Below are 225,998 nucleotides of genomic sequence, written 5' to 3' on the forward strand. Positions count from 1 at the left end.
TCAGCGTGGGAAAGCAGCAACTGGTGGAGATCGCCAAAGCACTCTCCAAAGAGGTCAAGCTCCTGATTCTGGACGAACCCACCGCCGCGCTCAATGACGAGGACTCCGGCCACTTGCTGGACCTGATCCTCCATCTGAAGGGCCAGGGCGTCACCAGCATCATCATCAGCCACAAACTCAACGAAATCCGCAAGGTGGCGGACGCCGTCACCATCATCCGTGACGGCAAGACCATCGAGACCCTTCGACTGGACGAGGGACAGATCACCCAGGAACGGATCATCCGCGGCATGGTGGGCCGGGACCTGGAGAGCCTGTATCCGGACCGGGACCCGAAGATCGGCGAGGAAGTCCTGCGGATCGAGGACTGGTCGGTGCAGCACCCGCAGGACCACACCCGGATCGTGGTCCACAACGCGAGCCTGAACGTGCGCAAGGGCGAAGTCGTCGGGCTGGCCGGCCTCATGGGAGCCGGGCGGACGGAACTGGCCATGAGCGTCTTCGGACGCACGTACGGCCACGCTATCTCCGGGAAAGTCTTCAAGTACGGGCAGGAAATCAACACCTCCACCGTATCCGCCGCCATCAAGCACGGCATCGCCTACGCAACGGAGGACCGCAAGCTCTACGGGCTGAACCTCATCGAGGACATCAAGCGCAATGTCTCCATGGCGGCGCTCCGCAAGCTCGTCAAGCGCGGCTGGGTGGACAAGAACGAAGAAACCATGGTGGCCAACGGCTACCGGAAGAGCATGAACATCAAGGCTCCCTCGGTGGCTGCCATCACGGGCAAACTTTCGGGCGGAAACCAGCAGAAAGTGGTGCTGAGCAAGTGGATGTTCTCCGATCCGGACGTGCTGATTCTTGATGAACCAACGCGGGGCATCGACGTCGGCGCCAAGTACGAGATCTACACGATCATCGGCAGGCTCGCGGCTGAGGGAAAAGCGGTCATCGTGATCTCCTCCGAGCTGCCCGAGCTCCTGGGCATCTGCGACCGGATCTACACCTTGTCCGCCGGCCACGTCACCGGCGAAGTGCCCATCGCCGAAGCATCCCAGGAAACCCTCATGCACTACATGACCAAAGAGAAGGAATAGCGAACATGTCCGCCCTACGAGAATCCCTCGGATTCCTGACAAGCCGCCTCCGCCAGGTTGGCATCTTCGTCGCCCTGATCCTGATCGTCCTGCTCTTCCAGGGACTCACCGGGGGAATCCTCCTGGAACCGCAGAACGTCACCAACCTGGTTGTCCAGAACAGCTACATCCTGATCCTGGCGATCGGCATGGTGATGGTGATCATCGCCGGCCACATCGATCTTTCCGTGGGATCCGTCGCCGGATTCATCGGTGCCGTTGCCGGCGTCATGATCGTCCATTGGGGCTGGCCCTGGTGGCTCGCCATCCCTGCCTGCCTCCTGGTCGGCGCACTGGTAGGTGCTTGGCAGGGCTACTGGATCGCCTACGTCGGCATCCCTGCCTTCATCGTGACCCTCGCCGGCATGCTGATCTTCCGTGGCCTGACCCTGATCACGCTCAAGAACCAGCAGATCACTCCGTTCCCCGCCGAACTGCGGGCCCTGGGCGGCGGCTTCCTCCCGGACATCTCGGGCGGCACTTCGGTGCTGGAATGGCTCACCGTCATCCTGGGTGTGGGAGCAACCGTTGCCCTGCTGATCCAGGCGGTCAAGGAGCGCCGGATCCGCAAGAAGTTCGACCTTGAAAGCGAGCCCATGGTCTGGTTCGCCGTCAAAACCGCCTTCATCGCTCTACTCATGCTGATCATCACCTTCCTGCTCGCCTCTTATCGCGGCACGCCGATCGTCCTGATCGTGCTAGCGGTCCTGGTGATCGTGTACACAGCCTTGATGAACAACAGCGTCTTCGGGCGGCACACCTACGCCATCGGCGGCAACCTTCACGCGGCTGAGCTTTCCGGGGTCAAAACGAAGGCTGTGACCTTCCGGCTCTTCATCAACATGGGCGTGCTCGCCGCACTCGCCGGCCTCGTGTTCACGGCCCGGCTCAACTCGGCCCAGCCTGCGGGCGGTACGGGCTTCGAACTGGATTCCATCGCAGCGGCGTTCATTGGCGGCGCCGCGGTCACGGGCGGCATCGGAACCGTGGCGGGGGCCATGATCGGCGGACTCATCATGGGCGTCCTCAACAACGGCATGTCCATCCTCGGGCTGGGCACCGACTACCAGCAGCTCATCAAGGGCCTGGTGCTCCTCCTTGCCGTCGGTTTCGACATCTTCAACAAGAACCGCAGCGGCGGGGGAAGCAACCTCGGAAAGCGGTTCAAGCTCAAGACCACGCCTCCCGCCACCGAGCCGGCAAAACCGGCCGAGGAGCGCCCGGTCACCGTCGCCGCCAGCTTCCGCCAGACCCGCACCGTCCAGAACCCCTGATCGCGCAGACAAGGAAAAGCACTATATGTCTACCATCGAACGCATCGATATCCAGGTCACCAGCAGGCACTTGCTTGACGAGCGACTCGATGCCGCTGTGCGGAACCTTCAGGAGATCGCCGTTCTTACGGGAACACACGGAATCCTGATCACCCGCAACGGGCCCGGACATTTCACCGCGGAGCTGTCCGACCAGGTTCCCTACGGAATCAGCGAACTCTTGCACTGACACCACCCGTACCGCGGCCACGGCACCGCGGCGGGTCCGGAAGGAGCCGCATGCCAGATGCTGGTGAAGACTGGAACCTGCTGGTGGGGCGCACCGTCGAGCTCCGTCGAGACGGCCGCCTCGTACGTGCAGGTGAAGTTGAGGACGCGGCCAAAGACTCATCTGTCATGTGGCTCAGATTCGACGGAAATCACGGCCGCCAACTGATCGCTAAATCCGACAACTACGAGATCATCCTGCGCGAGCGACCGGCCCAGAACGGGTGACGCGCGTGACACATTCAGGCATTAGTGAAATTGAATTCTTAGAGGACATGCTTGGCCACCAGCCGTCGGAGTCTCTCTGGAGCCGTGAGGCACGTCGGCTGGGGACTGCCTCAGAGCAACACCTTAGGCGCCAGCCGCCCGGACCATCATGGACGCCGCCCTTGTCGACGCGCTGCGGAACACCGCCGGAAACTTCGCGGTCAGCCTTGCACCGCGTCGTAGGCCTGTTTTCGGTTTTGATGGACCCGGCGCCCAGGTGAAGCCCACTGGCATTGCCGGCTTTCCCGTTGTCATCAGCGTCCGCTCCACTATCTCCGCATCTTCCCGGCTGTCTCCCCTCTGAGAGGCCGCACCGTGATTTCTCCTCCCTACTATCGCCCTATCGCCCTATCGCCGCAATTGAGGCAGTGGTACGTTCAGCGTGATCAGGAGCTTCCCACGCGGTTCTTCTCCGATCCGGCTCCTGGCGCAACTTCAGAAAGCGAAGGCGAAGATGGAAACAATAATGATCTTCCACGAGGTCGACGACGTTGACCACTGGCTCAGCTCACCACGACGGGAGGAACTCTTCGGGCCCCTGGGCATCACGGCTCGAACCTTCGTCGACCCGGCGAAAACCAACCGTGTCGGCTTGATCGTCGAAGTCCCGGACATGGACACGTTCCAGCGAATGCTCGAGTCCGAGGCCGGGGCCGACGCGATGAAATTCGACGGCGTCCGCCCGGAAACTATCCTGATGCTCGTCGAGCCCTAGGCACCCCCGGGGCTATTTCATCAAAGGTGCTTCCGGCGGTTTTCTCTTAGCACGATTCGGTGCCAGTCAGCGGGCCGTGAAGGAGATGGCGAACGCGCCCAGTGCCCGACACGGTCCCCGCTTCTCTATATTGGAGCCAGCCGCTTAAAAGTGGGCGCGACCGTTATGAGCCGGTGCCGCCTGGTTTTCCCTCTTCGCAGGGAAACCTGTTGGCGCAGCGTCGTCGCTGCCGGTGTTACGGCTCGTCGAGCCGATGATCCTCAATCGGAAAATCTGGCCCTTCGCATTTAGGCATGGTTAGGGTGGCCTAAGAATCCGGGTTGCAGGGTTTCCGTGCTCGATGCGGCGTGGCTGGTCGAGGAAAGAAGTCAGGGTCTCTTTGAATTGGTAGCGACTAAGCATCCAAATCCAGAAGAAACCCTGACGTGTCTAATGCTACTTCCTGCCCTGAGGGGCACCGGAGTGACCTCGCCGATGCACTGTTCAATATCGACGGCATGCACATCACTTCCGCCGTGTCCGGCTCCGGGGATACCCTCACGTTGCGCGTCGAATCCGATGCGACACTTACCGGTTGTCCCGACTGCGGGGTCGTTGCGATCGGGCACGGCCGCCGGCAGGTTCGGCTCCATGACGTTTCCCTGTTTCGGCCGGCCGGTCCGCCTCATCCGGGCCAAACGGGTATGGCGGTGTCCCGACGCCGGCTGCCCGAGATCCACGTTCACCGAGGACCACCCCCTGGCCGGGCCGAAAGCGAAACTGACGGCGCGGGCGGTGAACTGGGCTACCGATGCGCTGGAGCGCTTCGACACCTCGGTATCGGCACTGGCACACCAGCTGGGCGTGTCCTGGCATACCGTGTGGGACGCCATCAAGGCTGAAGCAACACGGCGCATCGCGGAGCCGAGGCGGCTTTCCGGGGTGGACGCGCTCGGGGTGGATGAGCATGTCTGGGCACATACCGGCTGGCCCGCAACCGGGATGGTCACCGGGATCGTGGACCACACCCGCGATGCCAAGGGCGTCGTGCATGCCAGACTGCTGGACCTTGTTCCGGGACGCTCGGGGAAGGCCTACGCCGACTGGCTCAAGGAACGAGGAAAGGGCTTCGCTACCGGCATCAAGACTGCGGCGCTGGACCCGTTCCGCGGCTACGCGAACGCGATCCGGGATGAACTCCCGGAGGCCATCACGGTCCTGGATGCGTTCCATGTCGTCAAGCTCGCCGGGACGATGCTCGATGAGGTCCGCCGCCGCGGCCAGCAAGACACCCTGGGTCACCGCGGACGAGCCGGGGACCCGCTCTTCGGCATCCGCAGGACCCTGCAGATCGGCGCCGAACACTTGAGCGAGAAACAGGTAGCGCGGCTGGATGCGAAGCTGGAGGCCGGGGACCCGAACCATGAAGTCACCCTTGACCGCGGCGGACTGAAGCACCTCTGAGACGCGGGCGATGTATCCCTTGAGCTATTCCCGCAGCTCTGCTGCGTTTACAGGGGCAGTTTGCGGTGCGGGGCGGGGCTTGACGGGACCTTGTGGAGACCTTGACGGAATGGTGGTCGGCCGCTTTTACATGCCGAAACTCCCAAGGTTGCCGAACCAGGCCATCCGAACAGAATCCTTAGCGCCAACCACTGTTCCCCTGCAGGTCAGACCCGCATTATGGCCTCCGATGGCCTCGCCGCTCCGGCCATGGCGGGTTAGAGGGATTATCGGCCGTCGCGTGGAAGAATCACTGCGTGGATGCCCCGGACCCCCGACAGTGAACTGGCCCTCATTCCTCTTCGCGCTTCTTGTCGACTCACTCCTCGTATGGGTCCCGGCCGTCTCTGTTTTCTTTCTCGCTCCCGGACACCAGCTTCCGCTCGCTTCGGGGACCGTGCTGGCCGCAGTGGCAGCCAACTGGACGCTCCATGCCCGCGGAACCACGCTCGGAACCTATCTGGGCGGCTTTCGGATCCGACCCGGAACGGACAGGCACCACGGCGCACTTACGGGCTGATCCTCTCCTTGTTCACGTTCGCATCAGTACCCGCAATAGTGCTTCTGATAGCAATCACCTTCGCTCCAGGCAATGAGGCTTCCGGCCCCCTGGGAAGTCCAGCCAGCTACCCCCTGTTCGGGGAACGGACCAGCAGACGGAGATTTCTTCAACCCGCAGACAACTGCTGGGAGCGGTGGACCTGATCCCTGCGGTCCATTACCGCCCGGCGGAACCTGACACCTCACAAGGCCCAGTGCTCCTATTCGTGTCCTCAGGTGACAAGTAAGGGCGGACTCGGAGTCGCTACCGATCGTTTTCGATACAGAGTCCGGACAGATATGCGGTCAGAGTCGGAACAGCATTGTGAGTAATCCGCCTATCGGGCACCGGTACGCTTCGATGGAGATCCATTGGGCGCGAAGAAGGGGAAGCTCCGTTAACCCTTTTGCGGCCAGCGGGCAATACATAGTGTGAGCACAGACAGCGACATCATCAGGCGGTTCCGGGACAGCCCCGCAGTTTTCGGGGAGTTGTACGACAGACACGCCTCAGTCATCTACAGATACGCCGCCAGACGGGCCGGCGACTTCGCCGCCGATGACGTCACGTCGGAAACCTTCCTGGTCGCCTGGGAACAGTTGGAGGCCTACGACCTTGACCGGGATGATGCCCGGCCCTGGCTGTTCGGCATCGCCACCAATCTGCTCCGACGGCACCACCGTGCCGAAGCCAAGGTGCTGAAAGCCGCGGCCAAAGCGTCGTCACGAGAAGCCGTCGCTGACGATTCTGACCGGATTGCCGCCCAAGTGGACGCCACCGTGGCAACCGGGTGCATCGCCCGCACTCTGAAGTCCATGGCCGCCATCGACCGGGAAACTTTGCTGCTCTACGCCTGGGCGGACCTGACCTATGAGGGCATCGCCTCGGCAATGGAAGTTCCCGTGGGAACCGTGCGGTCCCGACTTAACCGCGCTCGCCGGGCACTATGAACCGAGCTCAACCTCGGAATACTTGATGAAACGGAGAACGACCATGGACGACTTGCAACTGCTCCGCGAAATGCGTAGCGACATCGGCTCCGCACCTTCGGCCACGTTGGCCCGCGGCCGCAACAAACTCATGGCCAAAATCGGCTCCGCTTCCCATCCCGAGGCCACGACCAAGACGCCCGCCTCACTCAAGGCCAGCCCGATCCGTATCCGACGCCGCATCGCGCTGGCCTCGGCAGCCGCAGCTTTCCTCGTGGGCGTCATCGTGACCGTTGACGTTGTCCTGCCCAACCGTTCGGTCGGGAAATGACCCCTGGCCTTCACCGCGCGCCGATACCTGGCATTCAACGATTCGATGGCGTTCGTCGAGCAGATCACGCGCCAGATCTCCACGTCGTAGTCCAGGAACGGGATGAACTCCTCCCATGCGTTGTCCCACAGGCGTACGATCGCCCCGTACTTCCTGCCCCAGCGCTCCGTGAGCTCCTCAAACGCGGCCCTGGCCGCCGTGGCGTTCACGGCCGTGTAGATGGGCTTCACGTCGCGTTTGAGCGCGTCCCAGTCCTTCTTCGAGGCCAGGCGGAAGGTGTTGCGGATCAGGTGAATGATGCAGGTCTGCACGGTCGTCAGCGGCCAGACGTTGGACACGACCTCGGGCAGGCCTTTGAGCCCGTCGCAGACCAGGAAGAAGGTTTCCTTGACCCCGCGGTTCTTGATGTCCTTGAGCACGCTCATCCAGAACTTCGCACCCTCCCCTCCGGTCCCGGCCCACAGGCCGAGAACGTCCTTCTCCCCCTCCAGGGTCACGCCGATAGCGGCGTAGACGGGCCGGTTGGCGAGACTGGCCGTCGCGGACCTTGACGACGATGGCGTCGATGAAGATCGCCGCGTAAACCTCATCCGGGGCCGGTTCTGCCAGGCGGCCATTTCCTCGAGCACCCGGTCAGTGATGCGGGAAACGGTCTCCTTAGCCTGAATCCACCGGTCGGCTGTCGCTGATGGCCGGATTCTGATTCAGTCTTGTTTTCGGGCCGGGGGCAGGGTGGATGGCAGGACCTCGCTGTCCGGTGGTGTTCCACTGTTTCTTTCGGTTGCGTCGTATCGGCTGGATTGACAGGGTTCAGGCCGGTTTGGGCGGCGGGAAGATCGTGTCGAAGAGCTTTTCCCAACCGTCCTGCCACGGCCAGTTTTCGGGCAGATGCAGTCTGATACGCCGGGCCGAAGATGCGGTCCGGGCGGCGACGTTGATGATTTTGGTCCGGATCGTCACGGTGGTGGCTTTGGCGAAATGCCCTCCGGCGAGGGTGCCCGCGGCGCGGGTGAGGTTGAACGCCATGGCCGCGGCGGCGAGCCAGGCGGCGTTGGCGTTGAACTTTCCTGAGGGTAGGTGGGCCAGCGGACCGGCGCGCAGATCGGAATGGACCTGCTCGATCACCGCGTGGGCGCGGTGGGTCTTATCCGCCTTGACGGTGTCCAGGACGTCTGCGGCGACGGTGGTGAAGAACGCGTGAAACCGGTGGGTGTCGAACAGGGTTTCCTGACCCGTGACGGCCTTGGGGTTCAGTTCCGGAACCCTGCGGACCACCAGCCTGCCGGTAACGCGGTCTTCCTTTTTCTTGGAAATGAACGCGGTGAACCCGATTTCGGCGACCTCGGCATCGGAGATCCAGGTGTTGGATTCCTCGTCGAAGATCGCATTGGTGTATTTGATCTTCTCCCACGCGGAGTCCGGGATCTTCGCGATGGCTTTCTTCACGTGCGGGTCCATCCGGGCCGTGATCGAGACTTTCGCGCCGGCCCGTGCCGCGGCGGTGACGACCGCGTGGTTGTAGAACGCGCTGTCCGCGCGCAGCAGCACCATGCCGTCCGCGTCCGCCGGGCGCAGCCGATTCACGTTGGCGAGGGTGTCGGCCACGAATTTGCCGGCCCCGCGCGCCGAACTGGTGGCGCCTTTGCGCAGCCGCGCCCCGGTGATGACCGGTGCGGCCTCGTTGGTGGTGACGGTCCCGATCAGCGCGTTCAGGCCCTTGACGCCGTTGTACCCGTAACCGGTGCCCTGTTTCTGATAGCCGTAGGTCGCCTTGACCGTGTCGTCGATATCGACCAGTGCCAGAGCGTCGATCCCGGCCGTGACCGGGGCGGCCCTGGCCAATGCGGGCAGCCAGCGGGAGGCGACCGCGTCGAGCTGGCGGACATGGCCGAAAGTGAACGTCCGCAGAAACGATCCCAGCGTCGAAGGCGCGTAGGTGCCCTTGAACAGTTCCCCCATCCCACCGTGGCGCAGCAGTCCCATGTCATCGATGGAATCGGCGCCGGCAACCATCCCGGCGCCCAGGGCCGTGATCTTCAACCCCGCGTTGGCACCGAAATAGTCCGGCAGTTTCAGATGCTCATCGACCAGTTCCCCGAGCCCGGTTTTCCCGGCCAGACCCATGACCGGGACCAGCCCCGCGGCCGACACGAGATTCGGATCATCAAAAGCGCTGGAAATAGCCGACTGGGTATGGAAAAGTTGCATCTACGGAATGCTCCTCTGCAAGGCGAAAACGGAACTCTAGACAAGTCCTATTTTCCCTGATCAGAAGGGCATTTCCGGTTTAAAACGCCGGACCGGCCCAAACCCAACCGGTGGATTCAGGCTTAGACACGGAGGCCCCGTAGATCTCGGCGAAATGGGCGCTGATCCCTCCCGTCGTCAGGCCCTTGGCATAGAGCGAAAGAACCATCTCATCGACCCCCGTCAGGCGGCGCTGGCGCTTCTTGACGATGACGGGCTGAAACGTACCGTCCCGGTCCCGCGGCACGTCGATGTCGACTGGTCCGGTTGTCTCCGTGAGTACCGTTTTGGCACGGGTGCCGTTGCGCGAGTTGGCGGTGTCCTTGGCATCGGTCTCGTGCTTTCCGTAGCCGAGGTGCTCGGTCATCTCCTCATCGAGCGCGGTCTCGATGACTGTCTTCGTCAGCATCTTCAGCACCCCGTCCGGACCTGTCAGGGACAGCCCCTGTTCCTTGGCCATCCGGACCAGCTCACGGGCCGCGTCGGCCTCGGAGGTCACGTTCTTTTTCGCAGCGTTCGCCGTGTTTTTCACAGCATCCAGTGTCGCCGTCATATCGGCTCCTTCCCGCCAGACTCACCGCCTGGCGTGTTGGGCCGGATACACCGTTATTTCCACAGTCCCGAAAGATCTAGTTGGGCATTTGTGCTCATCAGCTTCCTAAATTTCAGTTGCTGGGGCTAGCGAGTGGCGACTGCGAACGCTCCCGCTTCCCGCAGGTCCCTGGAGGTGGTGAATTCCTCGGCGGGTGCTGCTTCTTGGTACTCGACGAGTTCGACGTGGTGCTCCACGAGGGCGTCCCGGACTTGGGCGGGTGTTGCGTAGAACTATTCGCGGCGGAGATTCACCAGGTTCACGCGCTCGGGCGCGAAGTGCTGGTGCAACATGGTTTCGATGCCGACGGCGTCCTTTGAGAAGAACAGTGCGTGGAAGTCAAAGAGGAATGGTACGGAGGCATCGCCCAGTTCGCGGACCCGTTCCATGGGGTTGAGACGGCGGGTCATGCCGATCTTCACGACTCCCTGGCCGAAGGTGCCAAGGTTGGAGATCACGTAGACGTATCCGGCGCGTGTGTTCAGGGCGTTGTCCTCGGCGTCGGCGAGCTTGGCCTCTGCTTCCGCCAGCTGCTTCTGGATGCGCTGTACACCTTCGAGGTCGCCGGCCGACTGCAGCTGTTCCAGCACGTTAGCGTAGTGGTCGACTTCCTTCTGCTGTTTGGCTTTAAGTGCTTCCCATTCGCGCTGTGCTTTGGCGGTTTCGCAGGCCTCGGCGCGGGCTTCTGCCTCGAGTTGTTTCTGGATGGCGAGGGCCTGGAGGTGTCGTGCCGCCAGTTCCATCTCACGCTCGCGCAGCTGGTGGAAGGAGTCGGTGACGCGCAGCCCGATCATGGTGCCGCGCTTGGCGATCTGATCGCGTGCCTTTTCCAGCCGTGCCTGGGCGGTGAGCAGGCTACCTGCTTTCACGGGCTTCACGCAGTTTCCGGCTTCGGCGTTGTAGGCACGCAGCAGCAGCGCGGACAGGTCGCGGACAAACTTGTTGCCCTCCTTGGTGGATCCGTTGAAGGAGCAGCCGCTGACGGTGGTAACCGCTCGCTTGTCCCTCAGGGTCGCCTCAGGAATCCGTGATCATCCGTGTGATCATCTGGGAGACTCCGGCTTGGAAATATATCCGCTACGCCCGGCGCTTGGCATAGTCGGTCAGACCCTGCCAGTCGATGACGACGCATGCCTCGTCCCCCAGCGTCCACGCGTCATGGCCCGGAGGGACAACCATATAATCCCCGGCCCCGAACTCATCTGCTTCGCCGTCGTCCATGACGACCTTCATGCGCCCGGACAGGACATAACCCATGTGTGCGGCCTGACAGCTGTCCGTCTTGGCGATCGGCTTGACGTGCTTGGACCACTGCCAACCTGATTCGAAAACGGCCCTCCCCACGGCGCCGGTCTCAACATTGACGAGGTCGACTTTCCCCTTCCCCTCCTCAAACGGCCGGGTTTCTTCGGGTTCATTCAGACTCTTGCGGATCATGGCGGCCATGACGGACTCCTTTGCACCGTTGCTCGGACACCCTCACTATGGCAGCGGCCCGTACGCCCGTCAACGAATCAGGGTCTGACCTGCCGGGGAACCGTGGTTGGCGCTAAGGATTCTGTTCGGGTTGCACGGTTCGGGGGTTGCTGGTCGGTACGTGGCGGTAGATGGACGCGCCGAGTGCTTTGGCGATCTGGGTGTGGCTTTCGTCTTGGCGTGTCTGGCCCGGGCGGCTGCGAGGGTATCGGTATCCATGACTGTTGGGCGTCCGCCGGTGCGGCCTTGGGCCCGGGCGGCGGCCAGGCCAGCCATGGTCCGTTCGTGGATCATGTCGCGCTCGAGTTCGGCGAACGCGGCCATCATGACGAAGAAGAATTTCCCTTCTCCGGTCGGCTTGTAGGTTCCGGTGAGGGTGCCGGTGCGAATTCGCAGACTGACTCCTTGGTCGTGGAGGCCGTCGGCGACGGTGAGTACTTCTTTCACTGACCGGCCGAGGCGGTCCAGTTTCCACACGCACGGCGTGTCAGTCGGCCGGAGGTAGTCGAGGGCTTCGGCGAGTCCGGGGCAGGCGGTGACGCGGCTGGAGATCTTGTCTTCGAAGACCCGACCGCAGCCGGCCGTTTCGAGGGCGTCCCTTTGGAGTTGGGCGTCTTGTCCGTTGGTGGAGACGCGGGTGTAGCCGATGAGATCAAAATGCTGGGTCGCCATACGTCTACTGTCGCACCACCGTCTCACAACATCGGTGTTCGCCGACCTGTTGTGAGACGGGTTGTGGACGGTTTGGTGTCGGCGGGCCGCCTGGGTACGGGGTCGTCGCAGAACCGGCCGTTAGTTGACGGTAGCGGCTGCGAATGGACCGGACGGCGGGGAGGGCTGCTTATCGGCGCCGTGCAGCGGGTGGGTGCCCCGTGACTATTGATTCAGGTTTTCGGGATTGAGTACTGCCGCCTGGCCGTCGGTAAAGAATCCGTCGCCGGTTGCGTTGTGTCCCAACTGGGCGTCGGCGACGTGAACCAGGCGTGGTTGGGCCGCGTGCAGTGATTGCAGGATGTATGCCCTTTCCGCGTCGATATTCGGGTCGATGTGGTGGGTTGGCAATCCGGACTTGGTGCCTATCCCGATGCCGCGGTCGAAGCTGGCCGTGGCGACCCACACGGGTTGGCCGCCGATGGTGAAGTTGGTTTTCCAGATCCTTGTGTGGTGTCGCTGGACCAGCGTGTTGGCGTCGGTGGGTTGTTCGAACGCGACCGTCTCGGGCCGGGCATCCAGATAGGACGGCGTGACCGGGGCGGTGAGGTACTGCTCGTTGCGTACTGCGACGAGGATGGATCGCAGGGTATTGCCCAGGGTCGAGGGGTCGGCTTTGTACCATCCGGCCCTTTTGAACAGGCCCTCGATCTGCTGCTGGCTGCCGAGGTAGATGAAGTTGATCGGTTCCATCCTGGCCCCGGTCAACGTTTCGCTGTAGATGGGCAACCGCCTGATGGCAGCCTCATTCAGAGCGGGCAGTACCTCAGAAGCTTCCTGATGTTCGACGACTGTGAGGGTCGTGAGCTGGTCGGCGAATATCCCGGCGAACAGCAAGGCAGCGGCAGCGGCGATCAGCAGCGGCCGTTTGACCGCCGTACTGAGCTTCACCGATTTGACCAGGTGGAACCGGTCGTTGATCTCCAACGGTGTGATGATGCCGGCGAGCAGAAAGAACCCCAGGGCGAGACTGCCCAGGATGTCGCTGGGGTAGTGGACGCCCAGATATATCCGGCTGACTCCGACCAGCAAGACGGCGGTTAGCGCGGCCAGGACGATCATCAGCCTGCCGATGGAGGACTTGAGGCTGCGGCACAGCAGGTAGGCTGCGAGGCCGCCTATGACGGTCGCCGTCAGCGTGTGCCCGCTGGGAAAACTGAAGCTGTTTTCAGTCAGCAGGCCCAGGGAGCGGTCCGGCCGGGGCCGTGCCACGACCTGCTTGATCACCGTGGAACTGGCGCGTTCCAGGCCAAAGGCGGCCGCCAGCAGGACCGGTACCCACCATTGCCGCCGCCGCCAGGACGCCAGGCCCAGGATGATGAGAAAGAAGATGACCGAACCCGAACTGGCGGCAAAGGCGACAACGCTGAAAAACGTGTTCTGCCCGTCCGTGCGGATATCCGGCACAAGATTGAGGATCCGCTGGTCGATGCCCGCGAACGAGGTCTTCAGGATGACGGCCCGGGTGATGCTGATGAAAAGCAGCAGGGCGGTGGCCGCGGCCGCGGCCCCGACCGTCAGGACCAGCCCGGTCGGCTGTTTCATCGAGAACCGGCGGCCGGACCAGCGAACGAGGCGCGGGTAGCGTCGGCGGAACCGTACGACGTAGGTGTTTCCCCGGACGCCCTCCCAGGCCGAGACCAGTATCGACCACGCGATTTTCAGCGGCGTGCGCAGGACCATGATCAGGCTGAAGACGAACAGGATGATCAACAGCAGCTGCACGAGCAAGGCGGCCGCAAAGATCAGCGGGATCCCGACGACATCCAGCGTATTCAGCAGATAGGCATTCAGGGCGGTCAAAACAACCACGGCCAGCAGGGCTGCCCCGTACCTGCGCGTCGGTACGCTGATCATCCCGGCCGCCTTTTCCGTCCGCGGTCCGGCGGCATAGCGGTCTGATTCATCCCGGCTCCGTTCGCGTCGGGCTGGTTTCCGCCGCTACCGGGGACATGCCTCCGGTGCGGGTGCGGGGAGGACGGAGGAATACTCCGACTGCGGCGGTCAGGAGGGCCAGGGCACCGTAGCCGGCGGTGAGGCCCGCCGCCGCGGCGACCGCCCCTACCAGCAGCGGCCCGCCTGCGTCGCCGAGCTCGCGGCCGACTTCGGCGGCGCCCATGGTCTGGCCCAGCCGCTCCGGCGGTGTGGCGGCGGCCAGGGCCGCGAAGGCGACCGGGGTGATGATGCCCGTTCCGGCGCCGATGCCCACGGCGGCCGCCAGCAGTCCGGCGATCCCTGGTAGCATGGCGGCGGCCAGGCCGGCGGCCGTCAGCGCCAAGCCCAGGACAGCGAGGCGGCCCGGACCGGTTGGTGTGTCGGATGCACGGCCGGCCAGGGGCTGGGCGAGGGCGGCGCAGACGGCCAGGACCGAGACGGCAGCTCCGGTGGCGACGGGCCCGAGGCCCGCGGCTGCCCCCGAGAGGGGGAGGAAGCCGACTCCGGCGGACAGGCCAGCGGCCGCGGCTGCCAGGGCAGCGGTCGGGGCCAGGAAGGCCCGATCGGCCAGCCGCCGGGCCAGGCCAGCGACGGTCTGCCGGGCGCGGGGCATCGGAGCCACGACGGGCACGGCCAGGAAGGCCCAGACGGCGACGGCCAGTGCCAGGAGTGCGGTGAGTGTGAACAGCAGTTCCAGCCCGCCGGAGGCCACCAGTGTTCCTCCGATCAACGGTCCGACGGTGTATCCGATGCTCTTGTAGAACCCGTAGGAGCCGAACGCTCTGCCTTGCCGGCCCGCGGGGTTCAGCCGGGCAATCAGTGTAGAGGCTGCCGGGGAGAACGCCGAGGCGGCTGCGCCCTGGCCCAGTCGGGCCAGCCACAGCCATGCCGGGTCCCGGGCCAGGACGAAGGCTGCGGAAAAGAGGGCGAAGGCGGCCAGGCCGCCGAGCAGGACGGGTCTGGCCCCGATCCGGTCTGAGAGTGTCCCGAAAACGGGTTTGAGCAGCACCTCGGCCCCGTCGTACAGGGCCAGCATCGCCCCGAGCAGCAGCAGGGACTGGCCATGGCCCACACTGTAGGCGCCGAGAGTCGCCGCCACGGCGTGGGCACCGAACGCCGTGGTGAAGCCAGCCGCATACAAGGGAAACAGATACCGCCGGGGGCTTGACACCCCGGAGCCCTGTGCGCCGGTGGTCATTGCCCGGTTTCCGGCGCGGGTCCGGGCGCGGGCGCGCCGGTGCGGCGTTCCCGGCGTGCCTTGCGCACGCGCCAGACGATGAACGCGATCACGGCCACCACCAGCACGACGGCGGTGATGTCGCGTCCTGCTGCCTTGGCGACGGCTTCGTAGGAGTTGCCGGCCAGGAAACCCAGCAGCACGAACCCTGCACCCCAGACCAGACCGCCCGCGGCGTTGAAGGCCAGAAACCGGGGATAGTGCATCCGGGACGTCCCCGCCAGGGCCGGCATGACCGCCCGGAAGAAGGCCACAAACCGGCCGAGGAAGACCGCTGATCCTCCCCGGCGGCGCAGGAAGTCCTGTGCTTTGTCCAGTTTGGCGCGGCGCTTGTTCATGACCTTCAGGTTCAGGACCCGGGGGCCGAAGTGTTTGCCGATCTCGTAGCCGACCGTGTCCCCCACGATGGCTGCCAGCACCACCAGGATCATCATCGTCCACAGGTCCACGTGGCCCCGGCTGGCGACGACGCCTCCGAGGACCGCCGCTGTCTCTCCCGGGATCACGAACCCGATGAACAAAGCGTCCTCGGCGAACACCAGCAGCCCCACCAGGGTCAGTGCCAGGACCGGATTGACGTTCAGGATGCTGTCCAGGAAGGCGCTCACCCGGCACCGCTTCCCCGGGCGTGAAGACCGCGGGCCCCGCTCAGGAAGTGCTCGATTACCGGTCCTTGGTTCACGGTCTGCTCCTCGCGTGTCGCGCCAACCGGCAGAAATCCGGCCTCCAAGTAACAAATGATACATTTATGCGTGTGACGATGGAAGATTTCGGGTGGTTGCTGGTTCTCGTGCAGGTCCCCGCCCAGCCGTCCCGGCACCGCGTTGCGGTCTGGCGGGAGCTGCGCCGGGCCGGGGCCGTTCCCGTCTCCCACGGCACCTGGGTGCTGCCCGCGTTACCGGCCTTCGAATCCGCACTGGGACGGGCCGGGGAACTCGCCGAGCGGGGATCCGGCACGCTCACCGTGGTGGATGCCGCCCCCCGCAACGAGGCCGGTATGGCACTTTTCCGTGAAGCATTCGCGGCCGCGAGAGCCGAGGAATGGACCGAGTTCACCGCCGACTGCGGAAAGTTCGAAGCCGAAATAGCCCGCGAGTTCGCCAAGTCCAAGTTCACCTTCGGAGAGCTCGAAGAGGAAGAACAAAGCCTGGAACGGCTGCGCCGCTGGTACCGGGACCTCAAATCCCGCGACGTACTACGTCTCCCCCAGGCCGACACGGCGCAGGAACACCTGACCCGCTGCACCGGCGCCCTGGAAAACTACGCCCAACGGGTCTACGAGACCGTACTCCCGTAAAAAAACGTTGAAGCACCCCACCTCCGGCATCCATCCCCTGCGCCTGTTCTGGCGCTCCTGGTGGCTGCCGCCCGTATCCGTGATCCTGTTCGTTCTCACCCTGTCCATGGGGGTTCTGGCGAAACGCTACGGCTCACCGGGAGCGGACCTCAACGTGGACGTCAGCCTCATCCACGACCGCAGCCCGGCCCTGACGACCCTCGCCACAATCATCAACGACGCCCTCTCCCCAGCGGGCAACGTCGTCATCCTCGCACTTTCGTGCCTGATCCTGATGTTCGGGCTGCGCAGGCCACTCACCGCCCTGGCGTTCGGGTCCACGGTTACTGTGGGGTGGCTGCCCTCGGAAATCGGAAAGATGACTTGGATCTCTTGGTCCTGCGGCGATCACCAGTGCATGCTCAATGCGCCGGCACGAAGCGGCGGTCCGGCCGGGCGGTCCGAAAATGGTGTCTCCGGTATCCTCAGGACAAGAGAGACATCCTTGGTGACCGGCTTGCTGAGGCAGCCGAGCGCCCCTCAATGGTGGGTTCGCCAAGGGCAGGAGCGCGCGCAACTGAACCCGGACAATTTCTCAATTCCCTTGGCCAGCAGCGCTACCTTGCACAAGGACCGGAGGCGGCATGACGCCTGGTCGGATTCAATCGACGACGGCCGCTAGTGCACAGTGCAGGAGTCCTGAGACGAGGCAGCGCTTCGATTCCCCTTTGATCAGTCGAGCAGGCAGCGCCGGATCTCAGCGAGCTTTATGCCCCCATTCCTGAATTCCTGAGGGGGACACCGCCGCCCAACGCGGCGATCTTACGTCCGCAGCGACAACCCGCATCGGCTCATTCCCGTATTCCCAACGAGCGGCGGGCTTCATGCTGTACGGTACTTCTCGAACGTTCAGGGAAAGCAAGGGACTGCATGGCAACCGATTACGACGAGCTCCGATGCGCGCAGCGTCGTCCGTGAACTGGACGAAACCGATGGTCTGGAAGGGGCCGAATCCCCGGGCGGTGAGTTCATTGCCGAGGAACTCACCCTCACTGTCATCCCCCAGAAGGAGGACGAATTCACCTGTTACTCGTGCTTCCTGGTCCGGCACCGTTCGCAGCTCGCCCGGGAACGGAACGGCCACCCCTATTGCCGCGAATGCGAAGGGTGACACTGACGGAACTTCCTCAGTAGCTCAGGGCTGAGGCTTAGGCCAGGAACTGGCGGGCGCATACAAATTCCGCAGTTCCGGTCGTTTCCCGGGCCGACGCAGGCGTCCCCCGGATGAGCGGACTCAGCCGTCAGCGGGGTCCGCCCAATCCAGCGCGGCTGTCAGGTGGCCTTCACTGGGGAGGACTTCCTGTTCGGAGGCCGGGAGAGTGTCGTAGGTGTAGGCGGCGACGGCCATGGGAGAAGTTGATCGGCCGGATCAGGCCAGCGCATTGCTGAAACCATTTTCCGTCGAATTGGATGACGGCGTAGCGTCGCTCTATGACCTCTCCGGCCTCGAGGTCGCTCACCCAGTCATGCGGCAGCCCGGATCCGATCAGGGCCACATGGCCGGCCTCGAACGTGCCGATGTGGTCCCCGACGATGAACTTGCCGGTGCCTTGCCTGATCAGGTGAATCTCGTACTCAGGGTGGTAGTTCCAGTGCGCGATCGGGCTCGGATAGTCATGTGCTCGGATCCTGGATGAGCCGTCCACCGGTCTGGATCTGAAAAACCAGGCCCGCGTGCTGCAGCTCCTCAGGGATCTCATGCGTGCGGGAATGTCCTGCTGGTCAGCACCCATCACCCGGAGCATGCCCTGTTCCTGGCGGACTCCGCGGTCCTCACGGGCCGCGAGCGCGTGCTGACCGGCCCGGCCGCGGCGCTCCTGATGGACGCGCGGCTTTCGGAGCTGTACGGCGTCGGGGTCAGCACGCTGAACTACGACGACGGCGGGACGCCCCGCCGGAGGGTGGTTACCCGCTTCGGAGCTGGCGCGGGATGACTCCCACGGCAGAGACGCCCGGGAGCTGAGCTGCCGGGCGTCGCTGCGGATTCGGAGGTAGTGCTGTAATGCCGGGCCAGGTGAGGGTCAGGCGTTCGCGGGGACCGGACGGGCAGGCTCTGCGGCGGCGTCCTGACCAGCGCTGTAGCCGGCGCTGTGCCCGGCGTCCTGACCGGCGCTGTGGCCCGCGATCATGGTCTGCTCGTCGAACGGCGCGGCGCCGGAGAGGACACGCTCAACCTGTCCGCCGTCGATCTCCTTGACCCAGGTGCCGATCAGGACAGTCGCGACTGCATTGCCGGTGAAGTTGGTCAGGGCACGGGCCTCGGACATAAAGCGGTCAATGCCCACGATCATGCCCACGCCACCGAGCAGCTGGGGCGCATGCGCCTGGAGGCCGGCGGCCAGTGTGGCCAGGCCGGCACCGGTGACGCCGGCGGCGCCCTTGGAGGCAATGATCATAAAGATCAGCAGGGAGATCTGTGCGCCGAGGTCAAGCGGGGTACCCATGGCGTTCGCCACGAACAGCGACGCCATGGTCAGGTAGATGGCCGTACCGTCCAGGTTGAAGGAGTAACCGGTAGGAACGGTGACGCCGACGACCGGCTTGGAGACACCGAGGTGTTCCATCTTGGCAATCAGACGCGGCAGGGCGGCCTCGGAGGACGAGGTGGAGAAGATCAGCAGGTATTCCCGTGCCAGGTACTTCATCAGCTTGAAGATATTGACACCGGCCACCACTTGGAGAATGCCGCCGAGGACCACGACGATGAACAGTGCGCAGGTGATGTAGAAGGCGATCATCAGCGTGAACATGCTCACAATCGCCTGGACGCCGGTGGCACCGACGACGGCAGCAATCGCGCCGAAGGCACCGACGGGGGCCAGCCACATGATCATGATGAGGATGCGGAACACGAGCCCCTGGCCGTGGCCGATTGCCTTCAGAATCGGGGCTCCCTGCGGGCCCATCTTCTGGAGGGCGAAGCCGACCAGGATTGCTGTCAGCAGCGTCGGCAGCACGGGGATGTCTCCGGGGATGATGCCGAGCAGGAAGTCGACAGTGCTGTCGGTGGCCGCCTTCTTGTTGGGGTCATACGGCGCCAGGTTCAGCCCTTCGCCCGGGTGGATGAGGTTGCCGACCACAAGGCCGATAGCCAGGGCAAACGTTGACATGATGATGAAGTATCCCAGAGCCAGCCCGCCGACTTTTCCCACGGTGGCGGCTTTGGCGATGGAACCGATGCCCAGGACGATCGTGCAGAAGATGATCGGTGCGATCATCATCTTGATCAGTTTGATGAAGCCGTCGCCCAGCGGCTTCAGCGACTTGCCGACCTCCGGGAACAGCAGGCCGATGACCGCACCGAGGACGACGGCAACGATAACGGCGATGTAGAGGTAGTGCGTTTTGTCGAGCCCCTTGCGGGCGGCCCTGGCGGGCGCGGCTGACTCTCCTCGTTGAGAAGCCATGATGTGTCTCCTTATGGGTAATCTGGAAGACGCTGCGCCCAGGCTCTGAGCTCATCACGTCGGTCCGGTGTGATATCCATCATTAGGGCTCGAGTGACTTAGCTCACCGTTGCGTTCATATTGGTCGTAGGAGGGGTTGATGATCCACCGCTGGAGCATTGCCCGCAGGTTGTTCGTGGCACATCTGCTCTTCATGCTGGTCCTCACGGCCGTCGTGGGCACGGCCGCCTTCGTCGACGCGCGCGACCAGGCCTACAGCGAGGCGGGCCGGCGCATGGCCGGGGTCGCCACGGCGGTGGCCGACAACCCGCTCGTGCTCCAGGCGGCGGCCGCACCCGATCCCTCCGCCCTCCTGCAGCCCTACGCACTGAAGGTCACCGCGGACGCGGGCGCTGATTTCATCACCATCATGGCGCCGGACCGGACCCGGTGGACCCACCCCCGGGACGAGGAACTAGGGAAGCCATACATCGGGTCCATCGATGCGGCCCTGAACGGCCAGGTCTTCACCGAGATCACCGCCGGGACCCTCGGCCCGTCCGTCCGCACGATCGCGCCGGTGAAGGATGCGGACGGCACCGTGCGGGCCCTCGTCGCGGCCGGTGTGACGGTCGGGACCGTGGACGTGGCCGTCTCCGGCAGGCTGCCGGCGCTGCTGGCCATCGGCCTGGCCCTGCTGTTGGGTGGTTCGGCGGCGTCCTGGCTGCTCGGGCGGTATCTGCGCAAGGTGACCCGCGGCTGGGGTCCGGAGCAGCTCGCCCAGCTCTTCGCCTACTACGAATCGGTGCTGCATTCGGTGCGCGAGGGAGTGATACTGGTCGATCCCAGAGGCAACGTGGTGATGTACAACGACCAGGCGGCCGACCTCCTGGGACTCACCAAGCGCTCTTCCGACGGCGGCACGGCCGACGCCGGCTCCCCGGACGGCGGGAACCAGCCCGCGCCGTCGCTGGCGGAGCTGCCCCTCGCGGCCAGCCTCAAGGAACTCTTCGAATCGGGGCGGACCGCCCATGACGAAATCCACCTGACGGGCCCGCGCATCCTGGTGGTGAACCAGGGCCCGGCGGTGGGTCCGGGCTCCCCGGCCGGGCGTCAGCGCGCGGCGGTGTTCGGCACGGTGGCCACCATCCGGGACCGCACGGAAATCGAGTCGCTGGGCAGCGAACTGGAAACCATGCGCACCCTCTCCGATGCCCTCCGCGCCCAGACCCACGAGCACGCCAACCGGCTCCACACCATCGTGTCGCTGATGGAACTGGGACGCGGTGCCGAGGCCCTGGACTTCGCCACCAAGGACCTCGAGCTCAGCCAGCGTCTGACGGACGATCTCGTGAGCTCCATCGAGGAGCCTGTCCTCGGCGCACTGATCATGGGCAAGGCGGCCGAAGCCCACGAACGCGGCGTCGAGCTGGCCCTTAACACCGGTAACACAGGCGGCTCCACTGCCGTCACCGGACTGGCTGTCCAGGACCTCGTCGCGATCCTGGGCAACTTGCTGGACAACGCCATCGACGCCGCCGCCGAGGCTCCCGCGCCCAGGCTCGTGGAACTGACCGTCGAGACGGTCGGCGGAGCTCTGGAGATCACTGTGGAGGACAGCGGCCCCGGCATAGACCCCGAGGCCGTGGAGGACGTTTTCCGGCACGGCTTCAGCACCAAGGAGCCGGGACCCTTCGGCCGCGGACTCGGACTCGCCCTGGTCCGCCAGGCAGTGCAGCGCCTGGGCGGTAGCATGACAATCACCAGCCCGGCCGGGGCGCTGTTCCACGTCACGCTGCCGACGGCGCCGCAGCCTACAGAGAGACAGCAATGAGCGACATCCGTGTGCTCGTCGTCGAGGACGAGCCCATCGCCGCCGCGGCCCACGCCGCCTACATCGGCAGGCTGGACGGGTTCACCCTCGCCGGATCCGCCCCGGACGGGCAGTCCGCCCTGCGCCTGATGACGGAGTTCGCGGCGGCCGGCGAGCCCGTTGAGCTGGTGTTGCTGGACATGAACCTCCCGGACCTGCACGGGCTGGACATCGCACGGCGGATGCGTGCGGCCGGCTTCTTCGCGGACATCATCGCCATCACCGCCGTGCGCGAACTCAACATCGTCCGCAGCGCCGTGGCCACCGGCGTCGTCCAGTACCTGATCAAGCCGTTCACCTTTGCGACCTTCGCGGACAAACTCGCCAGCTACCGCCAGTTCAGGGAACAGCTGGCCACCCCCGGGCCGGGCGCTGCCGGGCCCGGTGCTTCCCAAAGCGACGTGGACCAGGCCTTCGCGAGCCTGCGGGCGCCCTCCGAGCTGCCGCTGCCGAAGGGACTGTCCGCTTCCACCCTGGGATCCGTGCAGGACTTCATGAAGGTACAGTCCGGGGCGGTGTCGGCCAGCGAGGTCATGGAAGCACTGGGCATGTCCCGCGTCACCGCCCGGCGCTACCTCGAATACCTCGCCGACGCCGGCACGGCATCACGGACAGCGCGCTACGGAGCCCCCGGCCGGCCGGAGAACGAATACCGCTGGCTCCGGCCGGCGCCGTAGGGCCGGTGCCGTAGGGCCCGGCGCCTGGTCCCCGGCGGCTACCCTGCTACTCCCCCGCGGCGGACCGCAGGGTCTCGATGAGCTGGTCGATCACCCCGGCGTCCTCGATGGTGGACGGCACCACGTAGGCGTCGCCGTCGGCGATCTGGCGCATGGTCTTGCGCAGGATCTTCCCCGAGCGGGTCTTGGGCAGGGCCTCCACCACGGTGACGTGCTTGAAGTCCGCCACGGCGCCGATGTCCCGCCGGACGAGGGCGATGAGTTCCTTGACCAGCACGGCCTCGGCCACGTCGATGCCCGACTTGAGCACCACGTAGCCGCTGGGTCGCTGGCCCTTGAGGGGGTCCGCGATCCCGATCACGGCGCATTCGGCGACGGCCGGATGCTGGCCGATCACCTGTTCCATGGCGCCGGTGGACAGCCGGTGGCCGGCGACGTTGATGATGTCGTCGGTCCGGCCCATCACGAAGACGTAGCCGTCCTCGTCCCGGTAGCCGGAATCGCCGGTGGCGTAATAGCCCTCGAAGGCCTGGAGGTATGAGGAGATGTAGCGTTCGTCGTTCCGCCACAGGGTGGTGAGGGTTCCCGGGGGCAGCGGCAGGCCCAGGACGATGTTGCCCTCCGTCCCGGCCTCGACGTCTTCGCCGCTGCCGTCGACGATGTTGAGCTTGAAGCCGGGCATCGGCAGGCTGGGCGAGCCCGCCTTGATCGGCAGCTCGTCATACCCCCTCGGGTTGGCGCAGATGGCCCAGCCTGTCTCGGTCTGCCACCAGTGGTCCACCACCGGGATGCCCAGGATGCGGGAGGCCCAGTGGAAAGTGTCGGTGTCGAGCCGCTCGCCGGCGGCGAACAGGGTGCGCAGGCTGGAAACGTCGTAGTTTTCCAGCAGCTTCGCCTCGGGGTCGGTTTTCCGGATGGCGCGCAACGCGGTGGGCGCGGTGAACAGCACGTTGACCTTGTGGTCCTGGATGACCCGCCAGAAGGCTCCGGCGTCCGGGGTTCCCACCGGCTTTCCTTCGTAGAGGACGGTCGTGGCGCCGGCCAGCAGCGGCCCGTACACGATGTAGGAGTGCCCCACCACCCAGCCGACGTCGGAGGCCGTCCACATGACATCCCCGGGGCCGACGTCGTATATGTTTTCCATCGTCCAGCTGAGGGCCACGGCGTGGCCGCCGTTGTCCCGCACGACCCCCTTGGGGGCGCCCGTGGTTCCGGAGGTGTACAGGATGTAAAGCGGATCCGTCGCGCTGACGTCGACCGGCGCGGCCGGCCCAGCGACGGCCATCTGGGTGTCCCAGTCGAGCCAGCCGTGGTCTGCGGCCCCGGCGGCGAAACCCTCCCGTCCCTTGACCAGGACGGGGGTGTCCGTGGCCCCGGCGAGTTCGAGGGCTTCCGCAACCGCGGGCAGGTACTCGATCCGGCGGGACGGTTCGATCCCGCCCGACGCGGTGACCACCACGGCAGGGGCGGCGTCGCGGATGCGGGCGGCGAGTTCCTTGGGCGCAAAGCCGCCGAAGACCACCGAGTGCACGGCCCCCAGCCTGGCGGTCGCGAGCATGGCGATGGCGGCCTCGGGGATCATCGGCATGTAGATCACCACGCGGTCGCCCTTGCCAACGCCCTGACTGCGCAGGACGCCCGCGAACCGGGCCACGTGGTCGGTGAGTTCCGCGTAGCTGAAGCGCTGCTGCGTGCCCAGCATGGCGGAGTCGTAGATCAGGGCGTCCTGCCCGCCCCGGCCTTCCGCCACGTGCCGGTCCAGGGCATTGTAGGCAGTGTTCAGCACGCCATCGGGGAACCAACCGTACAGCGGCGCCTGGCTGGAATCGAGCGCCTGCCGCGGCGGCGTTGACCACGAGACCTTGTTAGCGGCTTCCAGCCAGAAGTCTGCGGGCTGTTCCAGGCTGCGATCGTAACTGTCCCGGTAGCTCTTGGTAACCATGAAATGAATCCCGTCCACGACGTTGTGATGTGGCTCATGGTAGCCCGCTGCCGGACGCCGACACAAGAGTCTGTGTATACAAGGCTGCCGCTCAGGGTCGGTAATTTGCGGAAAAGCTGTGAAAATAGCCCTTGCGTGTATACACTGAATCTGGTCAGCCAATGAAGGAGGCAGGATGCGCGCCAGCGACAAGGCCTATGCGGCCCTCCGCGAAGACATCATCGAGTGGCGCCTGCTCCCGGGCACCGTGCTGGCCGAAGTCGAGCAGTCCGCGCGGCTGGGGATCTCGCGCACGCCGTTGCGGGAGGCGCTGAGCCGGCTCACCGCGGAGGGGCTGACGACGACGGCGGGCGGCCGCGGCGTCGTCGTCACCGACATCTCGCTGGAGGACATCGACGAACTCTTCGAGCTCCGCGAAACCCTTGAAGGCAAGGCGGCCGCCCTGGCCGCCGAGCGCGGCGACCCCGCTGTTTTTGAACAGCTGCGGCTCGAACTCCTGAAAGCCCCCGAGCTGATCAGCGACGCCGACCCGGCCCGGCACGACTACTACGGCCTGGTCGGCCGGCTGGACGCGGCAATCGACGCCGCGGTCTCCAACTCCTACCTGGCGCAGACGATGCGCAGCCTGCGCGTCCATCTGGTCCGGGTCCGCCGGCTGGCGGCCGACGACGCCGGGCGCCTCACCGCCGCCGCGGCCGAGCACGCCGCCATTGCCGAGGCGATCGCCGCCGGCAACCCGCGGCTGGCCGAGGCCGCCACCACGCTCCACCTGCACAGAAGTCTTTCCCACGTCAAAGCCACGCACATACCTCACTAGAAGGAGCACCATGGTTAAGGAACACCACGTCCGCGTTTACAAGAGCGAGGAAAACCTGGCCCGCGAGGATCAGCTCGCCTACAAGATTGCCAAGGTGGCCGCCGATCCTGTGGCCGTCACCGACGAGGTCACCGACATGGTGATCAACCGGGTCATCGACAACGCCTCCGTGGCCATCGCCTCACTGAACCGCGCACCCATCGTTGCGGCCCGCGCACAGGCGCTGACCCACGGACCCACCACCGGCGGCAAGGGCTCCAAGGTCTTCGGCATCGACGAGCGCGTGGCCCCGGAATGGGCGGCCTGGGCCAACGGCGTCGCGGTCCGCGAACTCGACTACCACGACACCTTCCTGGCCGCGGACTACTCGCACCCGGGCGACAACATCCCGCCGGTCCTCGCCGTGGCCCAGCACGTGGGCTCCAGCGGCCAGGACCTGGTCCGCGGCATCGCCACCGGCTACGAGATCCAGGTCAACCTGGTCAAGGCCATCTGCCTGCACGAGCACAAGATCGACCATGTGGCGCACCTCGGCCCGTCCGCCGCCGCCGGGATCGGCACCCTGCTGGGGCTCGACGTCGAGACGATCTTCCAGTCCGTCGGCCAGGCGCTGCACACCACCACCGCCACGCGGCAGTCCCGCAAGGGCGAGATCTCCACGTGGAAGGCCCACGCTCCGGCGTTCGCCGGCAAGATGGCCGTGGAATCCGCGGACCGTGCCATGCGCGGGCAGACCTCCCCGGTTCCGATCTATGAAGGCGAAGACGGCGTGATAGCGTGGATGCTCGACGGCCCGGACGCCTCCTACCTGGTGCCGCTGCCGGAAGCCGGCGAAGCCAAGCGCGCCATCCTGGACACCTACACCAAGGAGCACTCCGCCGAGTACCAGGCCCAGGCGTGGATCGACCTCGCCCGCAAGCTCCACAAGGAACACCCCGAGGTGACGGATCCCGCCAACGTGGAGTCGGTGCTGATCAAGACGAGCCACCACACGCACTACGTGATCGGCTCCGGCGCCAATGATCCGCAGAAGTACAGCCCCACGGCCAGCCGCGAAACGCTGGACCACTCGATCCCGTACATCTTCACGGTCGCCCTGCAGGACGGCGCCTGGCACCATGTCGATTCCTACTCCCCCGAGCGTGCCGGCCGCCCCGACACCGTGGAACTGTGGCACAAGGTCACCACCGTCGAGGACCCGGAGTGGACACGCCGCTACCACTCCCTGGACATCGCCGAGAAGGCGTTCGGCGGGACCGTGGAGATCACGCTCAAGGACGGCACGGTCATCTCCGAGTCGATCGCCGTCGCCGACGCGCACCCGCTCGGCGCCCGGCCGTTCGCCCGCGAGCAGTACGTGAACAAGTTCCGCACCCTCGCCGCCGGCCTCGTGGCCGACGAGGAAATTGAACGCTTCCTCGCCGCCGCCGCGCGGCTCCCCGAACTGGCAGCCGGCGAGCTGGACCAGCTCAACATCCATGCGGCCGACGGCGTGATCGACCTCGCCGCCGCACCGAAGGGACTCTTCTGATGCTGTACTCGAAGACCACGCCGGAGCAGAAGCGGATCCGTTTCCGGGAGCTCCTGGCCTCCGGCACCATCGCGCAGTTCCCGGGCGCGTTCAACCCGCTCTCGGCACGGCTGATCGAGGAGAAGGGCTTCTCCGGGGTCTACATTTCCGGCGCCGTGCTGGCCAATGACCTCGGCCTGCCGGACATCGGGCTGACCACCCTGACGGAGGTGGCCACACGCGCCGGACAGATCGCCCGCATGACGGACCTGCCCTGCATCGTGGACGCCGACACGGGCTTCGGTGAGCCCATGAACGTGGCACGCACCATCCAGGAACTCGAGAACGCCGGCCTGGCCGGTTGCCACATCGAGGACCAGTTCAACCCGAAGCGCTGCGGCCACCTGGACGGCAAGAACGTCGTGGACCTCGACACCGCCACCAAGCGCATCCGCGCGGCGGCCGACGCCCGGCGCGACCCCAATTTCCTGATAATGGCCCGCACGGACATCCGCGCCACCGACGGCCTCCAGGCCACCCAGGACCGCGCCAGGGCGCTCGTGGAGGCCGGGGCGGACGCCATTTTCCCCGAGGCCATGAAGGACCTCAGCGAGTTCCAGGCCATCCGCGACGCCGTCGACGTGCCGATCCTGGCGAACATGACCGAATTCGGCCAGAGCGCCCTGTTCACGGTGGACGAGCTGGCCGGCGTCGGGGTCAACATGGTCATCTATCCGGTGACGCTGCTCCGTAGTGCCATGGGCGCTGCGGAGCGTACTCTGGAATCGATTAAGGCCGACGGAACCCAGGAGGCACAGGTTGGAAGCATGCTGACCCGTGCGCGTTTGTACGACCTCGTTGACTACGAGGCCTACAACCGTTTTGACACCGGGGTTTTCAATTTCCAGATTCCCGGTAAGTAAGCCCACATAGAACCTCCGGCTCGTGCCGGTATACAGGCGAGAAGAACAAAAGGAGTGTCAGCATGGCTGAACAGGACATCAAAAAGGGCCTCGCCGGCGTCGTGGTGGATTACACCGCCGTCTCCAAGGTCAACTCGGATACAAACTCACTGCTGTACCGCGGCTACCCCGTCCAGGAGCTGGCCGCCAAGTGCAGCTTCGAGGAGGTCGCCTACCTGCTGTGGAACGGCGAGCTGCCCACACCCGAGCAGCTGGCGGAGTTCACCGCGAGGGAACGCGCCGGGCGCGCCCTGGATCCGGTCGTCAAACAGGTGATCGACGCCCTGCCAACCACCTCGCACGCCATGGATGTCTGCCGGACCGCAGCCTCCGTGATCGGGGCACGGCACCCGCTCGCCGAGGATTCCTCGCGTGAGGCCAACATGGCCAAGGCCATTGACCTCTTTGCAGCGATGCCGGCCGTGGTGGCCTACGACCAGCGGCGCCGTCATGGCCAGGATGTGGTGGAGCCCCGGGAGGATTTGGGCTACGACGCCAACTTCCTCTGGATGACATTCGGGGAGGAGGCCGTCCCCGAAGTGGTTGACGCATTCAACGTGTCCATGATTTTGTACGCCGAGCACTCGTTCAATGCCTCGACGTTTACGGCCCGAGTGATCACCTCCACGCTCTCGGATCTTCATTCGGCCGTGACGGGGGCCATCGGCGCCCTCAAGGGGTCGCTCCACGGCGGCGCCAACGAGGCCGTCATGTACACCTTCGACGAGATCGGCATCCGGCCGGAGGAATCGCTGGACGAGGCGGCCGCCCGGGCAAAAACCTGGATGGAGAATGCCCTGGCCCAGAAGAAGAAGGTCATGGGATTCGGCCACCGCGTCTACAAGCACGGCGACTCCCGCGTGCCGACCATGAAGGCCGCCCTTGACAAGATGATCGCGTACTATGGCCGCCCGGAGCTGCTGGGACTCTACAACGGGCTCGAAACCGCGATGGATGAGGCGAAGGGGATCAAGCCGAACCTCGACTATCCGACCGGTCCCACGTACCACCTCATGGGCTTCGACACCGCCACCTTCACTCCCCTGTTCGTCGCGAGCCGGATCACCGGCTGGACTGCGCACATCATGGAGCAGCTGGATTCGAACTCCCTGATCCGCCCGCTGAGCGAATACAACGGCGTCGAGGAACGGCACCTGCCGTAGCCAACAGGCTCTTCACTCACTACGACGCCGGGCCGGTCACCTCGAGGTGGCCGGCCCGGCGTGGTTCTTGCACGGTCTTAGTTGATCTTGGTGACGGTGAGCGAGGTGATGACCGCCTTCAGGTCCTTATAGCCCTGCGTCCGGGTGAAGGCGGCGGCCTCTTCCATCGTGTTGAACTTGTAGAGGCCCCACATCGGCCCGCCGAGTGGACGACGATCCGTGAAGCTGTATAACTTCAAGGCGCCGGGTCCTGCTACCGCGAAATCAAGGACGCAGCCTATCCCGTCCTGTCCGGCGATCCGGTTCGTGATTCCTATCCCTGCTTGAACCGGACCTCCGTCATTTGCTGCGGACGTCATGGCGACGAAGGCGAACCTCGGCGTTCCTTGTGCTGGCACCGCAGGATCGAACGGCAGCCCGGGCATGGGCTGGCTGTCGAGGACCTTGTAGGGCGCATTGTCCAGGCAGGCGCTCGTGCTCCAGTCATTGGTGTCGCCGAAGGCCAGCCGTGCCATTTGCTGGCCGCTGGAATCCGTGAGAGCAGTCCCCAGACCGTCTGAGAGGGCAAGACTTTCGGACGGGTCGGCCAGTTGCCACGCCGCCGGGTAGTTGAAGCTCACCTTGTAACCCGTGGATCGGTCCTCGTACGTCTTGATCCCCCGCGCGGCGAGGCTACCCGGTGCCGGCGCGCCGAGAAGCTGGACCCGGAGATCCCCCGGGATTCCCTGGGACGCGAAGGCCTGATCCATGTATTGCTCCGCGGTCAGGCGCTCGTTATTGGCGGCTGCCGTCTCCCAACCGGAAACCTGCGCCCATGGTTTGTCGGCATCGATGACATACCTGCGATCGGTCAACTTGGCCATCCAGAACCAGCTGCCAGCGTCCGTTTGCGCCGCCGCCGAGGCGCTCAGTGCCATCCAGTCACCGGCACACCCGGACAGCCGCATCGCGGGCAACTGCTCGGCCAGCCAGCTCTGGACGCCGTCGACATTTTCTTTAGTGCAGGCTACCGGGCCGGCGGCCACCGGTGCACTTGCGCTTGGCGTGAGCGTCGGTATTTGTGTCGGTGACGGTGTTGTTGACGGCGTCGCGGTCGGTGTGGCTGCGTTTGCCGTGCTGGCGGGCACGGGCGCCGTGGTTAGGGACCCGAGGTTCGTGGCCACGAGCACGCCGGCCGTGACCGCTGCCGCGGCGAGCGTCAGCACGCCGGCCAGCCTCGCCCGCCGGCGTTTCCGGTCCTCGAACGGCACGACGTTGGCCGGCAGGCTGTCGCTGAACGCCGCCGGCTCGGAGAGCATCCGGCGCAGGGCTTCTTCGCCGTCCGGGGCCGCCGACGAATCCACGGTGAGGGGGTCGGTGCCGGAAATCAGCTTCTTGATCGGATCCATGTCATGCACCCATTTTCTGTGTCAACGATCCGGCCGTGACCGGCATCTGCTTTCGGAAGGCGCCGCGGGCGCGGTGCAGGCGGACCTTCGCCGCCGATTCGCTGCACCGCAGCACCCCGGCGATCTCCGCGATGCTCAGCTCGTCCCAATAGGCTAGCTGGAGGATGTCACGTTCGTTCTCGCGGAGAGCGGCCAGGGCGTCCTGAACCACCAGGTCCTCGGACTCCTCGCCGAACCGCGTCACAGCGGCGGTCCGGAGCTTGTCCTGCAGCGCCAGCTGCCGGTCCCGGCTCCGGTACGCATTCCCGATCAGATTGCGGGCCACCGTCAGCAGCCACGCGGTGTCCGTCCGCGGCTCATCGCCCCACTTCTGCCACACCACCCGGAAGACGTCGGCGGCGAGTTCCTCGGCCAGCTCCGCCGACTCCACCCGCCGGCGCACATACCGGAAAACGCGCGGATAGCTGTCCTTGTGAATGGCGATGAACGCCAGTTCGCGCTCCGAAAGCACGTATCCCCCCCAAAGATAAGAAGTGTCCTGAACCGCAGGCTAACTACATTGTTTCCGGCCCGGACCCCAGGGCTAATGCAAAGTCGCTGGTGATGGCCTGATTCGTGCGAGTCTGAGGGCCCGGTGGGCGTTTCTGGCGGTGTGTCTGGTGGCCTTGGCGATGTTGGTCGTTTTGGCCATCCGGTAGAGGCTGATGGCGAGGTTCCGCAGCGAGGCCATGAGCCGCGGCGCGTTGCCCGTGCGCACCTGGGAACCATCCTCGGCGAACGTGACGTCCCGGGTCCAATGCAGCCGGTTCTCGATCGTCCAGTGCCCGCGGACCCAGGCGTTGAGCTGCGCGGGGCTGGCTTTCCGGGCCGGCAGGGACGTGATCATGTAGACCGTTTCAACACTCCATTTCCGGCTGGTGAGCGGACGGGACCGGCGGGTGATTTGGGCGGCCTGGGCCGCGTGGGGGAAGAGGATGCCGGCCTCGATGGTGACGACCTTGATGACCCGGGAACCGGTGCGGCCGTGGCTGCGGTACCGCTGGCGGTCCCCGACGGGTACGTCCTTCCAGGGCAGCGCTTTCAGCTGCCGCTGCAGGCTCCTTTGGTTTCCCTTGACGCAAAGGACATAGTGCGCGCCGCGGCCGTGCAGGTAGGTGGCGTGGGAGCGTTGGGTGTGCATCGCATCGGCGGTGACCACCATGCCGTCAAGGTCCGTGAACTTGTCCAAAAGAGTCGTGAACAAGGTGATCTCGTTGGTCTTCACGCCCACGTCGACCTGCCCCAGGACGGTGCCGGTGGCGTGGTCCACGGCGGCCATCAGATGCACCCGGGAGCCGCCGCCGTTCTTCGCGCCGCGGACTTCCTTGCCGTCCACGGCGATGACGGCCGGCTTCACCTGCGCGGTGACCCATGCCCCGATGGCGGTATCGAACGCATCTCCATCGATCCTGGCCAAGACACGCTGGATCGTGGTCACGTGCGGGACGCCAATTCCCGCTTTGGCCAGGGGGTTGCGGCCCGTGTCGGCCGCCCATTCGGCGATCTCGGCGAAGGACTTCGCCCCGGAGAGGACGGCGCAGATTGCCAGCGCCAGGATTCCCGTCAGCCCGTACCGGATGCCCCGGCGTTTCCTGGGATCCGGGACGGAATCCAGGACGTCCCGCATCGTGCCGGGCGTCACGGCCGGCTTCGCCTGTGCCGGCATGTCCTCCAAGTGGCGTGCGAGGGCCTGGATGGGGGAAGATGGCATGAAGGAACTCCTGCTAAGCGGCGATCTAGACAATCACCTGTTTAACAGGAGTTCCCCTTCTTTAAAAGCACCCATCCAGCGCGTGTCAGCGCCTACTCGCCGGGCATGCTCAACGACTTTGCATCAGCCCTGGCCCGGACCCCGAGGTTACACGCCCCGCGAAGAGTATTCCGCCGAGGCCACCGTCTCGTTGTCGTCGTTCAGGGTGATCACCGCGTCTACGACGCGCTCACCCAATGCCACCGGCAGCCAGTGTTCGGCATCCTGCCACATGCGTTCCAGCGGCAGGGACGACGTCAGGAACCATTCCGGGATAATCTCCGGGCTTTCGACAGGGTCGCCGGTCCAGCGGCGGGCGGTGAACAGGCGGGTGGACATGTTCCATTCGGGCCGGGCGGGAAAGACAAATTCGATAAGTCCGGCGTCACGTAGGTCACTTTCCCGGACGATGATGCCGGCTTCCTCGTGGACTTCGCGGCAGGCGGCCTCGGCGTCGGTCTCCCCCGGCTCCACATGGCCGCCCAGCCCCACGATCTTGCCGATGCCGAATCCTGTCTTCTTCATTCCCAGCAGGACCTGCGGTCCGGCGGCGCCGTCGCGCAACAGGAAGCACAGAGTCACAGGTGTCGACTTCATGGCTCCACAGTAGCGCCCCCGCCCGACGGGCCGGCGGTCCCCCGCCTGACGCTGTCTCGGGGATCTTTGTCAGCCCAGGGCCCGCGGATGCGCGGCGGCGTAGATCTCCCGGAGAGTATCGGCCGTGACCAGCGTGTAGACCTGCGTGGTGGTGACGGAGGCGTGGCCCAACAGTTCCTGGACAACCCGGACGTCGGCCCCGCCCTCAAGCAGATGCGTGGCGAACGAGTGCCGCAGCGTGTGCGGCGAGACGTCCTTGGTGATGTTGGCCTTCTCCGCGGCGGTCTTGAGGATGGTCCAGGCGCTTTGCCGGCTGATCCTGCCGCCCCGGGCATTCAGGAAAAGGGCCGGCGTGCCCGTGCCCTTGCCAGCCAGCAGCGGACGGCCCCGGACCAGGTAGGCGTCGAGTGCCCGCGCCCCGAAGGATCCCAGCGGCACGAGGCGCTCCTTGGAGCCTTTACCGAACAGCCGGACAATTGCCGGCCCCGCGTCCCCGGACTCCGCTCCAGTCTGCCCGCCTGTCTGGCCGCCGGGCGGCAGCGACACGTCGTCCACATCGAGGCCCACGGCCTCGCTGATGCGGGCACCGGTGGAGTACAGGAACTCCAGCAGGGCGCGGTCCCGGAGGCCCGTGGCCGTGTCACTGCCAGCGGCCTCGAGGATCCTGGCGACCTCGTCGACGCTGATGGCCTTGGGAAGCCGCTTGCCGGGCATGGGCGGGTGGACGTCGCTGGCGGGGTCGCTGGCCGTGACGCCTTCGAGCGCCCAGAACTTATGGAGTCCGCGCACGGCCACCACCGTGCGGGCCGCGGAGCGGACGCCGAGGGCCGATCCGCCGTCGGAACCGTCGGAAAGCGCCTGGACGAAGCCCGTCACATCGTGCCGCGTGATGTCGGCCGGACGCTCGCGCCCCGACTGCGCAAGGTGCTTCGCGTACCGGGCGAGGTCGCGCCGGTACGCGGAGAGCGTGTTCGCAGCCAGCCCGCGCTCAACGCCCATGTGCTGCAGGTAATCGGTCATGGCGCGGTCGATCGCCGTCAGCGGCCGTGCCGGTGAGGCAGTGGTTGCCTTCGCGGCGGGTGGTGAGGCCGGGGCGGGCGGTTCCCCCGCCGACGGTTCGGCAATCAGCGCTTCCGTCATCAGCGCTGGCTGGGATGGGCGGGCCACGGCGCGTCGGCCGGACGGAGTCCCTCGAAGTTGTCCGCACGTGCAGCCGCGGCTGCGAGGATGCCGACGACGGCGGACGGGTTGTGCAGGCGGCCGTCCAGCACTGCCGCGACAGCTGCGTCCAGCGGCGTCCAGTGCAGCTCGATTTCGGATTCCTCGTCGGTGCGGACGTGCCGTTCGTGCCCGGGCACGTCGCTCAGGCCGCGGGCCAGGTAGATCCGGATGGCCTCGCTGGAGGACCCGGGCGAATTGAAGAAGTCCACCAGCACGTTCCAGCGGCCCGCGACCAGGTCCGCTTCCTCCGCAAGCTCGCGTGCCGCCCCGACGACGAAGTCCTCGCCCTCGACGTCGAGCAGCCCGGCCGGAATCTCCCACAGGTCCATCCCGACGGGGTGCCGGTACTGCCTGATCAGCAGCACCTCGCCGGCGTCGTTCATGGGAAGAACGGCCACCGCGCCGGGGTGGTCAATGTAGTCCCGGACGAGCGGTTCGCCGTCGTCGCTGAGCTGGAAACTGTCACTGACAACGTCCCAGATCCGGCCCTCGTAGACCTTCCGGGAAGACAAAAGACGGCGCGGGCTCGGTTCATCCGAAACCTGCCGTGCAGCATTGGGGGTCTCAGACATACCGGGCATCGCGCCGTCCTTTGATTCAGTTGGGAATTACTTTGACACTGCTGCCGACGAGGGCTTGGCGGGTGCGGGCGCTGCGGCCTTGGCACTGCCAGCCGGGGCGCCGTTGGCGTCCTGCTGGTGCTGCAGGGCGGCTTTGACCAGGCCCGCGAACAGCGGGTGCGGGCGCGTGGGCCGCGAGCTCAGCTCGGGGTGAGCCTGCGTGGCGACGTAGTACGGGTGGACGTCGCGGGGAAGTTCCACGTACTCCACGAGCTTGCCGTCCGGCGATGTTCCGGAGAACTGCAGGCCCTTGGCGGCAATCTGCTCGCGGTACTTGTTGTTGACCTCGTAGCGGTGCCGGTGGCGTTCGCTGACCTTCGTGGCGCCGTAGGTCTCAGCAACGACGGAGCCCTCGTCAAGCGTGGCTTCATACAGGCCCAGGCGCATGGTGCCGCCGAGGTCGCCCTTGCCTTCAACGATGTCCAGCTGCTCTTCCATGGTGGCAATCACCGGGTACTTGGAGTCCGGCTCGAACTCGGACGAGGACGCGCCTTCGAGGCCGACCACGTTGCGGGCGTACTCGATCACCATGCACTGCAAGCCCAGGCACAGGCCCAGGACCGGGAGCTTGGTTTCGCGGGCGTACTTCAGTGCCCCCAGCTTGCCTTCGAGGCCGCGGATTCCGAAGCCGCCCGGAACGCAGATGGCGTCGACGCCGTCGAGGGACTGCACCGCGCCTTCTCGGGTTTCGCATTCGTCGGAGGGGACCCAGCGGATCTTGACCTTGGTGTCGTTGGCGAAGCCGCCGGCACGCAGGGCCTCCGTGACGGACAGGTAGGCGTCCGGCAGGTCGATGTACTTGCCCACGAGCGCGATCTCAACCTCGTGCTTGGGGTTGTGGACGGCGTCGAGCAGCTTGTCCCAGCTGGTCCAGTCCACGTCCTTGAAGGGAAGGTCCAGGGCGCGGACGATGTACGAGTCCAGGCCCTGGGAGTGCAGGGTCTTGGGGATGTCGTAGATGCTGGGGGCGTCAGGGCAGCCGATGACGGCGTCGATGTCGACGTCGCACATACGGCCGATCTTGTCGCGCATGGCCTGCGGCACTTCGCGGTCCGAGCGGATCACGATTGCTTCGGGCTGGATGCCGATGGAGCGCAGCGCGGCAACGGAGTGCTGCGTCGGCTTGGTCTTCAGCTCCTGCGACGGGCCGATGTACGGCACGAGGGAGACGTGGAGGAAGAACACATTTCCGCGGCCGATGTCCTGGCGGACCTGGCGGGCGGATTCGAGGAACGGCTGCGACTCGATGTCGCCCACGGTGCCGCCGATTTCGGTGATGATGACATCCGGGGCGTTCTTGCCTTCTGCGGGAAGCCGCATGCGGCGCTTGATTTCGTCGGTGATATGCGGGATGACCTGGACGGTGTCGCCGAGGTACTCGCCACGACGCTCCTTCGCGATGACCGTCGAGTAGATCTGGCCGGTCGTGACGTTGGCCGATCCTTCGAGGTTTTCGTCAAGGAAGCGCTCATAGTGGCCGATATCGAGGTCCGTTTCGGCACCGTCGTCAGTGACGAAGACTTCGCCGTGCTGGAAGGGATTCATCGTGCCCGGATCCACATTCAGATAGGGATCGAGCTTTTGCATTGTTACAGACAAACCGCGTGCCCGCAGCAGGTGGCCGAGGCTTGAAGCCGTCAGTCCCTTGCCGAGCGAGGACGCCACACCGCCGGTGACGAAGATATGTTTGGTCGTCTTGGACGAGCCCGAGAACCGGGAATTTACACGAGAGTTTGATCGCTGCACCACGGAGTTTGAGCCTATCATCATTTCAGCCTTCCACGGGTCCATCGGCGGTATGCCGCTGTGATTGTTGTCCCAGTAACGCTCAGGCCTGCGGCAGGAGTTTGGCGTCGTCCAGCAGTTCCTGGGCATGGGCGCGGGCGGACTCCGAATCCTCCTGGCCGGCCAGCATGCGGGCCAGCTCCCGGACGCGTTCTGCCTCGTCCAGCAACTGCACGTCGCTGGACGTGAAGCCCGTTGCCGTGGCCCCGTCGGCGCCCCGCACGGAGGTCTTGGTGACCCGGATGTGCTGGTCCGCGAAGGCGGCCACCTGCGGCAGGTGCGTGACCACGAGCACCTGGACGTGCCGGGCCAGCATTGCCAGCCGGCGCCCGATCTCGACGGCGGCGCGCCCGCCGACGCCGGCGTCGACCTCGTCGAAGACGAACGTGGGGACCGGATCCACCGCGGCCAGCACGACTTCGATGGCGAGCATCACGCGGGAGAGTTCGCCGCCCGAGGCACCCTTGCCCAGCGGGCGGGCCGGGGCGCCGGAGTGCGGCTGGAGCAGGAAGGAGATGTCGTCGGCGCCGAAGGGTCCCAGCTGCCCGCCGGGCTCCACGTTGATGACCAGGGTGGCATCGGCCATGGCCAGCGCCTTCAGCTCGGCGCTGACCCGGGCGGAGAGGTCCTTGGCGGCCTTCTTGCGGGCCTTGCTGATGGTCCCGCCCTGCTTCCGGAGCTCGGCCTCGGCGCGGGCGACTTCGGCGTCCAGTGCCTCGATCCGGGTGGAGTCGTCCTGCAGCTCCTCGTACCGTGCCCGGGCCTCCTCGGCCCAGACCAGCACTTCGTCGATGCTGGGCGCGTATTTGCGGACCAGCCTGGCCAGGGCGGCGCGCCTGTCCTCGATCTCGGCGAGCCGCTCGGGACCCTCGGTATCGAGCGCGGCCTGGTAGCTGGCCAGCTCGGCGGCGATGTCGTTGAGCAGGAAGCCGACCTCTGCCAGGCGGGCCGCCGCGGCTCCCAGTTCCTCATCGTGTTCGGCAACGTGCTCCAGGGTGCGCTTGGCGGCGTCCACCAGGGCGGTGGCGTCGCTGCCCTCCCCGAAGTCCTCGGCGATGAGCGCCTGATGCGCGGTGGTGGCCGCGATCCGCAGCTCCTCGACGTTCGCGAGCTTGACGGCCTCGGCCTTGAGGGACTCGTCCTCCCCCGGCTGCGGGTCCACGGCGTCGATCTCCGCGAGGGCAACCTCCAGCGATTCCGCCTCACGGAGGCGTTCGCGGGCGGCGCTGCGGAGTGCATCGAGTTCGGCCTGGCTCGCGTGCCAGTGGGCGTACAGTTCCTGGTACGCGGCCAGGGTTCCCGCCAGGGGCTCCCCCGCGAACTTGTCCAGGGCGCCGCGCTGCGCCACCGGGCTCTTGAGCCTGATCTGGTCGGACTGTCCGTGGACCACCACGAGGGTTTCGCCGATTTCTGCGAGCACCCCGACGGGGGCGGCGCGTCCGCCGAGGTACGCCCGGCTGCGGCCGTCCGCGCCGACGCTGCGGGCGAGCAGCAGTTCCACGCCGCCGTCGACCTCCTCGACGTCGGCCCCGGCCTCACGCGCCCGCACGACGGCGGCGTGCCCGGCGTCGAGTTTCAGCACGGCCTCGGCGGAGGCGCTTTTCGCGCCGCTGCGCACGGCCCCGGCGTCGGATCTGGCACCGAGCAGCAGCCCGACGGCGGTGACCACCATGGTCTTGCCCGCACCGGTTTCACCGGTCACCACGCTCAGGCCCGGGCCCAGCGGCAGGGTGGCGTCGGTGATGACGCCGAGGTCGCGGATTCTCAGTTCTTCAAGCATGGTTCACTCCGCAGTCGATGGATCGGGTGCCTGATCAGTTGCCCCCGCGGGGCCCGCGTGGCGCGGCGCGGGCAGCGGCGGCATGGGGCGGGGCGTGCGGATAACCGGCACGGGCCCGGTGTGGACGGCTTCGGTCTGTGGCATGGGGCCACGCCAGCCCTGGATCGGAAGTTCGAACTTGCGGACCAGCCGCCCGGAGAAGGGAGTCTGGTGCGTCCGCGCCAGCCGCACGGGCGTGGCGGACCGGGTCACTTCCACGCGGGCGCCGGGCGGCAGGTCCACGGACCGGCGGCCGTCGCACCACAGCACGCCCTGGGCGTCGGTCCGGTTCAGGATCTCGACGGCGAGGCGGGACCGCGGCGAGACCACGAGCGGTTTGGCGAAGAGCGCGTGGGCGCTGATCGGCACGATCAGCAGCGCCTCGACCTCCGGCCACACCACCGGGCCGCCGGCGGAGAAAGCGTACGCGGTTGAACCGGTGGGGGTGGCGAGGACCACGCCGTCGCAGCCGAACGAGGTCAGCGGGCGTTCATCGACTTCGGTGACCACCTCGAGCATGCGTTCCCGGTTGCCTTTTTCGATCGCGGCCTCGTTGAGCGCCCAGGTGTGCCAGATCTTCTGCCCGCGGACCCAGACCTGGACGTCGATGGTCATCCGCTCTTCCACCGTGTACTCTCGGCTGGCGATCCACTCGACGGTCTGGGCAAGGTCGGCCCGCTCGCTCTCGGCCAGGAAGCCCACGTGGCCGAGGTTGACGCCCAGCAGTGGCACATCGACTTCCCGCACGAGTTCCGCGGCCCGCAGGATGGTGCCGTCCCCGCCGAGCACCATGACGAGTTCGACGTCGGGCAGCTTCACGTGGTCATGGAGGACCTCAACGGGCTGGTCGAGGCGCCCGAAGAAGCGGACCATGTCCCCGAGCTCGGTTTTCTGCATCACCGGGACAAGGCCGGAGGCATGCAGCTGGGCGCACGCTTCCCAGGCAGCCTTGAGGGATTCCTCGCGGCCTGTGTGGGCAAGGATGAGGACACGCCTGCTCATCGGGTTCCGCCTTCTGGTGGTACTAGTGGTTCGGCCAGATTGTTCCGAGCATCGCAGCAACGGCTGCGTCCCGCTCCTCGATCTTAGGCAGGTCTGTCCGGATCCCGCGCTTTATCCACAGGAAGTACTCGACGTTTCCGTCCTGGCCGGGCAACGGGCTGCCGGCAAGGCCCTTCAGTTCAAGGCCCGCATCCATCGCGGCGGCGGCAACTTTGCCCACCGCGAGGCGGCGCTCCCGCTCGGAGGTGACCACGCCGGTGCGACCCAGCCGGTCCTTGCCGATCTCGAACTGCGGTTTCACCATGAGGACGAGGTCCCCGCCGGGCTCCGTGCAGGCGGCCAGGGGCGCAACCACCAGGGTCAGGGAGATGAAGGACAGGTCCGCCACTGTCAGGGAGACGGGCCCGCCGATCTCCTCCGGCGTCATGTACCGGACGTTGAGGCCCTCGTGGACCCAGACCCGGGCATCGTTCCGGATTTCCGGGACCAGCTGGCCGTGCCCCACATCCACCGCCACAACGTGGTCTGCACCGCGCCGGAGCAGCACATCGGTGAAACCGCCGGTGGAGGCACCGGCGTCGAGGCACCGCTTGCCGGCGACCTCGACGGCGGGGAAGGCATCCAGCGCACCGGCCAGCTTATGTCCCGCGCGGCTGACGTAGCTGTCCTCGCCGGTGGCGGCGACTTCCAGCACGGTGCCGTCCTGGATCTGGAGCGAGGCCTTCGCCAGCACCTCGCCGCCGGAGCTGACCTTGCCTTCGGCGATCAGTCGTGCGGCATGGGTGCGGGACCTTGCCAGCCCTTGGCTGACAAGGATCTGGTCAAGCCTGCTCATCTGAGGCATCCCCCATTGCACTGATATGTCCTGCGACGTCCTCGTTGAGGGCTTCCATCAGCTCGTCGTACAGTCCGCCGTAGATGTCGCTGTGCCCGGACACAGGCGTCTCCGGCAGCGCGCCGAGGCGATCCAGCACGGCGCTGACGGCCGGGTCCCGGGCTGCTTCCGGCTGCTCCGACGGGAGCGAAGGCCAAGTGACTCCCGCCAGCGCGTCCTCCACCTCAGGTTCTTCCGTCTCAGTTGCGCGGTTCAGCTCGGTCATGTGTCCAGTTTAGTGATCGAGCCATTCGACCACCGGCGCCAGGGCGCTGGTGGTCTCGGGGTTCGCGGCCCACCAGGCCGAACAGGCCGCCCGCCAGGAATCAAGGTCGGCGGGATCGCCGCTGATGTGGACAGACTGTCCGCGCACGATCGCGGAGGCCGAGCCGCTGCGGAACCGTCCGGCGTCGTACTCCACCGCCGGGTAGGGCAGGTAGAGCTCCGTCAGGTTCCTGATGACAAAATCAGGGCGCTCCACCGTCCGGGCGGCGAGGATCGATTCCCGGGTGTCGACGCCCGTGAGGACGGCCACCGTGGCAAACCCGGCGTTGTTGCCGCCGAGGATGTCGGTATCCAGGCGGTCGCCGACGACGAGCGGCCGGTCCGCGGCCAGCCGCTTGGCGGCGGTGTGGAACAGCGGCGCTTGTGGCTTGCCTGCGACGAGAGGCGTCCGGCCTGTGGCCGCCGCCACGGCGGCCACAAGCGTTCCGTTGCCCGGGGCAATGCCCCGGGCCTGGGGAATGGACATGTCCGTGTTGGTCGCCACCCACAGGGCGCCGCCGGCGACGACGTACGACGCTTCCGCGAGGTCCTTCCAGCCGATATCGGGGCTGAATCCCTGCACGACGGCGACGGGGTTTCCCGCCGCGCTGCGGACCGGGACCAGACCGACCAGATCAATCTCCCGCGCCAGCGCCGCACTGCCGGTGATGAGCACGGGTGCCCCGGCAGGCAGCAGCGACGCCAGCAGCGCAGCGGCGGCCTGCGAGGAACTGACCACCTGGTGGTCCTCCGCCGGCGCACCGAGCTCGCGCAGGTGCCGGGCTACCTGCGCGGGCGTCCGTGACGCGTTGTTCGTGACATAGCCCAGGCCGACGCCGATTCCAGCGAGTCTGCGCAGCGACTCCACAGCCCCCGGGATGGCGTTGGGTCCTGCGTAGACCACGCCGTCGAGATCGGCGAGCAGGGCATCGAAGGTGGAGATCAAGTCCGTCCCGGCCATCCGACTAGTCCTCGACGCGTTCCGGCTGATCCGACTGTTCCGGCTGCCCGCCGAAGGCTGCGTCGTGGGAATCGGCGTGGCCGGCGTCTTCTCCGGTCAGTACCTCAGAACGGTCCAGGGCATCCTTCTCCACGGAATCCTCATCGGACTCCGAGTCGTCCGACTCGAAGTAGTCCGCTTCTACGTCGTCGGAGCCCTCATCAAGGGAGTCAAATCCGGACTCGGCTGCGGACGCTTCCGGCAGGCCAGCCACGGCTGCGGCCCCGGCGGCGCGCGGTGCCCGCTCTTCGGCCCCGGCGTCGGCCTCGGCCGCCTGCTGGGCGCGCAGCCGGCGCTGCTGCTCTTCCTCGCGGGCTTCCTCTTCCTCATCCCAGCCGAGGTCGATGATGTCCGGTTCCTCGTCAGTACCGAGGCCGAGCGCGTTCTCCGCGGCCCCGGCCTGGTGCCGCCACTTGCCGGCATCACCGGCGCGGCCGGCTGCAGTCAGGGCATCGGCGTAGGCACGGAAGAGGCGAGGGCTGTAGGAGAAGGCCCGGTTGATGTCCAGCTGGGGGATCTCCAACTCGGAGACTGCGGCGTCGAGCTGTCCCAAGTCAGTGCGGGCACCGGAGGCCACAATGGCCAGTTCCACCTTGCCGGGGGCGTCGAGGTCCTTGGCTTCTTCGGATCGCGCCATGTCCAGGGCGCGATCGGGGCGGCCCAGGCCACGCTCGCAGTCAGCCATGACCGGCAAGTGCATGTTTGAACCGCTGATCCTGCGGTAGGTGCGGAATTCCCGCAGCGCCTCACCGTAGTGGCCGGCCGCGTAGGCGGTCAGGCCGACGGCCTCGCGGACAGCCGCCAGGCGGCCGCCGCGGCGGCTTGCCGCAAGGGCGTGCTGGAAGGCGAGCTCGGGCTCGTCGTCAATGAGGCGTCCTGCCATGACCAGATGGCGGGCCACCCATTCAGCGCTGTTGGCTTCGAGGGTCTTGATCTGGTGTTGCGTGGCGCGGTCAAGTTCCTTGCCCGTGACGTCCTCATCAATCTGGGGTGAACGCTCGCGGTCGGGGCGGTTGGCGCTGCGGAGATCGCGGGCGTTCGGTACACGGACCGGGCGGTCTTCAGCGCGGTCGCGTCCGAACTGGCGCGGACCCGAGTCGCCGCGGTCGAAGCTCCTGGCCGGACGGTCCTCGCGGTTGCCGAATGGCTTCCGGTTGTCGCCGCCGCTGAACGGTTTCCGGTCACGGTCGCCGGCACCGCCGAACGGCTTACGGTCACGGTCGCCGGCACCGCCGAACGGCTTACGGTCACGGTCGCCGGCACCGCCGAACGGCTTACGGTCACGGTCGCCGGCACCGCCGAACGGCTTACGGTCACGGTCGCCGGCACCGAAGCTACGGCGTTCCCCGCCTTCACGCGGAGCACGATCACTGAACGGCTTACGGTCACGGTCGCCGGCACCGCTGAACGGCTTACGGTCACGGTCGCCGGCACCGCTGAACGGCTTACGGTCACGGTCCCCGGCACCGCTGAACGGCTTACGGTCACGGTCCCCGGCACCGAAGCTACGGCGTTCCCCGCCTTCACGCGGAGCACGATCACCAAATGGCTTGCGGTCGCGATCGCCGGCACCGCTGAACGGCTTACGGTCGCCGGCACCGAAGCTACGGCGTTCCCCGCCTTCACGCGGGGCACGATCGCCAAACGGCTTGCGATCGCGATCGCCGGCACCGCTGAACGGCTTACGGTCGCCGCCGCCGGTGAACGGCTTACGGTCGCGATCCCCGGCGCCGAAGCTGCGGCGCTCCCCGCCTTCACGCGCGGGACTGTCTCCAGACGGCTTGCGGTCACTATCGTCCCTGGCCCGGAATCCGCGAGGGTCACCGCCTGAGTTGTTCGTGCCGCGGAAGGGGCCTCCGCCCGAACTGCGTCCGCCAAAGTTGCCGCGGTCTTTGCCGCCTCGGTTGCCTTCGTTGTGCTCAGCCATGCTGGATTCCTCCTGTTATGAGCTGACCACTGGCGCAATGGCAGCCGCTCTGTTCCGTGTTTCGTTTCCTACGCAACCCGAAATCAAGCGCTTCGAAGTCCGTACATCTCATCCAATTCTAGGCGAGCCGCCCGCCACCGGCTAACGGCACCAACCCAATCGGGCCCTCCGGTGGCAAGTCTCACAAGTGCGGATCAGGCCATGCCGTTGCGACGGCGGCGCGCCGGCGGAGAGGGTGCGTGTTTCCCGGCGGCGGAGGTGCCTGGCTCAGGTGCGGCCGCCGGCCGCCGGCTGACGACCCTGGCATTTCAAGCCGTTTTGGCGCAGGCGTGTTAAATGCGGGAGAGCCCCCGACCTGTGGTTGGGGGCTCTCGACCGTTTAATGGTTGTCCGGCGGTGACCTACTCTCCCACACCCTCCCGGGTGCAGTACCATCGGCGCTGTGGGTCTTAGCTTCCGGGTTCGGGATGGGACCGGGCGTTTCCCCCACGCTATGACCGCCGTAACCCTTTGTCCCGTCCCGCCGGGTGTGCCCGGGGGTGGGAAATCTGTGGTTACAACAACTGTGGTTCCACCGTTGCCTGACCTGGGCCGGGCGTGGTGGTGTTGTTATTGTGTTGTGGTTTTTGTTCCCTGGAACAACTATACCGGTAAGGGTTTGTTGTCTGGGAACCACATAGTGGACGCAAGCAGTCTTGTTTTCTTTTTTACCGCCGTTGGTGTGAACGTCTTTTGACGCCGTTCACCGGTGGTGTGTGGTGTAAGTTATCGGCCTATTAGTACCGGTCAGCTTCACGAGTCGTTGGTCCTCGCTTCCACATCCGGCCTATCAACCCAGTGGTCTGGCTGGGGGCCTCTCACACACAAGGTGTATGGAAATCTCATCTCGAAGCGAGCTTCCCGCTTAGATGCTTTCAGCGGTTATCCCATCCGAACGTAGCTAATCAGCGGTGCACTTGGCAGTACAACTGACACACCAGAGGTTCGTCCGTCCCGGTCCTCTCGTACTAAGGACAGCCCTTCTCAAATTTCCTGCGCGCGCAGCGGATAGGGACCGAACTGTCTCACGACGTTCTAAACCCAGCTCGCGTACCGCTTTAATGGGCGAACAGCCCAACCCTTGGGACCTACTCCAGCCCCAGGATGCGACGAGCCGACATCGAGGTGCCAAACCATGCCGTCGATATGGACTCTTGGGCAAGATCAGCCTGTTATCCCCGAGGTACCTTTTATCCGTTGAGCGACGGCCATTCCACAATGTACCGCCGGATCACTAGTCCCGACTTTCGTCCCTGCTCGAGATGTCTCTCTCACAGTCAAGCTCCCTTGTGCACTTACACTCGACACCTGATTGCCAACCAGGCTGAGGGAACCTTTGGGCGCCTCCGTTACTTTTTAGGAGGCAACCGCCCCAGTTAAACTACCCATCAGGCACTGTCCCTGACCCGGATTACGGGCCGAAGTTAGATGTCCAAAGTGACCAGAGTGGTATTTCAACGATGACTCCACCCGGACTGGCGTCCGGGCTTCCACGTCTCCCACCTATCCTACACAAGCCACTCCGAACACCAATACCAAACTATAGTAAAGGTCTCGGGGTCTTTCCGTCCTGCTGCGCGTAACGAGCATCTTTACTCGTACTGCAATTTCGCCGAGTTTATGGTTGAGACAGCGGGGAAGTCGTTACTCCATTCGTGCAGGTCGGAACTTACCCGACAAGGAATTTCGCTACCTTAGGATGGTTATAGTTACCACCGCCGTTTACTGGGGCTTGAATTCTCAGCTTCGCCTTGCGGCTAACCGGTCCTCTTAACCTTCCAGCACCGGGCAGGAGTCAGTCCGTATACATCGTCTTGCGACTTCGCACGGACCTGTGTTTTTAGTAAACAGTCGCTTCCCCCTGGTCTCTGCGGCCCCTGCACGCTCCGGACAGCAAAGTGTCCATCACGCTGGGGGCCCCCTTCTCCCGAAGTTACGGGGGCATTTTGCCGAGTTCCTTAACCATAATTCTCTCGATCGCCTTAGTATTCTCTACCTGATCACCTGTGTCGGTTTGGGGTACGGGCGGCTGAAACCTCGCGTCGATGCTTTTCTCGGCAGCATAGGATCACCGAATCCCCCCTCACGGGGGTCCCGTCAGATCTCAGGCATCATGAACGGCGGATTTGCCTACCGTTCGCCCTACATCCTTAGACCGGGACAACCATCGCCCGGCTCGGCTACCTTCCTGCGTCACACCTGTTAATACGCTTGCCTCCCGGGATCAGGTCCCGCGCTCCACCAAAACCCGCACATCCCGAAGGACGATCGGGCAGGTTTCGGGCGGTTAGTGTCCCCCGTTCGGCATGGACGGTTTTTCACCGGTACGGGAATATCAACCCGTTGTCCATCGACTACGCCTGTCGGCCTCGCCTTAGGTCCCGACTTACCCAGGGCAGATTAGCTTGACCCTGGAACCCTTGATCATTCGGCGGACGGGTTTCTCACCCGTCTTTCGCTACTCATGCCTGCATTCTCACTCGTGTGGGCTCCACCGCTGGTTTACACCGCGACTTCACTGCCCACACGACGCTCCCCTACCACTCCGGACGCCTGAACCAACCCACAAGGGGCGGCTTGGCTGTTGTCCGAAATCCACAACTTCGGCGGTGTACTTGAGCCCCGCTACATTGTCGGCGCGGAATCACTTGACCAGTGAGCTATTACGCACTCTTTTAAGGATGGCTGCTTCTAAGCCAACCTCCTGGTTGTCTTCGCAACTCCACATCCTTTCCCACTTAGCACACGCTTAGGGGCCTTAGTTGGTGGTCTGGGCTGTTTCCCTCTCGACTATGAAGCTTATCCCCCACAGTCTCACTGCTGCGCTCTCACTTACCGGCATTCGGAGTTTGGCTGACGTCAGTAACCTTGTAGGGCCCATTAGCCATCCAGTAGCTCTACCTCCGGCAAGAAACACGCAACGCTGCACCTAAATGCATTTCGGGGAGAACCAGCTATCACGAAGTTTGATTGGCCTTTCACCCCTACCCACAGCTCATCCCCTCCATTTTCAACTGAAGTGGGTTCGGTCCTCCACGACGTCTTACCGTCGCTTCAACCTGGCCATGGGTAGATCACTTCGCTTCGGGTCTAGATCACGCCACTGCAACGCCCTGTTCAGACTCGCTTTCGCTACGGCTTCCCCACACGGGTTAACCTCGCGACGTAACACTAACTCGCAGGCTCATTCTTCAAAAGGCACGCCGTCACAGCTACTTGTGATTACTCACGGCTGCTCCGACGGATTGTAAGCACACGGTTTCAGGTACTGTTTCACTCCCCTCCCGGGGTACTTTTCACCTTTCCCTCACGGTACTGGTCCGCTATCGGTCATTAGGGAGTATTTAGGCTTATCAGGTGGTCCTGACAGATTCACACGGGATTTCTCGGGCCCCGTGCTACTTGGGATACCTCCCAGGCGGTGCACAACATTTCGGTTACGGGGCTCACACCCTCTACGGCCGGCCTTTCAAGACCGTTCACCTATGTCCACACTCTCACCTTCCCAGCCCGGCAGAGCTGGTATGGAAAGTCCCACAACCCCGACCATGCAACGCCCGCCGGCTATCACACATGGAACGGTTTAGCCTGATCCGCGTTCGCTCGCCACTACTGACGGAATCACTATTGTTTTCTCTTCCTGCGGGTACTGAGATGTTTCACTTCCCCGCGTTCCCTCCACGCACCCTATGTGTTCAGATGCGGGTCACCACGTCGCCTTGCGACGCGTGGCGGGGTTTCCCCATTCGGACACCCTGGGATCACAGTCCGGTTATCGACTCCCCCAGGCTTATCGCAGATTCCTACGTCCTTCTTCGGCTCCTAATGCCAAGGCATCCACCGTGTGCTCTTAAAAACTTGACCACAAAAGATCAAAAACTACTTCACGAGAGAACCACGGAAACCACACCGCAACCAGCCACACCCGAAGGCACAACCAAGTCCACGGCACAGATCCAGGTTCATATTCTTGGAAATTGCTTCTTATAAAAGATGCTCGCGTCCACTATGTAGTTCTCAAACAACAACCCCGTACCCCACACCCCACACACACCCCCAAGGGGCTCCGTGCATGATCGGCGCGGCCAGGAAACCAGAAACAAACGTCCCGCACCGCACACCCGCCACCGACAAAACGGGAACAGGCATGCGCCGCGGTCCTGTTGCCTCAGGACCCAACAGTGTGCCAAACACTACCCGGCAGCATCAATCCGGTGACGTTCCAGGACCCTCCCCGAAAGGAGTGTCCGTACTTGTTACCGGCCCGTGCCGCCAGGCACCTATTCGTTGATATTCCACCCGTGAGCACCCGCCGCAGAACAATCGTCTGCGCAGCGGGCATATACTCCTGACAGACTCTCGCACCCCGCATACACGGGACAGACAGCCTGTAGGTGCTCCTTAGAAAGGAGGTGATCCAGCCGCACCTTCCGGTACGGCTACCTTGTTACGACTTAGTCCCAATCGCCAGTCCCACCTTCGACAGCTCCCTCCCACAAGGGGTTAGGCCACCGGCTTCGGGTGTTACCAACTTTCGTGACTTGACGGGCGGTGTGTACAAGGCCCGGGAACGTATTCACCGCAGCGTTGCTGATCTGCGATTACTAGCGACTCCGACTTCATGGGGTCGAGTTGCAGACCCCAATCCGAACTGAGACCGGCTTTTTGGGATTAGCTCCACCTCACAGTATCGCAACCCTTTGTACCGGCCATTGTAGCATGCGTGAAGCCCAAGACATAAGGGGCATGATGATTTGACGTCGTCCCCACCTTCCTCCGAGTTGACCCCGGCAGTCTCCCATGAGTCCCCGCCACTACGCGCTGGCAACATGGAACGAGGGTTGCGCTCGTTGCGGGACTTAACCCAACATCTCACGACACGAGCTGACGACAACCATGCACCACCTGTGAACCGGCCGCAAGCGGGGCACCTGTTTCCAGGTGTTTCCGGTCCATGTCAAGCCTTGGTAAGGTTCTTCGCGTTGCATCGAATTAATCCGCATGCTCCGCCGCTTGTGCGGGCCCCCGTCAATTCCTTTGAGTTTTAGCCTTGCGGCCGTACTCCCCAGGCGGGGCACTTAATGCGTTAGCTACGGCGCGGAAAACGTGGAATGTCCCCCACACCTAGTGCCCAACGTTTACGGCATGGACTACCAGGGTATCTAATCCTGTTCGCTCCCCATGCTTTCGCTCCTCAGCGTCAGTTAATGCCCAGAGACCTGCCTTCGCCATCGGTGTTCCTCCTGATATCTGCGCATTTCACCGCTACACCAGGAATTCCAGTCTCCCCTACATCACTCTAGTCTGCCCGTACCCACCGCAGATCCGGAGTTGAGCCCCGGACTTTCACGGCAGACGCGACAAACCGCCTACGAGCTCTTTACGCCCAATAATTCCGGATAACGCTTGCGCCCTACGTATTACCGCGGCTGCTGGCACGTAGTTAGCCGGCGCTTCTTCTGCAGGTACCGTCACTTTCGCTTCTTCCCTACTGAAAGAGGTTTACAACCCGAAGGCCGTCATCCCTCACGCGGCGTCGCTGCATCAGGCTTGCGCCCATTGTGCAATATTCCCCACTGCTGCCTCCCGTAGGAGTCTGGGCCGTGTCTCAGTCCCAGTGTGGCCGGTCACCCTCTCAGGCCGGCTACCCGTCGTCGCCTTGGTGAGCCATTACCTCACCAACAAGCTGATAGGCCGCGAGTCCATCCAAAACCGCCGTAAAGCTTTCCACCCCCCGCCATGCGGCAGGAAGTCATATCCGGTATTAGACCCGGTTTCCCAGGCTTATCCCAGAGTCAAGGGCAGGTTACTCACGTGTTACTCACCCGTTCGCCACTAATCCCCGGTGCAAGCACCGGATCATCGTTCGACTTGCATGTGTTAAGCACGCCGCCAGCGTTCATCCTGAGCCAGGATCAAACTCTCCGTTGAAGTAAAACAAAAACAGACACAACCAACACCCCCGGGAAAACGGGAGAAGAAGGCTGCACAAAATTTGAAACCAGCCAAAAACACCAGACCACACCACGGGGTGGCGGGATCCGGCAAATTCAACCAATCCATATAAATAAATTGGTATCAACAAACTTGGCACACTATTGAGTTCTCAAACAACAGACACATTCGAATACTTGTCGAAACAATTCATTTTTCGTATTTCAATGAATTCTTTGTTTCGCTTTTCTTCGCTGCGATGTTCATAGCTTATTTCATTCATTTCCACTTTGCAAATTCGGGATTTTCATCCGAATTTCACTCGGTGGAGCGAATCCGCCCAGCATAATTGGAGCAATTTTTCATTATCAGCGCCTAGCGCATGAAGAATTGCTTCTCATTTGTTGGGGGTCTGTCACCACTCAGCGGCGGCAACTCAGAAAACATTACACGCTCCTCCCCTGCCGTGCAAATCGGCCGGGGAGGAGCGTGCAGATGACTTTTGGGACCGGTTCAGGACGCGGAGACTTCCACCGTTGCCAGGTTCTTCTTGCCCCGGCGCAGCAGTAGGTACCGCCCATGCAGCAACTGGCTGAGAGCGACAACCGTCTCAGGATCCGATACCTTCGCGTTGTTCACGTAGGCCCCGCCTTCACCCACGGTGCGGCGGGCGGCCGACTTGCTTTCCGACAGGCCGGAGGCCACCAGCAGTTCGATGATTCCCAAGCCGCCGGCGTCGACAGTGACGGAAGGCAGTTCCGAGGTCGCGGCCTTCAGGGTTGCCTCATCCAGCAACGTAAGGTCACCGTTGCCGAACACCGCTGCCGATGCTGCGATGACCTTCTCCGTGGCGTCCACTCCGTGGACGAGCGAGGTCACCTCGTAGGCCAGCTTCCGCTGGCCTTCCCGGGCGAACGGCCGCTCTGCGACGGCGACCTCCAGGGCCTCAATCTCCGCCCGGCTCAGGAAGGTGAACACTTTAAGGCGCGCCGCGACGTCGTCGTCCGCCGTGTTGAGCCAGAACTGGTAGAAGGCGTACGGGCTGCACATCTCCGGATCCAGCCAGATTGCGTTGCCTTCGCTCTTGCCGAACTTGGTGCCGTCGGAGTTGGTGATGAGCGGCGTGCCGAGGGCGTGGACATGCTTGCCCTCAACCTTGCGGATGAGTTCGGTGCCGCTGGTCAGGTTGCCCCACTGGTCCGAGCCGCCGGTCTGCAGCACGCAGTCGTAGTCGCGGAAGAGCTGGAGGTAGTCCATGCCCTGCAGGATCTGGTAGCTGAACTCGGTGTAGCTGATGCCCTCGTCGGAGCCAAGGCGTGACGCCACGGCATCCTTGCGCAGCATAGTGCCGACACGGAAGTGCTTTCCGATCTCGCGCAGGAAGTCGATGGCGCTCAACGGCGCCGTCCAGTCCAGGTTGTTGACCATCCGGGCTGCGTTGTCGCCCTCGAAGCTGAGGAAGCGACGGACCTGGGCTTGCAGGTACCCTACCCACTCCGAAACCGTGTCCTTGGTGTTGAGGGTGCGCTCCGCCGTCGGGCGCGGATCGCCGATCAAACCGGTGGAACCGCCGACCAGCCCGAGGGGCTTGTGGCCGGCCAGCTGGATCCGGCGCATGAGCAGCAGCTGTACAAGGTTGCCCAGGTGCAGGCTCGGTGCGGTCGGGTCGAAGCCGCAGTAGTACGTCACGGGATCCCCGGCGAGCAGCTTTTCCAGCTCCGCCTCATCCGTGGAGACGTGGACCAAGCCGCGCCATTTCAGCTCCTGCCAGATATTGGCGAAGCTTGGGTCGTTCTGCTGGGCATCGAGATTATTTAGCTGGGACACGGAATCTAAGTTAGCAGGATCGGCTCACCCGCAGTGCAGGTGACGCCGTGCAGGTGACGCAGCCCAGGTAACGGGCTCAGTCCTCGATGCCGGCCGGCACCCCGGCGGCGGCGATAAGCCTCAGGCGCTGCGTGGGCCTGGTCATGGCGACGTAGAGGTCGCCGACCCGGCCATGCTCATGGTTGAGCATCGCCGTCGGCTCCAGCACCACGACGCCGTCGAACTCCAGGCCCTTTGCCTCGCGGGGGCTGATCACCACGATATCCTGCACATAGCTCCCGGCACCGGTCCCGACGCGACGGCCATACACGGCGCGCAGCGCCTTGGTGGCCTCCGGCAGCAGCGCGCCGTCGGCTATCACGGCAAGAAGGCCGCCCTCGATGGCGCCAAGCTCGTCCGGAAGCACCTCGACGAGCTTGTCGACGATCTGGCCCGTCCCGACGCGGTCGATGACAGGGGCCCAGCGCCCTTCCCGGACTGCCTTGGGGGCCGAGACAACCAGTCCGGCCGCGTTAGCCATCCGCGCGGCCGCTTCGGCGATCTGGGAGGGGGTGCGGTAGTTGACGGTGAGTTCCTCGAGCTGCCAGCGGTCCCCGAACATGGGGGCCAGGGCGCTGTGCCAGGAATTGGCTCCGGCAACGGAACTTGTCTGGGCGATGTCCCCCACGATCGTGAAGGACTTCAGCGGGCAGCGGCGGACCAGCAGCCGCCACTGCATAGGCGAGAGTTCCTGCGCCTCATCCACCACGATGTGCCCGAAGGCCCAGGTGCGATCGGTGGTGGCACGCTCCGCGGCAGTCAACCGGGCTTCGCGTTCCTGGTTCTGGTCCACCAGGTCCTCGGCGGAGATGAGGACATCCACGCCGGCTGTTTCCATGTTGACCAGGGTCTGCTTGGCATTGGCCAAGTCGCGGGCGCGGTCGTGTTCCTGCTGGGCCAGTCCCCGTCCGGCTGCGGTGTCGAGCTCGCCGAGAAGTTCCGCGGCTTCGTCCAGCAGCGGGACATCGGCCTCGGTCCAGGGCGATTCGGCCGGCCGCAGCAGCAGGGCCCGCTCCGCCTGGCTGAGGTTCGGGGTGCACGCTGCCAGGATGGCCGGTTTGCTCAGCAGCTCCCCCACGAGCTTCTCCGGGGTCATCGGCATCCAGCACAGGTTCAGGGCAATCCGGACGTCCCGGGCCGAGCGGACGTCCTCGGCCAGGTAGGAGCGGTCGGCGTTGTTGCCGATGCTGCCCGCCTCCACCAGTTCCGTCATCTGTTCAGTCAGTTCGCGCAGCAGGATCTTGACGAAGGAGACGCGGGCCTCGTTGTGCGGCTTACGGGTGGCGCGTGCCTTTTCCCGGGCCCGGCGGACCTGCCGTGGCGTCAGGACAAGCTTGCGCCCGTCAACCTCGAGGACCCGGTTCCCGGCGGGGATCCGCTGCCGGTTGGCCACGGCGTTGGCCACGACGTCGGCCATGTCGAGCCGGCCCTTGATGGCGGCGACGGTGGACTCCGGCTCCGCAACGGCGGTGATGCCGGGCATCAGCCGGCCCAGGCTCGCCATCACGACGCCGGTCTCGCCGAGCGAGGGCAGCACGCGTTCGATGTACTTCATGAAGGACGACGTCGGACCCACCAGTAGTACGCCGGCGGTCTTGAGCCGGTCCCGGTGGGTATAGAGCAGGTAGGCGGCGCGGTGCAGTGCGACGGCCGTCTTGCCGGTGCCCGGTCCGCCCTGGACAACGAGTGCCCCGGAAATGGAGGAACGGATGATCCGGTCCTGTTCGGACTGGATGGTGCCGACGATGTCGGACATCCGGCCCGTCCGCTTGGAATTCAGCGCGGCCAGCAGCGCGCCTTCGCCTTGGAGCGAATCGTTGTCGGCGAGCATGTCGGCGTCGAGCACGTCATCCTCGATCGCCTTGACTTCGCGGCCCTGCAGGATCAGGTGGCGGCGGCGGCGGACTCCCTGGCGGTCGAACGCCGTCGCCTGGTAGAAGTGGCCCGCTTCGGGCGCCCGCCAGTCCACCATGAGGCGCTGGAGGTCCTCGGTGGTCAGGCCGATGCGGCCGATGTACTGGGCCTCCCCGGAATCAAGGTCCAGGCGGCCGAATACCAGGCGGTCGTCGACGGCGTCGAGCTGGGCGAGACGGTCCTCGTAGAGTGCCGCGAAGGCGTCGCGTTCGGAGACATTCTGCATGGTGCCCACGGCACCGGCGCGGCGGACCTGGGCCAGCTGGGCGCGCTTTTCTGCCCGCAACTCATCGAGCCGGGCGTAGAGTCCGGCCACATAGTCGCGTTCATGGGCCAAATCAGCGTCGTGCATCGAACGTTCCCCTATCGAAAAAGACAGACCGTCCATTCTACAACCATTTCGGTAAACCCGTTTGAACATGTCAGGCAGTGAACTTGTCAAGGCAACTCATCAAGGCAACTCATCAAGGCAACAAGCAAGGCAGTGTTTGTCAGCGAATTCTACCGATACAGCCGGAATGGTCTAGCTAGAGGCGCAGCAGGGAGCGGATTCGGTGCTCAGGCAGCTGAACAGCTGGTCCACCGGTTCCGCCGTTCTGATCTGGTCCGACTCCCTTTGATTCATCCATCCACCTTATTGGCTGGTACCAAATCGTCCGCCCGCTCCATGGCCGCCGCGATGCCCCGGACGCAGGACGAGCTGGCCGCTCTGTTTCAGTCCAGGCTGGACGCTCCCGCCACGATTCCCTGCACCGTGACCGACGGGCGCACGGGAGCTCTCCTGGGGCACGACCGCCCTTCGCGACTACGTCCCCGCCCAGCAGCGCCTGGAAATCGGCGGAACGTTTTATGGCCGGCAGCAAGAACATGCTGCTCTCCTTTGCGTTTGAGGTACTGGAAGTCCATCGGGTGGAGTTCCGTTGCGACTCCCGCAACACTCGGAGCGCGACGGGGATCGAATGGCTTGGGGCCCGCTTCAAGGGGATCCTCCGCGGCCACCGCGCTGCGCCCGGCGGGGGCCGTTCGGACACGGCGGTCTTCTCGCTCCTCTCGGAGGAGTGGCCGCGGGTGCGGGAAGACTTCCTGCGGCGACTTGCCCCATTCGCGGTCGCGGAAGAGTACCCGCTCCGGGCCTTCGCCGCCTTGTAGCGGGACACGGTGGGGTCGCCGGTGAGCCAGAATCGCGTGAGTCCGAGCGCCGTGGTGCCTCACGCGCGAGTTCTAGAAATACCTAGAAATTTGCCATTGGAGGCTCGGCATCGTCGGTCGGTTCATCTGGAGACCGCAGGAGTTCATTCGCGAGCCCGTACCTGACGACTTCGAGCGCTTTTCTGAGCGCACGCTCCGCGTCGAACCGTCCGGCCGCTGCGGTACTCATCCGGGCGTAGTCGTCCGCCCATTCGGAACGGTGGAACCTGTCAGCGTCGCCATGCAAGAGCCGTCCGTAAAGAACGTCATCGAAGAGGTCATGCCCATCATCTTGAGCTGGTCCTGACGTCAAAGCTTGGCGGTCCTGAACCATCTCGGCGGTGAACAGATGAGTCACTTCGTCTGTCCCCTCCGCCACCTTGCAGTCCACAGAGTAGTTGCACAGGCGGAGGGCCCTGACCACTAGCTTGAGCGAAACGTGTTCATCACGAACGATGAATTTACGCAACAGGGCCGCACGCAAGAGCTCCACCCAGTGCCTGCGCTCCCCCTCAGTGGAGTTGAGAGGTACCGGCTCTCCACCAGGAATGAAAAGTTCGACCATTCGGAAGTATTCGGTGGCCAGCTTCTCGAAAATCTGGAGCCTTTCGAACTCGCTAGTTGGTTTCCCACGTTTACCCTCGCCCATAATGATTCATCATCCCCCACCCAGGATGTTAAAGAATCAGATTGCATGCCCAGCTACGCGCCCCGCACCTTCGCCGCTTTATAGCGGGACACGGTTGGATCGCCGGTCAGCCAGAAGCGCCAGGGATAGTCGTCCGTACCGCCGTCCCCGGAGACGCCGACCCGAGGTCCTGAACTGACAGCGGACGGCGGAACCGCCGGCAGTTCCAGCCGGAACGGCGGGCCGAGTGCGTCCCGTCCGCTGTCCGCCGTCGTGAGGCCGAGCGCCGTGGCGAGCCGCGCGGGTCCGCTGGCCAGGTCCCTGGCGGATTTCGACGTCGGGCGCCTGGCCAGTGCCAGCTCCTGGCCTGCCACGACCTCCCCGGCCCGGAGCAACAGGGCCGAGGCCACGCCCTCGGGCCCGCAGACGATGTTGGCGCAATGGTGCATACCGTAGGTGAAATACACGTACAGGTGCCCGGCCGGGCCGAACATCGGCGCATTGCGGGCCGTCGCACCGCGGAAGGTGTGCGAGCCGGGATCCGGGCGCAGCGAGTCGTGCGGCCCCAGGTACGCCTCGACTTCCGTGATCCGCACCGACACCGGCCCATCGCGTCCCTCATGCGTCAGCACGGCGCCGAGCAGCAGGGGCGCCACGTGCCTGGCGTCCGCCGAGAGCAGCCGCCGGAGCGCCTGGCTCGCGTCGGACCCGTCGTCCCGGCCTGCCGGCGGCCCGGCAGGAAGCGGACTGGAAATCATGCTCAGACTTTAGCAATTCCGCGGCTGCCCGCTCCACGGCCGTGTCCGAATTCCGCTAGCAGGCTAACCGGGAAGCTGGCAGGATGGAGCCATGGACTTCTGGCAGCGCTACCGGGCAATCGATGCCCGCGACACCCGTTTCGACGGGCAGTTCTATACCGCTGTCCGGACCACCGGCATCTACTGCCGGCCGTCCTGCCCGGCCCGGACCCCCAAAGCGGGCAACGTCACGTTCTATGAGACGTCCGCCGCCGCCCACGACGCCGGCTACCGGGCCTGCAAACGCTGCCTGCCGGAAGCCGTGCCCGGCACACCCGCCTGGAACCTCCGTTCGGACATCGCGGGCCGGGCCATGCGGCTGATCAATGACGGCGTGATCAACCGCGACGGCGTGGAGGGGCTGGCGTCCCGCCTAGGCTATTCCTCGCGCCAGCTCAACCGGATCCTCAGCCACGAGCTCGGCGCCGGCCCGCTCTCGCTGGCCCGGGCAAGCCGCGCCCAGACCGCCCGCACCCTGCTGGTCTCCACGGCCATGAAGGTGTCCGACATCGCCTTTGCGGCCGGTTTCAGCAGCGTGCGCCAGTTCAACGAGACCATCGGCGAGGTCTTTGCCATGACGCCCTCCGCGCTCCGGGCCACGGCCCGGCACCACCGGGCGCCCGCCTCCTCTACGGCGCTGACGCTGAACCTTCCGTACCGGGAGCCGTTCGATCCCGGCATCTTCGACTTCCTCGCCGTCCGTGCCGTCGCCGGCATCGAGGAAGGGACGTCCCGTTCCTACGCGCGGACCCTGCGGCTGGCCCACGGCGATGCCCGCTTCCGGGTGGACTACGACGCCGGCGCGGCCGGGCGTCCCCTCGTCCTGACGATCGGCGCCGTCGACCTGCGGGACCTCGCCTCCCTGCTCAGCCGGGTCCGCCGCCTCCTGGATCTCGACGCCGATCCGGTCGCCATCGACGGCGCTCTCGCCGCCGATCCCCGGCTGGCCGCCAGTGTGGCGGGCACACCGGGCATGCGGATGCCGGGGGCCGTTGATCCGCAGGAGCTGCTGATCCGGGCGATGATCGGCCAGCAGATCACCGTGGCTGCGGCCCGAACGGCCCTGGTCCAGCTCTCCGAAGCCGGGGGCGAGAGCCTGGTGCCGGCCGACGGCCTGCACCGGCTGTTCCCTTCGGCAGCACAAATTGCGGAGACCGGCTTCGAGCTGCTCCGCGGTCCGCAGCGCCGGATCGACTCCGTCCGTGCTGCCGCGGCGGCGATGGCCTCAGGGGAACTCGATTTCGGCTACGGCGATGACCTGCCCGGGCTGGAGTCCAAGCTCCTGCCGCTTGCCGGCGTCGGGCCGTGGACGGTGGGCTATGTCGCGATGCGTGTCATCGGCGCCCCGGACATATTCCTCGCCAACGACGCCGCGGTCCGCAACGGCATCCGCTCCCTGTACCCGATAACTGCTGACCCGATAACTGCTGACCCGACGACCGGTGGCACGGCGCTTGCTGGCGCCGCGCTGACACCCGATTTCAGCGAGGTCAGCCCGTGGCGCTCCTACGCCACCATGCACCTCTGGCGCGCGGCCGCCGCAGCGCAGGCCGCGGCACGCAAGCAGCCCCCGACTCCGAAGAAGGCGAAACAATGAAAGCCCAGCTGTTGACCATGTCCACCCCGGACGGCCCCTTCACCATCATTGCCCGCGACGGCGCCGTGCTGTCCTCGGGCTGGACCGCCGTTCCCGACGAGCTGACCGGCCAGATCCACGCGGACCTCCTGCCGGGCGAATATGAGACCGTCACGGAGCTCGGATCCATCTCCGAGGCCGTGGATGAGTTCTACGCCGGAAATCCCGGCCGGGCCATGGAGGTGCCCGTGCTGCAGAAGTCGGGCCCCTTCCGCAGCCACGCCTGGGATGTGCTTCGGACCGTGGCACCGGGAAGCCCCGTGACGTACACGGAATACGCGGAGCTGTCCGGCAATCCCAAGGCCGTCCGCGCGGCGGCAAGTGCGTGCGCCTTCAACGCGGCGGCCCTGTTCGTGCCCTGCCACCGCGTCATCCGCACCGACGGGAGCCTGGGCGGATTCCGCTGGGGACTGGTCATCAAGGAAAGCCTCCTGGACCGCGAACGCGAACTGGCCCTCGCCTTGAAGTGACCACCCCGAGGTGAGACTTGGCGCCCATGTCGGGAAGGACCATGGGCGCCAAGTCTCACCTCGGCGGAAATCCGGCTGCGGCGGTACTCTCAGTTGTTGACAGGCACCCCGGCCGGCCACGGCAGGAGCGCGGGAAGATCGACGCCGTCGGCCGCCGCGGTGGCGCGCAGGCTGCCCAGGGACGGCGTGCGGCCGGCCAGCCACGCGGCGATGTCCGTCAGCATGCCGCTGACCACCGTCGACTGGCCGCCGCTGCCGATGACCACCGGCGGCAGTCCGAGCGGCTGCAGCACGAACTTCTGCCCCTCGGGCACTCGCGCGGACAGGAAGTCGAAGAGGTGTTCGCAGAAGGGCCGGCTCCAGGTTTCCGGGCCGCGGCCCGTGCCCAGATCGGTGGCGTGGATGACGAGTTCGCGCCAAAGGGCCAGGCCGCCGTCGAACACGACTCCCCGGCGGTAGGTGATGGGCTCGTGCCAGCCTGACGCGTCGAGGGCTCCGAAGACGCGCAGGGCCCGTTCCAGGGCCGCGTCGACGTCGGCCCGGTGTTCCTCCAGGCTGTGCCCGGCGGCCATGTCGATGGCCCGGGTGCGGCCTTCGGAGCCGCTGTCATACAGCTCGATGCTTTTGCCCCGGGCCGCGTATTCCAGCTGGCGGGCCATCGCGTTGGCGATGCCGGTGATGTGGGCCAGCACGTGGCCGCGGGTCCAGCCGGGCAGTTCCGACGGCGCCTTGATGTCCTGCTCCGTGAACTTGGCGGCGATTCCGGCCACGACGTCGGCAGCCCGGTGAAGTTCTTCCAGAAGCTTTTCTGGTGTGATTACGGTCATGGCGCCCATCCTAGCGGAGCATGCTCCCACCTTAACGGGCGCGAGATGGCACTTCACGGCAATGATCCGCGGAAACATTGCCGTGAAATGCCATCTCGCGTGGCTTGCAGCGCCTCGAGCTACCCGGCGTACTCGCGGACGCCGGACAGCTCGGCTTCCAGGGCCAGCAGCTGGCGCTCGACGGCTGCCGGTGCGGTGCCGCCCTGGGAGTTCCTGCTGTTGAGCGAGCCCTGCGTGCTGAGGACGGTACGGACCTCCGGCGTCAGGTGCCCGGAGATGGCGGCATATTCCTCATCTGTCAGGTCCCAGAGTTCGACGCCGCGGCTTTCGGCCTGCTTCACCGCAGCACCGGAGAGCTCATGCGCCTCACGGAACGGAACACCCTGCCGGACCAACCATTCTGCAATGTCTGTGGCCAGCGCGAAGCCCTGCGGGGCCAGGGCTTCCATCCGCTCGGTGTTGAACTTCAGCGTCGCGATCATGCCGGACACGGCCGGAAGCAGGACCTCCAGTGTGTCGGCGGCGTCGAACACCGGTTCCTTGTCTTCCTGCAGGTCGCGGTTGTACGCGAGCGGCAGGCCCTTGAGCGTCGCCAGGAGCCCGGTCAGGTTGCCGATCAGCCGGCCGGCCTTGCCACGCGCCAGCTCGGCCACGTCCGGGTTCTTCTTCTGCGGCATGATCGAGGAGCCGGTGGAGTAGGAGTCGTGCAGGGTCACGAAGGAGAACTCCTTGGTGGCCCACAGGATGACTTCCTCCGAGACCCGGGAGAGGTCGACCCCGATCATGGCCGTGATCCAGGCGAACTCGGCGAAGACGTCGCGGGAGGCGGTGCCGTCGATCGAGTTGTGCGTGGCCGAGAAGAAACCCAGCTCCGCTGCGACGGCCTCCGGGTCCAGGCCCAGCGAGGAGCCCGCAAGGGCGCCCGAGCCGTAGGGCGAGACACCGGCGCGCTTGTCCCAGTCCTGGAGCCGCTGAACATCGCGCTGCAGCGCCCAGGCGTGGGCCAGCAGGTGGTGGCTGAGCAGCACCGGCTGGGCATGCTGCAGATGGGTGCGGCCTGGCATGGCCACGCCGCGGTGCTCCTTGGCCTGGTCCACCAGCGCGTCGATCGTGGCGAGCACGCCGCGCGCGATGATCCGGGCGTGGTCGCGCAGGAACATCCGCCCCAGCGTGGCCACCTGGTCGTTGCGTGACCGTCCGGCCCGGAGCTTGCCGCCTAGCTGGGTGCCGGCGCGCTCGATGAGCCCGCGCTCCAGCGAACCGTGCACGTCCTCGTCGGACTCCGCCGGCAGGTAGGCGCCGGAGGCGACGTCGTCGTCCAGCCGGCCCAGGGCGTCGAGCATGCCTTCGAGCTCGGCGTCGTCCAGCAGCCCGGCCTTGTGCAGCACGCGGGCGTGCGCCTTGGACCCGGCAATGTCATAACGGGCCAGCCGCCAGTCGAAGTGCGTGGACTTGCTCAGGGCGGCGAGGGCGTCCGCTGGGCGGCCGGCGAACCGGCCGCCCCACAGCGCGCCTTCATTCGTGGCGGACGCCATTACTGACCTGCGACCCGGAGGTCACGGCTGGAGGCAACCTTGGCGGACATACCCCACAGCTCGATGAAGCCGCGAGCCATCGACTGGTCGAAGGTGTCGCCGGTGTCGTAAGTGGCGAGGTCGAAGTCGTAGAGCGAGGTCCCGGAGCGGCGTCCGTTGACGATGGCCTGGCCGCCGTGCAGCACCATGCGGATGTCGCCGGTGACGTAGCGCTGGGTGTCTTCGATGAAGGCGTCGAGCGAGCGCTTGAGCGGGGAGAACCACTGTCCGTCGTAGACCAGCTCGGCCCAGCGCTGGCCGACGGTCGCCTTGAAGCGGGCCTGCTCGCGTTCGATCGTGATGTCTTCGAGGTGCTTGTGCGCGGTGATGAGCGCCATGGCGCCCGGTGCCTCGTAGATCTCACGGGACTTGATGCCCACGAGGCGGTCCTCGACGACGTCGATGCGGCCGACGCCCTGGGCGCCGGCGCGGCGGTTGAGTTCCTTGATGGCCTGCAGCGGGGTGACCTTGACGCCGTCGATCGCGACCGGCACGCCGGCTTCGAAGGAAATGATGACCTCATCCGGGGCCGGCGGGAATTCCGGGGCGGCGGTGTAGTCGTAGATGTCCTTGGTGGGGGCGTTCCAGATGTCCTCGAGGTAGCCGGTTTCGACGGCGCGGCCCCAGACGTTCTGGTCGATCGAGTACGGGTTCTTCTTGGTGGTCTCGATCGGCAGTCCCTTTTCCTCGGCGAAGGCGATGGCCTTGTCGCGGGTCAGGGCGAGGTCGCGGACCGGTGCGATGCACTTCAGGTCCGGGCCGAGGGTCTGGATGCCGACTTCGAAGCGGACCTGGTCGTTGCCCTTGCCGGTGCAGCCGTGGGCAACGGTCGTGGCGCCGAACTCGCGGGCCGCCTTCACCAGGTGCTTGACGATCACCGGGCGGGAGATGGCGGACACGAGGGGGTAGTGGCCCTGGTAGAGGGCGTTGGCCTTCAGCGTCGGGACGCAGTACTCGTTGGCGAACTCGTCGCTCGCGTCGGCAACGTACGCTTCGACGGCACCACAGCCCAGGGCGCGCTGGCGGATAGTCTCAAGCGATTCGCCGCCCTGTCCGACGTCGACCGCCACGGCGATGACCTCGGCACCGGTGGCTTCACCGATCCAGCCGATGGCTACGGAAGTATCCAGGCCACCGGAGTAGGCCAGCACAATACGCTCAGTCACGGAAATGCTCCTTAGTTGTTTGTTGGTTCTTGGTTGTTTTCAGATGCCGCACAGTCGTGGCGGCGGGGTCGTGCAGCGTGTCAGCTCTGCACTCAGCTTATTGGCCGGCTTCCTCGGCAAACTGCAGGAAGCGTGCGGCGATGTCCGCGCCGCCGAGCGGTTCCCGGGTGACCAGCAGGACGGTGTCGTCCCCCGCAATGGTGCCCAGGATCGAAGGCATCACCGAGTGGTCGATCGCGAGGGCCAGGAAGTTTGCGGCCCCCGGCGGCGTGCGCAGCACCACGAGGTTGGCCGAGGCCTCCGCGGTGACCAGCAGTTCCCCGCACAGCCGGGTGAGCCGGGCATCGAGGATTTCCTGCGTGACGCCGCTCCTGGCCGCGCGCTCCCCGCCCTCCCCCGGCACGGCGTACACAAGCACGCCCTCCTTGCCGCGGACCCGCACCGCACCCAGTTCCACGAGGTCCCGGGACAGCGTGGCCTGGGTGACCTGGACGCCGTCGTCCGCCAGCAGCGCAGCCAGCTCCGCCTGCGAGCGGACGGACTCGCCCGTCAGGATCGCGGTGATCCGCGCCTGCCGGGCCGTCTTGGTCGCCGGGCTGGCCCCCGGGGAGGCGGGCTGGACGGACATTATCCGAGCCCATCCACAACGGCCAGGCCTGAGCGGTGCATGAGCCAGGCCATGAGCGCCTTCTGGGCGTGGAGCCGGTTTTCCGCCTCGTCCCAGACCACCGACTGCGGGCCGTCGATGACCCCCGCGGCGATCTCGTAGCCCCGGTACGCCGGGAGGCAGTGGAGCACGACGGCGTCCGGCGCCGCGAGCTTCATCGCCGCCTCATCCACGGAGTAGTCGCGGAACAGCCGGAGCCGGGCCTCCTTCTCGTCCTCCTGGCCCATCGACACCCAGGTGTCGGTGGCGACGACGTCGGCGCCCAGGAGCGCCTCGGCTGGGTCCACCGTGACCAGCACCGAGCCGCCGGTTTCAACGGCGCGGTCCTCCGCCGCGGCGATGATCTCCGGGGAGGGCAGGTAGCCTTCCGGGCCTGCGATGCGGACATTCATGCCCGCGGTGACGCCGGCCAGCAGGTAGGAGTTGGCCATGTTGTTGGCTGAGTCGCCGAGGTAGCTCATGGTGAGGCCCTGGAGCGCGCCCTTGTGTTCCTTGATGGTCAGCAGATCGGCGAGGAGCTGGCAGGGATGGTAGTCGTCGCACAGGGCGTTGATTACCGGGACGCGCGAGTTTTCGGCCATGGCGACGAGCCCCGAGTGCGCGCCGGTCCGCCACACGATCGTGGAGACCATGCGCTCGAGCACCTTGGCGGTGTCCTCCACGGATTCCTTGTGGCCGATCTGCGCCTCGCCCGGATTGATGATGAGCGCATTGCCGCCCATGTCGGCGACGCCGGTGGCGAAGGAGACGCGGGTCCGGGTGGAGGTCTTGTCGAAGATGACGGCCACGGTCTTGCGCCCGTTTCCGTCGGCGGCGAAGGGCTGCACGCTGTACGGGGCGGCCTTCATCCGGGCGGCAAGGTCGAGGACTTCAGCCTGTTCGGCCGGGCTGAGGTCGGTGTCCTTGAGGAAGTGGCGGGTACGGCTTTTCGAAGTCGCAGGTGAAGGTCCGGTCGTGGAGCTTGCTGCCGTCGAGGTCACTGGGCGTCCTTTGCGGTCTGGAGCAGCGCGGGCAGCGCTGCGAGGAAGCGGTCGGCCTGTTCGGCCGTCAGGATGAGCGGCGGCGCGAGGCGGATGGTGCGCGGGCCGGGACTGTTGACGATGAAGCCCGCCTCGAGGCCGGCCGTCACGACTGCGGGGGCGACGTCGGCGTCGAGGTCGAAGCCGATCAGCAGCCCTTCGCCGCGGACCTCGGTGATGCCGCCGATCCCGGCGAGGCCGGAACGCAGGTGCTCCCCCACCGCCCGGACGTGGTCCAGGACGTTCTGGTTTTCGAGCACGTGCAGGGTGGCCAGAGCGGCCGCGGTGGCCACCGGATTGCCGCCGAAGGTGGTCCCGTGCTGGCCGGCAGCCAGCAGCGCTGACGTCTCCGGTCCGAAGGTCACGAGGGCGCCGATCGGGAAACCGCCGCCCAGGCCCTTGGCGAGCGTCACGGCGTCGGGCACGATCCCGGCGTCCTCGCTGGCGAGCCATTTGCCCGTGCGGCCGATGCCGGTCTGGACCTCGTCGAGGATCAGCAGCGCTCCGGCCTGGCGCGTGGCCTCCCGTGCGGCCTGCAGGTAGCCGGCCGGAAGCGGACGGACGCCGGCCTCGCCCTGGATCGGCTCCAGGAAGACGGCGGCAACGGTGTCGTCCACCGCGGCGCGGAGCGCGTCGATGTCACCGAAGGGAATGTGGACGACGCCGCCGGGCAGCGGCGCGAACGGCGCTCGGTAGGCCTCCTTCGCGGTGAGCGCGAGGGCGCCCATGGTGCGGCCGTGGAAGGCGCCTTCGAGCGCGATGATTTTGGTGCGCGGCTTGCCGGTGCCATCGATGCCGGTGCCGGTTCCGGTGTTGCGGCGCGCCAGCTTGAAGGCTGCCTCGACGGCCTCGGTGCCGGAGTTGGCGAAGAAGACCTTGGACCCGGCCGGGGCGTGGCTGAGCTCGAGCAGTTTCTCGGCCAGGGCGATCTGGGTGGGGCTCGTGAAGAAGTTGGAGACGTGGCCCAGGGTGGCCAGCTGGCTGGAAATCACCGAGGTGACGAACGGGTGGGCATGGCCGAGGGCGTTGACGGCGATCCCGCCGAGCAGGTCCAGGTATTCCTTGCCGTCGGCGTCCCATACGAGGCAGCCGGAGCCGCGGACGAGGACGCGCTGCGGGGTGCCGAAGACGCCCAGGAGCGACGACGAATAGCGCGAAAGCCATTCGGCGCCCGTGCCGTGCCCCTGCGTCTCGACCAGGGCGGTCACCGGGGATTTTTCCAGCTGGTTCACGTGTTCACTTCCTCATCCGGGACGACCTGCGTGCCGATGCCCGCCGTCGTAAAGGTTTCCAGCAGCATCGAGTGCGGCAGCCGGCCGTCCACGATGTGCGCGCGCTCCACCCCACCGTCCACGGCCTTGAGGCAGGCTTCCATCTTCGGAATCATGCCGGACTCGAGGCCCGGCAGCAGCTCCCGCAGCTCCGACGCCGTCAGCGAGGAAATCAGCGAGGAACGGTCCGGCCAGTTGGCGTACAGCCCCTCGACGTCGGTCAGGATCACGAGCTTCGAGGCGCCCAGGGCCTCGGCGAGGGCGGCGGCGGCCGTATCGGCGTTGACGTTCAGGACCTGTCCGGTGGTCTGGCCACTGACACTGCCGTCGTCGAAGATCTCAGGGGCCACGGTGGAGATTACCGGGATCCGGCCGGCAGCGACGATATCCAGGATCCCCTCGGGGTTGACCCCGACGACTTCGCCCACGAGGCCCAGGTCCACTTCTTCGCCGTCGACGACGGTCCCTGTGCGGACGGCGCGCAGCAGGCCGCCGTCCTCGCCGGACATGCCGACGGCGTAGGGGCCGTGCGAGTTGATCAGGCCGACGAGTTCGCGGCCGACCTGGCCGGTCAGGACCATGCGCACCACGTCCATGGCCTCGGGCGTGGTGACGCGCAGCCCGCCCTTGAACTCGGATTCGATGCCGAGCCGGCTGAGCATGGCGTTGATCTGCGGGCCGCCGCCGTGCACCACCACGGGGTGGATGCCGACGTGGTGGAGGAAGACGACGTCCTCGGCGAAGGCGCGGCGGAGCTCGTCGTTGACCATGGCGTTGCCGCCGTACTTAATCACCATGGTGGTGCCGGCGAAGCGCTGGATCCAGGGCAGGGCCTCGATCAGGGTGCCGGCCTTGCTCTGGGCGTCGCTCATGGAGGTCGTCTCGCGTGTCTCGGTGTTCATGCTGCCGTCCCTAGCTTGAGTATGCGCTGTTTTCGTGGACGTAGTCGTGCGTGAGGTCATTGGTCCAGATCGTGGCCTCGGCCGCGCCGGCCTGCAGGTCGATCTCCACGAGGACCTCGCGCTGCTCGAGGTCCACGAGGCTGCGGTCCTCGCCGATGCTGCCGTTGCGGCAGATCTGCACGCCGTTCATCGCCACGTTCAGCTGGTCCGGCTCGAAGGCCGCGTCCGTGGTGCCGACGGCGGACAGGACACGGCCCCAGTTCGGGTCCTTGCCGAACATAGCGGTCTTGAAGAGGTTGGAGCGTGCGACGGCGCGGCTGACGATCTCCGCGTCTTTCTCGCTGGCGGCGTTGAAGGTACGGATGGCGATGTCGTGGCTGGCGCCCTCGGCGTCGCCGATCAGCTTGCGGGCCAGCTCCGCGCAGACCTGCGTGAGGCCGGCGCCGAATTCCAGGGCGGAAGGCACGACGCCGGACGCGCCGGAGGCGAGGAGAACCACGGTGTCGTTGGTGGACATGCAGCCGTCGGAGTCAGCGCGGTCAAAGGTGACGCGCGTGGCATCGCGGAGCACGACGTCGAGCATCTCCGGCTGGACGTCCGCATCCGTGGTGAGGACCACCAGCATGGTCGCGAGACCGGGGGCCAGCATGCCGGCCCCCTTGGCCATGCCGCCGATGGTGAATTCGTTTCCTTCGGCGTCCTTGCCGGTGAAGACGGCCTGCTTGGACACCGAGTCGGTGGTCATGATCGCGGTCGCCGCCTCGGTACCTCCGTCCACGGTCAGCGCGGCCGCGGCGGCGCCGATCCCGGGAACGATCTTGTCCATGGGGAGCTGCTCGCCGATCAGCCCGGTGGAGCACACGAGGACGTCGGTGGCGGAGACGCCCAGTGCTTCGGCGGTCTTCTCGGCGGTGGTGTGTGTGTTCTGGAAGCCCTCCGGCCCCGTGCAGGCGTTGGCGCCGCCGGAGTTGAGGATGACGGCGTCCACGCGGCCGTCTTTGATGACTTCGCGGGACCAGTGCACGGGTGCCGCGGCCACGCGGTTGGAAGTGAAGACAGCGGCGGCCGCCCTGGACGGCCCGTCGTTGACCACGAGGGCGAGGTCCGGGTTGCCGGAGGCTTTGAGGCCCGCCGTGACCCCGGCGGCGCGGAATCCCTTGGGTGCGGTGATGCTCACGGTGCAACTCCCTGCAGATTGAGGCCGGCGGTTTCCGCCAGGCCGAGGGCAATGTTCATGGACTGCACGGCCCCGCCGGCGGTCCCCTTGGTCAGGTTGTCGATGGCGCAGCAGACGATCACGCGGCCGGTGTGCGCATCGAACGCGAGCTGCATGACGGCATGGTTGGATCCCTGCACGGACTTCGTGGAGGGCCACTGACCCTCAGGAAGCAGGTGGACGAATGGCTCGTCGTCGTAGGCCTCGGCCCAGGCGCGGCGCAGTTCCCCGGGAGTGACGGAAGGCCGCACCTTCGCGGTGGCCGTGGTGAGGATGCCCCGGCTCATGGGAGCCAGCGTGGGCGTGAAGGAGACCGTGACCTGTCCGCGCAGTGCCCTGGACAGTCCCTGTTCGATCTCCGGCGTGTGCCGGTGTCCGCCGCCGACACCGTAGGGACTCATGGAGCCCATGACCTCGGCACCGATCAGGTTGACCTTCGCGGCTTTCCCGGCCCCGGAGGTGCCGGAGGCGGAGACGATGACGACGTCGTCCCCTTCCAGCAGGTGGTTGCTGAAGCCCGGGGCGAGGGCCAGCAGGGCCGACGTCGGGTAGCAGCCCGGGACGGCGATCCGGGTGGCGCCGCGGAGGGCTTCGCGCTGCCCCGGCAGCTCCGGAAGGCCGTACGGCCAGGTCCCGGCGTGCGCCGATCCGTAGAACTTCTCCCAGGCGGCCGGATCTTCGAGGCGGTGGTCGGCGCCGGCGTCGATCACGACAGTCCCGGCCGGCAGCTGCGCCGCGATCTCGGCAGACGCACCGTGCGGGAGCGCCAGGAACACGACGTCGTGTCCCGCGAGGTTCTCCACGGTGGTGTCTTCGAGGATGCGGTCGGCCAGGCCATGGAGATGCGGCTGCAATTCCCCTAGTCTGGAGCCGGCGTTGCTGTGGGCCGTGATGGCGCCGATCGTGACGTCGGGATGACCGGCGAGGAGCCGCAGCACCTCGCCGCCGGCATAACCGCTTGAGCCGGAGACGGCAACAGAAATAGTCATAGGCACCACTATACAGCAAGAGTATGCATAGATGCCGATATTTATGCATACGTTTGGCTGTGTCCGGTTTGTCCGTGTCCGGGAGGTCCCGCCCGCAGCCGATTCCGCCGCGGAGCAAGGTCCCATGACGTCCGGGGGCGTATGCTGGATTGAGGGTGATCCTGACCGTGCAGCCGCGAATGTCGGCTGCAGCGTTTGCCCGTAACAGTTACGAGGCCCGCGTTCTATGACCCCCACCACCACTTCGGAGCGCCCGCAAACGCGTGTCCGGCAACCCAATGCCGTGGTCCTGAGCTATTCCGAACTGCTGAAAAGCGTCAAGAGTGCCGGCCTCCTCGAACGCCGCGTCGGTTTTTACATCACCGTGTTCGCCAGCCTGGTGCTCCTGATGACCGCCACCTGGTTCGGTTTTGCGCTGATCGGTGACAGCTGGTTCCAGCTCCTGATCGCCGCCGCCCTGGGCATCCTCTGCACCCAGTTGAGCTTCCTGGCCCACGAGGCCGGGCACCGCCAGATCTTCGCCTCCCGCCGTGCAAATGACTGGTCCGCACGGCTGCTCGCCACGTCCGTGGCAGGCATCAGCTACTCCTGGTGGGAACAGAAGCACGGCGCGCACCACAACCATCCGAACGTCATTTCCAAGGATCCGGACATCGCCACCGGCGCGATCGCCTTCCACCCGGAAGCGGCAGCCACCCGGCAGGGGCCGTTCTCCTTCCTGACCCGCAAGCAGGGCTGGTTTTTCTTCCCGCTGCTGTTCCTGGTAGGCCTGGGACTTCAGATCGATTCGATCAAGTTCATCTTCCGCCGCGCCAAGGTCACGCACCGCTGGGTTGAAATCCCCATCCTCGCCGTCCGGCTGAGCCTGCTGCCGGTCCTCGCCTTCACCTTCCTGCCGCTGGGCATGGCGTTCGCCTTCATCGGCGTCCAGCTCGCCGTCTTCGGCTTCTACATGGGCGCCTCGTTCGCGCCGAACCACAAGGGCATGCCGGTCCTGCCGGCAGACAGCCGGGTGGACTTCTTCAGCCGCCAGGTGCTGACGTCGCGGAACATTTCCGGCGGCCGCTTCATGGACATCCTGCTCGGCGGCCTCAACCGCCAGGCCGAGCACCACCTCTTCCCGGACATGGCCCGCCCGCAGCTCGACAAGGCAGCCACGATCGTCCGTGAGTACTGCAAGAAGCACCAGGTTCCGTACACGGAAACCACGCTGCTTCAGTCCTACGGCATCATTGTCCGCTACCTCAACGACGTCGGCCTCGCCGCGGGCCGCCACTTCGAATGCCCGATGGCTACCGTTACCCGGCGTTACTGAACCTGCGTTACTGAACCGACGGTACTAAAACCGGCGCCGCACCACAGCAGCCGCCGCCGCCGCCGACCAGCATGATGACGAAGTGACCGCCGGATTCCGGCGGTCACTTCGCCGTTGGCGCGGGTGTCCCTAGGATGGAGCCAGGATCCGGGCCAGGAAATCCCCGCCCGGAAAAGGAGACACATGATGCACGCAATCCTCGCCCGGCAAGCGGGCGGCCCCGAGGTTCTGGAACTGGCTGAGACGGCGCGTCCGGTTCCCGGCCCCGGACAGCTGCTGATCAAGGTCGCCGCCGTTGGCGTGAACTTCATCGACACGTACAAGCGCAGCGGCGTCTACAAGGTCCACTACCCCTTCATCCCCGGTTCCGAGGCCGCGGGGACCGTGGAAGAACTGGGCGACGGCGTGACCGGCTTCTCCCCCGGCGACCGCGTGGCCACCGCCGAGGGTATCAACTGCTACGCGGGCTATGCCCTCGTCGATGAGGACAAAGCGCTCCCGGTGCCGGACGGCCTGGACGATTTCACCGCCGCCGCACTGCCACTGCAGGGCGTCACGGCACACTACCTCATCAATTCCACGTTCAAGGTCGAGCCGGGCCACACCGTCCTGGTCCATGCCGGCGCCGGCGGCGTCGGGCTCCTGATGATCCAGCTGCTCAAGGCCAAAGGCGCGCACGTCATCACCACGGTCTCCACCGACGAAAAGGAACAGCTGGCCCGCGCAGCCGGCGCCGACCATGTACTGCGCTACGACGGCTTTGCGGACAAGGTCCGCGATCTGACCAACGGGACCGGCGCGGACGTGGTCTATGACGGCGTCGGCAAGGACACGTTCGACGGTTCCCTCGCCGCCTTGCGCATCCGGGGCATGCTCGTGCTCTTCGGCGGCGCCTCCGGCCCGGTTCCGCCCTTCGACCCGCAGCGGCTCAATGCCGGCGGCTCGCTGTACCTGACCCGGCCGACGATGGGCCACTACCTGCGCAACGCGCAGGAACGCCGCTGGCGCTCCGATGAGGTCTTTGCCGCGGCCGCGAACGGCGGCCTCAAGGTACGGATCGGCGCCCGGTACTCCCTCGCCGAAGCAGCCCAAGCCCACGATGACCTTGAGCAGCGGCGCACCACCGGCAAAGTCATCCTGGTCCCCTGAGCCGGTGAACATCCGGCAAACCCGGACACCTTCCGTTCATCTGCTGCAGGGAGAATGCCCCTGTGACTGAGCAGCAACCGCCGACGACTGTCCCCGATGCCGGGCCGGTGTCCGTCAACCAGGTCTATGGGGCGCAGCTCCCGGGCGCCCTCGCGGCGCCGCCGGAGCGAACCCTGATCGAGGTCATCCAGGACACCGCCGCCCGCTTTCCGGACGCTTCCGCCCTCGACGACGGTCGCCGCTCACTCAGTTACGCCCAGCTCATGGCGGACCTCCGGGCCACCGCCAGGGAGCTGCATCTGGCCGGACTCGGTGCAGGCGACAAGATCGGTGTCAGGATCCCGTCCGGCACCAACGAGCTCTACGTCTCGATCCTGGCGGTGCTGCTAGTGGGGGCGGCCTACGTTCCCGTGGACGCGGACGACCCCGATGAGCGGGCCAAGCTGGTCTTCGGCGAGGCCAGGGTGTCCGGCATCCTGCGCTCCGGCGGCAGGATTGTCACGGACAGGAAACGGCCCCGGCCCTTCCCTGCCGCCAGGCTGCCCGCCCCCGGCGACGACGCGTGGGTGATCTTCACCTCCGGCTCCACCGGGACGCCCAAGGGAGTCGCGGTGCAGCACCGCTCCGCGGCCGCCTTTGTCGACGCTGAGGCCCGGATCTTCCTCCAGGACGAGCCGGTCGGGCCGCAGGACCGCGTCCTGGCGGGCCTCTCAGTGGCCTTCGACGCCTCCTGCGAGGAAATGTGGCTCGCGTGGCGCCACGGCGCCTGCCTTGTCCCCGCTCCCCGCGCACTCGTGCGGACCGGCATGGACCTCGGCCCGTGGCTCATCAGCCACGGCATCACGGTCGTGTCCACGGTGCCGACGCTCGCCGCGCTCTGGCCGGTCGAATCCCTGGAGAGCGTCCGGCTGCTGATCTTCGGCGGCGAATCCTGTCCGCCGGAGCTCGTGGAGCGGCTCGCCGTCGAAGGCCGCGAGGTGTGGAACACCTACGGCCCCACCGAGGCCACGGTCGTCGCCTGCGCGGCGCCGCTGGGCCTGCCCGGCCCCATCAGGATCGGCCTGCCGCTGGACGGCTGGGACCTCGCCGTCGTCGACACCAATTCGCGGCCCGTCGCCGAAGGCGAGGTGGGCGAGCTGATCATCGGCGGCGTCGGACTGGCCCGGTATCTGGACCCGGCCAAGGATGCGGAAAAATACGCCCCCATGCCCTCCCTGGGCTGGGCGCGCGCCTACCGTTCCGGTGACCTGGTCCGGTACGAGGCCGCGGGCCTGATCTTCCAGGGCCGCGCGGATGAGCAGGTCAAGCTCGGCGGCCGCCGGATCGAACTGGGCGAAATTGACGCCGCCCTGCAGTCCCTTCCGGATGTCGCCGGCGCGGCCGCGGCGGTGCAGACGACGGCGGCCGGCAACCAGATCCTTGTCGGTTACCTGGCTCCCGCCGCCGGCCTGGACCTCGACCTGGCCGCAGCGCGGGAGCTGCTGGGCGCGAGCCTGCCGGCCCCGCTCATCCCCCTCCTCACGCTCGTGGATTCGCTTCCCACCAAGACCAGCGGCAAGGTGGACCGCCATGCCCTGCCCTGGCCGCTCAGCGGCGCCGGAGCAGCCGATGCCGAGGGCGCACCGCTGAACCTCCCGGACGACGCGCGCTGGATCGTGGAGCAGTGGAGCTCCGTGCTGGGCGGCGCCGTCGGCAGCCTCGACGCCGACTTCTTCGCCTACGGAGGCGGGTCCCTCGCCGCCGCGCAGCTCGTGTCCGCCCTCCGCGTCCGCTACCCCACCATCACGGTGGCTGACATCTATGCCACTCCCCGGATCGGGGCCCTGGTTGACGCCGCCCGCCAGTCGCTGCCCGAAGGCGGCGCCGGCCCCGCCCCGGAACGCACGGTGCGGCCCACAGCCCGCAAGTCACGGGTGTTCCAGTCACTCATGGGCGTTCCGCTGCACATCCTCGTGGGCATGCGGTGGCTGAGCTACCTGATGGCCGCGAACAACCTGCTCTCCGCCCTGGCCGGCTTCAGCGCCGCACCCACCGTTTCCTGGTGGTGGGTCGGCGCGTCCTGGCTCGTGTTCGTGAGTCCCGCGGGGCGGATGCTGATCTCGATCGCCGCCGCCCGCATCCTGCTCCGGAACGTGGTGCCGGGAACGTACCCGCGCTCCGGCCAGGTGCACCTGCGCCTCTGGCTCACGGAGCAGATCCAGGACCTCGCCGGCGCCATCAGCCTGGCCAGCGCACCCTGGGTGCCGTACTACGCCAGGGCCCTCGGCGCGACGATCGGCGAGAACGTCCAGCTGCATTCACTCCCGCCCGTCACGGGCCTGCTCTCCCTCGGCAGCGGCTCCAACATCGAGCCTGAAGTCGATCTGTCCGGCTGGTGGATCGACGGCGACTGCGTCCACATCGGTGCCATCCGCATCGGTGCCGGCGCGACCGTCGGCGCGCGCAGCACGCTCATGCCCGGGGCGACGATCGGCGCCGGGGCCCAGGTGGAGCCGGGCTCCGCGGTGCTGGGGAAGGTGAAGGCCGGGCTGCTCGTCGCCGGGTCACCGGCCGAGCGCCGGGGCAAGGCGCGGCATTCCTGGCCGGACATCCCGGCGGAGCATCACCTGATCGGCCGGCTTTGGTTCGCCGGCTTCGCCATGGCCTCCGCCGCGTTAGCGCTGATCCCCTATGCGTCCGCCGCCGCGGCCGCGCTGGTCGTGTTCCTGTTCATCCAGGGCAGCGCTTCGCTGTCCGCGGCGCTGCCTAGGCTCCTGCTGTCCCTCCCGCCGGCGGCACTGGCCTGGTTCCTGGCCAACCTGCTGCTGATCCTCCTCACCACGCGGCTGCTCGGTGTGGGGCTCACGGAAGGCTACTACCGGGTGCGCAGCCGGGTCGGGTGGCAGGTCTGGGCCACGGAAAGGGTGCTCGATCTGGCCCGCGACCTGCTGTTCCCGATCTACGCCAGCCTGTTCACCCCGGTCTGGCTGCGGCTGCTTGGTGCGAAGATCGGCAAGAATGTGGAGGCCTCCACGGTCCTGCTGATCCCCAAGATGACCACCGTGGGCGAAGGAGCCTTCCTGGCGGACGACACCATGGTGGCGTCCTACGAACTCGACGGCGGCTGGCTGAGGATCGCTCCGGCCAAGATCGGCAAGCGATCCTTCCTGGGCAACTCGGGCATGACGGCGGCCGGACGCAACGTTCCCAAGAACTCCCTCGTGGCGGTGCTCTCGGCGACGCCCGCCAAGGCAAAGGCCGGGACGTCGTGGCTGGGCAGCCCGCCCGTGCGGCTGCGGCGCACCGCCATTGCCTCCGATGACTCCCGGACGTACCAGCCGCCGCAGAAGCTCAAAGTTGCCCGCGCCCTCTGGGAGCTGTGCCGCTTCGTCCCGGTGGTGCTGACGGTCGCCATCGCGGCCGGAGTCCTGCTCACCTTCGACTGGCTGGCCAGTGCCTTCAACTATGGCGTTGCCGCGGTCCTGGGCGGCGTCGTGATCCTGCTTGCCGGCGCCGTGGCCGCGGGCAGCGCCGTCGTGGCCAAGTGGATCCTGGTGGGGCGCATCCGCCCCGGCCAGCACCCGCTCTGGAGCTCCTTCATCTGGCGGAACGAGGTGGTGGATACCTTCATCGAGATGGTCAGCGCCCCGTGGTTCGCGCGCGCGGCCACCGGAACACCGGCCCTGGTCTGGTGGCTTCGTGCCCTCGGAGCCAGGATCGGCGCGGGCACCTGGTGTGAAAGCTACTGGCTCCCCGAAGCGGACCTCGTGACCCTGGGCAGCAACTCGACGGTCAACCGCGGCTGCGTCGTCCAGACCCATCTGTTCCACGACCGCGTCATGAGCATCGACACTGTTACGCTCGAAGACGGAGCAACCATGGGACCGCACGGGGTCATCCTCCCGCAGGCCAGGATCGGCCGCGGCGGCACCGTGGGTCCGGCATCCCTGGTCATGAGGGGTGAAACGGTGCCCGCGGCGACGTACTGGATGGGCAATCCGGTGAGCCCGTGGGGTGGGCCGGGACTGCCTGCCCCCAAGCCCCGGTAGCTCCGGAAGCGCCAGCAATTGCCAGCCAGTCCAGTGACAGCACTACTGAAGGTCCGTCCCATGAGTCCCAGCGCACCAACCAGCAGCGGAAGCTTCCCGCCAACTGACGAAGCAGCCGGCGCACCGGATCCCTACATGCCCGGCCACGGCACCAACGCGTACCGTGTCACGCGCTACGAACTCGAGCTCGACTACAGGCTCAGCACCAACCGCTTGAACGGACGCGCCGTCGTGCACGCGGTTGCCCGGCGTCCGACGGCGGCCATCGTCCTGGACCTGACGGGGCTCCGGGCCACCAAGATCCAGCTGAGCGGCCGGAAGGTGCGCAAGTTCAGCCAGCGTGCCGAGCAGCTCGTCGTGGTTCCCGATGCCCTGCTGCTGCCCGACGAGGCCTTCACCCTGGACATCCGCTACGAAGGCTACCCGGCCCCGCGCCGCGGGCTGTGGGGCGAAGTCGGCTGGGAGGAACTTTCCGACGGGGTCCTCGTGGCCGGCCAGCCCAACGGCGCTGCCTCGTGGTTCCCCTGCAACGACCACCCCTTAGACAAGGCCACCTACCGGATTACGGTGACCACGGACGCCAACTACCGGCCCGTATGCAACGGCGTGCTGCTGTCCCGCAGCAGCCGGTCCAGCCGCGAGACCTGGGTGTACGAGCAGGCCGAACCGATGTCCACCTACCTCGCCACGGTCCAGATCGGACGGTACGAGCTCCTGACCCTCAACCCCGACCGGCCGTCAGGCCAGGTGCCGCAGTACGCCGCAGTTCCTGCGTCGTTGGCGGCGGCCGCCCGCCAGGGGCTGGCACGCCAGCCGGAGATGATGCGCACGTTCACCAACTGCTTTGGCCCCTACCCGTTCCCGGAGTACACCGTGGTGGTGACCGAGGATGAGCTGGAGATCCCGCTCGAGGCTCAGACCATAGCCATCCTGGGCCGCAATCATCTGCGGCCGGACTGGGAATCGCAGCGGATGATTGCCCACGAACTGTCCCACCAGTGGTTCGGGAACTCACTGACTGCGGCCTCGTGGAAGGACATCTGGCTGCACGAGGGATTCGCCTGCTACGCCGAGTGGATCTGGTCCGAGGAGGCCGGAGCCATGTCGGTCGCCGGCCGTGCCAGCGCGGCGTGGCGGAAGCTCGACGCCGGCAGCCAGGATCTGCTCGTCGGTGATCCCGGGCCGGCACTGATGTTTGATGACCGTGTGTACAAGCGCGGAGCCCTCGCGCTGCACGCGCTGCGCCTGCGCTGCGGCGACCTGGCGTTCTTCGCGCTGCTGCATGACTGGGCGGGCCGCTTCCGGCACGGCTCCGTGTCAACGCCCGAGTTCTTCCTCACCGCGGACCGCGCTACGGGCATCGATTCCGAGGCCCTTCTGCACCCCTGGCTGTTCGAAGAGGCGCTCCCGCCGCTGCCGCCCTCGTAGGCTGCGGGCGGCAAGGACGGACGCCCGCTGGCTGTTGGACCTGGGGCGACGCGCTGCGGGATCCGGCCGTATCTTCTTGCACTGGTCGGTGTCAGAATGTCCTGAACCATGGGCCACGTCGGTGAACCGGGTCCGGGCAGGAAGGACGCACGGTCGTGATCTACATCAAACGCTTTGACGAGGTCGGGCGCGGCAATGTCGGCGTGGCGGGCGGCAAGGGCGCCAACTTAGGCGAGCTGGTCCGGGCCGGGTTGCCGGTGCCCCCGGGATTCGTGCTGAGTACCGCCGCCTATGAAGATTTCGTTCATGCCAACGACCTCGAGGCAGCCATCCTCGAACTTGCCACAGTGCCGTCCACGGCGGCACCGCAGGTTTACGACGCCGCCGCCCAGCGAATCCATGCACTGTTCGCGGGAGGTGTGATGCCTGCGGCGATAGCTGCCGAACTCCGCACCGCCTATGGCCAGCTGGGCAACAACGGGGGCGCGTCGGTGGCGGTGCGGTCCTCGGCCACCGCCGAGGACCTGGACTCGGCCAGCTTCGCGGGCCAGCAGGACACCTACCTCAACGTTCGCGGCGTCGAGGGCCTGGGGGCGGCCGTCACCGCCTGTTGGGCCTCGTTGTGGACTTCCCGGGCAATGGCCTACCGTGCCCGCGAAGGCCTCGCCCCGGCCACGGTGCGCCTGGCGGTCGTGGTTCAGCGGATGGTCCAGTCTGACGCATCCGGGGTCATGTTCACCGCTAACCCGGCCAATGGGCGCCGCGACCAGATCCTGATCGGCGCCGCGTGGGGGCTGGGCGAGTCGGTGGTCGGCGGTTCGGTCACTACGGACGACATCGTCGTCGATGCCGAGACGGGCCGCGTGCACTCACGCCGGACGGCAGACAAGCAGGTCATGACCGTCTACGCCGACAACGGCACCCGGGAGCAGCCGGTGCCCGCACCTCAACGCACGCAGCCCGTGCTCGACGAAGGGGAGGCGGCCACGTTGGCTGGCTACGGCATGCGGATCGTGGCGCATTTCGGGGCCCCGCAGGACATTGAGTGGGCGTTGGCGGGCGGGGAGTTCTTCATCGTGCAGGCCCGGCCGATCACCGCGCTGCCCGAACCGGCTGCTGACACCCCCACCCGCTGGCCGGTGCCGTACCCGAAAGGGCTGTATTTCCGCGCAAGCATTGTCGAGCAGCTGCCCGACCCGCTCTCACCGCTTTTCGCTGACCTCATCGACGGGTCCGTGAGCCGGTCACTGAAGGCCTTGCTGGCCGAGGCCGTGGGCCGGAATGTCATTCGCGAGGGCGACGTCGGACTACCCACCATCAACGGCTACGCCTATTACTATTACCGCACCTCGGGAATGTGGCGCATGATGGGCAAGTCCCTGACCGCAGTGCGGGCCCTGGTTCGCGGCGAGGCGCATATGGGTGTCACCGGCTGGCGGGAATTCTCCCACCCCCGCTACGAGCGGATCGTTGAGGCCTGGTCGGCGAAGCCGGTCGCGGACCTCTCGGGACAGGATCTGCTCGAGGGTGTATCGGCGCTGCTGGACGCCGCGACCGTGTACTACACCGCCGTGCAGTCAATCATCCCGGTCGCCGCGACCAGCGAAATCTCCTTCCGGGCCTATTACGACAAACTGGTGCGGCGCGCCGGCGATCCACCCGCCCTGACGTTCCTCCTCGGGTACGACAGCGAGCCAATCCGGGCGGAGAAGTCACTGTACGACCTGGCAGTCTGGGCTCGCGGAGTGCCGGGGCTGGCGCCGGTGATCCTGAGTACACCGACGGCGGCACTGGCCCGGTCGCAGCGCACCGGGTCTCCGCCGGCAGGGATGGACCCGGAGCTGTGGCAGCAGTGGCGTCCCCGGTTCCAGCGTCACCTGGACCGCTTCGGACATGCCGTCTACAACCTGGACTTCCTCAGCCCGGTGCCTGCCGACGACCCCGGGCCAGTGCTGGAGACGGTGAAGTTCTATCTGCGCGGACAGGGAAATGACCCACACGAGCGCCAGCGGCTGTCCGCCGCCCGCCGGGAGGACCAAACCGCCAGGATGATGGCACGGCTCCACCAGGCCCGCAGGGCCGGGTTCAGCCGGCTGCTGCGCTGGGCCCAAAACGCCGCCCCGATCAGAGAGGACGCCCTGGCCGACATCGGCCTGGCCTGGCCCCTCATGCGGCGGATGCTGCTCGAGCTGGGACGACGCCTTGTCGGGTCGGGCATCATCGCCGATCCCTCCGACGTGTTCTGGCTGCGTCTCCAGGAACTGCGCAGCGCCACCGAATTCGGCCTCGCCGATCCGGGCCCGCAGGCCGGCGCCACTGCCGCCGTTCCCGGAGTCGTGAGGATCGCCGGGGCCGGACGGCCGGTCCGCGCCGACGTCGTCGAGCAGCGCAAGATGCTCTGGCGGGGCCAGCGCAAGGCCACCGCCCCGCAGCTCCTGCCCGAGAGCCGGTGGATGCGGCGGCTGTTTGCGGGGGTGATGCCCGCGGGCTCCCAGGAGCAGCGCGGAGACACCATCACGGGGGTCGGCGCCAGCTCGGGTCAGGTCAGTGCCCCTGCCCGCGTCCTGAGCGGCCCCGAGGACTTCGCCCTGATGCAGCCGGGGGATGTCCTGGTCGCCCGGATGACGACGCCGGCGTGGACCTCGCTGTTCGCAATGGCCTCGGCCGTGGTCACCGACGTCGGTGGCCCGCTGAGCCACAGCTCGATCGTTGCCCGCGAGTACGGCATCCCTGCCGTTCTGGGTACGGGCGTGGCGACCCAGCGGCTCAGAAGCGGCCAGCACATCCGCGTCGACGGCGACGCCGGCACGGTGGTCATCGAGCATGACGCCCTCAACCCGACAACTTCCCCAGCCAGGGAATGAAGGAAAGGGCGGCGGCGGCACCGAAGTCCGCTGGCAGGCCCGTCTCGGCCGGGGCCAGGTCCCGGATCAGCTGCCGGATGCCCGGGTCGTGGAGGACGTCGAGGGTTTCCGGGGCTGTCCGCAGCCCGTCGCCGGTCATTTTGAGCCAGGCTTCCTTCCGGGTCCAGAGCCGAGCCCGTTCGCGCAGCAGGACCCGGCCGGACAGTCCCCGCAAGCCCTGCTGTTCCGCCGGGGCCAGCGCCACGGCATCGAAGCCGTCGAAATCCGTCCGGGCGGGGTCCTCGACGTCGATCCCGAGGCGCAGGCCCGGTCCGGGATCGATTACGGCCGCCAGCAGCGTCCACCCCGCGGCCCGGGACAGGCTGAGCAGCAGCGGGACGGCGGCGCCGGCCCCCGCAGACCCCTTCAGGGTATAGCCGGGCCGGCCGTGGGAGATGCCGGGTCCGGTCCCGCAGCGGGGACAGCTGTAGCAGGCGGTGAGGTCCGACGCCGGCACGTCCAGCAGCCCGGCGGCAAAACGCCGCTGGGCCAGCCGGCCGGTCAGGAAGACTGCCCGCGTGCCGGGCAGCATGGCGTCCGCGCGCGCCAGTTCGGCGGCATCCAGCAGCTCCGGCGCGTCACGTTCCTGCCCTCCCGGCCACTCGGAAGAGCAGACGGGAGGGCAGGAACGCAGGAGGAGCAATGGCGGCATCTGCTTAGCTCCCGGGCTCGATCAGACGGGCGATCGGCGGTCTATCGCGCGGTCAGCGCTGGACCGCTCCGAAGCGTTCGGCGGCCACCGCGACGGCGCTTTCGCGCGCCGCGGATGCCTCGTCGGCCGTCAGGGTGCGGTCTGCGGCGCGGAAGCGCAGGCTGAACGCCAGGGACTTCCTGCCGTCTTCAATGCCCTTGCCCGCGTACACGTCGAACAGCGCAACGTCCTCGAGCAGTTCGCCGGCACCTTCGCGCAGGGCCGAGAGGACATCGTCCGCCGGGATCTCCTGCGGGACCACGAGGGCCACGTCCTGGCTGGCCACGGGGTACGTCGAGATGTGCCGGGCCACGATCACGTCGGCCGCGGCTTCGAAGAGCGCATCGGCGTTGAGCTCCAGCGCCACCGAGCGTGCCGGCATGTCGTGTGCCGCCAGCAGTTTCGGGTGCAGTTCGCCGGCGTAGCCGACCACCTCGCCGGAGCGGAGCGCCAGCTGCGCGGCCCGTCCCGGGTGGAAGGCCTGGTGCTGCCCCTGGCTGACCAGGATGTCGACGCCGAGGACGTCGCCGGCAATCCGGGCGATGTCCAGCGCGTCGGCCCAGTCCCACGGACGGGGCGTGTGCACGGCCGCGGCCGGTGAATCATGGCCGGTCAGCACCGCGGCGAGGTGCAGCGGCTGGTCCGGGACGCCATCGTACAGGGCATCCAGCACCTCGTCGGCAGGCTTGACGCCGAGCGGCGGAATCGTGGCGGTACCGAGCGTTTCGCCCGGCAGGAACACGAGCCCGGTCTCGAACAAGGCCAAGTCGCGGAACCCGCGCGAGTGGTTCCGCTTCGCCACCTCGATGAGCCCGGGCAGGATGGACGTCCGCAGGTAGCCGTGTTCCTCGCTGATCGGGTTGGCGAGTTTGAGGGCCGTGCGGGCCGTCCCTTCGGAAGGCACGCCGAAGGTGTCGTTGGCGGCCTTGGAGACGAACGGATAGGCCAGGACCTCGGTGAGGCCGGCGTCGGCCAGCGCCTGGATCAGGCGGCGCCGCTGCTGCTGAACGCGGGTCAGGCCGCGGCCCGGGGGAGCCACCGGAAGGGTAGCGGGGATCTTGTCGTAGCCGACCAGCCGGGCGATTTCCTCGGAGAGGTCTTCCTTGGTTTCCAGGTCATTGCGCCAACTCGGAGCCGTCACAAGGTAGCCTTCGTGGTTCTTCTCGACGGCGGCGCCCAGGTCCTCCAGCGAGGTGACAATCTGCTGCTCGCTCAAGTCGATCCCGATCCGGTTCGCGGCGAAGGCGGCCGGCAGCTGGATGGTGACGGCCTCCGGTGCGGTCCCGACGTCGGTCCCGGCTTCGTCAGCCGTGCCGCCGGCGAGCTCGACCAGGAGATCCACCACGCGCTGGGCAGCAACGTTGGCGACCTGCCAGTCAACTCCGCGTTCGAAACGCTTGGACGCCTCGGACGGCAGCTTGTGGCGGCGGCGTGAGCGGGCGATCGAGACCTCGTCGAAGTGCGCCGCCTCGACGAGGACATTGGCGGTGGAGTCCGACACCTCGGTGTGGGCGCCGCCCATGACGCCGGCGATGCCGATCGCTCCGGAGTCGTCCGTGATCAGGAGGTCCTCGACGTCGAGCGCGCGCTCCTTGCCGTCCAGGGTGGTGATTTTCTCCCCTGCCCTGGCCCGCCGGACCACAATGTCACCGGAGAGCCTGTCCCGGTCATAGCAGTGGTTCGGCTGGCCGAGTTCAAGCATGACGTAGTTGGAGATGTCCACCGGGAGGGAGATGGCCCGGATGCCGGCCAGCCGGAGGCGGGAGGACATCCACGGCGGGGTGGGCCGGGTGGCGTCCACGCCGCGCACGGTGCGGGCCACGAAGCGGTCGCAGCCCTGCTTGCCGTAGATGGGGGCGTCGTCGTTGATCTTGACGCCGAATCCGCCGGACAGTGTGACCGGAGCCTGGACCTTTGACGCCGGGTCCGTGAACGCGGTGCCGGTGGCGTGCGCGTATTCACGGGCGGCGCCGCGGATCGAGAACGCGTAGCCGCGGTCCGGGGTCACATTGATCTCGGCGGCCTGGTCGTGGAGGCCGAGGAGCTCCATGGCGTCGGTGCCCAGCTCGGGGTCGAGGCCGATCCGGGACAGTACGAGGATGCCGTCGTGGTCCTCACCGATGCCCAGCTCGCGGACGGAGGCAATCATCCCGGCGGACAGGTGCCCGTAGGTCTTCCGGGCCGAAATGCGGAAGTCGCCCGGCAGCACGGCACCCGGAAGGGTGACCACCACCTTGTCGCCTTCCACGAAGTTGTGGGCCCCGCAGATGATCCCCTGCACGCCGGAGGGGTCGATGCCCTCTCCGGTGAGGGTCTGTTCCTGTCCTTCCGGGACAACCCGGACCTGGCACCAGTTGATGGTCTTGCCGTTGGACTGCGGTTCCTTGACCCGGCTCAGGACCTGGCCCACCACGATCGGACCCTGGAGGGCGTCCGTGGGGCGGTGGACCGCTTCTTCTTCAAAACCGACCTTGACGAGCTCCGCCATGACGTCTTCGGCCGATGCTCCGGCCGGTACCTGCGCGAATTCACGCAGCCAGGAAAGTGGGATACGCACTGTTAGATCTCCATCCCGAAGTGCTCGCTGAAACGTACATCGCCTTCGATCATGTCGCGCATGTCGCCGACCTCGTTGCGGAACATGAGGGTGCGCTCAATGCCCATGCCGAAGGCAAAACCTGAATAGATGTCCGGATCGATGCCGGCGGCGCGGAGGACGTTGGGGTTGACCATGCCGCAGCCGCCCCACTCGATCCAGCGTGGTCCGCCCTTGGCGCCCGGGTGCCAGATGTCCAACTCTGCGGAAGGCTCGGTGAACGGGAAGTAGTTGGGGCGCAGCCGGATCTGGGCCTCGTCGCCGAACATCTGGCGTGCGAAGTGCTCCAGGGTTCCGCGGAGGTCGGCCATGCTGAGCTTCTTGTCGATGGCGAGGCCCTCGAACTGGTGGAACACAGGTGTGTGGGTTGCGTCGAGCTCGTCGGTGCGGAACACCTTGCCCGGGCAGAGCACGTAGATGGGCAGTTCGCGTTCCAGCATTGAGCGGACCTGCACCGGGGAGGTGTGCGTGCGCATCAGCAGGTGGGCCTCGGGCGGTTCCACGAAGAAGGTGTCCTGCATGTCGCGGGCGGGGTGGTCCGGCTTGAAGTTCAGCGCATCGAAGTTAAACCATTCGGACTCAACCTCGGGCCCCTCGGCGATTTCCCAGCCCATGCCGACGAAGATGTCCGCCACGCGATCCTGCAGGGTGGAAAGCGGGTGGCGTGCGCCGGCCCGGCGGCGGCGGGGAGCCGCGGTGACGTCCACGGTCTCCTCGACGAGGATCCGCGCGTCGTTCTCGGCTTCGAGCTCGGCGGTGCGGTCCGCGAGCGCCTTGTTGACGCGTCCGCGGGAGGCGCCCATGAGTTTTCCGGCGGCGGCCTTCTGATCCTTCGGCAGTCCGCCGATTTCACGGTTGGCGAGGCTCAGCGCGGACTTTTCGCCGGTGTGCGCGAGGCGCACAGCCTTGAGTTCATCGAGCGTGGCGGCGGCGGCTATGGCGGCAACGGCCTGGTCTACGGCGGCGGTAATGGCGTCTTCATCCAGAGGATTCGGGACGGCGCCCGGCAAAGTTTCAGTCATCTACTGTTCTTAGCTACGAGTCGGGTCATGCCAACGGCACCGGCACTCGCACAGGGCACTGGCACAGGTCATTGACAATGTTTATTGTCACTGGGCAGGGCTCGCCGAAATCCCTCCGGCGGGCACTCCCCTCCAGTCTAGTAGAAGGCTGTCTGCCCGAAGTGACAGTACTCCCGGCCTCTCCCGGCCGCCCCCGCTACCATGGCCTTATGACGCCCGGACAACGGCTGCGGCAGATCGCCAATGTGCTCAACGGTTCGACCCTCCTGGGCCTGCTGCTGGCGGCCTGTGCCCGCACTTCCGTCAGCCCCGGTCCGCACGGCCTGCTGATCGCGAGCCGCTACCGGTGGCGGCTCCCCTTGGCCGGGGCCTTCACCGTGGGCAACGTGGTGCTGTTCCGGACCGGCCCGGAAGTCGCCCGCTCCAATCCTGTTCTCTTGTGCCATGAGGAGCGGCACAGCACCCAGTACGCCTGGTGCCTGGGCCTGCCCTTCCTGCCGTTGTATTTCATCGCCGCGGCCTGGTCCCTCTGGCGGACGGGCAACCCGGCGTCGGCCAATATCTTTGAGCGGCACGCCGGGCTGCAGGCCGGCGGCTACCCGGACCCGCAAGTGACCACCGGCGGAACGGGCCCGACGGCCCCTGAGCGGAACGAGGCTTGACATGACGGACAGCCCGAGGACTATTTCGGTGACCGGAACCGGCAGCGCGGAAGCCGCACCGGACCTGCTGACCCTCTCGATCGGCGTCGAGTGCCGCCGGGAGGATGTCGGCGCGGCGTACGGCGAGGCCGGAAGGGTCTCAGCCGCGATCACCGCCGTGCTCCGGGATCACGGCGTCGGCAGCCGCGACATCACGATGTCCGGGCTGAACGTCCGCGCCGAGGTCAACTGGCAGGAAGGCCGGGGGCAGACGGTTTCCGGCTATCTGGCGTCCAGCGTGCTCAGCGTCCGGATCCGGGAGCTCGCCGGTTCCTCGGACATCATCGCGGCGGCTGTCGCTGCCGGCGGCAACGACGTCCGGCTCACCGGGCTGGAACTGGGCTTCGTGGATCCCTCCGCCGTCGAGACCCGCGCCCGTGAGTCCGCCTGGAGCGACGCCCGCACGACGGCGCAGCACTACGCGGCCCTCGCCGGTGCCGGGCTCGGCAAGGTGGTCTCCGTCGCCCAGCAGTCCGGGTTCCAGCCGCCCGTCCCGGTGGCGAAGATCCAGCGCGCCGTGGCAGCGGAGTCGCTCACCGTCGAGGCCGGCGAGTCAAGCATGACCGCCACGGTCGGCGTCGTCTGGGAACTCGCTTGAACCCTGCGGGCCGGCGTCCTAGTGCGTTGCGCCGATCCCGACCTTCTTTTCGGGAATCAGCGCCCTCGGCTCAGAGTTGCGCGGGTTTGCCTCCGGCTGCCCAAGGCGATGACGTTGTTCGGCGGAGCGGCCCCAGGCCGTTCCGACCAGAATGAGGGCAATGCCGCAGTATCCGGCGACCCCGAAGCTGTCCTGCGCGATGGTGATTCCGATGACGGCCGCCCAGACCGGCTCGGTACCGAGGAGGAGACTGACCCGTGATGGTGAAGTCCGCCGGACTGCCCAGGTCTGCACGAAGAAGGCGAAGACCGTACAAATGACAACCAGATAGAGGAAGATCAGCGCCCGTCCGGGATTCAACTGAGACAGGTAGTGAGGGATGGAATCCCCATAGAACAACGATCCCGCCGCAAAGAGCACCGCGCACGTGGCGAGCTGCACCGTGGTGAGGTGAATCGAGTCCATGGCTTTTCCGCGAGTAAGCCTGTGCATCGAGGTGACGTGCACGGCCCGCACCACTGCGGCGATCAGCATCAGCAGGTCTCCGGGACCAGGCTGCTGGAAGGCGCCGTTGCCGGCGAGGAGGACCACCCCGGCCACGGCGAGCGCGGCCGCCAGGAAGAACCTGCCCGGAAGCCGACGGCGGGAGAGGACTGACTCAAGAATTGGAGTGAATACGATCGTCAGGCTGATGATGAGTCCGGCGTTCGTCGCCGAGGTATGCGCGATCCCGAAGGTTTCGAACGCGAAGACGGCAGAAAGCAGCACCCCGATGAGGACGCCGGCAAGCAGCTCCGAATGCGCCACGCACTTCCGCCGGACGGTCACGATTGCTGCCATGATGGCGGCGGCCAGCAGCATACGCAGGGCAAGAAGGGCGACCACTGAGCCTGGCGCGACCAGTTCTTTAGCCACGAGGTAGGTCGATCCCCACGCCGCGGCAACGAACAGCAACAGCAGGTCAACGCGATATCGTCCAAAGGAAGTCAGCACCAGGCCATCGTCCCGACCCAAGTTCCTTAATACAAGGGAGCAGTTTCGCTCCTGATGCATTAGTTTGAACTTATGGAACTGGGCCAGCTTCGTGCTTTGCGGGAACTGGGTGACCGGGGCAGCATTTCCGCAGCCGCCGCGGCTCTGCACGTCACCCCGTCATCGGTGTCGCAGCAAATCAGCGCCCTGCAGCGCAGGTCCCCCGCTCCGCTGACGTTCAAAAACGGACGAAGAACGGCCCTGACAGATGCCGGAAGGGCCTTGGCCCTGGCCGCCGTAGAGGTCGAAGTCGCCCTGGAGCGGGCCGAGCAGGCAGTGGCACAATTTCAGAGCGAGCCGGAGGGGACCGTGTCGGTGGCGGCCTTCCACAGCGCGGCACTGGCACTCTTCGGCCCCCTACTTACCGCGCTGAACGCTCCTGACCAACCCGGGATCGCACTCAGCGATTTCGATGTTGCCCAGGAAGATTTCCCCGCCCTCACCCAGAACCACGACCTGGTCATTGCCCACCGGTTGACCGGCAGCCCGCCCTGGCCAGGCTCGGTGCGCGTCGAACCGCTCCTGTTCGAGCCGTTGGACCTCGTCGTCCGCCGGGAGCACCGCCTTGCGGCGCAGGAGTCAATCCTGCCGGAAGATCTTCGCGGGGAAGCATGGGTTGCAGTGCACCATGGATTTCCTCTTGAGGCCGCCGTTGCCCAGATCACCGGCCTCGGCGGTGTCGAGGCGCGCATCCTTCATCGCATCAACGAGTTTTTTGTTGCCGCAGCCGTTGTCGCCGCCAGCGACTGTGTTGCGCTGATGCCCCGGTACACGGCGGACATGCAAAATCATCCGGAACTGGTTCTCAGGCCGCTTTCCTACCCTAGGCCCGGGCGGCACATCGACTGCCTCGCGCGACCTGAAACCCTCGAACGCGCGAACGTGAAAACGGTCCTGGCGCGGCTCAGGGCCGTCGTGACAAACCTGGCCCCGCCTACGCCTTGACATAAACTCGAACATACATTCGAATGTAGGCATGAGATGGGACGCACAAGCACTCACGCCATCGCCTAAAGGCAGCACATCTAAAGGCAGCACGCCTATAGACAACACGCCTAAAGACAGCACGCCTAAAGACAGCACGCCTAAAGACAGCACGCCCGGCGGCAACAGCGGGTCCCCGGGCGCCCCGGCCCCGGATGCCTTGCTGCCGCTGGCCGGGCTTGTGCGCTCCGTGTCCACCCCTGAGTTTGCCGGGGTCACCTTCCATGAGGTCACCGCAAAATCGGTGCTCAACAAGGTGGTCGCCGGTTCGCACATGCCGTTCGAGTGGACCATCAACCCCTACCGCGGCTGCAGCCACGCCTGCGTTTACTGCTTCGCCCGTAAGAGCCACACGTACCTGGACTTCGACGCCGGACTGGACTTCGACAGCCAGGTGGTGGTCAAGATCAACGCCGCCGAGGTCCTCCGCAGGGAACTGGCCAAGCCGTCCTGGCGCCACGAGCACGTCGCCTTGGGCACCAACACGGACCCTTATCAGCGGGCCGAGGGCCGGTACAAGCTCATGCCGGGCATCATCGGTGCCCTCGCAGACTTCGGCACTCCGCTGTCCATCCTGACCAAGGGCACGCTCCTTGCCCGGGACATTCCGCTCCTGAAGCATGCCGCGGCCCAGGTCCCCGTCGGGGTGGGCATCTCGCTGGCCATGACCAACGAGCAGCTCTCGGAATCCGTGGAGCCGGGCACCCCGGGCCCGCGGGCGCGGCTGAAGTTGATCACCCGGCTGCGGGAGGCGGGGCTGCCATGCGGGGTCATGGCCATGCCCATCCTGCCGTGGCTTTCGGACAGCGACGAGGCCCTCGACTCCTTGTTCGGGTCCCTGGCGGCGGCCGGTGCCACCGGTGTCACGGCAGGCGCCCTGTATCTGAAGCCCGGCACCCGGGAATGGTTCATGCAGTGGATCGCCAGGCAGCATCCGGCGCTCGCCGGCAAGTACCGGCGCCTCTACGGCAGCGGTTCCTACGCCTCGAAGGAATACCGGGCGTGGCTCGCCGGACGCATCCGCCATTTCAAGGCCCTGCATGGTTTCTCCGGCTCCCAGGGGTTCAGCCACAAGGACCTCAATGAGGAGCCGCGGGAGGAGGTAGCCCGGTATCCGGCCGGCAGCATCCCGGAGACGGCAGCCGCCTCAAAAGGTCAACACGGAAGCCTCGCAAGCGAAGCCGCACAGCCCACCCTGTTTTGACGACGACTGTTCTGACGAAGGCTAGAGTGCCTTGACGGCGCCCAGCACCTTGGCCAGCGAGTCTTTCGCGTCCCCGAACAGGAGCGAGGTCTTCGGGTCGTGCAGGAGCTCGTTTTCGATCCCGGCGAACCCCGGGCGCATCGAACGCTTCAGGAACACCACCTGCTGGGCCTGCACCACCTCCAGGATCGGCATCCCGTAGATCGGCGACCCGGGCGAGGACTTCGCGGCCGGGTTGACCACATCGTTGGCGCCGACCACCAGCACGATATCGGTGTTCGGGAACTCCGGGTTGACCTCACCCAGCTCCCGCAGCGACTCATACGGCACATTGGCCTCGGCCAGAAGCACATTCATGTGGCCCGGCATCCGCCCGGCCACCGGATGGATGGCGAAGACCACCTCCACCCCGCGCGCCGTCAACGCGTTGGCGAGCTCAGCCACCGTGTGCTGACCCTGCGCCACGGCCAGCCCGTAACCCGGAACGATCACCACGCGCTGGGCGTAGCCGAGCTGGACGGCTACATCCTCCGGCGAGGAGGACCGCACCGGCCTGTCGCTCTGGGTGGTCGAACCCGCCGTCGAGCCGCCGCGGAAGGCCCCGAACATGATGCCCGCGACTCCGCGTCCCATCGCCGAGGCCATCACCTTGGTCAGGATGGTTCCGCTCGCGCCTACGAGCGTTCCGGCGACAAGCAGGAGCACGTTGCCGAGCACCACTCCGGATGCGGCCACCGCGAGCCCGGTGAACGCGTTGAGCAGGGAGATCACGATCGGCACATCGGCCCCGCCGACGGGCAGCACCAGGAGGAGCCCGGCCGCGAGCCCCAGGCCCAGCAGGGCGAGAGCCCAGCCGGCGGAGCCGGTCAGGATGATGACGACGCCGGAGGTGACCGCTCCCAGGACGACCACCGCCATCACCCAGGGCATGCCGGGAAAGAGCAGCGGGCGCGTGCTGATCAGTTCCTGCAGCTTTCCCACGGTCACGGCTGAGCCGGCGAAGGACACGGCCCCGACCAGCATCGTGAAGACCACGGCGAGGCGGACCCACGGGTCCTCGCTGTGGCCGAGTTCCAGCACGGCGACCAGGGCGGCGGCCCCGCCCCCGACGCCGTTGAACAGCGCGACAAGCTGCGGCATCTGGGTCATCTGCACGCGCCGGGCGACCGGGACGGCGACGGCGGAGCCGACGGCGATCGCGGCCAGGATCAGCGGGATGTTGTCCAGCCGTGCGGACAGGAAGACGGTCACCACGGCCACGAGGGCGCCGGCGGCTCCGATGGAGTTGCCGCGGCGGGCGCTCCGGGGCGAGCTGAGGCCCTTCAGCGCCAGGATGAAGCAGACGGCGGCCACCAGGTAGAGCAGCGCGGTCCAGCCGGGGGCGAGGATGCTCATGAGCCCTCCCCCGTGACCCTGTCACGGGCGCTGTCACGGGCGCCGTCTCCGGCGCGGGGCCGGGCCGGCTTGCGTCCGCCGAACATCTCCAGCATCCGGTCGGTGACGACGAAGCCGCCGACCAGGTTGGCGGTCGCGAGGACCACGGCGAGGAGGGCGATGGTGAGCACCCACGGGTCTCCGGCCTGCCCCGCAACGATGATGGCGCCGACGAGGATGATCCCGTGGATGGCGTTGGCGCCGGACATCAGCGGCGTATGCAGCTTGCTGGTCACCTTGGAAACCACTTCGAAGCCCACGAAGACGGCGAGCACCACAACCGTCAGCAGCGTGACCGGATCCATCAGGGCTGTTCCTCCAATGCTGCTGCGGTGGCGGCGTGCCGCACGGAGCCGCCACAAGTCAGGCACGCGCCGGCAACCACCTCGTCGTCGAAGTCCGGGGCGACCCGGCCGTCGGCGGTCATCAAGGCGAGCAGGTTGCTGACGTTCTTGGCGAACAGGCGGGACGCATCCGAGGGCATCGCGGACGCCGCATCGCGCAGACCGACCAGAGTCACGAATCCTCCGACCACAGGAACTTGGACGTCCTGGCCGGCAATGACACCTTCGACGTTCCCGCCGGATTCGGCGGCGAGGTCGACGACGACGGAACCGGCCCGCATGCCTGCCACCATGTCCGTCGTGACCAGCAAGGGAGCGGCGCGGCCCGGAATGGCCGCCGTGGTGATGAGGACGTCCGCAGCCGCGACATGCGGGGCGAGGAGGCCGCGCTGGCGCCGGGCCCGGTCCTCGCCGAGTTCGCGTGCGTAGCCTCCGGTTGCTTCCACGGCGGCGTCGAGGTCCAGATTGATGAACGTGCCGCCCATCGAGGCGACCTCGTCCGCGGAAGCCGCCCGGATGTCATTGGCTGAAACCCGGGCCCCCAGCCGTTTCGCGGTGCCGATGGCCTGCAGCCCGGCGACGCCGGCCCCGAGGACCAGCACCCTCGCGGGCGGGATGGTTCCGGCGGCCGTCATGTAAAGCGGGAAGAACCGTGGATAGCGCAGGGCCGCCTCCAGCACGGCTCGGTAGCCGGCGACGAGCGATTGGGAACTGAGCGCATCCATGGACTGTGCCCGGGAGATCCGCGGGACAAGTTCAAGCGCGAAGGAGGTGACGCCGGCTGCGGCCAGGGCACGGACTGTCGGCAGCTCCGAGGCCGGGGACGCAAACCCGATGGTGATGGTGCCGGGCCGAAGCCGGCCCGCGGTCTCCGGCGTGAGCGGCCGGACGTGCAACAGGACGTCCAGTGATTCGAGCGGGAGCTCGGCGATCATCGTGGCTCCGGCCTCTTTGAACGCGGCGTCCGGGAAGCCGGCCTCCGTTCCGGCGCCGCCCTCCACGACGACGTTCAGGCCGAGGGCGGTCAGCTGCCGCACCGTTTCCGGCGTGGCCGCGACCCGGCGTTCCCCCGCTCGCTGTTCCCGTCCGACACCGACCTGCACGGGCCACTCCTCTCGATTCGCTTCAGCGTAGCCACATGCCCAAGGGTTTGGCGAGAGGTGCCCACTGCGAATGCGGCGGGGCGTGCCGAGTCGGCCCGTCGGATCAGCGGATCAGTTCGCCGCCAAGGCCGCGTGGGCCTGGCGCCTGGACGGCAGCCAGCAGCGCCTCGACGATGGGAAAGTCTGCCGGGATCCAGGGCAGGCCCAGCACTTCCTCCCGGTTCCTGAGATCCATCCAGCGCAGCTCGTCATGATCTTCCAGCGGCCGCGGCTCGCCGTCCGCTAGCTCCGCAAACCAGACCCGCATCGCGGCCCGCTCGTTCAGCGGCCAGCCGGCGGCTGACCCTGCCGGCAGCTCGGACCCCAGCCGGACACGCACGCCGAGTTCCTCCAGGAGCTCGCGGTGCAGGGCCTGCTCGGCCGACTCGCCGGACTCCACCTTGCCGCCGGGTAACTCCCACATGCCGGCAAACTGCGGGGGCGCGGTCCGCCGCGCCACGAGGAGCCTGCCCGGTTCGGCCAGCGAGTCCACTACTGCGCCGCCAACGACGCTAATGAGTCCAGTCACGTCCCCAAGTCTATGGCCGCATCTCTGTGCCCCGGCCGGGACAGCGGCCTTCTGGGGGACAATGGTGGTGGCCGCCTTCCTCATCACCCACGGAATATCCGGCGCGCGCACGAAGGTTTAGAAATCATATTTATCATGTCGAATCTCCTGGCGCCCGCCGGGAACATCCGAAGAAAAGCAGACGAATGACAACCACCAAACAAGCCCCGGCGACGCCGAAGACCGGCACCCGCCATCTGGCTCTTGCCATCGTTGCCCTTGCCATGGGCGGATTCGGCATCGGCACCACGGAATTCACCATGATGGGACTGCTCAAAGAGATCGAACAGGGCCTCAATATCAGCACCCCCGAGGCCGGTCACCTGATTTCGGCCTATGCCCTCGGCGTCGTCATCGGTGCGCCCGTGCTGGCTGCCGTCGGCGCCAAGATGCCCAGGAAGTACCTGGCCCTGGGGCTCATGCTCTTCTTCAGCATCGCCAACCTCACCTCCTTCATCGCCCCGGACTACGGCACCATGCTGGTCTCCCGGTTCGCGGCCGGGCTGCCGCACGGCGCCTTCTTCGGTGTCGCCGCCGTGATCGCCGCCTCCCTGGTGGCGCCGACAAAGCGCGGCTGGGCGATCTCGATGGTCATGGCCGGCCTGACGGTGTCCAACGTCATCGGTGTCCCCTTCGCCACATGGCTGGGCCAGAGCTACGGCTGGCGGCTCCTGTTCCTGCTGGTCGGCCTGATCGGCATCATCACGCTCCTTATGCTCTGGAAGTTCGTCCCGTTCCAGAAACCCCACGCTGACGCCAGCTTCCGCCGGGAACTTGGGGCGCTCAAACGGCTGCAGGTCTGGCTGGCCATCCTGATCGGGATCGTCGGCTTCGGCGGCTTCTTCGCCACCTACACGTACATCGCCCACACCATGACCGATGTGGCAGGGATCCCCTCGGCCTGGCTGCCGCTCGTAGTGGCGCTCTACGGGCTCGGCATGGTGGCCGGCAATATCGTCGGCGGACGGATCGCGGACAAGTCCGTCATGGGAACCATCTACTGGGTGCTGCCCGGTATTGCCGTGGCACTGGTGGTCTATGCCGTGGCGGTGCACTGGCCCTGGTCCGCGTTTGTCATGGTCTTCGTGGTCGGCGGCGCCGGATCCATGCTGGTCCCGGCGCTGCAGACCCGGCTGCTGGATGCTTCCCCCGACGCGCCGTCGCTGGCATCCTCGCTCAACCATGCTGCCCTCAACGTGGCCAACGCCCTGGGTGCCTTCCTTGGCGGCCTCGTGATCGCCTGGGGCTGGGGCTATGTGGCGCCGGCACTCGTGGGCGCAATCCTGGCCGTCCTGGGGCTCGGCGTCGCGGTCATCAGCGGTGTCGTGGAACGCAAGAGGCCGCTGGCACCGTAGTCAACTGGCACCGTAGTCAGGATGTGCTGACGCGCTCCACATCGGGTTCGAGGTAAATGACCCGGGCTATCGGGACGGCCTCGCGGATCCGGATCTCGGCGTCGTCAATCGCCTTGGCGATGTCCTGGCCCGAGTCGGTCCGGCCGATGCTGATCTTGGCCGCCACCAGCAGTTCCTCGGGGCCCAAGTGCAGGGTCTTCAGGTGGATGATGCCGGTGCCGCCGGCTTCGATGGCGGTCCGGATCTTCGCCACGTCGCTGCGGGTGGCCGACTCGCCCAGCAGCAGGGACTTCGTTTCGAGGGCCAGCACGACGGCGATGGCCACGAGCAGCAGGCCGATCATCCCCGTACCCAGGGCGTCCCAGATGCCGTTCCCGGTGATGAGCGTCAGGCCCACGCCGAAGAGCGCGAACACCAGGCCCACGAGGGCGCCGAAGTCTTCCAGCAAAATGACGGGAAGCTCCGGCTGCTTGGCGTTGCGGATGAACTTGATCCAGGTCTGCTTCCCGCGGATGTGATTGGATTCGGCGATCGCGGTCCTGAAGGAGAAGGACTCGGCGATGATCGCCCCGACCAGCACGGCCAGCGGCACCCACCAGAAGTCGCCTTCGATGGCATGCGGGTGCTGGATTTTCCCCCACGCTTCGTACAGCGCAAAGAGGCCGCCGACGCTGAAAAGCACAATCGAGACGATGAAGGCGTAGATATAGCGTTCGCGTCCGTAGCCAAAGGGATGCTCCGGGCTCGCTTCCTTCTGCGCGCGCTTGCCGCCGATCAGCAGGAGCAGCTGATTGCCCGAGTCAGCGAGCGAGTGGATGGCTTCCGCCAACATGGACGAGGACTGCGTCAGGACAAAAGCGACGAACTTCAAAACGGCGATGCTCAGGTTTGCAGCCAGCGCCGCGACAATCGCCTTGGTACCGCCATTTGCAGCCACGTGAGCTTCTCCTTTGGGGTTCTTCTGAGATGATCACGGACACCGGCAGTTGCCAACACCCGCAAGGAATACCGTACCCGTTTCCGCACCGGCACCGCACCGCGGCCGGGCCCGCCCGTGCCACGTAACGATTGGGTGTGATCCTGCTGACAAGTAATCCCGCCTATGTTAGCTTGAAGCCATAATCGGGATTCACAATTTGGATGCCGACGAATATGTAGGAGGAGAAATGGGCTTTCTAGGGTGGATCATTCTCGGACTCATAGTAGGTGCAATCGTTAAGGCAGTCATGCCTGGCAGGGTCGGCGGGGGCTGGGTCACCAGTCTCGTGCTCGGCGTCGTCGGAGCCATTGTCGGCGGCTGGATCGGCGATCTTCTCTTCGGCGGCGGCAAGATGGAATTCTGGAATCTCGGTTCCTGGCTCCTGGCCATTGTCGGCGGCCTGGTTGTTGCCGGTGTCTACGGCGCCATCACGGGACGCAACAAGACTACGTAGTTGCACTAGCCACTGACCGCGCACACACGGTGCCGCGGAGGTGGCGGACGACGGCGGGGGCCCACCTTTCGGTGGGCCCCCGCCGCCGTTCTACCCGGGTCGTTGTCCCGGGTAGTTGCACCGGGAGCTTGTCCGCTAGCCCTGCGCGGCTCCGGCGTTCCGCTGTGAGCGGGCGCTGGCATAGAGGCAGACCGTTGCAGCGGTTCCCAGGTTGAGGCTTTCCGCTTCCCCGTAGACCGGCACGGCCACCCGGTGGTCGGCCAGTGCGAGTTCGTCCTCGGAGAGGCCCTGGGCCTCGTTGCCAAAGAGCCACGCCGTGGGACTTTCCAGCGCATAGACGGATGCTGCGGCGGACGCACCCAGGCGCCGGGCCGCGTTCTCGTCCTGGAGCCGGTCAAGGTTCAGCTGGCCGTAGCCGTCCGCTGCGAGCACGCCGATCCCGCGTTCCTTGCAGCGGGCCACCATCTCCCCCACGTCGGCGCCGAGGACGATTGGCAAGTGGAAGAGGGAACCCGCCGTCGAGCGGACGGCCTTGGGATTGTAGATGTCCACGCTGGAGCCGGTCAGGACCACGGCGTCGGCGCCGGCGGCGTCAGCGGCCCGCAGCACGGTCCCTGCGTTGCCGGGGTCGCGGACCTGGCACAGTACGGCGATCAGCCGCGGACCGGCGTCGAGCACCTGATCCAGGCTGACGTCCAGGAAACCGCAGACGGCGATGATTCCCTGCGGGTTCACGGTGTCCGCCATGGCAGCGAGTACTTCGTCGGTGGCCAGGCGGGCGTTGGTGCCCTCCGCGAGCTTCTCCAGCTCGGGGTGGCGGTCCAGGCAGGCCTCGCTTGCGAACACTTCGTGAACGATCCCGGGCTCCCCCGCCGCGATCCTCTTCTGGTGCAGGGCCAGGGCCTCGCGGACGGCCTGTGGACCTTCGGCCAGGAACAGCCCGCGCTTTAAACGGGCCGGGCGCCCGGCAAGCTTTGCCACATCCCTCACCCGATCAGCTCGGGGATTGGAGAGTGGAAAGTCTTGCGGGCGCCCGGTTTCGTTCATATAAGAACCTTAGTTGCTGTTGCAGCCGGTTCTTGAACGACCCCGTAAGGGGAATTACTCAGCAGCCTCGTCGGCGGCAGGCTTCGCAGCAGCCTTCTTGGCGGCGGGCTTCTTAGCAGCCTTGGCCTTCGGAGCCGGTGCAGCTTCGGCCTGGACGGCCGGAGCGGAAGTGTCAGCAGGCAGCGAGTCCTTGGCGACCTTGACCAGCGCGGCGAAGGCGTTGGCGTCGGAAACGGCGAGCTCGGCCAGCATACGGCGGTCAACCTCGACCTCAGCGGCCTTCAGGCCCTGGATCAGACGGTTGTAAGTCAGGCCGTTGGCGCGGGATGCAGCGTTGATGCGTTGGATCCAAAGACGGCGGAAGTCGCCCTTCTTCTTCTTGCGGTCGCCATAGCTGTACACAAACGAGTGCAGCAGCTGCTCTTTGGCCTTGCGGTACAGGCGTGAACGCTGTCCACGGTAGCCCTTTGCGCGTTCAAGGATAACCCTGCGCTTCTTGTGGGCGTTTACCGCCCTCTTCACACGTGCCACGTGCGTACTCCTTCAGAATTCTGATCCCAAGCGTCTACTGCCGGAAAACCGGCTGGCCTGAGAAGCCTTTTTGGTAGTTGACTGCTGCCAGGTGGCAATCAGTCAGAGAACTTGGAACTTAGATGCCGAGCATCTTCCGGATGACCTTGGCGTCGCCCTTGAAGACGATCTTGTCGCCGGCAAGGCGGCGGGTCAGCCTGGAGGACTTGTGCTCGAGGTAGTGGCGGCGGTTGGCCTGCTGGCGGCGCAGCTTGCCGCTGCCGGTCAGCTTGAAGCGCTTCTTAGCACCGCTGTGGGTCTTCATCTTCGGCATGGGAACCGATCTCCTTACGTATCCGCAGACAAAGTCTGCAGTTCTTTCGTGCAGCCGCCCCTGCGGGCGGCGTGCTGGTTGCTTGCTGCCGGACATTGCTGTCCGGCAGCCGTGAACTAGTTGGTCTTCTTGCTACTCGGCTTGGCGGCTGCCCTCGGGGCGGCCGGCCGTGCCGCAGGCTTCGGCGCTGCGGGCCTCGGGACCGGCTTCGGAGCAGCAACCGGCTTCGGTGCTGGCGCCGGAGCGGCCGGGGTGGTCTTCTCCGCCTCGGGAGCCTTGGCCAGTGCGCCCGTGGGAGCTGCGGGCGCCTTGGCAACTGCTGGCTTCACGGCGGCCTTCGGAGCCTGCTTCGGGGCCTTGGGGGCCTCCTGCTTGGGGGCCTCCTGGATCGGGGCCTCCTGCTTGGGGGCCTCCTGCTTGGGAGCTTCCTGTACCGGCGTCTCTTCGGCCGCAACTTCGTCGGCCTTGGCCTCTTCGGCCGGGGCCTCCTGGGCTTCAGTCTCTTCGGCCTTGGCCTCTTCGACGGCGGGAGCGGCCTCCGTTACGGGGGCCTCCGTTACGGGAGCCTCCGTTTCGGCCGCCTCGGCTTCGGGAGCCTCCGCCGGTGCGCCGAATCCTTCCGGAAGAAGATCCGAGAGCGTCTGCGTCAGCGGAGCATTGCCACCCGAAACGTTGACGCGGCCTGATGCCTTGGCTTCGTTCTCAGCCTTGGCTTCTGCGCGCTGCGTTGCGCGGCGGGCCTCTGCCTTGGCCTCAGCCTTGTTCTTCAGGGGACCCACCACCATGACCATGTTGCGGCCATCGATACGCGGGCTGGACTCCACGACGCCGACTTCGGCGACGTCGTCGGCAAAGCGCTGGAGCAGGCGGATGCCCATCTCGGGGCGCTGCTGCTCACGGCCGCGGAACTGGATCATGGCCTTGACCTTGTCACCGGCACCGAGGAAACGGAGCGCGTGGCCGCGCTTGGTCTCGTAGTCGTGGGTGTCGATCTTCAGGCGGAAACGGATTTCCTTCAGGACCGTGTTGGTCTGGTTCTTCCGTGCCTCGCGTGCCTTGACGGCGGCTTCGTACTTGTACTTGCCGAAGTCCATCAGCTTGCACACCGGAGGCTTGGCCTGCGGTGCAACTTCAACGAGATCAAGATCGGACTCGGCAGCCAAACGCAGGGCATCCTCAATACGGACAATTCCTACTTGTTCGCCTGCAGGGCCGACCAGCCGCACCTCGGGGACGCGGATACGCTCATTGATTCTTGGCTCGCTAATGTTAAGGCTCCTGTGTTCGTGAGGGGTATTCCACCGGCAATAAGAGAAGGCCCCCAATTGCCGGAGCAATCGAAGGCCTCGAAGATCGGAGCTGCCTGCCTCAGTGAGGCGGCATGCATTCCCGCGGGACTGAAGCCCGAGGAGAATACCCGACCAGGTACCCGGCAACCTTGCTTCCCGAAAGAAGATTCGCGGCTGACGCGGGTGGGAGAGAACTCCGCTTGCAAACTGAAATGCAATCCTACAGACAGAACCCTGCCCGGTGCACCTACGCGGCAGAGCATCTCTGCGCACAGCGGGGCAGGAAGGGATTCCGCCATAAAATAACGACATTCAGTCGGTCTGTGACAAGCTTACCAGCATGAGCACTTCAGACAGTAATTCACACGTTTTCGAGCCCGCCGCCGCCCAGGCTGACGTCTCACAGGAGATCCGCGACATCTCCGAGGTCCCCGCAATCGAGGTCATCACCACGGCCGCCGTGCACCTGATGAGCGCCGCCGCCGTGAAGCTCGGCCTCGCGGCCGAGGAGAACGCCGAGGAGCTCAAGGACCTGGACGAGGCCCGCAAACTGATCACCGCCCTTGCCGGCCTGGTCACGTCTGCGGCCCCGGAGATCGGGTCGCAGCACGCCGGACCGTTGCGCGACGGACTGCGGTCCCTGCAGCTGGCCTTCCGCGAGGAATCCACCATCCCGGATGCTCCCGGCAAGGGTCCGGGCGAGAAGTACACCGGCCCCGTCAACTAGGAGCACGCAGCCAGGAGCAGGCAGCCAGGCAGCAGACAGCTTTCCGCATGAACGACGACGACGGGCGGACCACACAGGTCCGCCCGTCGTCGTCGTTCATCCGTCGCTGACTCCCTCGCCGCAAGATCCGGTCCCGTCAGTCCGGCGTCTATAAGGCGGAGGCGAGCCGGCGCCGGCGCAGCTGCTGCAGCACCAGGCCGACGAGGCACAGGGCCACGCCCGCCACCCCGACGGAGACGAAGCCCGCCGAAGGGCCGACGCCGTCGATGAAGAGTCCGGAGAGCGGTGCGCCCAGCGCGACGCCGCCGGTGAGCGCTGATCCGTACCAGCCCATCGCCTCGCCGCGGCGGCTCTCGTCTACGAGTTCCGCCACCTTTTCCGAGGCCGCGGACAGCACGGGCGCGCAGAGCAGGCCGGGCAGGAGCGAGAGCAGGCTCAGTGTCCAGGTGTCCGCCGCGAAGGCCATCGGGACGGTGAGGGCGGACATGCCGAGCAGCAGGAGGATCGGTGAGACGGGCCGGTGCATGGCGCCGTAGAGGATGCCGCCCACAACCGATGCCGCGCACCAGAAGAGGAAGACGACGCCGATTTCCCCCTGGTGCCCGCCCGTCTGGAGAGCGGCAACAATCCCCACGTCGGTGCCGCTGAGGACCATGCCGGCCCCGGCCGCGACCGCGAAAACGGCGGCGACAGTGGTGGTGAACCAGCTGAAGTTGTGGATGACCCGGTGCCGCAGGCCGGACCGCCGCTGCCGCCTCTGTTCAGCGGCGGCGGCCAGCGGAGCCAGCTCGGCGGCGGCCTCCTGCACGTGGGCCGGCGCGGCCGCAACGACGGCGGCTTCCGCGCATTCCAGCTGGTCCGCCTCGAACCCGGCGTCGGACACGGCGCTGCGGGTGGGCGGGTTGAACCACATGAGGAAAAGTCCGGAGACCGAGGTGGCTACGCCCACCACGGTGAGGCCCAGGACGGAGAACCCGCCGGTGGCAACGAGGGCCCCGGCGGCTGGTCCGATCATGAAGACCAGTTCGGTGGAGATGGCGTCGAGAGCGAAGGCGGTACGGCGCTGTTCGCCGGAGGCCAGCACCCCCAGCGACTGCCGCACGACGCTGAAGATGGGGAGCGTCAGCAGGCCGCCGATGAAGACCAGCGGCAGCAGCAGTTCGTAGGACACATGCGGAACAACAGACCATATGACGGTCTCGGAGATGACCGACGGAATGAGCGCCTTGCGCAGTCCCACTGTGTCCACGCGGCGTCCGCGCCAAGGTGCCCCGACGGCGATCCCGATGGTCATGACGGCGGCCGCGGCGCCGGCGGCGGCATAGCCCTGCCCCAAGGTCAGCACGATGTGCAGGGTCAGCAGCACTCCGGCCGCCGAATGCGGTATGCGGGCGATCATTCCGACCAGCAGGAGCCGCCTGATGGGCCGCACGGCTAACAGCTCCCGGTAAAGCGCGAAGTTCACGGACTACATCCTTCTGGTACTGCCCACGGCAGCACCGGGAAGTTCCCCCGCTGGCCGTCAGCTATGGTGCTGCGCGCTGCAACTTGACCTCGATGGAGTCAACCCGCTCGGCAAACATTTCATTCCGGGACCAAGCCTTGTTGAGGCCGGCCACGATGGACTGCACGCCGGCGGCGTCGAGCCCGTCCTCAAGGTACAGGACCACCCGGAGCTCGGGGCCGGCGCCTCCGCCGGACAGCTGCCTTCCATCGGCCGCAGCCGAGGCAACTCCACCGCCTGGATGGATTTCAACACGCCGGACCGCCGGAAAGCCAACCGCGGCCGCTCCGAGGGAGCTGGCCAGCTCCGGATCGTCGTACGACGGCGTCCACGGCTGCTGCTGGGCCAGTGCCCAGACGGCGGGCCGGCGCAGCACGAACGTCAGTTCGGAGCCGGGATCCAGCACCAGCAGCTCGGCTCCTTCCGCGACGGCGGACAGGGCCGCGCGCGCCGCGTATACGGCGACGGGTCGGGCCTGGGGATGCCAGGCTTCCAGCGACGCCGCCGAGGTGAAGACGGGCATCGCCGTCCGGCCGTCCGGCGCCTTGAGGGTCACGAGCGCCATGTCGGCCTGTTTGTCAGCGTGCAGCCCGGCCGCGCCTTCGCCTTCCTCGGCGAGCTGGGCCAGGATCGGCACGAAGACGCGCGCGGTGGCCAGCGAGGCGACCACCCCTGCTTCATCGCCGTCGCCGGCCACAAGGGCGGCAACGGCCGCAAGGTAGCCGGCGTCGGCCGCGCCGTCGTCGTCCCCGAAGTTGTGGATCTTCGCGTCATCTCCGGACAGGCTGCGGCCTGCCCAGGGCCGGCCGGCGGAGTCGGTCGCCCCGCCGGCGCCGGCCAGGGCCGCCGCGATGTGCCCGGGAAGCTGCCGCACCGGGGTGGCGGTGCGCCCTCCTGTGTCGTCGCCTGCTGTGTCGTTGCCTGCCGACGGGTGCTTCATGGCTGCGGAGACCCTAGCGGCGGCCGGCGACGTCGAGGGCCTCGGGCAGCGTGAAGTTGCCGTGGTAGAGGGCCTTGCCGACTATCGCGCCCTCGACGCCCAGCGGCACGAGGGAGCGCAGCACCTTGAGGTCTTCAAGGCTGGAGATGCCGCCGGAGGCGACGACGGGCTTGCCGGTCTTCTCGACCATCTGGCGCAGGAGCTCGACGTTGGGGCCTTGGAGCGTGCCGTCCTTGGTCACATCGGTGACGACGTAGCGGGCGCAGCCGGCCTCCTCGAGGCGGGCCAGGACGTCCCAGAGGTCCCCGCCTTCCTTGGTCCAGCCACGGCCGGCGAGGGTGGTGCCGCGGACGTCCAGTCCGACGGCGATCTTGTCGCCGAAGCGCTCGATGACACGGCCGGTCCACTCCGGGTTCTCCAGCGCCGCCGTGCCCAGGTTCACCCGGGCGACGCCGAGGTCCAGGGCCTTTTCGAGGGATTCGTCGTCGCGGAGGCCACCGGAGAGCTCCACCTTGATGTCCAGCCGTCCCACCACTTCCCGCAGCAGCTCGGCGTTGGAGCCGCGGCCGAACGCGGCGTCGAGGTCCACCAGGTGGACCCATTCCGCCCCCTGCTCCTGCCAGTTGAGTGCGGCTTCCAGCGGCGTGCCGTAGCTGGTCTCGCTGCCGGCTTCGCCCTGGACGAGGCGGACGGCCTGGCCGTTCACGACGTCGACGGCGGGCAGCAGCTCGAGCACGGGCAGCGGGGTTTCGGTGGTCATCGTGGGATCCTCAGCTTCGGTGTGGCGGCGGGTGGTCAGGAACGCTGCGGGGCCGTCAGGCGGACGGCAGCGTCAGGAGGTAGGCGGCCAGCAGCGACATTCCGGCCAGGATGTAGAACACGATCTGGACCCAGCGCGGGCTCTTCTGCTGCCGGAAGGACAGCGCCCCGCCGATCAGCAGGCCGGCTAGGCCCATGAGGACTATGGACCACATCTAGGCGGTCTGTTCCGGCGTGGTTCCGGCGGAATCGGCTCCGCCGGTCTTGGCAATGGGGCGCAGGCTGTCCACCCAGTTGCGCAGCAGGCGCGCTCCGGCGTCGCCGGACTTTTCCGGGTGGAACTGGGTGGCGCACAGCGGGCCGTTTTCCACGGCCGCGATGAAGGGTGCGCCGTGCTCGGACCACGTGACAAGCGGCGCCGCCATGCGCGGCTGGATGACGTCGAAGTCCCAGCGCTGGACGCCGTAGGAGTGCACGAAGTAGAAGCGCTCGTTCTCGACGCCGGCGAACAGCCTGGACCCGGCCGGGACGGTCACCGTGTTCCAGCCCATGTGCGGGACGACGTCGGCAGGCAGCAGCTCCACCTTGCCGGGCCACTCCCCCATGCCTTCGGCTTCGGTGCCGTGTTCGACGCCGGCCTCGAACAGGACCTGCAGACCGACGCAGATTCCGAGCACGGGCCGGCCGCCGGCGACGCGGCGCCCGATCATGCGCACGGCGTCGACGGCTTTGAGCTCACGCATTACCGTTTCGAAGGCGCCGACACCCGGGACTACGAGGCCGTCAGCGTTGAGCACGTCCTCCGGCTTGGCGCTGAGGATGACCTCTGCTCCGGCACGCTCCAGGGCGCGGACGGCGGAGCGGATATTCCCGGAGCCGTAGTCCAGCACCGTGACGGTGGGTTTGCCCTCGGGCGACGCCGGTTTGGTCCCGGCCGCGGGGTCGATGATGGCCCCGTCCTGGAGCACTTTGCCGGTCACAGCGCGCCCTTGGTAGACGGAATGCCCTCGACGCGGGGATCCGGCTCCACGGCCGCACGCAGGGCGCGGGCGAAGGCCTTGAACTGCGCCTCCACAATGTGGTGGGGGTCCCGTCCGGCGGTAACGTTCATGTGCAGGCAGATGCCGGCGTGCAGGGTGATGGCCTCGAAGACGTGGCGGGTCAGGGAGCCAGTGAAGTGGCCGCCGATCAGGTGGTATTCCTGGCCCGCGGGTTCTCCCCCGTGGACCAGGTACGGGCGGCCCGAGACGTCGACGACGGCGTGCGCGAGGGCTTCATCCAGCGGAACCGTCGCTTCGCCGAACCGGCGGATGCCGGCCTTGTTGCCGAGGGCGGTGCGCAGCACCTCGCCGAACGTGATAGCGACGTCTTCCACCGTGTGGTGGGCATCGATGTGGGTGTCGCCGGTTGCCTTGACCGTCATGTCGATCAGGGAGTGCTTGCTCAGCGCCGTCAGCATGTGGTCGTAGAAGGGAACCGAGGTGCTGATGTCCGAAACACCGGTACCGTCCAGGTTGATCTCGACCAGAACGGAGGACTCGCTGGTGGTCCGTTCCATGCGTGCGGTCCGGCCCTCGGCAGCGGTTGGTCCGGTGTGGCTCATGTGGGTGTGTCCTTTGGATGAAGGCAAGTTGAAGAAGGCAGGGTGCTGGGCAGTCTGGCGGGGCGCTCTGGCTCCGCCTTAAGTCTAGGCCTGCAGCGTGGCGTGGCTGGTCAGGATGCGTTCGAGGGCCTCGAGGAAGGCTGTGGTTTCCGTCTCAGTGCCGGCCGTGACCCGCAGGTGGCCCGGAATGCCGACGTCGCGGATGAGCACTCCGGCGTCCAGCAGATCCTGCCACACCCGGTGCGGGTTCTCGAGGCCGCCGAAGAAGACATAGTTCGAATCCGAGGCGGCCGGATTGAGGCCCATCCGCTGCAGTTCGGAAACGATCCGGTCCCGCTGGCGCTTGATGTCCTCGACGTCGGCCATGAGCGCCTCCCGGTGGTGCAGGGCGGCCAGGGCTGTTGCCTGGGTGATGGCTGAGAGGTGGTACGGGAGGCGGACCAGGCGCAGGGCGTCGGTGACCTCCGGCGCAGCGGCCATGTATCCCAGCCGCGCGCCGGCGAGGGCGAACGCCTTGCTCATGGTGCGCGAGACGATGAGCCGCTCCCGGCCTGGCAGCAGTGTGAGCGCGCTGGGCGTGCCGTCGTGGGCGAACTCGTGGTAGGCCTCGTCGACGATCACGATGGTCTGGCTGGCTTCGCCGGCCGCGTAGACGGCCTCCACGACTTCGAGCCCCAGGCCGGTGCCGGTGGGGTTGTTCGGGGAGCACAGGAAGACGATGTTGGGCTGCAGTACGCAGACCTGGCGTGCCGCCGATTCCGCGCTGAGCCCGTAGTCCTCCGTGCGCACCCCGACGATGTACTCCGTAACCGTACCGGCAGCCAGCAGCGGGTACATCGAATACGTGGGAGGGAACCCCAGAGCCGTGCGGCCCGGACCGCCGAAGGCCTGGAGGATCTGCTGGAGCACCTCGTTGGAGCCATTGGCAGCCCAGATGTTATCTGGACCCAGTCCGTGGCCGAGGTACTCGGCCAGCGCTTCCCGCAGTTCCGTGAACTCGCGGTCCGGATACCGGTTCAGTCCGGCGGCCGCGGCCGTGACTGCTTCGGAGATGGCTGCCCGGACGTCGGCCGGGACACCATGGGTGTTCTCGTTGACGTTCAGCAGGATGGGGACGTCCAGTTGGGGCGCCCCATACGGGCGCAGGCCGCGCAGATTGGTCCGGAGGGGCAGTCGGTTGAGGCGCTCTAACTGGTCAGTCACTTCAACAGTTTAAGTGAGAGGGCTGCAGGCCCTGAAACTGTGACGCCTCGGGCCCGTGGTGGCAGGCCGCGGCGTGCCGCTTCCCGCACGGAACATCGAATCTACTTGGACGGGACGAAGAGCTGCTGGCCCGGCATGACGCGCGCGGCATCCAGGTTGTTCAGCTGGACGATGTCGGCGACGACGTCCCGGGGATCGCGCTCCGGTGCCACGTCCCCGGCAATGGCCCACAGGGACTCCCCGGACTGCACGGTCACGGACACGGTGGGGGTCGGCGAGAGCTCGGAGGCGGACTCCGCTGCCTTGGCGGGGGCATTGAGGAAACCGCTGAACGAGAGGATGAGCGCCGCCAGCAGGATCAGCGGAATCCCGAAGAAAACGAACCTGCCGCGCCGGGTGAGCCGGAGCGGCGCCTGCTTGGCACGCGACGATGCAGCCGCGGCCCTGCCGTCGGAAGAACTGCCATTGGAAGAACCGTGGTAGCCGAAAGTGTCGTGAAACGCGCTTGATGCTGACATGAACTGAGCCCTCCTGGACCATGATGTGCCGCCCGGCGTACTCCACGTGCCTGCCGCCAACCGACCGAACCTTCGAACATAGAACCGAAACTAGTGCCCCGATCGAAAAAACTCGACTAGAACACATATTCGAACTTTGCTTGTTCTGTTTTAGCACTTAGTGACGAACGTTGTCGAGACTCGCTAGAACAAATGTTTGAAAAAGTTGTGCGGCTGGCCTACGTTTGAGTCACGGAACAACCACTTCTGCACTTCGTCAGTAGTAGTTGATCAGCAGGGTCTGACATTTCAGGCCGGAAGTTCCCGGCAACAGCAACCACGGCGGCCGGGCGGAACGGAAAGGCGTTGGCGAACATGGCAGCACAAGCCACCGGCGGCAGGGCCGCCTCGCGGAGCCCGCAGACAGCCCGGGCCCCCAAGAGCCTCACCGTCCGGCAGAAGAAGATCCTGGAAACCATCCAGCGGTCCGTGACTGACAACGGCTACCCGCCGTCCATGCGCGAGATCGGCGACACCGTTGGACTCGCCAGCCTCTCCAGCGTCACCCACCAGCTCTCGCAGCTCGAGAAGCTCGGCTACCTCCGGCGCGATCCCAAGCGTCCGCGTGCCATGGAAGTGCTCATGCCGCTGACCCTGGATGAGGGGGCCACCATGATTTCCGGCGTGGAGAAATCCAGCGGCCTGCGGGCTGTCGGCGGGCTGTCCGTCTCGGAGCTCGCCAGCGCCATGGACACCGCGATGGTTCCGTTCGTCGGACGCATCGCCGCCGGCGGGCCCATCCTGGCCGACCAGGTGGTGGAGGATGTCATGCCGCTGCCGCGCCAGCTGGTGGGCCACGGCGAACTCTTCATGCTGAAGGTGGCCGGCGATTCGATGATCGACGCCGCGATCTGCGACGGCGACTGGGTGGTGGTCCGCCGGCAAAGTGACGCCGTCAACGGGGAGATTGTTGCCGCGCTGCTGGACGACGAAGCCACGGTGAAGACATTCCGGCAGCGGGACGGCCACACCTGGCTGCTGCCGCAGAACACCCAGTACGAGCCCATCCTCGGCGACCACGCCGTCATCATGGGCAAGGTCGTCTCGGTCCTGCGCTCCCTTTAACCCTTAGCCGACTCGCCGGCGAGTCGCTCCAGCGCCGCGAGGGCGATCGCCCGATCGGTGGTCGGCCAGAACGGCGGCAGCGCGGCGCGGAGGAAGCCTCCGTAGCGTTCCGTGGACAGCCGCGAATCCAGCACCGCCACCACGCCCTTGTCGGTGGTCGTGCGGATCAGACGCCCTGCGCCCTGGGCCAGCCGGACAGCGGCGTGGGTCGCAGACACTGACATGAAGCCGTTGCCGCCGGCCTGGGCCACGGCCCGTGAACGGGCCGTCATCAGCGGATCGTCCGGGCGGGGGAAGGGAATCCTGTCGATGACGACGAGCCGGCAGGAGCCCCCGGGGACGTCGACGCCCTGCCAGAGGGACATGGTGCCGAACAGGCAGGTATCGGGCTCATCGGCAAACTGCCGCACAAGCGCCGTCATGGTGGAATCACCCTGGCACAGGATGCTCAGGTCCAGCCGCGGCCGCATCGCTTCGGCGGCGTCCTCTGCGGCGCGCCGGGAGGAGAAGAGGCACAGTGCCCCGCCATTGGAGGCGCGGATCAGCCTCTCGAGCTCATCGAGGGCTTCCGGCGAGGTACCCCGGCCGGGCTTGGGCAGGTGCTGGGCGACATAGAGGATGCCCTGTTTGGGATAGTCAAAGGGGGATCCGACGTCGACACCGGTCCAGCTCGGGGCGCCGGGCCCGACCAGGCCGAGGCCTCCGGCGGCCGGTTCGAAGGCCGAGCCGATCGCCAGGGTGGCAGAGGTCAGGATGACGGTGTGGTCCGCGAACAGTCCCTCGCGAAGCCGCCCGGCCACGCTGAGCGGCGCCACGTTGATCAGTGCCGGTGCCGTCTCGTCCGGCTGGGAGTAGCCCTGCTGCGGGTCGAAGGTGCTGTTGCGGGAGAACCACACCACTTCGCGGTTTTCACGGGCCGCCAGGAGTCGTTCGCAGAGTTCCAGGATGACCATCAGGCGCGACCGCGCGAGCTGGCGTCCGCCGTCGGCCGTGTTGGCGCTGTCGCCCTTGGAATCTGAGAGGGCCGCACGGCAGGCATCGCGCAACTGGTCGACGCAGTCCAGCTGTTCGCTGTTGAGCCCGTTGGGCATGAGCCCGCTGGGGACGCCTGCAATGGCAAGTTCCAGATTGGACGCCGCGTTGTTGAGCGCGTCCACGGTGATGCCGGTGTGCTTGCGGGCGCCGGAGGCTGCGACATGCACCATTGCCACGGAGAGCTGGCCGGATACGGCGCCCGTGACGCGGTCCTGGAGCTCGTGTGCCTCATCCACCACGACGACGTCGTATTCGGGCAGCACGGCGAGGCCTTCGAACGCGCTGACGGCCAGCATGGCGTGGTTGGTGACGACGACGTCGGCGTCGGCGGCGTTCTGCCGGGCCAGTTCACTAAAGCATTCGGCCGCGAGGGGGCATTTCTGCGCGCCGAGGCACTCCATGGACGTGACCGAGACCTGGCGCCAGGCCCGGTCCGTCACGCCGGGCATGAGCTCGTCGCGGTCCCCCGTTACCGTGTCCTGCGCCCATTCGCGCAGTCGGACGACTTCCTTGCCCAGCTGGGACGACGGGCCGCCCATGGCCGCCGCGAAGTGCGGAACGCTCGTGTCCTCGCCGAGGGAGAAGAGCTGACCCTCGGAAGGCTCTTCGGACGGGAAGCCGCCCTCAAGCTTGTGGCGGCAGACGTAGTTGGAGCGGCCCTTCACGAGGGCCACCTTGACGGGCCGATCCAGGGCAGGGGTGATGGTCTTGAGCAGCCGGGGAAGGTCCCGGCCCACGATCTGGGTCTGCAGGGCCAGGGTGGCGGTGGAGACCAGGGTGGGCTTGTTGCTGACAAGCGAGTGGGCGATCAGCGGGATCAGGTACGCCAGGGACTTGCCCGTGCCGGTGCCGGCCTGGACCAGCAGGTGGTCGCCGCTGTCAATCGCGCGCGCCACCTGCCGGGCCATTTCGTGCTGACCACTGCGACTCTGCCCACCCATGCCGGACACGGCACGGTCGAGCAGTTCGATCACGAACTCCCCGCCGGCCGGGCCGTTTTCCGGCGGGCCCTCTTCCGGCGGATCGGTCATGTCTGCCTCGGTCACCGCCGATGGCGTCACCGCAGCCTCAGTCATTGCTGATGAACGGATCCAGTTCAGCGGCGAGGCCTTCGCGCACCTTCACCACGGCACGGGTGCCGGTTTCCTCGTGGTCGAGGCTGAGGATCTCGGCGTCGGTCTCGTGGAGCTTGCTGAGCAGGTCCCCGCGGTTGTACGGGATCATCAGTTCAAGCTTCACGCTGGGCCGCGGGATGCCTTCGCTGATGGCCTTGAGCAGTTCCGGAATGCCCTCGCCCGTGCGTGCCGAAACCACCACGTGACGCGGTTCGCGCTGCTTGAGCCGTTCGACCACGAAGGGATCGGCGGCGTCGGCCTTGTTCAGGACGATGATTTCCGGGACCTTGCGCGCGTCCACTTCGCTGAACACCGCACGGACAGCGGCTATCTGGCCCTCCGGGTCAGGATGCGAGACATCCACGACGTGCAGGATCAGGTCCGCGTCGGCCACCTCTTCCAGGGTGGAGCGGAAGGCTTCCACGAGCTGGGTGGGGAGCGAGCGGACAAAACCCACGGTGTCGGCAAGGGTGTACCCGAGCCCGTCAGCGGTCTCGGCCTTGCGGACGGTCGGGTCCAGGGTGGCGAACAGGGCGTTTTCGACCAGAACGCCGGCGTCGGTCAGCCGGTTCAGCAGCGAGGACTTGCCGGCGTTGGTGTACCCGGCGATCGCCACCGACGGCACTTCATTGCGACGGCGGTTGGCGCGTTTGGTCTCCCGGGCCGGCTTCATGGCGGCGATCTCACGCCGCAGCTTGGCCATCCGGGTGCGGATCCGTCGGCGGTCCAGTTCGATCTTGGTTTCACCGGGACCGCGCGAACCCATGCCGGCCCCGGCGCCGCCCACCTGGCCACCGGCCTGGCGGGACATCGACTCGCCCCAGCCGCGCAGGCGCGGGAGCAGGTATTCGAGCTGGGCCAGCTCAACCTGGGCCTTGCCCTCGCGGCTCTTGGCATGCTGGGCGAAGATGTCCAGGATGAGGGCCGTGCGGTCGATGACCTTGACCTTGACGATGTCTTCCAGGCCGCGCCGCTGGGACGGTGCCAGTTCGGCGTCGACGACGACGGTGTCGGCGCCGGTGGACATCACGATGGCTTTGAGCTCCTGTGCCTTGCCGGAACCGAGGAAGGTGCCGGGATCGGGCTTGGCCCGGCGCTGGACGAGTCCGTCGAGGACTTCCGAGCCGGCGGTCTCGGCCAGGGCGGCGAGTTCGCGAAGCGAGTTCTCGGCGTCGGCGAGGGTGCCCTCGGTCCAGAGTCCGGCCAGGACGACGCGTTCGAGGCGCAGCTGCCGGTATTCGACTTCGGTGACGTCTTCGAGTTCGGTGGACAGTCCGGCGGTGCGGCGCAGGGCGTGCCGTTCCTCGAGATCCTGCTGGTCGCCGTCGTAGTTGGTGTAAACCTCATCCAGCCGGGAGATGGCCTGCGCCTTGCCGAGCACCGTCCTGGGCTCGTCGTCGCTGGCACTAGAGCTGGTACTTTGGCCTGCGTTCCGGGCTGGGGTGTCCTTGGAGAGGATCCGGTCGATAACAGCCTGGATTTCCTCAGGACTCATGTCCTGGCCTGCTGAATCGGGTCCGGTATTGGGCTGACTGGTCATGGTCTCCTTTAAAGGTTCGGCAGTTTCAGAATAGTGCCCATTGCTGCTCTGTGGTGCGGTATTCGCGCTGGGCTGACGACTATGGGTCATGCGGGCCTCCTGGAATGCCCGCGGCAGCCGTGCCGGGGGCAGGGTGGGCTCCGGAACGGAGCGGTGATTGAGGGAGGAATGAGGCGGGAAAATGCGCCTGGTAGTGGGAGAAGCCGTGAGGTAATCACTGTCCGCTGAGCCGGGATTCAATGTCGGTTCCAATGAATGCGGCTGCACTCCAAGTGGATCGTGCGCCAGCGGGAGAGAAGAATCACTTCTGGAGGCGCACTGAGCGGAAGGTAACTACCTGCGTCGCTGCGGGAACGGGATTCAACCCGTGCCGGCTACTTGAAGTTCAAGAACATAGTTTTAAGACTATCAGATGGTTAGCCTGCTCCCGGCCGGCAGATCCCCCAAGGCGGATTCCTCCGGATTCGCCCGGCTGCCGCCGGTTTCCCATTGGGGCCGACGGCCAACTAATCTGGCCAATTATGGAGTCTGCACACTATTTCAGCGCCCAGCCCGCCGGGCCCTTCACCCGCAAGCCACTGACCGTGGAGCTTGCCGGTGAGAACCGCCGGCTGCAGACATCCTCGGGGATCTTCAGCCCGGACGGGATCGACAAAGGCACGGCCGTCCTGCTCGCCGATGTGCCCGCGCCGGCGCCGCAGGGAAACCTGCTCGATATCGGCTGCGGTTGGGGCCCGATTGCGCTGACGATGGCGCTCAGGGCACCCCATTCACAGGTCTATGCGGTGGATGTCAATGAACGGTGCGTCACGCTGACGAACGAAAACGCGGCGCTGCTGGGGCTGGAGAACGTGACCGCCAGCACGCCGGAGGCCGTGGATCCGGAGCTGCGCTTCGACACCATCTGGTCCAACCCGCCCATCCGGATCGGCAAAGACGAGCTTCATGCCCTGCTCCGCCTGTGGCTGCCGCGGCTGGCCCCGGGCGGATCGGCGTGGCTCGTAGTGCAGAAGAACCTGGGCTCGGACTCGCTGCAGCGCTGGCTGGCGGCCGAGCTGGACAGCAGCTTCACCGTGACCCGGGAGAGCACGTCGAAGTCGTTCCGGATCCTGCGCGTCAAGAAAGCGTCCCGCTAGCGACGATCACCGCCGGGCCGCTGAGCTCGACGTGCTCGTGTCCCTCCGTGCCGAGGAAGAACTTCACGCCCACGACGCCGCCGGGCACGTGGACGTTCCAAACGTCCGGGGCACCCTGGCCGGCCCAGTGGCGGATGGCGACGGCGGCGGCGCAGGCACCGGTGCCGCAGGACTGGGTCTCCCCCACACCCCTTTCGTGCACGCGCATGGTGATGGTGCCCACGCCGTCGTGGACCAGGGGCTCGGCCGGAACGACAAACTCGACGTTGGTGCCGTGCGGCGGCGTCGGGTCGACGTGGGGTCCGGTGAACAACTGCGTGGCCTCGAGCTCGGCCAGTTCGGCCAGCGCCACGACAGTGTGCGGGTTGCCCATGCTCACCGAAAGCGCGGGCCTGGCGACCTCCAGCCCCTCGGCGCTGACCAGCGAGTCCATGGCCCGCGCGGTCGCCTCACCCGGGAAAATGAATTCCCACGGGCCCATGTCGACGGCGTAGCCGCCAGGCGTGCGGACGATCGTCTTCACGCCGCCGCGGGTACCGATCGTAAGCGATTCGCCGGCCGGCAGATCGACAAGGCCCTCGGCGATCAGGAAATGCACAAACACCCGGACGCCGTTGCCGCACATCTCGGACAGCGAGCCGTCGCCGTTGCGGTAGTCCATGAACCACTCGGCCGCCGGGTGCTCCGCCAGCAGTTCCTGCCCCTCGGGCAGCAGCCGGGACGGCACCGCCCGGATCAGTCCGTCGCCGCCTATGCCCCGGTGGCGGTCACAGAGCGCCGCGATTTGCTCCGGGGTTACGGACAGCGTGCCCTTGGGGTCGGCGATCAGCACGAAGTCGTTGCCCGTTCCATGGCCTTTGGAAAACTTCAGTCCGCTCAAGCCGGCGGAGTTACGGTCAGCGGCCACGGCAAGGGATTCGTCCATGCTCCAAGGTTACCGTTCCGGCTGCAGGGCCCGGAAAGGCGCCACGGAAAGCTACGGCAGGCCGGTGGCTGCATGCGTTCACGGCAGGCGGTTACGGCAAGCGGTTACTGCAAGGCGGCTATGGCAGGCCCGGGCCGCAGAGCGCCGCGGTCTTGGCCACGAGCTCCGGGTCCTGCCAGTCCAGCCAGGTGATGCGGGGGTCCGCACGGAACCAGGTGAGCTGGCGGCGGGCGAACTGCCGGGTCGCGACGATGGTCTCCTCGGCGGCCTGTTCAACATCCGCGTCGCCGTCGAGGACCTTGAGGAACTGGGCGTAGCCGAGAGCACGAGGGGCGGTCCGGCCGCGCCGGAGTCCCGCGACGTCGAGCCGCCGGACTTCTTCCAGCAGGCCCCGGTCCACCATGGTGTGGACGCGCCGGGCAAGGCGCTCCCGGAGCAGTTCGCGGTCCACCCCCAGACCAATCTGGACGGCAGGCTGGAAGTATTCGCGGCTGGGCATGAAGGAGCTGAAGGGGCGTCCGGTCAGTTCGAAGACCTCCAGGGCGCGGATGATCCGGCGGGCGTCGCCGAGCCTGCCCGCGGATACCGGGTCCACGTCTTCCAGCTGTTTCCGCAGCGGCGCAGGTCCTGCCGCTTCGAGCTCGGCTTCGAGGCGGCGGCGGATGTCCGGGTCCGTGCCCGGGAATTCCAGGACATCCAGAGCGGCGCGGACGTAGAGTCCGGAGCCACCGGCGAGGATGGCCCGTTTGCCCCGGTTATGGATATCGGCGATCAGGGCCCGGGCCTGCTGTTGGAAGTCCGAAACGCTGGCTTCCTCGGTCACGTCCAGGATGTCGAGGAGATGGTGCGGCACTCCCCTGCGTTCGGCCAGGGAGATCTTGGCGGTGCCGATGTCCATGCCGCGGTAGAACTGCATGGAGTCGGCGTTGATGACTTCGCCGTCGAACTCCAGGGCCAGCGAGACGGCGAGATCGGACTTTCCCGAGCCCGTCGGCCCCACGACGGCGATCACCGGCGGGGTGGCTGGCCAGGTGTCCGGCGGACCTGTCACGGCCTAGCGGCCGCGGACCGGAAGCGCGGGCATGCCCAGGGACACGCCTGTTTTGCCGGTGGCTGTGCCGCTGGCGGTGCCCGGGGCCGGGGCACCGCAGGAATCGGCCTGGGACCGGTCCCAGGCGTCCCCTGCGCGGGAGCGCCGGAGACTGTAATCGTCCGCCGCCGCCGGATCCGCGACGAGGTGGAAGGCGGCCGCCTCCGTGATGGTCACGGTCACGAGGTCGCCGGGGCGGGGTACTTCAGCGCCCGCCGGCACGGAGAAGTGGACCAACCGCTGGTCCTGGGCCCGGCCGGAGAGGCGGTGCGTTTCCTCGGCTTTGCGGCCGGACTGGGCAGTGACCATGACCTCGACCCGGAGGCCCAGCTGGCTGGCGTTTTCCTCGGCCGCGATCCGGTCCTGCAGGGCCGTGAGGCGTTCGAAGCGCTCCTGGACCACAGCCTTGGGAAGCTGGTCCGGCAGGTCCGCGGCAGGCGTGCCCGGACGCTTGGAGTACTGGAAGGTGAAGGCGGTGGCGAAGCGGGACTTCTCCACGACGTCCAGGGTGGCCTGGAAATCCTCCTCCGTCTCGCCGGGGAAGCCGACGATGATGTCGGTGGAGATGGCCGCGTGCGGGATCTTCTCCCGGACCTTGTCGAGGATGCCGAGGAACTTGGTGGAGCGGTACGACCGGCGCATGTCCTTGAGGACCTTGTCCGAGCCCGACTGCAGGGGCATGTGCAGCTGGGGCATGACGTTTGGGGTCTCGGCCATCGCGTCGATCACGTCGTCGGTGAAGGCGGCGGGGTGGGGGCTCGTGAAGCGGACGCGTTCCAGGCCCGGGATGTCGCCGCAGGCGCGCAGCAGCTTGGAAAACGCCTGCCGGTCACCGAATTCGACGCCATAGGAGTTCACGTTCTGGCCCAGGAGCGTCACTTCGATGGCGCCGTCGTCGACGAGGGCCTGGATCTCGGCCAGGATGTCACCGGGGCGGCGGTCCTTCTCCTTGCCGCGCAGGGCGGGGACGATGCAGAACGTGCAGGTGTTGTTGCAGCCCACCGAAATGGACACCCAGCCGGAATAGACCGAGTCGCGTTTGGTCGGGAGCGTGGAGGGGAAGACGTCCAGCGACTCGAGGATTTCCAGCTGGGCCTCGTTATTGTGGCGCGCCCGGTCAAGCAGGGCGGGCAGGGCGCCGACGTTGTGGGTGCCGAAGACGGCATCGACCCACGGCGCCTTATTGAGGATGGTTTCGCGGTCTTTCTGCGCGAGGCAACCGCCCACGGCGATCTGCATTCCGGGGTTGGCCGCCTTGACCGGTGCCAGCATGCCGAGGTTGCCGTAGAGCTTGTTGTCGGCATTTTCCCGCACGGCGCACGTGTTGAAGACCACGACGTCGGCCAGCTCGCCCGCTGCGGGGACGTAGCCGGCGGCCTCGAGCATCCCGGCCATGCGTTCGGAATCGTGCACGTTCATTTGGCAGCCGAAGGTACGCACCTGGTAGGTGCGGGGCTGCGGGGATTCAGCGGCCTGCGCTTCGTCAGGTGCTGACGCGGGGTTGGCTGCTGAAGGAATGGTGCCGGCTGCTGGGGAGGGAATGGTCAAACTCACCTGTTAAGGGTAACGGGTCGGCACCGTCCGTGCGCGGGCTGCGCCCGGTGGCCGATTCAGGGGTCCGGTTCGGGTTCCGCTTCGGCACGTGCCACGGCGGCATCGAGGACCTCGCCGACGATCCGGAACGACTGCGAGGGCTGGTACCCCTTGCGCGCGAGCATGGATGCGAGCCGGCGAGTGGTTTTGTCCCTCTCGTCGCGGTCCTCGCCACCGGTGAATCCCCTGAGCTTGCGCTCGACGAGTTCACGGGCTGCGGCTACTTCGTCGTCGTCGCTGAGTTGCTCCAGGGCGCCGGCTGCGGTCTCGGGGTCGATGCCCTTCTCCGCCAGTTCACGCCGGAGGGCGCCCTTGGCGAGCTTTCGGGTCTGGGACCTACTGCGTACCCACATGTCGGCAAACTCGGCGTCGTTGATGAGGCGCACCTCTTGGAAGCGGTCCAGCACGGCCTCGGCGACGTCCTCGGGGACGTTGCGTTCGGCCAGCTTGCGCGCGAGCTGCAGCCGGCTTTTCGGGGAGTTCGTCAGCTGCCGCAGCACGATGGCCCTGGCGGCAGCCGCCGGGTCGGCGTCCTGGTCCGGTTCCGGGGACCGTTCCCGGGAACCTGTCCGGGGAAACGCCCCACTCTCTTGGCCGGCGTCACCGGCGAAGCCGGGGGCAGGTTTCCGGGGTGGGAATCCTGCCCCCTTGCGCGCTCCGCGCCTGGATGCCGTGCCTCCGGACACCCGGCCGTTAGAAGCCGTCAACGGCCTTCAGCTTCGGTGCTGCCTCGGTCTCGGCCGGCGCCTTCACGCCGACCCCGAGCTTCTCCTTGATGAGACGCTCGAGTTCGGCGGCCAGCTCCGGGTTGTCGCGCAGGAAGCGGCGGGAGTTCTCCATGCCCTGTCCGAGCTGGTCGCCGTCGTAGGTGAACCAGGAACCGGACTTCTTGATCAGCCCGTGCTCGACACCCATGTCGATGATGCCGCCCTCGCGGGAAATGCCCTGGCCGTAGATGATGTCGAATTCGGCAATCTTGAAGGGCGGGGCCATTTTGTTCTTGACGATCTTGGCCTTGGTACGGTTACCGACGGAGTCGGCACCCTCCTTGAGGGTCTGGATCCGGCGGACGTCGATACGGATGGACGCGTAGAACTTCAGGGCCTTACCACCGGTGGTGGTTTCCGGGGAACCGAAGAAGACGCCGATCTTTTCACGCAGCTGGTTGATGAAGATGGCGGTGGTCTTGGTCTGGCTCAGCCGGCCGGTGATCTTACGCAGGGCCTGGCTCATCAGGCGGGCCTGCAGGCCGACGTGGCTGTCGCCCATGTCGCCTTCGATTTCCGCGCGGGGAACCAGAGCGGCGACGGAGTCGATGACGATGACGTCCAAGGATCCGGAGCCGATCAGCATGTCCATGATCTCCAGGGCCTGCTCGCCGGTGTCCGGCTGCGAGACCAGGAGGGCGTCGGTATCGACGCCCAGCTTGGCCGCGTATTCCGGATCCAGGGCGTGCTCGGCGTCGATGAAGGCGGCGATGCCGCCCAAGCGCTGCGCGTTGGCCACAGCGTGCAGCGCCACGGTGGTCTTACCGGAGGACTCCGGACCGTAGATTTCAACGATGCGGCCGCGCGGCAGGCCGCCGATTCCCAGGGCTACGTCCAGCGCAATGGAGCCTGTCGGAATGACCTCGACGGGCGCGCGGACTTCGTCACCCAGGCGCATGACCGAGCCTTTGCCGAACTGCTTGTCAATCTGGGCAAGCGCTGCGTCGAGCGCCTTCTGACGATCCGGGGCTGCGGCCATGGTTCACACCTCTAATTTTTTCTCGCTCTGGAGCGGCCGTTGCGGCCGTTTATCTGTCATCACTGACGCTAATGGCACCCACCGACAAAGTTGCCGGCTGACATCGCGCATGTGGAAAACGCTCTGAAAAAAGCATAGCCCTATCCGAACAGATATTCGAACAATCGGACGGCGTGTCAAGTGCGGCAACTGCCCGCCATTGCCGCCTGTCAGCTGCCGCCTGGCAGCGCCGGGCTGTCAGCGGGGTTTGACGTCGCGGCCCAGGCGGCGTTCGGGCGGGACGTCCTGGACCTCGCACAGGGCAAGCCACACCTGGCGGGGCGGCACACCGGCGCCGAGGGCCTGGTCCGCCGTGCGGCCGCCCACTCCGGCCAGGACGAGCGAACTGCTGAGGACCCGGGAATAGCCCGCGCCGAATTCGTTGTCCATGAGGCGCCAAAAGTCACTGATTCGCACCAATAAAGTCTCTCACGGGGCGTGACTCTAGAATGGTTGCCATGAGCAACCCAACCGAGGACGCCGGAAGCTCCGGGCGTGCCGAGGATCCCGCAGAAGCTGCATTGACCGCCGTCGAGCACCAGATGAGCTTGCTCTGGCGCCGCGGCCGTTCCATCTCCCATCAGCTGTCCCGGCAGGTCCATCCCGACATGGAACCTGCGGCGTACGGTCTGCTCAGTGTGATCCGCCGGCAAGGTCCCATCCGCCTGACGGAGCTCGCCTCATGCATCGGCGTCGGCAAGCCCTCGGTGAGCCGGCAGATCGCCTTCCTGGAGGGCCTCGGCCTGGTGTCCAAGGAGGCGGACCCCCTCGACGGCCGCGCGCAATCGATCCGGCTCACACCCGAGGGCGAGGAAAAAATGCACCAGGTGCAGGACGCCCGGCGTGAAGTTTTCCGCGAACGGCTCGGAGAGTGGCCGGCGGAGGAACTGGAGACACTCGCCAAGTACATCGCGAAGCTCAACGCCGTCTACGAGCGGGATGGATTCCCCAAGGACGAGTCGCGCTAGCGCCATCGAATCCTCCGCGAGATGGCAGTTCACGGCAATGCTGCGGGAACATGGCCGCGAAGTGCCATCTCGCGGGCGCGGCCAGGACTAGTGGCGCAGCCCGCGCGCACGAAAGGACCCCCGGCCGAAGCCGGGGGTCCTTCCCTCTTGTTAAGAGTGAGTTGTTGAGTTTGAGTTCCGGCTAGCGTGCTCCGGAGAGGAGTCCCTTGGCCAACTCGTCGTTCAGGTCAGAGTTGAGCTCACGGTCGAGGTCGCGGCCGTAGCGCTGCGCGAACTCCTGCGGTACGGTGTCCGGAACCGCTACACCCTCGGCCACAGCGACGCGGTCGCTGACTTCGCGGAGCATGCTGGAGAGCGGGACATCGAGGGCCGAGCAGATCGAGGACAGCAGCTCCGAGGAGGCTTCCTTCTGGCCGCGTTCCACTTCGCTCAAGTAGCCCAGGGAAACGCGGGCACTGTGCGAGACTTCGCGGAGGGTACGGCCTTGGCGTTGGCGGACATCGCGCAGCACATCACCGATTTCGTGACGAAGTACAACCATCTTGCGCTCCTTCTGTTCGCTCTTAGCCTGATCGGCGAGGCCCACATCCTTCCAGCGGACAACGCCGTTTACGGATACGGGCTGCTTTACCATCTGTATCGCCTTGCTCCCTCGTACGTCGAGTTCGCCGGTCATGGCGAACAATTGATGCTTTCATCCTAGGCGCCTCCCATATTCGGAGGCGACACAATCTAACAACTATTAGGAGTCAACTTTTGTTCCCGGCAACTTTACGCCGGGTAGCCTTCGGAAGATAGGACTTCGAGCAAGCGCTCCAGGGCTGCGGCGCATGCCTGGGCCCGGATTTCGAGCCGGTTCCCCTCGAAGGTGTACGCGTACGACGTCGGACCCTCCGCCGTGGCGATGCCGATGAAGACCGTCCCGACGGGTTTGTCGTCGTGGGGCTCGGGGCCTGCCACCCCGGTGGTGGACACCCCGATGTCAGCGCCGCAGACCCTGCGGGCGCCGTCGGCCATGGCCGCGGCGACCTGCCCGTCCACGGAGCCGACGGCGTCAAGGAGTTCGCGGGGAACGCCCAGGACGTCCGCCTTGACCGCGTTCTGGTAGGACACCACGCCGCCTTGGAGCATGCCGGAAGCGCCGGGTGTGTCAGCCAGCATGGCTGCAAGCATGCCGGCGGTGAGGGATTCGGCGGTGGCCACGGTCAGCCCGCGGTCGATGGCGCCGGTTACGGCCTGCTCGGCTATGTGATGGAGATTGGTCATGGCTTGCCCTCCTGAACCTGCTGTTTCTTTGCCCGGATGCCGCTAGCACGCAGCTTGAGGGCCTCGATGACATATTCGCCGCCGGTCCAAAGCGTGATTGCCAGCGCAACCATCATGACCGCGAAGGCCACGACGCCGAGCCACGGGGCGAGGGAGGCCAGCGGAATGACGTACAGGAAGATCGCCGCTGTCTGCACGACCGTCTTGAGCTTGCCGCCCCGCGAGGCCGGGATCACGCCGTAGCGGATGACGAAGAAGCGCAGCGCCGTGATGCCCCATTCGCGGACCAGGATCAGGATGGTGACCCACCACGGGAGTTCCTGCAGCAGCGAGAGCATGACGAGGGCGGAGCCGATCAGGAGCTTGTCCGCGATCGGGTCGGCGATCTTGCCGAAGTCGGTGATGAGTCCGCGGCTGCGTGCGATGTCGCCGTCGAGCTTGTCCGTGTAAATGGCCACCGCGAACGTCGCGGCAGCGATCCAGCGCCAGACGCCGTTCTGGCTGACCAGCCCGGGGGCATCGGCAACGAGGAACCAGACGAAGAACGGCACCAGCACAATCCGCAGCATCGTCAGGATGTTCGGCAGGTTCCAGATCCGCGAGGCGGAGTCGGCGCTGTTGGCTTCGGCGCTATTCACCCTCTTAGGCTACCGTCCGGTGAGCGACCAGGCGTCCTCGGATCCGTCCTCGTCATCGGAGCTGCCGTCCGCGCCGTCAAAGTACTCCACCTTCTGGCTGCGGTTGTCCAGATCCGCCGCCACCAGGTCCTCCGCGTAGCCGCCCTGGGCGATGTTCGCATTGGCGTTCTCGCTCAGGGCTGCCGTCTGGGAATCGGCGACGGCGGGCGCGTCGAGTCCCTTCATCGCGGCCAGGACGGCGGCGAGGTCGTCAGGCTTGACGAGCACGTCGCGGGCCTTGGAGCCCTCGGACGGGCCCACCACTCCCCTGGACTCAAGCAGGTCCATGAGACGGCCGGCCTTCGCGAAGCCGACGCGCAGTTTGCGCTGCAGCATCGAGGTGGAGCCGAACTGGGTGGTGACCACGAGCTCGGTGGCCTGCAGCAGGACTTCGAGGTCGTCCCCGATGTCGTCGTCGATCTGCTTCTTCTGCGCCTCGGGGGCGACGTCGTCGCGGTAGACGGCCTTGAGCTGGCCCTTGACGTGTTCGACCACTTTGTGGATTTCGGACTCGGTGACCCAGGCACCCTGGACCCGCATGGCCTTGTTGGCGCCCATCGGCAGGAAGAGCGCATCGCCCTGGCCGATGAGTTTTTCGGCGCCGGGCTGGTCCAGGACAACACGGGAGTCGGTGACCGAGGACGTCGCGAACGCCATGCGGGACGGAACGTTGGCCTTGATCAGGCCGGTGACGACGTCGACGGAGGGTCGCTGGGTGGCGAGGACCAGGTGGATGCCGGCCGCCCGGGCCAGCTGGGTGATGCGGACGATGGAATCCTCGACGTCGCGGGGCGCCACCATCATGAGGTCGGCGAGTTCGTCCACGATCACCAGCAGGTAGGGGTACGGCCGGATGACGCGCTTGGAGTCGACGGGAGGGTGGACCTTGCCGGCCCGGACGGCCTTGTTGAAGTCGTCGATGTGCTTGAAGCCGTAGTTGGCGAGGTCGTCGTAGCGGGCGTCCATTTCCCGGACCACCCACTGCAGCGCCTCTGCGGCCTTCTTGGGGTTGGTGATGATGGGCGTGATGAGGTGCGGGACGCCTTCATAGGCTGTCAGCTCCACACGCTTGGGGTCCACCATGACCATGCGGACCTCGTCCGGGGTGGCGCGCATCAGGATGGAGGTGATCATGGCATTCACGAATGCCGACTTGCCGGCACCGGTGGCGCCTGCCACCAGCAGGTGCGGCATCTTGGCGAGGTTCGCCACGACGTAGCCGCCCTCGACGTCCTTGCCGACACCGATCACCATGGGGTGCTCCGTCCGCCGGGCGTTCTGGCTCCGGAGCACATCCCCCAGCGACACGGTCTCGCGGTCCGTGTTGGGGATCTCGATGCCGATCGCGGACCGCCCGGGGATGGGGCTCAGGATCCTTACATCCGAGCTGGCGACGGCATAGGAGATGTTCTTGGACAGGGCGGTGACGCGTTCCACCTTCGTGCCCGGGGAGAGCTCGATCTCATAGCGGGTCACGGTGGGACCCCGGCTGAACCCGGTGACCTGGGCGTCGACGTTGAACTGGTTAAGGGTCTCGGTCAGCGAGGCGACAATCGCGTCGTTGGCCTCGGTGCGTTCCTTGGGGATGGAACCGGGCGTCAGCACATCGGAGGAGGGCAGGGTGTACGTGACGTCGCCGGCCAGGGACAGCTGCTCGGTGCGCTGCGGAATCGGGGTGGGCAGCGGCGCCGGGGTGACCGGCCGCGAGGGGACCTGGGCAGCGGCGGCGGCTGGGTTCAGCGAGCCCGCGGCCACCATGCCGGGCGTGACCAGCGGGATGGCCTCGGTGGCGTTCTCCCCGGCGGATCCGGCGGCGCTGCCAACAGCACTGCCGGCTGCGGTGCCGAGGCCCTGGGCCGCCTTGATCTTTTCGACGGCGATCTCGGCCTGCGTGGGCCGGCGCACGCCGGGGGCGACGGATTTGGAGCCCTTCCCGCCCTTTGCAGCCTCCGCTGCCCCCTCGTCGTCGTCGATTACGGCACGCTCGAAGGCTTCGTCGCCGACGTAGCCCTCCAGGCCGGTGTCGGCGCTATGGTCCTTGCCGAAGAGGCGCCTGCGCTTCTTCTTCGGGTGCACGGCCGGGGCATCGTTTTCGTACAGGTAGCTGCGGTCGTGGCGGTCGTCGGCGTCGTGGTCCTGCATGTCGATGCCCGTGAGGTGCTCGTACGCGTCCCGCAGCCGGCCGGGGATGGCGCCGAAGGGGGTCGCCGTGACGATCAGCAGGGACGTGAACGCGAGCAGGCTGTACACCGCCACGGGAACGGCGGGGTGGAGGGCCGCCAGCGGTGCGGCAGCAAGGTAACCGAGCATGCCGCCGGCGCGGCGCAGGCCGTCGAAGCCGTCGGCAACGGTCGGCTGGCCGCCGATGATGTGGGCCAGGCCGGACCCGGCGAAGGTCATGATGAGAAAGCCGATCCCGATCCGGTTGTTGCCGCGGCTGTCAACGGGCTGGCGGAACAGCCGGAAGGCGCAGACGAACAGCATGAGCGGCAGCAGCAGAGCCGTCCAGCCGAAGGTGCCGTTGACGATTCCGAACACCAGGTCAGGGAGCCAGCCCTGGAACCCCCACCAGGCGAACGTGGCAACGAAGACGCCGAGGGCCAGGTTGAACAGGGCGGCGCCGTCGCGGCGGTCCTCGGGGGCGAGGTCGCTGACGTCCTGGCCGATCCGCCGGATACCGGCGCCGACGACGTGGGCGATGCCCAGCCAGGCACCTCCCAGCACGCGCACCGGCCAGGGCTGCCGTGGCTCGACGGCGGCCAGCTGCCGGGTGCGGGCGGTGCCCGTAGTTGCCCGCGGCCGGCTGGATTTGGATGCAGCCGGGCCGGAACTCCGGCCCGGAGAACTGCCTGATTTGCCGCTTGAGTTTCCTCTAGGCGCGGAAGAGGTACGTGTCGCCATACTCGCCACGGTACCGGAAGCGCGACCGAAAACCCCGAATTTCCGGGGATCCGTGAACCATGTTGCATCCGACGGGGCTGCGGGCTTTCCCGGGATGCGGGCGGGATACGGGCCCCGGGAACGACGAAAACGGCCCTCCCGGCCTGCCGCCGCCGGAAGGCTGCGGGCGGGCCGGGAAGGCCGTTCCTGTACAGGATGTCAAGGCACGATGTCGGCACACGTCAGTGCACGCTCAGCACTTGCCAGGGTGCTTAGGCCTCCAGGACCACCGGAATGATCATCGGCTTGCGGCGCAGCCTGCGGTTGACCCAGGTGCCCACCACGCGGCGGACAACCTGCTGCAGCTGGTGCGTGGTGTGGTCCGTGCGGTTGAGCACAGCTTCTTCAAGCGCCGCGTTGATCTTGGGGATGATTTCATCGAAGACGGAATCGTCCTCGGCAACGCCCCGGGCGTGGATCTCGGGCCCGGAGACGACCTTGCCGGTGGCGCGGTGGATGACCGTGATGATGGAAATGAAGCCTTCGTCGCCGAGGACCTGGCGGTCCTTGAGGTCGGCGTCGGTGATTTCGCCGACGCTTGACCCGTCGACGTACACGAATCCCACCTCAACCTGGCCCACGACGTCGGCCTGGTGGTCCCGAAGGTCGATCACGGTGCCGTTGTCCGCCAGGAGGATGCTCTCCTCGGGCACGCCGGACTCCAGGGCAATCTTGCCGTTGGCGATCAGGTGGCGGGTTTCGCCGTGCACCGGCATAGCGTTGAGCGGCTCGAGGATGTTGTAGCAGTACAGCAACTCCCCCGCCGCGGCGTGGCCGGAGACGTGGACCTTGGCGTTGCCCTTGTGGATGACGTCCGCGCCCAGCTTCAGCAGGCCGTTGATGATCCGGAAGACGGCGTTCTCGTTGCCCGGGATCAGGCTCGAGGCGAGAATGACGGTGTCGCCCTGGCCGACGACGACGCGGTGGTCGCCGTTGGCCATGCGGGACAGGGCCGCCATCGGCTCGCCCTGGGAACCGGTGGACATCAGCACCACGCGGTTATCCGGCAGGTTGTCGATGTTCTTGATGTCGACCAGGATGCCGGCGGGCACGTCCAGGTAGCCAAGTTTCGCGGCGATGGCCATGTTGCGGACCATGGAGCGGCCGACGAAGGCAACCTTGCGGTTGTGGTTGGCGGCGGCGTCGAGGACCTGCTGGACGCGGTGCACGTGGGAGGAGAAGGAGGCCACGATGAGGCGCTTGGAGGCCTGCCCGAACAACCGGTCCAGGGTGGGGCCGATTTCCTTCTCGGCGGTGGTGAAGCCGGGGACATCGGCGTTCGTGGAGTCCGACATGAACAGGTCCACGCCTTCTTCGCCCAGCTTGGCGAAGTGGCGGAGGTCGGTGATCCGGCCGTCCAGCGGCAGCTGGTCCATCTTGAAGTCGCCGGTGTGCAGGACGGTGCCGCCGGAGGTGCGGATGAACACGGCCAGGGCGTCGGGGATGGAGTGGTTGACGGCCACGAACTCGCATTCGAAGGGGCCGAACTTCTCGACCTGGCCCTCGGTGACGGTGAGCGTCAGCGGTTTGATCCGGTGTTCCTGCAGCTTGGCCTCGATGAGGGCCAGCGTCAGCTGCGAACCGACCAGGGGAATGTCGGCGCGCAGGCGCAGCAGGTAGGGGACGGCGCCGATGTGGTCCTCGTGGCCGTGGGTGAGGACGACGGCGACGATGTCCTGAAGCCGGTTCTCAATGTAGGAGAAATCGGGCAGGATCAGGTCGACGCCGGGCTGGGTTTCCTCCGGGAAGAGGACGCCGCAGTCGACGATGAGCAGCTTGCCGTCGATTTCGAAGACCGTCATGTTGCGGCCGATCTCCCCCAGGCCGCCGAGCGGCACAATCCGCAGGGTGTCTTTCGGGAGTTTGGGCGGCGTAACAAGGCCGGGAAGGGCGGTTTGGGTCATAGTGCACTACTTTCCAGGCGGGAGCTGGACTGGCCTTTGCCGATCGGGAAAAACACCCGATCAGGAGAAGATCAGTCCCGCTTCCGCCAAATCCTCGCGGATGGTTGCGATCTCGGCCTCGCCCGGCTCCACGAGGGGCAAACGGACAACCGAGTTGGGCAGGACTCCCTGCCACTTAAGAACCTGCTTGGCAGCTACAGCACCCTGAATATGGGTCATCACTGCGCGGACCACGGGGTCCAGTTCGAAATGTATGGTGCGGGCGGTGGCAAAATCGCCTGCAAGTGCGGCATCGATCATGGCGCGGAACTGTCGCGTGGCCACGTGCGCGGAGACGCTGACCAGGCCGACGGCGCCGGCGGCCATCCACGGAAGCGTCAGGCCGTCGTCGCCGGAGTAGACATCGAGGTCCGTGTTCGCCAGCACCCGCGTGACCGCGGCGAAGTCCGCCTTGGCGTCCTTGAGCGCAACGATCCGAGGGTGGTCCGCCAGCCGGATCATTGTTTCGGGCAGGATGGGGACGCAGGCGCGGCCGGGGATGTCGTAGACCATGACGGGAAGGTCCGCGGCGTCGGCCACGGCCTCGATGTGGGCCTGGATGCCGGCCTGGCTCGGCTTGTTGTAGTACGGGGTCACGATCAGCTGGCCGTGGGCCCCTGCCTTGGCAGCGCGCTTGGCCATCTCGATCGAGTGCGAGGTGTGGTTGGTGCCGGTGCCGGCGATGACCTTGGCGCGGTCCCCGATGGCCTCGACGATCACGCGGAAAAGCTTCTCTTTTTCGTCGTCTTCCAGCGTGGAGGTCTCCCCCGTGGTGCCGGAGATAACGAGGGCGTCATTGCCGTCGTCGACGAGCTTGCTGGCCAGCTCCGCGGACTGCTTGTAGTCCACCTCACCGTCGGTGGTGAAGGGCGTGACCATGGCGGTCGCGAGGGTCCCGAACGTGTAAGAGCGAATGTCAGAGTCAGCCATATGAAAAACGTTACCCTGTCTCCGGCATGTTAGGACAATGGCGGCGACGTGATGAATGTCAAACTCGACCGTCCGGGCGTCACGTTGCGGCGGACCGGTAGCGTTCAAGGGCGCTATGCTGCAGGGTTGCGGTCAGCACTTCCGTCCCGGTCCCGGCCGCCCGGCGGATGGTGAGCCCGTCCGGACCCCAGAAGCCGCTCAGACCGCAGGACGGCCCGAGCGGGGTGGTGCCGCCAAGGTTCGCCAGCACACCGAACATCCGGTTGTCCATGGCGCGGGCGCCGAGGTGCAGGGCCAGCCGGTGGTCTTCCCCGGCCGTATAGAGGGCCGAGACGGCGTAGATGTCCGCGCCCGCTTCCGCCGCCCCGCCGGCGTGGTCCGGGTGGGCCGCGTCGAAGCAGACGGCCAGGGCGATCTTCCAGCCGTCAAGTTCCAGGACGGCGGCGCGGCTGCCGGCGGTGAAGAGTTGCTTCTCCGGACCGTGGAGCCTCGTCTTGAAGCCGGGCTCGATGTCGCCTGCCGGGTGGACCGCGAGCGAGGCCAGCCGCGGTGTGCCGTCGTCCTCCTTGAAGGCGGCGCCGATGACCGCGGTGATTCCGGTGCGCCGGCAGATCTCCCGGATGCCGTCCAGCCGCCCGTCAGCTGCGCTCACCCACTGTTCCGGGTCCCCCAGCAGCTCCAGCCGATAGCCGGTGAGCGAGAGTTCCGGGAAGACCACGAGCCTGGCGCCGTGGGACTCGGCGTCCTCAATCAGGCGGATGTGTTCGGGCACATTGGCGGCAAGTCCGCCGTCGAGGGCCTCGTACTGGATGGCGGAGAGCGTCAGCGCGGTGGTCACCCTGCCATCCTAGGCAGTTCAGGGTCATGCCGGGGCGGCGCCGCCCGAGGGTGCCGAGCAATAGCGGCCGACGGCGGCCTCGCGCAGGGCTTCGGACCAGGCGGCGAGCCGCTGAGCGGCGCGCACGTAGTGGAACAGCTCGGTGGGCGTGAGCGCGTCGAGATCGGTCTCGGCGAGCCGGCGGGCAAGTTCGGCGCCGGGCGGCTGCACGGAGAGCGCCGTGCCTTCCCGGTGCCACTGGACATCCTCCGCCGGCTCCCCGGCAACCAACTGCCGGAAGAGGAAGTCCACGACGCCCGGGCTCATGGCCTTGAGCACGCCGGACCCGCCGCGGGAAAGGCCGACGCCGGGAAGCTGGAAAGCAGGCTCTGGGTTGTTGTTCATTGACCCATATTATTCGAACATATATTCGAATACAAGGCCTGTGCGCACCCCGGGATTGACGATGCCGCCCGGCCGGATATGAGACGATCGGTCGATGACCCCGCGCGGAATCGCTACTGCTTCCCGGAACGTCAAGGGCAGGCCCAAGGGCAGAAAAGAGGGCAAAACGGCCGGCGTACGGCTGGCCGGTATCGATGCCGCCCGCGGGCTGGCGCTGCTGGCCATGATGGCGACGCATGTGCTCCCCACCTTCGGATCCGATCCGCAGCTCGCGCCCACCTGGGTCGGGCTGGCGTTCTCCGGCCGGGCCTCGGCGCTTTTCGCCGTGCTGGCCGGCGTCGGACTGGCGTTATCCACGGGGAAACAGCAGCCGCTCGAGGGGTCCGGGCTCTGGGCGGCCCGCCGTGGCATCGCCTTCCGGGCGCTAGTGGTGGGCGCCGTCGGGCTCTCCCTCGGCGGGCTGGAGGTCAACATCGCCATCATCCTGGTCCACTACGCCGTGCTGTTCCTCTGTGTCCTGCCGTTCGTCGGACTCGGCGCGAAACACCTGCTGGGGCTTGCAGCCGCCTGGATACTGGTCGCCCCCGTCCTCGCCTACCTGCTGCGGCCCTGGCTCCTGTCCGCCACGCCGCCCCTGCAGCTGGGACACAACCCCGGCTGGGATGACCTGTCCGCCCCGGCACGGCTGCTCGGCGACCTCTTCTTGACCGGCTACTACCCCGTTTTCCAGTGGATCGCGTACCTGCTGGTCGGGCTCGCAATCGGACGGCTCGCAGTCGGACGGCTGGCAATCGGTCGGCTGGCGCCCTCGACAGCGGCGGTGCCGGCCCTGCTGCTGGCGGGCGGCACGGTGGTTGCGGTCCTCGCCAAGTGGCTGGGCGTGATCATGATGGAGGACTGGGGCGGCAGGGAAGCGCTGCAGGCACAGCTGGCCGATCCGGCCTACCCCCTGGACAGCCTGCTGCAGGTCAACCTTACCGGCATCGAGCAGTCGGGCTCCTTGTGGTGGCTGGCCACAAGCTCCCCGCACGCGGGCACCACGCTGGATCTCCTGCACACCTCGGGGGTCGCGGCCGCCGTCGTCGGCGCCTGCCTCCTGCTGGGCCGGCTCGGCGAGTGGGTGGAGCTCGATCTGCTGCTCCCGCTGCGGGGCATCGGGGCCATGACCCTGAGCCTCTACACGGCGCACCTGTGCGTCATGGCAGCCCTGCACGGGCGGCCGCTGCCGGCCGGCTGGACGGTGGAGGGCGTGTACTGGGTGCAGGCCGCCGCCATGGTGGTGATCGGCGGGATCTTCGCGGCGCTGGCCTGGCGCGGGCCGCTGGAATGGGTGGCCCACGCCGCCAACCGGCTGGGCCGGTACCAGCCCGCCCGCATCCGCTAAGCGGCCGGGGTTCCCTTCGCTCCGGCGCGGAACAGCCGCACGGCGTCGCGCATCGAGGCGCGGGCCCGCTTGCGGTCGCCGGCGGCGTCGTAGGCACAGCTCAGCCGGAACCACGAACGCCAGTCCTCCGGGGCTGCTTCCGCCTCGGCACGGTACTTTTCGAATTCGAGGTCCGCAGCCTCGCGGATGATCCGCCCTGCGGGCGTGCGCGGCAGGGTGTCCTCGGGCAGGCCGCCCTCGGCTTCCAGGATCTTCGCCAGCCGCTCGGTGCGGGCGCCGAACAGCAGTTCCCGGATGAGGGCCCAGGCCCCGATGAGCGGCAGCAGCAGGTAGGCCACGCCGATCGCCTTCGCCACCAGGTTGGCGTCGGACATCAAGAGCACCGAACGCTGGAAGGACACCACCAGGTAGAAGACCAGCAGCAGGGTGACCGCGCCGACCCAGATCTTGGTGCGGTTGGATTTCAGGGTGGTCAGCACATTGGCCATGGCGGTCAGAGTCCCAGGTCCATGTAGCCGTCCAGGCCTACGGTGAGGCCCGGCTTCGCGGCGACGTTGCGGACGCCCAGCAGCACGCCGGGCATGAAGGAGGCGCGGTCAAAGGAGTCGTGGCGGAAGGTCAGCTGCTCCCCCGGCCCGCCCAGCAGGACCTCCTGGTGCGCCACGAGGCCGCGGAGGCGGACGCTGTGGACCCGGACGCCGTCGACGTCGCAGCCGCGCGCGCCTGGGCGTCCGGTGGTGGTGGCGTCCGGGCTGGCAGCCACTCCGGCGGCGGCACGCTCGGCCGAGATCAGCTGGGCCGTGCGCACGGCCGTTCCCGAGGGGGCGTCCACCTTGTCCGGGTGGTGCAGTTCGATGATTTCGACCGATTCGAAGTATCTGGAGGCCTTGGCCGCGAAGGCGGAGGCGAGGACCGAGCCGAGGGCGAAGTTCGGGGCAATGAGGACGCCGACGCCGGGTTGCGCGGCGAGGAGCTCCTCGAGCCGTGCCAGCCGGTCCGCGTCCCAGCCGGTGGTGCCGACGACGGCGTGCATGCCGTGCTCGACGGCGAAGCGGACGTTGGCTTCGGTGCTTTCGGGGACCGTCAGGTCCACCACGATCCGGGCGCCGGCGTCGACGAGGGTGTCCAGGGAATCGGTTCGGCCGAGGGCCGCGACGAGCTTAAGGTCCGCGGCGGCTTCTACAGCCTTCACCGCCTCGGCGCCCATGCGCCCGTTCGCGCCCAGCACGGCGACTGCGAGTTGTTCGGTCATGCCATCAACCCTACCGCCGGGGCTGGTGCCTTCCGGAACCGGGGGCTTGGGCTACCCGCCCGCGCCGGGGGATCGGCCCGCAGCTACCCGCCCGCGCCCACCCACTCCACCGTGCCGTCGGCAAAGAACTGTTCCTTCCAGATCGGAACCCGGGCCTTGATGCGGTCCACGAGTTCCGAGCAGACCTCGAAGGCCTGGCCGCGGTGCGCCGCCGAGACCGCACAGACCAGGGCAGGGTCGCCGATCTCCAGCATGCCGATCCGGTGGGCCGCCCAGATCCGCACCGGCAGGCCTGGCTCGCCGGCCGCAGTCTGCTCGGCCACCAGGGCCGCGACGACGTCGGCCATCACCTGGTGCGCCGTCGGGTGCGCGCTGTAGCTGAGCCGCTCCACCGGCTTGCCGCCGTCGTGGTTCCGGACGACGCCGCTGAAGCTGACGACGGCCCCGGCGGTGTCCGACTCGACCGCGGCGATGGCCTGGTCCACGGAGATGGGCTCCGCGCTCAGCACCGCGTGCACTACTTGGAATCCTGATTCAATGCCCATGGCTGCCTTCCAGCTGGTCGCAGAGGTGTCCGAGGATGGGATCCAGGACGCCCAGGCCGTCCATGACGCCCTTGGGGGATCCGGGAAGATTGATGATGAACGTCTGGCCGGCCGCCCCGGCGTGGCCCCGGCTGAGCATGGCCATCGGCGTCTTGGCGGTTCCGGCCCGCCGGATGCCCTCCATGATGCCCGGGATTTCCCGGTCCAGCAGGGGCAGGGTCTGTTCCGGCGTCGCGTCAGTGGGACTCAGGCCCGTGCCGCCGCTGGTGATGATGACGGCCGGCTGCTGGGTCAGGAGCGCGCGGAGCGCGGCGCCGACGGGCTCGCCGTCCGGGACCACCAGGGCGGGAAACGGTTCGAAGCCGTGTTCGGTGAGCCAGTCGATGATGACCGGGCCGGTGAGGTCGTCGTAAATGCCGGCCGCAGCGCGGGTGGAGGCAATCACGACGCCGGCTTTCCGGCCGGTGGCTTCGCCGTGGCGGTGGGGTTCGGGCAAGCTCACAGTGTCCAGTCCCCACTCTTGCCGCCGCTTTTGGCCAGCACCTTGATGTCGGTCAGGACCGCGTGCTTGTCCACGGCCTTGATCATGTCGTAGACGCTGAGCGCCGCGACGGACGCTGCGGTCAGCGCTTCCATCTCGACTCCGGTGACGCCTCGGGTCTTGACGGTGGCGAAGACAGTGACCCTCTCGGTGTCGAGCTCAAAGTCGATGGTGACCTTGGTGATCGGCAGCGGGTGGCACAACGGAATCAGCTCCGGTGTTTTCTTGGCGGCCATGATGCCGGCGACGCGGGCGACAGCCAGCGCGTCCCCCTTGGGCAGGTCTCCCGCCCCCAGGAGGGCCAGGACCTCGGCCGTGCTGTTGACGGTGGCGGTGGCTGTGGCCTCCCGCGTCGTCTCTGCCTTGTTGGATACATCCACCATTTGGGCCGTGCCGTCCTGGCGGAGGTGGGTCAGGCCTGTTTTCGCTTCGGCGATTGTTGTTTCGGCGTTTTCTGCTTCGTTCACAGTATCCATACTTCCACCTCGGCGCCCGCGGCGAGCGCCTCTGTCCCTTCGGGCACGTGGATCAGGGCGTTGGAGTGGGCCAGGGCGCTGACCAGGTGCGAGCCGGCGCCGCCTTCCAGCCGGACGGTACCGTCCGGAGTCAGCGTCCCGCGCCGGACCTGGTGTTTGCCCTGCGGGGACGCGAGCGGCTCGGCGAGCCGGGCCCGCACCACAGGCCGTGGCGCGGGCGAGCCGAAGAGCTCCGAGAGGACGGGGCGCAGGAACATCTCGAAGGACACCAGGCAGCTCACCGGGTTCCCCGGAAAGCCCAGCACGGGGACGCCGTCGAAGCTGCCGATCCCCTGCGGGCCGCCCGGCTGCATCGCGACGCCGGTGAACTCGACGTCGTGTCCGTCCATCGCCTGCCGGACCACCTCGTAGGCGCCCTTGCTGACGCCGCCGGTGGTGACGACCAGGTCCACGGCCGGGGCATGCCGGCGCAGCAGGCCGGCGAGCTCTTCCGGCCGGTCCGTGGAGATGCCGGTCCTCGTGACCTGAAGGCCCGCCTGGCGCATCGAGGACTCGAGCAGCGTGCCGTTGGAATCGTAGATCTTGCCGGCCCCCAGCTGGCCGCCCGGTTCCACGACTTCGTCGCCGGTGGTGACCAGCAGGATCCGCAGGACAGGATGGACGGGAACCTCGGTGAATCCCAGGGCGGCCAGCAACCCCAGCTGCCCGGGGCCCAGGAACGTTCCGGCGGCGAGCGCCAACTCGCCGGCACGGATGTCGCTCCCGGCGTTCCGGACAAAGTCTCCTGCGGCGGCAGCGGGGAGGCGGACGGTCGCCGGCGCCCCGGGCACGGGAAAGGAATCAGGGACTGCCTGTTCAATCGGCACGACGGCGTCTGCTCCGGCCGGCATCATGGCGCCGGTCATGATCGGCGCAGCCGTGCCGGGGGCCAGGTCCAACGGTGCGGCACCGGCCGGGACGGGCGCGACGACGCTCAGTTCCGTGCCGCCGTCGGGCACGTCAGCGCTACGGATCGCGAACCCGTCCATCTGGGAGTTCGCAAACGGGGGCAGATCCAGTGGTGCCAGGATGTCGGCCGCGAGCCCCCGGCCCAGGGCCGCGAGCAGCGGGAGCCGTTCAATCCTGTCCGCAGTGCGCAGCGGGGCCAAGAGCCCGCGCACCTTGTCGCGGTGCGCTTCCACGGTGACATGCCTTGTTTCGGTGCGGTGCATGGTTTTTCTGACCTTTGGCTCGGCTCGCTAGGACTTCACGTCAACTCTAACGGTGTGGTACCCGGTGGCCCCGCTGGGCGCCACCGGGGCGCGGTCCTCCACCTGCGGAACGCCGGCGAGGTCCGTGGCGCGGACCTGGATCTCGTACTGTCCTGGTGTCAGCGGCAGTGCCAGCTTCCACTGGTACCACGTGTCCTTCGATATTCCGGGCGCCAGTTCCGCTTCCTGCCAGGCGCCGCGGTTGACCCGCAGTTCCACTTTGCCGATCCCCGTGTGCTGGGCCCAGGCGACGCCGCCGAACGCCACCGACCCTGCCGTCACGCTGCGCCCGGCGCGGGGCACGTCGATGCGGGAGGAGGTCTTGATGGGCCCGCGCTCGGTCCAGCCCCGGGGGGTCCAGTAGCCGACGTCGTCCGCGAAGCGGGTCACCTTCAGCTCCGTGACCCACTTGGTCGCCGAGACATAGCCGTACAGCCCCGGCACGATCAGCCGGACGGGGAATCCGTGTTCCAGCGGCAGCGGCTCGCCGTTCATTCCCACGGCCAGCAGCGCGTCCCGCGTGTCCATGAGGACGTCCAGCGGGGTGCCCGCCGTCCAGCCGTCCGTGGAGCGGGACAGGACCATGTCCGCCCCGGGTTTCGGACCGGCCATGGCGAGCAGTTCCCGGACCGGCCAGCCTAGCCAGCGGGCGTTGCCGATCAGGTCCCCACCCACCTCGTTGGAGACGCAGGCAATGGTCACGTGCCGTTCCGTCAGGGGTTTGGCGAGGAGCGTGGCGAAGTCCAACTTGACCTCTCGCTCCACCAGGCCGGTAACCTTCAGGGTCCACTGCTCCGGATCCACCACCGGGACGCGCAGCGCGGTGTCGATCCGGTAGAAGTCCTTGTTGGGGGTGAGGAGCGGCCCGAGGCCGTCCAGCCGGATCTCGGCGCCGGCCGGGATGGGTGGCGCGGGCGATGCGGCCGCGGGGAGACGCAGTTTGCTGCGCACCTCGCTGACGGCGGCGGCCGCACCCCTGAGCGTGGAGGCGAGCACCCCGCCGACGGCGGCGACGGCGGCCGTTCCGCCGAGCGTCTGCAGGAACCGGCGCCGGCCGGGTGCGGCTCCGTCGGGCTGTCCCGGGCCTGGCGGCCACTCCCCCAGCCGCCGGTTCAGCCAGCGCAGCAGCACCATGCCCACCAGCGCGGCGAGCAACGGGACGGGAACGGCGTTTGCGGTCAGCTCGGCCCGGCCCAGCACGGCCCCGAGGCCCACCACGCCGAAGACCGCGATGACGGCCACCCCGGCGAAGCGGCGCCGGAATTCAAGGACTCCGGTCATGGCGGCCAGAGCGGCGATGACCAGCGCCATGCCGCCCAGCAGAGCCAGTTTGTCCGCCGTGCCAAACACCGAGATGACCCAATCCTTGACGCCGGGCGGGACGATGTCGATCACGGCGCCGCCGACGGCCGTCACGGGCGAAACCGCAGGGCTCACCAGCCCGGCGGCGAGTTCGCCCAGCACCACCGCGGTCCCGACGGCCACCACCCCGGCGGCCGCAGCCCACCAGGAACGGCGCCGGTTGTCGCTCGCCGCTGTTACCGGGGCAGTCTGGGTGATGTTCACTCTTCCAGCATAGGTTCGGGACCCTGGCGCGGCACGCTTCACGGGCCGGGTTGGGCATCCGTACGTAATCCGTAAGATTCCCTGGCTCCGCAGGCGTGATGCTTGCCCGAGGTGGCGTAGCCTGATTTTATGACAGTTCAACAGGGCATGCCCCAGCCCCGCGAGGAAGGCAGCCCCGGCGCGGGCACTTCCGGGGCACCAGAGCTGTCCGGGCGCCCGGCCGGTATGCCTGCCGGGCTCGTGGACCGCTACGGCCGCCGCGCCACGGACATGCGGCTCTCCCTGACCGACAAGTGCAATCTGCGCTGCACCTACTGCATGCCGGCTGAAGGCCTGGAGTGGCTGGCCAAACAGGCCGTCATGTCGGCAGAGGAAATCGTGCGGATCGTGCGGATCGGCGTCGATATGCTGGGCGTGCGTGAGCTGCGGCTGACCGGCGGCGAACCGCTGGTCCGGGCCGATCTGCTGGACATCATCGCCGCGCTCCGCCAGGCCCACCCTGAGCTGCCCATTTCCATGACCACCAACGCCGTCGGCCTGGACAAGAAGGCCGCCGGGCTGAAGGCCGCGGGGCTTTCGCGCATCAACGTGTCGCTGGATTCCTTGCACGAGGAAACGTTCGCCAAGCTGACCCGGCGCCCCTTCTTGAACAAGGTCCTGGCCGGCGTGGACGCCGCCTGGGCCGCCGGCTTGGGCCCGGTGAAGCTCAACGCCGTGCTGATGCGCGGGATCAACGACGCCGAGTCACCGGCCCTGCTGGCCTGGGCGCTGGACCGCGGTTATGAGCTGCGCTTCATCGAGCAGATGCCGCTCGACGCGGACCACGGCTGGACCCGCCGGAACATGATCACGGCCGCCGAGATCCGTGAGTTGCTTTCCGCCGACTACGTGCTCAGTACCGATCCCCGGGCCCGCGACGGCGCCCCGGCGGAACGCTTCGAGGTCCGGCGCCGGGTGCCGGGCACGGCCGAGGCCGCCGGTCCCGTGCTGGGAACCGTGGGCATCATCGCCTCCGTCACCGAGCCGTTCTGCTCGGACTGCCGCCGCACCCGCATCACGGCCGAGGGCAAGATCATGAGCTGCCTGTTCTCCCGTGAAGAAGTGGACCTGCTGGGGCTGCTGCGCGAGGGCGCCAGCGACGAGCAGCTCGCCGAACGCTGGCAGGACGCCATGTGGATCAAACCCAAGGCCCACGGCATGGACCACGTGGGACTCGACGCCCCGGACTTTGTCCAGCCGGACCGCAGCATGAGCGCCATCGGAGGCTGATTTCCCGTGCACGTACGTTACTTCGCTGCCGCGCGCGCTGCCGCCGGTGTGGAGGAAGAAAGCTTCGAACTGGCCGCCGGCGCCACCGTCGCCTCGCTCCTGGCCGCCATCCTCGCCGTCGAGCGGCCGGAACCCCCGGCCGGGACGCCGCCGCTCGCCCGCATCCTCGCCCGGTCCAGCTTCCTGCTCAACGAAGTCGCGGTGCGGAGCGATTCATCGGCGCTGGTGCCGGGCGACGTCGTCGACGTGCTGCCGCCGTTCGCCGGCGGCTAGCCGGCGGCTAAGCACCGGGCACCTTCATCGGACGGTCCCTGGCACCGGCCGTCACACGGGGACGACGGCGCTCTCGGGGACGCGCCGGCAGACCGAAGTCATGAACGGGGTGAACACGCTCGCCTTGCCGAGGCGGAGCCCTGCGGTGTGCGTCAGCACGCCGTCGTCCACCCGGAAGGTGTGCCGGGCCGTGCCGCGGTCGCTGCTCCGCTCCACGGTCAGCGTGCCGTCGTGCCAGCTGGCACGCGCGGGCGCCTCGGGCGGCAGCCCCATGCTGTTGACGTGGTACCACAGGGTGTCAGGGTGGTCCCGGTCCATGGTGAAGACACCGTGTCCCTCGGAGCGGGTCCCGTCAGCGTCCGTGTGGCGGTAGCTCTGGGTGACGGCCAGGCCGGCGGCGGCCCGGGAGAACATCACCTCCACCGCTGCCGTCCGCGCCGGTCCCCACGGCGTGGCCTCCCACTGCGTGGTGCCGGTCCAACGCCCCAGGAAAGCCTCAAGTGCCTCGTACGCACTGCCTGGCAGCGGCCGGTCCATGTTTTCCTTCCAGGGGGTCCTCCCGAGTGACCCCGCCACCATCATCACGCCGGGCTGCCGGCGCTGTAAAGACCGGCATGGTAAACACCGGCGCTACAGAGTGCCCTGGAGCCCGAAGGTCTCGGTTTCCTCGAAGGGGCCGACGACGGTGACTGTGCGCGGGGCGGCCGCGAGTTCGCGGGCCAGCTCCTGGACCTCGGCCGCGGTCACGGCCTTGATCAGCCGCAGGGTCTCGTCAATGTCCTGGTATTCGCCGGACACCAGCTCGGCGCGGCCCAGCCTGGACATCCGGGATCCGGTGTCCTCGAGGGCCAGCACGATACCACCGCAGAGCTGCCCGACGGCTTTGCGGAGCTCGTCGTCGGAGATGCCGTCGTCTCCGAGCTTGTCTAGTTCGGCGCCGAGCAGATCAATGACCTGCCGGACTTTCGACGGCGTGCAGCCGGCGTACATGCCGAAGTAGCCGGCGTCGGCGTAGGAGGACGCGAAGGAGTAGGTCGAATAGACCAGCCCGCGCTTCTCCCGGACTTCCTGGAACAGCCGCGAGGACATGCCGCCGCCGAGGACCGCGTTCAGCACGCTCATGACAAAGCGGCGGCCGTCGGTGGCGACCAGCGAGGGGCAGCCCATGATGATGTTGGCCTGCTCGACCGGACGCTTGACCACATGGAGGCCCGCGGTGCCGGTGATGTCCGCACGCTCGGTGGAGCGCCGCTGCACCGGGGCGGCGGCGGGTTCAAGGCTCCAGCCGGCGGAGTGGAGGGCGTCCACCACGAGCCCGCAGACGACGTCGTGGTCCAGTCCCCCGGCTGCGGTGATGACAAGCTCGTCCGGCCGGTAGTAGCGCCGGTAGTGGTCCCAGACGGAGTCCCGGGCGACGGCGCGGATGGCGTCCGGCGTGCCGCCGATCGGGCGGCCGAGGGGGTGGGCCCCCAGCACGGCGGCGACAAAGTGCTCATGCGCGACGTCGGTGGGGTCGTCGCTGTCCATCGCGATCTCCTCGAGGATGACGTCGCGTTCCTGCTCCATCTCCTGCGGATCCAGGACGGCGCCGGTGATCATGTCGGCAATGACGTCGATCGCCATGGGAAGGTCGGTGTCCAGCACGCGGGCGAAGTAGCAGGTGCTTTCCTTCGCTGTGGCCGCGTTTGATTCCCCGCCGACCTCGTCGAACGCCGAGGCGATCTCCAGGGCGGTGCGGCGCTTGGTGCCCTTGAACAGCAGGTGCTCCAGGAAGTGCGTAGAGCCGTGCTGTCCGGGTGCCTCGTCGCGCGAGCCCACCGCCACCCAGAAGCCGATGGTTGCCGAGCGCTGTCCCGGCATGGCCTCGGTCAGCACGCGGACACCGCCGGGCAGGACCGAGCGGCGCACCTCGGATCCGCCGTCGGCTCCGTGGATCAGGGTGTCGGCGTGCTGGTTCTGCTCAAGCGGCAGGGGGACGACAGTCATCAAGGCCTTTCAGTAAAACCGTCAAATAAAAACGCGTCAAATCTGCCTGCAATCGTATCAGCGGCCCACTCCCCCGCGGTCCTGACGACGGCGGCTTCACGGCGGCGGCTTAACGGCGGCGGGACCGGTGGAGTGATCCACCGGTCCCGCCGCCGTGTTGCTTGTGCGGACTACTCGGAGAAGTCAGCGCCCTCTGCAGGAGCCGAGGCGTGAACGCGCTCGGTGTCGCCTGCGCCTTCCTCGTCAGCCACAACGGGAGACAGGGAGAGCTTGCCGCGGTCATCGATCTTGGTGATTTCCACCTGGATCTTCTGGCCCACGGAGACGACGTCGTCGACGTTGTCCACGCGCTTGCCGCCGGCGATCTTGCGCAGCTCGGAGATGTGCAGCAGGCCGTCCTTGCCCGGGGTGAGGGAAACGAAGGCGCCGAAGGTGGTGGTCTTGACGACCGTGCCCAGGTAGCGCTCGCCGATTTCCGGAATCTGCGGGTTGGCGATGGCGTTGATCGCGGACCGTGCTGCGTCGGCAGACGGGCCGTTCGTGGCGCCAATGTAGACCGTGCCGTCGTCTTCGATCGAGATGTCGGCGCCGGTGTCTTCCTGGATCTGGTTGATCATCTTGCCCTTCGGCCCGATGACCTCGCCGATCTTGTCAACCGGGATCTTGACCGCGATGACGCGCGGCGCGAACTCGGAGAGCTCATCCGGGGTGTCGATCGCGGAGTTCAGCACGTCCAGGATGTGCAGGCGGGCTTCGCGGGCCTGCTTCAGGGCAGCTGCCAGGACCGAGGCCGGGATGCCGTCGAGCTTGGTGTCCAGCTGGATGGCCGTGACGAACTCGGAGGTACCGGCGACCTTGAAGTCCATGTCGCCGAAGGCATCTTCGGCGCCGAGGATGTCGGTCAGGGCGGCGTAGCGGGTCTGGCCGTCAACCTGGTCGGAGACCAGGCCCATGGCGATACCGGCGACGGCGGCCTTCAGCGGCACGCCTGCGTTGAGCAGGGACAGCGTGGAGGCGCAGACGGAACCCATCGACGTCGAACCGTTGGAGCTGAGAGCCTCAGACACCTGGCGGATCGCGTAGGGGAATTCCTCGCGGGACGGCAGCACCGGCATGATGGCGCGCTCTGCGAGGGCGCCGTGGCCGATTTCGCGGCGCTTCGGGGAACCGACGCGGCCGGTCTCGCCGGTGGAGTACGGCGGGAAGTTGTAGTTGTGCATGTAGCGCTTGCGCGTCACGGGAGACAGCGAATCGATCTGCTGTTCCATCTTGAGCATGTTCAGCGTGGTGACACCCATGATCTGGGTCTCGCCGCGTTCGAAGATGGCCGAGCCGTGGACGCGGGGCAGAACCTCGACCTCGGCGGTGAGCTGGCGGATGTCCGTCAGGCCGCGGCCGTCGATGCGGATCTGGTCCTTCAGGATGCGCTGGCGCACAACCTGCTTGGTGACCGAGCGGAATGCTGCGGACAGCTCCTTCTCGCGGCCTTCGAACTGGCCCGCCAGCGAAGCGGTGACTTCGTCCTTGAGCTCGTCGGAGGCGGTGTCGCGTTCCTGCTTGTCGGCGATCTGGAAGACAGCGGCCAGCTTCTCGGCGGCAGCGGACTCAACAGCGGCGTAGACGTCGTCCTGGTAGTCCAGGAAGACCGGGAACTCGACAGTCGGCTTGGCTGCGCGGGCGGCCAGGTCCGACTGGGCCTCGCACAGGGCCTTGATAAACGGCTTGGCAGCCTCGAGGCCTTCGGAAACAACCTCTTCGGTCGGGGCGGTGGCGCCCTGTTCCTTGATCAGGTTCCAGGAGTTGTCGGTGGCTTCGGCTTCGACCATCATGATGGCGACGTCGTCACCTGCGATGCGACCGGCTACGACCATGTTGAACACGGCGTTCTCGAGCTGGGAGTGCTTCGGGAAGGCAACCCACTGCGAACCCTGCTCGTCGGCGACGAGGGCAACGCGGACGCCGCCGATCGGGCCGGAGAAGGGCAGGCCGGAAAGCTGGGTGGACATGGAGGAAGCGTTGATCGCGACCACGTCGTAAAGCTCGTCCGGGTTGATGGAAAGCACGGTGACGACGATCTGGACCTCGTTGCGCAGGCCCTTGACGAAGGCCGGACGCAGCGGGCGGTCCATGAGGCGGCAGGCCAGGATGGCTTCCGTGGACGGGCGGCCTTCGCGGCGGAAGAATGAGCCCGGGATGCGGCCGGCGGCGTACATGCGCTCTTCGACGTCGACCGTCAGCGGGAAGAAGTCGAAGCCTTCGCGCGGGTGCTTGCCGGCGGTGGTTGCGGACAGCAGTGCGGTCTCTTCATCGATGTAGACCATTGCTGCGCCGGCTGCCTGCTTGGCAAGACGGCCTGTTTCAAAGCGGATTACACGCTTGCCGAAGCGGCCATTGTCAATGACTGCTTCTGAGAACTGGATTTCGGGACCCTCCAAGAGAGTCACCTCCGTTTCATGGTTCACGGAGTCCAGCCGCATCAACCCAGTCCAGCATCTGTCTACTGGCCTGCACTGCACCCGGTCATCGATCGAGACCCACGGGCGGGGCTTCAGTCCTTGAAGCCGTTCCCGGGAATCACTACCGAGGACCGCGAATGCGTGATGCGGTTGATCCTCCTGTTTAGTTTTTTCCTGAAGAAGGCGGCCCTTTCCGTTCCGGAAGGGCCGCCCCTTAAAGCTGACTAGCGGCGCAGGCCGAGACGCTCGATGAGCGCACGGTAGCGGGTGATGTCAGTGTTCTTGAGGTAGGTGAGCATACGCTTGCGACGACCAACCATGGCCAGCAGACCGCGCTGGGTGTGGTAGTCGTGCTTGTGCTCCTTCATGTGCTCAGTGAGATCCTTGATCCGCTGAGTCAGGACTGCAACCTGGACCTCCGGTGAACCGGTGTCGCCCTCGGACGTTGCGAAATCCTTGATGATGGACTGCTTTACAGCGGCTTCAAGTGCCACGATAACTCCTAGAGATGTGCCGTGAGGCCCGAAACAGTAACTCACTGCCGGGGGTGCCGGTACCGGGGCCCCTCCAAAAGACAAGGCGTCCAATACCCAACAAGAACCAGCCGCCACGGACTGCAGCCGGAACCATCGCCAAGTTTACCGGCACGTCCCCAATCTTGTCGAAACAGCGGCGGATCAGCGGCGGAGCAGCCCCGCGGATCAACGCGACGGTACAGCGCGTCGGAACAACCGAGCTAGGCGGCGCGCCCGAGCAGTTCCCGGATTGCGGCCACGCCGCGGTACAGCTCGGCGAAGGAGGTGCTCAGCGGCGACAGGCCGATCCGGATGCCCTGCGGGGCACGGAAGTCCGGGATGACGTCCTTTTCCCACAGGGCGGCGGTCATTTCGCGGAAGGCCGGATGGTCCACGGTGATGTGGCTGCCGCGCAGCTCCGGATCCCGCGGCGTCGCGAGCTCGACGCCCGCCGGTGCGAGCCAGGCGTCGTGGAGCTCGACGGCGAACGCGGTCATCAGCAGCGACTTCTCCCGGACCGCGGCCATCCCCGCTTCCTCGAGCAGGTCCAGCGTGCCGCGCATGGCGAGCATGCCGAAGATTGCCGGGGTGCCGCTGAGGAATCCTCGGATGCCGGCGGCGGCCTCATAGCCGGGCGCCATTTCGAAGGAGTCCTTGCGGCCCATCCAGCCCCAGATCGGCTGCTGCAGGCCGGGCAGGTGCCTGGCGTTCACGTAGGCGAACGCGGGCGATCCCGGTCCCCCGTTCAGGTATTTGTAGGTGCAGCCTGCCGCGAAGTCGACGTCGGCGTCGTCGAGCGCGATTTCCACCGACCCGGCGGAATGGCACAGGTCCCATACCGCCAGCGCGCCGGCGTCGTGCACCGCGGCAGTGATCCCCGGCAGGTCCGCGAGGAAGCCGGAGCGGTAGGCGATCTGGCTGAGGACCACGACGGCGGTGGCCGGCCCGGTGGCGGCCCGCACCTGGTCGATGGTCACCCCGGAGGCGGGATCGGCGTCGATCCAGCGCAGCGTCAGGCCCTCCTCGCGGGCGATGCCCTCGATGAGATAGCGGTCCGTCGGGAAATTATCCGTGTCCAGCACGATTTCGGTCCGTGCGGGGTCCGTCACGGCGGCCAGCGCGGCGCGGATCAGCTTGTAGAGCACCACGGTGGTGGAGTCGGCAATGATGGTCTGGCCGGGCGCGGCACCGATGACGGCGCGGCCGAGCTGGTCGCCGATGGCCTGCGGCAGTTCCAGCCATTCCTCGTCCCAGCCCCGGATCAGCCGGCCGCCCCAGTTGTCCTGGATGAAGCTGCTGATGTCAGCGACGGTGCGCTTGAGCGGGCGGCCCAGGGAGTTTCCGTCGAGGTAGGACAGCTCCGTGTCCGTTCCGATGAAACGCTCCCGGTAGGCGGCCAGTGGATCGGCGGCGTCCAGTTCGAGGGCGCGCTGCCAGAGGGTGTCTGTGTTTCCAGTGCCCGTCGTTACGGTGTCCGTGGTCCCGGCGCCGCTCACTGGCCGATCTCCGTCCGCACGGCGAAGAGCTCCGGGAAGAAGGTCAGCTCCAGGGCCTTCTGGAGGAACGCGGCGCCGCTGGAGCCGCCGGTGCCTGCCTTCATGCCGATGGTGCGCTGCACGGTGCGCAGGTGCCGGAAGCGCCACAGCTGGAAGTTGTCCTCAAGGTCCACGAGTTCCTCGCAGGCCTCGTAGGCGCCCCAGTGGTCGGCGGCGTTTTCGTAGATGTACTTGAACACGGGGACCAGTTCCGGGCAGAACTCGTGCGCCTTGGTGACGTCGCGCTCCAGCAGGGACGCGGGGACGTCGAAGCCCTGGCGCTTGAGGTAGGCGAGGAAGTCGTCGTAGATACTCGGCGCTTCGAGAAGCTGGCGCAGCATCTCGTGGGCCTCGGGGTCGGATTCGAATACCGGGAGCATCTTGGCGTTCTTGTTGCCGAGGAGGAACTCGACCGCGCGGTACTGGCTGGACTGGAACCCGGAGGAGTTGCCCAGGAAGCCGCGGAACTGCGAGTACTCGGTGGGGGTGAGGGTGGCCAGCACGGACCACTGCTCGGTCAGCGTCTTCTGGATGTGCTTGACCCGGGCGATCGCCTTCAGGGCGGAGCCGAGGTCATCGGAGCGCAGCCAGGCGGCGGCACTGCGGAGCTCGTGCAGCACCAGCTTCAGCCACAGCTCCGTGGTCTGGTGCTGGATGATGAACAGCATCTCGTCGTGGTGCTCCGGTGTGCTGACGGGTTGCTGGGCACTGAGCAGGGTGGGCAACTGCAGGTAGGACGCGTAGCTCATCCGGGAACTGAAGTCGCGGACGATATCGCTGTCCAGCTCCCTCGTGTTTTTCTCAATGGTCACAGTCTTGCCTTCCTTGCCAAATGGCTGTGAATCAACCCGCGGATCAGGGTGCGGTTGACCCCGAATCGAAAAACCCGGATCGTCCCGCGAATCAGCGGGCGAACAGGATGTCGTGGGCCTGGACCACGTCCAGGCCCATCTGGACAACCAACGCCTCAGGCCCACGGTACGCCACCATGCCTCGGAGCCTGGAGACAAATTCCACCACTACAGTCTGGCCGTACAGATCGAAGTCGTCAGCGGATTCTTCCGGCCGGTCGATCACATGGGCCTCGACCTGCCGGCTGACGCCGTCGAAAGTGGGGTTGGAGCCCACGGAGATGGCGGCGGGCCAGCGGGTGCCCGCCTGGTCCACGAGCCAGCCGGCGTAGATGCCGTCCGCGGGGATGTACCCGCTCGCCTTGGATGCAAGGTTGGCAGTGGGGAAGCCGAGGTCACGGCCGCGCGCGGCGCCGTGCACGACTTCTCCGCGCATCCGGTGCGGGCGGCCCAGCACCGCAGCGGCGGTGGCGACGTCGCCCTCGCGCAAGGCCTCACGTACCCAGGTGGAGGAGCAGCGGCGGTCAGCGTCGCCGTCGTCGTGCGGGTCACCGTGCAGGTGATCGTGAAGATCACCGTGCAGCGGGAAGCCTTCAGACCCGAACTCGCTGATGACCAGCACCTCGAAGCCGAGCTTCTTCCCCAGTTCCTGCATGGTGGAGAGATCGCCGGAATTGCCGCGACCGAAGCGGGCGTCGTGGCCGATCACCACGTGGCTGGCCTTGAGGCTGCCGACCAGGACGGTGGCCACGAATTCTTCGGGTGTGAGGCTGGCGAGTTCCAGGGAGTACTTCATCACCAGCACGGCGTCGAGGCCGAGCTCGCCGAGGGCCACCAGCTTGTCCTCCAGTCCCATGATCAATTCAGGGGCTGATTCCGGACGGTGCACCTGCGCGGGGTGTGGATCAAAGGTGATCGCGACGGCGCGGGCGTGGTTCAGGCGGGCGGTGCGGATGAGCTGCGAGAGCACCTGCTGGTGGCCGCGGTGCACGCCGTCGAAGTTGCCGAAAGTGACAACGGAAGGACCAAAGTCCGCCGGGACTTCGGACGGATCGTTCCAGATGTGGACCATCAACCTCGCCTTTTGCTACCTGCCATGAACTCCTCCGGAGGGACAGCGCCGGCTCCGGAACTCTCTAAGATTACCCGCAATCACCATGGGCCCCCGACGGCCGGCCCAGCTGCCCCGGGTGGCCTTCCGCAAGCCGTTTCGCCCGGACTACGATTCAAGGGCGGCAGACCGGCGACGTCCGTGCGGGCGCCGTTTCCCGCGATGGCCGCGGCTGGATGCGCGGCCGAAGGAGTAGGACATGACTGAGCTCCACGACATCCTCGGGAGGATTCCCGTCGACCAGATTGCGGGCCTGCTCGGCACGGACCGCGCCACCGCCCGAGCCGCGGTGGAAGCCGCCGTGCCCACGCTCCTGGCCGGCCTGCACAACAATGTGCAGGCTCCCGACGCCGCAGCGCTGGAGTCCGCGCTCAGCCAGCACCAGGACGGACTCATCGACGGAGGCGTGGACGCCGCACCGGTGGACACCGCAGACGGTGAAAAGATCGTGAATCACGTCTTCGGCGGACAGCAGGACCAGATGGTAAGCCACCTCGCCGGGACCGCCCAGCCGGGCGGCGCAGGCGGTGAGCTGGTGCGCAAGCTGCTGCCGATTCTGGCGCCGATCGTGATTACCGTCCTACCTTGCGGGCAGGATCTTCGGCGGGAGTGGCGGCAGCGGCGGCCAGGCGGGCTCGGGCGAGGGGGCTCAGTCCGATGCTCCGGCGGGCGCCGGCCAGGCCGGTGGCATTGACCTCGGCGGCATCCTGGGTGGAATTCTCGGCTCGGCGGGTGGTGGCGCTGGCGGTGGCGCGGGCGGCGGCGGTGGCGGTGACGCGGGCCAGGGCAGGCTTGTCGGGCTCGGGCGATATCCTGGGCGGGCTGTTCGGGAAGTAGGCAGTTTCCGAATGAAACTTGCCACCGCTATTCACCACCTCTACGGGCTGCCGCGGGGACGGTCAACAAGCCGGCGGAGCATGCCGGTGAAGTCCTGCTGCCCTGCCTGCAAAGGGGTGAAGAACGAGCGGTCCGTTTCCTCGACGGCGAGGACGGCGGCGTTGGCGAGTTCGGCCCCCCTGCCGGTCACGAAGAGTGCCCTCGCACGGGAATCGGTGGGATGGCTGCTGCGCTTTATCAGCCCCTTCAGCTCCAGTGCGCGAAGAACCTGGGATGTCATCATCGGATCCGTGCCCGCGTGGTCCGCGATGGCGCGTTGGGTGATGGGCTGTTCGGCCTGAAGCCAGGTGAGTGAAGCCAGGAGCACGAATTGCACGTGGGTGAGGCCGAATGGCTGCAGTGCCGCCCGCTGTGCGGCCTGCCAGGCGTTCGTGACCCGCCACAGCATCAGGCCCGGGCTGTCGTCGGCGTCGGCGTATTCGCTGTGCAGCTGTTCCCTCATGCGTCCAGCTTCCCGAGAATACCGCCACCACGCAGCGCAGCCCCGCACAACCCAGTCCCGTGCAGCTCCGGCATGCACAACCCAGTCCCGCACATTGCGGACCGGATAATCGCCGCATCATCGAGTGTCAGCTCCACAAGTCCGCGGCGGAGCTGATAGCCCCAGTTCGGCGTGCTGGTCAGCCGCAGCCTGTCCTTGACGGCGTCGAGCTGTACGGGCCGGCTGCCCTCATAGCGGACCCGCCGCCGGTAGGGCGTGAAGGACCCCTTGCTGGCCGGCGGGATGACTTGCCAGATGACGTCATCGGCGATGGTACCGACGGCGGTGAACTGCCTCAGCGGGGTGGACTCCCCCAGGCGGCGGCTGGGTGAGTAGTAGATCAACGCGTCACCTTCCTGCATGCGGGCCAGGCCGCCACGTTTTCCATGGCCTATCTGGGCAATGCCCAACTCGACAGCCCGTTGCACGTGCTCCGCGGAGACGACGCCCAGCCACGCTTTCATGACTGACCCTCGGCGATCGCGACGAGTCGGTCCAGATCGGCCTGGGCCGAGTCCCGGAAGCCGGCTCCGAGGATCTTCGCCCAGATGAAGGCCAAGGGCCCCGAGATTGCCACGAGCACGTTGAGGTCCGTCCCGCTGCTGGTCGTTTCGGCGGTGTGCTGGAATACCAGCTTGGCGCCGGGAAGCAGGGTCGTGTCGGTGTATTCCCGGCCGGGGCGGCAGGCACTGATGACGAAGCTAGTCTTTGGTCCTCCAGCTGGCTTCATGGTTCCCCGGGTCCCTGTCCGGACCGGCCCGTCCAGCTTCACCCATTCGGTGTCCGGCGACCAGGACGGCCAGGAGTCGTGGTCTATCCAGCGTGCAAAGTAGGAATCCGCACTAGCAGCTGAGACGGCGTGGCCGCGGCCGAGTTCGATCATGAAAATAGTATGCGCGCATACTATCTACGGAGGCAATAGCCGCCGTTCTCACTTTTGGGCGTGGGAGCTCCGCCAGTTTCGACCGTGTGGGAACGCCGCGAAAAGATCAGCGGCAGGTGGATCCCCGGAAGGTGGCGCGCGAACCGTTTCGGCAGGTAGACGTGGATGACGGATCCCGTGCCGTCGCCAACGCGGTGAGCGGGTTCAGAGGCTTTCGGCCCGTCCCGCGATTGTGATCAGCTCCGCGAGCCAGGTGTCCAGGTCCCGTGACCGGCGGAAGACGATCACGGGCGGCATACCCGGGGCCAGCTGCATGTCCCGCATGACGCGCCGTTTCCGGGTGAAGGACTGGAAGTGCCACAGGATGATCGAATCCTTGGCGAACAGGTTGGTAAAAGTCTCCCGGTTTCCGTTGCAAACAGACTGCCGCGTCAGGATCCGCCGCAAGGACCGTCGCACCAGGGGGGCCAAGGAGAACCAGCGCGGATAGTCCAGAGCGACGACCAGCTCCGCCCGCTGCACGATGACGTCCCGCCACGTGCCATAGGCGCTGTCGAGGACCCAGCTGTCCAGGGCGGCGATGCCCGCGGCGATGTCCCGCTGCTCGGCGGCGCTGCGCTGCTGCCACTCCGGAAGCCAGCCGATATCGTCGTCGGCCGAGAACTCGGGCAGCCCCGATCTCGCCGCATAGGCGTGGGCAGCGGATGACTCGCCACTGCCCGTCACGCCATAGAAGAGGACCCGGGAAGGCGCGGCTGGGAAGTATTGCAAGGATACAAGCACAGCATGCCACAGGTTTGCGCGCAGGGTCTGGACCGTGTGCGCTCCGAGCGCTAGGTTCTGGAGATGCGGAGGCCAATTCGGATGGCGGTGGTGGGGATGCTGGCGTGCACCCTGACGGCTGGCTGCGGCCTTCTGCCCGGCACAACTACCGAAACCTGTGTCGATTGGGTCCGCTTTGAGACGGCCCAGGACCAGTTCCGTGACGCCGCCCTGGTCCTCATCGGCAGGCCCGTCGGTACCGATGGCGAGACCAGCATCTACGGCTACACGGCACGGGTCTATCGCGTGGAAGTAGAGTCCGTCCTCAAAGGCGAACCGGGTCCGGCACCGCTCCGCATCGCTTCGACCCCGACGACCTGCTCGCGCGGGGTCTCCTATCCGGACGGTGATCCGCTCAGCCGAGATCAACGGATGCTGATCTTCGCCAGCAAAGAGGACGGAGGCTGGTTCACGCAGACGCCTGCCCAGGGTGCCGTGCCGTTTCCCGAACGCACGCCACTCCCCTTCAGGACTGGCTGAGCAGAGCCGCCCGGCGCGGCGTCAGTCGAGGCGGAAGTAAAGGTTTCTTCGGGGCACCTGGCGCGGGTCCAGGTGCGGCGGCGGGATGAACCACGGGATCCCGGTCCGGATCTGGATGCTCCATTGTTCCTTGTGGATGAGGTGATGGTGGTGGCTGCACAGGAGTGTGCCGTTATCCGTGCTCGTGGTCCCGCCGCGGGACCAGTAGCTGATGTGGTGGGCTTCGCACCACGGTGCGGGGAGCGTGCAGCCGGGGAAGGCGCAGCCCTGGTCCCGTGCCGTGATGGCCTTGCGGATATGCGGCGGGAAAATCCGGGAGGTCCGGCCGATGTCCAGGATCTGGCCTTCGCCGCCGAGGAGGACCGGGATGATGTCGGCGTCGCAGGCGATCTTCCGGACCGTGGAGGCTGTGACGGGCCCGGTGAACAGCAGCGTGCCGGTGTGCTCCGGTGTCCGGCCCGCGGCGGCAGTGCCGCCTGCCGCCGTTCCGTCTGTGTGTCCCAGCCGGGCGAGCAGGTCCCGGTAGTCGATGGTGACCATGACCTGCGGGCGCAGTCCTCCGGCGGCGGGCAGCGAGCCGGCGGCGAGGGCCGCCTTGCAGGCCCCGACGAGGCCGTCGAGGAGTTTCTGCGGCCGGGAACGGAGGTCCAATCCCGCGGAGCCGGGCCCGCTTTCGGCCCCGCCGCTCACCCCAGCGATCCCACCTGACGTATCGCCGGACGTGACGGCTGACGTGCAAGCTGACGTGCAAGCTGACGTGCCGGCGGCCCGGTCCTGCCCGTCGGCGGGCACATCCGGCGCCGCTGTGCCGGTGCGGGGGTTGGCGGCGGTGTTCATGACGGTGAGGAGGTGTTCGAACTGGTCCGTGGTCGCGAAGATCTCCAGATGGTGGAGGCCGTGGCGGGTCCGGCGGACGAAGGCGCCCAGCTGGCGCAGCAGCTCTTCGGAGGGTTCGGCGCCGTCCTGGTCCAAGGCGTCGGTCCACCGCCGGGCGACTCGCACGAGGAAGTCGGGATCGTTCTCCGCGGCGGTGCGCGTCAGGGCGTGTTCCATCCGGGCCGCGGCGTCGGCGTCGCACGTGTGCCGGACGCGGTCCAGCGCCAGGGCGATGATGGTCGCGGCCCGGGACGCCACCGTGCCGGAGCTGACGGCGGCGCCGAGTTCCGCGCGCGCGGCCGGCAGCAGCTTCCCGGCGATGCCGTGGCGCGGCAGGAGGCTTTCGGCCAGGGACAGCCGGCGCCGGGCCTCCGTGGCGCTGATCCGCAGCCGCGCCCGCAGGAACTCCGTGGAGTTCCTGTAGCCGTCGTCCACAGCGCTGGCGGCGTCCATGCCACTTGGGCTGTCTGAAAGCCCGTCGGTGATGGAAGCTCCCTCGGGGCCGGCCGTTCCGTTGGTCGAATCGTCGCGCCAGCCGGTGGTCCAACCCTTGCTGCCCGACGCAACCGAAGCCGGGGCCTGTTTCCTGCTCCGGTCCACGGCGCCGGCCGCCACGATTTGAAGATGTTCTACGGTCCGGGAGAGTTCCTCGACCTGGCTGGCAAAGTCAGAGGCTGCGAGGAATCCCAAGGCCTCCGCGTCCTCCACCGCTGTCGAACCCACCGTTTGGAGCAAGGCCAGGGCGCCGTCCATGCCAGACTGCGTGTCCCGACAAGCGTCCTGACCCGTGTCAGCGAAGGCGGCGAAATCCCTCATGGCTTCCATAACTAAACTCTGCCAGAGGGGTACGACGGTATTAGCTGGCGGCACCAACCATCGGCCCGGGCCAATAGCCCCTGACGCCAGCCACGGCCGTCGCCGTCGCCGTCGCCACCCGATGACGGTGACTGCCCGTGGCAAACTGTACGGATGGACGGCGCCGCTACCCCGAAGCCCAGAACACTTCTCCCCGTAGAACCCCGACGGCCCTTTGGCCCGCGCGATCCGGGTGATGCCTGGGTCGAAGGCGACCGCGGAAGGTTCTGGGGACGCTTCGGTTCGGCTGGCCTCCTTGTTCACGACCCTGCCAAAGGCGTATTGCTCCAGCACCGCGCCACATGGAGCGACCACGGTGGAACCTGGGGGCTTCCCGGAGGTGCCCTGCACCAGGGCGAAGAGGCCCTGCTCGGGGCACTGCGGGAGGCTCAGGAAGAAGCGGCCGTGCCGCCGGAAAACGTCCGCGTCCTGTTCACGTCGGTGTTCGACGTCGGCTATTGGTCTTACACAACGGTCGTCGCCCAGGTGGTGGAGCCGTTCGAAGCTGAAATCAGCGATCCGGAGAGCCTCGAACTGCAATGGGTCCGGATTGACCGCGTCAGCGACAAAGAGCTGCACCCCGGCTTCGCCGCAGCGTGGCCGGCGCTTCGCAACAGACTGCTGCGCAACAGGCTGCTGGGCAATGACCTCCCGGGCGAGGACACAACGGACGGCTGAACACCGGCCGTTTCGCGGGGCGCACTCCGCAGGGAGCGTCAGGAGTCGGGGCGCTTAGCGCTTCTTCGGCGCCGGCCGCCGGCGGTACAGCCAGATGAGTCCCAAAATGGGCAGCAGGAGCGGAATGAAGCCGTAGCCGCGACCGAACAGGGACCAGACGGTTTCGTGCGGGAAGTTGACAGAGTCGAACACGCTCAACGCACCGACTACCAGCACGCCTATCAGCTCCACAAGGACTGCCGCTACGGAGACTTTGAACCACGTTCGGCCGGGCTTCGCGAGCGACACCGTGGCCACCACGTAGACGACGGCGGCGAAGGCGGACAGCACGTACGCCAGGGGCGCTTCCGAGAATTTGGTGAGAATCTGGTAGCCCGCCCGGGCCGTTGCCGAGATCGCGAACACGGCGTAGACGGCGATCAGCAGCCGGCCGGGGCCGGTGTTACGGGTGTCGGTCGACGCCGGGCCGGCGGCTTCGGGGGCCGCCCCGGCGGTGCTCCCGGTGTCCTGCTGCGAGGGTTTTGCCGTCACGTTCTCTGCCTCTTCCATGTCAGTACCAGATCTGGTTCATGCGGGCGGCCATCACCAGGGCGGTGACGCCGACGGCTGCCAGGACAAAATTGCTCCAGCGGGTGCGCTCCAGGATGGACCAGTACACGGCGCCGACCGGGAGCATCAGGGCCGTCACCAGATAGCCCCAGAATTCCCAGGGCTCCCCCGCAATCCGCTCCCCGCCGACGACCCGGACGATCGAACCGACCAGGTACACCAGCAGGGACAGTTCGACGGCGGCCACCGACAGGATCGTCGCGTCGTTGGGGGCCTTCTTCAGGATGCCGGCGGTGACGCAGACGATAGTAGAGAGCAGCCCGACCACGAGGATGATGTAGAAATAGGCGTCCACTACGGGTTTGCCTGCTGTTCGTCGGAGCGCTTTTCGTTGTCCGGCGCGAAGACCAGCACGGGCTTGGCGTAGCTTCCCGCGTCGGCGAGCAGCGCCACGAGCGTGCCGTCGGGCGCGAACGCGGCGGCCGGCTTGTCCGCGGTCGCGGCTTCCGGGGTCCCGGCGGCGGCCCCGGCCGCGATCCTGCGGCCGAAGGAGATCTCGGTGGTTTCCTCTTCGCTGAGTTCGCGGTTCGGCATGAGGGCGCGGGCTGCCTGGGACATTTCCAGGACGTCCAGCTCCTCGGCCAGCTGCTCGAGCGTGTGCGCCTGGTCGAGGCTGTACGGGCCCACCTGGGTCCTGCGCAGTGCGGTCAGGTGGCCTCCGACGCCGAGGGCGTCGCCGAGGTCGCGGGCCAGGGCGCGGATGTAGGTGCCGGAGGAGCACTCAACCGTGACGTCCACGTCCAGCGCCTCGCCGTCGCGCCCGCGGCGGACCTCGTGGACTTCGAAGCGGTGGATGGTGACCGGGCGGGCGGCCAGTTTGACCTCTTCACCGGAGCGGACCCGGGCGTAGGCGCGTTCGCCGTTGATCTTGATGGCGCTGACGCTGCTGGGAACCTGTTCAATCTCCCCGGTCAGGGCGGCGACGCCGGCCCGAACGGCTTCTTCGGTGATGGAAGCGGCGCTGCGGGTGGCAGTGACCTCGCCCTCGGCGTCGTCAGTCACCGTGGACTCGCCGAGTCGGATGGTGGCGGTGTAGGTCTTGGAAGTGCCCACGATGTAGGTCAGCAGCCGGGTGGCTTTGTTGATGCCGACCACCAGCACTCCCGTGGCCATCGGGTCCAGGGTCCCGGCGTGGCCAACCTTTCGGGTACCGGCGAGCCGCCGCATCCGCCCAACCACATCGTGGCTGGTCCAGCCTTGCGGCTTGTCCACTATCACCAGTCCAGAAAGCACGCTCCCCAGTATATCTGCGCCGGACCCGCCCCCGACGCCGGATCCCCTCCCACCGCCACTCCCCAGACTGCAGCCGGTTAGGATGGCAGACATGCCCGAGCTAGCCGCACATGTCCGCGACGTCCCGATCAACCAGATCCGAGAGATCACCGAAGCCGCCTGGGCTACGCCCGGCGCGATCGTGCTGAGCATCGGGGAGCCCGGCTTCGCCGTCCCCCGCCACGTCCTCGACGCCGGGATGGCCTGCCTGGACCGCGACGAGACCAACTACACGCCCAACGCCGGCATCCCCGTCCTGCGCGAGGCCTTCGCCGCCCGGTTCCGCGAACACAACGCGACGCCGGTCGGGGCGGACCGGGTCTACGTGGTCGACGGCGCCCAGCAGGGCCTGCACTTCGCGATGAGCCTGCTGCTCTCCCCCGGTGACGAGATCCTCATTCCCAACCCGGGCTACCCCACCTTCGCGATGACCAGCAGCCTGCTGCACGCCGTTCCCGTGCGGTACCCGCTCTACCCGGAGCATGACTTCCAGCCGCGGATCGAGGACATCGAGGCGCTCGTCACGCCGCGGACCAAGGTCCTGATCCTCAATTCGCCGTCCAACCCGCTGGGCGCCGTCCTGGGCGAGGACCTCACCCGCAGCCTGGTTGAGCTGGCCCGGCGGCACGATTTGTGGATCATCTCCGACGAATGCTACGAGGCGTTCACCTACGACGTCCCCCATATCAGCCCGGCCCGCTTCGACAGCGATGTCCCGGGCGAGGCGCGCGTTTTCACCTCGCTGACGCTGTCCAAGACCTACGGGCTGACCGGGCTCCGGATCGGCGCGTTGATCTGCCCGCCGGGGCTGGAGCAGAAGATGAACAACGTCATGGAGTCGATCGTCTCCTGTGTTGCCGCGCCGTCGCAGTATGCGGCGCTGGCGGCGCTGACAGGTCCGCAGGACTACGTCAGCCATGCCCACGCCCATTACCGGGCCAACCGGGATGCGGCCTCCGCGGTGCTGCGGTCACGCGGAATCCCCTATCTCACGGCCCAGGGCGCGTTCTATCTGTGGGCGGATGTTTCCCACGCGAGCGGCGGGGATGTCCGGGCCTGGGTCCGGCGCTTCCTGGCCGACTCCGGGGTGTCCTTCGCCCCGGGCACCGCGTTCGGCTCCATAGGCGAAGGCTGGATCCGGATTGCGCTCTGCGGCAGCCAGGCAGACCTCGTGGAGGGCCTCGGCCGGCTCCCCCGAGCGGCGGGAGTGACGGTCCGGGCCTGACGGGTCCATAGCCCCTACCGCCGGAACGCCACGGGCCCGTACCCTGACCACACGGCGCTTTCCGCCGGACGTGCTTGCGTTTTCGGCCAAGGGGGTACATCGTGTGGTGGCAAGACTTGCTGTGGGGTTTCTGGAACGGACTCACGGCCTGGATCGTGCTGATCGCCCACGTCTTCGGGGCCTGGAGCGAATTCACCTTCTACAACTCGGCCCGCTCCGGAAACTGGTACGACTTCGGCTTCCTGCTGGGCATGGGATCGCCCGTACTGGGTGGACTGGGCGCCCGCGCGGGCCGGTCCCGGCGCTGACGGGCTCACATCATTGCCTCGTCAATGCCGGCCGCCGGCCCGACAACGGAGCGGTCACCCGAGGTCGGGGGCCAGCGCGCCGTCGAGCCAGCTGCGGAGGGCCGCCGCCGGCGGCGCTCCGGCCTGACGGGCCACCACCGTCCCGTTCTTGATGACGAGCAGGGTTGGAATGGCCTGCACATCGAAGCGCCGCGACAAGCCCGGCGACTTGTCGACGTCGACCTTGACGAGCTTGACCTTGCCGGCCCGTTCCTGTGCCAGCCTGTCCAGCACAGGGCTGACCATGCGGCACGGTCCGCACCAGGCCGCCCAGAAGTCGATCAGCGCCGGAACCGCGGACTGCTCCGCCACAACAGGGAAGTCTGCATCGCCTGCCTCCACGATCCACGGCAAATCCTTGCGGCAGTTGCCGCAGCGCGGGTGGCCGGCGGCAGCCGCCGGAATCCGGTTCGTCTTCCCGCACTGGGGGCACTTAATCAGGCCGGAGTCCACGGCCCGCCGGTGCCTTCCCGCTTGCCAGCAGTCATGGTTCCATGGGACGCCAACGACCGGGTTCGGGCATAGAGTCAAAAGTCCCGCGGACGCGCGAGGGGTCCGTTGCCGGTTCAGTATTGCGTGCGGTCCGGGTTGTCGCGCCATGCGTGGAAGGGCAGATCCGACGCCTGGACCTCTGTTTGGCCCACCGGCATCAGCTCCGGGCGGGTCCCGTCGAAATACTCGTAGAAGAGGGCGTCGTCGAAGCCGGCGGCGGCCGCTCCGTGCCGGTCCGCTGCGAAGTAGACCCGGTCCACGCGGGCCCAGAGGGCCGCGGCCAGGCAGAGCGGACACGGCTCGCAGCTGGAGTACAGCACAGACCCGCTGAGGTCGAAGTTGGCGGACGCGGCGGCCGCCCTACGGATCGCCACGACTTCGGCGTGGGCTGTGGGGTCGTTGTCCTGGGTCACCCGATTGACGCCGTCGTGGGTCCGTCCGTCCGCGGTGACGATGAGCGCCCCGAAGGGACCGCCGCCGTCGGAGACGTTCCGGACGGCTAGCAGGATGGCCTGGTTCAGGAATTCCCCGATGACGTCAGGGGTTGGCGGTGTGACCATGGTCCGATCATAGCGATGATCCGTGCCGGCGACGCGAGGCATCGACTTCACTGCCGCAAAGGAATATAATCCGCCCGTGGAGGCAGCCTGGATTCCGGCTGCAGTCCCCGCATATTCACCCGGTCTCATCGGTCTCAAGGCTGTGGATTCTTTAGCACCGCCACAGGAGCACGCCATGAGAAAACACATGTCATTGCTGGCCGCGGCCGCCACCGCCGCGGTGTTCTTCTCGACCGGCACCGCGGCTGTCGCCGCCTCGGACCAGCCACCGCCGGGCACCCTCGCGGACGGCCTGGTCGGCCCGCTTCATGTCAGCGCCGGCCGCCACGGCTCCGTGACCGTAAGCGAAGAGTTCGCGGGCCGGCTGACACGGATCGACGCTCACGGCGCGAAGACGGTCATCTACTCGAACCCTGACTGGGACGTCGCCGGTAACGCCCAGCAGGGGTCGACGACGTACTTCCTGGAGAGCCAGGGCGCCGGGCCCGAGGACTCGCGTCCCCTCGCCGGCCACGTCCGGAGCATTGACGAGGACGGCCACCAGCGCGCATTCGGCGACTTCGCGGCACTGGAAAAGGACCACAACTCCGACAGGGACGCCCACTATGGTTTCCGCGATCTGCCGGCACCATGCGCGGCGCAGCTGTCGCCTGAGATCCCGGCCGCCTACACCGGCGAAGTGGACTCCCATCCCTATGGAATCACCGTCTCCGGCCACACGGCCTACGTTGCCGACGCGGGCGCCAACAGTGTGGTGTCGGTGGACATACGGAGCGGGAAGACGAGCACTGTCGCCGTGCTGCCGCCCCGGCCGTTCAAGATCACGGCCGCAGCAGCGGCCGCCAGCCACCTGCCGGATTGAGTCGTGGGCCGGAGCTACGCGTTTGAACCGGTGCCGACGGCTGTGGAAGTCGGACCGGACGGCCGGCTGTACGTCTCCGTGCTCCCGGGCGGCCCGGAGGACCCTGCCCTTGGCGCCCGGGGAGCCGTCTTCAAGGTGGACCCGGACAGCGGCCGGGTAAAGCTGCTCGCTGACGAGGTCATGTCCCCCACCGGCCTGGCCGTGGACGACGACGGCGATGTGTTCGTCGCGTCCCTGTTCGGGAAGGGCGTCCTCAAGATCGACGGGCACTCCGGCAAGCAAAGTGTCGTGCTCAGCGCGTCGTTCGCGGCCGACGTCGACCTCCAAGGCTCCACTCTGTACGCCACCGTCAATGCGCTGCCGCCGGAGGGCGCCCCGGCTGCGCCGCCCAACGGCCAGGTTGTGACCCTGAACCTGAGGCACGGATCGAACAATCGCGACACTGAGTCCTAAGTAGGGTCCTAAGTAAGGACCCAGGACAGGACATAGGAATGGCCGGACCCGTCGCCGGGCCCGGCCATTTCACTGCGGATTCGTCTGCGATCTGCGGTCCTACTTGTTGCTGTCCTCATCGAGGTCGTCGTCGTCGAGAAGGTCCAGGTCCTCTTCGTCGAAATCGTCCTCGTCAAGCTCCACGTCCTGGGGAGTGTCGCTCTTGTAAGGATCGGCGTCGCCGGCGTGGCTGGCGCCCGCGGCGAGTGCGGCCACTTCGGCGTCGCGCTTCTTCGCTGCCCTGAGCAGTTCCTCAAGGTTGGAGGCATTGACCGGGATCTGGTCGGCCACGAACTCAAGGGTGGGCGTGAGCCGCACAGTGATATTGCGGCCGACTTCCTGGCGGAGCACGCCCTTGGCCTTCTCCAGCCCCTTGGCCGCCTCGGCCTGGACCAGTTGGTCGCCGAACACCGTGTAGTAGACCGTGGCATGCTGCAAATCGTTGGTCACGCGGGCATCCGTCACCGTAATGCCCTCAAGCCGGGGATCCTTGACCCTCCGGCCTAAAGCCTCCGCAACAACAACCTTAATCCGCTGCGCCAACTTGGCAGCCCGTGCGGGATCAGCCATTTCCACTCCTAAAGTCTTGCGTACGACGGCGCGGTGGCGGCTGGCGTACACGTGTTGGGTTATTGCCACGCGCCTAAGGCGAGTCTACGACGGACTCCCGTTGGTTTTTTTCCGGCGGCCTGGGAGTGGCATCGGGCCTGTCGGAGCCGGACGGTTTGCGATCGCAGATCGAAAACCGTCCGGCGAAGGGGCGGGGCCGCCGGAAATAATCCAACGGCCCCGCACCTTTACTTCACTGACTTCTTAGACGCGCGGCTTTTCGCGCATCTCGAAGGTCTCGATGATGTCACCCTCGTTGATGTCGTTGAACGAGCCAAGACCGATACCACACTCGAAGTCCGTGCGGACCTCGGTAGCGTCGTCCTTGAAGCGCTTGAGCGTCTCAACGGTGAGGTTCTCGCCGATGATCTTGCCGTCGCGGCTGATGCGGGCCTTGGCGTTGCGTCGGATAACACCCGAGCGCACGATCGAGCCTGCAATGTTGCCGAACTTGGAGGAACGGAACACTTCGCGCACCTCGGCGGTGCCAAGCTGGACCTCTTCGTACTCCGGCTTGAGCATGCCCTTGAGGGCCATCTCAATGTCATCAATTGCTGCGTAGATGACGGAGTAGAAGCGCATGTCCACGCCTTCGCGGTCTGCCAGTTCGGCAACACGCTCGGCGGGCTTGACGTTGAAGCCGATGATGACGGCGCTGTCGACCGTTGCCAGGTTGACGTCGTTCTGCGTGATCGCACCGACACCGCGGTGGATGATGCGGAGCTGGACGCCTTCGCCGACGTCGATCTTGAGCAGCGCGTCCTCGAGGGCTTCCACGGCACCGGACACGTCACCCTTGAGGATGAGGTTGAGGGTGTCGATCTTGCCTTCGGCGACGGCCTGGTCGAAGTCTTCCAGGCTGATGCGCTTGCGGCGCTTGGCCAGGGCGGCGTTGCGGTCTGCGGTTTCACGCTTCTCGGCGATCTGGCGGCCAGTGCGCTCGTCAGCGGTCACGAAGAAGGTGTCACCGGCGCGCGGGACGTTGGACAGACCCAGGACCTGCACGGGGCGGGACGGGCCGGCCTCGGTCAGGACGCTGCCGTCGTCGTCGAACATCGCACGGACACGGCCGTGGGCCGTGCCTGCCACGATGGTGTCGCCGACGTGCAGTGTGCCGGACTGAACCAGGACGGTGGCCACGGAACCGCGGCCCTTGTCCAGGTTGGCTTCAATCGCGATACCGCGGGCATCCTTGTTCGGGTTGGCGCGCATGTCCAGGGCGGCGTCCGCGGTGAGCAGGACGGCCTCGAGCAGCTCGTCGATGTTGAGGTTCTGGCGGGCAGAGACCTCCACGAACATGGTGTCGCCACCGTACTCTTCCGGAACAAGGCCGTACTCGGTCAGCTGGCCGCGGACCTTGTCCGGGTTGGCGCCTTCCTTGTCGATCTTGTTCACGGCCACGACGATCGGCACGTTGGCCGCCTGGGCGTGGTTGAGGGCCTCAACGGTCTGGGGCATGACGCCGTCGTCCGCTGCGACCACCAGGATGGCGATGTCGGTGACCTTCGCACCACGGGCACGCATGGCGGTGAACGCCTCGTGGCCCGGAGTATCGATGAAGGTGATCTTGCGATCGATGCCTTCGTGCTCGTGGCTGACCTGGTAGGCACCGATGTGCTGCGTGATGCCGCCGTGCTCGCCCGCCATGACGTCGGACTTGCGGATGGCATCCAGCAGGCGGGTCTTACCGTGGTCAACGTGACCCATGACCGTGACGACCGGAGGACGTGCCTCGAGGTCTTCATCGCCTTCGGCTTCCAGCTCGGCATCGAAGTCGATGTCGAAGCCGGAGAGCAGCTCGCGCTCCTCGTCCTCCGGCGACACGACCTGCAGCTTGTAGCCGAGCTCCTCGCCGAGCAGTGCGAAGGTCTCTTCATCCAGCGACTGCGTGGCCGTGGCCATTTCGCCGAGGTGGAAGAGGACGGTCACCAGTGCGGCGGGGTTCGCCTCAATCTTGTCGGCAAAGTCCGTGATGGACGAGCCACGGCGAAGCCGGACAACGGTGTTGCCGTCGCCGCGGGGCACGCTTACGCCGCCCAGCGACGGAGCACTCATCTGCTCGAGTTCCTGACGCTTGGCACGCTTCGACTTGCGCTGCTTGCCACGGCCTGCGCCGCCCTTACCGAAGGCACCCTGGGTGCCACCGCGACCACGGCCACCCTTGCCGAAGCCACCGCCGGCCGGAGCGCCGCCACCGGCACCGGGAGCACCGGCACCTGGAGCGCCACCGGGACGGCCGGGACCGCCTGCACCGCGGCCGCCACCACCGGGACGACCTGCGCCAGCCGGTGCGGGACGTTCGGTGCGGTTAGGCATCATGCCGGGAGTCGGACGGTTTCCGCCGGCTCCGGGACGTGCGCCGGGAGCGCCGGCCGGACGCGGAGCGCCCGGACGTGCACCCGCTGCGCCGCCGGTGCGGGGGGCACCCGGACGGGGACCTCCTGCGCCAGCTGCGGGACGCGGGCCGCCGGGGCGTTCGCCCTCGGTACGGCTTCCGCCCGGACGGGGCATGCCCTGGGACGGCGCGAACGGGTTGTTGCCCGGACGCGAGGGACGATCGTTGTCGCCGCCGCGGCCCCGGGGCATGCCCTGGGACGTGGCGAAGGGGTTGTTGCCGGGACGGGGACCGCCCGGACGCGGTGCCGAGCCGCCCTGGCGTGCCTGAGCAGCCGGGGCTTCCGCCTTCGGGGCCGGCCGTGCGCCGGGCTTGATGCCCGTCGAGGGGGCGGCCGGAGCCTGGGCAGCGGGAGCAGCCGGGGCCTGGGCAGCGGGAGCAGCCGGGGCCTGGGCAGCGGGAGCAGCCGGAGCAGCGGGGGCTGCAACGGTCGCGGCCGGAGCCGGGGCTTCAGCCTTGGCTACTCCAGCCGCCGGCGCTGCGGGCGCAGCCGGGCCCGGCGCAGGCGCCGGACGGGTGGCTGAGGGGCTGGCGGACGCCTGAGGGGCGGACGCCGGCGCTTCGGACTTCGGAGCTGCTGCTGCGCCGGGGAAGGCGTTGCGGAGTTTCCTCACAACGGGGGCCTCAATGGTGGAAGAGGCGGAGCGAACGAATTCGCCCAGTTCCTGCAGTTTGGTTACTGCATCTTTGGAAGTAATACCGAGCTCTTTAGCGAGCTCATGTACGCGGACCTTGGCCACATTTCTCCTGTCTCGGTCCGCACCGAGCCAGGCACGAACCGTCTACTTCTTACTGCGGGCCTCCGCCGCGAGTGCAGCTGAAAGGCCCATTGCAGAGCGCAACAAAGTTGTCATCGTTGCGCACTCATCGCTGGGAACTCATCGGGTTTCCATCAGTTTTCTGACCCGCTTTCAGGTTGGACGGTTGTTGCTGCGGCCACCGGGGTGTCCACGGCTTTCGTGCCAGCCGTTATCCGGCGTTCAACATCGACTGTTCCGGCAGCGCCGTTGAGGGCGCGACCGAACGCTCGACGTTTGACCGCCAGTGCCAGGCACTTCTCGCTGGGGTGCAGCCATGCTCCCCGGCCAGCCATCCGGCGTCGTTCATCCACTACGACGGCGGATGAACCGCTGCCGTCGGCGACGAGCCGGAGTAGCTCAGACCGCGAGCCCTTTTGTCGGCATCCGATACAGGTGCGCTGCGGCTGATTCCCGAGGGGTTGCACGTGTGCCACTTACGAGTATCTTCCTGCCAGTACATATCTGTGCCCCGGGCTTCCGGCCGTTGCCGGCGAAGCGTCAACATACAACACCTTCGCCCAACAATTTTCCGGACGCGCCAAGGACACGCGGATACCGGCCGTTAGGCGCGGTCATGTCTATTCTAGCCCCTCGGCCGCCCGGGTCCAGAACTTGAGGGACTCGGACCCGGAGGAGCGGGCCGGAACTGCTGCTATTTGACTGCTATTTGCTGACGCCGGTCGCGGCGTCGGAGACGATGTCGATCCGCCAGCCCGTGAGCTTGGCGGCCAGCCGTGCGTTCTGGCCTTCCTTGCCGATGGCAAGGGAGAGCTGGTAATCGGGAACGACCACCCGGGCGGAGCGGGTCGCTTCGTCGGTAATGGTGACCGAATTCACGCGCGACGGCGAGAGGGCACTGGCGATGAACGTCGCCGGATCCTCGCTGTAGTCGACGATGTCGATCTTCTCGTCGTTCAGCTCGGTCATGACGGCGCGGACGCGCGAACCCATTTCACCGATGCAGGCGCCCTTGGCATTAACGCCGGAGGTGTTCGCCTTGACCGCGATCTTGGTGCGGTGTCCGGCTTCCCGGGCCAGGGCCACGATCTCCACGGAACGGTCGGCGATCTCCGGGACTTCCAGTTCGAAGAGCTTCCGGACGAGCCCGGGGTGCGAGCGGGACAGCGTAATGGAGGGTCCCTTGGTGCCGCGGTGGACGTCGATCACGAAGGCGCGGAGCCGGTTGCCGTGGGTGTACTTCTCCCCCGGAACCTGCTCGGGCGGCGGCAGCAATGCCTCCACCGTGCCCAGGTTGACCTGGATCATGTGCGGGTTGTTGCCCTGCTGGATGGTTCCGGCCACCAGTTCGCCTTCGCGGCCCTTGAACTGTCCGAGCACGTTGTCGTCCTCGGCGTCCCGCAACCGCTGCAGGATGATCTGCCGTGCGGTGCTGGCCGCGATGCGTCCGAACCCCGAAGGGGTGTCCTCGAATTCGCCGATCGGGGCGCCGTCGTCGTCGATCTCGGTGGCCCAGATGGTCACGTGGCCGCTCTTGCGGTCCAGTTCGGCGCGGGCCTTCTCGAAGGCACCCGGCGTCTTGTGGTAGGCCACCAGCAGGGCCTGCTCGATCGTGGGAATCAGGAGATCCAGCGGGATTTCACGCTCACGCTCCAGGAGTCTCAGTGCGCTCATGTCAATATCCATTAGGCCTCCTCAGAAGGTCCATTGTGTTCGTTCTCCAGACCGACCTCTTCGAGGTGGCTGAACTCTATCTCGACTTTTCCGCTGCGGATCCTGTCGAAAGGAAGCTTGATGGATTCGCCCTGCTTGGGTTTCATTCCCTTTTTGACGGCAATTTCCGGGACCAGGGTGACGCCGTCCTCATGCACGGACTGGATCCTGCCGGTGACGTTCTCGCCCTGCAGGACGTTGACGTTGACCATCCGTCCGCGGGCGCGGTGCCAGTGCCGCTCTTCGGTGAGCGGCCGTCCGACGCCGGGGGAGGACACCTCCAGCTCATACGGACGGGAGTCAGTGCTGGGATCGTTGTCCAGGATGTCGGAGAGGGTCTTGGAGATCTCGGCGATGACGTCCAGGCCGACGCCTCCGCTCTCCTCCTGCGGCAGGTCCACCACTACGTGGACGACGCGGTTGGCGCCGGCGATGTGGATCGAAACGTCCTCCAGGTACAGCCGGTTCGCCTGGACTGCGGGCTCCAGGAGGGCGTACAGACGCTCGGCCTCCAAGTTGTGAACGGGTGCGGCTTCAGCCTTACCCGTCCCGGTCCGGTCTGTTGAAGTCGTGGCTTCTGCGTTGGTCATGATGCCGGCCGCCTCCCGCTAGATGATGTTGTGTGTACTAGCCTAGCGATTTTCCGGGCGCCGTGGTGCACGCAGTTCCTGGCCGGCATGACAACATGGTCTGTTGTGAAAGACGACACCAGGGAAAAGCGATTGCAGGACCTCTTTCCCCGGTCCCTTCCGCGCTGGGCTCTCCTGGCCTGCCTCGCCCTGGTGGTGGTCAGCCTGGGAGTGGCTGTGACGGCGGTACGTCCGCCGGACCCCGCGGAACCGCCATTTTCCGAGCAGGCCCGGGCCGCCGCGCTGACGGAAACCCTGCGGCTGAGGGCTGCGGGCGAACAACTCGGCCGGGCAGCGCCGGGCACTGCGCCGGACCCCGGGCAGGCGGCCGCTGGGCAGACTGTGACCTTGCTGACAACCCAGGCACGGGCGCTCCTGGCACCGGGTGACGACACCCCTGAGGCGTCCGCCCGGGCGGCAACGCCGCTGCTCTCCTCGACTGCCCTGCCTACCCCCGCACCCCTGCCCTCCTCGGCCGCCGGGCTCGTTGCCGCCCTGGCGGAAAGCGGCGGGCAGCGCCTGGCGGCGGCGGCAGTGGCCGACGGCGGCATGGCCCGGCTGCTGACAGCCGTCGGAACCGCACAGCTTCTTCAGGCATCAGCCCTGGCCGCGGCCACAGGAACTGCGGCACCCCCAGCGGCCGACGTCGCCTCCCCGCAACTGTCCGGAGCGTGCCCGTCCGGGTCCGCCGCGGCGTCGCCCTCCCCCTCGCCGGGAGGCGACTCTCCGTCCGGTGCAGCCTCCCTGGAAGCGGCGCTGGCGGCCACCGTGCGGACGGAAGCGGAGTCCGTCTACGCCTATCAGGTGGCCCTGCCCCGCCTGGGCGGCGACGCGGCAAAGGCCGCGTCCGAGCAGCTTGCCCGCCACGAAGGACTCCTCAATGGTGCGGAAGCCCTGAGCCGAACGCACTGCTCCCCCGTTCCCCCGCGGGACGCGGGCTACACGCTGGGAAAGTCCTTCCTGGCAGCGCCCGCCTCCGGCCTGGCGGACCTTGAGACCGCCACGCTGCCGGTCTACGGCGACCTCGTGGCCCTGAGCGAGGGCGAGACCCGCCAGTGGGCCATCTACGCCCTGCTGGGCGCCGCCCGGCGGGCCGTGTTCTGGGGCGCGGATCCCGGCGCCATTCCCGGACTGGCGGCGGACCCGGCGTCGTTCCCCGCGCTGCCCGCCACCGGCTCGCCCTCGCCCAGCCCCACGGGCTCCTAGCCGGCTCCCCCGCGGCCGTTGCCTCCCCTGCTGCTGACCAATCCCCGGCGGGCTTGTCCGGCGCGATCCGGGGCTGCTTTGCGGCCCGGAACCAGCGATCATCTGCCGGACGACGGCGTGTCCGTGTCGAAGTGCCCCCGGTCGGAGCGGCGGGAATGGACGAAGCCTTGGCTGACCTTGCTTAGCCTTGCAATACTGGCCAGCCGGCGGCGCTGGTGCTTTGCTGGAACCATGGAAACCACCGGCGCCGCAACTCTCCATGACAACGAGCCCCACCGGAACGACATCGCCCAGCGCCTCAACTGGCTCCGGGCAGGCGTGCTCGGAGCCAATGACGGAATCGTCTCCGTGGCGGCGATAGTGGTCGGCGTCGCGGGCGCCACCTCGGATTCGGGCCCCATTCTGATCGCCGGTGCCGCAGGCGTGGTGGGCGGCGCCATCTCCATGGCGCTGGGCGAATACGTTTCCGTCAGCAGCCAAAGCGACAGCCAGAAGTCCCTGATCGAGAAGGAACGCCGTGAACTCTTGGAGGAGCCCGAAGAGGAGCTGGCCGAGCTGGCCGCGATCTACCAGGGCAAGGGGCTGAGCGCAGAGACGGCACACCAAGTCGCCCTGGAACTCACCGAGCATGACGCCCTCGCGGCCCATCTCTCGGCGGAACTCAACATTGACCAGGCGGACATCGTCAGCCCGTGGCACGCGGCATTCGCCTCCGCCGTCTCCTTCCTTATCGGCGCCGTACTTCCGATGCTGGCCATCCTGCTGCCGCCGGAAAACGTCCGTGTCCCGCTGACCTTCGCGGCCGTGCTGGTGGCTTTGGCAGCCACCGGGGCACTCGGTGCCTGGATCGGCGGCGGTTCGAAGATGAAGGCGGCGGTCCGCGTCGTGGCGGGCGGCGCGCTCGCGCTGGCGGCCACCTTCCTCATCGGCAACCTGCTCGGTGCCACCGGCGTCGTCTGAGGCCACGAGCCCGTCCGCACAGCCCGCTGACTCACTGCGCCGCTGGCTCACCGCCAGGCTGCCCGCACCGCCGGGCTGCATCGCTGCGGCATCAGCAACTACGCTGGATCCGATGAGCCCGACCGCAGACGTCCCCATTCCGCCCGATCTCACCCGCCGCTACGGCCGCAGCGCTGACGGACGTGGCTGGCTGGCGTCGCTTCCCGGCCTGATCGGCCAATTCCTGACCCAGTGGCAGCTTGAGCTGGACCTGGAGCCAGGGTCCCTGCCCTGGAACGGCCACGGCGGCATTGTCGTTCCGGTGCGCCGCCGGCACGACGGCGTCGGGACAAGCCGCCGGACAACCCAGGATGCTGCCGTCTTGAAGCTGGCCTATCCGCACGACGAAGCGGTCCGGGAACGGCACGCACTCACCCTGTGGGGCGGCCACGGCGCCGTCCGGCTCCTGGCCGCCGACGCCGCTTCCTGCGCCCTGCTGCTGGAGCGGCTTGACGCTTTCCGCTCCCTGCAGGACATGCCCGTCGAGGCGGCCGTGCCGGTGTGGGGCGGCCTCGTGCGGCGGCTCAGCCTGGTCCCGGACGGTCGGCCGGAGTGGCGGGAGTTCGACCATGTCGCGGCCCGGGCCGAACACTGGAGCGATGAGCTGCCGGCGGCATGGGAGCAATTGGCGCGCCCCTTCCCGCGCTGGCTCCTGGAAGCGGCGCTCGAAATCTGCCAGACCCGCGGCGCCGTCGGCCGGCGGTCGGGGAAAGACGTACTGGTCCACACGGACCTGCACTACCTGAACATCCTGGCCCGGCCTGGAGCACCGGACCCGGAGCAGTACGCCGCAATCGATCCGCAGCCCATGATCGGCGAGGCAGAGTTTGCGGTGGCCCCGCTGCTGTGGAACCGGATCCGGGAGCTGTCGCGGGCGGATCCCCGACAAGCGCTGCTCGAGCGCTGCCGGGACTTCAGCGCCGCAGCCGGGCTCGACGCCGAAACTGCCCGGCAGTGGAGCCTGGCCCGCGAAGTGGACAACGCCCTCTGGTACGCCGCGCGGCCCGGCCACGAAGGGGACCTGGCCCGTTCGCTGTGGGTGGCGAGCACGCTGGCGGGCCGCACGCTGCCGGACCTTCCCGCACCGCGCGAACTGCCGGCGCCTGGCGACGCGGCCGGCTAACCGCGCACTGCAGCCAGCGCGTCCCGTACGGTGTCGACGGCGACCCTCACATCGGCGTCGTCGGTGCTCCAGTTGCTGACCGAGATCCGCAGGATGTCCCGGTCCTGCCAGCGCGAGCCGGACATCCAGACCCTGCCGTCGCCGATGATCTTTTCGGTCACCGCGCGCGTCACGGCGTCGTCCCCGAAGGCCAGCGACACCTGGGTGTAGTCGACGTCGTTCAGCACCTCGACGCCGTCCAGCGCCGACAGCTGCTCCGCCAGCTGCGAGGCGCGCTGCACCAGTTCGCGGATCTGGCCGGTGACGCCGTCCCTGCCGAGTGATTTCAGTGCCGCCCACACCGGCACGCCGCGCGCCCGGCGGGAAAGCTCCGGAACCTTCTCGAAGGGGTCCCCCGCGCCGTCCGCGGCCTGGATCAGGTAGCTGGTGTGCACGCCCATGGCCGAACGCAGCGCCTGGGCGTCCCTGACCACTGCGATGCCACAGTCATAGGGGACGTTGAGGGTCTTGTGCGCGTCCGTGCCCCACGAGTCAGCCTGCCGGAGGCCGGCTGTCAGGGCGGAGAGTTCCGGCACGGCAGCGGCCCAGAGCCCGAACGCCCCGTCCACGTGCACCCAGGCACCGTGCGCCTTCGCGACGGCGATCGCCTCCGTGAAGGGGTCGAAGGCGCCGGAATGCAGGTTCCCGGCTTGCAGGCAGACCAGCACCGGGGCCGGGCGGAGTCCATTCGCTGAGCTGAGCGCCAGGTCGAGGGCACAGTCCAGCTCCGCCGGGATGATGCGCCCCTGCCTGTCGGCCGGGACCACGGTGGGCCGGCCAAGCCCGAGATACCGCAGGCCGAGGTCGATCGTGTCGTGCCGTTCCTGCCCCACGAAGCAGTGGATCCGGGGCGCGCCGGACAGGCCGTCGCCGTCGAGGTCCCAGCCAGCGTCCGCCATCAGGCGCCACCGCGCGGCGGCCATGCCGGTGAAGTTCGCCATGGTGGCTCCGGTGGCAAAGCCGACGTCGGACTCTTCCGGAAGTCCCAGCAGCTCCAGGAGCCAGGCGCCCGCCGCGTCCTCGATGGCCGCCGTCGCCGGTGTGGCGAAGCGCAGCCCGGCGTTCTGGTCCCAGGCGCTGACCAGCCAGTCTGCCGCCAGGGCGGCCGGCAGGGTGCCCCCGATGACCCAGCCGAAGAACCGTCCGGAGGGCATGGCCATCAGGCCCGGCTCGGCCTTGGCCGCGAGATAGTCCACCACCTCCGCGGCCGGCATTCCTTCCTTGGGCAGCGGACCGCCGAAGTCGGCCACCAGCTTGCCCGCAGTGACCCGCGGCCCTATGTGGCGCGTTGCCTGGCTGTCCAGCCACTGACGCGCGTGCCCGGCCGCAGCCGCCAGGGCATCCCTGTAATCTTCCTCACCTGCTGACATAGCTGCATGCTACGCCCGAGGCTTCCGGACCGGGAGTCCTTCTTGCAGAGGGAGCGGCTAGGCGAAGGTGTCCTGCCAGATGTCGGAACCGAGCTTGAGGATGAGCGCCCCCACGATCACCAGGAACACGATCCGGATGAACCGGCTGCCCTGCTTGACGGCTGTGCGCGCGCCTAGGTAGCCGCCCGCCATGTTCGCCATTCCGAGCAGCAATCCGAGCCCCCAGAGCAGCGAGCCGTGCGGCAGGAAGAACAGCAGGGCGCCCGCGTTGGTGGCCATGTTGACGATCTTGGCCTTGGCGCTGGCCTCGAGGAAGGCATAGCCCATGGCGGACACCAGGGCAATGATGAGGAAGGAACCCGTTCCCGGACCGATCAGGCCGTCATAGAAGCCGATCACCGCCCCGATCACGCAGGCCACCACGTAGTGCCGGCGGCCGTCATGCCGCAGCCTGGTCAGCTCACCTACGTTCGGCCGGAAGGCCGTGAACAGCGCGACGGCGACCAGCGCCGCCACGATGATCGGCTTGAACACGCTCGCCGGCAGGTTGGCGGCCAGCACCGCGCCGCCGAAGCTGCCCGCCAGCGCGATCACCGCCATGGGCAGGGCGGTGCGCAAATCCGGCCGGACGCGGCCGTAGTACGTGACGGCGCTCGTGGTGGTGCCGAAAATGGACCCCATCTTGTTGGTGGCCAGCGCCTGCACCGGGCTGATGCCCGGCACCAGGAGCATCGCGGGAAGCTGGATCAGCCCGCCGCCACCGACGACGGCGTCCACCCAGCCCGCGGCGAAGCCGGCCACCACAATCAGGATGACGGTGCTGAGCTGGATCGACTCGAGGCCGGAGACCACACCTACCAAAGACAGCGCGTCAGCTGTTGCGGACGGCGTTGACCACATAGTCAACGGCCTTGTCAACAGGAACATTTTCGGCGTTGCCGCTGCGGCGGTCCTTGATCTCCACTACGCCGTCCACGAGCCCGCGCCCGACGGCGAGGATGGTCGGCACCCCTACGAGCTCGGCGTCGCCGAACTTCACGCCGGGCGAAACCTTGGGGCGGTCGTCATAGATGACCTCGAGGCCTGCGGCTTCAAGCTCCAGGGCCAGCTTTTCCGCGGCCGCGAAGATTTCCTCGCCGCGGCCCACTGCCACGACGTGGACATCGGCCGGAGCCACGGCCCGCGGCCAGACCAGGCCCTTGTCGTCGTGGTTGGACTCGGCCAGGGCCGCGACGGCGCGGGTGACCCCGACGCCGTAGGAGCCCATGGTCACCACGACCTGCTTGCCGTTCTGGTCCAGAACCTTAAGTTCAAGGGCTTCGGCGTACTTGCGGCCGAGCTGGAAGATGTGGCCCATCTCGATGCCGCGGGCGGTTTCCAGCGGGCCGGACCCGTCGGGGGACTCGTCGCCGGCGCGCACCTCGGTGCACTCGATGATGCCGTCCCAGCCGAAGTCACGGCCTGCGACGAGCCCGAAGACGTGCTTGCCGGCTTCGTTGGCGCCGGTGACCCAGGCGGAACCGCTCACGACGCGCGGATCCACGAGGTAGAGCAGCTTGGCGGCGCCCTCGGTGCCCAGCAGGGGCGCGTCCAAGGACAGCCCCGGGCCGAGGTAGCCCTTGACAATCAGCGGCTGCTTCTTGAGGTCGTCCTCGTTGGCGGCCTCGAGCGTGATCTCGCCGGCGATCGGCAGGAAGGAGCCGATGTTCGCTTCCACCCGCTTGAGGTCCACCCCGCGGTCGCCCGGCAGGCCGATGACGACGATCTGGCGTTCGCCGGTCGGCAGGGTCACGGCGAGGACGACGTTCTTGAGGGTGTCCGCGGCAGTCCAGGCGCCGCCGTCGGGCTCGGCGCGGGGAACCAGGACGTTCGCTGCGTCGACGAGGGTGTCGATCGTGGGGGTGTCCGGGGTGTCGCGGACTTCCGCGGCCGGAGCGTTGCCGAAGTCGATGTCCGCGGGGACGACGGTGGTGACGGCCTCGACGTTGGCCGCGTAGCCGCCAGCCGAGCGCACGAAGGTGTCCTCGCCGATCTCCGTGGGGTGCAGGAATTCCTCGCTCTTGGAGCCGCCCATCGCGCCGGCGGTGGCCGCAACCGGAATGACTTCAAGGCCCAAGCGCTCGAAGATCTTCAGGTAGGCGCCGCGGTGAGCCGCGTAGCTCGCGTCCAGGCCGGCGTCGTCGACGTCGAAGGAGTAGGAATCCTTCATGATGAATTCGCGGCCGCGCAGCAGGCCAGCCCGGGGCCGTGCCTCATCGCGGTACTTGTTCTGGATCTGGTAAATGCTCAGCGGCAGGTCCTTGTACGAGGAGTACAGGTCCTTGACTAGCAGGGTGAACATTTCCTCGTGGGTGGGGGCCAGCAGGTAGTCGTTGCCCCTGCGGTCCTTGAGCCGGAAGATGCCCTCGCCGTACTCGGTCCAGCGGTTCGTGGCCTCGTAGGGTTCCTTGGGCAGCAGGGCCGGGAAGTGGACTTCCTGTGCGCCGATGGCGGACATTTCCTCGCGGATGACCTGCTCCACCTTGCGCAGCACGCTCAGCCCCAGCGGCAGCCAGGTGTAGATGCCAGGAGCGGCCCGCCGGATGTAGCCGGCCCGGACCAGGAGCCGGTGGCTGGCCACTTCGGCGTCGGCGGGATCTTCACGCAGGGTGCGCAGGAACAGCTTGGAGAGTCGAAGGACCACTGGGTATCTATCCGTTTCTGGGGAGGAGCGGGGCAAACCCGGCAAACCGGGAAAGCGGGAAAACCGGGAAACCGGCCAAAAGCGTCTAGCTACTAATCTACCGGCAGCCCGGACGCGGAAGAGCCACGCCATAACTGATGGAAGCCCCTGGCCGTTCCCGGCTGGTCATCCTGTCATGGCGTGGCTCTGTGGCCCCAGCACCCCCAGATCTCAGGCTGTGAGCTAGTTGGTGTTGCCTCCACGCATCTGCAGTCCCCGGCAATTACTCCATGAACTGCGCGCGCCTGTGCGACACGGCTACGTAGAACTTATGTGACGCACGGCCCGAAAACAAGAGTCGGAATCCGCATATTTTTCCGTTGACCATCGCCTCCCCCGGGTCTACATTCAATTCATCACCTGGGGAATTATTCGAGGTGGCGGGAAAGACTGGAGCGCTCCGGCGGAGGAGAAACATGTCACATTCAGCAGCGGCAGCCGGCGCCCTCCCCCTCGGGGCGGCGGCGGTGCAGGTGAACGGCCTGCGCATCGTGCGGGCCGGAAAGGCCATCCTGCAGGACGTCGGCTTCAGCATTCCCCCGGGCCGGATCACGGGACTCTTGGGGCCCTCCGGCAGCGGCAAGACCACCTTGATGCGGGCTGTTGTCGGCGTCCAGCGCATAACGTCCGGAACTGTCACGGTGCTCGGAAGGCCCGCCGGCCATCCGGCCCTCCGGCATGTGCTTGGCTATGTCACGCAGTCAGCCAGCGTCTACCCGGACCTCAGCGTCGAAGCGAATGTCCGGTATTTCGGCGCCATGCATGGCACGCACCGGCGCGACGGGCTGGAGGCGATTGCCGCCGTCGGGCTGGAAGGGCAGGCACGGACCAGGACGGCAGACCTGTCCGGCGGCGAACTCAGCCGCGTGTCGCTGGCCTGCGCCCTGGTTGGCCGCCCGAAGCTGCTCATCCTGGACGAGCCCACCGTCGGCCTGGACCCGGTCCTCCGTGCTGACCTCTGGGACCGCTTCAAGGCCATGGCCGCAGCCGGGACGACGCTGCTGATCTCGAGCCATGTCATGGAAGAGGCCAGCCACTGTGCGTCCCTGCTGCTCCTGCGGCAAGGGCGACTGCTGGCCTCCCTCACCCCCGCCGAGCTCGGCCGGCGGGGCGGCAGCCAGGATCTGGAACTGGCGTTCCTGAACATCATCCGGCAGGCCGAGGCCGCCGAAGGGCCACCCCGAGCCGCGGAACCAAGCCGAGCCCTGGAGCTGAAATGACAACCGAAGTGAAGGTGACCACGTGAATCCGCGCATGATGCTGGCCACGACGACCCGCGTGCTGGACCAGCTCCGGCACGACCACCGCAGCGTGGCGCTGATGCTCCTGGTTCCCGCGCTTCTGCTGACGGCCGTCTATTTCCTCTACGAGAACGAGACCGTGCCGCCCGGCGCCCCGCGGACCTTCGACCGGGTGGGCCTCATGATGTTGGCGATCTTCCCGTTCGTGGTCATGTTCCTCGTCACCTCGATCACGATGCTCCGCGAAAGGACCTCCGGGACGCTGGAGCGGCTGCTGACCACACCGATCCACAAGGCGGACCTGCTGTTCGGCTACGGTCTGGCGTTTTCCATCATGGCCACCCTCCAGTCGGTCGTCGCCACCGGCGTCGCCTACTGGGTTTTCGGCCTGGAGATCAAGGGCAGCCCGGGCCTGGTGGTGATGATCGCCGTCGTCAATGCGGTGCTGGGCGTGGCGCTGGGCCTGCTGTGTTCGGCCTTCGCCCGGACCGAGTTCCAGGCTGTGCAGTTCATGCCGGTGGTGGTGGTGCCGCAGATCCTGCTGTGCGGGCTCTTCGTTGCGCGGGACCGGATGAACGAGGTGCTCGAAGCCGTCTCCAATGTGCTGCCGCTGACGTTTTCGGTGGATGCCCTGAAGGAGATCGCAGGCCACACCGAGGCCACGGAACTCCTGTGGCAGGACACGGCTGTCATGGCCGTGATCGTCGTGGCTGTGCTGGTCCTGGCCTCGCTGACCCTGCGCCGGCGGACTCCGTGAGCGGCGGCCGGCCCGAGGCGCGGCGCGGGCCCCGGGGCGGCGGTACGGATTCCCGGAGCCAGATCCTGGCGGCGGCCCGCCGCTTGTTCGCGGAGCACGGATTCGAGGGCACCAGCCTGCGCCGGATCGCCCGAGAGGCGCACGTGGACCCGGCGATGATCCACCACTTCTTCGGGGGCAAGGATGAACTCTTTGCCCTGAGCGTTGAGCTGCCCGCGGACCCCGCGCTGGTGCTGGCCGGCCTCGGCTCCGGAGACCTTGAAAATCGGGCCGAGGCCGTGGTGCGGGCGGTGCTGCGGCTGTGGGAAAGCCCGGCCCAGCACAGGCTGCTGGCTTTCCTGCGCGGCACCATCGGCTCCAAGGCCAAGACTGCGCTGCTCCGGGAAACCGCCACGCGGACAATCCTGCCGCGGATCATGGCAGGCATCCCCGGCACGGCGGAGGAGCTGGCCCTGCGCGGGAGCCTGGTCGCCTCGCAGATTGTGGGGCTGGTACTGGTGCGCTACGTCGTCAGGCTGGAGCCGCTAGCTTCGGCCTCCCCCGATGAAGTGGTGCGGCTGGTGGCACCCAACGTCCAGCACTACCTCACGGGTGCGCTGTTGCCGGACAGTGCGCCGCCACTCGGGCGTGAAGGTTGAAGAGCCGCTACTAGAACAGCACCGTGGCGAAGGTGCCCACCTGATGGAAGCCCACCCGCTCGTAGGTGGCGCGGGCTTTGGTGTTGAAGTCGTTGACGTACAGGCTCGTGACGGGCGCAAGCCTCTGAGCCAGGACCACGACGGCGGCCATGTAACCGGCGCTGAGCCCCCGTCCGCGGAATTCGGGGTTCATCCAGACGCCCTGGACCTGGGTGACTTCCGGCGTGACGGCGCCGAGCTCGGCCTTGAAGACCACCTCGCCGTCCGGATTCAGGTGCACCAGCGAATGCCCCTGGCGGATCAGGCCCTTCACACGGCGGCTGTAATACTCCCTGCCGCCGAGGTAGGGCGAGTAGCCGACTTCCTCCTCGAACATCGCCGCGCACGCGGGCAGGATCTTGTCGAAGTCCGCGAGCTCACCAAAGCCCAGCGCAGGGTCCGGACGGACGGTGGGCGGGCCTGTGATGGTCATGAGGGGCTGGTCATCGCGGACTTCGTGCGCGGACTGCCCCAACTGCTCCAGCCCGGTGAAAATGGCGAGCACTGTTTCGGCGGGGCCGAAGATCGAGGCGTAGCGGCGCCCGGAGCGGTGGGCGGCCATCGCCACGAGACCGGCCAGCTCCGGGTCCAGCTGCACCGGCACCAGGTTGGCGCCGGCCCAGCAGGCGCCGATGAGGGTGCCGCCGTCGAACACGCCAAAGATGCTGGCGCCACCGGCAGTGGGAGACGCCGTTCCGGCGGTCTCCAGATGGGAAAGAATGAAGACATTGGCGACGGCGTCCTGCCGGGCCAGTGCCAACAACTGTGCAGTGTCCGCGCCGCCAAGGACACGGACAACGACGCCGGGAGCGGCGCCGTCCCTACGAGACGCTAACCACGGGGCTACCCTTGACAGCATCTTCGCCATCGGCCTCCCCCATCTCTTCAGCGATACGCATGGCCTCTTCGATCAGTGTCTCAACAATCTGGTCCTCCGGGACAGTCTTGATGACCTGTCCCTTCACAAAGATCTGGCCCTTGCCGTTGCCCGAGGCAACGCCGAGGTCGGCCTCGCGGGCCTCGCCCGGCCCGTTCACGACGCAGCCCATGACGGCGACGCGCAGCGGGATCTCCATGCCTTCGAGGCCTGCGGTGACCTGCTCGGCGAGCGTGTAGACGTCCACCTGGGCGCGGCCGCAGGAGGGGCAGGAGACGATCTCCAGCTTGCGCGGGCGCAGGTTGAGCGATTGCAGGATCTGGTTGCCCACCTTAATTTCCTCCACCGGCGGGGCGGAGAGGGACACGCGGATGGTGTCGCCGATGCCACGGGAGAGCAGGGCGCCGAAGGCCGTGGCTGACTTGATGGTGCCCTGGAACGCCGGGCCGGCCTCGGTGACGCCGAGGTGCAGCGGCCAGTCGCCCTTTTCGGCCAGCATCTCGTACGCGGCGACCATGATGACCGGGTCATTGTGCTTGACCGAGATCTTGAAGTCGTGGAAGCCGTGCTCCTCAAACAGCGAGGCTTCCCAGACGGCGGATTCCACAAGGGCTTCCGGGGTGGCCTTGCCGTACTTCTTCAGGATGCCGGGCTCAAGGGAACCGGCGTTGACGCCGATGCGGATCGAGGTGCCGTGATCCTTGGCGGCGCGGGCGATTTCCTTGACCTGGTCATCGAACTTGCGGATGTTGCCGGGGTTCACGCGCACCGCGGCGCAGCCTGCCTCAATCGCCGCGAAGACGTACTTCGGCTGGAAGTGGATGTCCGCGATCACCGGGATCTGGGACTTCTTGGCGATGATCGGCAGCGCCTCGGCGTCGTCGGCGGACGGGCAGGCGACGCGCACGATGTCGCAACCGGAGGCCGTGAGTTCGGCGATCTGCTGCAGGGTGGCGTTGATGTCCGTGGTGGGGGTCGTGGTCATCGACTGCACGCTGATGGGGAAATCGGAGCCGACGCCGACGGAGCCCACCTTGATCTGTCGGGTCTTCCGGCGGGGGGCAAGAACGGGGGGCGGTGCTGACGGCATTCCCAGGCTGACCGAGGTCACATGGACTCCTTGTATATCGAAGGATCGAAGGTCTGTAGGCGGGGACGGGCTAAGCGGCGTGCCCGGCCAGGAGGCCGGTCAGCGGGGCCCAGACGGTGGTGCGTGTGCCGGAGATGGCGCCGGCGGCTGCGAACGGGTCCTGCTTGAGGATCTCGTTCAGGGCCGCCTCATCGGCCGCCTTGAAGATGAGCAGTGCGCCCGCGCCGTCCCCGTAGGGGCCACTGGCGAGCAATGCGCCTTCCTGGGCGAGTCCCGCCGTCCATTCGCGGTGCGCAGGGCGGCTGGCATCGCGGGCTTCGGAAGATTCGGCGTCGTATACGTACTCCACAGCAAAAACAGTCATACGGATACACTATCGCCCTGCCTGCCCGGTTCCCATCCGGGCCTGTCCGATTCCCATCCGGGCCTGCCCGGTTCCCATCCGGGCCTGTCCGGGCCTGTCCGGGCCGGGCGGGGCGCCGGCCGACCGGAGATCGGCGCCACTGGCCAGCCACTGATCAGCCACGGGTCAGCCGAGGAAGAGGACCTTGGCCAGCGCCGCGATGCCGGCCGCCCACAGCATCGAGGTCAGGGTGCCGATGATGAACCGCTCGGCTGCCACGGGGGTCCCCTTCAGTTCGGCGAAGCGGCCCAGTCCCTTGATGGCCACGACATACGCGATGGCGACGGGCTGGCCCGCGAGGATCGCGAGGCAGACGGCGACTCGCTCCAGGACACCGATAATCGCGCCGCCCCGCAGGATGCGTGCACTGGTGACCGTCTCGGCGGCGGCCGGATCCGGGGCGGGCTCCGGTGACTGCGGCCCCTGCTGCGGTGGTTGCTGCGCTGTGGCGGGGTCGGCGGGGACGCCGGGATCGACGGTGGAGTCGGCCGCGGGGTCCTCGGCCGTGTCGGCGCCTGCGGAGACCGCGTCCGTGCCGGCGGCGTCGGCGCGTTCGTCAATGGTCCGGGCGAGCCGGAAGACCAGGGCGGTGACCGGCCAGCCGGCGAATCCGGCGGCGAGCAGCGCCAGGGTGATCCAGAGGGCGTTCACTTGTCTCCTTCTGTCAGGCTGTCCCGGGCTTCCGGGTCAGGGCTTCCTTGTCCCGGCGCCGGGTCCCGGGCGCCGGCGCCGTCGTCTCCTGTGATCAGGCCGTGCGCGAGGGACAGCAGCATTTCCGCCGCCGGCCTCGCCGCCCATTCTTCCTGCCAGCCCGACCGCAGGAGCGCACGGCTCACCGACTGCTCGGTGATTCCGAGTTTCCTGGCTGCGACTTTTTGCGTGCCGTGCGTCCCGGAGTGTCCGTGCTGCACCGAGCGCAGCACGTCCACCACCTTCCATTGCGCCGCGGTCCGGTCCTGGACCAGCCGCCCGATCAGCCGCAGCACCGCCTCGGCGTTGGCGCAGGCCATGGCTCCCGCCGATCCTTCCGCGGACGGCGCGGCGTCCCCCCTCCGGAGGCCGCCGGAGACCACGGAGAGCGGCACGTGTGCGGCCGCGGATTTGGCCCGGTCCACTGCGAGCCGGGCCGCAACGAAGGCGGGACCGGAGCCTTCCCGGGGGCTGACGGGCAGCGGCAGGTCCACCTCCCCCATCCCGATCCCCACGTACCAGCGGCCACTGCGCAGGCCATGCAGGGCGATCTCCACGACTTCATCCGGGCGCTCCACGACACCCTGGACCTCGTCGCCGACAGAGCGTTCGAAGCGCCCGGCGGTGGAGAGCGCGCCCAGTTCCGCCAGGAGTCCGGGGACGCGATCGACGTCGGTGGTACTGCCGCGCTGGTCGATGGTCATCACGTACATAGCCCCAGCCTAAAGAGGTGATCTTCAATAATCAACCATTTTCAACTGATTACTAAAAATCAGCCGAAATAAGCTTAGATGACCAAATCAGCGGAATCCGGCTGGGTGCGGAGCCGGCCGCCGCGGACGCAGGCCGCGGACCCGGGCCGCGGACCCGGGCCCAGGCCGTTAGCCGAAGAGGTTGACGGGCTTGACGATGTCCGCGTAGATCAGCAGCGCGCCCATGCCCATCAACAGCACCGCCACCACGTAGGTCACCGGCAGCAGCTTGGCGATGTCGAATGCGCCGGGATCGGGGCGGCCGAACAGCTTGGCAACCCGGCGCCGGGCCCCCTCGTACAGCGCGCCGGCCACGTGGCCGCCGTCGAGCGGCAGCAGCGGCACGAGGTTGAAGACGGCAAGTGCGAAGTTGAGGCCGGCCAGCAGGCCCACCAGGGCGGCAAGCCGGGACTGCAGCGGCACCTGCTCCATGGCGGCGACCTCGCCGGCCACGCGGCCCACGCCCACGACGCTGATGGGGCCGTTGGGGTCGCGGGGCTCCTCGCTGAAGGCCGCCTTCGCGACGCCGGCCACGCGGGCCGGCAGGTTCACGATCACGCCGGCGACCTGCTTGATGTTTTCCCCTGCCATCGGCAGCACCGACGACGCCGGCTGCTGCACCAGCGCCGTCTGCGCGCCGATGCCCAGGAATCCGACGTCCTGGTACTGGAGCTTGCCGTCGGCATCCTTGGCCTGCCGGCCGTCGGCGCCGATCACCGGACGGGCGGACAGCACCGGGGTGACCACGGTGCTGACGGCGGCGCCGTCGCGCTGCACTGTGACGCTGACCTGCCTGTCCGCGGAGGCGCGGATCCAGCCGGTGAGCTCGTCCCAGCTGGTGACGGCCTTGCCGTCGAATGAGGTGATGACGTCGTTCGGTTTGAGTCCGGCGGCTGCCGCGGGGGTGAGCTTGCAGTCGGCCGAATTCGGGTCCACGGTCTCTCCGGCCTTGACCTGGCATTTGGAGACGTCGGCGATGGTGGTGGTCTGAGTCGCCATGCCGAATCCCATGAGCAGCACGGCAGTCAGCACGACGCCAATCAGCACGTTCATCGCCGGGCCGCCGAGCATGATGATGATCTTCTTCCAGACCGGCAGGCGGTAGAAGACCCGGTTCTCATCGGCGGCGCCGACCTCCTCGTGGGCGAGTGACCGGGCGTCGGACGCGAGGGACTGGAACATCCCGGTGCTCGAAGGACGGACGCTGCCGTCTTCCTTGTTCGGCGGGTACATGCCGATCATGGACACGTAGCCGCCCAGCGGGATGGCCTTGAAGCCATATTCGGTCTCGCCCCGGCGCTTGGACCAGAGGGTCGGTCCGAAGCCGATCATGTATTTGGTGACCCGGACCTTGAACAGCTTGGCCGGCAGCAGGTGCCCCACCTCGTGCAGGGCAATGGACACGGCGATGCCGATCGCCACGAAGACGACACCGAGGATAAAGAGGAGGACGGGGCTCATGCTGTGATCTGCTGCTTCCTAAAAGACTTCTCAGCTAAAGACTTCTCAGCTGTCTAGATATTTCTAACGGCCAAACGTTCATGGGTGCGCGCGCGTGCCCACTGTTCAGCATCCAGCACTGACTCCACCGTCAGCCCGGAGGAACCTGTGTGTTCGCTGAGTACGGCTTCGATGGTATCCACGATGTCGGTGAAACGGATACGGCCGGCATGGAAGGCCATCACCGCCTCCTCGTTCGCGGCGTTGAACACGGCAGGGAAGGTGCTCCCCTGCCTGGCGGCGTCCTTCGCGAGGCCGACGGCGGGGAACGCGGTGGCGTCGAGCGGCTCGAAGGTCCAGCTGGTGGCCCTGCTCCAGTCGCAGGCCTGGGCGGCCCGGGGCACGCGGTCCGGCCAGCCGAGGCCCAGGGCGATGGGCAGGCGCATGTCCGGCGGGGAGGCCTGGGCGATCGTGGAACCGTCGACGAACTGGACCATGGAGTGCACCATGGACTGTGGGTGGACCACGACGTCGATCCGGTCCAGCGGGATGTCGAAGAGCAGGTGCGCCTCGATCACTTCGAGGCCCTTGTTGACGAGGCTGGCGGAGTTGGTGGTGACCATCAGGCCCATGTCCCAGGTGGGGTGGGCTAGGGCGTCCTGCGGGGAGACGTCGTGCAGCTCGTCCCGGGTCTTGCCGCGGAACGGTCCGCCGGACGCTGTCAGGATCAGCCGGTCAACCTCGGCGGGCGCGCCGGAGCGCAGGCACTGGGCGATCGCGGAGTGTTCGGAGTCCACCGGGACGATCTGGCCTACGCGGGCCGCGGCCTTGACGAGGGCGCCGCCGACGATCAAGGATTCCTTGTTGGCCAAGGCCAGGGTTGCCCCGGACTTGAGCGCGGCCAGGGTGGGTGCCAGGCCGATGGACCCGGTGATGCCGTTGAGCACGACGTCGGCGTCGATCTCGGCGATCCGGGTGGAGGCGTCCGGGCCTGTGATGATGTCCGGACGGTACCCGGTCAGTCCGACCGCGCTTGCGGCGTCGTCGATCAGGGACTGCAGCACCGCTGCATCGCCGCTGGCAACGCCCACCGCCCGGGCTCGGGTGTGCACGGCCTGCCCGGCCAGCAGTTCGAGGTTGCCGCCGCCGGCGCTCAGGGCTACGACCTCGAAAAGGTGCGGGGCGCCGTCGACGACGTCAATCGCCTGCGTGCCGATGGAACCGGTGGACCCGAGAAGGACGATCTTGCGCGGCTGCATCCCTTAAGTATCCCGCACCGCGTGTCCCGGCTCCTCCGCGCCTGACACCCATCGTTGCAACGACTGATTGACTTTGAGCCCGAAACACTGCCGCGAAGTGCCATCTCGCGCGTGTGAGTCCGGCGGAGAGCGTGGCCGGCCCGTGGCTTGGCCCGAAATGCGAGAGCGTGTTGTAGCCTGGCGCCGAGAGCGAACAAACGAGAATTGGGGCGGCCTTGGCGGGAAAACAAGCGGCTTGGTCGAGTGCCGAAGTGGCGGCGACTGTCCGAGGCTACCTGGAGATGCTTCGGCTGGAAGTCTCAGGCGAGCCATACGTCAAGAGTCAGTTCAGGAAAGCACTCTTGCCGCTGCTTTCGAACCTGTCCGAGTCGGCCATTGAGTTCAAGCATCAAAATATCTCCGCGGTGCTGATGAAACTCGGACTCCGCTCGATCCAGGGGTACCAACCCGCACAGAACTATCAGCAGTCCTTGGTCCCCGAGGTGCAACGCCAGCTGTCATCAAGCCCCTCGCTCGTTGAGCTGATCCTGGCCGAAGCCTTGCGGGCCCCCGATCCAACAGTTGCCGGCTCTTTGGATTTCATCAGCGCCAACACACCCGCGATCATCTTCCCCGAGCATTCGGGATCGTCGCATTCCAGAATCGGTAGCCCGGACTACGACGCGATCGAGGCAAGGAACCGGGCGCTCGGGCTAGCAGGAGAACTTGCCGTCGCCGATCTGGAGTACCGGCGCCTCGTGAAAGCCGGCAGGAGCAAGCTCGCCGGCAGAATAGATCATGTCAGCCAGACGCAAGGCGACGGCCCAGGATTCGACATCTTGTCTTTTGAGGAAAGCGGGAGGGAGAAGTTGATCGAAGTCAAGACAACAAGGTCCCGGGCCGAAACACCCTTCTTCGTCAGCCGCAACGAGCTTAGGGTCTCCCGGGACCACTTGGATTCCTATCACCTGGTCCGGGTGTTCAACTTCGGCCACGGCCCTGCCTGGTTCCCGCTGCGTGGCAGTCTGGATGCCAGCTGCATCTTGGAACCGAACGACTTCATCGCACTGCCCCGGCCTGCTTAGATCCGCCCGAGGCAGCGCGGCCGTTTGACGCATATGGCCGGGATGGGATTCGCCATTCCGGCCGTTTGCGGCAAATGGCCCGGCGCCGCACGACTCAAGACGCGCTACGGCCCGGATTTAGCGGCCGGCGCGGCGGAGCGTGGACTCGGCGTGCTTGAGAATGGGACCGTCGATCATCTTGCCCTTGAACTGGAACACGCCCGTGCCGGCGGCGGCCGCGGCGACGAGCAGCTCGGCGGCCGCGGCGACGTCGGAGTCCGAGGGCGCGTAGGCGCCGCGGACCACGGCCACCTGGTTCGGGTGGATGCAGGCCTTGGACGTGAAGCCGGAGGCGACGGCGTCGCGGGCCTCGAGCGCCAGCCCCTCAAGGTCAGGGATGTTGACGTAGACGGAGTCGATGGCATCCTTGCCGAAGGCGCCGGCGGCCAGGAGCACGGAGGAGCGGGCGTGCAGCGCCACGGCGCGGTAGTCGCCGTTCTCGGTCCTGCTGGAGGTTCCGCCGAGGGAGGCGAGCAGGTCCTCCGCACCCCACATCAGGCCCACCACGTTGGGAACGGCGGCGATGGCGGCGGCATTCAGGATCCCCGCGGCCGTCTCGCAGAGGGCAATCACGCTGTAGCCCTCGAGCTCCTTCAGCTGGGCCGGGCTTTCGGTCTTGGCGAGCATGACATGCCGGTACGGGGTGTGCTTGAGGCAGTGCATGTCCTTCTCGAACTCATCCGTGCCGGCCGGGTTGACCCGGATGATGGTGCGGCTGGGATCCAGTTCCGGGACGTCGCCGGTGGCGCCGAGCTGCGCGAGGATGGCGCCGCGGGCTCGCTGTTTGTCCGCGGGGGCGACGGCGTCCTCCAGGTCCACGATCACGGCGTCGGAGCGTTCGGCGGCCTTCTGGTACCGCTCGGGGCGGTCGGCGGGGCAGAACAGCAGGGCGGGGCCCATCAGGAAACTCATGTCTCTATTGTCCCCTGTTGAGCTGTTCCTTTTACGTTGTCTTTCTGCGCCGCAACATGCGCCTCGCGCGTCCACATCAGGCAGCTGCGAGTGGCGAGGGCCACCACGTCACCGTGTTGGTTGCGCCCGGTGTGCTTCATGGTCACGATGCCCTGGCCGGGGCGTGAGGCGGAGAGCCGCTTCCCGGTCACGACCGTCTCCGTGTAGAGGGTGTCGCCGTGGTAAAGCGGGTGCGGGAAGGACACGTCCGTCAGGCCCAGCTGGGCGATGATGGTGCCCTGGGTCAGCTGCGGCACGGACTGGCCCACCACCGTGGCCAGGGTGAACATCGAGTTCATCAGCCGCTGGCCGAACGGCTGCCCGGCGCTCCAGGCCGCATCCAGGTGGAGAGCCTGGGTGTTCATGGTCATGGTGGTGAACAGGACATTGTCCGTCTCCGTGACCGTCCGGCCCGGGCGGTGCGCGTAGACCACGTCTTCTTCGAGCTCATCAAAGTACAGGCCGCGCTGTTCGATGACGCGCGTCATGCCACTCCCTGCCGTGCCACCCTGCGGCCCTGGGTTCGCCGTCATACGGTCAATTCCTGGTCTTCCTCGAAAAGCTCGACGCCGGTGGCCGCGGCGACGTCCTCGACCGACACGTTGGGTGCCAGCTCACGCAGCACCAGCCTGGACCCCCCGCCGTCGGCGACAATGTCCAACACGGCGAGGTCGGTGATGATCCGGTCTACGCACGCCTTGCCCGTCAGCGGCAGCGTGCACTGTTCCACGATCTTCGGCTTGCCGTTCCGGTCCACGTGCTCCATCATCACAATCACCTTTTTGGCTCCGAAGACCAGGTCCATGGCACCGCCCATGCCCTTGACCATCTTGCCCGGGACCATCCAGTTGGCCAGGTCCCCGTTGGCGGCTACCTCCATGGCGCCCAGCACGGCCACATCCACATGCCCGCCGCGGATCATCCCGAACGACACCGCGGAGTCGAAGAACGCCGCGCCCTTGTTGACGGTGACGGTCTCCTTGCCCGCGTTGATCAGATCGGCGTCGACCTCATCCTCGCCGGGGTACGGGCCGACGCCGAGGATGCCGTTCTCCGAATGCAGGACCACCTCCACGCCGGCCGGGATGTAATTGGGGATCAGCGTGGGCATACCGATGCCGAGGTTGACGTACTGGCCGTTGCGGAGTTCCTGCGCCACCCGGGCTGCCAGTTCATTGCGCGACCAACCTTTGCTGTCCTGGCGCGACGCAGCAGCACGGCGGTATTCGTGACGGACGGCCTCGGGACGGGGAGGCTCCCCCTGCGAGCTGTTCGAATCCATGGCTACGCTCCTGCCTGATCGGTGGTGCCGGATGGGGACGCTGCGGAGAGTGCCACCGTCCTTTTTTCGATGCGCTTCTCAATCTGCGCCACGTGGACCACGCGCTGGACGAAGATACCGGGAATGTGGACGTGCTCCGGGTCCAGCTCCCCGGGTTCCACAAGTTCCTCAACCTCGGCGATGGTGATCTTCCCCGCCATGGCGCACAACGGGTTGAAGTTCATGGCAGCGGCATGGAAGACGAGGTTGCCGTGGCGGTCGCCCTTCCAGGCGTGCACGAGTCCGAAGTCGGGGGTCAAGGATTCCTCCAGGACGTAGTCCGCCCCCTTGAAGGTCCGGACCTCCTTCGGTGCGGAGGCGATCGCGATGTTGCCCTCGGCGTCGTACTTCTGCGGCAGCCCGCCGTCGGACACCTGGGTGCCGACGCCGGCCGGCGTGTAGAAGGCGGGGATGCCCGCCCCGCCGGCACGCAGCTTTTCGGCCAGCGTGCCCTGCGGGGTGAGGACCACCTCGAGTTCGCCGGCGAGGTACTGCCGGGCGAACTCCTTGTTTTCCCCCACGTAGGAGCTGACGGTGCGGCGGATCCGGCCGTCCTTCAGCAGGATCCCCAGCCCCCAGTCATCGACGCCGCAGTTGTTGCTGACGGTTTCCAGGTTCTTGGTGCCGTGCTTGTGCAGGGCGTCGATCAGGGCCACTGGAATGCCGCAGAGCCCGAACCCGCCGACGGCAAGGGAGGCGCCGTCGTGGATATCGGCAACCGCCTCCGCAGCGCTGGCATAAACCTTGTTAATCATCAGTGATCCTTCCGGCCGGCTACAGTCCCAGTTCGCGGGCGATCAGCATCAGCTGGACCTCCGTAGTGCCCTCCCCGACTTCAAGGATCTTGGAGTCGCGGTAGTGGCGTGCCACGGTGAATTCGTTGATGAAGCCATAGCCGCCGAACACCTGGGTGGCGTCCCGCGCGTTGTCCATGGCTGCCTCGCCTGCGACCATCTTAGCGATGGCCGCTTCCGTCTTGAACGGCTTGCCGGCGAGCATCCTGGCGGCGGCATCGTAGTACGCCAGACGGGCCGTGTGGACGCGCGCCTGCATGCGGGCGATCTTGAACGCGATGGCCTGGTACTTGCCGATGTTCTGCCCGAACGCGCTGCGCTCCTTGGCGTATTTCACCGACTGGTCGACGCATCCCTGGGCCGCGCCGACGGCCAGTGCGGCGATCGCGATCCGGCCCTCATCCAGGATGGACAGGAAGTTGGCGTAGCCGCGGCCCTGGGTGCCCAGCAGGTTGGCCTCCGGGACGTGGACGTCCTTGAGGGTCAGCGGGTGCGTGTCCGAGGCGTTCCAGCCCACCTTGTTGTAGGCCTTTTCGGCCTTGAACCCCGGAGTGTTGGTGGGGACCAGAAGGGTGGAGATTTCCTTCTTGATGCTGCCGTCCGGGCGTTCCTCCTGGCCGGTCACGGCGGTGACGGTGACGAGGCGGGTGATGTCGGTGCCGGAGTTGGTGATGAACTCCTTGTTGCCGTTGATGACCCACTCCCCGCCTTCCAGCCGCGCGGTGGTCTTGGTCCCGCCGGCGTCCGAACCTGCTTCCGGCTCGGTCAGGCCGAAGCCTGCGAGCGCCTTGCCGGAGGCCAGCAGCGGCAGCCATTCCTTCTTCTGTGCCTCGTTGCCGAAGCGGTGGATGGGCATGGCGCCGAGGGAGACGCCGGCCTCGAGGGTGATGGCGACGGACTGGTCCACGCGGCCGAGCTGTTCGAGGGCGAGGGCCAGGGCGAAGTAGTCCCCGCCCATGCCGCCGAACTCTTCCGGGAAGGGCAGGCCGAAGAGGCCCATGTCCGCCATCCGGGAGACGACCTCGTAGGGGAAGCTGTGTTCCTCGTCGTGCTTGGCGGAGACCGGGGCCACCACTTCGTCGGCGAATTCGCGGACGGTGTCGCTGAGGTCCTGGTATTCCTCGCTGAGTTCAAAATCCATGGGGTGACTCCTTCGTCTGTGTCGGTGCTGTGTCGGTGCTGTGTCGGTGCTGTGTCTGTGCTGTGTCTGTGGTGTGTTGAGTTTGTTGGATCTGTGGCCCGGCCGGCCGGCCGGGTTGGCGGGGTGGGCCGGTTGCCGGCCCGGCCGGCCTGGGGGCTACTCTGCCGCGCCCATGGCGATGACGGCTTCTTCGATCGTGTCTTCGGCCCTGGAGGATTCGGGGACGTGGATGGTGGCGAGCACCTGGTCCGCCTTCACGAGGTCGCCGGACTTGATGCTGACGTGCACGGTCCCGGCCAGGGGCGCCACCAGTTGGTGTTCCATCTTCATGGCCTCCACGGAGAGCAGCACCTGGCCGGCCTCCACGGTGTCACCGTTGCTGACGGAGACGGACACCACGGTGCCGGGCATCGGCGAGCGCACCGCCGGGTCCGCCGCACCCTCATCGCGATCGATGGCTGCCAGTACGCGGACCAGCCTCAATTCACGGTTGAGGACCTCCAGACGGCAGGACCAGCCCTCGTTGCCCAGGAACACGAGCTCCGGACGCCCCTGCTCGGGGTGATCCGCCCAGGATGATGCCAGCGCAAACCGCATCACCTGGCCGTCGACCTTCAGGTAGATGTTGTCATCGGAGAGACCGTAGAACAGCACGAGGCGCACCGGCCCGTCATCGACCCTGACGTGGGCGTCGCCCAGATCCATGGTGTTCAGCCAGGTGATGGCCACGGTGGACATCGCGCCGCCCGGGAGACCGAAGCTCATCGTCCAGGGTGCCGGTGCGCCCAGGCGCCAGCCCCGGACTGTGTCCCAGGGCGATCCCACCGTCGTCGGGCCTTCATCGAGGACCCAAAACTGCATCGCCGCCGCGATGAGCTCAGCATCCCCGACGCGCCGGAAGGTGAAGTCCGGCATCTTGCGCTCGATCAGGCCGGTGTCGAGCCGGCCGGCGCGGACGTCCTCGTCATTGATCAGCAGGCGCAGGTATTCGACGTTCGTGTCGATCCCCAGTGCCGTGTACCGCGCGAGCGCTGTGTCGAGTTTGTCCAGCGCAGCCTGGCGGTCCTGGCCCCAGGCAATGACCTTGGACACCATGGGATCGTAATCGCTGGAGATCTCGAGTCCCTCAAGCAGCGAGGAATCGACGCGGATGTCCGGATCCGCGGACGCCGGACTGAGGGAATCAAGATCGTCCATGGCGGTGAAGATCGTGCCCCGCTCGTCGAGCAGCACCACCTCGCCCCCTGACGGCAGGAAGTTCCGCTCCGGAATTTCCGCGTAGACGCGTGCTTCGACGGAGTGCCCGTTGAGGACGACGTCGTCCTGGGGTACGGTGAGCATCTCCCCGGCGGCGATCCGCACTTGCCATTCGACGAGGTCGATCCCGGTGACCATCTCGGTGACGGGGTGCTCCACCTGCAGGCGTGTGTTCATCTCCATGAAGAAGAACTCGTCCGGGGCGTTGTCCGAGACCAGGAACTCCACGGTGCCGGCGCCGCTGTAGTTGACGCTGCGCGCGGCGTTGCAGGCGGCCTCCCCGATCCGGGCCCGGGTGGCGCCGTCGTCGTTGAGGGCGTCCAGGAGCGGGGACGGCGCTTCTTCGATGACCTTCTGGTGGCGGCGCTGCAGGGAACATTCGCGCTCGCCAAGAAAGATGACGTTGCCGTGGTTGTCCGCGAGTACCTGCACCTCGATGTGGCGCGGGGTGAGGACCAGGTGCTCGAGGAAGAGGGTGTCATCGCCGAAGGCGCTGACCGCGACCCGGCGGGCGGTAGCCAGGGTGGCTTCCAGCTCCTCAGGGCGCTCCACGATGTGCATGCCCTTACCGCCGCCGCCGGCGGAGGGCTTGATCAGCAGCGGGAAGCCGACGCCGGCCGAAGCCTCGATCAGCTGCGCGTCCGTCATTCCGGGTTCGGCGACGCCGGGGACCACCGGCACCCCGTAGCCCGCAACGTGGTTCTTGGAACGGATCTTGTCCCCCATGATGTTCAGGGATTCGACGCCTGGGCCGATAAAGGTGATGCCGGCCTTCTGAAGGGCGCGGGCGAAGTCGACGTTTTCGCTCAGGAAGCCGTAGCCGGGGTGCACGGCCTCGGCGCCGGTGTCCCGGCAGGCCTGGAGGATGGCATCGATCTTCAGGTAGCTTTCGGAGGCGGCGGCCGGGCCGATCCGCACGGCGAGGTCGGCTTCGCGCACGTGGCGGGCTCCGGCGTCGGCATCGCTGTAGACGGCGACGGAACGGATGCCCAGGGCGCGCAGGGTCCGGATCACGCGGCAGGCGATCTCGCCGCGGTTGGCCACCAGGACGGTGCCGAACATTGCGCCCTGAGTGGCAGGGGTGGAGAGGGTGGTCATGGCTGGCTCACATCCGGAAAAGGCCGAAGGAGGTCTCCGGCAGCGGGGTGCGGGAGACGACGTCGAGCGCCAGTCCCAGGACAGTGCGGGTGTCCGCGGGGTCGATCACGCCGTCGTCCCAGAGGCGGGCCGTGGAGTAGTAGGGGCTGCCCTGGTCCTCGTACTGCTGCTTGATCGGGGCCTTGAAGGCTTCCTCGTCCTCGGCGGACCATTCCTGGCCGCGGGCCTCGTACTGGTCCCGCTTGACGGTGGCGAGCACGCTGGAGGCCTGGTTGCCGCCCATCACAGAGATCCGGGAGGCCGGCCACATCCACAGGAAGCGCGGCGAATAGGCCCGGCCGCACATCGAGTAGTTCCCGGCGCCGAAGGAGCCGCCGATCACCACGGTCAGCTTGGGCACCCGTGCGGTGGCGACGGCGGTGACCATCTTGGCGCCGTTCTTGGCGATGCCGCCCTGCTCGTAATCCTTGCCCACCATGAAGCCGGAGAGGTTCTGCAGGAAGATCAGCGGGATGCCGCGCTGGTCGCACAGTTCGATGAAGTGGGCGCCCTTGAGCGAGGACTCGCTGAACAGCACGCCGTTGTTGGCCACGATGCCCACCGGGTGGCCGTGCAGCCTGGCGAAGCCGGTGACCAGGGTGGTGCCGTAGTTCTTCTTGAACTCGTGGAAGCGGCTGCCGTCCACGAGGCGTGCGATGACTTCACGGACGTCGTACTGGGCGTTGACGTCGGTGGGGACGGCGCCGTAGAGCTCGCTTTCGTCCACCAGGGGTTCGACGACGGTGTCCACGTCCCAGACGGGAGCGGCGGGCCGGGGCAGGGTGGCCACGATGTCGCGGACGATCTGGAGGGCGTGCTCGTCGTTCTCGGCCAGGTGGTCGGTGACGCCGGAGATCTTCGAGTGGACGTCGCCGCCGCCGAGCTCCTCGGCCGTGACGATCTCGCCGATGGCGGCCTTCACGAGCGGCGGCCCGCCCAGGAAGATGGTGCCCTGGTTACGGACGATCACGGTCTCATCGCTCATGGCGGGGACGTATGCGCCGCCGGCGGTGCAGGAGCCCATCACGGAGGCGATCTGCGGGATCCTGGCCGCGGACATCTTCGCCTGGTTGAAGAAGATCCGGCCGAAGTGTTCCTTGTCCGGGAAGACCTCGTCCTGCTTGGGCAGGAAGGCGCCACCAGAATCCACGAGGTAGATGCAGGGCAGCCGGTTTTCCAGCGCGATCTCCTGCGCCCGAAGGTGCTTCTTCACCGTCATCGGGTAGTAGGTGCCGCCCTTGACGGTGGCGTCGTTGGAGATCACGAGCACCTGGCGGCCATGCACGAGGCCGATCCCGGCGATCACCCCAGCGCCGGGCGAGTCGTCGTTGTACATGCCATTGGCGGCGAGCGGGGCGATCTCCAGGAAGGGGCTGCCGTCGTCGAGCAGCCGGTTGATGCGCTCGCGCGGGAGCAGCTTGCCGCGGGCCACGTGGCGTTCCCGGGACTTCTCCGGCCCGCCCAGCGCGGCCGTGGCGAGCCGTTCCTTCAACTCGAGGGCCAGCCCCAGCTGGGTCTCGCGGTTCGCGGCGAAGACGGCACTCGTGGCGTCCACCCGGCTGGCGATTGTCTCCATTGACTGCTTCCGTTCCCTGACCTTTTGATTTGGGGCCATTGTGCCGGGGCCCGGCTTTGCGAGCCGCCCGACCATTTCGGTTAGTACCGCATAACTGAGATTTAGGTTAGTCTCTATTAACTGTGATGTCCAACACAGAGGCAAGCGAAACGAGGGATATGCCGGTGACCGAGCCCACGCAGACCACCCAGACAGACCCGCAGCCTGGTACGCAGCCGGGCACGCAGCGGAGCCAGGCCAAGGAAAACCGACGGCAGGCCCTATTGTCCGCCGCCGCCGCCCTCTTCGCCATCGAGGGTTTCAACCGTGTCTCCCTGGAGGATCTGGGGGCCGCGGCGGGAGTCAGCGGGCCGGCCGTCTACCGGCACTTCGCCGGCAAGCAGGCCGTCCTCGGGGCCCTACTGCTGAGCGTCAGCCAGGACCTGCTCGACGGCGGCCGCCGGGTCGTGGCGGATTCCGACGGCGCCGCGGTGGCCCTGGACCGCCTGGTGGCGTTCCACGTCGACTTCGCGCTGAGCAATCCCGACGTCATCCGGGTCCAGGACCAGGATTTCAGCAACCTTGCCGGCGAGGACCAGGCGGAGGTCCGCACGCTCCAGCGCAACTACGTCGAGCTCTGGGTGGACGTCCTGGCCGGGCTGCACGGGGGCACCGAGGCCGCCGAGCTGCGGATGCGGGCGCATGCCACCTTCGGCCTGATCAACTCCACGCCGCACTCGGTGCGCGCCCACGGACGCCGGATGGCGATCAAACGGGCCCGGCCGCTCCTCGAGAGCATGGCACTGGCTGCCCTCATGGCCCCGGCGGTCCCCCAGCCGCTCGGCTGACACCCACCCCCGTCATGCAGGCGCCCCGTCCCGGGGCACTTTGGCGCGGACACGCCGACGATCGTCGCTTCCGACGCCGGAATGCCGCGCAAAGCGCCCCGGCACGGAGCGGTGCCCCCGCTCTGCCCAAACAAAACTGCCGGCTGCCCCTTCTCTGCGAAGGAACGGCCGGCAGCTTCGTCTTGAGCCTGGCTTGCCTAGACCATGGCCAGCGCCATGCCGGGATCGGCCAGGATGGCGCCGAGGTCCTGCAGGAAGCGGGAGCCCTGCTCGCCGTCGACCAGCCGGTGATCGAAGGACAGGCTAAGCGTCATGACCTGGCGCAGGGCGACCTCGTCCTTGTACTCCCACGGCATCTTCCGGACCGCGCCCAGAGCCAGGATGGCGGCCTCGCCCGGGTTCAGGATCGGCGTGCCGGCGTCGATGCCGAACACTCCGATGTTCGTGATGGAGATGGTACCGCCGGAGAGATCGGAGGTGCCGGTCTTGCCACCCCGGGCGGTGTCCGTCAGGGCGGTCAGGGCGGTGGACAGCTCCATCAGGGACATCCGGTCAGCGTCCTTGATGTTCGGCACCGTTAGCCCCCGCGGGGTCGCGGCCGCGATGCCCAGGTTCACGTAGTTGAATTGGACGATTTCCTGGTTGGCCTCGTCCCACCGTGCGTTGAGCGTCGGGTGGTTGCGCAGGGCGATCAGCACGGCCTTGGACACGAGCGTCAGCGGCGTGAGCTTGTAGCCGGCGAACGCCCGGCTGGCCTTGAGCCTTGCCAGCAGCTCCATCGTCGGGGTGACGTCGATGGTCAGGAATTCCGTGACGTGCGGCGCGGTGAAAGCACTGGACACCATGGCGGCGGCGGTGAACTTGCGCACGCCCTTGATGGGCGTGCGCGTCTCACGGGCCCCCTGCGCCGGGACCGGGCCCGGGACAGCCGTGCCGGCCAGCTCCTGGGCCGCCGCCGGCAGGTCCCCGCCGCCGAAGTTCCGAACGTCGTCGCGGGTGATGAGTCCGCGCTCCCCCGTGCCGGCCACGGCTTCGAGGTCGACGCCGAGGTCCTTGGCCAGTTTGCGGACGGGCGGTGTGGACCGCGGCCGTTCCGCGGGCCGGGTACCGGACGGGATGGTTGTGATGGTTTCGACAGGCTCAACCACCGGGGCGGTTTCGACGGTTTCTACGGGCTCAACCACCGGGGTCACCGGGGCGGCGACGGTGCGCGCGCGGCGGGCCGGACGGCCGGAGCCTTCGAGGACGGCGCCGTAGCCGACGAGGTTCGGCTCGCGCTTGGCGGCACCGGCAGCCCCGGCCTCGGCCGCAGCACTGCCTTCACCGGAACCGCCGGCGCCGTCGTCGCCCTCAACCTCAAACGAAACAATCGGCTTCCCGACCTCGACCACCGTGCCCGGCTGTTCGTGCAGGGCGGTGACCACACCGGCGAACGGCGAGGGAAGCTCGACGACGGCCTTGGCCGTCTCCACCTCGGCGATGATCTGGTTGAGCGCGACGGTATCCCCCACCCCGACCTTCCAGGCGACGATTTCCGATTCAGTGAGACCTTCACCGAGGTCCGGGAGCCTGAATTCCTTGATCATGGTGGCGCTCATCCTTCCAGTCCGCTCAGGGAGTTGGGACGGCCGAGGGCCCGATCGACGCCGTCCAGGATCCTGTCCAGGCCCGGCAGGTGGTGCATCTCAAGTTTCGAGTAGGGGTAGGGGATGTCGAAGCCGGTCACCCGGACGGGTGCGGCTTCGAGGTGGTAGAAGCAGCGCTCGGTGATGCTGGCGGCGACTTCGGCGCCGAGGCCGCCGGACTGGCCGGCCTCATGCGTGATGACGAGCCGTCCGGTCTTCCGGACCGAGGCTTCCAGCGTCGCGAAGTCCAGAGGCGCCAGCGAGCGCAGGTCAATCACTTCGACGGATACGCCTTCGTCGGCGGCCGCCAGGGCGGCGTCGCGCGCGGTCTTGACCAGCGGCCCGTAGGCCACGAGGGTCACGTCCTTGCCTTCGGTGACCACGCGCGCCTTCTCCATGGACAGTGCGGTGCCGAGGTCAAGGGACTCGTCCACCTCGCCCTTGTCGTGGTAGCGGCGCTTCGGTTCGAAGTAGAGCACCGGATCATCGGAGGCGATGGCCTGCTGGATCATGGTGTGGGCGTCCTGCGGGTTCGAGACGCTGACCACGCGCAGGCCGGAGGTGTGGGTGAAGTACGCCTCGGGTGATTCGGAGTGGTGTTCCGGGGACCCGATGCCGCCGCCGAACGGGACGCGGATGGTGATGGGCATCTTGACGGCGCCCTGCGTGCGGTAGTGCATTTTGGCGACCTGGCAGACGATCTGGTCAAACGCCGGGTAGATGAAGCCGTCGAACTGGATCTCCAGCACCGGGCGGTAGCCGCGGTAGGCCAGGCCGACGGCGGTGCCCATGATCCCGGACTCCGCGAGCGGAGTGTCCACGACGCGGTGTTTGCCGAAGTCTTTCTGCAGGCCGTCGGTGACACGGAAGACGCCACCCAGGGAGCCGATGTCCTCCCCCAGGAGGATCACCTTGGGATCGTTTTCGAGGGACTTGCGCAAGCCCGAATTGATGGCTCGGGCAAAGGTCATTTGCGTCATCAGTGTGCACCTTCTTCAGAAGCGGCTTCTGCGGGGTCGCCGGACGAAGCCACGTAGCGGGAATACTGATCCTGCTGGCTGGCTTCCGCGGGATCGCCGAAGCAAGCCAGGTAGCGGGAATAGTGGTCCTGCTGGCGGTCGAGCCAGGAATTGGGCGTGCTGTAGACGTGCTTGAAGATGTCCATCGGCGCAGGTTCGGGCATGCTGATGCAGCCGGCGCGCATTTCCTTGGCGACGGCGTCGGCCTTCGCCGCGACCTCGGCTGCGACGTCCCCGGTGAGCAGTCCCTTGCGTTCGAGCAGGGACTTCAGCCGCGCGATCGGGTCCTTCGCGGCCCAGTCTTCGAGCTCGTTGGCGTCCCGGTAGCGGGTGGGATCGTCCGCGGTGGTGTGCGGGCCCATGCGGTAGGTGACGGCCTCGATGAAGGTCGGTCCGCCGCCGCGGCGTGCCCGGTCGACGGCGATGCGGGTGGCAGCCAGCACGGCCAGGACGTCGTTGCCGTCCACCCGCATGCTGGGGATGCCGAAGCCCGCGGCGCGGTCAGCGAGCTGGATGTGGGACTGCAGCCGGACGGGTTCCGAGATGGCCCAGTGGTTGTTCTGGCAGAAGAAGACCACCGGTGACTGGAAGCTGGCGGCGAAGACCATGGCCTCGTTGACATCGCCTTCGCTAGTGGCACCGTCGCCGAAGTAGGCCACCGCAACCGAGTCGGCGCCGTCGTTCTGGATGCCCATGGCGTAGCCGGTGGCGTGCAGCGTCTGGGCGCCGATGATGATCTGCGGCGTGGCCACGTTCACCGTGTACGGGTCCCAGCCGGAGGAGGCGTTGCCTCGCCAGACGCGCACGATGTCCGTCAGGTCCACGCCGCGGCAGTAAACGACGCCGTTGTCGCGGTAGCTGGGGAAGACGAAGTCGTCCTCGCGCAGGGCCCGCGCCGAGCCGATCTGGGACGCTTCCTGTCCGAGCAGCGGCGGCCAGAGGGCGAGTTCGCCCTGCCGCTGGAGGGCGGTGGCCTCGGTGTCGATCCGGCGGATGACCACCATGTCCTCGTAGAGCGAGCAGAGCTGCTCGTCGCTGACATCCTTGAGCCAGGGGTCGAACTCGGGATGGCTTACGCGTTCGCCCCCCGGGGTGATGAGCTGGACCAGGTCCCCGCCGGTCCGCCTGTTTGATTCTGCACTGTTGCCCGGGCCGCCGGCGGCAATGCCGCCCTTGCCCGCGTCGTCGGTAAACACAGTTGTCCGCACCTTCTGACGTCGTCTGACCGACACTCGCAGGACTCGTGATCCCGCGGCGCGCCAGCCGCCCGGGCGCCGTTGCCCCGGATAATTGTGACCCTACTCACAATGCTCATCGGGTACAACCACCTGCGAATAAGTTGAGCATTATGCACTGTCCGGGACCCGGCGACCGTGCTAATCTTGCGCATTATGCAACCCTTGGATGGCACCGACACCCGTCTTCTTTCGGCCATGGCCCGCGACCCCCGGCGCACTGTTGTTGCCCTGGCCCAAAGGCTCGGATTGTCGCGTAACACCGTGCAGGCCCGGATGGCCCAGCTGGAGAAGAAACACGTCTTCCTCTCCTTTGAGCGCCGCATCAATCCAGCCTCGCTGGGGTACCCGCTCATGGCCTTTATCTCCGTGCATGTCCAGCAGCAGAAACTGGGCAAGCTGGCGGTGGAGCTCGCGGGCATCCCGGAAATCCTGGAGGGCTACGGCCTGACCGGCTCGGCCGATCTCCTCCTGCGCGTGGTGGCGCTCGACGCGGAGGACCTGTTCCGGATCAACGGCAAGATCCTGGCCTGTGACGGCGTGGACCGGACCGATACCGCGCTGGCCATGGGCGAGTTGATTCCGTTCCGGATCCAGCCCCTGCTGGAACGGGGCTCCGCCGAGGGTTGACCCCGCCCGACGGCGCACCTCGGTGAAAATCCGGCTGAGACCCAGGCCTGAGGGCAGGACATCCAAGCCGATGTCCGCGGCGGCCATCCGGGAGGGGGCATGGTCCGAATCGCTTTCAGAGAGTCCCGACCGGGACCCGCACCACGGCCGATCATCAACAGTCGGCCCGAAGAAAGGATTTCGGATCATGCGTACATCACCGAACCGTTTGATCGCCACCGTTTTCGGCGCTGTCTACCTTCTTGTCGGCCTGCTCGGATTCGTCGTCACCTCCGGCATCGGCTTCACCGCGACCGAAGGCGCCAAGCTGATCATCTTCGCGGTCAACCCGCTTCACAACGTCATCCACCTCGCTATCGGTGCTGCCCTGCTCTACGCCGGGCTGCAGAACATCCAGCTGTCGAGAGGGGTCAACACCTCAGTCGGCGCCGTCTATCTGCTCGTGGGCATCGTCGGGCTTTTCCTGCTCAATTCGCCGCTGAACATCATCGCCCTCAACGGCGCCGACAACGTCCTCCACCTTGCCAGCGCCGTCCTGCTGCTCGGAGTCGGGTTGTCCATGGACAAGTTCCCGGCCACCGCGAGAGCCTGATCAGCAGGCCTGCCGGCGTCGAGCAGAAGCACAATCCGGCAGTACAACACCAAGGGTTGAGATGAGGACGGTTGCAATGAAACCCCAGACAGTCCAGGCACAGTCGCTGCAGGCACAGTCAGTACCGGCGCAGTCCGCATCGCGGGGCGGTGACACCACCCGGGCAGCCGCCGTACGCCTTTTTTCCGGATTCGCGGGATTCGGCGGCGGCGCGGTGGACCTGGCAATTTCCTCGAGTCTGTTGTCCTCCGCGGCCGCCCCGGATGGTGCCGCCGTGGCCGCGGGTGCCGCCTTGACCGTGGCGGCGGGAGCCGTTGCGGCGCTCTGGGGTTCCGCCGTCCTCGTCTGGACCATCCTGACGCTGCACCGGGGACGGCTGCTGTGGGTGAAACCGGCCGTTGCCCTGCTCCTGACGGCAGCGCTCCTTCACGCCGCGGGAGCTGCATCAGGGCAAGCGATAGGTCCGGCGTCGCTGGTCGTCAGCCAGCTTTCGGCGCTGCTGCTGACCCTGATGATCGTGGCGGCGGCCGGTTGGCTGCACCGCCAGGGCGGCGGCGACGGCGTTCAGCGGGGCGACGGACCGGACGCCTCCTCCCGCCTGCGGCCCGGCCGGCTCTTGCTGGCGGCATTTGCCTGCGCCGTTCTTGTCGCCGGAGTTGCGACGCCGGGACTGGCGGCCTCCACGGCTGGCCAGTTCGCGGTGCCCCACGGAAGCCATGGGATTCCCGGCGGCTCCCACCACGAACACTGAGCCACGGACACTGAGCCACGGACGCTGAGACCGGAAAATAACAGGAGCTCCCGCGCTGAGGCACGGGAGCTCCTGTTATCTGCGGTCGGGAAGCCGTCAGCGGGTAGTCTCAGCCCTTAGTGGCTGGTGGCCTTTTCGGCGCCCACACCCGTGAGGGAACGGACCTCCATTTCGGCCTGTTTGGTGGTGTCTTCCTTCCGCTTATCCAACACGGTGCCAAGCCAGCCCAGGAAGAACGCGAGCGGGATGGAGACGAGGCCCGGGTTGCTCAGCGGAAAGATCGCGAAGTTGGCGCCGGGGATCATCGACGTCTTCGCGCCCGACACCACCGGCGACACGGCGATCAGCATGATGGCCGCGGCCAGGCCGCCGTACATGCTCCACACGGCACCCTGGGTGGTGAACCTGCGCCAGAACAGCGAGTACACGATGGTGGGCAGGTTGGCCGAGGCCGCCACCGCGAAGGCGAGCGCCACGAGGAACGCCACGTTCTGCCCGTTGGCGAAGATGCCGCCGACGATGGCCAGCAGGCCGATCACCACAACAGTGCGGCGGGCAACCTTGACCTCGGTGTCGGCGTCGGCCTTGCCCTTGGCAATGACGTTGGCGTAGATGTCGTGTGCGAAGGACGCCGCCGCGGTGATGGTGAGGCCGGCGACGACAGCCAGGATCGTGGCGAACGCCACGGCCGAGATGAAGCCCAGCAACAGCGGCCCGCCAAGGTGGAAGGCGAGCAGCGGTGCAGCAGAGTTGACCCCGCCCGGAGCCGCCTTGATGGTGTCAGCACCCACCAGCGCCGCTGCGCCGTAGCCCAGGACCAGGGTGAAGATGTAGAAGATACCGATCAGCCAGATGGACCACACCACGGACTTGCGGGCTTCCTTGGCCGTGGGGACCGTGTAGAAGCGCATCAGCACGTGCGGCAGGGCGGCGGTGCCGAGCACCAGCGCCAGGCCCAGGGACATGAAGTCCAGCTTGGAGGTCTCGGTCTTACCGTACTGCAGCCCCGGGTTGAGCATGTTGGGGTTCTTTGAGGTTTCCACAGCGCCGCCCAGCAGGTCGGAAAGGTTGAAGCCGTAGATCGCGAGGACCCAGAAAGTCATGACCGCGGCACCTGCAATGAGCAGCATGGCCTTGATGATCTGGACCCAGGTGGTGCCCTTCATGCCGCCGATCAGTACGTACATGATCATCAGGGCGCCGACGACGATGATCACCAGCGCCTGCCCGCCCCAGTCGCTGATGCCCAGGAGCAGGGAGATCAGGCTGCCTGCGCCGGCCATCTGCGCCAGTAGGTAGAAGAAGCAGACGGCCAGGGTGGAAATGGCTGCCGCGATCCGCACCGGTCGCTGCTTGAGGCGGAAGGACAGCACGTCGGCCATGGTGAACTTGCCCGTGTTGCGGAGCAGCTCGGCGACGAGCAGCAGGGCGACGAGCCAGGCGACAAGGAATCCGATGGAGTACATGAAGCCGTCGTACCCGTTGATGGCGATGGCCCCGGTGATGCCCAGGAACGAGGCCGCCGAGAGGTAGTCGCCGGCGATGGCCGTGCCGTTCTGGGGGCCCGTGAAGGACCGCCCGGCGGCGTAGTAGTCGGCCGCCGTCTTGTTGTTGCGGCTGGCCTTGATCACAATCACCATGGTGATTGCAACGAACAGGGCGAAGATGCCCATGTTCAGCAGGGTGGTGTCCTTGAGATCCGCAACGTTCACTGCGGGAACCATGAGTGTCATTGTGCCGCCCCGCTCAGTGGATTGCCGTGCTTGTCGAACTCGTGGCCTTCGATTTCCTGGCGGATCTCGGCGGCGATGGGGTCAAGCTTCCGGTTCGAGTAGCTGACGTACCAGCCGGTGATGGCGAACGTGGACACGAACTGCAGCAGGCCCAGGATCAGCCCGACGTTGATGTTGCCCCAGACTTTGGTGGACATGAAACCGACCGCGTAGTCGGCCAGCAGGACGTAAGCGAAGTACCAGAGCAGGAATGCAATGGCCATCGGAAAGACAAAGCTGCGGTGACGTTTGCGTAGTTCCTGGAACCGCTCCGTCGACTGGACTTCCTTGAAGTCCACGGCCGCCGCTGCGTCCGTTCCTTGGGCGTCGTGACCCATCGTTCCTCCTCATTGAGACTGGCGCGTCCACATTGACTGCCAAGTCAGCTGCACAGATCAACTCACAACCCAACTGCACAGCCCTTCCGGCCAATGTGATTACAATCACTGTGCATCGTGATGGACCTTGCAGTCCAGAACCGCAGTGCCCTGCGTCGCTCGGCGGTCAGGATGCTGCGCCCAACGGCGGCAGGCCCGGCACCGGCGGTAGGCTGACAGCATGCCGGACTCTCCCCTGTTGACCGCCGCCGCCGTCGCCGTGATCGCGATGGCGATCGCCGTAGTCGTCGCTGTGGGGCTCAAGGTGCTCCGCTCCTTCCGGGAGCTGGGCACCGACGCGGAACGGGCGACTTACAAGACGCTGCACGCGGCCTCCCGTGCGGGGCAGCACCTGCGGACCGGCCTGAATCCTGCCGGCGCGGCCAAGGCCAGCCGGCAGCTGCGCGGCCTGCTCGGCTGCGACGCGCTCGCGATCACCGACACCACGGGTGTGCTGGCGTGGGACGGCGCCGGAGAGGAGCTCAGGCCCGCCCTGATGGGGCTCGCGGCGAAGGTGCTCGACGGCGGCCCCACCGCCGTCATTCCGGCCGGCGAGCTGCAGCCGCTCGCCGGCCGGACGCTGACGCCGGATGTGGAGCGCGCCGTCGTGATTGCCCCGATCAGGGCAGGTGCCCGGGTGGTGGGCGTCGTGGCCGCCTTCGCCCCGGCCGCCGGCGCCGGGCTGGTCCGGGCAACGGGCGAGGTGGCCGGCTGGGTGGCCACCCAGGTGGAACTGGCCGAGCTCGACGCCTCGCGCACTCTCTTGATGGAGGCCGAGGTCCGTGCGCTGCGGGCCCAGATCAGCCCGCACTTCATCTACAACTCGCTCAACGCGATCGCGTCCTTCATCAATACGGACCCGGTGCGGGCGCGGGAACTCGTGGTGGAATTCGCCGACTTCACCCGTTATTCCTTCCGCCGGCACGGCGACTTCACCACTCTGGCCGAGGAGCTGCGCTGCATCGACCGCTACCTGCTCCTGGAGCGGGCCCGGTTCGGTGACCGCGTGCAGGTGAGCCTGCGGATCGCCCCGGAGGTCCTCAGCACGGTGATCCCCTTCCTGAGCCTGCAGCCGCTCGTGGAGAACGCGGTCCGGCACGGGCTCGAGGCCAAGGAGGGCCCCGGCCACATCTCCATCACCGCCAACGACTCCGGCGCGTTCGCCGAGGTGACCATCGAGGACGACGGCGTGGGCATGGACCCGGAACAGCTGCGGTCCGTCCTCGCCGGGCACAGCGACGGCGACCACGTCGGGCTGCGCAACGTCGACACCCGGCTGCGGCAGGTCTACGGCGAGGACAACGGGCTCGTCATCGAGACCGCACCCGGGGAGGGCACCCTGATCACCATGCGCGTCCCCAAGTCGCAGCCCCGTCACGACGCCTGACGCGGTTGCCCTCCGCGGTGCCTAATCCTGTTGCCCTCCGCGGTGCCTAATTGCCTCCGGCAGTACTCTAGAACCATGATTAACGTCCTCGTCGCCGACGACGAGCTCCCCGCTGTTGAGGAACTGGCCTTCCTGCTCGGCCGGGATGACCGGATCGGCTCGATCTACCGCGCATCCTCCGGCGCCGAGGCCCTGCGGGCCCTGGAAGCCGAGGAAGTCGACGTCGTCTTCCTCGACATCCACATGCCTGCCCTGTCCGGGCTGGACATCGCCCGGGTCATCTCCCGCAGCGCCCACCCTCCCGCAGTGGTCTTCGTCACCGCGGACGAGGACCGCGCCCTGGAGGCCTTCGACCTCGCGGCCGTGGACTACCTGCTCAAGCCCGTGCGCGCCGAACGGCTGGCGAAATCCATCGGCCGGATCAGTGAACTGCTCAAAGACGGTGCCCCGGCGCCGGAGATGATCACCGTGGACCTGGGCGGCACCACCAAGATGATCCGGCGCGAGGATGTCACCTACGTCCAGGCGCAGGGCGACTACGCCCGGCTCCACACCGCGGATGCAAGCTACCTCATCCGGGTTCCGCTGGCCGACCTCGAACAGCAATGGGCCGACGCCGGGTTCATCCGCACCCACCGCTCCTACCTGATCGCGCTGAACCATGTCAGCCACATGAAGCTCGCCGCGGCGCGGCCCAGCGTGACCGTGGCCGGGGCCGAGCTGCCCATCAGCCGCCGGCACCTGCCGTCCGTGCGGGAGAAGCTCGAGGCGACCCGGATCCGGCCGCAGGCATGACCCGCGTCCGCGTCACTTCACCTCGCAGTCGGACAAACAGCAGTCTGACACAGAACAGCACGGCACTGCCCGCTGCACGGACGGCCGACGATTCGCGTGAAGCGGCGGAGGAATCCGACGCCGGGCAGGTGTTCGTCCGCTCACTGATTCGTTCGCAGCTGCGGCTGGGCCTCGTAGTGGCCGGGGGCTTCCTGCTGATCCTGTTCGCCTTCCCGCTCATGCTGGGACTGGTCCCCGGGCTGGCGGAATCGACGATTGCCGGTCTTCCGTTCGACTGGGTCCTGCTGGGCGCCGGAATCTATCCCGTGATAGGGCTCAGCGCCTGGCTGTACGTGCGGACGGCGGCGCGGAACGAGGCCCGGTACCGGGACCTGGCCGGGGACAGGTGACGCAGCCGTGAACACCGTCGTCGGCATTGCGGCGTTCGCCGCCGTCTCGCTGGCCACGGCCATGATCGGTTTCTACGGGCTGCGGATCTCACGGACCACCGGGGACTTCTATGTGGCGTCCCGGACGGTCAGGCCTTGGTGGAATGCCTCGGCGATCGGCGGCGAATATCTCTCCGCCGCGAGCTTCCTCGGCGTCGCCGGACTCATCCTGCTCGCCGGAACGGATGCCCTGTGGTTTCCCGTGGGCTACACCGCCGGCTACCTGATGCTGCTGTTGTTCGTGGCCGCTCCCCTGCGGCGCTCCGGCGCGTACACGATCCCTGATTTCACGGAGGCGCGGCTCGATTCGCGCGCGGTGCGCCGCGTGACCAGCCTCGTGGTGGTGCTGGTCGGGTGGCTTTACATCGTCCCGCAGCTCCACGGCGCGGCCCTGGCCATCCGGATCACCACCGGCCTGCCGGCGTGGGTGGGGCCGGTTGCGGTGGTCGCCGTCGTCTGCGTGAGTGTTGTGGCGGGCGGGATGCGGTCCATCACCTTTGTCCAGGCCTTCCAGTACTGGCTGAAGCTGACGGCGGTGGCCGTGCCGATCCTGTTCATTCTGTTCATGCTGGCCGGCACCGGCTCCCCCTCGGTAGCCGGTGCAGCGGTGAATCCCACGGCTCAGGCACCGGCCGGCCCGTACCAGACCATCTCGCTGCTCGTGGCCCTGCTCTTCGGCACACTCGGGCTGCCGCATGTACTGGTGCGTTTCTATACAAATCCGGACGGCCAGTCGGCCCGCCGGACCACCCTGATTGTCCTGGGCCTGCTCTCGGTCTTCTACCTGTTCCCGACGGCATACGGGCTGACCGGGCGCATGTTCGCGCCCGGTCTGGCCGAAAGCGGCCAGGCGGACGCGCTGGTGTTGCTGCTACCGGACCGGATGATCGGAGGAACGGCCGGTGACCTACTCTCGGCCCTCGTCGTGGCCGGGGCCTTCGCCGCGTTCCTCTCCACCACCTCCGGCCTGGTGGTCTCGCTGGCGGGCGTGATCAGCCAGGACGTGTTGGGCGGCAGTGTGCGCGGCTTCCGGCTGGCGGCGCTGATCTCGGCCGTCGTGCCGCTGGGGATCGCGTCCATGACGGAGTCATCCGGGCTGGCCGGAAGCGTGGGGCTCGTGTTTGCCTTCACCGCGTCCACGATCTGCCCCGTGCTGCTGCTGGGCATCTGGTGGCGGGGGCTGACGGACGCGGGAGCGATCGCCGGCATGGTGACCGGCGGCGTGCTCTGCGGAGGTGCCATGGTGGCCGGCTCGGTGATGGGTTCCGCCGGGACTCCGTCGTGGCTGGCGCAGCCGGCAGCCTGGACGGTCCCGGCCGCGTTTGCCGTCATGGTTCTGGTGTCCCGGGCCACGAAGGGCCGGGTGCCGCCGACGATGACCCGGCTGATGACCAGGCTCCACACACCGGAACGGCCGTTGGCGACCGAACGGTAACGACCGGTTGAGCGCGTCGAAACCGGTGCTTGAGCCTCAGTCGATGGCGGCCATCAGTTCGACGACGCGCTCCAGGAAGGCATCCACCTGGCTTTCCTCGTAACCGTCCCGGCCCACGGCGGGACGGAAGACGGCCCGCCGGACGTTGTCCACGCTCAGCGGCTGGTCCTCTTCGAGGTAGCCGATCAGCTCGTGGCACAGGTCATCCACGTCCGTGGTGTTGTAGCTGCGGGCCTTCGGCTTGGCGGGGCGCCGGAAGCGCTGGCCGTCCGGGCGGTGCAGCCGTCCGCGGAGCACGCCGGCCAGCCGGCCGATCTCGCGGAGCCAGGCTTCCTCGCCGCGTTCGGCGACAAGTTCATCGCGTTCCCGCAGCGCCAGGGCGTCCTCGAGCCGGTCCAGTGCCGCGTCGACACCGGCCGCGGCATAGCCGCCCTTCACCGGGTCGAAGGAGACTGCCCGGACGTCGGCGCTCTTGACCGGGCGGCCGGCCGGCCGGGGCGATTCGAACGACACCCGTGCGCGTTGCAGGAATTCGTCGACCTGCTTGGCGTTGTAGCCATACTGGTTCCGCTGCACGCGGTCAAAAGACGCAGGAATCTGCCGTTGAATGTCCACTGTAACTATGTTTCCTTCGATGCCGTTCGGCTGGTTTGCTCGGCACCATTCTAGGGGCCGGAAGTACGGGTCCGGAGGCGCCTAGGCCCCGGCGACGGCCGAGAAGAGGATAAAGGCCACCGGCGAGGCGAACACGATCGAGTCCAGCCGGTCCATCACGCCCCCATGGCCGGGCAGGATGCTGCTCATGTCCTTGATCCCCAGCTCGCGCTTCACCATGGATTCGGCGAGGTCCCCGGCGGTGGCCGCGGCCACCATGCCCACGGCGAGCACGACGCCGACCCACCAGGGCTTGCCCAGTACGAAGACGGTCGCCAGCACGCCGATGACCACGGCACCGGCGATCGAACCGCTGAAGCCTTCCCAGGTCTTCTTGGGGCTGATCTTGGGAGCCATCGGATGCTTGCCCAGCGAGGCGCCCACGAGGTAGCCGAAGGTGTCGTTGGAGACCACCAGCAGCAGGAGCGTCACGATCTGCCAGGCTCCCGGAGGCACCACGCCGTCGGGCCAGAGGCCGATCGGCGTCACGCCTCCGGCGGTGTGGAGCGGCAACACGGCGAAGCTGATCAGGAAGGGCACCCAGGCCATGGTAAAGACGCCGGCGAAGATGCTCCGCGCCGAGCCCGCGGCGCCCTCGAGGGAACGCCACAGCAGCACCGCCACGCTGCTGAGCAGCATGGCAAAGAGCAGGCTTTCAGGGCCGCCGAAATAGGCCGCAAGCGGCATCGCGACGGTGCCGGTCATCACCGGGATGATGGGCAGCCTGGTGCCGGATGCCTCCAGCGCCCGGAAGATCTCCCAGACGCCGAAGATAGCGAAGGTGGTGGTCACCAGGACGAAGCCCAGCGGGAGGAACAGCAGGCCGCCCAGTACGCAGAAGAGCATGCCAAGGCCCACCACGGTGGCGGCGGGAAGGTTCCTGCCGGCCTTGGGCGTCGGGTTCCTGCGCTGCTTCCCCCGCCCCCGGACGCGTGGTCCGGGGGCCTCCTGTGCCTGATCCATCAGACCTCGAGCAGCTCGGCTTCCTTGCGCTTGAGCAGCTCGTCAATCCCGTCAACGTGCGCCTTCGTGATGGCGTCCAGTTCCTTTTCTCCGCGGGAGCCCTCGTCCTCGCCGGCATCGCCGTCCTTGACCAGCTTGTCCAGGGTTTCCTTGGCCTTGCGGCGGATGTTGCGGATGGAGACCTTCGCGTCCTCGCCCTTGGACTTGACGATCTTGACGTATTCCTTGCGCCGTTCGCTGGTCAGCTCCGGGATGGTGATCCGGATGATGTTACCGTCGTTGGAGGGGTTGGCGCCCACCTCGGAGTCGCTCAGGGCGCGTTCGATGTCGCGCAGGGCCGTCTTGTCGTACGGGGTGATGAGGATGGTGCGGGCGTCCGGTACCGCGAAGGAGGCCAGCTGCTGCAGCGGCGTCGGCGTGCCGTAGTACTCGACGACGACCTTGTTGTACAGGCCCGGCGTCGCGCGGCCCGTACGGATCGAGGCGAAGTCTTCCTTGGCTACCTCAACCGCCTTGTCCATCTTGTCCCCGGCTTCGAGCAAGGTTTCTTCGATCACGGTCTCTCCTCAAAAATTGGTGCGCCCCGGCGGACGGGGCGCTGCACGGTCTTGGTTCCGTCTGTGGTGTCCACGCGTTGTCCACGCGTCTTCCGCGCGGCGGCGGAACCGTCCTGAAAACATCCTAGCCGTTGCTAGGGGGTGACGACGGTGCCCAGCTCCTCGCCGAGAATGGCGCGGGTGACGTTCCCCTCGCCCTCCATACCGAAGACAACCATGGTGAGGTTGTTGTCCTTGCACATGGTCATGGCAGTCTGGTCCATCACGCGGATGTCGCGGCGGAGCGCGTCGTCGTAGCTGAGGTGATGGAGCTTCTCGGCCGTGGGGTCCTTCTTGGGGTCTGCGGTGTAGACGCCGTCGACTCCGCTCTTGGCCATCAGGACGACGTCGGCGTGGACCTCCATGGCGCGCTGGGCCGCCACGGTGTCCGTGGAGAAGTACGGCAGGCCTGCCCCGGCGCCGAAGATGACGACGCGGCCCTTTTCCATGTGGCGGATGGCGCGGCGCGGAATGTACGCCTCGGCGACCTGGCCCATGGTGATGGCGCTCTGCACGCGCGTTTCGACGCCGGCCTGTTCCAGGAAGTCCTGGAGCGCCAGGCAGTTCATCACGGTGCCGAGCATGCCCATGTAGTCGGCGCGGGAGCGGTCCATGCCGCTCTGCGACAGTTCGGCGCCGCGGAAGAAGTTGCCGCCCCCGACGACGATGGCAACTTCGACGTCGGGCACTGCGGCTGCGATCTGCTTGGCCACGCCACGGACGGTATCCGGGTCAACGCCCAGTTTCCCGCCGCCGAAGACCTCGCCGGAAAGCTTCAAGAGGACGCGGCGCCTGCTCTTCTTTGGCTGGGCTGAAGTGGTGACGGTTTCCATGGGTGCCTTCCCGTTGGTGAACTCTGAAAAAAGGTTATCGTGCTGGGGGCCAAAGGCGTCATTCCGCCCTGGCCCGCAAGGGCCCGGGGGAGCATGCCTCGGGTGCATGCAAAAGGGGTGGCCACCGTGGTGACCACCCCCTGAGCGTGTCTGAATAGTGTCTGACTAGGAACCGACGCGGAAACGCGTGAAGGCGGTTGCCTTGACGCCGGCCTCTTCGAGGACCTGCGCGACGGACTTCTTGGCATCCTTGGCGAATGCCTGGTCCACGAGGACTTCACCCTTGTAGAAGCCGGTTACACGGCCTTCCACAATTTTGGTCATCGCTACCTCGGGCTTGCCCTCGGCCTTGGCGGTTTCCTCGGCGATGCGGCGCTCGGACTCGACGAGCTCGGCCGGAACGTCCTCACGGGTGAGGTAGTTCGGAGCCATCGCGGCGACGTGAACGGCGACGTCGTGGGCTGCGGTGGCAGCTGCTTCGCCTTCGCCGTCAACAGCGAACAGGACGCCCACCTGTGCCGGGAGGTCCTTGGAGGTCTTGTGCAGGTAAGCGTCGACCGTAGCGCCCTCGATGCGGGAGATGCGGCGGACAACAACCTTTTCGCCCAGGACAGCGCCCTCTTCGACGACGACCTCGGACAGCGGCTTGCCGTCGACCTCGGTGGCCAGCAGGGTCTCGAGATCGGCAGCGCCGGACTCAACGGCCACGGCGAGGACCTTGTCGGCGAGCTGGATGAACTTGTCAGCCTTCGCGACGAAGTCGGTCTCGCAGTTGACTTCGATCATCACGCCGACGCCGCCGTCAACCTTGGCAGCAACCAGGCCTTCCGCGGTGGAGCGGCCTTCGCGCTTGGTAGCGCCCTTCAGGCCCTTGATGCGGATGATTTCGATGGCCTTCTCGGCGTCACCGTTGGCTTCGTCAAGAGCCTTCTTGACATCCATCATGCCGGCGCCGGTGCGCTCACGCAAAGCCTTGATATCAGCGGCAGTGTAGTTCGCCATGTGAACCCCTCTGTCTAGAAATTTTATTGGGTGTACGGACCGACAGGACGGCTGCTCACCCAGTGAGCGGCCATCCTGTCAGGACCCCCTACGCTGCGGACAGCGTGCGGGGAGATCCGGATTTACTTGTCAGCTGAGCTGGCTGGATACTTGGCTGGCTACTTGGCTTCGCCAGCGGCGTCGTTAGCAGCCGGGGCTTCCTCTGCAGTGGCAGCGGGTGCTTCTTCAGCAGCCGGAGCAGCGGGTGCTTCTTCAGCAGCCGGAGCAGCGGGTGCTTCTTCAGCAGCCGGAGCAGCCTCAGCGGCAGCAGCCTCTTCGGTCTTGCTGCCTTCGAGGAGCTCGCGCTCCCACTCGGCAAGCGGCTCTTCCGGGGCTTCCGTGGTGCCGGTTGCACGCTGGTTGCGGGCGATGAGGCCCTCAGCAACGGCATCGGCGACAACGCGGGTCAGCAGGTTGACGGAGCGGATGGCGTCGTCGTTGCCCGGGATCGGGAAGTCGACTTCGTCCGGATCGCAGTTGGTGTCCAGGATGGCCACAACCGGGATGTTCAGCTTCTTGGCTTCGTCGACAGCAAGGTGTTCCTTCTTGGTGTCAACGATCCACAGCGCGGAGGGCGCCTTGGTCAGGTTGCGGATACCACCGAGGTTGGTTTCCAGCTTGGTGAGTTCGCGGCGAAGAAGCAGCAGTTCCTTCTTGGTGTACGCGGAACCGGCGACGTCGTCGAAGTCGATCTCTTCGAGTTCCTTCATGCGCTGGATGCGCTTGGAGACCGTCTGGAAGTTGGTCAGCATGCCGCCGAGCCAACGCTGGTTGACGTACGGCTGGCCGACGCGGGTGGCCTGCTCGGCGATGGATTCCTGCGCCTGCTTCTTGGTGCCGACGAAGAGAACGGTGCCGCCGTGTGCAACGGTGGCCTTCACGAACTCGAAGGCGCGGTCGATGTAGGACAGCGACTGCTGCAGGTCAATGATGTAGATACCGTTGCGCTCCGTGAAGATGAAACGCTTCATCTTCGGGTTCCAACGGCGGGTCTGGTGTCCAAAGTGGACGCCGCTGTCAAGCAGCTGGCGCATAGTTACGACGGGCATGCCGACGCTCCTTCCGGCAGGTCATTCATGAGAAAGCCCTGAGGCTGTCTTACCCTGCCAATAGTTGACGGTTAGTTAGCAACACCCAGGCGGGCGCTGCTCCTGGCATCCACCGCGCTCCTTATCCGGACCCGTGAAGGCCGGACCGCAAGGAGCGCAGTCCTCCGCGCCGGAAGATATGACATCAGAGATATGACATCAGACGAGTCAGACAAGGAGGGCTGGATACGCGTAGTCAGCCGCTGCTCCCCCGCACCTCTGAATGAGACGTGCCGGCTTGATCAAGCATGAGGGCACAGCAAACTGCTCCACCAAGTGTACTACAGGGACCCTCCCCCGACGGACCGTTTCCGGCGGCCGCCGGGGGTCTGTTCGAGGACTTATCCCGGGGTCTGTCCCGCGGCCCAGCCGGGGGTTCTCCGCCTGCTTTCCGGCAGCTTCCGCCGGCTTTTCCACATGGCCAGGACGGGCGCTTCCGCCCGCTCCGGGGTGCCCGGCAGGCTGGACGCATGAAGACTCCGGCATCCCTTGCGGCCATACTCCTGGCACTCTCCCCCATTACTGCCGGGGCTGCTGTCCCGCCGGCGGCAGCCTGGAGCTGGCCGCTGGATCCCAGACCGGCGGTGTTGCGCGCCTTCGACCCGCCGGCCAAGCCGTGGCTGAGCGGCCACCGGGGCGTGGACCTCCGGGCGGCGTACGACGGCGCCCCGGTCACCTCGCCGGCGTCCGGCACCGTCAGCTTCGTCGGCGTCGTGGCGGACCGGCCCGTCATCACCGTCGATCACGGCAACGGCCTCAGGAGCAGTTTCGAACCCGTGGAAAGCAGCCTGGCGCCGGGGGCGGCCGTGGCGGAAGGCGGCGTCCTGGGGCGGTCGGTGCCCGGACACTGCGGCACGGTCCCCTGTGTCCACTGGGGCGTGCGGCGCGGCGAGGAGTACCTCAACCCGCTCGCGTTCGTGACAGACCTGCGCCCCTCCATCCTGCTTCCGCCCGAGGACCCCGCACCGGGATAAGGGGCCGGGATCGGGAGGATCAGGATGAAGGGCCGGAACCTGCCTGCAGCTGGACCGGGCTGCAGGAGGACTAGACGATGGCGGAGATGCCCGTGATGGCCCGGCCGGTGACGAGGGTGTTGATCTCGTGCGTGCCTTCGTAGGAGTAGATGGCTTCCGCGTCGGCAAACACCTTGGCCATTTCGAAGTCCGTCACGATCCCGTTGCCGCCGAGGATGCTGCGGCCCAGCGCCACGCTCTCGCGCATGCGGGCCGTCGTGAAGGCCTTGGCCAGGGCGGACTGCTCGTCCTTGGCCCGGCCGGCGTCTTCGAGCTGGGACAGGCGGACCATCATGCCCATGGAGCTGACGGCGTTTCCGAGAATCTGTACCAGCTGGTGCTGGACCAGCTGGAAGGAGGCGATGGGGCGTCCGAACTGGCTGCGCTCCACGGCGTAGCGGCGCGCGACGTCGAACGCGGCCAGTTGCTGGCCGACCGCCTGCCAGGCGACGGCGAGGCGGGTGACCTTGAGGACCTTGTTGGTGTCGCGGAAGCTGTTGGCGTTGGCGAGCTTGAAGAAGTCCGGCACCACGACATTGTCGAGCGTGATGTCGGCGTTCTGCACGGTGCGCAGGGAGATCTTGTTCTCGATCTTCGTGGCGCTGTAGCCCTCGGTCTTGGTGTCCACGAGGAAGCCCTTGACCTGGTTGTCGGCGAGGTCCCGGGCGTAGATGACCACCCAGTCGGAGAAGGTGGCGTTGCCGATCCAGCGCTTGGCGCCGTTGAGGATCCAGTTTCCGCCCTCGCGCCGCGCGGTGGTGCGGGTGCCGCCGGCAACGTCGGAGCCGCCGAGGGGCTCGGTGAGGCCGAAGGCGCCGATCTTCTTGAGCGAGTAGATGTCCGGCAGCCAGGCCTCCTGCTGTTCCTGCGAGGCGAGGGCCTCGATGGAGCCCGTGAAGAGGCCGTCGTGGACGCCCATGAACGTGGCGATGGAAGTGTCCGCGCGGGTGGCTTCGGCGTGCAGGATTCCGGCGAAGAGGTTGGTGTATCCCTGCCTCTTGACCGGGCTGACCAGGTCGATCTCGGCCAGCTTCGGGATCAGCTCCATCGGGAACTCACCGCGGTTCCAGCAGTCGACGGCGATCGGCTTGACCTCGCGTGCCAGGAACTCCCGGACCTCCGCCAGCCGGTCCTGCTCCTTGCCGCTGAGCAGCTGCTCGAACGCGAAGAAGTCGCCATCGGCGTAGGGGAGGTTGTTAATGTCGATTGCAGCTTTGGACATGATGTTCCTTCACTTGTGATCAGCAGCGACCAAAGGTCCCGGGCGTCGCGCCGGCACTATGTTACTCGCGAGTAACATACCGCAGTGCGGCGGCGCCCCGCAAGTGAAAGCGCAAGTGACCAGCCGGAAATCAGCAACGGAGAGTGAAAGGAGGAGAGGCGGCCGGCGGTCACGGCGGACGCAGGAAAGCGGACGAAGACGCCGGCAAGCACGAAGGAGCCGGGCCGACGTCGAGCGTCGGCCCGGCTCCCGTGGGTGCGGGTCCCGGACCGGGTCTTCCGCAGAAATGTAGGGCTACTCGGACTTGAACCGAGGACCTTAGGATTATGAGTCCCGCGCTCTAACCAGCTGAGCTATAGCCCCCTGCGCCGGGAAACCGCAACGACCCCGCGGGGCCGGACTGCTTCCGGGCAAAAACACTCTAACAATAGTAGTCGCCCACACGTTGCAAATCGCCCTCGCACGGCCGCGCGGCACGGCGGACGAGGAGGCCGGACGATCAGGCTGGAGGGCGAGGCTAGACGACCAGGTCGTCGTAGCTGGCGCCGCGGTAGATGTCCTCGAACGTCTGGAGCGTGCGCTCCATGCTGTGGTTCTCCACCATGCCGCGGCTTGTCTTTCCCATGGCCGCAAGCTCACCGGCAGGAAGAGTGAGCACGCGGACCAGCTTGGCAGCCACGTCGTGGCTGTCATTGGGAGTGAACAGGAAGCCGTTCTCGCCGTCGCGCACCAGGTGCGGCAGGGCCATCGCGTCTGCCAGCAGCACCGGCGTGGACGCGGACATCGCCTCCAGTGTCACGAGGGACTGGAGTTCGGCCGTGCCAGGCATGCAGAACACGTCTGCCGCGATGTACGCCCTGCGGAGTTCGGCGTCGCTGGCCAGGCCCAGGAACTTGACCCGGTCCTGCAGGCCGAGCCGGGCAACCTGGGCTTCGAGGGCCGGGCGCACTTCCCCGCCGCCGACGATCTCAAGATGGATGTCCAGATCCCTGGGCGTCTTGGCGACGGCATCGATCAGCACGTCCACGTGCTTCTCCTCGGCCAGCCGACCGACGAACAGCGCCGTGGGGCTGGCATGGCGTTCCACCGTTTCGCCGGGCTGCAACTCGTAGGCCACCGCGTCGATGCCGTTGGAAAGGGGAAGGACCTTGCGCAGGAAGGCATGCTGGTGCATGGCCTTGGCCGCCAGCGGCGTGGGCGTGGTCACGACGTCGGCCTGTCCCATGACCTTGCCCATGTCCTTCCAGGAAATACGCCCCACGATGTCCTTGAACCACTGCGGGAACGGCAGGAAGGGGTTCAGGTTCTCGGGCATGAAGTGGTTGGTCGCCACGACCCGGATGCCCCGCTTCACGGCCTCGTACAGGACGTGCTCGCCGATCATGTAGTGGCTCTGGATATGGACCACGTCCGGCTGGATCCGGTCGAACAGCAGGCCGATTTCCTTCTTGATCTCCCAGGGAAAGGTGATCCTGAAGTATTCGTGTGTCGGCACGGAGTGGGAGCGCAGGCGGTGCACCGTGGCCTCGTCACTGAACTCGCTGAAGCTGCGGCCCTTGCCCGGACGGCAGGCCAGGACATGCACACGGTGTCCCCGGCCGGTCATCCCCTTGGCGAGGCGGTACCCGAATTGGGCGGCGCCGTTGACGTGGGGCGGGTACGTGTCCGCGGCAATCAGGATGGTCAGCGGATGCTGGTTGTCAGGCATGGTCACGTGGAGGGCTCCTGGTGGTCACGGTGCGGGCAGCTGGGTCTGAAGTGGCCGGCTGGCCGTCGGCGCAGGCGCGCCGGGCCTACTGCTGAAGTACTGACGCCCTAGGACCGGCCCGCTGCCTTCCGCGCGTCCTTCTTGCGCTTGGTGACCTCGGGGTGGTGCCTGGAGAGGGCTATCACTCCCACGATAGCAAGGGATGCGGCCGCCCCCATCGCAATCGCCATAACGGCGTGGACATCGGGGCGCAGTTCGCCGAGGATCGCAATGCCGATCGCTATGCCCACGATCGGGTCGATCACGGTCAATCCGGCGATCACCAGGTCCGGCGGGCCGCCCGAGTAGGCGCTCTGGACAAACCATGCTCCGAGTCCACCCGCGGCCGCGATCGCGACGACGGAATACCATTGGACGTTCAGCAGGCCGAGGCCGTTCGAGTCCAGCAGGTGCCTGCCGATAATGCGGGTCAGGACGGCCACGAAGCCGAACAGGACGCCAGCGCCCAGGATGTAGACGAAGGCGCTCATGCGGTGGTTGAAGAGCACGGCGAGCGTGCCGAAGATGCCCACGGCCAGGGCCAGGAGCAGCACGATGGTCAGCTCGTCGGTGTAGCTGACGTGGTGGTTCTCCTGCGTCACGGTAACCGCCAGCGCCACGAACAGCGCGGAACCGGTGACGCAAGCTGAAATGGCCACCACCGTCGCCCGGTTGATGCTCAGGCCCTGGTCCTTGGCGTTGACCACCGTGGTGATGACGAGGGCGATCGCCCCGATCGGCTGGACCACGGTCAGCGGCGCCGAGACAAGGGCGACGGCGTTCATCGCCGTGCCGGCGCACAGCAGCAGCAGCCCGAAGACCCAGCGGGGGTTCCGAACCAGGCGCAGCAGCCCGTGGGTGCTGAGCGCCAGGCCGCCCGTATCGGCTTTGACCGCGCTGCCCTGGCGCTGGGCGCCGAAGGCCAGGAAAAAGGCGCCAAGTACCGCCAGCATTACCGCCAGCCAGACCATCAGCGGAGGCCGCCGTCGTCGACGTTGTCGACTTTAAGTCTTTTGCCTTTACGGATGATGGCCCAGAAGTAGTTGTAGGCCGCGATCCAGTGCCCCAAGAGGCCCAGGCCCAGGAAGATCCAGGCGACCACCGAGTAGACAGCAGTGGCCGGGATGGGCAGTTTCGAGAGCACCAGCAGCGGCGTTCCGACCAGCAGCAGCGCTGTCCGGATCTTGCCGGTCCGGCTCACGGGCAGGTCCGGGTGGCTGCGGAAATAGAACAGCGACACTGACAGCAGGATGGCGTCCGGGACGAGAAGGGCCGTCAGGTACCACCACTCGACGACGCCGGCGATGACAAGGGTCACGGCGACGGCGATCAGCGCAAGGCGGTCCGCAATGGGATCCATGATCCGGCCGAGATTGGACATCTGGTTGAAGCGGCGGGCGATGTAGCCGTCCACCCAGTCGGTGCTGCCCATGATGGCCAGGACGAGGGCGCCGTAGCCGTATTCGTGGCGGCCGAGCACGAGCCAGATGAAGAGGGGGACGCCGAGGAACCGCACCACGGTCAGCAGGTTGGGGATGGTGAAGACCGCGTCCTGGTGGATCTGGGGTTGCCCAGGCCGGGAACCAGCGCCGATGAACTTCATCCATTCCGCCTTTCCGTGGCCGGCAACGTATTCGCGTCGGAATTCAGGGTGCCGCCTAGCCCTTGAGCAGTTTGCGCAGCAGGAACACCAGGGCGGCCGTGGAGGCGGTGAGGGCTGCAAGCGGCTTCCAGCGTTGGCTGAGCCGTCCCGCCAGGCCCTGCGCCGCCGAGGTACCAGGGGCCGTCTTCGCGGAGCTCCGGGCCGAGGACCGGAAGCCCGCGACCTTGCCGCCGAGCTGTTCCTTGCCCTCCTGCAGCCGGACCTGGGTGGCGGCCAGCAGGGCCTGGGCCTGCGTCTTGACGTCGAGCTCCTGGCCGAGGTCGTCCCGCACCTCGGTGAGATGGGTGCGCCGCTGGACCAGCCGGCGTCGCAGTTCGGATTCCGTGGGCGGCGGGCCGAAGTCGGGCTCGGCCGCCTTCTTGGCTTCCTTGTCGGCCTTCGCCTTGGCGGCGGCCTCGGCCTTGGCGGCCTTCGCGGCCTTCGCCTGCTCGGAGGACGGATCCAGGACCGCGGGGTCGAAGGCGGATCCTTCCTTGGCGATGCCGAGATCGTGTTTGAGGCCGCGGAGCGTCTCTTCCGGGACGAGCGGCATCGCCTTCTTGAACTTTCGAAGCCCGATCAGGGCGCCGATCACGGCAATCAGCAGGAAGACGGCGCAGACCAGGAGAGCCGCGAGCCAGGCGGGCATAATCGTGGCCAGACCCATGATGGCGGCAACGATGAGTCCGATCACCAGGAAGGCAACGAACGCCAGGGCGACGGCGAAGAAGGCGGCGGCGATGCCAAGCTGGATGCCCTTGCGCTTGATTTCGACTTTTGCCAGGGCAATCTCGTCATTGAGTTGCCGCGGCGCCAGCTTGGAGATCAGCCTGAGGGTCTTGGGCAGCACGGAAATGCGCAGCCCCCCGCTTGTCCCGCCGCTGTGACGTCCGCTCATCGGTCCCGCCTAACTGGTTCCATCTGCCGTTCCGCTCGCGCGGGTTTGCCGAGTCTGCACAGCTTCGCACAGACTCCGGTGTCAAAACTATCATTCAGGCTCCTGGCAGGGCCTTGGCGCCAAGGTGTGGCGCGCCCACGCAACGGCCCGGCCGCGGCCGTCCCCGGGCCTAGGATTGACCTCTGTGAACACACCCACCAATCCAGGGGACTCCCTGAGCCGCCGCCGCAAGCTCCTTTACATTCTGATGCTCGGGGCCCTGACCGCACTTGGACCGTTCACGGTCGACCTCTACCTGCCGGCGTTCCCCGCCCTGGAAGCAAGCCTGGGCATCTCCGAGGCCGCAGTGCAGCTGACGCTGACCGGAACCACGGTGGGCTTCGCCCTGGGCCAGCTCGTGGTGGGGCCGCTGAGCGACAAGTTCGGCCGGCGGCTGCCGCTGATCCTGGCGACGGCGGTGCACATCACGGCGTCGCTGGGCGCCGCCCTGTCCACGGACATCGCCGCGCTGGGCTTCTTCCGGGTCCTGATGGGCATTGGCGCAGCAGGAGGCGGCGTCGTCGCCATGGCCATGGTCCGGGACCTGTTCAGCGGCTACGCCATGGTGCGGATGTTTTCCCGGATGGCCCTCGTAAACGGACTGGCCCCGATACTCGCCCCGGTCATCGGTTCCCAGCTACTCCTGCTGATGCCGTGGCCGGGCATCTTCTTCTTCCTGGCCGGCTACGGGACGTGCGTCATTATCGCGGCGTTGTTCGTGGTGCGGGAGACGCTGCCCCCGGAGCTGCGGGGAAAGACCGGGCTGACAGCCCGCCAGCGGTACAGGGTTCTTTTCGCGGACCGGATCTTCGTCGGCCTGCTGCTGGTGGGCGGCATGAACTTCGCCGGACTGTTCACCTATCTCTCCGCTTCGCCATTCCTGTTCCAGAACGTCTACGGTTTCACGCCGCAGCAGTACGGCCTGCTCTTCGGCGTCAACTCGCTGGGCATCGTCGCGGGCGTCCAGACCAGCGCCAGGCTCATCAGGCGCGTCCCGCCGCAGTGGATCCTGGCCTGTTCCACGGCCTGGATGTTCCTGATGGCTGTCCTGATTGTCGTTTTCGACCGGCTGGGCTTCGGGCTGTGGGGTGTCATGGTGCCGCTGTGGTTCTACATCCTCGGCACCGGGTTCACGTTCCCGACCGTCCAGGTCCTCGCCCTGGCCAAGCACGGCGCCCAGGCCGGAACCGCGGCCTCCCTGCTCGGCGCCGCGACCTTCATGATGGCAGGCCTTATCTCGCCGGTGGTGGGGTGGCTCGGCGTCCGGTCGCCGACACCAATGGGCGCCGTCCAGGCTGTCTGCATCCTGATGGCCGCCGCAGCCCTCTGGCTCGTCGTCAGGCCCCGCACGGTCCCCTCGATCCACTAGTCCCCCAAGGACCGTGCAGGGGAGGACATGCCCATTCTTCGCGCCCGGGACTGGGCAGAACGGGAATATGTCCACGCGCCAACCCCAGCGCGGAGCATGTCCCGTGGCCTCTCCGAGCAATGGACCACTCCCCCGGGAGGACATGCCCATTCTTCGCGCCCGGGACTGGGCAGAACGGGAATATGTCCACGCGCCAACCCCAGCGCGGAGCATGTCCCGTGGCCTCTCCGAGCACTGGACCAGGCCCTCCCCGCTGCCCTGTACCTTGATGCCCTGTTCGACGTCCACGGCGGGCGATAAAGTTGTTCTATGCCCGACTGGCAGGACCCTCCGCCCTTACCGGCCACGTGGCAGCGACGCGACGCCGGGATCCTGCCTCTGTGGTGGGATCGGCTGTGCAGCCAGACCAGCACGCAGTCGGCAGCCATGTACGCGGCGGGCCTGTTCACCGAGGACCGGCGGCGCCCGATCGCCCAGTGGTACAACGCGGCGTACGACTCCGCCCTCCTGGTGGCCCCCGAGACCTCCCCCGAATGGCCTGTGCAGCGGTTCGGCATCTTCTACGCCCCGCCGGGCGGCGGCTTTACCCAGGTGCATTCGGCGCCGCATGAGTGGCACCCCCGCGAGCCCCGGAAGTCCCCCACCGAGGAGGAGGCTTTCCAGGCCGCCGTGGCCGAGGCCGAGCGTTTCCTCCAAGTGGAGATGTACTTCGTCTGAGGCACGGCCAGGCCCGGAGGGCCATAGGCCTGGGACGCCACAACGCCACAGTCCCACTACACAAAACACGACAAAAAAAGGTCCCGCAGCCGGTTGTTCACCGGCCGCGGGACCTGTCCGCTCCTCCTGCTGGACTTGAACCAGCAACCCTTCGATTAACAGTCGAATGCTCTGCCAATTGAGCTAAGGAGGAATGAAGCAGGTATGACATTAGCAAAGGTTTCCCCGCTTTGGAAATCGGCCGCGCGCCCTCCGGGCAGAACCCGCCGAGTACCCCTGCTGGTATAAAAAATTCCCCGTTCCGGTGACCCGGAACGGGGACTGCGCGCTCCTCCTGCTGGACTTGAACCAGCAACCCTTCGATTAACAGTCGAATGCTCTGCCAATTGAGCTAAGGAGGAATGAAGCGGGTATTAGCCTAGCAAACACAGTGCCGGGAAACGAAATCGGCGCTTCAGGCGTCCGACCGCAGCGACCGCCGCTGCATCTCAAGCTGCATGAGCTCGCGGTTCAGCCGCTGGAACTCCTCAGGATCGGCCGAAGCGTCGAGCCGCTGCAGCTGGCCCATCTTGTCGGCCTTGACCCGGGTGATCTGCAGCTCGAACAACCGCGCGAGGATGTCCTTGCAGTAGCGCAGCACGCCCTCGGCAGTGCTGGCAGGCAGGGGCACGACGGCGAGTTCGGACACGAGCGGCCTGAGCGGCTCGGGAACTTCCTGCAGCAGCTGTTCCACCCAGCGCACGGGGTCCCCGGCGAAGCCCAGGCCGGTGGCCCGGATGGCCTCGTGGATGGCAAGGTACGCCGGCGTCGAGAAACGGGCCTCGGAGAAGCGCAGCCAGGTCTCGCCTTCGAGCATCCCGGGCTCCTGCAGGGCAACCTCCAGCGCCTGACGCTCCATGGCCGCGACCGGGTCGCGGGGGTCTGGCCGGTTGAAGGACGGAAGAGCGGCCGACGGCGGCAAGGGTGCCACTCCCGGTGCGGTTCCCGCGGCCGGCCCCGCGCCCGCCCCCGGAGCGTAGCCGCGTCCCTGCCCGCCCTGGCCGTATCCCTGCCCGCTGGACGGCCCCGGGGCGGCACGCTTGGCGGCAGCCCCGACGGCCCGGCTGACCTCTTCGACCGGCATGCCCAGCCAGCCGGCCAGTTCGCGGGCGTAGGCCGGGCGGATGCCGGCGTCGCGGATCTGCGCCACCACGGGGGCGGACTCACGCAGTGCCGCGATCCGGCCTTCGACCGTGTCCAGGTTGTGCCGCTTGAGGGCGGCCCGAATGGCGAATTCGAATAGCGGCCGGCGGGTGCTGATCAGGTCCCGGACGGCGGAGTCGCCCTTGGACTGGCGCAGCTCGCAGGGATCGGCGCCGCCCGGTTCCACGGCAACATAGGTCTGCGCCACGAAGCGCTGGTCCTCTTCGAAGGCGCGCAGCGCCGCCTTCTGGCCGGCGGCGTCGCCGTCGAACGTGAAGATGACCTCTCCCCCGCTGCCGTCGTCGGACAGCAGCCGGCGGGCGATCTTGATGTGCTCGGTGCCGAACGCCGTGCCGCAGGTCGCCACGGCGGTCGTGATTCCGGCCAGATGGCAGGCCATGACGTCGGTGTAGCCTTCCACCACCACGAGCTGGCGCTCCTTGGCGATGTTCCGCTTGGCGAGGTCGATCCCGTAGAGGACCTGGGACTTCTTGTACAGCGCGGTCTCGGGGGTGTTGAGGTACTTGGGGCCCTGGTCGTCCTCGTAGAGCTTGCGGGCGCCGAAACCGATGGTGTCGCCGGCGATGTCCCGGATGGGCCAGATCAGCCGGCCCCGGAAACGGTCGTAGATCCCCCGGCCACCTTCGGAAAACATGCCCGTCAGCTTCAGCTCAGGATCCGTGTAGCCGCGGCCCCGAAGATGCTTGAGCAGCGAGTCCCAGCCCTGCGGGGCGTAGCCGACGCCGAATTCCTCGGCAGCCGCGCGGTCGAAGCCTCGGCCGTGCAGGAAGCTGCGGCCTTCGGCGGCCGCCGGGGTCAGCAGTTGTGCGCGAAAGAACTCGTCGGCCACCTTATGGGCGTCCAACAGCCGCTGGCGCCGGCCGATGTCCTCGCGGTTGGGGCCGGAGCCGCCGTCCTCGTAGTGCAGCTCGAAGCCGATCCGGTGCGCCAGCTTTTCCACTGCCTCGTGGAAGGAGATGTGGTCCAGTTTCTGGACGAAGGAGATGACGTCACCGTCCTCGCCGCAGCCGAAGCAGTGGTACCTGCCCACCTGCGGACGGACGGTGAACGAGGGCGAGCGCTCGTCGTGGAACGGGCACAGGCCCTTGAAGGACCCCAGCCCCGCGCCCTTGAGGGTCACGTAGCCGTCGACAACTTCCTTGATGTCCGTGCGCTGGCGTACTTCGTCGATGTCTTCGCGTTTGATCAGGCCGGCCACAGTGCCATCCTAGTACCCGGGTACGACGCCGAGGGGCTGCTTAGGGCGCCCGTCACCAGAGCCCGTCACCACAGCGAGGGCAGGCTGCCGACAAGCCGCTCGTACATGGCCAGCGCGGAGCCGTCCGTCAGTGACGCGACCTGGTCGATCACGACGCGCAGCCGCGCGCCGTCGTCCTCCGCGTCGCGCCAGTCGGCGGCGAACATCGGCTCCAGGTGCCGGTCTCCGGTGGCGTTGAGGGCGGTGACGAGCGCGTGCAGGACCTCGCGCTGGCGCTCGTAGATCGGCTGCCGGTGTTCGGTGGTCATCACGAAGGTGGTGGCCAGGCCCTTCATCACCGCGATTTCCATCACGGTCTCTTCCGGGACGATCAGCTCCGCGTGGTAGCGGGTCAGGTTTTCCGGACCGTAGACGGCGCGGGTGGTTTCCAGCGCGCTCTGGCAGAACCGGCCGATGAGCTGGCTGGTCATGTCCTTCAGCGCGGCCATGGCCTTGCGGCTGCCGTCGGCCTCGCGCACCCAGACGCTCGTGGCCTCCAGCCGGGCCAGGGCGGCGTCGATAGCGGCGGGGTCGTGGTGCGGCAGGTACCACTGCTTGGCGTAGCCCACCACACGGGCGCGGTGGTCCGGGTTGTCCATCCAGCGCAGCTGGAAGTGGCCGGCAACGATCGCGTCCTCGACGTCGTGCACGGAGTAGGAGATGTCGTCCGCGAGATCCATGACCTGCGCCTCAAGGCAGGCCCGGCGCTCGGGGGCGTCTGCACGGATCCAGTCGAAAATCGGCAGGTCGTCCTCGTAGGCCCCGAACTTGCTGGTCCGCACTCCGTGGATGACGGGCGCGTTCACGGCGGACCACGGGTACTTGGCGGCGGCGTCCAGGCTCGCCCGGGTCAGGTTCAGCCCGGCGGGCCGGCCGTCCGGGGCCAGGACCTTGGGCTCCAGCCGGGTCAGCAGCCGCAGGGTCTGGGCGTTGCCTTCGAAGCCGCCGATCGCGTGGGTAACCTCGTTCAGGGCGGACTCGCCGTTGTGGCCGAACGGCGGGTGGCCGAGGTCATGGCTGAGGCAGGCGGTGTCCACGACGTCGGGATCGCAACCGAGGGCGCGGCCGAGTTCACGGCCCACCTGCGCCACCTCGAGGCTGTGCGTGAGCCGGGTGCGGACGAAGTCGTCGGTGTCCGGGGCCACCACCTGGGTCTTGGCTCCGAGCCGGCGCAGTGCAGAGGAGTGCAGGACCCGGGCGCGGTCGCGCTCGAAGTCGGAGCGGTAGGTGCTCTTGGGCGGCTCCTCCACCCAGCGGGCGGCGTCGCGGGCGGTGTAGCCGTCCAGTATGGGGGCGGTGGTCCTGGTCTCAGCCACCGGAGACGTCCAGTTCGGCGAAGGAGATGTCGCGTGACTGCGCGGCGTCGAGCGTGCGGTCCAGCAGCCAGTCCTTGGGCAGCGCGGGCTTCTTGGGTGAACCGGCGCGGCCGCGTGGGCCCTCGGCGTCGACGCCCGGGTATGGGGAATCGAGGTCCAGCTGGTCCAGGGTTTCGCGCAGCACCTCAAGGCTCGTCACGAGCGCTAGCTTGGTCCGTAGTTCGCTGCCCACGACGTAGCCCTTGAAGTACCAGGCGATGTGCTTGCGGATCTCGCGCAGGGCCTTGCCCTCGTCGCCGAAGGTTTCCACCATGAGCTCGGCGTGGCGGTAGACACTCTCTGCCACCTGGCGCAGGTCCGGCTTGTGCCGCTGGTCGCTGCCCTCGAAAGCGGCCATGAGGTCCCCGAAGAGCCATGGCCGGCCCTGACAGCCGCGGCCCACCACGACGCCGTCGACCCCGGTTTCGCGGACCATGCGGACCGCGTCCTCCGCGGACCAGATGTCGCCGTTGCCGAGCACCGGGATGTCCGGCAGCGCTTCGCGGAGCCGCGCGATGGCGGACCAGTCGGCCTGGCCGGAATAGAACTGCGCGGCCGTGCGGCCGTGGAGCGCGACGGCGGCGACGCCGGAATCGCGGGCGATCCGGCCGGCGTCGAGGTACGTCAGGTGGTCCTCGTCGATGCCTTTGCGCATCTTGATGGTCAGCGGGACGTTGCCCTTGGAGGCTTCCTTCACTGCTGTCCGGACGATCGAGGTGAAGAGGTCGGTCTTCCATGGCAGGGCCGAACCGCCGCCGCGCCGGGTCACCTTGGGCACGGGGCAGCCGAAGTTGAGGTCGATGTGGTCCGCGCGGTCTTCCTCGACCAGCATCCGCACGGCCTGGCCGACCGTCACGGGGTCCACGCCGTAGAGCTGGACGGAGCGCACTTTCTCGTCGTCGTCGTGCGAAATGATGCGCAAGGATTCCGGCGTGCGCTCCACGAGGGCGCGCGAGGTGACCATCTCCGCCACGTACAGGCCGCCGCCGTATTCACGGCACAGCCTGCGGAAGGCGGAGTTGGTGATGCCCGCCATCGGAGCCAGGATCACGGGGGTGTCCACCGTGAGAGGGCCCAACTTCAGGGGCGGGAGTTCCAGCTTGGGGGCGGGAGGCGTTGCTACGACAGTCACTAGTTCATTGTCTCAAAGACGGGCAAATCGGGCGGATCCGGCGTGGCTATGTGGATATCGGGGCCTCAGCCCCGGACGGCTGCCCGGCGGCCGCGGCGCGTTTCCGGGGCCGTTTCGGTGTTGCCGGCTGGCCCGCCGTCGTCTTGGGTGTCCGCGGCTCCTGTGGCGGGGTCGACGGCGGGAGTCGCCCCTGCCGCCGGAGCCGGCCGGGTGCCGCTCACACGGGCTTGGCCGGCTGACTTGACCCCGGTGGCCTTGACCACCAGCACGGCAATCAGCGTGGTGACCGGGACCGCCAGGACGAGTCCCACGGAGCCGACGAGCGTCCGGATCACTTCCTCGGACAGTTCGGCGCTGGTGAGGGCGTCACCCAGGGGCCGCTCGTAGAGCATCACGATGATCAGGATGGGCAGGGCCGCACCGGCATAGGCGAACGCGATGGTGTAGACAGTGGAGGCGATGTGATCCCGCCCGATCCGCATAGCCGAGGCGAAGAGTTGGCGGGCGCTGGTTTCCGGGGCGAGTTCCCACAGTTCCCACACGGCCGAGGACTGCGTGATCGTGACGTCGTTGAGGACGCCGAGGCCCGAAATGATAAGCCCGCACAGGATGATGCCGGAGATCGAGATATTGTCCGAAATGTTGGTGAGCGTGGCGGCGTCATGACTGCCCACCCCTGCGAGGTTCGCAGCATCGGTTGCCCAGGCCGCCAGCAGCGCGGTGATCGCGAGGCCGAACATGGTGCCCAGCAGGGCCGTCGATGTCCGGGCGGAAAAACCGTGGGCGAAGTAGAGCACCCCGATCATGATCACCGTGGAACCCACAAGCGCCAGAAGCAGCGGCGGCTTGCCTTCGACCAGCCCGGGCAGCAAGAACGAGACCAGCACGGCGTAGGCGCCGACGAGTCCGATGATGGCGCGCAGCCCGCGCCAGCGTGCCACCGCGATCACCACGACGGCGTAGAGCACGGCCAGGAAGATGATGGGCAGCGTCCGGACGAAGTCGACGAAGACGTAGGCTGGTGTGCCCTGGCCCCCGGAGGCGCCCTGGGCCTTGGAGAGATTCAGGTAGCGGATGTTGTCGCCGGCTTTGACGCCGTGGGATTTGGCGACGTCCGGGTTGATCACGACCTTGACGGGGCTGCCGCCCTTGTCCGGCTCGGTGTACGCGAACGTGCAGTCCGAGCCCGGCTGCGGGGCCTGTGCGGTTGTGTCGCCGGTCGCCTGGCCCTGTTGCGCGGCGCCGTCCGTGCAGCTGCCGACGACGACCCGCTGGATCTTGCCGGTGTCAAAGGTGACGCCCGGGGCCGCCGCGTAGGGGCTTGCCAGTGTGATGCCCTCTTTGTTCCCCGAGGGCCACATCAGGACCATGGCCGCAAGCGTCAGCAGCGTCAGCGGGATGAGAATGGCGGCCAGAATCCAGTTGGCCTTCTTCCGCGCGGCCAGTGCCTGGGGTGTCGGCTCGGCGTGTCCCAAGTGCGCATGCGAGTGTCCGGCGCCCATCAGCAGTTCAACCTCATGCGAAGAACTTTACGGCGTTGCCGGACTACTGCTGTGCAGATGAAGCAGCGCAGACGAAGCAGCGCAGATGAAGCCGTGACCCGGGCGACTCCGGCGACGGGCCGCGCGCTGCGGGCCGCGGGCCGGCAACGGGCCGGGCGGCGCCGGGACGTGCTACGGCGGCGGGATGTTCTGGTTGACGTGGAACAGGTTCTGCGGATCGTATTTGGTTTTGATCTCGCTCAGCCTGCGGAAATTCGGCCCGTAGTTCTCCGCGACCTTCGGCAGGTCATCGCCGTCCATGAAGTTGATGTAGCCCGCGGCCTCCGAAAAGGGCTCCATTGCCGCCGCGTAATCCCGCACCCAGGAAATGTTCGCCTCGTTGTCCGCGGGGTCTTCCCACATGCCCGCCATGACCGGGGAGAACTTCGCATTCCGGTTGGGGAAAGCGCTGTCTGTGGCGCCCACCCGCTGCACAGCGCCGTCGATGGGGTGCACGTGCACGGCAGTCTGGACGCTTGGCACGCGGCTTCCATAGTCGAGGTGGACGTTGATGGCGTCGTCAGTCAGATCCGGCAGGAAATTCGCTTTCCAGTAGGCCTGCAGGCCTTTGGGCAGCAAGGCGTCGAAGGCCTGGTTCAAGGCCGGGTACGGCATCGGCCCCGTCATGGATCCCGCCGTCGACGCGACGTCCAGAAACGGCTGCTAGCGGCTGGGCCCCTCGGCGGGATCGCCGGTCCACATGCCCACCACCACACACACCGACTTGCCGTGCCATTCCTCGGGCAGGAACGGTACCGGCGGCCCCAAGGCGAACGCCAGGAAGGCCCCAAACTCTTCAGGAGCCGAGGCCATATGGTCCCGATAGAACTTCGCCACCGTCTGGGCATTCTCCATTTGATAGATGATGATGCCGGCGTGGACCACGTCTACAGGATGCAGCCGGTATTCCAACGACGTCACGACGCCGAAGTTTCCTCCGCCGCCCCGCAGCGCCCAAAAGAGATCCTCGTGATCACATTCGCTTGCGGTGAGGAACTTTCCCTCCGCCGTGACGACGTCGGCCGAGATGAGGTTGTCGCAGCTGAGCCCGTACTTGCGGCTCAGATAGCCGATTCCGCCGCCCAGGGTCAGCCGCGCGATGCCCGTCGAGCCGACGATGCCGCCGGGGGTCGCCAGACCGAAGGCGTGGGTCGCGTGGTTGAAGTCGGCCCAGGTTGCGCCGGCCTCGGAGCGCGCCGTCCTGGCTGCAGGGTCTACCCGGACGCCCGTGGTATTGGCGAAGTCGATGACCAAGGCGCCGTCCCAGGTGCCAAAGCCCGGTGCGCTGTGGCCTCCACCGCGGACGGCGAGATCCATGGAGTTGTCCCGGGCGAAGTTGCCGCAGGCAATGACATCCGCCACCTGCGATACCCGGACCACCGCGGCCGGCCTCTTGTCGATCATCCCGTTGTAGACCGCCCGTTGTAGACCGCCCGTGCCGCGTCGTAGTCCTCGTCGGCTGGCGTGACGATCTGCCCGCGGACCTGTTCGCGCAGGTTATCCAAAACTGTTCCGCTCATTTTTTGTACCGTCGATTTCGTCGTGAGACCCGGCCCGGACGGTGATCTGCACTCCCAGCCGGCAAACCGCCCGGAGGATTACGAGCACAGGCCTACTCCTCCGGTTTTGCCGCGTCAAGAGGTCCATGCGCAGGACACCTGCGGCCCGCAGCAATCGCCCTGGCGGGCGGCTCCGAATGCACGGTAGGCACGTCTCCGGGAACGGGGGATGCCCGGCACCGGCAAGGATTTCAATGTCTTACGTTGACGGGCGGGAACCGCAACCTATGGTTGGTAATTGACAGACAACGGATCGGGAGGACACCAGCGTGGCCATACGCAAACTAGACGACCGCGAACCGGAACTGGCAAGCTCCGGCCCGGCCGCCAAGGCCGTCCTGACGATTGCCGAAGCGGACGGGGAGACCCGGGGCGTCGCCCTGGTCCTGCACGGCGGGCGGGCGGACAGCTACGATCTGGTCCGCGGCCGGCATCTGAGCCCGGCCCGGATGCTGCCCTTCGCCCAGGCCCTGCGGAACCAGGGCGGCCCCCACGGCCTGGCCGTCTGGACCCTCCGGAACAAGTACCGGGGGTGGAACGGGGAGGACATGTCCCCCGTCCACGACGCCCGCTGGGCACTCGCCCATATCAGCCGTGAACATCCGGGCGTGCCGGTGTACCTCCTGGGCCACTCGATGGGCGGCCTCACCGCGCTGTGCGTCGCTGATGATCCCCCGGTGGACGCCGTCGTCGCCCTCGCTCCGTGGCTCAGCGCGAAAACTCCGGTGGAATGCGTCGCCGGCCGCCGCCTCCTGATCGTCCATGGCACCGAAGACCGCATGACCAGCCCCGGCAACTCGCTGGACTACGCCCGGCGGGCGGACGGCATCGCCGAATCCGTGGATTACGTCGCGCTCAAGGGCGCGGGTCACTTCATGATCCGCCGGGTGGCCCTGTGGAACTCGCTGGCGAACGGATTCATCCTTGATGCGTTCGGGAAGAGCATTGGAGTTGAAGTCCCGGGCGGCACGGACGCCCTCCGCAACATCCTGCCGGCCGCCGGCGCGTTCCTGCCTCTGGTGCTGTGATTGGACGCCCTGATGCCGCAGTTCCCGCTTGATGCCTTCCTCTCCAGCCTGCCGTGGGTTGCCGCGGGGCTCGTCGTCCTGCTGGCGCTGACCTTCGCGGTCGCCGTCCGCCGGAGCCGGCACTCGGTCATCGACACCGTCTGGGGCCTCGGCTTTGTGGTGGTGGCCGCCATCTCCTGGCTGCTCTCCGCCGGCCACGGCGACGGCGGCCGCCGCCTGCTGCTTCTGGCGCTCGTCGCGGTGTGGGGCATCCGCCTGGCCGCCCACATCGGGGTCCGGGCCCGGGGTGGACACGAAGATCCGCGCTACGCGGACATGCTGTCCTCGGCCCCCGGATCCCGCAACGTCTATGCGCTGCGCCGCGTGTACCTCCCCCAGAGCGTGGTGCTGTTCTTCGTCTCGCTCACCGTCCAGGTCGGCATGTTCGGCACCGGAAGCCTCGGCTGGCTGGCCGTGCTTGGCGTCCTCGTCTGGGCCCTGGGCTTCGTGTTCGAAACCGTCGGTGACTGGCAGCTGACACAGTTCAAGGCCGATCCCGCCAAGCGCGGCAGCGTACTGAACACCGGACTCTGGCGCTACACCCGCCACCCGAATTACTTCGGTGACGCCGCCGTGTGGGCCGGGCTGTTCCTCGTGGCGGCCGATTCCTGGCCCGGCGTACTGACCGTCCTCTCCCCCGCCCTGATGATCTGGACGCTCGCGGGCAAAACCGGAAAACCCCTGACCGAAAAGGCCATGTCCGCCCGCCCGGGCTACAAGGACTACGTGGAGTCCACCTCGGGCTTCATTCCCTGGCCGCCCCGCCGCTGACCGCGGCACCCGCGCCCCGCAGGTACCCGGCACCCGCGCACCGCAGCCCCATCCCAGCAGGCACTTCCAGCAGGAGGCACCATGACCTGGCGGCCAAAGCCCAACGACCGCTTCTTCCGTTTCATCGTCCGAACGGGGCTGGCGCTGCGCCGGCTGTTCCGGATCCGCGTCATCATCACGGGCCAGGAGCACCTCCCCCAGCCGGGACCGCTCAACAGCTCGTCCCGGCGCGTGACGCCCGGCACGGGCGCCGTCGTCGCAATCACGCACTTCGGCTACCTCGACTTCGCCTTCGCCGAAATGCTGCTGTGGTGGCACAACCGCGCCCAGCTGCGCTACCTGATCACGCAGGGGGCGGCCGACCACTGGTTTGCCGGGCCCGCCATCAGCGCGGCCGGGCATGTGGTGGTGCCGTACGGCTCCGGAAGCGGGGCGTACGACGACGCCGTCGCCAGACTCCGTGAGGGCGAGTACATCGCCATCCTGCCGGAAGCAGGCGTCAGCCGCAGCTTCCGGGTCCGCGAATGCAAGACCGGTGCCGTACGGATGGCGGCCGAGGCCGGGGTGCCCATCATTCCCGTGTCCGTCTGGGGCGCCCACCGGCTGATGACCCGCCACCACGGCTTCTCCCCGCGCCGCGCCTGGCGCGCCCCGGTCCGGATCCACGTGGGCGGGCCCATGCTGCCGGACGCCCTGCCTGATCCGGCACACGACGCCCAGGCGGCCACCGAAAAGCTGCGCGAAGTCCTGCAGGCCGGGATCGATACCGCCATTGCGGACTTCCCCCTCACCCCCGCGCCCGGAGACTGGTGGATGCCGGCGGACCATGGCGGCGGAGCCCCCACCGAAGCGGAACGTCAGCGGCTGGACGAGGCCGAGGGCCCGCGGCGCGCTGGCGGCAGGAAAAGAGCGATTAAACCAAACTGACCCGCAGTAGTTGTCGTTACGAGCACGGAGAACGACAACAACTGCCGGCCAGTTGGGTGATGGGGGCTACCTCGGGTCGGAAACGACCAGGGTTTCGGAGCCCTGGACGCGGGCCTTGCCGCTGTCCAGCAGCGGCTCGACGACGGCGCGCAGCGCTGTCATGGAGTCGTCCAGTTCCAGCAGTACAGGGTGCTGGTACGCGATGAGGGCCAGCAGGTCCCGGACGGCGGCCCGGGCCTCGTCCGCGCCGAGCTTCGGCTCGTGGCCCAGGAACACGTCGGTGGGCTGGGCCGAGGCGCCCTCCCCTGCGGTGTCCTGTGCGGCGCCTCCCCCGCCGGGGGCGGCCTGCGCATAGCTGATCGCGAACGCCTCCAGCCGGCCCTTCCTGCTGGCCAGGACGCCGTGCCCGAAGGCGCTGGCCTTGGGTGCCCGCAGCACGATCGCGCCGTGGGCTCCGCTGAGGTCATCCAGGAACAAGCGCTGCACGGTGGCGATGCTCAGCTCCCCGGGGCTGTCCCAGCCGTGCACGGCCGTGTAGTAGCGGCCCACGACGTCGCTGAGCTCGACCGAGCCGGTGGCCAGATCCTCAACCTGGTCGGAGGCTGCGGACTCGGAGCCGTCACCGAAGACCGGCAGTTTGAGCGCCGCCGGCTCCACGACCACGAGACGGGAACACTGGATGGGGGTCAGGCCCGCCGCCTCGGCGAACGCCGCCCCCGCGGTGCCCGGTTCCACCTTGCAACGGAGCCTGGCGACTCCCGACGGCGACTTCTCGGCCTCGTGCCGCAGCATGGTCAGGAGGGTAGAACCGACGCCGGTGCGGCGGTGGTCCCGGGCCACCTCGATGTAGACCCAGAGCCGTTCCGGGTGCAGGGAGGCCTCGTGGACCACGCCCGCCGCGACCGGGATGGCCACGCCGTCGACGACGTCCTCGGCCACGATGCACCGGCGCCACGGGGCATTGCCCGAGGGCGCCAGCGTGCCGCGGAACTGTCCGGCCTGCACCGTCTCCGGGCCGCCCCAGATTTCCAGCAGCGCGAGGTCGTCGCCCTCGCGCCATTCACGGTATTCGATCGCCATAATCAGGCGCCGATCAGCCGCGCGGCCAGGTAGCCCTCCACCTTATCCAGGGAGACGCGGTCCTGGCTCATGGTGTCGCGTTCGCGGATGGTGACGGCCTGGTCCTCGAGGGTGTCGAAGTCCACGGTGATGCAGAACGGGGTGCCGATCTCGTCCTGGCGGCGGTAGCGGCGGCCGATGGCGCCGGCGTCGTCGAACTCGATGTTCCAGCTCTTGCGCAGCTGGGCGGCGAGGTCCTTGGCCTTCGGGGACAGGTCCTCATTGCGGCTCAGCGGCAGCACGGCGGCCTTGACCGGGGCCAAGCGCGGGTCGAGCCTGAGGACGGTGCGGATATCCACGCCGCCCTTGGCATTGGGGGCCTCGTCCTCGGTGTAGGCATCGATCATGAAGGCCATGAAAGAGCGGGTCAGGCCGGCCGCGGGTTCGATCACGTACGGGGTGTAGCGCTCGTTCGTGGCCTGGTTGAAGTAGCTAAGGTCCTGCCCGGAGGCCTTGGCGTGGGTGGAGAGGTCGAAGTCGGTGCGGTTGGCGATGCCTTCGAGCTCGCCCCACTCCGAGCCCTGGAAGCCGAAGCGGTATTCGATGTCCGTGGTGCCCTTGGAGTAGTGGCTGAGCTTGTCCAGCGGGTGCTCGAAGAAGCGCAGGTTGTCTTCACGGATGCCCAGGCCGGTGTACCAGGACATGCGCTCCTTCATCCAGTACTGGTGCCACTGCTCGTCCGTGCCGGGCTCGACAAAGAATTCCATCTCCATCTGCTCGAACTCGCGGGTGCGGAAGATGAAGTTACCCGGCGTGATCTCGTTCCGGAACGACTTGCCGATCTGGCCGATGCCGAAGGGCGGCTTCTTGCGGGAGGTGGTGAGGACGTTGCTGAAGTTGACGAAGATGCCCTGAGCGGTTTCGGGGCGCAGGTAGTGCAGGCCTTCTTCGCTGGCTACGGGGCCGAGGTAGGTCCTGAGCAGGCCCGAGAACTCGTGGGGCTCGGTCCACTGGCCGCGGGTGCCGCAGTTGGCGCAGGCGATGTCCTTGAGTCCGTTCTCGGCGGGACGGCCCTTCTTTTCCTCGTATTCCTCCTCGAGGTGGTCCGCCCGGTAGCGCTTGTGGCAGGACAGGCACTCCACCAGGGGGTCGGAGAAGACGTCGACGTGGCCGGATGCTTCCCAGACCTGGCGGGGCAGGATGACGGAGGAGTCCAGGCCGACGACGTCTTCGCGGCCGCGGACCACGGACTGCCACCACTGGCGCTTGATGTTTTCCTTGAGCTCGGCACCCAGGGGGCCGTAGTCCCAGGCGGAACGCGAGCCACCATAGATTTCACCGGCCTGGAAAACGAACCCCCGGCGCTTGGCGAGGGAGATGATCTGGTCGAGGACGGATTTTGCTGCCATGGTGACTCCAATTTCTACAGGGCCGCTGGGTGCGGTCCGTGGTTTCAGCCCCGGGTCCCCGGCTGGTTGCCGGACGGGGCAGTGCGAACGGTGCGATGCAAACTCCTAGCCTACCGGCCTGTTACCGCTTCAGGGCGCCCTTGGGCCAGGGCAGGGTGGCGAGGACAATCGCGGCGAGGGTCAGGACGGTGCCGAGGACCGTGGGCAGCGCCACGACGGTGCCGGGTACGGGGAAGACGAGGTCCAGTCCCAGGGAGCCCAGCAGCTGTCCGGCGATCATGCCCAGGCCCGTGACCAGCACCCCGAGGCTGCGGACCAGGAGGGCGCCGACGCCGATGAAGACGC

The 225,998-nt window shown here is 67.1% G+C and carries 209 protein-coding genes, 3 tRNA genes, 3 rRNA genes and 3 pseudogenes (2 of these 218 cut by a window edge); 66 read left to right on the forward strand and 152 right to left on the reverse strand.

Going from position 1 to position 225,998, the window contains the following annotated elements; all coding sequences use genetic code 11:
• From mmsA to ACQCSY_RS01940, 8 genes are all read left to right on the forward strand, one after another.
• On the forward strand, window positions 1–1,100 hold the 3' portion of the coding sequence (gene mmsA / locus ACQCSY_RS01905; protein WP_427132707.1) for a multiple monosaccharide ABC transporter ATP-binding protein. The gene continues 430 nt to the left of window position 1, outside the view; the window shows 1,100 of its 1,530 coding nt (coding positions 431–1,530); its start codon lies beyond the left edge, outside the window; the stop codon is at window positions 1,098–1,100.
• 5 nt (window positions 1,101–1,105) lie between these two features.
• The gene (gene mmsB, locus ACQCSY_RS01910; protein ID WP_427132709.1) at window positions 1,106–2,413 is read left to right on the forward strand and encodes a multiple monosaccharide ABC transporter permease; all 1,308 of its coding nucleotides are present in this window, start codon (window positions 1,106–1,108) and stop codon (window positions 2,411–2,413) included.
• Window positions 2,414–2,438: 25 nt separating this feature from the next.
• Complete coding sequence (locus tag ACQCSY_RS01915) at window positions 2,439–2,642, forward strand: hypothetical protein (RefSeq protein WP_427132711.1); 204 nt, start codon at window positions 2,439–2,441, stop codon at window positions 2,640–2,642.
• Window positions 2,643–2,692: 50 nt separating this feature from the next.
• On the forward strand, window positions 2,693–2,908 hold the full coding sequence (locus tag ACQCSY_RS01920; protein WP_427132713.1) for a hypothetical protein: 216 nt from the start codon (window positions 2,693–2,695) through the stop codon (window positions 2,906–2,908).
• Between the two features lie 148 nt (window positions 2,909–3,056).
• Window positions 3,057–3,251 carry a hypothetical protein gene (locus ACQCSY_RS01925; RefSeq protein WP_427132715.1) on the forward strand — a complete coding sequence of 65 codons (195 nt, stop codon included), beginning with the start codon at window positions 3,057–3,059 and terminating at the stop codon, window positions 3,249–3,251.
• Window positions 3,252–3,401: 150 nt separating this feature from the next.
• Window positions 3,402–3,662, forward strand: a complete 261-nt coding sequence (locus ACQCSY_RS01930) for a hypothetical protein (RefSeq protein ID WP_427132717.1) — start codon at window positions 3,402–3,404, stop codon at window positions 3,660–3,662.
• 630 nt (window positions 3,663–4,292) lie between these two features.
• Window positions 4,293–5,105: an ISL3 family transposase gene (locus ACQCSY_RS01935; protein WP_427132719.1), complete on the forward strand. Its 813-nt coding sequence runs from the start codon at window positions 4,293–4,295 to the stop codon at window positions 5,103–5,105.
• Between the two features lie 1,011 nt (window positions 5,106–6,116).
• The gene (locus ACQCSY_RS01940) at window positions 6,117–6,635 is read left to right on the forward strand and encodes an RNA polymerase sigma factor (RefSeq protein ID WP_427132721.1); all 519 of its coding nucleotides are present in this window, start codon (window positions 6,117–6,119) and stop codon (window positions 6,633–6,635) included.
• Here the strand turns inward: ACQCSY_RS01940 and ACQCSY_RS01945 are convergent.
• The 9 genes and pseudogenes from ACQCSY_RS01945 to ACQCSY_RS01985 form a co-directional block, all read right to left on the reverse strand.
• Window positions 6,630–7,649 (reverse strand): IS256 family transposase, encoded by a 1,020-nt coding sequence (locus ACQCSY_RS01945; RefSeq protein WP_427135611.1) that lies wholly within the window; start codon window positions 7,647–7,649, stop codon window positions 6,630–6,632. The genes ACQCSY_RS01940 and ACQCSY_RS01945 overlap by 6 nt on opposite strands.
• Before the next feature lie 106 nt (window positions 7,650–7,755).
• A complete protein-coding gene (locus ACQCSY_RS01950) occupies window positions 7,756–9,153 on the reverse strand; it encodes an IS1380 family transposase (protein WP_427132723.1) in 1,398 nt (465 codons plus the stop codon).
• 121 nt (window positions 9,154–9,274) lie between these two features.
• Window positions 9,275–9,745, reverse strand: a pseudogene (locus tag ACQCSY_RS01955) (transposase); the annotation flags it as partial.
• Window positions 9,746–10,017: 272 nt separating this feature from the next.
• The gene (locus tag ACQCSY_RS01960; RefSeq protein ID WP_427135613.1) at window positions 10,018–10,809 is read right to left on the reverse strand and encodes a DUF4041 domain-containing protein; all 792 of its coding nucleotides are present in this window, start codon (window positions 10,807–10,809) and stop codon (window positions 10,018–10,020) included.
• Window positions 10,810–10,861: 52 nt separating this feature from the next.
• Complete coding sequence (locus ACQCSY_RS01965; protein ID WP_427131695.1) at window positions 10,862–11,230, reverse strand: cupin domain-containing protein; 369 nt, start codon at window positions 11,228–11,230, stop codon at window positions 10,862–10,864.
• A gap of 60 nt (window positions 11,231–11,290) precedes the next feature.
• On the reverse strand, window positions 11,291–11,932 hold the full coding sequence (locus ACQCSY_RS01970; RefSeq protein ID WP_427132725.1) for a recombinase family protein: 642 nt from the start codon (window positions 11,930–11,932) through the stop codon (window positions 11,291–11,293).
• A 204-nt stretch (window positions 11,933–12,136) separates the two neighbouring features.
• The gene (locus ACQCSY_RS01975; protein ID WP_427132727.1) at window positions 12,137–13,828 is read right to left on the reverse strand and encodes an LssY C-terminal domain-containing protein; all 1,692 of its coding nucleotides are present in this window, start codon (window positions 13,826–13,828) and stop codon (window positions 12,137–12,139) included.
• A 46-nt stretch (window positions 13,829–13,874) separates the two neighbouring features.
• Window positions 13,875–15,104, reverse strand: a complete 1,230-nt coding sequence (locus ACQCSY_RS01980; protein WP_427132729.1) for an MFS transporter — start codon at window positions 15,102–15,104, stop codon at window positions 13,875–13,877.
• Window positions 15,101–15,751: a DedA family protein gene (locus ACQCSY_RS01985; RefSeq protein ID WP_427132731.1), complete on the reverse strand. Its 651-nt coding sequence runs from the start codon at window positions 15,749–15,751 to the stop codon at window positions 15,101–15,103. The genes ACQCSY_RS01980 and ACQCSY_RS01985 overlap by 4 nt, the downstream gene beginning before the upstream one ends.
• A gap of 152 nt (window positions 15,752–15,903) precedes the next feature.
• On the opposite strand from ACQCSY_RS01985, the gene ACQCSY_RS01990 reads away from it, so the two are divergent.
• From ACQCSY_RS01990 to ACQCSY_RS02000, 3 genes are all read left to right on the forward strand, one after another.
• A complete protein-coding gene (locus ACQCSY_RS01990) occupies window positions 15,904–16,440 on the forward strand; it encodes a Chromate resistance protein ChrB (RefSeq protein ID WP_427135615.1) in 537 nt (178 codons plus the stop codon).
• A 7-nt stretch (window positions 16,441–16,447) separates the two neighbouring features.
• Window positions 16,448–17,101: a hypothetical protein gene (locus ACQCSY_RS01995; protein ID WP_427132733.1), complete on the forward strand. Its 654-nt coding sequence runs from the start codon at window positions 16,448–16,450 to the stop codon at window positions 17,099–17,101.
• A gap of 171 nt (window positions 17,102–17,272) precedes the next feature.
• A complete protein-coding gene (locus ACQCSY_RS02000; RefSeq protein ID WP_427135617.1) occupies window positions 17,273–17,590 on the forward strand; it encodes a DUF4193 domain-containing protein in 318 nt (105 codons plus the stop codon).
• 301 nt (window positions 17,591–17,891) lie between these two features.
• On the opposite strand, the pseudogene ACQCSY_RS02005 reads toward ACQCSY_RS02000, so the two are convergent.
• Window positions 17,892–18,224, reverse strand: a pseudogene (locus ACQCSY_RS02005) (AraC family ligand binding domain-containing protein); the annotation flags it as partial.
• A 45-nt stretch (window positions 18,225–18,269) separates the two neighbouring features.
• On the opposite strand from ACQCSY_RS02005, the gene ACQCSY_RS02010 reads away from it, so the two are divergent.
• Window positions 18,270–18,413 carry a hypothetical protein gene (locus tag ACQCSY_RS02010; protein WP_427132735.1) on the forward strand — a complete coding sequence of 48 codons (144 nt, stop codon included), beginning with the start codon at window positions 18,270–18,272 and terminating at the stop codon, window positions 18,411–18,413.
• 87 nt (window positions 18,414–18,500) lie between these two features.
• On the opposite strand, the gene ACQCSY_RS02015 is transcribed toward ACQCSY_RS02010, so the two are convergent.
• Complete coding sequence (locus ACQCSY_RS02015; RefSeq protein WP_427132737.1) at window positions 18,501–19,886, reverse strand: cation:dicarboxylate symporter family transporter; 1,386 nt, start codon at window positions 19,884–19,886, stop codon at window positions 18,501–18,503.
• Window positions 19,887–20,025: 139 nt separating this feature from the next.
• Between ACQCSY_RS02015 and ACQCSY_RS02020 the strand changes: the two genes are divergently transcribed.
• Window positions 20,026–21,699, forward strand: coding sequence for a sensor histidine kinase (locus ACQCSY_RS02020; protein ID WP_427132739.1), 1,674 nt, complete (start codon window positions 20,026–20,028; stop codon window positions 21,697–21,699).
• Window positions 21,696–22,415: a response regulator gene (locus ACQCSY_RS02025; RefSeq protein ID WP_427132741.1), complete on the forward strand. Its 720-nt coding sequence runs from the start codon at window positions 21,696–21,698 to the stop codon at window positions 22,413–22,415. Before ACQCSY_RS02020 ends, ACQCSY_RS02025 begins: the two co-directional genes overlap by 4 nt.
• A gap of 46 nt (window positions 22,416–22,461) precedes the next feature.
• Here the strand turns inward: ACQCSY_RS02025 and ACQCSY_RS02030 are convergent, their stop codons facing one another.
• On the reverse strand, window positions 22,462–24,357 hold the full coding sequence (locus ACQCSY_RS02030; protein WP_427132743.1) for a propionyl-CoA synthetase: 1,896 nt from the start codon (window positions 24,355–24,357) through the stop codon (window positions 22,462–22,464).
• 175 nt (window positions 24,358–24,532) lie between these two features.
• On the opposite strand from ACQCSY_RS02030, the gene ACQCSY_RS02035 reads away from it, so the two are divergent.
• From ACQCSY_RS02035 to ACQCSY_RS02050, 4 genes are all read left to right on the forward strand, one after another.
• Window positions 24,533–25,174, forward strand: a complete 642-nt coding sequence (locus tag ACQCSY_RS02035; protein WP_427132745.1) for a GntR family transcriptional regulator — start codon at window positions 24,533–24,535, stop codon at window positions 25,172–25,174.
• Window positions 25,175–25,184: 10 nt separating this feature from the next.
• Window positions 25,185–26,705, forward strand: a complete 1,521-nt coding sequence (locus ACQCSY_RS02040) for an MmgE/PrpD family protein (RefSeq protein WP_427132747.1) — start codon at window positions 25,185–25,187, stop codon at window positions 26,703–26,705.
• Window positions 26,705–27,607 (forward strand): methylisocitrate lyase, encoded by a 903-nt coding sequence (gene prpB, locus ACQCSY_RS02045; RefSeq protein ID WP_427132749.1) that lies wholly within the window; start codon window positions 26,705–26,707, stop codon window positions 27,605–27,607. The genes ACQCSY_RS02040 and prpB overlap by 1 nt, the downstream gene beginning before the upstream one ends.
• Window positions 27,608–27,669: 62 nt before the next feature.
• The gene (locus ACQCSY_RS02050) at window positions 27,670–28,809 is read left to right on the forward strand and encodes a bifunctional 2-methylcitrate synthase/citrate synthase (RefSeq protein WP_427132751.1); all 1,140 of its coding nucleotides are present in this window, start codon (window positions 27,670–27,672) and stop codon (window positions 28,807–28,809) included.
• A gap of 77 nt (window positions 28,810–28,886) precedes the next feature.
• On the opposite strand, the gene ACQCSY_RS02055 is transcribed toward ACQCSY_RS02050, so the two are convergent.
• From ACQCSY_RS02055 to ACQCSY_RS02140, 18 genes are all read right to left on the reverse strand, one after another.
• A complete protein-coding gene (locus tag ACQCSY_RS02055; protein WP_427132753.1) occupies window positions 28,887–30,197 on the reverse strand; it encodes a hypothetical protein in 1,311 nt (436 codons plus the stop codon).
• A gap of 1 nt (window position 30,198) precedes the next feature.
• On the reverse strand, window positions 30,199–30,708 hold the full coding sequence (locus tag ACQCSY_RS02060) for an RNA polymerase sigma factor (RefSeq protein ID WP_427132754.1): 510 nt from the start codon (window positions 30,706–30,708) through the stop codon (window positions 30,199–30,201).
• 72 nt (window positions 30,709–30,780) lie between these two features.
• Entirely contained in the window at window positions 30,781–31,947 is a 1,167-nt protein-coding gene (locus ACQCSY_RS02065) for an ISAs1 family transposase (protein WP_427128838.1), read from the reverse strand.
• 147 nt (window positions 31,948–32,094) lie between these two features.
• Window positions 32,095–32,583, reverse strand: coding sequence for an 8-oxo-dGTP diphosphatase (locus ACQCSY_RS02070; RefSeq protein ID WP_427132756.1), 489 nt, complete (start codon window positions 32,581–32,583; stop codon window positions 32,095–32,097).
• Window positions 32,584–32,652: 69 nt separating this feature from the next.
• Window positions 32,653–33,723: a site-specific tyrosine recombinase XerD gene (gene xerD / locus ACQCSY_RS02075; protein ID WP_427132758.1), complete on the reverse strand. Its 1,071-nt coding sequence runs from the start codon at window positions 33,721–33,723 to the stop codon at window positions 32,653–32,655.
• Window positions 33,723–34,385 carry an NUDIX domain-containing protein gene (locus ACQCSY_RS02080; protein WP_427132760.1) on the reverse strand — a complete coding sequence of 221 codons (663 nt, stop codon included), beginning with the start codon at window positions 34,383–34,385 and terminating at the stop codon, window positions 33,723–33,725. The genes xerD and ACQCSY_RS02080 overlap by 1 nt, the downstream gene beginning before the upstream one ends.
• A gap of 27 nt (window positions 34,386–34,412) precedes the next feature.
• The gene (locus ACQCSY_RS02085) at window positions 34,413–36,191 is read right to left on the reverse strand and encodes a CTP synthase (RefSeq protein WP_427135619.1); all 1,779 of its coding nucleotides are present in this window, start codon (window positions 36,189–36,191) and stop codon (window positions 34,413–34,415) included.
• 61 nt (window positions 36,192–36,252) lie between these two features.
• The gene (gene recN, locus ACQCSY_RS02090) at window positions 36,253–37,989 is read right to left on the reverse strand and encodes a DNA repair protein RecN (protein WP_427132762.1); all 1,737 of its coding nucleotides are present in this window, start codon (window positions 37,987–37,989) and stop codon (window positions 36,253–36,255) included.
• A 3-nt stretch (window positions 37,990–37,992) separates the two neighbouring features.
• Window positions 37,993–39,030 carry an NAD kinase gene (locus ACQCSY_RS02095; protein WP_427132764.1) on the reverse strand — a complete coding sequence of 346 codons (1,038 nt, stop codon included), beginning with the start codon at window positions 39,028–39,030 and terminating at the stop codon, window positions 37,993–37,995.
• Window positions 39,031–39,052: 22 nt separating this feature from the next.
• Entirely contained in the window at window positions 39,053–39,865 is an 813-nt protein-coding gene (locus tag ACQCSY_RS02100; RefSeq protein ID WP_427132766.1) for a TlyA family RNA methyltransferase, read from the reverse strand.
• Window positions 39,852–40,130: a hypothetical protein gene (locus tag ACQCSY_RS02105; protein WP_427132767.1), complete on the reverse strand. Its 279-nt coding sequence runs from the start codon at window positions 40,128–40,130 to the stop codon at window positions 39,852–39,854. Before ACQCSY_RS02105 ends, ACQCSY_RS02100 begins: the two co-directional genes overlap by 14 nt.
• Window positions 40,131–40,139: 9 nt before the next feature.
• A complete protein-coding gene (locus tag ACQCSY_RS02110) occupies window positions 40,140–41,129 on the reverse strand; it encodes an HAD-IIA family hydrolase (protein WP_427132769.1) in 990 nt (329 codons plus the stop codon).
• Between the two features lie 4 nt (window positions 41,130–41,133).
• Complete coding sequence (locus ACQCSY_RS02115) at window positions 41,134–43,095, reverse strand: hypothetical protein (protein ID WP_427132771.1); 1,962 nt, start codon at window positions 43,093–43,095, stop codon at window positions 41,134–41,136.
• A gap of 388 nt (window positions 43,096–43,483) precedes the next feature.
• Window positions 43,484–43,600: ribosomal RNA gene (gene rrf / locus ACQCSY_RS02120) — 5S ribosomal RNA — on the reverse strand.
• A 250-nt stretch (window positions 43,601–43,850) separates the two neighbouring features.
• Window positions 43,851–46,998 (reverse strand): 23S ribosomal RNA (locus ACQCSY_RS02125).
• A gap of 541 nt (window positions 46,999–47,539) precedes the next feature.
• Window positions 47,540–49,065: ribosomal RNA gene (locus tag ACQCSY_RS02130) — 16S ribosomal RNA — on the reverse strand.
• Together the 16S, 23S and 5S rRNA genes form the textbook arrangement of a ribosomal RNA operon.
• Window positions 49,066–49,581: 516 nt before the next feature.
• Complete coding sequence (gene tyrS, locus ACQCSY_RS02135; protein WP_427132773.1) at window positions 49,582–50,895, reverse strand: tyrosine--tRNA ligase; 1,314 nt, start codon at window positions 50,893–50,895, stop codon at window positions 49,582–49,584.
• Between the two features lie 76 nt (window positions 50,896–50,971).
• The gene (locus ACQCSY_RS02140) at window positions 50,972–53,200 is read right to left on the reverse strand and encodes a HelD family protein (RefSeq protein ID WP_427132775.1); all 2,229 of its coding nucleotides are present in this window, start codon (window positions 53,198–53,200) and stop codon (window positions 50,972–50,974) included.
• Window positions 53,201–53,697: 497 nt separating this feature from the next.
• Between ACQCSY_RS02140 and ACQCSY_RS02145 the strand changes: the two genes are divergently transcribed.
• A complete protein-coding gene (locus ACQCSY_RS02145; RefSeq protein ID WP_427132777.1) occupies window positions 53,698–53,997 on the forward strand; it encodes a GNAT family N-acetyltransferase in 300 nt (99 codons plus the stop codon).
• An 82-nt stretch (window positions 53,998–54,079) separates the two neighbouring features.
• Here the strand turns inward: ACQCSY_RS02145 and ACQCSY_RS02150 are convergent, their stop codons facing one another.
• A complete protein-coding gene (locus tag ACQCSY_RS02150; protein ID WP_427132779.1) occupies window positions 54,080–54,685 on the reverse strand; it encodes a hypothetical protein in 606 nt (201 codons plus the stop codon).
• Between the two features lie 53 nt (window positions 54,686–54,738).
• Window positions 54,739–55,422, reverse strand: coding sequence for a DNA-3-methyladenine glycosylase (locus ACQCSY_RS02155; RefSeq protein WP_427132781.1), 684 nt, complete (start codon window positions 55,420–55,422; stop codon window positions 54,739–54,741).
• Between the two features lie 91 nt (window positions 55,423–55,513).
• On the opposite strand from ACQCSY_RS02155, the gene ACQCSY_RS02160 reads away from it, so the two are divergent.
• Together ACQCSY_RS02160 and ACQCSY_RS02165 are read left to right on the forward strand one after the other, a co-directional pair.
• Window positions 55,514–57,058 carry a DNA-3-methyladenine glycosylase 2 family protein gene (locus ACQCSY_RS02160; RefSeq protein ID WP_427132783.1) on the forward strand — a complete coding sequence of 515 codons (1,545 nt, stop codon included), beginning with the start codon at window positions 55,514–55,516 and terminating at the stop codon, window positions 57,056–57,058.
• Window positions 57,055–57,567, forward strand: coding sequence for a methylated-DNA--[protein]-cysteine S-methyltransferase (locus ACQCSY_RS02165; RefSeq protein ID WP_427132785.1), 513 nt, complete (start codon window positions 57,055–57,057; stop codon window positions 57,565–57,567). The genes ACQCSY_RS02160 and ACQCSY_RS02165 overlap by 4 nt, the downstream gene beginning before the upstream one ends.
• Before the next feature lie 89 nt (window positions 57,568–57,656).
• Here ACQCSY_RS02165 and ACQCSY_RS02170 read toward each other — a convergent pair whose 3' ends face one another.
• The 9 genes from ACQCSY_RS02170 to argC all read right to left on the reverse strand — a co-directional run bounded on the left by ACQCSY_RS02170 (window position 57,657) and on the right by argC (window position 67,198).
• On the reverse strand, window positions 57,657–58,394 hold the full coding sequence (locus tag ACQCSY_RS02170) for a maleylpyruvate isomerase family mycothiol-dependent enzyme (RefSeq protein WP_427132787.1): 738 nt from the start codon (window positions 58,392–58,394) through the stop codon (window positions 57,657–57,659).
• A 119-nt stretch (window positions 58,395–58,513) separates the two neighbouring features.
• Window positions 58,514–59,929, reverse strand: a complete 1,416-nt coding sequence (gene argH / locus ACQCSY_RS02175) for an argininosuccinate lyase (RefSeq protein ID WP_427132789.1) — start codon at window positions 59,927–59,929, stop codon at window positions 58,514–58,516.
• Complete coding sequence (locus ACQCSY_RS02180) at window positions 59,929–61,134, reverse strand: argininosuccinate synthase (protein ID WP_427132791.1); 1,206 nt, start codon at window positions 61,132–61,134, stop codon at window positions 59,929–59,931. Before ACQCSY_RS02180 ends, argH begins: the two co-directional genes overlap by 1 nt.
• 97 nt (window positions 61,135–61,231) lie before the next feature.
• Window positions 61,232–61,762: an arginine repressor gene (locus ACQCSY_RS02185; protein ID WP_427132793.1), complete on the reverse strand. Its 531-nt coding sequence runs from the start codon at window positions 61,760–61,762 to the stop codon at window positions 61,232–61,234.
• On the reverse strand, window positions 61,762–62,781 hold the full coding sequence (gene argF / locus ACQCSY_RS02190) for an ornithine carbamoyltransferase (RefSeq protein ID WP_427132795.1): 1,020 nt from the start codon (window positions 62,779–62,781) through the stop codon (window positions 61,762–61,764). Before argF ends, ACQCSY_RS02185 begins: the two co-directional genes overlap by 1 nt.
• Window positions 62,778–64,052 carry an acetylornithine transaminase gene (locus ACQCSY_RS02195; protein WP_427132797.1) on the reverse strand — a complete coding sequence of 425 codons (1,275 nt, stop codon included), beginning with the start codon at window positions 64,050–64,052 and terminating at the stop codon, window positions 62,778–62,780. Before ACQCSY_RS02195 ends, argF begins: the two co-directional genes overlap by 4 nt.
• On the reverse strand, window positions 64,049–64,993 hold the full coding sequence (argB, locus tag ACQCSY_RS02200; RefSeq protein WP_427132799.1) for an acetylglutamate kinase: 945 nt from the start codon (window positions 64,991–64,993) through the stop codon (window positions 64,049–64,051). The genes ACQCSY_RS02195 and argB overlap by 4 nt, the downstream gene beginning before the upstream one ends.
• 10 nt (window positions 64,994–65,003) lie before the next feature.
• Window positions 65,004–66,170, reverse strand: a complete 1,167-nt coding sequence (argJ, locus tag ACQCSY_RS02205) for a bifunctional glutamate N-acetyltransferase/amino-acid acetyltransferase ArgJ (protein WP_427132801.1) — start codon at window positions 66,168–66,170, stop codon at window positions 65,004–65,006.
• Window positions 66,167–67,198 (reverse strand): N-acetyl-gamma-glutamyl-phosphate reductase, encoded by a 1,032-nt coding sequence (argC, locus tag ACQCSY_RS02210; RefSeq protein WP_427132803.1) that lies wholly within the window; start codon window positions 67,196–67,198, stop codon window positions 66,167–66,169. Before argC ends, argJ begins: the two co-directional genes overlap by 4 nt.
• 226 nt (window positions 67,199–67,424) lie before the next feature.
• Between argC and ACQCSY_RS02215 the strand changes: the two genes are divergently transcribed.
• From ACQCSY_RS02215 to ACQCSY_RS02235, 5 genes are all read left to right on the forward strand, one after another.
• Window positions 67,425–68,513 (forward strand): fatty acid desaturase family protein, encoded by a 1,089-nt coding sequence (locus ACQCSY_RS02215; RefSeq protein WP_427132805.1) that lies wholly within the window; start codon window positions 67,425–67,427, stop codon window positions 68,511–68,513.
• Window positions 68,514–68,696: 183 nt separating this feature from the next.
• Entirely contained in the window at window positions 68,697–69,662 is a 966-nt protein-coding gene (locus ACQCSY_RS02220; protein WP_427132807.1) for a quinone oxidoreductase family protein, read from the forward strand.
• A gap of 107 nt (window positions 69,663–69,769) precedes the next feature.
• Complete coding sequence (locus ACQCSY_RS02225; RefSeq protein ID WP_427135621.1) at window positions 69,770–73,690, forward strand: Pls/PosA family non-ribosomal peptide synthetase; 3,921 nt, start codon at window positions 69,770–69,772, stop codon at window positions 73,688–73,690.
• Window positions 73,691–73,750: 60 nt separating this feature from the next.
• On the forward strand, window positions 73,751–75,118 hold the full coding sequence (locus ACQCSY_RS02230; protein WP_427132809.1) for a M1 family metallopeptidase: 1,368 nt from the start codon (window positions 73,751–73,753) through the stop codon (window positions 75,116–75,118).
• A 155-nt stretch (window positions 75,119–75,273) separates the two neighbouring features.
• Window positions 75,274–77,982 carry a PEP/pyruvate-binding domain-containing protein gene (locus ACQCSY_RS02235; protein WP_427132811.1) on the forward strand — a complete coding sequence of 903 codons (2,709 nt, stop codon included), beginning with the start codon at window positions 75,274–75,276 and terminating at the stop codon, window positions 77,980–77,982.
• On the opposite strand, the gene ACQCSY_RS02240 is transcribed toward ACQCSY_RS02235, so the two are convergent.
• From ACQCSY_RS02240 to pheS, 3 genes are read right to left on the reverse strand one after another with little or no spacing between them, the layout of a single operon-like run.
• Window positions 77,951–78,673 (reverse strand): 4'-phosphopantetheinyl transferase family protein, encoded by a 723-nt coding sequence (locus ACQCSY_RS02240; protein WP_427132812.1) that lies wholly within the window; start codon window positions 78,671–78,673, stop codon window positions 77,951–77,953. The two genes, ACQCSY_RS02235 and ACQCSY_RS02240, sit on opposite strands and share 32 nt — an antisense overlap.
• Window positions 78,674–78,725: 52 nt before the next feature.
• Complete coding sequence (gene pheT / locus ACQCSY_RS02245; RefSeq protein ID WP_427132814.1) at window positions 78,726–81,269, reverse strand: phenylalanine--tRNA ligase subunit beta; 2,544 nt, start codon at window positions 81,267–81,269, stop codon at window positions 78,726–78,728.
• A gap of 2 nt (window positions 81,270–81,271) precedes the next feature.
• Complete coding sequence (gene pheS, locus ACQCSY_RS02250) at window positions 81,272–82,330, reverse strand: phenylalanine--tRNA ligase subunit alpha (protein ID WP_427132816.1); 1,059 nt, start codon at window positions 82,328–82,330, stop codon at window positions 81,272–81,274.
• Between the two features lie 209 nt (window positions 82,331–82,539).
• Between pheS and ACQCSY_RS02255 the strand changes: the two genes are divergently transcribed.
• Both ACQCSY_RS02255 and ACQCSY_RS02260 read left to right on the forward strand, forming a co-directional pair.
• On the forward strand, window positions 82,540–82,992 hold the full coding sequence (locus ACQCSY_RS02255; RefSeq protein WP_427132818.1) for a hypothetical protein: 453 nt from the start codon (window positions 82,540–82,542) through the stop codon (window positions 82,990–82,992).
• 28 nt (window positions 82,993–83,020) lie between these two features.
• The gene (locus tag ACQCSY_RS02260) at window positions 83,021–83,629 is read left to right on the forward strand and encodes an SIMPL domain-containing protein (RefSeq protein WP_427132820.1); all 609 of its coding nucleotides are present in this window, start codon (window positions 83,021–83,023) and stop codon (window positions 83,627–83,629) included.
• Between the two features lie 18 nt (window positions 83,630–83,647).
• Here ACQCSY_RS02260 and ACQCSY_RS02265 read toward each other — a convergent pair whose 3' ends face one another.
• A complete protein-coding gene (locus tag ACQCSY_RS02265; protein ID WP_427132822.1) occupies window positions 83,648–84,622 on the reverse strand; it encodes a DMT family transporter in 975 nt (324 codons plus the stop codon).
• Between the two features lie 72 nt (window positions 84,623–84,694).
• Between ACQCSY_RS02265 and ACQCSY_RS02270 the strand changes: the two genes are divergently transcribed.
• Entirely contained in the window at window positions 84,695–85,606 is a 912-nt protein-coding gene (locus ACQCSY_RS02270) for a LysR family transcriptional regulator (RefSeq protein WP_427132824.1), read from the forward strand.
• 31 nt (window positions 85,607–85,637) lie between these two features.
• Window positions 85,638–86,849 carry an Rv2578c family radical SAM protein gene (locus tag ACQCSY_RS02275; RefSeq protein WP_427132826.1) on the forward strand — a complete coding sequence of 404 codons (1,212 nt, stop codon included), beginning with the start codon at window positions 85,638–85,640 and terminating at the stop codon, window positions 86,847–86,849.
• Between the two features lie 21 nt (window positions 86,850–86,870).
• On the opposite strand, the gene ACQCSY_RS02280 is transcribed toward ACQCSY_RS02275, so the two are convergent.
• The 4 genes from ACQCSY_RS02280 to ACQCSY_RS02295 form a co-directional block, all read right to left on the reverse strand.
• Window positions 86,871–88,244, reverse strand: a complete 1,374-nt coding sequence (locus tag ACQCSY_RS02280) for an NAD(P)(+) transhydrogenase (Re/Si-specific) subunit beta (RefSeq protein ID WP_427132828.1) — start codon at window positions 88,242–88,244, stop codon at window positions 86,871–86,873.
• Window positions 88,241–88,588 carry an NAD(P) transhydrogenase subunit alpha gene (locus ACQCSY_RS02285; RefSeq protein WP_427132829.1) on the reverse strand — a complete coding sequence of 116 codons (348 nt, stop codon included), beginning with the start codon at window positions 88,586–88,588 and terminating at the stop codon, window positions 88,241–88,243. Before ACQCSY_RS02285 ends, ACQCSY_RS02280 begins: the two co-directional genes overlap by 4 nt.
• Window positions 88,588–89,730, reverse strand: coding sequence for a Re/Si-specific NAD(P)(+) transhydrogenase subunit alpha (locus ACQCSY_RS02290; RefSeq protein ID WP_427132831.1), 1,143 nt, complete (start codon window positions 89,728–89,730; stop codon window positions 88,588–88,590). Before ACQCSY_RS02290 ends, ACQCSY_RS02285 begins: the two co-directional genes overlap by 1 nt.
• 103 nt (window positions 89,731–89,833) lie before the next feature.
• Complete coding sequence (locus tag ACQCSY_RS02295) at window positions 89,834–90,298, reverse strand: (deoxy)nucleoside triphosphate pyrophosphohydrolase (protein ID WP_427132833.1); 465 nt, start codon at window positions 90,296–90,298, stop codon at window positions 89,834–89,836.
• Between the two features lie 185 nt (window positions 90,299–90,483).
• Between ACQCSY_RS02295 and ACQCSY_RS02300 the strand changes: the two genes are divergently transcribed.
• Window positions 90,484–91,692 (forward strand): MFS transporter, encoded by a 1,209-nt coding sequence (locus tag ACQCSY_RS02300; protein ID WP_427132835.1) that lies wholly within the window; start codon window positions 90,484–90,486, stop codon window positions 91,690–91,692.
• A gap of 16 nt (window positions 91,693–91,708) precedes the next feature.
• Here the strand turns inward: ACQCSY_RS02300 and ACQCSY_RS02305 are convergent, their stop codons facing one another.
• Complete coding sequence (locus tag ACQCSY_RS02305; protein ID WP_427132837.1) at window positions 91,709–92,629, reverse strand: cation diffusion facilitator family transporter; 921 nt, start codon at window positions 92,627–92,629, stop codon at window positions 91,709–91,711.
• 229 nt (window positions 92,630–92,858) lie between these two features.
• Between ACQCSY_RS02305 and ACQCSY_RS02310 the strand changes: the two genes are divergently transcribed.
• Entirely contained in the window at window positions 92,859–93,125 is a 267-nt protein-coding gene (locus ACQCSY_RS02310; protein WP_427132839.1) for a GlsB/YeaQ/YmgE family stress response membrane protein, read from the forward strand.
• Window positions 93,126–93,260: 135 nt separating this feature from the next.
• On the opposite strand, the gene ACQCSY_RS02315 is transcribed toward ACQCSY_RS02310, so the two are convergent.
• The 4 genes from ACQCSY_RS02315 to infC all read right to left on the reverse strand — a co-directional run bounded on the left by ACQCSY_RS02315 (window position 93,261) and on the right by infC (window position 96,242).
• Complete coding sequence (locus tag ACQCSY_RS02315; RefSeq protein ID WP_427132841.1) at window positions 93,261–94,172, reverse strand: TrmH family RNA methyltransferase; 912 nt, start codon at window positions 94,170–94,172, stop codon at window positions 93,261–93,263.
• A gap of 54 nt (window positions 94,173–94,226) precedes the next feature.
• Window positions 94,227–94,703 carry a 50S ribosomal protein L20 gene (rplT, locus tag ACQCSY_RS02320; protein WP_427132843.1) on the reverse strand — a complete coding sequence of 159 codons (477 nt, stop codon included), beginning with the start codon at window positions 94,701–94,703 and terminating at the stop codon, window positions 94,227–94,229.
• A 118-nt stretch (window positions 94,704–94,821) separates the two neighbouring features.
• Entirely contained in the window at window positions 94,822–95,016 is a 195-nt protein-coding gene (gene rpmI, locus ACQCSY_RS02325) for a 50S ribosomal protein L35 (protein WP_009358635.1), read from the reverse strand.
• A 116-nt stretch (window positions 95,017–95,132) separates the two neighbouring features.
• Window positions 95,133–96,242, reverse strand: coding sequence for a translation initiation factor IF-3 (infC, locus tag ACQCSY_RS02330; RefSeq protein WP_427132845.1), 1,110 nt, complete (start codon window positions 96,240–96,242; stop codon window positions 95,133–95,135).
• A 403-nt stretch (window positions 96,243–96,645) separates the two neighbouring features.
• On the opposite strand from infC, the gene ACQCSY_RS02335 reads away from it, so the two are divergent.
• Entirely contained in the window at window positions 96,646–97,032 is a 387-nt protein-coding gene (locus ACQCSY_RS02335) for a DUF1844 domain-containing protein (protein ID WP_427132847.1), read from the forward strand.
• 148 nt (window positions 97,033–97,180) lie between these two features.
• On the opposite strand, the gene ACQCSY_RS02340 is transcribed toward ACQCSY_RS02335, so the two are convergent.
• The 8 genes from ACQCSY_RS02340 to ACQCSY_RS02375 all read right to left on the reverse strand — a co-directional run bounded on the left by ACQCSY_RS02340 (window position 97,181) and on the right by ACQCSY_RS02375 (window position 103,559).
• Entirely contained in the window at window positions 97,181–98,497 is a 1,317-nt protein-coding gene (locus tag ACQCSY_RS02340; protein ID WP_427132849.1) for an MFS transporter, read from the reverse strand.
• A gap of 61 nt (window positions 98,498–98,558) precedes the next feature.
• Window positions 98,559–99,476 carry an SseB family protein gene (locus ACQCSY_RS02345; protein ID WP_427132851.1) on the reverse strand — a complete coding sequence of 306 codons (918 nt, stop codon included), beginning with the start codon at window positions 99,474–99,476 and terminating at the stop codon, window positions 98,559–98,561.
• Window positions 99,477–99,489: 13 nt separating this feature from the next.
• Window positions 99,490–100,236: a bifunctional 1-(5-phosphoribosyl)-5-((5-phosphoribosylamino)methylideneamino)imidazole-4-carboxamide isomerase/phosphoribosylanthranilate isomerase PriA gene (priA, locus tag ACQCSY_RS02350; protein WP_427132853.1), complete on the reverse strand. Its 747-nt coding sequence runs from the start codon at window positions 100,234–100,236 to the stop codon at window positions 99,490–99,492.
• 55 nt (window positions 100,237–100,291) lie between these two features.
• Complete coding sequence (locus ACQCSY_RS02355; RefSeq protein ID WP_427132855.1) at window positions 100,292–100,450, reverse strand: hypothetical protein; 159 nt, start codon at window positions 100,448–100,450, stop codon at window positions 100,292–100,294.
• The gene (gene hisH / locus ACQCSY_RS02360; protein ID WP_427132857.1) at window positions 100,451–101,215 is read right to left on the reverse strand and encodes an imidazole glycerol phosphate synthase subunit HisH; all 765 of its coding nucleotides are present in this window, start codon (window positions 101,213–101,215) and stop codon (window positions 100,451–100,453) included.
• A complete protein-coding gene (gene hisB, locus ACQCSY_RS02365; RefSeq protein WP_427132859.1) occupies window positions 101,212–101,838 on the reverse strand; it encodes an imidazoleglycerol-phosphate dehydratase HisB in 627 nt (208 codons plus the stop codon). The genes hisH and hisB overlap by 4 nt, the downstream gene beginning before the upstream one ends.
• Window positions 101,839–101,922: 84 nt before the next feature.
• Entirely contained in the window at window positions 101,923–103,041 is a 1,119-nt protein-coding gene (locus ACQCSY_RS02370; protein WP_427132861.1) for a histidinol-phosphate transaminase, read from the reverse strand.
• 101 nt (window positions 103,042–103,142) lie between these two features.
• A complete protein-coding gene (locus ACQCSY_RS02375; protein ID WP_427132863.1) occupies window positions 103,143–103,559 on the reverse strand; it encodes a LysM peptidoglycan-binding domain-containing protein in 417 nt (138 codons plus the stop codon).
• 354 nt (window positions 103,560–103,913) lie between these two features.
• On the opposite strand from ACQCSY_RS02375, the gene lexA reads away from it, so the two are divergent.
• Window positions 103,914–104,663 (forward strand): transcriptional repressor LexA, encoded by a 750-nt coding sequence (lexA, locus tag ACQCSY_RS02380; protein ID WP_427132864.1) that lies wholly within the window; start codon window positions 103,914–103,916, stop codon window positions 104,661–104,663.
• Here lexA and ACQCSY_RS02385 read toward each other — a convergent pair.
• A complete protein-coding gene (locus tag ACQCSY_RS02385; RefSeq protein WP_427135623.1) occupies window positions 104,660–106,729 on the reverse strand; it encodes an ATP-dependent DNA helicase in 2,070 nt (689 codons plus the stop codon). The genes lexA and ACQCSY_RS02385 overlap by 4 nt on opposite strands.
• Window positions 106,730–106,766: 37 nt before the next feature.
• Complete coding sequence (gene hflX / locus ACQCSY_RS02390; RefSeq protein ID WP_427132866.1) at window positions 106,767–108,353, reverse strand: GTPase HflX; 1,587 nt, start codon at window positions 108,351–108,353, stop codon at window positions 106,767–106,769.
• 521 nt (window positions 108,354–108,874) lie between these two features.
• On the opposite strand from hflX, the gene ACQCSY_RS02395 reads away from it, so the two are divergent.
• Window positions 108,875–109,489, forward strand: a complete 615-nt coding sequence (locus tag ACQCSY_RS02395; RefSeq protein WP_427132868.1) for a class I SAM-dependent methyltransferase — start codon at window positions 108,875–108,877, stop codon at window positions 109,487–109,489.
• Here ACQCSY_RS02395 and dapF read toward each other — a convergent pair.
• The 6 genes from dapF to ACQCSY_RS02425 all read right to left on the reverse strand — a co-directional run bounded on the left by dapF (window position 109,470) and on the right by ACQCSY_RS02425 (window position 115,299).
• Complete coding sequence (dapF, locus tag ACQCSY_RS02400) at window positions 109,470–110,414, reverse strand: diaminopimelate epimerase (RefSeq protein ID WP_427132870.1); 945 nt, start codon at window positions 110,412–110,414, stop codon at window positions 109,470–109,472. The genes ACQCSY_RS02395 and dapF overlap by 20 nt on opposite strands.
• A 118-nt stretch (window positions 110,415–110,532) precedes the next feature.
• Window positions 110,533–111,465: a tRNA (adenosine(37)-N6)-dimethylallyltransferase MiaA gene (gene miaA / locus ACQCSY_RS02405; RefSeq protein WP_427132872.1), complete on the reverse strand. Its 933-nt coding sequence runs from the start codon at window positions 111,463–111,465 to the stop codon at window positions 110,533–110,535.
• A 3-nt stretch (window positions 111,466–111,468) separates the two neighbouring features.
• A complete protein-coding gene (miaB, locus tag ACQCSY_RS02410) occupies window positions 111,469–113,058 on the reverse strand; it encodes a tRNA (N6-isopentenyl adenosine(37)-C2)-methylthiotransferase MiaB (protein ID WP_427132874.1) in 1,590 nt (529 codons plus the stop codon).
• A 56-nt stretch (window positions 113,059–113,114) separates the two neighbouring features.
• Window positions 113,115–113,600 carry a regulatory protein RecX gene (locus ACQCSY_RS02415; RefSeq protein ID WP_427135625.1) on the reverse strand — a complete coding sequence of 162 codons (486 nt, stop codon included), beginning with the start codon at window positions 113,598–113,600 and terminating at the stop codon, window positions 113,115–113,117.
• A 190-nt stretch (window positions 113,601–113,790) separates the two neighbouring features.
• The gene (gene recA, locus ACQCSY_RS02420) at window positions 113,791–114,843 is read right to left on the reverse strand and encodes a recombinase RecA (RefSeq protein WP_427132876.1); all 1,053 of its coding nucleotides are present in this window, start codon (window positions 114,841–114,843) and stop codon (window positions 113,791–113,793) included.
• Between the two features lie 237 nt (window positions 114,844–115,080).
• On the reverse strand, window positions 115,081–115,299 hold the full coding sequence (locus ACQCSY_RS02425) for a DUF3046 domain-containing protein (protein ID WP_427132878.1): 219 nt from the start codon (window positions 115,297–115,299) through the stop codon (window positions 115,081–115,083).
• Between the two features lie 41 nt (window positions 115,300–115,340).
• Between ACQCSY_RS02425 and ACQCSY_RS02430 the strand changes: the two genes are divergently transcribed.
• The gene (locus ACQCSY_RS02430; protein WP_427132880.1) at window positions 115,341–115,850 is read left to right on the forward strand and encodes a MarR family winged helix-turn-helix transcriptional regulator; all 510 of its coding nucleotides are present in this window, start codon (window positions 115,341–115,343) and stop codon (window positions 115,848–115,850) included.
• A 181-nt stretch (window positions 115,851–116,031) separates the two neighbouring features.
• Here the strand turns inward: ACQCSY_RS02430 and ACQCSY_RS02435 are convergent, their stop codons facing one another.
• From ACQCSY_RS02435 to ACQCSY_RS02470, 8 genes are all read right to left on the reverse strand, one after another.
• Complete coding sequence (locus tag ACQCSY_RS02435) at window positions 116,032–116,484, reverse strand: helix-turn-helix domain-containing protein (protein ID WP_066434909.1); 453 nt, start codon at window positions 116,482–116,484, stop codon at window positions 116,032–116,034.
• A gap of 137 nt (window positions 116,485–116,621) precedes the next feature.
• The gene (locus ACQCSY_RS02440) at window positions 116,622–117,116 is read right to left on the reverse strand and encodes a CinA family protein (RefSeq protein WP_427132882.1); all 495 of its coding nucleotides are present in this window, start codon (window positions 117,114–117,116) and stop codon (window positions 116,622–116,624) included.
• On the reverse strand, window positions 117,113–117,754 hold the full coding sequence (gene pgsA, locus ACQCSY_RS02445) for a CDP-diacylglycerol--glycerol-3-phosphate 3-phosphatidyltransferase (protein WP_427132884.1): 642 nt from the start codon (window positions 117,752–117,754) through the stop codon (window positions 117,113–117,115). Before pgsA ends, ACQCSY_RS02440 begins: the two co-directional genes overlap by 4 nt.
• A 9-nt stretch (window positions 117,755–117,763) precedes the next feature.
• Window positions 117,764–120,694, reverse strand: a complete 2,931-nt coding sequence (locus ACQCSY_RS02450; protein ID WP_427132886.1) for a DNA translocase FtsK — start codon at window positions 120,692–120,694, stop codon at window positions 117,764–117,766.
• 251 nt (window positions 120,695–120,945) lie between these two features.
• A complete protein-coding gene (locus tag ACQCSY_RS02455) occupies window positions 120,946–122,637 on the reverse strand; it encodes a ribonuclease J (protein ID WP_427132888.1) in 1,692 nt (563 codons plus the stop codon).
• A gap of 60 nt (window positions 122,638–122,697) precedes the next feature.
• Window positions 122,698–123,606: a 4-hydroxy-tetrahydrodipicolinate synthase gene (gene dapA / locus ACQCSY_RS02460; RefSeq protein ID WP_427132890.1), complete on the reverse strand. Its 909-nt coding sequence runs from the start codon at window positions 123,604–123,606 to the stop codon at window positions 122,698–122,700.
• Between the two features lie 79 nt (window positions 123,607–123,685).
• Window positions 123,686–124,444 carry a carbon-nitrogen hydrolase family protein gene (locus ACQCSY_RS02465; RefSeq protein WP_427132892.1) on the reverse strand — a complete coding sequence of 253 codons (759 nt, stop codon included), beginning with the start codon at window positions 124,442–124,444 and terminating at the stop codon, window positions 123,686–123,688.
• 24 nt (window positions 124,445–124,468) lie between these two features.
• Window positions 124,469–124,828 (reverse strand): hypothetical protein, encoded by a 360-nt coding sequence (locus ACQCSY_RS02470; RefSeq protein ID WP_427132894.1) that lies wholly within the window; start codon window positions 124,826–124,828, stop codon window positions 124,469–124,471.
• Window positions 124,829–124,922: 94 nt separating this feature from the next.
• Between ACQCSY_RS02470 and ACQCSY_RS02475 the strand changes: the two genes are divergently transcribed.
• The gene (locus ACQCSY_RS02475; protein WP_427132895.1) at window positions 124,923–126,212 is read left to right on the forward strand and encodes a heparan-alpha-glucosaminide N-acetyltransferase domain-containing protein; all 1,290 of its coding nucleotides are present in this window, start codon (window positions 124,923–124,925) and stop codon (window positions 126,210–126,212) included.
• Here ACQCSY_RS02475 and ACQCSY_RS02480 read toward each other — a convergent pair.
• The 7 genes from ACQCSY_RS02480 to ACQCSY_RS02510 all read right to left on the reverse strand — a co-directional run bounded on the left by ACQCSY_RS02480 (window position 126,209) and on the right by ACQCSY_RS02510 (window position 131,842).
• Window positions 126,209–126,700, reverse strand: coding sequence for a hypothetical protein (locus ACQCSY_RS02480; protein WP_427132897.1), 492 nt, complete (start codon window positions 126,698–126,700; stop codon window positions 126,209–126,211). The genes ACQCSY_RS02475 and ACQCSY_RS02480 overlap by 4 nt on opposite strands.
• Before the next feature lie 5 nt (window positions 126,701–126,705).
• Window positions 126,706–127,464: a 4-hydroxy-tetrahydrodipicolinate reductase gene (gene dapB, locus ACQCSY_RS02485; RefSeq protein WP_427132899.1), complete on the reverse strand. Its 759-nt coding sequence runs from the start codon at window positions 127,462–127,464 to the stop codon at window positions 126,706–126,708.
• 83 nt (window positions 127,465–127,547) lie between these two features.
• Window positions 127,548–128,009: a molybdenum cofactor biosynthesis protein MoaE gene (locus ACQCSY_RS02490; RefSeq protein ID WP_427132901.1), complete on the reverse strand. Its 462-nt coding sequence runs from the start codon at window positions 128,007–128,009 to the stop codon at window positions 127,548–127,550.
• A complete protein-coding gene (locus tag ACQCSY_RS02495) occupies window positions 127,999–128,511 on the reverse strand; it encodes a MogA/MoaB family molybdenum cofactor biosynthesis protein (protein ID WP_427132903.1) in 513 nt (170 codons plus the stop codon). The genes ACQCSY_RS02490 and ACQCSY_RS02495 overlap by 11 nt, the downstream gene beginning before the upstream one ends.
• Window positions 128,508–129,026: a cyclic pyranopterin monophosphate synthase MoaC gene (moaC, locus tag ACQCSY_RS02500; protein ID WP_427132904.1), complete on the reverse strand. Its 519-nt coding sequence runs from the start codon at window positions 129,024–129,026 to the stop codon at window positions 128,508–128,510. Before moaC ends, ACQCSY_RS02495 begins: the two co-directional genes overlap by 4 nt.
• The gene (locus tag ACQCSY_RS02505) at window positions 129,014–130,237 is read right to left on the reverse strand and encodes a molybdopterin molybdotransferase MoeA (RefSeq protein ID WP_427132906.1); all 1,224 of its coding nucleotides are present in this window, start codon (window positions 130,235–130,237) and stop codon (window positions 129,014–129,016) included. The genes moaC and ACQCSY_RS02505 overlap by 13 nt, the downstream gene beginning before the upstream one ends.
• A 27-nt stretch (window positions 130,238–130,264) precedes the next feature.
• Complete coding sequence (locus ACQCSY_RS02510) at window positions 130,265–131,842, reverse strand: molybdopterin-dependent oxidoreductase (RefSeq protein ID WP_427132908.1); 1,578 nt, start codon at window positions 131,840–131,842, stop codon at window positions 130,265–130,267.
• A gap of 129 nt (window positions 131,843–131,971) precedes the next feature.
• Between ACQCSY_RS02510 and moaA the strand changes: the two genes are divergently transcribed.
• Together moaA and ACQCSY_RS02520 are read left to right on the forward strand one after the other, a co-directional pair.
• A complete protein-coding gene (gene moaA, locus ACQCSY_RS02515) occupies window positions 131,972–133,111 on the forward strand; it encodes a GTP 3',8-cyclase MoaA (protein WP_427132910.1) in 1,140 nt (379 codons plus the stop codon).
• A 6-nt stretch (window positions 133,112–133,117) separates the two neighbouring features.
• Window positions 133,118–133,384 (forward strand): MoaD/ThiS family protein, encoded by a 267-nt coding sequence (locus tag ACQCSY_RS02520; protein ID WP_427132911.1) that lies wholly within the window; start codon window positions 133,118–133,120, stop codon window positions 133,382–133,384.
• Window positions 133,385–133,435: 51 nt separating this feature from the next.
• On the opposite strand, the gene ACQCSY_RS02525 is transcribed toward ACQCSY_RS02520, so the two are convergent.
• The 7 genes from ACQCSY_RS02525 to ACQCSY_RS02555 all read right to left on the reverse strand — a co-directional run bounded on the left by ACQCSY_RS02525 (window position 133,436) and on the right by ACQCSY_RS02555 (window position 141,799).
• Window positions 133,436–133,921, reverse strand: coding sequence for a DUF1579 domain-containing protein (locus tag ACQCSY_RS02525; protein ID WP_427132913.1), 486 nt, complete (start codon window positions 133,919–133,921; stop codon window positions 133,436–133,438).
• Window positions 133,922–134,014: 93 nt separating this feature from the next.
• Window positions 134,015–135,370: a M16 family metallopeptidase gene (locus ACQCSY_RS02530; RefSeq protein WP_427132915.1), complete on the reverse strand. Its 1,356-nt coding sequence runs from the start codon at window positions 135,368–135,370 to the stop codon at window positions 134,015–134,017.
• Between the two features lie 170 nt (window positions 135,371–135,540).
• Window positions 135,541–137,805, reverse strand: a complete 2,265-nt coding sequence (locus ACQCSY_RS02535) for a polyribonucleotide nucleotidyltransferase (RefSeq protein ID WP_427135627.1) — start codon at window positions 137,803–137,805, stop codon at window positions 135,541–135,543.
• A 245-nt stretch (window positions 137,806–138,050) separates the two neighbouring features.
• Window positions 138,051–138,320, reverse strand: a complete 270-nt coding sequence (gene rpsO, locus ACQCSY_RS02540) for a 30S ribosomal protein S15 (RefSeq protein WP_136323410.1) — start codon at window positions 138,318–138,320, stop codon at window positions 138,051–138,053.
• A 242-nt stretch (window positions 138,321–138,562) separates the two neighbouring features.
• Window positions 138,563–139,837 carry a kynureninase gene (kynU, locus tag ACQCSY_RS02545; RefSeq protein WP_427132917.1) on the reverse strand — a complete coding sequence of 425 codons (1,275 nt, stop codon included), beginning with the start codon at window positions 139,835–139,837 and terminating at the stop codon, window positions 138,563–138,565.
• Window positions 139,834–140,688: a tryptophan 2,3-dioxygenase gene (kynA, locus tag ACQCSY_RS02550; protein ID WP_427132919.1), complete on the reverse strand. Its 855-nt coding sequence runs from the start codon at window positions 140,686–140,688 to the stop codon at window positions 139,834–139,836. Before kynA ends, kynU begins: the two co-directional genes overlap by 4 nt.
• 91 nt (window positions 140,689–140,779) lie before the next feature.
• Window positions 140,780–141,799, reverse strand: coding sequence for a bifunctional riboflavin kinase/FAD synthetase (locus ACQCSY_RS02555; protein WP_427132921.1), 1,020 nt, complete (start codon window positions 141,797–141,799; stop codon window positions 140,780–140,782).
• Window positions 141,800–142,037: 238 nt separating this feature from the next.
• Here ACQCSY_RS02555 and ACQCSY_RS02560 point away from each other — a divergent pair, with 238 nt between their 5' ends.
• Window positions 142,038–142,532 (forward strand): DUF937 domain-containing protein, encoded by a 495-nt coding sequence (locus ACQCSY_RS02560; RefSeq protein ID WP_427132922.1) that lies wholly within the window; start codon window positions 142,038–142,040, stop codon window positions 142,530–142,532.
• Window positions 142,533–142,715: 183 nt separating this feature from the next.
• Here the strand turns inward: ACQCSY_RS02560 and ACQCSY_RS02565 are convergent, their stop codons facing one another.
• The 4 genes from ACQCSY_RS02565 to ACQCSY_RS02580 form a co-directional block, all read right to left on the reverse strand.
• A complete protein-coding gene (locus tag ACQCSY_RS02565; RefSeq protein WP_427132924.1) occupies window positions 142,716–143,177 on the reverse strand; it encodes a MarR family winged helix-turn-helix transcriptional regulator in 462 nt (153 codons plus the stop codon).
• Window positions 143,174–143,680, reverse strand: a complete 507-nt coding sequence (locus tag ACQCSY_RS02570) for an EVE domain-containing protein (protein WP_427132926.1) — start codon at window positions 143,678–143,680, stop codon at window positions 143,174–143,176. Before ACQCSY_RS02570 ends, ACQCSY_RS02565 begins: the two co-directional genes overlap by 4 nt.
• Entirely contained in the window at window positions 143,677–144,099 is a 423-nt protein-coding gene (locus ACQCSY_RS02575) for an SRPBCC family protein (RefSeq protein ID WP_427132928.1), read from the reverse strand. The genes ACQCSY_RS02570 and ACQCSY_RS02575 overlap by 4 nt, the downstream gene beginning before the upstream one ends.
• A gap of 204 nt (window positions 144,100–144,303) precedes the next feature.
• Window positions 144,304–144,870, reverse strand: a complete 567-nt coding sequence (locus ACQCSY_RS02580; RefSeq protein WP_427132930.1) for an adenylate kinase — start codon at window positions 144,868–144,870, stop codon at window positions 144,304–144,306.
• A 75-nt stretch (window positions 144,871–144,945) separates the two neighbouring features.
• On the opposite strand from ACQCSY_RS02580, the gene ACQCSY_RS02585 reads away from it, so the two are divergent.
• Entirely contained in the window at window positions 144,946–145,401 is a 456-nt protein-coding gene (locus ACQCSY_RS02585) for a hypothetical protein (RefSeq protein WP_427132931.1), read from the forward strand.
• A 21-nt stretch (window positions 145,402–145,422) separates the two neighbouring features.
• On the opposite strand, the gene ACQCSY_RS02590 is transcribed toward ACQCSY_RS02585, so the two are convergent.
• Window positions 145,423–147,102: a DUF222 domain-containing protein gene (locus tag ACQCSY_RS02590; protein WP_427132933.1), complete on the reverse strand. Its 1,680-nt coding sequence runs from the start codon at window positions 147,100–147,102 to the stop codon at window positions 145,423–145,425.
• A 144-nt stretch (window positions 147,103–147,246) separates the two neighbouring features.
• Here ACQCSY_RS02590 and ACQCSY_RS02595 point away from each other — a divergent pair, with 144 nt between their 5' ends.
• Window positions 147,247–147,810: an NUDIX domain-containing protein gene (locus tag ACQCSY_RS02595; RefSeq protein ID WP_427132935.1), complete on the forward strand. Its 564-nt coding sequence runs from the start codon at window positions 147,247–147,249 to the stop codon at window positions 147,808–147,810.
• A gap of 54 nt (window positions 147,811–147,864) precedes the next feature.
• On the opposite strand, the gene ACQCSY_RS02600 is transcribed toward ACQCSY_RS02595, so the two are convergent.
• From ACQCSY_RS02600 to truB, 3 genes are read right to left on the reverse strand one after another with little or no spacing between them, the layout of a single operon-like run.
• Window positions 147,865–148,359, reverse strand: a complete 495-nt coding sequence (locus ACQCSY_RS02600) for a hypothetical protein (protein ID WP_427132936.1) — start codon at window positions 148,357–148,359, stop codon at window positions 147,865–147,867.
• 1 nt (window position 148,360) lies between these two features.
• Window positions 148,361–148,714 carry a hypothetical protein gene (locus ACQCSY_RS02605; protein WP_427132938.1) on the reverse strand — a complete coding sequence of 118 codons (354 nt, stop codon included), beginning with the start codon at window positions 148,712–148,714 and terminating at the stop codon, window positions 148,361–148,363.
• Window positions 148,714–149,652 carry a tRNA pseudouridine(55) synthase TruB gene (gene truB / locus ACQCSY_RS02610; protein ID WP_427132940.1) on the reverse strand — a complete coding sequence of 313 codons (939 nt, stop codon included), beginning with the start codon at window positions 149,650–149,652 and terminating at the stop codon, window positions 148,714–148,716. The genes ACQCSY_RS02605 and truB overlap by 1 nt, the downstream gene beginning before the upstream one ends.
• 91 nt (window positions 149,653–149,743) lie before the next feature.
• Between truB and ACQCSY_RS02615 the strand changes: the two genes are divergently transcribed.
• Window positions 149,744–150,916 (forward strand): pyridoxal phosphate-dependent aminotransferase, encoded by a 1,173-nt coding sequence (locus tag ACQCSY_RS02615; RefSeq protein WP_427132941.1) that lies wholly within the window; start codon window positions 149,744–149,746, stop codon window positions 150,914–150,916.
• 101 nt (window positions 150,917–151,017) lie between these two features.
• A complete protein-coding gene (locus ACQCSY_RS02620; RefSeq protein ID WP_427132942.1) occupies window positions 151,018–151,224 on the forward strand; it encodes a hypothetical protein in 207 nt (68 codons plus the stop codon).
• A 54-nt stretch (window positions 151,225–151,278) separates the two neighbouring features.
• Here the strand turns inward: ACQCSY_RS02620 and trxA are convergent, their stop codons facing one another.
• Both trxA and ACQCSY_RS02630 read right to left on the reverse strand, forming a co-directional pair.
• Entirely contained in the window at window positions 151,279–151,716 is a 438-nt protein-coding gene (gene trxA / locus ACQCSY_RS02625) for a thioredoxin (RefSeq protein WP_427132944.1), read from the reverse strand.
• A gap of 113 nt (window positions 151,717–151,829) precedes the next feature.
• Window positions 151,830–152,315, reverse strand: coding sequence for a nucleoside deaminase (locus ACQCSY_RS02630; protein ID WP_427132946.1), 486 nt, complete (start codon window positions 152,313–152,315; stop codon window positions 151,830–151,832).
• 187 nt (window positions 152,316–152,502) lie between these two features.
• On the opposite strand from ACQCSY_RS02630, the pseudogene ACQCSY_RS02635 reads away from it, so the two are divergent.
• Window positions 152,503–153,630 (forward strand): annotated as a pseudogene (locus tag ACQCSY_RS02635) (ScyD/ScyE family protein).
• 99 nt (window positions 153,631–153,729) lie between these two features.
• Here ACQCSY_RS02635 and rbfA read toward each other — a convergent pair.
• The 5 genes from rbfA to rimP form a co-directional block, all read right to left on the reverse strand.
• Complete coding sequence (gene rbfA, locus ACQCSY_RS02640) at window positions 153,730–154,239, reverse strand: 30S ribosome-binding factor RbfA (protein WP_427132948.1); 510 nt, start codon at window positions 154,237–154,239, stop codon at window positions 153,730–153,732.
• Between the two features lie 243 nt (window positions 154,240–154,482).
• Window positions 154,483–157,413 (reverse strand): translation initiation factor IF-2, encoded by a 2,931-nt coding sequence (gene infB, locus ACQCSY_RS02645; RefSeq protein ID WP_427132950.1) that lies wholly within the window; start codon window positions 157,411–157,413, stop codon window positions 154,483–154,485.
• Window positions 157,414–157,565: 152 nt separating this feature from the next.
• Window positions 157,566–157,907: a YlxR family protein gene (locus ACQCSY_RS02650; RefSeq protein WP_427132952.1), complete on the reverse strand. Its 342-nt coding sequence runs from the start codon at window positions 157,905–157,907 to the stop codon at window positions 157,566–157,568.
• Window positions 157,908–158,136: 229 nt separating this feature from the next.
• Window positions 158,137–159,117, reverse strand: a complete 981-nt coding sequence (nusA, locus tag ACQCSY_RS02655) for a transcription termination factor NusA (RefSeq protein ID WP_427132954.1) — start codon at window positions 159,115–159,117, stop codon at window positions 158,137–158,139.
• Window positions 159,117–159,734 carry a ribosome maturation factor RimP gene (gene rimP / locus ACQCSY_RS02660; RefSeq protein WP_427132955.1) on the reverse strand — a complete coding sequence of 206 codons (618 nt, stop codon included), beginning with the start codon at window positions 159,732–159,734 and terminating at the stop codon, window positions 159,117–159,119. The genes nusA and rimP overlap by 1 nt, the downstream gene beginning before the upstream one ends.
• Before the next feature lie 87 nt (window positions 159,735–159,821).
• Between rimP and ACQCSY_RS02665 the strand changes: the two genes are divergently transcribed.
• From ACQCSY_RS02665 to ACQCSY_RS02675, 3 genes are all read left to right on the forward strand, one after another.
• Window positions 159,822–160,979 carry a DUF4439 domain-containing protein gene (locus ACQCSY_RS02665; protein WP_427132957.1) on the forward strand — a complete coding sequence of 386 codons (1,158 nt, stop codon included), beginning with the start codon at window positions 159,822–159,824 and terminating at the stop codon, window positions 160,977–160,979.
• 231 nt (window positions 160,980–161,210) lie between these two features.
• Window positions 161,211–161,939: a VIT1/CCC1 transporter family protein gene (locus tag ACQCSY_RS02670; protein WP_427132959.1), complete on the forward strand. Its 729-nt coding sequence runs from the start codon at window positions 161,211–161,213 to the stop codon at window positions 161,937–161,939.
• Window positions 161,940–162,051: 112 nt separating this feature from the next.
• Window positions 162,052–163,101 carry an aminoglycoside phosphotransferase family protein gene (locus ACQCSY_RS02675; protein ID WP_427132961.1) on the forward strand — a complete coding sequence of 350 codons (1,050 nt, stop codon included), beginning with the start codon at window positions 162,052–162,054 and terminating at the stop codon, window positions 163,099–163,101.
• Here the strand turns inward: ACQCSY_RS02675 and ACQCSY_RS02680 are convergent.
• The 3 genes from ACQCSY_RS02680 to ACQCSY_RS02690 are packed head-to-tail and all read right to left on the reverse strand — an operon-like array spanning window position 163,098 to window position 167,193.
• The gene (locus tag ACQCSY_RS02680; RefSeq protein WP_427132962.1) at window positions 163,098–164,510 is read right to left on the reverse strand and encodes a pyridoxal phosphate-dependent decarboxylase family protein; all 1,413 of its coding nucleotides are present in this window, start codon (window positions 164,508–164,510) and stop codon (window positions 163,098–163,100) included. The two genes, ACQCSY_RS02675 and ACQCSY_RS02680, sit on opposite strands and share 4 nt — an antisense overlap.
• Window positions 164,511–164,567: 57 nt before the next feature.
• Window positions 164,568–165,362, reverse strand: coding sequence for a sulfite exporter TauE/SafE family protein (locus ACQCSY_RS02685; protein WP_427135629.1), 795 nt, complete (start codon window positions 165,360–165,362; stop codon window positions 164,568–164,570).
• 19 nt (window positions 165,363–165,381) lie between these two features.
• Window positions 165,382–167,193 carry a proline--tRNA ligase gene (locus ACQCSY_RS02690; protein ID WP_427132964.1) on the reverse strand — a complete coding sequence of 604 codons (1,812 nt, stop codon included), beginning with the start codon at window positions 167,191–167,193 and terminating at the stop codon, window positions 165,382–165,384.
• 455 nt (window positions 167,194–167,648) lie between these two features.
• Between ACQCSY_RS02690 and ACQCSY_RS02695 the strand changes: the two genes are divergently transcribed.
• Genes ACQCSY_RS02695 through ACQCSY_RS02705 form a run of 3 tightly spaced genes read left to right on the forward strand, consistent with a single transcriptional unit; the run spans window position 167,649 to window position 169,868 of the window.
• Window positions 167,649–168,452, forward strand: coding sequence for an ABC transporter ATP-binding protein (locus ACQCSY_RS02695; protein WP_427132966.1), 804 nt, complete (start codon window positions 167,649–167,651; stop codon window positions 168,450–168,452).
• A gap of 34 nt (window positions 168,453–168,486) precedes the next feature.
• Entirely contained in the window at window positions 168,487–169,230 is a 744-nt protein-coding gene (locus ACQCSY_RS02700) for an ABC transporter permease (protein ID WP_427135631.1), read from the forward strand.
• Window positions 169,227–169,868: a TetR family transcriptional regulator gene (locus ACQCSY_RS02705; protein ID WP_427132968.1), complete on the forward strand. Its 642-nt coding sequence runs from the start codon at window positions 169,227–169,229 to the stop codon at window positions 169,866–169,868. The genes ACQCSY_RS02700 and ACQCSY_RS02705 overlap by 4 nt, the downstream gene beginning before the upstream one ends.
• Before the next feature lie 10 nt (window positions 169,869–169,878).
• Here the strand turns inward: ACQCSY_RS02705 and ACQCSY_RS02710 are convergent, their stop codons facing one another.
• From ACQCSY_RS02710 to dxr, 7 genes are all read right to left on the reverse strand, one after another.
• Window positions 169,879–170,766 (reverse strand): GNAT family N-acetyltransferase, encoded by an 888-nt coding sequence (locus tag ACQCSY_RS02710; RefSeq protein WP_427135633.1) that lies wholly within the window; start codon window positions 170,764–170,766, stop codon window positions 169,879–169,881.
• Window positions 170,729–171,895, reverse strand: a complete 1,167-nt coding sequence (ispG, locus tag ACQCSY_RS02715; RefSeq protein ID WP_427132970.1) for a flavodoxin-dependent (E)-4-hydroxy-3-methylbut-2-enyl-diphosphate synthase — start codon at window positions 171,893–171,895, stop codon at window positions 170,729–170,731. The genes ACQCSY_RS02710 and ispG overlap by 38 nt, the downstream gene beginning before the upstream one ends.
• A gap of 49 nt (window positions 171,896–171,944) precedes the next feature.
• The gene (locus ACQCSY_RS02720; protein ID WP_427132971.1) at window positions 171,945–172,238 is read right to left on the reverse strand and encodes a YciI family protein; all 294 of its coding nucleotides are present in this window, start codon (window positions 172,236–172,238) and stop codon (window positions 171,945–171,947) included.
• Between the two features lie 165 nt (window positions 172,239–172,403).
• Window positions 172,404–172,928, reverse strand: a complete 525-nt coding sequence (locus ACQCSY_RS02725; RefSeq protein ID WP_427132973.1) for a hypothetical protein — start codon at window positions 172,926–172,928, stop codon at window positions 172,404–172,406.
• Entirely contained in the window at window positions 172,925–173,680 is a 756-nt protein-coding gene (locus ACQCSY_RS02730; protein WP_427132975.1) for a MarR family transcriptional regulator, read from the reverse strand. The genes ACQCSY_RS02725 and ACQCSY_RS02730 overlap by 4 nt, the downstream gene beginning before the upstream one ends.
• 168 nt (window positions 173,681–173,848) lie before the next feature.
• Window positions 173,849–175,180 (reverse strand): M50 family metallopeptidase, encoded by a 1,332-nt coding sequence (locus tag ACQCSY_RS02735; RefSeq protein ID WP_427132977.1) that lies wholly within the window; start codon window positions 175,178–175,180, stop codon window positions 173,849–173,851.
• 53 nt (window positions 175,181–175,233) lie between these two features.
• Entirely contained in the window at window positions 175,234–176,418 is a 1,185-nt protein-coding gene (gene dxr / locus ACQCSY_RS02740) for a 1-deoxy-D-xylulose-5-phosphate reductoisomerase (RefSeq protein WP_427132979.1), read from the reverse strand.
• Between the two features lie 251 nt (window positions 176,419–176,669).
• Here dxr and ACQCSY_RS02745 point away from each other — a divergent pair, with 251 nt between their 5' ends.
• Entirely contained in the window at window positions 176,670–177,482 is an 813-nt protein-coding gene (locus ACQCSY_RS02745) for a DUF3883 domain-containing protein (RefSeq protein WP_427132980.1), read from the forward strand.
• Window positions 177,483–177,599: 117 nt separating this feature from the next.
• Here the strand turns inward: ACQCSY_RS02745 and ACQCSY_RS02750 are convergent, their stop codons facing one another.
• From ACQCSY_RS02750 to ACQCSY_RS02780, 7 genes are all read right to left on the reverse strand, one after another.
• Window positions 177,600–178,433, reverse strand: coding sequence for an HpcH/HpaI aldolase/citrate lyase family protein (locus ACQCSY_RS02750; RefSeq protein WP_427132981.1), 834 nt, complete (start codon window positions 178,431–178,433; stop codon window positions 177,600–177,602).
• Window positions 178,430–178,960, reverse strand: coding sequence for a MaoC family dehydratase (locus ACQCSY_RS02755; RefSeq protein ID WP_427132983.1), 531 nt, complete (start codon window positions 178,958–178,960; stop codon window positions 178,430–178,432). Before ACQCSY_RS02755 ends, ACQCSY_RS02750 begins: the two co-directional genes overlap by 4 nt.
• Window positions 178,961–179,001: 41 nt before the next feature.
• Window positions 179,002–179,754, reverse strand: a complete 753-nt coding sequence (locus ACQCSY_RS02760; RefSeq protein WP_427132985.1) for a CoA transferase subunit B — start codon at window positions 179,752–179,754, stop codon at window positions 179,002–179,004.
• Between the two features lie 2 nt (window positions 179,755–179,756).
• Complete coding sequence (locus ACQCSY_RS02765; RefSeq protein WP_427132987.1) at window positions 179,757–180,548, reverse strand: CoA transferase subunit A; 792 nt, start codon at window positions 180,546–180,548, stop codon at window positions 179,757–179,759.
• Between the two features lie 19 nt (window positions 180,549–180,567).
• Window positions 180,568–181,728, reverse strand: coding sequence for an acyl-CoA dehydrogenase family protein (locus ACQCSY_RS02770; RefSeq protein WP_427132989.1), 1,161 nt, complete (start codon window positions 181,726–181,728; stop codon window positions 180,568–180,570).
• Between the two features lie 156 nt (window positions 181,729–181,884).
• Window positions 181,885–184,083, reverse strand: a complete 2,199-nt coding sequence (locus tag ACQCSY_RS02775) for an acetyl/propionyl/methylcrotonyl-CoA carboxylase subunit alpha (protein WP_427132991.1) — start codon at window positions 184,081–184,083, stop codon at window positions 181,885–181,887.
• A gap of 7 nt (window positions 184,084–184,090) precedes the next feature.
• Window positions 184,091–185,698 carry a carboxyl transferase domain-containing protein gene (locus tag ACQCSY_RS02780; RefSeq protein ID WP_427132992.1) on the reverse strand — a complete coding sequence of 536 codons (1,608 nt, stop codon included), beginning with the start codon at window positions 185,696–185,698 and terminating at the stop codon, window positions 184,091–184,093.
• 158 nt (window positions 185,699–185,856) lie between these two features.
• Here ACQCSY_RS02780 and ACQCSY_RS02785 point away from each other — a divergent pair, with 158 nt between their 5' ends.
• Window positions 185,857–186,525, forward strand: coding sequence for a TetR/AcrR family transcriptional regulator (locus ACQCSY_RS02785; protein ID WP_427135635.1), 669 nt, complete (start codon window positions 185,857–185,859; stop codon window positions 186,523–186,525).
• 197 nt (window positions 186,526–186,722) lie between these two features.
• On the opposite strand, the gene ACQCSY_RS02790 is transcribed toward ACQCSY_RS02785, so the two are convergent.
• The 3 genes from ACQCSY_RS02790 to pdhA are packed head-to-tail and all read right to left on the reverse strand — an operon-like array spanning window position 186,723 to window position 190,365.
• On the reverse strand, window positions 186,723–188,123 hold the full coding sequence (locus ACQCSY_RS02790) for a dihydrolipoamide acetyltransferase family protein (protein WP_427132994.1): 1,401 nt from the start codon (window positions 188,121–188,123) through the stop codon (window positions 186,723–186,725).
• Window positions 188,120–189,130, reverse strand: a complete 1,011-nt coding sequence (locus ACQCSY_RS02795) for an alpha-ketoacid dehydrogenase subunit beta (protein ID WP_427132996.1) — start codon at window positions 189,128–189,130, stop codon at window positions 188,120–188,122. The genes ACQCSY_RS02790 and ACQCSY_RS02795 overlap by 4 nt, the downstream gene beginning before the upstream one ends.
• Window positions 189,130–190,365 (reverse strand): pyruvate dehydrogenase (acetyl-transferring) E1 component subunit alpha, encoded by a 1,236-nt coding sequence (pdhA, locus tag ACQCSY_RS02800; RefSeq protein ID WP_427132998.1) that lies wholly within the window; start codon window positions 190,363–190,365, stop codon window positions 189,130–189,132. The genes ACQCSY_RS02795 and pdhA overlap by 1 nt, the downstream gene beginning before the upstream one ends.
• A 195-nt stretch (window positions 190,366–190,560) precedes the next feature.
• Here pdhA and ACQCSY_RS02805 point away from each other — a divergent pair, with 195 nt between their 5' ends.
• The 3 genes from ACQCSY_RS02805 (at window position 190,561) to ACQCSY_RS02815 (ending at window position 192,377) form a co-directional block, all read left to right on the forward strand.
• Window positions 190,561–191,034 carry an Lrp/AsnC family transcriptional regulator gene (locus ACQCSY_RS02805; protein ID WP_427133000.1) on the forward strand — a complete coding sequence of 158 codons (474 nt, stop codon included), beginning with the start codon at window positions 190,561–190,563 and terminating at the stop codon, window positions 191,032–191,034.
• 187 nt (window positions 191,035–191,221) lie between these two features.
• A complete protein-coding gene (locus ACQCSY_RS02810) occupies window positions 191,222–191,626 on the forward strand; it encodes a DUF4383 domain-containing protein (protein WP_427133002.1) in 405 nt (134 codons plus the stop codon).
• A 76-nt stretch (window positions 191,627–191,702) separates the two neighbouring features.
• The gene (locus ACQCSY_RS02815) at window positions 191,703–192,377 is read left to right on the forward strand and encodes a hypothetical protein (RefSeq protein ID WP_427133004.1); all 675 of its coding nucleotides are present in this window, start codon (window positions 191,703–191,705) and stop codon (window positions 192,375–192,377) included.
• A 116-nt stretch (window positions 192,378–192,493) separates the two neighbouring features.
• Here the strand turns inward: ACQCSY_RS02815 and ACQCSY_RS02820 are convergent, their stop codons facing one another.
• Window positions 192,494–194,110 carry a solute symporter family protein gene (locus ACQCSY_RS02820; RefSeq protein WP_427133005.1) on the reverse strand — a complete coding sequence of 539 codons (1,617 nt, stop codon included), beginning with the start codon at window positions 194,108–194,110 and terminating at the stop codon, window positions 192,494–192,496.
• The gene (locus ACQCSY_RS02825) at window positions 194,107–194,487 is read right to left on the reverse strand and encodes a DUF485 domain-containing protein (RefSeq protein ID WP_427133007.1); all 381 of its coding nucleotides are present in this window, start codon (window positions 194,485–194,487) and stop codon (window positions 194,107–194,109) included. The genes ACQCSY_RS02820 and ACQCSY_RS02825 overlap by 4 nt, the downstream gene beginning before the upstream one ends.
• A gap of 220 nt (window positions 194,488–194,707) precedes the next feature.
• On the opposite strand from ACQCSY_RS02825, the gene ACQCSY_RS02830 reads away from it, so the two are divergent.
• The 4 genes from ACQCSY_RS02830 (at window position 194,708) to ACQCSY_RS02845 (ending at window position 198,571) form a co-directional block, all read left to right on the forward strand.
• Entirely contained in the window at window positions 194,708–195,913 is a 1,206-nt protein-coding gene (locus tag ACQCSY_RS02830) for a sensor histidine kinase (RefSeq protein ID WP_427133009.1), read from the forward strand.
• Window positions 195,914–195,988: 75 nt separating this feature from the next.
• Window positions 195,989–196,708 carry a LytR/AlgR family response regulator transcription factor gene (locus tag ACQCSY_RS02835; RefSeq protein ID WP_427133011.1) on the forward strand — a complete coding sequence of 240 codons (720 nt, stop codon included), beginning with the start codon at window positions 195,989–195,991 and terminating at the stop codon, window positions 196,706–196,708.
• Entirely contained in the window at window positions 196,705–197,097 is a 393-nt protein-coding gene (locus tag ACQCSY_RS02840; protein ID WP_427133013.1) for a hypothetical protein, read from the forward strand. Before ACQCSY_RS02835 ends, ACQCSY_RS02840 begins: the two co-directional genes overlap by 4 nt.
• Before the next feature lie 7 nt (window positions 197,098–197,104).
• Entirely contained in the window at window positions 197,105–198,571 is a 1,467-nt protein-coding gene (locus tag ACQCSY_RS02845) for a cation acetate symporter (RefSeq protein ID WP_427133015.1), read from the forward strand.
• A 36-nt stretch (window positions 198,572–198,607) separates the two neighbouring features.
• Here ACQCSY_RS02845 and ACQCSY_RS02850 read toward each other — a convergent pair whose 3' ends face one another.
• The 6 genes from ACQCSY_RS02850 to rpsB all read right to left on the reverse strand — a co-directional run bounded on the left by ACQCSY_RS02850 (window position 198,608) and on the right by rpsB (window position 203,707).
• Window positions 198,608–199,186 (reverse strand): DivIVA domain-containing protein, encoded by a 579-nt coding sequence (locus ACQCSY_RS02850; protein WP_427133017.1) that lies wholly within the window; start codon window positions 199,184–199,186, stop codon window positions 198,608–198,610.
• A gap of 81 nt (window positions 199,187–199,267) precedes the next feature.
• The gene (locus ACQCSY_RS02855; RefSeq protein WP_427133019.1) at window positions 199,268–200,188 is read right to left on the reverse strand and encodes a phosphatidate cytidylyltransferase; all 921 of its coding nucleotides are present in this window, start codon (window positions 200,186–200,188) and stop codon (window positions 199,268–199,270) included.
• A complete protein-coding gene (gene frr / locus ACQCSY_RS02860; RefSeq protein ID WP_427133021.1) occupies window positions 200,188–200,745 on the reverse strand; it encodes a ribosome recycling factor in 558 nt (185 codons plus the stop codon). The genes ACQCSY_RS02855 and frr overlap by 1 nt, the downstream gene beginning before the upstream one ends.
• A 134-nt stretch (window positions 200,746–200,879) precedes the next feature.
• Window positions 200,880–201,617: a UMP kinase gene (gene pyrH, locus ACQCSY_RS02865; protein ID WP_427133023.1), complete on the reverse strand. Its 738-nt coding sequence runs from the start codon at window positions 201,615–201,617 to the stop codon at window positions 200,880–200,882.
• Window positions 201,618–201,782: 165 nt separating this feature from the next.
• Window positions 201,783–202,619: a translation elongation factor Ts gene (gene tsf, locus ACQCSY_RS02870; protein WP_427133024.1), complete on the reverse strand. Its 837-nt coding sequence runs from the start codon at window positions 202,617–202,619 to the stop codon at window positions 201,783–201,785.
• A 158-nt stretch (window positions 202,620–202,777) separates the two neighbouring features.
• Window positions 202,778–203,707 (reverse strand): 30S ribosomal protein S2, encoded by a 930-nt coding sequence (gene rpsB, locus ACQCSY_RS02875; RefSeq protein ID WP_427133026.1) that lies wholly within the window; start codon window positions 203,705–203,707, stop codon window positions 202,778–202,780.
• Between the two features lie 509 nt (window positions 203,708–204,216).
• On the opposite strand from rpsB, the gene ACQCSY_RS02880 reads away from it, so the two are divergent.
• The gene (locus tag ACQCSY_RS02880; protein ID WP_427133028.1) at window positions 204,217–204,720 is read left to right on the forward strand and encodes a M23 family metallopeptidase; all 504 of its coding nucleotides are present in this window, start codon (window positions 204,217–204,219) and stop codon (window positions 204,718–204,720) included.
• 70 nt (window positions 204,721–204,790) lie between these two features.
• Here the strand turns inward: ACQCSY_RS02880 and ACQCSY_RS02885 are convergent, their stop codons facing one another.
• The 6 genes from ACQCSY_RS02885 to ACQCSY_RS02910 all read right to left on the reverse strand — a co-directional run bounded on the left by ACQCSY_RS02885 (window position 204,791) and on the right by ACQCSY_RS02910 (window position 210,268).
• Window positions 204,791–205,981 carry an acyl-CoA dehydrogenase family protein gene (locus ACQCSY_RS02885; RefSeq protein ID WP_427133029.1) on the reverse strand — a complete coding sequence of 397 codons (1,191 nt, stop codon included), beginning with the start codon at window positions 205,979–205,981 and terminating at the stop codon, window positions 204,791–204,793.
• 289 nt (window positions 205,982–206,270) lie between these two features.
• A tRNA-Ile gene (locus ACQCSY_RS02890) sits at window positions 206,271–206,344 on the reverse strand.
• 154 nt (window positions 206,345–206,498) lie between these two features.
• Window positions 206,499–207,695 carry a glycosyltransferase gene (locus ACQCSY_RS02895; protein WP_427133031.1) on the reverse strand — a complete coding sequence of 399 codons (1,197 nt, stop codon included), beginning with the start codon at window positions 207,693–207,695 and terminating at the stop codon, window positions 206,499–206,501.
• A 101-nt stretch (window positions 207,696–207,796) separates the two neighbouring features.
• The gene (locus tag ACQCSY_RS02900) at window positions 207,797–208,699 is read right to left on the reverse strand and encodes a DMT family transporter (protein ID WP_427133033.1); all 903 of its coding nucleotides are present in this window, start codon (window positions 208,697–208,699) and stop codon (window positions 207,797–207,799) included.
• The gene (locus tag ACQCSY_RS02905; protein ID WP_427133035.1) at window positions 208,699–209,331 is read right to left on the reverse strand and encodes a CDP-alcohol phosphatidyltransferase family protein; all 633 of its coding nucleotides are present in this window, start codon (window positions 209,329–209,331) and stop codon (window positions 208,699–208,701) included. Before ACQCSY_RS02905 ends, ACQCSY_RS02900 begins: the two co-directional genes overlap by 1 nt.
• Before the next feature lie 55 nt (window positions 209,332–209,386).
• On the reverse strand, window positions 209,387–210,268 hold the full coding sequence (locus ACQCSY_RS02910) for a phage holin family protein (RefSeq protein WP_427133036.1): 882 nt from the start codon (window positions 210,266–210,268) through the stop codon (window positions 209,387–209,389).
• Window positions 210,269–210,452: 184 nt separating this feature from the next.
• Here ACQCSY_RS02910 and ACQCSY_RS02915 point away from each other — a divergent pair, with 184 nt between their 5' ends.
• Complete coding sequence (locus tag ACQCSY_RS02915; RefSeq protein WP_427133037.1) at window positions 210,453–211,676, forward strand: multidrug effflux MFS transporter; 1,224 nt, start codon at window positions 210,453–210,455, stop codon at window positions 211,674–211,676.
• 309 nt (window positions 211,677–211,985) lie between these two features.
• Window positions 211,986–212,393 (forward strand): hypothetical protein, encoded by a 408-nt coding sequence (locus ACQCSY_RS02920; RefSeq protein ID WP_427133039.1) that lies wholly within the window; start codon window positions 211,986–211,988, stop codon window positions 212,391–212,393.
• A gap of 120 nt (window positions 212,394–212,513) precedes the next feature.
• On the opposite strand, the gene ACQCSY_RS02925 is transcribed toward ACQCSY_RS02920, so the two are convergent.
• The 8 genes from ACQCSY_RS02925 to ACQCSY_RS02960 all read right to left on the reverse strand — a co-directional run bounded on the left by ACQCSY_RS02925 (window position 212,514) and on the right by ACQCSY_RS02960 (window position 220,265).
• A tRNA-Asn gene (locus ACQCSY_RS02925) sits at window positions 212,514–212,586 on the reverse strand.
• 135 nt (window positions 212,587–212,721) lie between these two features.
• Window positions 212,722–212,794, reverse strand: a tRNA-Asn gene (locus ACQCSY_RS02930).
• 53 nt (window positions 212,795–212,847) lie between these two features.
• A complete protein-coding gene (dnaG, locus tag ACQCSY_RS02935; RefSeq protein ID WP_427133040.1) occupies window positions 212,848–214,794 on the reverse strand; it encodes a DNA primase in 1,947 nt (648 codons plus the stop codon).
• 65 nt (window positions 214,795–214,859) lie between these two features.
• Window positions 214,860–216,149 (reverse strand): deoxyguanosinetriphosphate triphosphohydrolase, encoded by a 1,290-nt coding sequence (locus tag ACQCSY_RS02940; protein WP_427133042.1) that lies wholly within the window; start codon window positions 216,147–216,149, stop codon window positions 214,860–214,862.
• Window positions 216,142–217,320, reverse strand: a complete 1,179-nt coding sequence (gene dusB / locus ACQCSY_RS02945) for a tRNA dihydrouridine synthase DusB (protein ID WP_427133044.1) — start codon at window positions 217,318–217,320, stop codon at window positions 216,142–216,144. Before dusB ends, ACQCSY_RS02940 begins: the two co-directional genes overlap by 8 nt.
• Before the next feature lie 65 nt (window positions 217,321–217,385).
• Window positions 217,386–218,822, reverse strand: coding sequence for a YibE/F family protein (locus ACQCSY_RS02950; RefSeq protein ID WP_427133046.1), 1,437 nt, complete (start codon window positions 218,820–218,822; stop codon window positions 217,386–217,388).
• Window positions 218,823–218,993: 171 nt separating this feature from the next.
• Window positions 218,994–219,488 (reverse strand): BBE domain-containing protein, encoded by a 495-nt coding sequence (locus ACQCSY_RS02955; protein WP_427133048.1) that lies wholly within the window; start codon window positions 219,486–219,488, stop codon window positions 218,994–218,996.
• Window positions 219,489–219,524: 36 nt separating this feature from the next.
• Entirely contained in the window at window positions 219,525–220,265 is a 741-nt protein-coding gene (locus tag ACQCSY_RS02960) for an FAD-binding oxidoreductase (RefSeq protein ID WP_427133050.1), read from the reverse strand.
• 430 nt (window positions 220,266–220,695) lie between these two features.
• Between ACQCSY_RS02960 and ACQCSY_RS02965 the strand changes: the two genes are divergently transcribed.
• From ACQCSY_RS02965 to ACQCSY_RS02975, 3 genes are all read left to right on the forward strand, one after another.
• Window positions 220,696–221,448: an alpha/beta hydrolase gene (locus ACQCSY_RS02965; protein ID WP_427135637.1), complete on the forward strand. Its 753-nt coding sequence runs from the start codon at window positions 220,696–220,698 to the stop codon at window positions 221,446–221,448.
• 12 nt (window positions 221,449–221,460) lie between these two features.
• A complete protein-coding gene (locus tag ACQCSY_RS02970) occupies window positions 221,461–222,258 on the forward strand; it encodes a DUF1295 domain-containing protein (RefSeq protein ID WP_427133052.1) in 798 nt (265 codons plus the stop codon).
• An 81-nt stretch (window positions 222,259–222,339) separates the two neighbouring features.
• The gene (locus ACQCSY_RS02975; RefSeq protein ID WP_427133054.1) at window positions 222,340–223,185 is read left to right on the forward strand and encodes a lysophospholipid acyltransferase family protein; all 846 of its coding nucleotides are present in this window, start codon (window positions 222,340–222,342) and stop codon (window positions 223,183–223,185) included.
• A gap of 66 nt (window positions 223,186–223,251) precedes the next feature.
• Here the strand turns inward: ACQCSY_RS02975 and ACQCSY_RS02980 are convergent, their stop codons facing one another.
• The 3 genes from ACQCSY_RS02980 to ACQCSY_RS02990 form a co-directional block, all read right to left on the reverse strand.
• A complete protein-coding gene (locus ACQCSY_RS02980; protein ID WP_427133056.1) occupies window positions 223,252–224,265 on the reverse strand; it encodes a GNAT family N-acetyltransferase in 1,014 nt (337 codons plus the stop codon).
• A 2-nt stretch (window positions 224,266–224,267) separates the two neighbouring features.
• Entirely contained in the window at window positions 224,268–225,653 is a 1,386-nt protein-coding gene (locus tag ACQCSY_RS02985) for a glycine--tRNA ligase (RefSeq protein ID WP_427133058.1), read from the reverse strand.
• Window positions 225,654–225,774: 121 nt separating this feature from the next.
• Window positions 225,775–225,998, reverse strand: partial view of a DMT family transporter gene (locus ACQCSY_RS02990; protein ID WP_427133060.1) — the 3' end only. 745 nt of this gene lie beyond the right edge of the window; only the last 224 of its 969 coding nucleotides appear in the window; its start codon lies beyond the right edge, outside the window; its stop codon occupies window positions 225,775–225,777.

The organism is Pseudarthrobacter sp. S9 (assembly GCF_050156545.1).
Lineage (GTDB): Bacteria > Actinomycetota > Actinomycetes > Actinomycetales > Micrococcaceae > Arthrobacter.

Excerpts from the sequence above, each read along its gene's own strand:
- mmsB (WP_427132709.1), top strand. The coding sequence starts at position 1,106 with ATGTCCGCCCTACGAGAATCCCTCGGATTCCTGACAAGCCGCCTCCGC.
- ACQCSY_RS01915 (WP_427132711.1), top strand. The coding sequence starts at position 2,439 with ATGTCTACCATCGAACGCATCGATATCCAGGTCACCAGCAGGCACTTG.
- ACQCSY_RS01920 (WP_427132713.1), top strand. The coding sequence starts at position 2,693 with ATGCCAGATGCTGGTGAAGACTGGAACCTGCTGGTGGGGCGCACCGTC.
- ACQCSY_RS01925 (WP_427132715.1), top strand. The coding sequence starts at position 3,057 with ATGGACGCCGCCCTTGTCGACGCGCTGCGGAACACCGCCGGAAACTTC.
- ACQCSY_RS01930 (WP_427132717.1), top strand. The coding sequence starts at position 3,402 with ATGGAAACAATAATGATCTTCCACGAGGTCGACGACGTTGACCACTGG.
- ACQCSY_RS01935 (WP_427132719.1), top strand. The coding sequence starts at position 4,293 with ATGACGTTTCCCTGTTTCGGCCGGCCGGTCCGCCTCATCCGGGCCAAA.
- ACQCSY_RS01950 (WP_427132723.1), bottom strand. The coding sequence starts at position 9,153 with ATGCAACTTTTCCATACCCAGTCGGCTATTTCCAGCGCTTTTGATGAT.
- ACQCSY_RS01965 (WP_427131695.1), bottom strand. The coding sequence starts at position 11,230 with ATGGCCGCCATGATCCGCAAGAGTCTGAATGAACCCGAAGAAACCCGG.
- ACQCSY_RS01970 (WP_427132725.1), bottom strand. The coding sequence starts at position 11,932 with ATGGCGACCCAGCATTTTGATCTCATCGGCTACACCCGCGTCTCCACC.
- ACQCSY_RS01975 (WP_427132727.1), bottom strand. The coding sequence starts at position 13,828 with ATGATCAGCGTACCGACGCGCAGGTACGGGGCAGCCCTGCTGGCCGTG.
- ACQCSY_RS01980 (WP_427132729.1), bottom strand. The coding sequence starts at position 15,104 with ATGACCACCGGCGCACAGGGCTCCGGGGTGTCAAGCCCCCGGCGGTAT.
- ACQCSY_RS01990 (WP_427135615.1), top strand. The coding sequence starts at position 15,904 with ATGGAAGATTTCGGGTGGTTGCTGGTTCTCGTGCAGGTCCCCGCCCAG.
- ACQCSY_RS02015 (WP_427132737.1), bottom strand. The coding sequence starts at position 19,886 with ATGGCTTCTCAACGAGGAGAGTCAGCCGCGCCCGCCAGGGCCGCCCGC.
- ACQCSY_RS02020 (WP_427132739.1), top strand. The coding sequence starts at position 20,026 with ATGATCCACCGCTGGAGCATTGCCCGCAGGTTGTTCGTGGCACATCTG.
- ACQCSY_RS02025 (WP_427132741.1), top strand. The coding sequence starts at position 21,696 with ATGAGCGACATCCGTGTGCTCGTCGTCGAGGACGAGCCCATCGCCGCC.
- ACQCSY_RS02030 (WP_427132743.1), bottom strand. The coding sequence starts at position 24,357 with ATGGTTACCAAGAGCTACCGGGACAGTTACGATCGCAGCCTGGAACAG.
- ACQCSY_RS02035 (WP_427132745.1), top strand. The coding sequence starts at position 24,533 with ATGCGCGCCAGCGACAAGGCCTATGCGGCCCTCCGCGAAGACATCATC.
- ACQCSY_RS02040 (WP_427132747.1), top strand. The coding sequence starts at position 25,185 with ATGGTTAAGGAACACCACGTCCGCGTTTACAAGAGCGAGGAAAACCTG.
- prpB (WP_427132749.1), top strand. The coding sequence starts at position 26,705 with ATGCTGTACTCGAAGACCACGCCGGAGCAGAAGCGGATCCGTTTCCGG.
- ACQCSY_RS02050 (WP_427132751.1), top strand. The coding sequence starts at position 27,670 with ATGGCTGAACAGGACATCAAAAAGGGCCTCGCCGGCGTCGTGGTGGAT.
- ACQCSY_RS02055 (WP_427132753.1), bottom strand. The coding sequence starts at position 30,197 with ATGGATCCGATCAAGAAGCTGATTTCCGGCACCGACCCCCTCACCGTG.
- ACQCSY_RS02065 (WP_427128838.1), bottom strand. The coding sequence starts at position 31,947 with ATGCCATCTTCCCCCATCCAGGCCCTCGCACGCCACTTGGAGGACATG.
- ACQCSY_RS02070 (WP_427132756.1), bottom strand. The coding sequence starts at position 32,583 with ATGAAGTCGACACCTGTGACTCTGTGCTTCCTGTTGCGCGACGGCGCC.
- xerD (WP_427132758.1), bottom strand. The coding sequence starts at position 33,723 with ATGACGGAAGCGCTGATTGCCGAACCGTCGGCGGGGGAACCGCCCGCC.
- ACQCSY_RS02080 (WP_427132760.1), bottom strand. The coding sequence starts at position 34,385 with ATGCCCGGTATGTCTGAGACCCCCAATGCTGCACGGCAGGTTTCGGAT.
- ACQCSY_RS02085 (WP_427135619.1), bottom strand. The coding sequence starts at position 36,191 with ATGATAGGCTCAAACTCCGTGGTGCAGCGATCAAACTCTCGTGTAAAT.
- recN (WP_427132762.1), bottom strand. The coding sequence starts at position 37,989 with ATGCTTGAAGAACTGAGAATCCGCGACCTCGGCGTCATCACCGACGCC.
- ACQCSY_RS02095 (WP_427132764.1), bottom strand. The coding sequence starts at position 39,030 with ATGAGCAGGCGTGTCCTCATCCTTGCCCACACAGGCCGCGAGGAATCC.
- ACQCSY_RS02100 (WP_427132766.1), bottom strand. The coding sequence starts at position 39,865 with ATGAGCAGGCTTGACCAGATCCTTGTCAGCCAAGGGCTGGCAAGGTCC.
- ACQCSY_RS02105 (WP_427132767.1), bottom strand. The coding sequence starts at position 40,130 with ATGACCGAGCTGAACCGCGCAACTGAGACGGAAGAACCTGAGGTGGAG.
- ACQCSY_RS02110 (WP_427132769.1), bottom strand. The coding sequence starts at position 41,129 with ATGGCCGGGACGGACTTGATCTCCACCTTCGATGCCCTGCTCGCCGAT.
- ACQCSY_RS02115 (WP_427132771.1), bottom strand. The coding sequence starts at position 43,095 with ATGGCTGAGCACAACGAAGGCAACCGAGGCGGCAAAGACCGCGGCAAC.
- ACQCSY_RS02140 (WP_427132775.1), bottom strand. The coding sequence starts at position 53,200 with ATGCACGACGCTGATTTGGCCCATGAACGCGACTATGTGGCCGGACTC.
- ACQCSY_RS02145 (WP_427132777.1), top strand. The coding sequence starts at position 53,698 with ATGGCCGGCAGCAAGAACATGCTGCTCTCCTTTGCGTTTGAGGTACTG.
- ACQCSY_RS02150 (WP_427132779.1), bottom strand. The coding sequence starts at position 54,685 with ATGGGCGAGGGTAAACGTGGGAAACCAACTAGCGAGTTCGAAAGGCTC.
- ACQCSY_RS02155 (WP_427132781.1), bottom strand. The coding sequence starts at position 55,422 with ATGATTTCCAGTCCGCTTCCTGCCGGGCCGCCGGCAGGCCGGGACGAC.
- ACQCSY_RS02160 (WP_427132783.1), top strand. The coding sequence starts at position 55,514 with ATGGACTTCTGGCAGCGCTACCGGGCAATCGATGCCCGCGACACCCGT.
- ACQCSY_RS02165 (WP_427132785.1), top strand. The coding sequence starts at position 57,055 with ATGAAAGCCCAGCTGTTGACCATGTCCACCCCGGACGGCCCCTTCACC.
- ACQCSY_RS02170 (WP_427132787.1), bottom strand. The coding sequence starts at position 58,394 with ATGACCGTAATCACACCAGAAAAGCTTCTGGAAGAACTTCACCGGGCT.
- argH (WP_427132789.1), bottom strand. The coding sequence starts at position 59,929 with ATGGCGTCCGCCACGAATGAAGGCGCGCTGTGGGGCGGCCGGTTCGCC.
- ACQCSY_RS02185 (WP_427132793.1), bottom strand. The coding sequence starts at position 61,762 with ATGTCCGTCCAGCCCGCCTCCCCGGGGGCCAGCCCGGCGACCAAGACG.
- argB (WP_427132799.1), bottom strand. The coding sequence starts at position 64,993 with ATGAACACCGAGACACGCGAGACGACCTCCATGAGCGACGCCCAGAGC.
- argC (WP_427132803.1), bottom strand. The coding sequence starts at position 67,198 with ATGACTATTTCTGTTGCCGTCTCCGGCTCAAGCGGTTATGCCGGCGGC.
- ACQCSY_RS02215 (WP_427132805.1), top strand. The coding sequence starts at position 67,425 with ATGACCCCCACCACCACTTCGGAGCGCCCGCAAACGCGTGTCCGGCAA.
- ACQCSY_RS02220 (WP_427132807.1), top strand. The coding sequence starts at position 68,697 with ATGATGCACGCAATCCTCGCCCGGCAAGCGGGCGGCCCCGAGGTTCTG.
- ACQCSY_RS02230 (WP_427132809.1), top strand. The coding sequence starts at position 73,751 with ATGAGTCCCAGCGCACCAACCAGCAGCGGAAGCTTCCCGCCAACTGAC.
- ACQCSY_RS02240 (WP_427132812.1), bottom strand. The coding sequence starts at position 78,673 with ATGCCGCCATTGCTCCTCCTGCGTTCCTGCCCTCCCGTCTGCTCTTCC.
- pheS (WP_427132816.1), bottom strand. The coding sequence starts at position 82,330 with ATGACTGAAACTTTGCCGGGCGCCGTCCCGAATCCTCTGGATGAAGAC.
- ACQCSY_RS02255 (WP_427132818.1), top strand. The coding sequence starts at position 82,540 with ATGACGCCCGGACAACGGCTGCGGCAGATCGCCAATGTGCTCAACGGT.
- ACQCSY_RS02270 (WP_427132824.1), top strand. The coding sequence starts at position 84,695 with ATGGAACTGGGCCAGCTTCGTGCTTTGCGGGAACTGGGTGACCGGGGC.
- ACQCSY_RS02275 (WP_427132826.1), top strand. The coding sequence starts at position 85,638 with ATGAGATGGGACGCACAAGCACTCACGCCATCGCCTAAAGGCAGCACA.
- ACQCSY_RS02280 (WP_427132828.1), bottom strand. The coding sequence starts at position 88,244 with ATGAGCATCCTCGCCCCCGGCTGGACCGCGCTGCTCTACCTGGTGGCC.
- ACQCSY_RS02285 (WP_427132829.1), bottom strand. The coding sequence starts at position 88,588 with ATGGATCCGGTCACGCTGCTGACGGTTGTGGTGCTCGCCGTCTTCGTG.
- ACQCSY_RS02300 (WP_427132835.1), top strand. The coding sequence starts at position 90,484 with ATGACAACCACCAAACAAGCCCCGGCGACGCCGAAGACCGGCACCCGC.
- ACQCSY_RS02310 (WP_427132839.1), top strand. The coding sequence starts at position 92,859 with ATGGGCTTTCTAGGGTGGATCATTCTCGGACTCATAGTAGGTGCAATC.
- ACQCSY_RS02315 (WP_427132841.1), bottom strand. The coding sequence starts at position 94,172 with ATGAACGAAACCGGGCGCCCGCAAGACTTTCCACTCTCCAATCCCCGA.
- rpmI (WP_009358635.1), bottom strand. The coding sequence starts at position 95,016 with ATGCCGAAGATGAAGACCCACAGCGGTGCTAAGAAGCGCTTCAAGCTG.
- ACQCSY_RS02335 (WP_427132847.1), top strand. The coding sequence starts at position 96,646 with ATGAGCACTTCAGACAGTAATTCACACGTTTTCGAGCCCGCCGCCGCC.
- ACQCSY_RS02345 (WP_427132851.1), bottom strand. The coding sequence starts at position 99,476 with ATGAAGCACCCGTCGGCAGGCAACGACACAGCAGGCGACGACACAGGA.
- priA (WP_427132853.1), bottom strand. The coding sequence starts at position 100,236 with ATGACCACCGAAACCCCGCTGCCCGTGCTCGAGCTGCTGCCCGCCGTC.
- ACQCSY_RS02355 (WP_427132855.1), bottom strand. The coding sequence starts at position 100,450 with ATGTGGTCCATAGTCCTCATGGGCCTAGCCGGCCTGCTGATCGGCGGG.
- hisB (WP_427132859.1), bottom strand. The coding sequence starts at position 101,838 with ATGAGCCACACCGGACCAACCGCTGCCGAGGGCCGGACCGCACGCATG.
- ACQCSY_RS02375 (WP_427132863.1), bottom strand. The coding sequence starts at position 103,559 with ATGTCAGCATCAAGCGCGTTTCACGACACTTTCGGCTACCACGGTTCT.
- lexA (WP_427132864.1), top strand. The coding sequence starts at position 103,914 with ATGGCAGCACAAGCCACCGGCGGCAGGGCCGCCTCGCGGAGCCCGCAG.
- ACQCSY_RS02385 (WP_427135623.1), bottom strand. The coding sequence starts at position 106,729 with ATGACCGATCCGCCGGAAGAGGGCCCGCCGGAAAACGGCCCGGCCGGC.
- hflX (WP_427132866.1), bottom strand. The coding sequence starts at position 108,353 with ATGACCAGTCAGCCCAATACCGGACCCGATTCAGCAGGCCAGGACATG.
- ACQCSY_RS02395 (WP_427132868.1), top strand. The coding sequence starts at position 108,875 with ATGGAGTCTGCACACTATTTCAGCGCCCAGCCCGCCGGGCCCTTCACC.
- dapF (WP_427132870.1), bottom strand. The coding sequence starts at position 110,414 with ATGGACGAATCCCTTGCCGTGGCCGCTGACCGTAACTCCGCCGGCTTG.
- recA (WP_427132876.1), bottom strand. The coding sequence starts at position 114,843 with ATGGCCGCAGCCCCGGATCGTCAGAAGGCGCTCGACGCAGCGCTTGCC.
- ACQCSY_RS02430 (WP_427132880.1), top strand. The coding sequence starts at position 115,341 with ATGAGCAACCCAACCGAGGACGCCGGAAGCTCCGGGCGTGCCGAGGAT.
- ACQCSY_RS02435 (WP_066434909.1), bottom strand. The coding sequence starts at position 116,484 with ATGGTAAAGCAGCCCGTATCCGTAAACGGCGTTGTCCGCTGGAAGGAT.
- ACQCSY_RS02440 (WP_427132882.1), bottom strand. The coding sequence starts at position 117,116 with ATGACCAATCTCCATCACATAGCCGAGCAGGCCGTAACCGGCGCCATC.
- ACQCSY_RS02450 (WP_427132886.1), bottom strand. The coding sequence starts at position 120,694 with ATGGCGACACGTACCTCTTCCGCGCCTAGAGGAAACTCAAGCGGCAAA.
- ACQCSY_RS02455 (WP_427132888.1), bottom strand. The coding sequence starts at position 122,637 with ATGACCCAAACCGCCCTTCCCGGCCTTGTTACGCCGCCCAAACTCCCG.
- dapA (WP_427132890.1), bottom strand. The coding sequence starts at position 123,606 with ATGGCTGACTCTGACATTCGCTCTTACACGTTCGGGACCCTCGCGACC.
- ACQCSY_RS02470 (WP_427132894.1), bottom strand. The coding sequence starts at position 124,828 with ATGAACAACAACCCAGAGCCTGCTTTCCAGCTTCCCGGCGTCGGCCTT.
- ACQCSY_RS02475 (WP_427132895.1), top strand. The coding sequence starts at position 124,923 with ATGACCCCGCGCGGAATCGCTACTGCTTCCCGGAACGTCAAGGGCAGG.
- ACQCSY_RS02480 (WP_427132897.1), bottom strand. The coding sequence starts at position 126,700 with ATGGCCAATGTGCTGACCACCCTGAAATCCAACCGCACCAAGATCTGG.
- dapB (WP_427132899.1), bottom strand. The coding sequence starts at position 127,464 with ATGACCGAACAACTCGCAGTCGCCGTGCTGGGCGCGAACGGGCGCATG.
- ACQCSY_RS02490 (WP_427132901.1), bottom strand. The coding sequence starts at position 128,009 with ATGGGCATTGAATCAGGATTCCAAGTAGTGCACGCGGTGCTGAGCGCG.
- moaC (WP_427132904.1), bottom strand. The coding sequence starts at position 129,026 with ATGGATACTGTGAACGAAGCAGAAAACGCCGAAACAACAATCGCCGAA.
- ACQCSY_RS02505 (WP_427132906.1), bottom strand. The coding sequence starts at position 130,237 with ATGCACCGCACCGAAACAAGGCATGTCACCGTGGAAGCGCACCGCGAC.
- moaA (WP_427132910.1), top strand. The coding sequence starts at position 131,972 with ATGACAGTTCAACAGGGCATGCCCCAGCCCCGCGAGGAAGGCAGCCCC.
- ACQCSY_RS02525 (WP_427132913.1), bottom strand. The coding sequence starts at position 133,921 with ATGGACCGGCCGCTGCCAGGCAGTGCGTACGAGGCACTTGAGGCTTTC.
- ACQCSY_RS02530 (WP_427132915.1), bottom strand. The coding sequence starts at position 135,370 with ATGACTGTCGTCCCCCTGCCGCTTGAGCAGAACCAGCACGCCGACACC.
- ACQCSY_RS02555 (WP_427132921.1), bottom strand. The coding sequence starts at position 141,799 with ATGGTCCACATCTGGAACGATCCGTCCGAAGTCCCGGCGGACTTTGGT.
- ACQCSY_RS02560 (WP_427132922.1), top strand. The coding sequence starts at position 142,038 with ATGACTGAGCTCCACGACATCCTCGGGAGGATTCCCGTCGACCAGATT.
- ACQCSY_RS02565 (WP_427132924.1), bottom strand. The coding sequence starts at position 143,177 with ATGAGGGAACAGCTGCACAGCGAATACGCCGACGCCGACGACAGCCCG.
- ACQCSY_RS02570 (WP_427132926.1), bottom strand. The coding sequence starts at position 143,680 with ATGAAAGCGTGGCTGGGCGTCGTCTCCGCGGAGCACGTGCAACGGGCT.
- ACQCSY_RS02575 (WP_427132928.1), bottom strand. The coding sequence starts at position 144,099 with ATGATCGAACTCGGCCGCGGCCACGCCGTCTCAGCTGCTAGTGCGGAT.
- ACQCSY_RS02585 (WP_427132931.1), top strand. The coding sequence starts at position 144,946 with ATGCGGAGGCCAATTCGGATGGCGGTGGTGGGGATGCTGGCGTGCACC.
- ACQCSY_RS02590 (WP_427132933.1), bottom strand. The coding sequence starts at position 147,102 with ATGGAAGCCATGAGGGATTTCGCCGCCTTCGCTGACACGGGTCAGGAC.
- ACQCSY_RS02595 (WP_427132935.1), top strand. The coding sequence starts at position 147,247 with ATGGACGGCGCCGCTACCCCGAAGCCCAGAACACTTCTCCCCGTAGAA.
- ACQCSY_RS02600 (WP_427132936.1), bottom strand. The coding sequence starts at position 148,359 with ATGGAAGAGGCAGAGAACGTGACGGCAAAACCCTCGCAGCAGGACACC.
- ACQCSY_RS02615 (WP_427132941.1), top strand. The coding sequence starts at position 149,744 with ATGCCCGAGCTAGCCGCACATGTCCGCGACGTCCCGATCAACCAGATC.
- ACQCSY_RS02630 (WP_427132946.1), bottom strand. The coding sequence starts at position 152,315 with ATGGTCACACCGCCAACCCCTGACGTCATCGGGGAATTCCTGAACCAG.
- rbfA (WP_427132948.1), bottom strand. The coding sequence starts at position 154,239 with ATGGCTGATCCCGCACGGGCTGCCAAGTTGGCGCAGCGGATTAAGGTT.
- nusA (WP_427132954.1), bottom strand. The coding sequence starts at position 159,117 with ATGGATATTGACATGAGCGCACTGAGACTCCTGGAGCGTGAGCGTGAA.
- rimP (WP_427132955.1), bottom strand. The coding sequence starts at position 159,734 with ATGACCAACGCAGAAGCCACGACTTCAACAGACCGGACCGGGACGGGT.
- ACQCSY_RS02665 (WP_427132957.1), top strand. The coding sequence starts at position 159,822 with ATGACAACATGGTCTGTTGTGAAAGACGACACCAGGGAAAAGCGATTG.
- ACQCSY_RS02670 (WP_427132959.1), top strand. The coding sequence starts at position 161,211 with ATGGAAACCACCGGCGCCGCAACTCTCCATGACAACGAGCCCCACCGG.
- ACQCSY_RS02675 (WP_427132961.1), top strand. The coding sequence starts at position 162,052 with ATGAGCCCGACCGCAGACGTCCCCATTCCGCCCGATCTCACCCGCCGC.
- ACQCSY_RS02680 (WP_427132962.1), bottom strand. The coding sequence starts at position 164,510 with ATGTCAGCAGGTGAGGAAGATTACAGGGATGCCCTGGCGGCTGCGGCC.
- ACQCSY_RS02695 (WP_427132966.1), top strand. The coding sequence starts at position 167,649 with ATGTCACATTCAGCAGCGGCAGCCGGCGCCCTCCCCCTCGGGGCGGCG.
- ACQCSY_RS02700 (WP_427135631.1), top strand. The coding sequence starts at position 168,487 with ATGATGCTGGCCACGACGACCCGCGTGCTGGACCAGCTCCGGCACGAC.
- ACQCSY_RS02710 (WP_427135633.1), bottom strand. The coding sequence starts at position 170,766 with ATGCTGTCAAGGGTAGCCCCGTGGTTAGCGTCTCGTAGGGACGGCGCC.
- ACQCSY_RS02720 (WP_427132971.1), bottom strand. The coding sequence starts at position 172,238 with ATGACTGTTTTTGCTGTGGAGTACGTATACGACGCCGAATCTTCCGAA.
- ACQCSY_RS02730 (WP_427132975.1), bottom strand. The coding sequence starts at position 173,680 with ATGTACGTGATGACCATCGACCAGCGCGGCAGTACCACCGACGTCGAT.
- ACQCSY_RS02735 (WP_427132977.1), bottom strand. The coding sequence starts at position 175,180 with ATGAGCCCCGTCCTCCTCTTTATCCTCGGTGTCGTCTTCGTGGCGATC.
- dxr (WP_427132979.1), bottom strand. The coding sequence starts at position 176,418 with ATGCAGCCGCGCAAGATCGTCCTTCTCGGGTCCACCGGTTCCATCGGC.
- ACQCSY_RS02750 (WP_427132981.1), bottom strand. The coding sequence starts at position 178,433 with ATGAGTTTCCTGATGGGCCCCGCCCTGCTGTTCTGCCCCGCCGACCGC.
- ACQCSY_RS02755 (WP_427132983.1), bottom strand. The coding sequence starts at position 178,960 with ATGACGCGCGTCATCGAACAGCGCGGCCTGTACTTTGATGAGCTCGAA.
- ACQCSY_RS02760 (WP_427132985.1), bottom strand. The coding sequence starts at position 179,754 with ATGGATTCGAACAGCTCGCAGGGGGAGCCTCCCCGTCCCGAGGCCGTC.
- ACQCSY_RS02765 (WP_427132987.1), bottom strand. The coding sequence starts at position 180,548 with ATGATTAACAAGGTTTATGCCAGCGCTGCGGAGGCGGTTGCCGATATC.
- ACQCSY_RS02770 (WP_427132989.1), bottom strand. The coding sequence starts at position 181,728 with ATGGATTTTGAACTCAGCGAGGAATACCAGGACCTCAGCGACACCGTC.
- ACQCSY_RS02775 (WP_427132991.1), bottom strand. The coding sequence starts at position 184,083 with ATGACCACCCTCTCCACCCCTGCCACTCAGGGCGCAATGTTCGGCACC.
- ACQCSY_RS02780 (WP_427132992.1), bottom strand. The coding sequence starts at position 185,698 with ATGGAGACAATCGCCAGCCGGGTGGACGCCACGAGTGCCGTCTTCGCC.
- ACQCSY_RS02785 (WP_427135635.1), top strand. The coding sequence starts at position 185,857 with ATGCCGGTGACCGAGCCCACGCAGACCACCCAGACAGACCCGCAGCCT.
- ACQCSY_RS02790 (WP_427132994.1), bottom strand. The coding sequence starts at position 188,123 with ATGAGCGCCACCATGATCAAGGAATTCAGGCTCCCGGACCTCGGTGAA.
- ACQCSY_RS02795 (WP_427132996.1), bottom strand. The coding sequence starts at position 189,130 with ATGACGCAAATGACCTTTGCCCGAGCCATCAATTCGGGCTTGCGCAAG.
- ACQCSY_RS02805 (WP_427133000.1), top strand. The coding sequence starts at position 190,561 with ATGCAACCCTTGGATGGCACCGACACCCGTCTTCTTTCGGCCATGGCC.
- ACQCSY_RS02810 (WP_427133002.1), top strand. The coding sequence starts at position 191,222 with ATGCGTACATCACCGAACCGTTTGATCGCCACCGTTTTCGGCGCTGTC.
- ACQCSY_RS02815 (WP_427133004.1), top strand. The coding sequence starts at position 191,703 with ATGAAACCCCAGACAGTCCAGGCACAGTCGCTGCAGGCACAGTCAGTA.
- ACQCSY_RS02820 (WP_427133005.1), bottom strand. The coding sequence starts at position 194,110 with ATGACACTCATGGTTCCCGCAGTGAACGTTGCGGATCTCAAGGACACC.
- ACQCSY_RS02825 (WP_427133007.1), bottom strand. The coding sequence starts at position 194,487 with ATGGGTCACGACGCCCAAGGAACGGACGCAGCGGCGGCCGTGGACTTC.
- ACQCSY_RS02830 (WP_427133009.1), top strand. The coding sequence starts at position 194,708 with ATGCCGGACTCTCCCCTGTTGACCGCCGCCGCCGTCGCCGTGATCGCG.
- ACQCSY_RS02835 (WP_427133011.1), top strand. The coding sequence starts at position 195,989 with ATGATTAACGTCCTCGTCGCCGACGACGAGCTCCCCGCTGTTGAGGAA.
- ACQCSY_RS02840 (WP_427133013.1), top strand. The coding sequence starts at position 196,705 with ATGACCCGCGTCCGCGTCACTTCACCTCGCAGTCGGACAAACAGCAGT.
- ACQCSY_RS02855 (WP_427133019.1), bottom strand. The coding sequence starts at position 200,188 with ATGGATCAGGCACAGGAGGCCCCCGGACCACGCGTCCGGGGGCGGGGG.
- pyrH (WP_427133023.1), bottom strand. The coding sequence starts at position 201,617 with ATGGAAACCGTCACCACTTCAGCCCAGCCAAAGAAGAGCAGGCGCCGC.
- tsf (WP_427133024.1), bottom strand. The coding sequence starts at position 202,619 with ATGGCGAACTACACTGCCGCTGATATCAAGGCTTTGCGTGAGCGCACC.
- rpsB (WP_427133026.1), bottom strand. The coding sequence starts at position 203,707 with ATGCCCGTCGTAACTATGCGCCAGCTGCTTGACAGCGGCGTCCACTTT.
- ACQCSY_RS02880 (WP_427133028.1), top strand. The coding sequence starts at position 204,217 with ATGAAGACTCCGGCATCCCTTGCGGCCATACTCCTGGCACTCTCCCCC.
- ACQCSY_RS02885 (WP_427133029.1), bottom strand. The coding sequence starts at position 205,981 with ATGTCCAAAGCTGCAATCGACATTAACAACCTCCCCTACGCCGATGGC.
- ACQCSY_RS02900 (WP_427133033.1), bottom strand. The coding sequence starts at position 208,699 with ATGGTCTGGCTGGCGGTAATGCTGGCGGTACTTGGCGCCTTTTTCCTG.
- ACQCSY_RS02905 (WP_427133035.1), bottom strand. The coding sequence starts at position 209,331 with ATGAAGTTCATCGGCGCTGGTTCCCGGCCTGGGCAACCCCAGATCCAC.
- ACQCSY_RS02910 (WP_427133036.1), bottom strand. The coding sequence starts at position 210,268 with ATGAGCGGACGTCACAGCGGCGGGACAAGCGGGGGGCTGCGCATTTCC.
- ACQCSY_RS02920 (WP_427133039.1), top strand. The coding sequence starts at position 211,986 with ATGCCCGACTGGCAGGACCCTCCGCCCTTACCGGCCACGTGGCAGCGA.
- ACQCSY_RS02950 (WP_427133046.1), bottom strand. The coding sequence starts at position 218,822 with ATGGGCGCCGGACACTCGCATGCGCACTTGGGACACGCCGAGCCGACA.
- ACQCSY_RS02955 (WP_427133048.1), bottom strand. The coding sequence starts at position 219,488 with ATGACGGGGCCGATGCCGTACCCGGCCTTGAACCAGGCCTTCGACGCC.
- ACQCSY_RS02960 (WP_427133050.1), bottom strand. The coding sequence starts at position 220,265 with ATGATCGACAAGAGGCCGGCCGCGGTGGTCCGGGTATCGCAGGTGGCG.
- ACQCSY_RS02970 (WP_427133052.1), top strand. The coding sequence starts at position 221,461 with ATGCCGCAGTTCCCGCTTGATGCCTTCCTCTCCAGCCTGCCGTGGGTT.
- ACQCSY_RS02975 (WP_427133054.1), top strand. The coding sequence starts at position 222,340 with ATGACCTGGCGGCCAAAGCCCAACGACCGCTTCTTCCGTTTCATCGTC.
- ACQCSY_RS02980 (WP_427133056.1), bottom strand. The coding sequence starts at position 224,265 with ATGGCGATCGAATACCGTGAATGGCGCGAGGGCGACGACCTCGCGCTG.
- ACQCSY_RS02985 (WP_427133058.1), bottom strand. The coding sequence starts at position 225,653 with ATGGCAGCAAAATCCGTCCTCGACCAGATCATCTCCCTCGCCAAGCGC.